The organism is Corynebacterium singulare (genome assembly GCF_000833575.1).
Taxonomy (GTDB): domain Bacteria; phylum Actinomycetota; class Actinomycetes; order Mycobacteriales; family Mycobacteriaceae; genus Corynebacterium; species Corynebacterium singulare.
The window spans coordinates 1,547,329-1,778,014 of the sequence record NZ_CP010827.1 but is presented as its reverse complement, the minus strand read 5'-3'; the positions used below and the strand labels follow the sequence as shown (position 1 = coordinate 1,778,014).

General features: G+C 59.2%; 212 protein-coding genes and 8 tRNA genes (2 of these 220 running past the window's edge). 142 read left to right on the top strand and 78 right to left on the bottom strand.

The window, feature by feature from the left end; all coding sequences use genetic code 11:
• On the bottom strand, nucleotides 1–241 hold the 5' portion of the coding sequence (locus CSING_RS08275; protein WP_042531359.1) for a LapA family protein. The gene continues 233 nt to the left of window position 1, outside the view; 241 of the gene's 474 nt are visible here — the first part of the coding sequence; the start codon lies at nucleotides 239–241; its stop codon lies beyond the left edge, outside the window.
• Between the two features lie 93 nt (nucleotides 242–334).
• On the opposite strand from CSING_RS08275, the gene rlmN reads away from it, so the two are divergent.
• The 3 genes from rlmN to CSING_RS08260 all read left to right on the top strand — a co-directional run bounded on the left by rlmN (nucleotide 335) and on the right by CSING_RS08260 (nucleotide 3,933).
• Complete coding sequence (gene rlmN / locus CSING_RS08270) at nucleotides 335–1,441, top strand: 23S rRNA (adenine(2503)-C(2))-methyltransferase RlmN (protein ID WP_042533308.1); 1,107 nt, start codon at nucleotides 335–337, stop codon at nucleotides 1,439–1,441.
• 75 nt (nucleotides 1,442–1,516) lie between these two features.
• The gene (locus CSING_RS08265) at nucleotides 1,517–2,347 is read left to right on the top strand and encodes an ABC transporter ATP-binding protein (protein WP_042531358.1); all 831 of its coding nucleotides are present in this window, start codon (nucleotides 1,517–1,519) and stop codon (nucleotides 2,345–2,347) included.
• On the top strand, nucleotides 2,347–3,933 hold the full coding sequence (locus tag CSING_RS08260) for a hypothetical protein (protein ID WP_042531355.1): 1,587 nt from the start codon (nucleotides 2,347–2,349) through the stop codon (nucleotides 3,931–3,933). Before CSING_RS08265 ends, CSING_RS08260 begins: the two co-directional genes overlap by 1 nt.
• 101 nt (nucleotides 3,934–4,034) lie before the next feature.
• On the opposite strand, the gene CSING_RS08255 is transcribed toward CSING_RS08260, so the two are convergent.
• Nucleotides 4,035–4,523 carry a DUF2631 domain-containing protein gene (locus tag CSING_RS08255; RefSeq protein ID WP_042531353.1) on the bottom strand — a complete coding sequence of 163 codons (489 nt, stop codon included), beginning with the start codon at nucleotides 4,521–4,523 and terminating at the stop codon, nucleotides 4,035–4,037.
• Nucleotides 4,524–4,703: 180 nt separating this feature from the next.
• Between CSING_RS08255 and dxr the strand changes: the two genes are divergently transcribed.
• From dxr to map, 5 genes are read left to right on the top strand one after another with little or no spacing between them, the layout of a single operon-like run.
• Nucleotides 4,704–5,870: a 1-deoxy-D-xylulose-5-phosphate reductoisomerase gene (dxr, locus tag CSING_RS08250; protein ID WP_042531351.1), complete on the top strand. Its 1,167-nt coding sequence runs from the start codon at nucleotides 4,704–4,706 to the stop codon at nucleotides 5,868–5,870.
• Between the two features lie 15 nt (nucleotides 5,871–5,885).
• A complete protein-coding gene (locus tag CSING_RS08245) occupies nucleotides 5,886–7,094 on the top strand; it encodes a M50 family metallopeptidase (protein ID WP_042531349.1) in 1,209 nt (402 codons plus the stop codon).
• Between the two features lie 54 nt (nucleotides 7,095–7,148).
• The gene (ispG, locus tag CSING_RS08240; protein ID WP_042531347.1) at nucleotides 7,149–8,312 is read left to right on the top strand and encodes a flavodoxin-dependent (E)-4-hydroxy-3-methylbut-2-enyl-diphosphate synthase; all 1,164 of its coding nucleotides are present in this window, start codon (nucleotides 7,149–7,151) and stop codon (nucleotides 8,310–8,312) included.
• Nucleotides 8,313–8,371: 59 nt separating this feature from the next.
• The gene (locus tag CSING_RS08235; protein WP_042533306.1) at nucleotides 8,372–10,234 is read left to right on the top strand and encodes a penicillin-binding transpeptidase domain-containing protein; all 1,863 of its coding nucleotides are present in this window, start codon (nucleotides 8,372–8,374) and stop codon (nucleotides 10,232–10,234) included.
• A 32-nt stretch (nucleotides 10,235–10,266) separates the two neighbouring features.
• Nucleotides 10,267–11,139, top strand: a complete 873-nt coding sequence (map, locus tag CSING_RS08230) for a type I methionyl aminopeptidase (protein WP_042531345.1) — start codon at nucleotides 10,267–10,269, stop codon at nucleotides 11,137–11,139.
• Nucleotides 11,140–11,319: 180 nt separating this feature from the next.
• Here the strand turns inward: map and CSING_RS08225 are convergent, their stop codons facing one another.
• The 4 genes from CSING_RS08225 to CSING_RS08210 form a co-directional block, all read right to left on the bottom strand.
• A complete protein-coding gene (locus tag CSING_RS08225; protein ID WP_042531343.1) occupies nucleotides 11,320–11,718 on the bottom strand; it encodes a hypothetical protein in 399 nt (132 codons plus the stop codon).
• A 42-nt stretch (nucleotides 11,719–11,760) separates the two neighbouring features.
• Nucleotides 11,761–12,177, bottom strand: coding sequence for a hypothetical protein (locus CSING_RS08220; protein WP_042531341.1), 417 nt, complete (start codon nucleotides 12,175–12,177; stop codon nucleotides 11,761–11,763).
• Nucleotides 12,178–12,514: 337 nt separating this feature from the next.
• Entirely contained in the window at nucleotides 12,515–13,894 is a 1,380-nt protein-coding gene (gene mtr / locus CSING_RS08215; protein ID WP_042531339.1) for a mycothione reductase, read from the bottom strand.
• 15 nt (nucleotides 13,895–13,909) lie between these two features.
• Nucleotides 13,910–14,914, bottom strand: a complete 1,005-nt coding sequence (locus CSING_RS08210; protein ID WP_042531336.1) for an alpha/beta hydrolase — start codon at nucleotides 14,912–14,914, stop codon at nucleotides 13,910–13,912.
• Nucleotides 14,915–15,218: 304 nt separating this feature from the next.
• Here CSING_RS08210 and mqo point away from each other — a divergent pair, with 304 nt between their 5' ends.
• Complete coding sequence (gene mqo / locus CSING_RS08205; RefSeq protein WP_042531334.1) at nucleotides 15,219–16,721, top strand: malate dehydrogenase (quinone); 1,503 nt, start codon at nucleotides 15,219–15,221, stop codon at nucleotides 16,719–16,721.
• Between the two features lie 285 nt (nucleotides 16,722–17,006).
• Here mqo and CSING_RS08200 read toward each other — a convergent pair whose 3' ends face one another.
• Nucleotides 17,007–18,395 carry a protein adenylyltransferase SelO family protein gene (locus CSING_RS08200; RefSeq protein ID WP_042531332.1) on the bottom strand — a complete coding sequence of 463 codons (1,389 nt, stop codon included), beginning with the start codon at nucleotides 18,393–18,395 and terminating at the stop codon, nucleotides 17,007–17,009.
• A 1-nt stretch (nucleotide 18,396) separates the two neighbouring features.
• Nucleotides 18,397–19,206, bottom strand: coding sequence for a PhzF family phenazine biosynthesis protein (locus CSING_RS08195; protein WP_042531330.1), 810 nt, complete (start codon nucleotides 19,204–19,206; stop codon nucleotides 18,397–18,399).
• A gap of 51 nt (nucleotides 19,207–19,257) precedes the next feature.
• On the opposite strand from CSING_RS08195, the gene CSING_RS08190 reads away from it, so the two are divergent.
• Nucleotides 19,258–20,571, top strand: a complete 1,314-nt coding sequence (locus tag CSING_RS08190; RefSeq protein WP_201773943.1) for a DUF4921 family protein — start codon at nucleotides 19,258–19,260, stop codon at nucleotides 20,569–20,571.
• Nucleotides 20,572–20,581: 10 nt separating this feature from the next.
• On the opposite strand, the gene CSING_RS08185 is transcribed toward CSING_RS08190, so the two are convergent.
• Both CSING_RS08185 and yaaA read right to left on the bottom strand, forming a co-directional pair.
• A complete protein-coding gene (locus CSING_RS08185; protein ID WP_042531328.1) occupies nucleotides 20,582–21,706 on the bottom strand; it encodes an AAA family ATPase in 1,125 nt (374 codons plus the stop codon).
• 77 nt (nucleotides 21,707–21,783) lie between these two features.
• Nucleotides 21,784–22,503: a peroxide stress protein YaaA gene (gene yaaA / locus CSING_RS08180; RefSeq protein ID WP_042531326.1), complete on the bottom strand. Its 720-nt coding sequence runs from the start codon at nucleotides 22,501–22,503 to the stop codon at nucleotides 21,784–21,786.
• 32 nt (nucleotides 22,504–22,535) lie between these two features.
• Here yaaA and CSING_RS08175 point away from each other — a divergent pair, with 32 nt between their 5' ends.
• A complete protein-coding gene (locus tag CSING_RS08175) occupies nucleotides 22,536–24,305 on the top strand; it encodes a proline--tRNA ligase (RefSeq protein ID WP_042531324.1) in 1,770 nt (589 codons plus the stop codon).
• Between the two features lie 27 nt (nucleotides 24,306–24,332).
• A complete protein-coding gene (locus CSING_RS08170; RefSeq protein WP_042531322.1) occupies nucleotides 24,333–24,716 on the top strand; it encodes a DoxX family protein in 384 nt (127 codons plus the stop codon).
• 9 nt (nucleotides 24,717–24,725) lie between these two features.
• Here CSING_RS08170 and CSING_RS08165 read toward each other — a convergent pair whose 3' ends face one another.
• Complete coding sequence (locus tag CSING_RS08165) at nucleotides 24,726–25,595, bottom strand: hypothetical protein (protein WP_042531320.1); 870 nt, start codon at nucleotides 25,593–25,595, stop codon at nucleotides 24,726–24,728.
• Nucleotides 25,596–25,632: 37 nt separating this feature from the next.
• On the opposite strand from CSING_RS08165, the gene rimP reads away from it, so the two are divergent.
• From rimP to CSING_RS08120, 9 genes are all read left to right on the top strand, one after another.
• Entirely contained in the window at nucleotides 25,633–26,199 is a 567-nt protein-coding gene (rimP, locus tag CSING_RS08160) for a ribosome maturation factor RimP (RefSeq protein ID WP_042531318.1), read from the top strand.
• A gap of 3 nt (nucleotides 26,200–26,202) precedes the next feature.
• A complete protein-coding gene (gene nusA / locus CSING_RS08155) occupies nucleotides 26,203–27,219 on the top strand; it encodes a transcription termination factor NusA (RefSeq protein WP_042531316.1) in 1,017 nt (338 codons plus the stop codon).
• Nucleotides 27,220–27,327: 108 nt separating this feature from the next.
• The gene (locus tag CSING_RS08150; protein WP_042531314.1) at nucleotides 27,328–27,663 is read left to right on the top strand and encodes a YlxR family protein; all 336 of its coding nucleotides are present in this window, start codon (nucleotides 27,328–27,330) and stop codon (nucleotides 27,661–27,663) included.
• Between the two features lie 110 nt (nucleotides 27,664–27,773).
• Nucleotides 27,774–30,542, top strand: a complete 2,769-nt coding sequence (infB, locus tag CSING_RS08145; protein WP_042531311.1) for a translation initiation factor IF-2 — start codon at nucleotides 27,774–27,776, stop codon at nucleotides 30,540–30,542.
• A 145-nt stretch (nucleotides 30,543–30,687) separates the two neighbouring features.
• On the top strand, nucleotides 30,688–31,131 hold the full coding sequence (gene rbfA / locus CSING_RS08140; protein ID WP_042531309.1) for a 30S ribosome-binding factor RbfA: 444 nt from the start codon (nucleotides 30,688–30,690) through the stop codon (nucleotides 31,129–31,131).
• A complete protein-coding gene (locus CSING_RS08135) occupies nucleotides 31,132–32,094 on the top strand; it encodes a DHH family phosphoesterase (RefSeq protein ID WP_042531307.1) in 963 nt (320 codons plus the stop codon). It abuts the gene before it with no gap.
• Nucleotides 32,095–33,393: an MATE family efflux transporter gene (locus CSING_RS08130; RefSeq protein ID WP_042531306.1), complete on the top strand. Its 1,299-nt coding sequence runs from the start codon at nucleotides 32,095–32,097 to the stop codon at nucleotides 33,391–33,393. It abuts the gene before it with no gap.
• A gap of 44 nt (nucleotides 33,394–33,437) precedes the next feature.
• Nucleotides 33,438–34,259 (top strand): metallophosphoesterase family protein, encoded by an 822-nt coding sequence (locus CSING_RS08125; RefSeq protein ID WP_042531304.1) that lies wholly within the window; start codon nucleotides 33,438–33,440, stop codon nucleotides 34,257–34,259.
• Nucleotides 34,252–34,926 (top strand): 4'-phosphopantetheinyl transferase family protein, encoded by a 675-nt coding sequence (locus CSING_RS08120; protein ID WP_042531302.1) that lies wholly within the window; start codon nucleotides 34,252–34,254, stop codon nucleotides 34,924–34,926. The genes CSING_RS08125 and CSING_RS08120 overlap by 8 nt, the downstream gene beginning before the upstream one ends.
• A gap of 47 nt (nucleotides 34,927–34,973) precedes the next feature.
• Here CSING_RS08120 and truB read toward each other — a convergent pair whose 3' ends face one another.
• A complete protein-coding gene (gene truB / locus CSING_RS08115; RefSeq protein ID WP_042531300.1) occupies nucleotides 34,974–35,867 on the bottom strand; it encodes a tRNA pseudouridine(55) synthase TruB in 894 nt (297 codons plus the stop codon).
• 37 nt (nucleotides 35,868–35,904) lie between these two features.
• Here truB and CSING_RS08110 point away from each other — a divergent pair, with 37 nt between their 5' ends.
• The 4 genes from CSING_RS08110 to CSING_RS08095 all read left to right on the top strand — a co-directional run bounded on the left by CSING_RS08110 (nucleotide 35,905) and on the right by CSING_RS08095 (nucleotide 40,576).
• Nucleotides 35,905–36,885, top strand: a complete 981-nt coding sequence (locus CSING_RS08110) for a bifunctional riboflavin kinase/FAD synthetase (RefSeq protein ID WP_042531298.1) — start codon at nucleotides 35,905–35,907, stop codon at nucleotides 36,883–36,885.
• Entirely contained in the window at nucleotides 36,886–37,806 is a 921-nt protein-coding gene (locus tag CSING_RS08105) for a nucleoside hydrolase (RefSeq protein ID WP_042531294.1), read from the top strand.
• Between the two features lie 78 nt (nucleotides 37,807–37,884).
• Complete coding sequence (gene rpsO, locus CSING_RS08100; protein WP_042531292.1) at nucleotides 37,885–38,154, top strand: 30S ribosomal protein S15; 270 nt, start codon at nucleotides 37,885–37,887, stop codon at nucleotides 38,152–38,154.
• A gap of 142 nt (nucleotides 38,155–38,296) precedes the next feature.
• Nucleotides 38,297–40,576, top strand: a complete 2,280-nt coding sequence (locus CSING_RS08095; protein WP_042531290.1) for a polyribonucleotide nucleotidyltransferase — start codon at nucleotides 38,297–38,299, stop codon at nucleotides 40,574–40,576.
• A gap of 87 nt (nucleotides 40,577–40,663) precedes the next feature.
• Here the strand turns inward: CSING_RS08095 and CSING_RS08090 are convergent, their stop codons facing one another.
• Nucleotides 40,664–41,332 carry an AMIN-like domain-containing (lipo)protein gene (locus CSING_RS08090; RefSeq protein ID WP_042531288.1) on the bottom strand — a complete coding sequence of 223 codons (669 nt, stop codon included), beginning with the start codon at nucleotides 41,330–41,332 and terminating at the stop codon, nucleotides 40,664–40,666.
• Nucleotides 41,333–41,809: 477 nt separating this feature from the next.
• Between CSING_RS08090 and CSING_RS13615 the strand changes: the two genes are divergently transcribed.
• The 10 genes from CSING_RS13615 to CSING_RS08045 all read left to right on the top strand — a co-directional run bounded on the left by CSING_RS13615 (nucleotide 41,810) and on the right by CSING_RS08045 (nucleotide 54,421).
• Nucleotides 41,810–42,232, top strand: a complete 423-nt coding sequence (locus CSING_RS13615; protein WP_144403128.1) for a hypothetical protein — start codon at nucleotides 41,810–41,812, stop codon at nucleotides 42,230–42,232.
• Nucleotides 42,232–42,549: a hypothetical protein gene (locus tag CSING_RS13610; protein WP_141754606.1), complete on the top strand. Its 318-nt coding sequence runs from the start codon at nucleotides 42,232–42,234 to the stop codon at nucleotides 42,547–42,549. The genes CSING_RS13615 and CSING_RS13610 overlap by 1 nt, the downstream gene beginning before the upstream one ends.
• Nucleotides 42,546–42,941, top strand: a complete 396-nt coding sequence (locus tag CSING_RS08085; protein ID WP_042531285.1) for a hypothetical protein — start codon at nucleotides 42,546–42,548, stop codon at nucleotides 42,939–42,941. The genes CSING_RS13610 and CSING_RS08085 overlap by 4 nt, the downstream gene beginning before the upstream one ends.
• A 1,566-nt stretch (nucleotides 42,942–44,507) precedes the next feature.
• Nucleotides 44,508–45,254 (top strand): 4-hydroxy-tetrahydrodipicolinate reductase, encoded by a 747-nt coding sequence (dapB, locus tag CSING_RS08075; protein WP_042531281.1) that lies wholly within the window; start codon nucleotides 44,508–44,510, stop codon nucleotides 45,252–45,254.
• Nucleotides 45,254–46,003 carry an FAD-dependent thymidylate synthase gene (gene thyX / locus CSING_RS08070; protein WP_042531279.1) on the top strand — a complete coding sequence of 250 codons (750 nt, stop codon included), beginning with the start codon at nucleotides 45,254–45,256 and terminating at the stop codon, nucleotides 46,001–46,003. Before dapB ends, thyX begins: the two co-directional genes overlap by 1 nt.
• Before the next feature lie 72 nt (nucleotides 46,004–46,075).
• Nucleotides 46,076–46,993 carry a 4-hydroxy-tetrahydrodipicolinate synthase gene (gene dapA, locus CSING_RS08065; protein ID WP_042531277.1) on the top strand — a complete coding sequence of 306 codons (918 nt, stop codon included), beginning with the start codon at nucleotides 46,076–46,078 and terminating at the stop codon, nucleotides 46,991–46,993.
• On the top strand, nucleotides 46,986–49,091 hold the full coding sequence (locus CSING_RS08060) for a ribonuclease J (RefSeq protein WP_084226188.1): 2,106 nt from the start codon (nucleotides 46,986–46,988) through the stop codon (nucleotides 49,089–49,091). The genes dapA and CSING_RS08060 overlap by 8 nt, the downstream gene beginning before the upstream one ends.
• Nucleotides 49,092–49,133: 42 nt before the next feature.
• Nucleotides 49,134–49,772: a TIGR03085 family metal-binding protein gene (locus CSING_RS08055; RefSeq protein WP_042531275.1), complete on the top strand. Its 639-nt coding sequence runs from the start codon at nucleotides 49,134–49,136 to the stop codon at nucleotides 49,770–49,772.
• A gap of 77 nt (nucleotides 49,773–49,849) precedes the next feature.
• A complete protein-coding gene (locus CSING_RS08050; protein ID WP_042531273.1) occupies nucleotides 49,850–53,122 on the top strand; it encodes a DNA translocase FtsK in 3,273 nt (1,090 codons plus the stop codon).
• Between the two features lie 180 nt (nucleotides 53,123–53,302).
• Nucleotides 53,303–54,421, top strand: a complete 1,119-nt coding sequence (locus CSING_RS08045; RefSeq protein WP_042531271.1) for a TerC family protein — start codon at nucleotides 53,303–53,305, stop codon at nucleotides 54,419–54,421.
• 24 nt (nucleotides 54,422–54,445) lie between these two features.
• Here the strand turns inward: CSING_RS08045 and CSING_RS08040 are convergent, their stop codons facing one another.
• A complete protein-coding gene (locus tag CSING_RS08040) occupies nucleotides 54,446–54,736 on the bottom strand; it encodes a YciI family protein (protein WP_042531269.1) in 291 nt (96 codons plus the stop codon).
• A 112-nt stretch (nucleotides 54,737–54,848) separates the two neighbouring features.
• On the opposite strand from CSING_RS08040, the gene pgsA (CSING_RS08035) reads away from it, so the two are divergent.
• From pgsA (CSING_RS08035) to CSING_RS08020, 4 genes are all read left to right on the top strand, one after another.
• Nucleotides 54,849–55,439 carry a CDP-diacylglycerol--glycerol-3-phosphate 3-phosphatidyltransferase gene (gene pgsA / locus CSING_RS08035; protein ID WP_144403127.1) on the top strand — a complete coding sequence of 197 codons (591 nt, stop codon included), beginning with the start codon at nucleotides 54,849–54,851 and terminating at the stop codon, nucleotides 55,437–55,439.
• Nucleotides 55,436–55,912, top strand: a complete 477-nt coding sequence (locus CSING_RS08030; RefSeq protein ID WP_042531265.1) for a CinA family protein — start codon at nucleotides 55,436–55,438, stop codon at nucleotides 55,910–55,912. Before pgsA (CSING_RS08035) ends, CSING_RS08030 begins: the two co-directional genes overlap by 4 nt.
• 45 nt (nucleotides 55,913–55,957) lie before the next feature.
• The gene (locus CSING_RS08025; protein WP_042531263.1) at nucleotides 55,958–56,308 is read left to right on the top strand and encodes a helix-turn-helix domain-containing protein; all 351 of its coding nucleotides are present in this window, start codon (nucleotides 55,958–55,960) and stop codon (nucleotides 56,306–56,308) included.
• A gap of 142 nt (nucleotides 56,309–56,450) precedes the next feature.
• Complete coding sequence (locus CSING_RS08020) at nucleotides 56,451–57,287, top strand: PspA/IM30 family protein (protein WP_042531261.1); 837 nt, start codon at nucleotides 56,451–56,453, stop codon at nucleotides 57,285–57,287.
• A 15-nt stretch (nucleotides 57,288–57,302) separates the two neighbouring features.
• Here CSING_RS08020 and CSING_RS08015 read toward each other — a convergent pair whose 3' ends face one another.
• Genes CSING_RS08015 through CSING_RS08005 form a run of 3 tightly spaced genes read right to left on the bottom strand, consistent with a single transcriptional unit; the run spans nucleotide 57,303 to nucleotide 59,202 of the window.
• Nucleotides 57,303–57,917 carry an energy-coupling factor transporter transmembrane component T family protein gene (locus CSING_RS08015; protein WP_042531259.1) on the bottom strand — a complete coding sequence of 205 codons (615 nt, stop codon included), beginning with the start codon at nucleotides 57,915–57,917 and terminating at the stop codon, nucleotides 57,303–57,305.
• A 4-nt stretch (nucleotides 57,918–57,921) separates the two neighbouring features.
• Complete coding sequence (locus CSING_RS08010; protein WP_042531257.1) at nucleotides 57,922–58,614, bottom strand: energy-coupling factor ABC transporter ATP-binding protein; 693 nt, start codon at nucleotides 58,612–58,614, stop codon at nucleotides 57,922–57,924.
• 9 nt (nucleotides 58,615–58,623) lie between these two features.
• Entirely contained in the window at nucleotides 58,624–59,202 is a 579-nt protein-coding gene (locus CSING_RS08005; protein ID WP_042531255.1) for a biotin transporter BioY, read from the bottom strand.
• Between the two features lie 111 nt (nucleotides 59,203–59,313).
• On the opposite strand from CSING_RS08005, the gene CSING_RS08000 reads away from it, so the two are divergent.
• The 3 genes from CSING_RS08000 (at nucleotide 59,314) to recX (ending at nucleotide 61,795) form a co-directional block, all read left to right on the top strand.
• The gene (locus CSING_RS08000) at nucleotides 59,314–59,802 is read left to right on the top strand and encodes a hypothetical protein (RefSeq protein WP_144403126.1); all 489 of its coding nucleotides are present in this window, start codon (nucleotides 59,314–59,316) and stop codon (nucleotides 59,800–59,802) included.
• A gap of 248 nt (nucleotides 59,803–60,050) precedes the next feature.
• Entirely contained in the window at nucleotides 60,051–61,187 is a 1,137-nt protein-coding gene (gene recA, locus CSING_RS07995; RefSeq protein ID WP_042531252.1) for a recombinase RecA, read from the top strand.
• A 14-nt stretch (nucleotides 61,188–61,201) separates the two neighbouring features.
• Nucleotides 61,202–61,795, top strand: a complete 594-nt coding sequence (gene recX, locus CSING_RS07990; RefSeq protein WP_042531250.1) for a recombination regulator RecX — start codon at nucleotides 61,202–61,204, stop codon at nucleotides 61,793–61,795.
• Between the two features lie 35 nt (nucleotides 61,796–61,830).
• On the opposite strand, the gene CSING_RS07985 is transcribed toward recX, so the two are convergent.
• The 4 genes from CSING_RS07985 to gluA form a co-directional block, all read right to left on the bottom strand.
• On the bottom strand, nucleotides 61,831–62,769 hold the full coding sequence (locus CSING_RS07985; protein WP_042531248.1) for an amino acid ABC transporter permease: 939 nt from the start codon (nucleotides 62,767–62,769) through the stop codon (nucleotides 61,831–61,833).
• Nucleotides 62,769–63,455, bottom strand: a complete 687-nt coding sequence (gluC, locus tag CSING_RS07980; protein WP_042531246.1) for a glutamate ABC transporter permease GluC — start codon at nucleotides 63,453–63,455, stop codon at nucleotides 62,769–62,771. Before gluC ends, CSING_RS07985 begins: the two co-directional genes overlap by 1 nt.
• An 83-nt stretch (nucleotides 63,456–63,538) precedes the next feature.
• Nucleotides 63,539–64,426 carry a glutamate ABC transporter substrate-binding protein gene (locus tag CSING_RS07975; protein WP_042531244.1) on the bottom strand — a complete coding sequence of 296 codons (888 nt, stop codon included), beginning with the start codon at nucleotides 64,424–64,426 and terminating at the stop codon, nucleotides 63,539–63,541.
• A gap of 63 nt (nucleotides 64,427–64,489) precedes the next feature.
• Nucleotides 64,490–65,218: a glutamate ABC transporter ATP-binding protein GluA gene (gene gluA / locus CSING_RS07970; protein ID WP_168162169.1), complete on the bottom strand. Its 729-nt coding sequence runs from the start codon at nucleotides 65,216–65,218 to the stop codon at nucleotides 64,490–64,492.
• Between the two features lie 238 nt (nucleotides 65,219–65,456).
• On the opposite strand from gluA, the gene miaB reads away from it, so the two are divergent.
• From miaB to CSING_RS07955, 3 genes are read left to right on the top strand one after another with little or no spacing between them, the layout of a single operon-like run.
• Complete coding sequence (miaB, locus tag CSING_RS07965; protein WP_042533301.1) at nucleotides 65,457–66,929, top strand: tRNA (N6-isopentenyl adenosine(37)-C2)-methylthiotransferase MiaB; 1,473 nt, start codon at nucleotides 65,457–65,459, stop codon at nucleotides 66,927–66,929.
• Between the two features lie 21 nt (nucleotides 66,930–66,950).
• Nucleotides 66,951–67,604 carry an Rv2732c family membrane protein gene (locus CSING_RS07960; RefSeq protein WP_042531241.1) on the top strand — a complete coding sequence of 218 codons (654 nt, stop codon included), beginning with the start codon at nucleotides 66,951–66,953 and terminating at the stop codon, nucleotides 67,602–67,604.
• 40 nt (nucleotides 67,605–67,644) lie between these two features.
• Nucleotides 67,645–68,733: an alkene reductase gene (locus CSING_RS07955; protein ID WP_042531239.1), complete on the top strand. Its 1,089-nt coding sequence runs from the start codon at nucleotides 67,645–67,647 to the stop codon at nucleotides 68,731–68,733.
• Here CSING_RS07955 and CSING_RS07950 read toward each other — a convergent pair.
• Nucleotides 68,715–69,791 carry a GNAT family N-acetyltransferase gene (locus CSING_RS07950; RefSeq protein ID WP_042531237.1) on the bottom strand — a complete coding sequence of 359 codons (1,077 nt, stop codon included), beginning with the start codon at nucleotides 69,789–69,791 and terminating at the stop codon, nucleotides 68,715–68,717. The two genes, CSING_RS07955 and CSING_RS07950, sit on opposite strands and share 19 nt — an antisense overlap.
• 24 nt (nucleotides 69,792–69,815) lie before the next feature.
• On the bottom strand, nucleotides 69,816–71,132 hold the full coding sequence (locus tag CSING_RS07945; RefSeq protein WP_042531236.1) for a DUF349 domain-containing protein: 1,317 nt from the start codon (nucleotides 71,130–71,132) through the stop codon (nucleotides 69,816–69,818).
• A gap of 131 nt (nucleotides 71,133–71,263) precedes the next feature.
• Between CSING_RS07945 and CSING_RS07940 the strand changes: the two genes are divergently transcribed.
• Genes CSING_RS07940 through dapF form a run of 3 tightly spaced genes read left to right on the top strand, consistent with a single transcriptional unit; the run spans nucleotide 71,264 to nucleotide 73,655 of the window.
• A complete protein-coding gene (locus tag CSING_RS07940; RefSeq protein WP_042533298.1) occupies nucleotides 71,264–71,890 on the top strand; it encodes a hypothetical protein in 627 nt (208 codons plus the stop codon).
• Nucleotides 71,890–72,807 carry a tRNA (adenosine(37)-N6)-dimethylallyltransferase MiaA gene (gene miaA, locus CSING_RS07935; protein WP_042531234.1) on the top strand — a complete coding sequence of 306 codons (918 nt, stop codon included), beginning with the start codon at nucleotides 71,890–71,892 and terminating at the stop codon, nucleotides 72,805–72,807. Before CSING_RS07940 ends, miaA begins: the two co-directional genes overlap by 1 nt.
• Before the next feature lie 11 nt (nucleotides 72,808–72,818).
• Nucleotides 72,819–73,655 carry a diaminopimelate epimerase gene (gene dapF, locus CSING_RS07930; RefSeq protein WP_042531232.1) on the top strand — a complete coding sequence of 279 codons (837 nt, stop codon included), beginning with the start codon at nucleotides 72,819–72,821 and terminating at the stop codon, nucleotides 73,653–73,655.
• 37 nt (nucleotides 73,656–73,692) lie between these two features.
• Here dapF and CSING_RS07925 read toward each other — a convergent pair whose 3' ends face one another.
• Both CSING_RS07925 and CSING_RS07920 read right to left on the bottom strand, forming a co-directional pair.
• A complete protein-coding gene (locus tag CSING_RS07925; RefSeq protein ID WP_042531230.1) occupies nucleotides 73,693–74,211 on the bottom strand; it encodes a hypothetical protein in 519 nt (172 codons plus the stop codon).
• A gap of 52 nt (nucleotides 74,212–74,263) precedes the next feature.
• Nucleotides 74,264–75,046 (bottom strand): hypothetical protein, encoded by a 783-nt coding sequence (locus CSING_RS07920; RefSeq protein WP_042531228.1) that lies wholly within the window; start codon nucleotides 75,044–75,046, stop codon nucleotides 74,264–74,266.
• Between the two features lie 110 nt (nucleotides 75,047–75,156).
• Here CSING_RS07920 and hflX point away from each other — a divergent pair, with 110 nt between their 5' ends.
• The 4 genes from hflX (at nucleotide 75,157) to CSING_RS07900 (ending at nucleotide 80,456) form a co-directional block, all read left to right on the top strand.
• On the top strand, nucleotides 75,157–76,635 hold the full coding sequence (gene hflX / locus CSING_RS07915; RefSeq protein WP_042531227.1) for a GTPase HflX: 1,479 nt from the start codon (nucleotides 75,157–75,159) through the stop codon (nucleotides 76,633–76,635).
• Between the two features lie 44 nt (nucleotides 76,636–76,679).
• Nucleotides 76,680–77,960 carry a uracil-xanthine permease family protein gene (locus tag CSING_RS07910; RefSeq protein ID WP_042531225.1) on the top strand — a complete coding sequence of 427 codons (1,281 nt, stop codon included), beginning with the start codon at nucleotides 76,680–76,682 and terminating at the stop codon, nucleotides 77,958–77,960.
• Nucleotides 77,961–78,068: 108 nt separating this feature from the next.
• On the top strand, nucleotides 78,069–78,710 hold the full coding sequence (locus CSING_RS07905; RefSeq protein WP_052471399.1) for an ATP-binding cassette domain-containing protein: 642 nt from the start codon (nucleotides 78,069–78,071) through the stop codon (nucleotides 78,708–78,710).
• A 3-nt stretch (nucleotides 78,711–78,713) separates the two neighbouring features.
• Nucleotides 78,714–80,456: an FtsX-like permease family protein gene (locus CSING_RS07900; protein WP_042531223.1), complete on the top strand. Its 1,743-nt coding sequence runs from the start codon at nucleotides 78,714–78,716 to the stop codon at nucleotides 80,454–80,456.
• Between the two features lie 98 nt (nucleotides 80,457–80,554).
• Here CSING_RS07900 and CSING_RS07895 read toward each other — a convergent pair whose 3' ends face one another.
• The 3 genes from CSING_RS07895 to pfkB all read right to left on the bottom strand — a co-directional run bounded on the left by CSING_RS07895 (nucleotide 80,555) and on the right by pfkB (nucleotide 84,012).
• Nucleotides 80,555–80,824, bottom strand: coding sequence for an HPr family phosphocarrier protein (locus CSING_RS07895; protein ID WP_042531221.1), 270 nt, complete (start codon nucleotides 80,822–80,824; stop codon nucleotides 80,555–80,557).
• A gap of 73 nt (nucleotides 80,825–80,897) precedes the next feature.
• Nucleotides 80,898–83,018: a PTS fructose transporter subunit IIABC gene (locus tag CSING_RS07890; protein WP_042531219.1), complete on the bottom strand. Its 2,121-nt coding sequence runs from the start codon at nucleotides 83,016–83,018 to the stop codon at nucleotides 80,898–80,900.
• A gap of 22 nt (nucleotides 83,019–83,040) precedes the next feature.
• Nucleotides 83,041–84,012, bottom strand: coding sequence for a 1-phosphofructokinase (gene pfkB / locus CSING_RS07885; RefSeq protein ID WP_042531217.1), 972 nt, complete (start codon nucleotides 84,010–84,012; stop codon nucleotides 83,041–83,043).
• Nucleotides 84,013–84,245: 233 nt separating this feature from the next.
• Between pfkB and ptsP the strand changes: the two genes are divergently transcribed.
• Nucleotides 84,246–85,931 carry a phosphoenolpyruvate--protein phosphotransferase gene (gene ptsP / locus CSING_RS07880; protein ID WP_042531215.1) on the top strand — a complete coding sequence of 562 codons (1,686 nt, stop codon included), beginning with the start codon at nucleotides 84,246–84,248 and terminating at the stop codon, nucleotides 85,929–85,931.
• A 103-nt stretch (nucleotides 85,932–86,034) separates the two neighbouring features.
• Here ptsP and CSING_RS07875 read toward each other — a convergent pair whose 3' ends face one another.
• Both CSING_RS07875 and lexA read right to left on the bottom strand, forming a co-directional pair.
• The gene (locus CSING_RS07875) at nucleotides 86,035–86,817 is read right to left on the bottom strand and encodes a DeoR/GlpR family DNA-binding transcription regulator (protein WP_042531214.1); all 783 of its coding nucleotides are present in this window, start codon (nucleotides 86,815–86,817) and stop codon (nucleotides 86,035–86,037) included.
• A gap of 379 nt (nucleotides 86,818–87,196) precedes the next feature.
• A complete protein-coding gene (gene lexA / locus CSING_RS07870; protein ID WP_042531212.1) occupies nucleotides 87,197–87,919 on the bottom strand; it encodes a transcriptional repressor LexA in 723 nt (240 codons plus the stop codon).
• 835 nt (nucleotides 87,920–88,754) lie between these two features.
• Between lexA and nrdR the strand changes: the two genes are divergently transcribed.
• Nucleotides 88,755–89,213: a transcriptional regulator NrdR gene (gene nrdR, locus CSING_RS07865; protein WP_042531210.1), complete on the top strand. Its 459-nt coding sequence runs from the start codon at nucleotides 88,755–88,757 to the stop codon at nucleotides 89,211–89,213.
• Here the strand turns inward: nrdR and hrpA are convergent.
• Complete coding sequence (gene hrpA / locus CSING_RS07860; RefSeq protein ID WP_042531208.1) at nucleotides 89,210–93,085, bottom strand: ATP-dependent RNA helicase HrpA; 3,876 nt, start codon at nucleotides 93,083–93,085, stop codon at nucleotides 89,210–89,212. The two genes, nrdR and hrpA, sit on opposite strands and share 4 nt — an antisense overlap.
• A gap of 94 nt (nucleotides 93,086–93,179) precedes the next feature.
• Here hrpA and CSING_RS07855 point away from each other — a divergent pair, with 94 nt between their 5' ends.
• Nucleotides 93,180–94,274 carry a DUF4013 domain-containing protein gene (locus CSING_RS07855; protein ID WP_042531206.1) on the top strand — a complete coding sequence of 365 codons (1,095 nt, stop codon included), beginning with the start codon at nucleotides 93,180–93,182 and terminating at the stop codon, nucleotides 94,272–94,274.
• A gap of 88 nt (nucleotides 94,275–94,362) precedes the next feature.
• Here CSING_RS07855 and CSING_RS07850 read toward each other — a convergent pair whose 3' ends face one another.
• Nucleotides 94,363–95,322: a hydrogen peroxide-inducible genes activator gene (locus tag CSING_RS07850; protein ID WP_042531204.1), complete on the bottom strand. Its 960-nt coding sequence runs from the start codon at nucleotides 95,320–95,322 to the stop codon at nucleotides 94,363–94,365.
• A 159-nt stretch (nucleotides 95,323–95,481) separates the two neighbouring features.
• On the opposite strand from CSING_RS07850, the gene CSING_RS07845 reads away from it, so the two are divergent.
• Together CSING_RS07845 and CSING_RS07840 are read left to right on the top strand one after the other, a co-directional pair.
• On the top strand, nucleotides 95,482–96,075 hold the full coding sequence (locus CSING_RS07845; RefSeq protein ID WP_042531202.1) for a peroxiredoxin: 594 nt from the start codon (nucleotides 95,482–95,484) through the stop codon (nucleotides 96,073–96,075).
• A 46-nt stretch (nucleotides 96,076–96,121) separates the two neighbouring features.
• Nucleotides 96,122–96,652, top strand: a complete 531-nt coding sequence (locus tag CSING_RS07840) for a carboxymuconolactone decarboxylase family protein (protein ID WP_042531200.1) — start codon at nucleotides 96,122–96,124, stop codon at nucleotides 96,650–96,652.
• Nucleotides 96,653–96,745: 93 nt separating this feature from the next.
• Here the strand turns inward: CSING_RS07840 and CSING_RS07835 are convergent, their stop codons facing one another.
• The 5 genes from CSING_RS07835 to CSING_RS07815 form a co-directional block, all read right to left on the bottom strand.
• Nucleotides 96,746–97,456 (bottom strand): VIT1/CCC1 transporter family protein, encoded by a 711-nt coding sequence (locus tag CSING_RS07835; protein ID WP_042531197.1) that lies wholly within the window; start codon nucleotides 97,454–97,456, stop codon nucleotides 96,746–96,748.
• A gap of 147 nt (nucleotides 97,457–97,603) precedes the next feature.
• Nucleotides 97,604–97,981 carry a hypothetical protein gene (locus CSING_RS07830; RefSeq protein ID WP_042531195.1) on the bottom strand — a complete coding sequence of 126 codons (378 nt, stop codon included), beginning with the start codon at nucleotides 97,979–97,981 and terminating at the stop codon, nucleotides 97,604–97,606.
• Between the two features lie 20 nt (nucleotides 97,982–98,001).
• Nucleotides 98,002–99,027, bottom strand: a complete 1,026-nt coding sequence (locus CSING_RS07825; protein WP_407637951.1) for a PTS sugar transporter subunit IIC — start codon at nucleotides 99,025–99,027, stop codon at nucleotides 98,002–98,004.
• 182 nt (nucleotides 99,028–99,209) lie between these two features.
• Nucleotides 99,210–101,771 (bottom strand): DEAD/DEAH box helicase, encoded by a 2,562-nt coding sequence (locus CSING_RS07820; protein ID WP_042531192.1) that lies wholly within the window; start codon nucleotides 101,769–101,771, stop codon nucleotides 99,210–99,212.
• Nucleotides 101,772–101,852: 81 nt separating this feature from the next.
• Entirely contained in the window at nucleotides 101,853–102,878 is a 1,026-nt protein-coding gene (locus CSING_RS07815; RefSeq protein ID WP_042531190.1) for a PAC2 family protein, read from the bottom strand.
• Nucleotides 102,879–103,259: 381 nt separating this feature from the next.
• Between CSING_RS07815 and CSING_RS07810 the strand changes: the two genes are divergently transcribed.
• Nucleotides 103,260–104,435, top strand: a complete 1,176-nt coding sequence (locus CSING_RS07810; protein ID WP_084226186.1) for a DUF4192 domain-containing protein — start codon at nucleotides 103,260–103,262, stop codon at nucleotides 104,433–104,435.
• On the opposite strand, the gene galE is transcribed toward CSING_RS07810, so the two are convergent.
• The 6 genes from galE to CSING_RS07780 all read right to left on the bottom strand — a co-directional run bounded on the left by galE (nucleotide 104,392) and on the right by CSING_RS07780 (nucleotide 110,171).
• Nucleotides 104,392–105,375 (bottom strand): UDP-glucose 4-epimerase GalE, encoded by a 984-nt coding sequence (gene galE / locus CSING_RS07805; protein ID WP_042531188.1) that lies wholly within the window; start codon nucleotides 105,373–105,375, stop codon nucleotides 104,392–104,394. The genes CSING_RS07810 and galE overlap by 44 nt on opposite strands.
• A 2-nt stretch (nucleotides 105,376–105,377) precedes the next feature.
• Nucleotides 105,378–106,058, bottom strand: a complete 681-nt coding sequence (locus CSING_RS07800) for a metal-dependent transcriptional regulator (RefSeq protein WP_042531186.1) — start codon at nucleotides 106,056–106,058, stop codon at nucleotides 105,378–105,380.
• Between the two features lie 410 nt (nucleotides 106,059–106,468).
• Nucleotides 106,469–107,473 carry a sigma-70 family RNA polymerase sigma factor gene (locus CSING_RS07795; RefSeq protein WP_042531184.1) on the bottom strand — a complete coding sequence of 335 codons (1,005 nt, stop codon included), beginning with the start codon at nucleotides 107,471–107,473 and terminating at the stop codon, nucleotides 106,469–106,471.
• 119 nt (nucleotides 107,474–107,592) lie between these two features.
• Nucleotides 107,593–108,066 carry a D-aminoacyl-tRNA deacylase gene (gene dtd, locus CSING_RS07790; protein ID WP_042531183.1) on the bottom strand — a complete coding sequence of 158 codons (474 nt, stop codon included), beginning with the start codon at nucleotides 108,064–108,066 and terminating at the stop codon, nucleotides 107,593–107,595.
• A 44-nt stretch (nucleotides 108,067–108,110) separates the two neighbouring features.
• Nucleotides 108,111–109,652 (bottom strand): DUF7782 domain-containing protein, encoded by a 1,542-nt coding sequence (locus CSING_RS07785; RefSeq protein WP_201773998.1) that lies wholly within the window; start codon nucleotides 109,650–109,652, stop codon nucleotides 108,111–108,113.
• A 66-nt stretch (nucleotides 109,653–109,718) separates the two neighbouring features.
• Nucleotides 109,719–110,171: a DUF3099 domain-containing protein gene (locus tag CSING_RS07780; protein ID WP_186302083.1), complete on the bottom strand. Its 453-nt coding sequence runs from the start codon at nucleotides 110,169–110,171 to the stop codon at nucleotides 109,719–109,721.
• Nucleotides 110,172–110,219: 48 nt separating this feature from the next.
• Here CSING_RS07780 and CSING_RS07775 point away from each other — a divergent pair, with 48 nt between their 5' ends.
• From CSING_RS07775 to dhaM, 5 genes are all read left to right on the top strand, one after another.
• The gene (locus tag CSING_RS07775) at nucleotides 110,220–110,471 is read left to right on the top strand and encodes a DUF3039 domain-containing protein (protein WP_042531177.1); all 252 of its coding nucleotides are present in this window, start codon (nucleotides 110,220–110,222) and stop codon (nucleotides 110,469–110,471) included.
• Between the two features lie 150 nt (nucleotides 110,472–110,621).
• Nucleotides 110,622–112,427 (top strand): DEAD/DEAH box helicase, encoded by a 1,806-nt coding sequence (locus tag CSING_RS07770; RefSeq protein WP_042531175.1) that lies wholly within the window; start codon nucleotides 110,622–110,624, stop codon nucleotides 112,425–112,427.
• A gap of 141 nt (nucleotides 112,428–112,568) precedes the next feature.
• Nucleotides 112,569–113,570, top strand: coding sequence for a dihydroxyacetone kinase subunit DhaK (dhaK, locus tag CSING_RS07765; RefSeq protein WP_042531173.1), 1,002 nt, complete (start codon nucleotides 112,569–112,571; stop codon nucleotides 113,568–113,570).
• A gap of 2 nt (nucleotides 113,571–113,572) precedes the next feature.
• Nucleotides 113,573–114,229, top strand: a complete 657-nt coding sequence (gene dhaL, locus CSING_RS07760; RefSeq protein WP_042531171.1) for a dihydroxyacetone kinase subunit DhaL — start codon at nucleotides 113,573–113,575, stop codon at nucleotides 114,227–114,229.
• Between the two features lie 2 nt (nucleotides 114,230–114,231).
• Nucleotides 114,232–114,942, top strand: coding sequence for a dihydroxyacetone kinase phosphoryl donor subunit DhaM (gene dhaM / locus CSING_RS07755; protein WP_042531169.1), 711 nt, complete (start codon nucleotides 114,232–114,234; stop codon nucleotides 114,940–114,942).
• A 354-nt stretch (nucleotides 114,943–115,296) separates the two neighbouring features.
• Here dhaM and CSING_RS07750 read toward each other — a convergent pair whose 3' ends face one another.
• The 3 genes from CSING_RS07750 to ppgK all read right to left on the bottom strand — a co-directional run bounded on the left by CSING_RS07750 (nucleotide 115,297) and on the right by ppgK (nucleotide 119,850).
• Entirely contained in the window at nucleotides 115,297–116,826 is a 1,530-nt protein-coding gene (locus CSING_RS07750; protein WP_042533293.1) for an IS1634 family transposase, read from the bottom strand.
• Between the two features lie 546 nt (nucleotides 116,827–117,372).
• A complete protein-coding gene (locus CSING_RS07745) occupies nucleotides 117,373–118,863 on the bottom strand; it encodes an RNA polymerase sigma factor (protein WP_042531167.1) in 1,491 nt (496 codons plus the stop codon).
• Nucleotides 118,864–119,064: 201 nt separating this feature from the next.
• Entirely contained in the window at nucleotides 119,065–119,850 is a 786-nt protein-coding gene (gene ppgK / locus CSING_RS07740; protein WP_042531165.1) for a polyphosphate--glucose phosphotransferase, read from the bottom strand.
• 325 nt (nucleotides 119,851–120,175) lie between these two features.
• Between ppgK and CSING_RS07735 the strand changes: the two genes are divergently transcribed.
• Entirely contained in the window at nucleotides 120,176–120,466 is a 291-nt protein-coding gene (locus tag CSING_RS07735; RefSeq protein ID WP_042531163.1) for a DUF4193 domain-containing protein, read from the top strand.
• 84 nt (nucleotides 120,467–120,550) lie between these two features.
• Here the strand turns inward: CSING_RS07735 and CSING_RS07730 are convergent, their stop codons facing one another.
• Nucleotides 120,551–121,081 (bottom strand): DUF3093 domain-containing protein, encoded by a 531-nt coding sequence (locus CSING_RS07730; protein ID WP_042531161.1) that lies wholly within the window; start codon nucleotides 121,079–121,081, stop codon nucleotides 120,551–120,553.
• Between the two features lie 147 nt (nucleotides 121,082–121,228).
• Between CSING_RS07730 and dut the strand changes: the two genes are divergently transcribed.
• The 5 genes from dut (at nucleotide 121,229) to dxs (ending at nucleotide 126,867) form a co-directional block, all read left to right on the top strand.
• Nucleotides 121,229–121,705, top strand: coding sequence for a dUTP diphosphatase (dut, locus tag CSING_RS07725; protein WP_042531159.1), 477 nt, complete (start codon nucleotides 121,229–121,231; stop codon nucleotides 121,703–121,705).
• A gap of 66 nt (nucleotides 121,706–121,771) precedes the next feature.
• Nucleotides 121,772–122,710 (top strand): DUF3710 domain-containing protein, encoded by a 939-nt coding sequence (locus tag CSING_RS07720; protein ID WP_042531157.1) that lies wholly within the window; start codon nucleotides 121,772–121,774, stop codon nucleotides 122,708–122,710.
• A gap of 198 nt (nucleotides 122,711–122,908) precedes the next feature.
• The gene (locus CSING_RS07715) at nucleotides 122,909–123,547 is read left to right on the top strand and encodes a DUF3159 domain-containing protein (protein ID WP_052471448.1); all 639 of its coding nucleotides are present in this window, start codon (nucleotides 122,909–122,911) and stop codon (nucleotides 123,545–123,547) included.
• Nucleotides 123,540–124,814, top strand: coding sequence for a class I SAM-dependent RNA methyltransferase (locus tag CSING_RS07710; protein ID WP_042531155.1), 1,275 nt, complete (start codon nucleotides 123,540–123,542; stop codon nucleotides 124,812–124,814). Before CSING_RS07715 ends, CSING_RS07710 begins: the two co-directional genes overlap by 8 nt.
• Nucleotides 124,815–124,914: 100 nt before the next feature.
• On the top strand, nucleotides 124,915–126,867 hold the full coding sequence (gene dxs, locus CSING_RS07705; protein WP_042531153.1) for a 1-deoxy-D-xylulose-5-phosphate synthase: 1,953 nt from the start codon (nucleotides 124,915–124,917) through the stop codon (nucleotides 126,865–126,867).
• Between the two features lie 15 nt (nucleotides 126,868–126,882).
• Here dxs and CSING_RS07700 read toward each other — a convergent pair whose 3' ends face one another.
• A complete protein-coding gene (locus CSING_RS07700; RefSeq protein ID WP_042531151.1) occupies nucleotides 126,883–128,115 on the bottom strand; it encodes an HRDC domain-containing protein in 1,233 nt (410 codons plus the stop codon).
• A 39-nt stretch (nucleotides 128,116–128,154) separates the two neighbouring features.
• On the bottom strand, nucleotides 128,155–128,769 hold the full coding sequence (locus CSING_RS07695) for a DUF3000 domain-containing protein (RefSeq protein WP_042533289.1): 615 nt from the start codon (nucleotides 128,767–128,769) through the stop codon (nucleotides 128,155–128,157).
• Between the two features lie 177 nt (nucleotides 128,770–128,946).
• Between CSING_RS07695 and hemQ the strand changes: the two genes are divergently transcribed.
• The gene (gene hemQ / locus CSING_RS07690; RefSeq protein WP_042531149.1) at nucleotides 128,947–129,648 is read left to right on the top strand and encodes a hydrogen peroxide-dependent heme synthase; all 702 of its coding nucleotides are present in this window, start codon (nucleotides 128,947–128,949) and stop codon (nucleotides 129,646–129,648) included.
• Between the two features lie 37 nt (nucleotides 129,649–129,685).
• On the opposite strand, the gene msrB is transcribed toward hemQ, so the two are convergent.
• From msrB to CSING_RS07670, 4 genes are all read right to left on the bottom strand, one after another.
• Nucleotides 129,686–130,099, bottom strand: coding sequence for a peptide-methionine (R)-S-oxide reductase MsrB (msrB, locus tag CSING_RS07685; protein ID WP_042531146.1), 414 nt, complete (start codon nucleotides 130,097–130,099; stop codon nucleotides 129,686–129,688).
• Nucleotides 130,096–131,292, bottom strand: coding sequence for a glycosyltransferase family 87 protein (locus tag CSING_RS07680; RefSeq protein ID WP_084226185.1), 1,197 nt, complete (start codon nucleotides 131,290–131,292; stop codon nucleotides 130,096–130,098). The genes msrB and CSING_RS07680 overlap by 4 nt, the downstream gene beginning before the upstream one ends.
• Nucleotides 131,293–131,303: 11 nt before the next feature.
• Nucleotides 131,304–131,954, bottom strand: a complete 651-nt coding sequence (locus CSING_RS07675; protein WP_042531145.1) for a dihydrofolate reductase family protein — start codon at nucleotides 131,952–131,954, stop codon at nucleotides 131,304–131,306.
• 99 nt (nucleotides 131,955–132,053) lie between these two features.
• Nucleotides 132,054–132,125: transfer RNA gene (locus tag CSING_RS07670), tRNA-Val, on the bottom strand.
• 306 nt (nucleotides 132,126–132,431) lie between these two features.
• Here CSING_RS07670 and CSING_RS07665 point away from each other — a divergent pair.
• From CSING_RS07665 to CSING_RS07590, 16 genes are all read left to right on the top strand, one after another.
• Nucleotides 132,432–132,507: transfer RNA gene (locus CSING_RS07665), tRNA-Gly, on the top strand.
• A gap of 39 nt (nucleotides 132,508–132,546) precedes the next feature.
• Nucleotides 132,547–132,618, top strand: a tRNA-Val gene (locus CSING_RS07660).
• A gap of 38 nt (nucleotides 132,619–132,656) precedes the next feature.
• Nucleotides 132,657–132,732: transfer RNA gene (locus CSING_RS07655), tRNA-Gly, on the top strand.
• Nucleotides 132,733–132,763: 31 nt separating this feature from the next.
• Nucleotides 132,764–132,834 (top strand) — tRNA-Cys (locus tag CSING_RS07650).
• 33 nt (nucleotides 132,835–132,867) lie between these two features.
• A tRNA-Val gene (locus CSING_RS07645) sits at nucleotides 132,868–132,939 on the top strand.
• 44 nt (nucleotides 132,940–132,983) lie between these two features.
• Nucleotides 132,984–133,059, top strand: a tRNA-Gly gene (locus CSING_RS07640).
• A 163-nt stretch (nucleotides 133,060–133,222) separates the two neighbouring features.
• On the top strand, nucleotides 133,223–135,307 hold the full coding sequence (locus tag CSING_RS07635) for a vWA domain-containing protein (RefSeq protein WP_042531143.1): 2,085 nt from the start codon (nucleotides 133,223–133,225) through the stop codon (nucleotides 135,305–135,307).
• Nucleotides 135,308–135,505: 198 nt separating this feature from the next.
• Nucleotides 135,506–136,108, top strand: coding sequence for a copper resistance CopC family protein (locus CSING_RS07630; protein ID WP_042531141.1), 603 nt, complete (start codon nucleotides 135,506–135,508; stop codon nucleotides 136,106–136,108).
• Nucleotides 136,109–136,176: 68 nt separating this feature from the next.
• Nucleotides 136,177–136,836: a copper chaperone PCu(A)C gene (locus CSING_RS07625; protein WP_042531139.1), complete on the top strand. Its 660-nt coding sequence runs from the start codon at nucleotides 136,177–136,179 to the stop codon at nucleotides 136,834–136,836.
• A gap of 62 nt (nucleotides 136,837–136,898) precedes the next feature.
• Nucleotides 136,899–138,164, top strand: a complete 1,266-nt coding sequence (locus CSING_RS07620) for a Dyp-type peroxidase (protein ID WP_042531137.1) — start codon at nucleotides 136,899–136,901, stop codon at nucleotides 138,162–138,164.
• Nucleotides 138,165–138,257: 93 nt separating this feature from the next.
• Nucleotides 138,258–140,321, top strand: a complete 2,064-nt coding sequence (gene thrS / locus CSING_RS07615) for a threonine--tRNA ligase (RefSeq protein WP_042531135.1) — start codon at nucleotides 138,258–138,260, stop codon at nucleotides 140,319–140,321.
• 54 nt (nucleotides 140,322–140,375) lie between these two features.
• On the top strand, nucleotides 140,376–140,954 hold the full coding sequence (locus CSING_RS07610) for an HIT family protein (RefSeq protein WP_042531133.1): 579 nt from the start codon (nucleotides 140,376–140,378) through the stop codon (nucleotides 140,952–140,954).
• Nucleotides 140,947–141,573 (top strand): phosphatidylinositol phosphate synthase, encoded by a 627-nt coding sequence (gene pgsA, locus CSING_RS07605; RefSeq protein WP_042531131.1) that lies wholly within the window; start codon nucleotides 140,947–140,949, stop codon nucleotides 141,571–141,573. Before CSING_RS07610 ends, pgsA (CSING_RS07605) begins: the two co-directional genes overlap by 8 nt.
• A gap of 32 nt (nucleotides 141,574–141,605) precedes the next feature.
• Nucleotides 141,606–142,535, top strand: coding sequence for a phosphatidylinositol mannoside acyltransferase (locus CSING_RS07600; protein ID WP_042531129.1), 930 nt, complete (start codon nucleotides 141,606–141,608; stop codon nucleotides 142,533–142,535).
• Between the two features lie 15 nt (nucleotides 142,536–142,550).
• Entirely contained in the window at nucleotides 142,551–143,666 is a 1,116-nt protein-coding gene (locus CSING_RS07595) for a glycosyltransferase family 4 protein (RefSeq protein WP_042531127.1), read from the top strand.
• A complete protein-coding gene (locus CSING_RS07590) occupies nucleotides 143,667–144,125 on the top strand; it encodes a hypothetical protein (protein ID WP_042531125.1) in 459 nt (152 codons plus the stop codon).
• On the opposite strand, the gene CSING_RS07585 is transcribed toward CSING_RS07590, so the two are convergent.
• Together CSING_RS07585 and CSING_RS07580 are read right to left on the bottom strand one after the other, a co-directional pair.
• On the bottom strand, nucleotides 144,122–145,387 hold the full coding sequence (locus tag CSING_RS07585) for a glycosyltransferase 87 family protein (RefSeq protein ID WP_042531122.1): 1,266 nt from the start codon (nucleotides 145,385–145,387) through the stop codon (nucleotides 144,122–144,124). The two genes, CSING_RS07590 and CSING_RS07585, sit on opposite strands and share 4 nt — an antisense overlap.
• Nucleotides 145,371–145,853: a DUF3817 domain-containing protein gene (locus tag CSING_RS07580; RefSeq protein ID WP_042533285.1), complete on the bottom strand. Its 483-nt coding sequence runs from the start codon at nucleotides 145,851–145,853 to the stop codon at nucleotides 145,371–145,373. Before CSING_RS07580 ends, CSING_RS07585 begins: the two co-directional genes overlap by 17 nt.
• Before the next feature lie 103 nt (nucleotides 145,854–145,956).
• Between CSING_RS07580 and CSING_RS07575 the strand changes: the two genes are divergently transcribed.
• Nucleotides 145,957–146,820, top strand: coding sequence for an acyl-CoA thioesterase (locus CSING_RS07575; RefSeq protein WP_042531120.1), 864 nt, complete (start codon nucleotides 145,957–145,959; stop codon nucleotides 146,818–146,820).
• Nucleotides 146,821–146,904: 84 nt separating this feature from the next.
• Nucleotides 146,905–147,660 carry a YebC/PmpR family DNA-binding transcriptional regulator gene (locus CSING_RS07570; protein WP_042531118.1) on the top strand — a complete coding sequence of 252 codons (756 nt, stop codon included), beginning with the start codon at nucleotides 146,905–146,907 and terminating at the stop codon, nucleotides 147,658–147,660.
• Between the two features lie 13 nt (nucleotides 147,661–147,673).
• Here the strand turns inward: CSING_RS07570 and CSING_RS13320 are convergent, their stop codons facing one another.
• Entirely contained in the window at nucleotides 147,674–148,060 is a 387-nt protein-coding gene (locus CSING_RS13320; protein WP_236683943.1) for a nitroreductase family protein, read from the bottom strand.
• A 136-nt stretch (nucleotides 148,061–148,196) separates the two neighbouring features.
• On the opposite strand from CSING_RS13320, the gene ruvC reads away from it, so the two are divergent.
• The 11 genes from ruvC (at nucleotide 148,197) to CSING_RS07510 (ending at nucleotide 161,618) form a co-directional block, all read left to right on the top strand.
• A complete protein-coding gene (gene ruvC / locus CSING_RS07560) occupies nucleotides 148,197–148,811 on the top strand; it encodes a crossover junction endodeoxyribonuclease RuvC (protein ID WP_042531116.1) in 615 nt (204 codons plus the stop codon).
• 9 nt (nucleotides 148,812–148,820) lie between these two features.
• Nucleotides 148,821–149,429 (top strand): Holliday junction branch migration protein RuvA, encoded by a 609-nt coding sequence (gene ruvA / locus CSING_RS07555; protein WP_042531114.1) that lies wholly within the window; start codon nucleotides 148,821–148,823, stop codon nucleotides 149,427–149,429.
• 13 nt (nucleotides 149,430–149,442) lie between these two features.
• Nucleotides 149,443–150,528: a Holliday junction branch migration DNA helicase RuvB gene (ruvB, locus tag CSING_RS07550; RefSeq protein WP_042531112.1), complete on the top strand. Its 1,086-nt coding sequence runs from the start codon at nucleotides 149,443–149,445 to the stop codon at nucleotides 150,526–150,528.
• A gap of 39 nt (nucleotides 150,529–150,567) precedes the next feature.
• Nucleotides 150,568–150,900: a preprotein translocase subunit YajC gene (yajC, locus tag CSING_RS07545; protein ID WP_042531110.1), complete on the top strand. Its 333-nt coding sequence runs from the start codon at nucleotides 150,568–150,570 to the stop codon at nucleotides 150,898–150,900.
• A 186-nt stretch (nucleotides 150,901–151,086) separates the two neighbouring features.
• Nucleotides 151,087–152,988 carry a protein translocase subunit SecD gene (secD, locus tag CSING_RS07540; RefSeq protein ID WP_042531107.1) on the top strand — a complete coding sequence of 634 codons (1,902 nt, stop codon included), beginning with the start codon at nucleotides 151,087–151,089 and terminating at the stop codon, nucleotides 152,986–152,988.
• Between the two features lie 3 nt (nucleotides 152,989–152,991).
• Nucleotides 152,992–154,128 (top strand): protein translocase subunit SecF, encoded by a 1,137-nt coding sequence (gene secF / locus CSING_RS07535; RefSeq protein ID WP_042531105.1) that lies wholly within the window; start codon nucleotides 152,992–152,994, stop codon nucleotides 154,126–154,128.
• A 3-nt stretch (nucleotides 154,129–154,131) separates the two neighbouring features.
• On the top strand, nucleotides 154,132–155,745 hold the full coding sequence (locus CSING_RS07530; RefSeq protein WP_042531103.1) for an ABC transporter substrate-binding protein: 1,614 nt from the start codon (nucleotides 154,132–154,134) through the stop codon (nucleotides 155,743–155,745).
• Entirely contained in the window at nucleotides 155,742–156,296 is a 555-nt protein-coding gene (locus CSING_RS07525; protein ID WP_042531101.1) for an adenine phosphoribosyltransferase, read from the top strand. The genes CSING_RS07530 and CSING_RS07525 overlap by 4 nt, the downstream gene beginning before the upstream one ends.
• A gap of 35 nt (nucleotides 156,297–156,331) precedes the next feature.
• Nucleotides 156,332–158,626 carry a RelA/SpoT family protein gene (locus CSING_RS07520; protein ID WP_042531099.1) on the top strand — a complete coding sequence of 765 codons (2,295 nt, stop codon included), beginning with the start codon at nucleotides 156,332–156,334 and terminating at the stop codon, nucleotides 158,624–158,626.
• A gap of 170 nt (nucleotides 158,627–158,796) precedes the next feature.
• On the top strand, nucleotides 158,797–160,953 hold the full coding sequence (locus tag CSING_RS07515; protein ID WP_042531098.1) for a bifunctional metallophosphatase/5'-nucleotidase: 2,157 nt from the start codon (nucleotides 158,797–158,799) through the stop codon (nucleotides 160,951–160,953).
• 80 nt (nucleotides 160,954–161,033) lie between these two features.
• Nucleotides 161,034–161,618: a DUF421 domain-containing protein gene (locus CSING_RS07510; RefSeq protein WP_407637921.1), complete on the top strand. Its 585-nt coding sequence runs from the start codon at nucleotides 161,034–161,036 to the stop codon at nucleotides 161,616–161,618.
• Between the two features lie 193 nt (nucleotides 161,619–161,811).
• Here CSING_RS07510 and CSING_RS07505 read toward each other — a convergent pair whose 3' ends face one another.
• The 4 genes from CSING_RS07505 to CSING_RS07490 form a co-directional block, all read right to left on the bottom strand.
• Entirely contained in the window at nucleotides 161,812–162,921 is a 1,110-nt protein-coding gene (locus tag CSING_RS07505) for an HNH endonuclease signature motif containing protein (RefSeq protein ID WP_042531096.1), read from the bottom strand.
• A gap of 90 nt (nucleotides 162,922–163,011) precedes the next feature.
• Nucleotides 163,012–163,263 (bottom strand): hypothetical protein, encoded by a 252-nt coding sequence (locus CSING_RS07500; protein WP_042531094.1) that lies wholly within the window; start codon nucleotides 163,261–163,263, stop codon nucleotides 163,012–163,014.
• Nucleotides 163,264–163,300: 37 nt separating this feature from the next.
• Nucleotides 163,301–163,681 (bottom strand): hypothetical protein, encoded by a 381-nt coding sequence (locus tag CSING_RS07495; protein ID WP_042531092.1) that lies wholly within the window; start codon nucleotides 163,679–163,681, stop codon nucleotides 163,301–163,303.
• 290 nt (nucleotides 163,682–163,971) lie between these two features.
• On the bottom strand, nucleotides 163,972–164,832 hold the full coding sequence (locus tag CSING_RS07490; protein WP_042531091.1) for a peptidylprolyl isomerase: 861 nt from the start codon (nucleotides 164,830–164,832) through the stop codon (nucleotides 163,972–163,974).
• A 103-nt stretch (nucleotides 164,833–164,935) separates the two neighbouring features.
• Between CSING_RS07490 and tpx the strand changes: the two genes are divergently transcribed.
• From tpx to hisS, 3 genes are read left to right on the top strand one after another with little or no spacing between them, the layout of a single operon-like run.
• The gene (gene tpx / locus CSING_RS07485; protein WP_042531089.1) at nucleotides 164,936–165,433 is read left to right on the top strand and encodes a thiol peroxidase; all 498 of its coding nucleotides are present in this window, start codon (nucleotides 164,936–164,938) and stop codon (nucleotides 165,431–165,433) included.
• Nucleotides 165,434–166,078 (top strand): MBL fold metallo-hydrolase, encoded by a 645-nt coding sequence (locus CSING_RS07480; protein ID WP_042531087.1) that lies wholly within the window; start codon nucleotides 165,434–165,436, stop codon nucleotides 166,076–166,078.
• A gap of 5 nt (nucleotides 166,079–166,083) precedes the next feature.
• Nucleotides 166,084–167,361 carry a histidine--tRNA ligase gene (gene hisS / locus CSING_RS07475; protein WP_042531085.1) on the top strand — a complete coding sequence of 426 codons (1,278 nt, stop codon included), beginning with the start codon at nucleotides 166,084–166,086 and terminating at the stop codon, nucleotides 167,359–167,361.
• Here the strand turns inward: hisS and CSING_RS07470 are convergent.
• From CSING_RS07470 to ypfJ, 5 genes are all read right to left on the bottom strand, one after another.
• Entirely contained in the window at nucleotides 167,358–168,767 is a 1,410-nt protein-coding gene (locus CSING_RS07470; RefSeq protein ID WP_042531084.1) for an L-serine ammonia-lyase, read from the bottom strand. The genes hisS and CSING_RS07470 overlap by 4 nt on opposite strands.
• 36 nt (nucleotides 168,768–168,803) lie before the next feature.
• Nucleotides 168,804–169,373, bottom strand: a complete 570-nt coding sequence (locus tag CSING_RS07465; protein WP_042531081.1) for a CE1759 family FMN reductase — start codon at nucleotides 169,371–169,373, stop codon at nucleotides 168,804–168,806.
• A 43-nt stretch (nucleotides 169,374–169,416) separates the two neighbouring features.
• A complete protein-coding gene (locus CSING_RS07460; RefSeq protein WP_042531079.1) occupies nucleotides 169,417–170,139 on the bottom strand; it encodes a CBS domain-containing protein in 723 nt (240 codons plus the stop codon).
• An 83-nt stretch (nucleotides 170,140–170,222) separates the two neighbouring features.
• Entirely contained in the window at nucleotides 170,223–171,833 is a 1,611-nt protein-coding gene (locus CSING_RS07455) for an inorganic phosphate transporter (protein WP_042531078.1), read from the bottom strand.
• Between the two features lie 324 nt (nucleotides 171,834–172,157).
• Nucleotides 172,158–173,051 carry a KPN_02809 family neutral zinc metallopeptidase gene (gene ypfJ, locus CSING_RS07450; RefSeq protein ID WP_042531075.1) on the bottom strand — a complete coding sequence of 298 codons (894 nt, stop codon included), beginning with the start codon at nucleotides 173,049–173,051 and terminating at the stop codon, nucleotides 172,158–172,160.
• Nucleotides 173,052–173,254: 203 nt separating this feature from the next.
• On the opposite strand from ypfJ, the gene aspS reads away from it, so the two are divergent.
• From aspS to nusB, 15 genes are all read left to right on the top strand, one after another.
• Entirely contained in the window at nucleotides 173,255–175,078 is a 1,824-nt protein-coding gene (gene aspS / locus CSING_RS07445) for an aspartate--tRNA ligase (RefSeq protein WP_042531073.1), read from the top strand.
• A gap of 133 nt (nucleotides 175,079–175,211) precedes the next feature.
• Complete coding sequence (locus CSING_RS07440; RefSeq protein WP_042531071.1) at nucleotides 175,212–176,459, top strand: phosphotransferase family protein; 1,248 nt, start codon at nucleotides 175,212–175,214, stop codon at nucleotides 176,457–176,459.
• Nucleotides 176,459–177,817: a replication-associated recombination protein A gene (locus tag CSING_RS07435; RefSeq protein WP_042531070.1), complete on the top strand. Its 1,359-nt coding sequence runs from the start codon at nucleotides 176,459–176,461 to the stop codon at nucleotides 177,815–177,817. The genes CSING_RS07440 and CSING_RS07435 overlap by 1 nt, the downstream gene beginning before the upstream one ends.
• A 67-nt stretch (nucleotides 177,818–177,884) precedes the next feature.
• A complete protein-coding gene (gene alaS / locus CSING_RS07430) occupies nucleotides 177,885–180,572 on the top strand; it encodes an alanine--tRNA ligase (protein WP_042531068.1) in 2,688 nt (895 codons plus the stop codon).
• Nucleotides 180,573–180,602: 30 nt separating this feature from the next.
• Nucleotides 180,603–181,151 (top strand): Holliday junction resolvase RuvX, encoded by a 549-nt coding sequence (ruvX, locus tag CSING_RS07425; RefSeq protein WP_042531066.1) that lies wholly within the window; start codon nucleotides 180,603–180,605, stop codon nucleotides 181,149–181,151.
• Between the two features lie 22 nt (nucleotides 181,152–181,173).
• Nucleotides 181,174–182,367, top strand: a complete 1,194-nt coding sequence (gene mltG, locus CSING_RS07420; RefSeq protein ID WP_042531064.1) for an endolytic transglycosylase MltG — start codon at nucleotides 181,174–181,176, stop codon at nucleotides 182,365–182,367.
• Nucleotides 182,368–182,371: 4 nt separating this feature from the next.
• Nucleotides 182,372–183,172, top strand: a complete 801-nt coding sequence (locus CSING_RS07415) for a shikimate dehydrogenase (RefSeq protein ID WP_042531062.1) — start codon at nucleotides 182,372–182,374, stop codon at nucleotides 183,170–183,172.
• 42 nt (nucleotides 183,173–183,214) lie between these two features.
• On the top strand, nucleotides 183,215–183,607 hold the full coding sequence (locus tag CSING_RS07410; RefSeq protein WP_042531060.1) for a prepilin peptidase: 393 nt from the start codon (nucleotides 183,215–183,217) through the stop codon (nucleotides 183,605–183,607).
• A 51-nt stretch (nucleotides 183,608–183,658) separates the two neighbouring features.
• The gene (gene aroC, locus CSING_RS07405) at nucleotides 183,659–184,870 is read left to right on the top strand and encodes a chorismate synthase (protein WP_084226231.1); all 1,212 of its coding nucleotides are present in this window, start codon (nucleotides 183,659–183,661) and stop codon (nucleotides 184,868–184,870) included.
• Nucleotides 184,867–185,376, top strand: a complete 510-nt coding sequence (locus CSING_RS07400; protein ID WP_042531056.1) for a shikimate kinase — start codon at nucleotides 184,867–184,869, stop codon at nucleotides 185,374–185,376. Before aroC ends, CSING_RS07400 begins: the two co-directional genes overlap by 4 nt.
• Nucleotides 185,377–185,415: 39 nt before the next feature.
• Entirely contained in the window at nucleotides 185,416–186,486 is a 1,071-nt protein-coding gene (gene aroB / locus CSING_RS07395) for a 3-dehydroquinate synthase (RefSeq protein WP_042531054.1), read from the top strand.
• 33 nt (nucleotides 186,487–186,519) lie between these two features.
• Entirely contained in the window at nucleotides 186,520–186,945 is a 426-nt protein-coding gene (aroQ, locus tag CSING_RS07390; protein WP_042531052.1) for a type II 3-dehydroquinate dehydratase, read from the top strand.
• A gap of 44 nt (nucleotides 186,946–186,989) precedes the next feature.
• Nucleotides 186,990–188,081, top strand: a complete 1,092-nt coding sequence (locus CSING_RS07385; RefSeq protein WP_042531050.1) for a M24 family metallopeptidase — start codon at nucleotides 186,990–186,992, stop codon at nucleotides 188,079–188,081.
• Nucleotides 188,082–188,212: 131 nt separating this feature from the next.
• A complete protein-coding gene (gene efp / locus CSING_RS07380) occupies nucleotides 188,213–188,776 on the top strand; it encodes an elongation factor P (protein WP_042531048.1) in 564 nt (187 codons plus the stop codon).
• A gap of 1 nt (nucleotide 188,777) precedes the next feature.
• Nucleotides 188,778–189,350 (top strand): transcription antitermination factor NusB, encoded by a 573-nt coding sequence (gene nusB / locus CSING_RS07375; RefSeq protein WP_042531046.1) that lies wholly within the window; start codon nucleotides 188,778–188,780, stop codon nucleotides 189,348–189,350.
• 93 nt (nucleotides 189,351–189,443) lie between these two features.
• On the opposite strand, the gene CSING_RS07370 is transcribed toward nusB, so the two are convergent.
• The 6 genes from CSING_RS07370 to CSING_RS07345 form a co-directional block, all read right to left on the bottom strand.
• Nucleotides 189,444–190,208: an amino acid ABC transporter ATP-binding protein gene (locus CSING_RS07370; RefSeq protein ID WP_042531044.1), complete on the bottom strand. Its 765-nt coding sequence runs from the start codon at nucleotides 190,206–190,208 to the stop codon at nucleotides 189,444–189,446.
• Nucleotides 190,208–191,146, bottom strand: coding sequence for an amino acid ABC transporter permease (locus tag CSING_RS07365; protein ID WP_042531042.1), 939 nt, complete (start codon nucleotides 191,144–191,146; stop codon nucleotides 190,208–190,210). The genes CSING_RS07370 and CSING_RS07365 overlap by 1 nt, the downstream gene beginning before the upstream one ends.
• Nucleotides 191,139–192,020 carry an ABC transporter substrate-binding protein gene (locus CSING_RS07360; protein WP_042531040.1) on the bottom strand — a complete coding sequence of 294 codons (882 nt, stop codon included), beginning with the start codon at nucleotides 192,018–192,020 and terminating at the stop codon, nucleotides 191,139–191,141. The genes CSING_RS07365 and CSING_RS07360 overlap by 8 nt, the downstream gene beginning before the upstream one ends.
• A 3-nt stretch (nucleotides 192,021–192,023) precedes the next feature.
• A complete protein-coding gene (locus CSING_RS07355) occupies nucleotides 192,024–192,839 on the bottom strand; it encodes a DUF368 domain-containing protein (protein ID WP_042531038.1) in 816 nt (271 codons plus the stop codon).
• Between the two features lie 143 nt (nucleotides 192,840–192,982).
• Nucleotides 192,983–193,270 carry a hypothetical protein gene (locus tag CSING_RS07350; protein ID WP_042531036.1) on the bottom strand — a complete coding sequence of 96 codons (288 nt, stop codon included), beginning with the start codon at nucleotides 193,268–193,270 and terminating at the stop codon, nucleotides 192,983–192,985.
• A 70-nt stretch (nucleotides 193,271–193,340) separates the two neighbouring features.
• Nucleotides 193,341–193,414 (bottom strand) — tRNA-Leu (locus tag CSING_RS07345).
• Between the two features lie 122 nt (nucleotides 193,415–193,536).
• Here CSING_RS07345 and polA point away from each other — a divergent pair.
• Nucleotides 193,537–196,188 (top strand): DNA polymerase I, encoded by a 2,652-nt coding sequence (gene polA / locus CSING_RS07340; protein WP_042531034.1) that lies wholly within the window; start codon nucleotides 193,537–193,539, stop codon nucleotides 196,186–196,188.
• 28 nt (nucleotides 196,189–196,216) lie between these two features.
• Here the strand turns inward: polA and CSING_RS07335 are convergent, their stop codons facing one another.
• Both CSING_RS07335 and CSING_RS07330 read right to left on the bottom strand, forming a co-directional pair.
• On the bottom strand, nucleotides 196,217–196,687 hold the full coding sequence (locus CSING_RS07335) for an RDD family protein (protein WP_042531032.1): 471 nt from the start codon (nucleotides 196,685–196,687) through the stop codon (nucleotides 196,217–196,219).
• Nucleotides 196,688–196,692: 5 nt separating this feature from the next.
• Nucleotides 196,693–197,475: a class I SAM-dependent DNA methyltransferase gene (locus CSING_RS07330; RefSeq protein WP_042531030.1), complete on the bottom strand. Its 783-nt coding sequence runs from the start codon at nucleotides 197,473–197,475 to the stop codon at nucleotides 196,693–196,695.
• Between the two features lie 229 nt (nucleotides 197,476–197,704).
• On the opposite strand from CSING_RS07330, the gene rpsA reads away from it, so the two are divergent.
• Both rpsA and coaE read left to right on the top strand, forming a co-directional pair.
• Nucleotides 197,705–199,168: a 30S ribosomal protein S1 gene (gene rpsA / locus CSING_RS07325; protein WP_042531028.1), complete on the top strand. Its 1,464-nt coding sequence runs from the start codon at nucleotides 197,705–197,707 to the stop codon at nucleotides 199,166–199,168.
• 123 nt (nucleotides 199,169–199,291) lie between these two features.
• Nucleotides 199,292–199,894: a dephospho-CoA kinase gene (coaE, locus tag CSING_RS07320; protein ID WP_042531026.1), complete on the top strand. Its 603-nt coding sequence runs from the start codon at nucleotides 199,292–199,294 to the stop codon at nucleotides 199,892–199,894.
• On the opposite strand, the gene CSING_RS07315 is transcribed toward coaE, so the two are convergent.
• Nucleotides 199,891–201,267 (bottom strand): DUF4185 domain-containing protein, encoded by a 1,377-nt coding sequence (locus CSING_RS07315; protein WP_042531024.1) that lies wholly within the window; start codon nucleotides 201,265–201,267, stop codon nucleotides 199,891–199,893. The two genes, coaE and CSING_RS07315, sit on opposite strands and share 4 nt — an antisense overlap.
• 104 nt (nucleotides 201,268–201,371) lie before the next feature.
• Here CSING_RS07315 and CSING_RS07310 point away from each other — a divergent pair, with 104 nt between their 5' ends.
• From CSING_RS07310 to CSING_RS07295, 4 genes are all read left to right on the top strand, one after another.
• Nucleotides 201,372–201,734, top strand: coding sequence for a DUF4259 domain-containing protein (locus CSING_RS07310; RefSeq protein ID WP_042531022.1), 363 nt, complete (start codon nucleotides 201,372–201,374; stop codon nucleotides 201,732–201,734).
• A 22-nt stretch (nucleotides 201,735–201,756) separates the two neighbouring features.
• Nucleotides 201,757–203,859 (top strand): excinuclease ABC subunit UvrB, encoded by a 2,103-nt coding sequence (gene uvrB, locus CSING_RS07305; RefSeq protein WP_042531019.1) that lies wholly within the window; start codon nucleotides 201,757–201,759, stop codon nucleotides 203,857–203,859.
• 75 nt (nucleotides 203,860–203,934) lie between these two features.
• A complete protein-coding gene (locus tag CSING_RS07300) occupies nucleotides 203,935–204,384 on the top strand; it encodes a universal stress protein (RefSeq protein WP_042531017.1) in 450 nt (149 codons plus the stop codon).
• 112 nt (nucleotides 204,385–204,496) lie between these two features.
• Nucleotides 204,497–204,937, top strand: coding sequence for a universal stress protein (locus CSING_RS07295; RefSeq protein ID WP_042531016.1), 441 nt, complete (start codon nucleotides 204,497–204,499; stop codon nucleotides 204,935–204,937).
• A gap of 76 nt (nucleotides 204,938–205,013) precedes the next feature.
• Here the strand turns inward: CSING_RS07295 and CSING_RS07290 are convergent, their stop codons facing one another.
• The 4 genes from CSING_RS07290 to CSING_RS07275 all read right to left on the bottom strand — a co-directional run bounded on the left by CSING_RS07290 (nucleotide 205,014) and on the right by CSING_RS07275 (nucleotide 210,014).
• Nucleotides 205,014–206,024, bottom strand: a complete 1,011-nt coding sequence (locus tag CSING_RS07290) for an App1 family protein (RefSeq protein ID WP_042533279.1) — start codon at nucleotides 206,022–206,024, stop codon at nucleotides 205,014–205,016.
• A 10-nt stretch (nucleotides 206,025–206,034) separates the two neighbouring features.
• Nucleotides 206,035–208,335, bottom strand: coding sequence for a HelD family protein (locus CSING_RS07285; RefSeq protein ID WP_144403124.1), 2,301 nt, complete (start codon nucleotides 208,333–208,335; stop codon nucleotides 206,035–206,037).
• 80 nt (nucleotides 208,336–208,415) lie between these two features.
• Nucleotides 208,416–209,339, bottom strand: a complete 924-nt coding sequence (locus tag CSING_RS07280) for a DoxX family protein (RefSeq protein WP_042531012.1) — start codon at nucleotides 209,337–209,339, stop codon at nucleotides 208,416–208,418.
• A gap of 72 nt (nucleotides 209,340–209,411) precedes the next feature.
• Nucleotides 209,412–210,014: an MBL fold metallo-hydrolase gene (locus CSING_RS07275; RefSeq protein WP_042531010.1), complete on the bottom strand. Its 603-nt coding sequence runs from the start codon at nucleotides 210,012–210,014 to the stop codon at nucleotides 209,412–209,414.
• Between the two features lie 77 nt (nucleotides 210,015–210,091).
• Here CSING_RS07275 and uvrA point away from each other — a divergent pair, with 77 nt between their 5' ends.
• From uvrA to argH, 18 genes are all read left to right on the top strand, one after another.
• Nucleotides 210,092–212,929 (top strand): excinuclease ABC subunit UvrA, encoded by a 2,838-nt coding sequence (uvrA, locus tag CSING_RS07270; RefSeq protein ID WP_042531009.1) that lies wholly within the window; start codon nucleotides 210,092–210,094, stop codon nucleotides 212,927–212,929.
• A complete protein-coding gene (locus tag CSING_RS07265; protein ID WP_201773940.1) occupies nucleotides 212,926–213,933 on the top strand; it encodes an S-adenosylmethionine synthetase in 1,008 nt (335 codons plus the stop codon). Before uvrA ends, CSING_RS07265 begins: the two co-directional genes overlap by 4 nt.
• A gap of 218 nt (nucleotides 213,934–214,151) precedes the next feature.
• The gene (infC, locus tag CSING_RS07260) at nucleotides 214,152–214,721 is read left to right on the top strand and encodes a translation initiation factor IF-3 (protein ID WP_084226182.1); all 570 of its coding nucleotides are present in this window, start codon (nucleotides 214,152–214,154) and stop codon (nucleotides 214,719–214,721) included.
• A 36-nt stretch (nucleotides 214,722–214,757) separates the two neighbouring features.
• On the top strand, nucleotides 214,758–214,952 hold the full coding sequence (gene rpmI / locus CSING_RS07255; RefSeq protein ID WP_039675593.1) for a 50S ribosomal protein L35: 195 nt from the start codon (nucleotides 214,758–214,760) through the stop codon (nucleotides 214,950–214,952).
• A gap of 56 nt (nucleotides 214,953–215,008) precedes the next feature.
• Nucleotides 215,009–215,392, top strand: a complete 384-nt coding sequence (gene rplT, locus CSING_RS07250) for a 50S ribosomal protein L20 (protein ID WP_005323264.1) — start codon at nucleotides 215,009–215,011, stop codon at nucleotides 215,390–215,392.
• A 222-nt stretch (nucleotides 215,393–215,614) separates the two neighbouring features.
• A complete protein-coding gene (locus CSING_RS13315) occupies nucleotides 215,615–217,273 on the top strand; it encodes an alkaline phosphatase (protein WP_084226181.1) in 1,659 nt (552 codons plus the stop codon).
• Nucleotides 217,274–217,433: 160 nt separating this feature from the next.
• A complete protein-coding gene (locus tag CSING_RS07240) occupies nucleotides 217,434–218,234 on the top strand; it encodes a TrmH family RNA methyltransferase (protein WP_042533273.1) in 801 nt (266 codons plus the stop codon).
• A 97-nt stretch (nucleotides 218,235–218,331) separates the two neighbouring features.
• Nucleotides 218,332–219,378 (top strand): phenylalanine--tRNA ligase subunit alpha, encoded by a 1,047-nt coding sequence (gene pheS / locus CSING_RS07235; RefSeq protein WP_042531005.1) that lies wholly within the window; start codon nucleotides 218,332–218,334, stop codon nucleotides 219,376–219,378.
• A gap of 26 nt (nucleotides 219,379–219,404) precedes the next feature.
• On the top strand, nucleotides 219,405–221,927 hold the full coding sequence (pheT, locus tag CSING_RS07230) for a phenylalanine--tRNA ligase subunit beta (protein WP_042531003.1): 2,523 nt from the start codon (nucleotides 219,405–219,407) through the stop codon (nucleotides 221,925–221,927).
• A 150-nt stretch (nucleotides 221,928–222,077) separates the two neighbouring features.
• Nucleotides 222,078–222,530 (top strand): hypothetical protein, encoded by a 453-nt coding sequence (locus CSING_RS07225; RefSeq protein WP_042531001.1) that lies wholly within the window; start codon nucleotides 222,078–222,080, stop codon nucleotides 222,528–222,530.
• Between the two features lie 175 nt (nucleotides 222,531–222,705).
• Nucleotides 222,706–223,749, top strand: a complete 1,044-nt coding sequence (argC, locus tag CSING_RS07220; protein WP_042530999.1) for an N-acetyl-gamma-glutamyl-phosphate reductase — start codon at nucleotides 222,706–222,708, stop codon at nucleotides 223,747–223,749.
• Between the two features lie 55 nt (nucleotides 223,750–223,804).
• Nucleotides 223,805–224,962 carry a bifunctional glutamate N-acetyltransferase/amino-acid acetyltransferase ArgJ gene (argJ, locus tag CSING_RS07215; RefSeq protein ID WP_042530997.1) on the top strand — a complete coding sequence of 386 codons (1,158 nt, stop codon included), beginning with the start codon at nucleotides 223,805–223,807 and terminating at the stop codon, nucleotides 224,960–224,962.
• A gap of 18 nt (nucleotides 224,963–224,980) precedes the next feature.
• The gene (argB, locus tag CSING_RS07210) at nucleotides 224,981–225,916 is read left to right on the top strand and encodes an acetylglutamate kinase (RefSeq protein WP_042530995.1); all 936 of its coding nucleotides are present in this window, start codon (nucleotides 224,981–224,983) and stop codon (nucleotides 225,914–225,916) included.
• A gap of 8 nt (nucleotides 225,917–225,924) precedes the next feature.
• A complete protein-coding gene (locus CSING_RS07205; protein WP_042533271.1) occupies nucleotides 225,925–227,091 on the top strand; it encodes an acetylornithine transaminase in 1,167 nt (388 codons plus the stop codon).
• Complete coding sequence (gene argF, locus CSING_RS07200; RefSeq protein ID WP_042530994.1) at nucleotides 227,088–228,005, top strand: ornithine carbamoyltransferase; 918 nt, start codon at nucleotides 227,088–227,090, stop codon at nucleotides 228,003–228,005. The genes CSING_RS07205 and argF overlap by 4 nt, the downstream gene beginning before the upstream one ends.
• Before the next feature lie 4 nt (nucleotides 228,006–228,009).
• Nucleotides 228,010–228,495: an arginine repressor gene (locus CSING_RS07195; RefSeq protein WP_042530992.1), complete on the top strand. Its 486-nt coding sequence runs from the start codon at nucleotides 228,010–228,012 to the stop codon at nucleotides 228,493–228,495.
• Nucleotides 228,496–228,571: 76 nt separating this feature from the next.
• Complete coding sequence (locus tag CSING_RS07190; protein WP_042530990.1) at nucleotides 228,572–229,786, top strand: argininosuccinate synthase; 1,215 nt, start codon at nucleotides 228,572–228,574, stop codon at nucleotides 229,784–229,786.
• Nucleotides 229,787–229,798: 12 nt separating this feature from the next.
• On the top strand, nucleotides 229,799–230,686 hold the 5' portion of the coding sequence (gene argH / locus CSING_RS07185; protein WP_042530988.1) for an argininosuccinate lyase. 546 nt of this gene lie beyond the right edge of the window; 888 of the gene's 1,434 nt are visible here — the first part of the coding sequence; its start codon is at nucleotides 229,799–229,801; its stop codon lies off the right edge, out of view.

Below are 230,686 nucleotides of genomic sequence, written 5' to 3'. Positions count from 1 at the left end.
CGGCGAAGGAGCCCTTTACCTTGCCATCGGACCCGTCTGTGGTGGTTGCCGGGGACGTCTCAGTGGTGGATGCCGGGGTGGTTGCGGGCGCATCGTACTCAACGGCGCTCGGGGTTGGTTCCGCTGAGCCAGTGGTGTCGTAGCTAGGGGTTTGTGCGTCATTGTCCGTGAGTGATTCATTCTCAGGGAACGTACCGGACGTGGGGCGGAAGTCTTCAGAGCGATTCTCGGGATTTGTCATACATCTATTAAATAGGTCAACATGTCACTTTCGCCACTTCAGCGGTACTTCGATTGGATAATGTGGCTAAAAACGTGGAAAATGGGCTTCACCATGGCTGAACCACTGAAACTGAATTTCTCCGCTCCGCGTCGCGGTCTACCCCCGAAGCACTTCGCGGACTTGACCGAGGACGAGCGCATCGAGGCACTCGCCGAACTTGGCCTGCCCAAGTTCCGAGCCAAGCAGTTGGCCAAGCACTACTACGTCCACCACACTGCTGACGTCTCCGAAATGACGGATATCCCGGCCGCGTCCCGTGAGGCCGTCCAGGAGAAGCTCTTCCCGGAGCTCATGACGCCCATTCGCCAGACCTCTACGGACGATGGTGAAACCACCAAGTCCCTCTGGCGTCTGCACGATGGCACGATGCTGGAGTCGGTGCTTATGCGTTACCCAGGCCGCGCCACTTTGTGTATTTCTTCGCAGGCTGGCTGCGGTATGGCGTGTCCCTTCTGCGCCACGGGTCAGGGAGGCCTCGACCGGAACCTCTCGACCGCCGAAATCGTGGAACAGTTCCGTCACGCTGCCCGCCTCATGGAGGCAGAAGGTGGCCGCCTGAGCAACGTCGTGTTCATGGGCATGGGTGAGCCGCTGGCCAACTACAAGCGCGTGGTTCAGGCGGTCCGCCAGATCACCGGCCAGGACCTCACCGGTTTCGGACTGTCTCAGCGCAACGTCACCGTGTCCACTGTGGGTCTGGCGCCGGCTATCCGCAAGCTGGCGGATGAGGATCTGTCCTGCACACTGGCTGTCTCCTTGCACACCCCAGATGATGAGCTGCGAGATAGCCTCGTGCCGGTCAACAACCGCTGGCCGGTCGACGATGTGCTCGATGCCGCCCGCTACTATGCCGATAAGTCTGGCCGCCGCGTCTCTATTGAGTATGCGCTTATCCGTGACAAGAATGACCAGGACTTCCGAGCGGATATGTTGGGCCAGAAACTGCATGCAGCGCTGGGTTCCAAGGTTCACGTGAACGTCATTCCGCTCAACCCCACCCCGGGCTCCGAGTGGGATGCAGCGCCGAAGGCACGCCAGGATGAGTTCGTTCGTCGCGTCATCGCTCAAGGCGTGCCCTGCACGGTGCGCGACACTAAGGGCGATGAGATTGCCGCGGCCTGCGGCCAGCTGGCAGCTGATGAACGGGAGACTGCGTAACTAGCGGCTTACAGTTGTCTAACAAAACAGTGGAAGACAACCCGACACCACTGAGTCTTGATACCGTTAACCGTTATGACTCACCCTTATCGCGAGACACTTGTGCCGGATCCGCGAAGCCAGGCTTTGGCCGTGCGCGACTTCTGCAAATCCTTTGGTAATCAGATAGCCGTCAATCACCTCAACCTCGATGTTCCGCGCGGCTCCATCTATGGAATAGTGGGGCCGAATGGTGCAGGTAAGACCACCATGCTCACCATGGCCTGTGGCCTGCAGCGCCCCGACGCCGGTCAGAGCTTTATCGCTGGCCATGACGTGTGGGCAGAGCCCATCCCAGCCAAGCAGTCCATGGGTCTGCTCATGGATGGTGCTCCTGTCTTCGACCGCCTGACTGGCGCCGAGTATCTCCACTACTTGGGCGCGCTGCGCAAGCTGGATCGTGAGGAGTCCCTGCGTCGTGCGCAGGAGCTTCTCGACGCCCTCTCCCTCGCCGACGCCGCCGACAAACGCATCGTGGATTATTCCGCCGGAATGACGAAAAAGATCCTCTTGGCTGGTGCTGTCCTCCACAACCCAGAGGTTCTCATCCTCGACGAACCGCTAGAAGCGGTGGACCCGGTGTCGGGACGGCTTATCCAGCAGCTGTTGCGTGCGTATGCCTCGCGCGGCGGCACGGTGATTCTGTCCTCACATGTCATGGAGCTGGTTGAAGGCGTGTGTGACCACGTCGCCATCATTAACGGCGGGCAGGTCATTACTGCCGGCCACGTCGATGATGTGCGGCAAGGGCAGAGCCTTTCTGACCTGTTCATCGCGGCCGTGGGCGGGCGCGACTTGGATGCCTCGAAGTTTGGATGGCTGCGCTCACCGTCACAAGGCATGCACGATGCAGAGGGAGGGGAGTAATGACCTCAACACTCTTCCGACTCCATCGCACTTTGTGGTGGCGCAGTGTGTCCTCCAATGCTTCGTCCATCATGATGATGCTGATGATGGCCTTATACGGCTTTATCGGAGTAGTCAGCCTGCTCCTGATGGCGTGGACGGACATGTCAGAGCCAGGCAATGGCTATCATTCCCTGACCCTTGGAGCAGCCGGCGGCATGCTCATCTACGTTGTGCTCGCCATCTTCATGCCGGCGGGGGAGAACCAGCTTTCACCGTCCACGCTCGGTGCGCTTCCGCTGACCCCAAAGGAGGTGTACCCGGGACTGCTCTGGGCTAGTGTGCTGACGACTCGTGCACTTTTGGCGGTACTCTTTTCCACGGTGTATGCGGTGGCCGGAGCCATCATACTTGTGCTGCAGGGAGCGGCTTTGTACGCGTTTCCCTTTGTCGTTGGCATGATTCTGGCATGTATCACCACCATTGTCTTTGGCGAGTGCGTGGGATTCATTGCCTCCGCCATTGCTAACTCCCAAAAAGCGGGCGTCCAAGTCGCTGTGATGATCGTCATCGGCCTGCTCGTGTACGGCATCCTTCAATTGCAATCTGTGCTGGAGACCCTTCCCTCTCTCGGAGTCATGGGTTCCATCGCCGCCTGGACGCCATTCGGTGCTGCGGTGGGGTGGGGGCTTTCGCTTGCCGCTGGTCACCTCATCGCCGCCTTAGCCCAACTACTGATCGCGGTTCTCACCGTTGTTGCGCTGTTCTGGCTGTGGGCGGGGCAGGTTGCCAGGGTCATGCAGAACCCCGAGGCCGGCAGTGAGCATACCGCCGAAGTAACAGGGGAGGGAGTGTCAGCTTTTGAGCTTGGCACGTGGTCGTATACGAGTCCAGCCGCAATGGAGTTCACTCGCGCATTGCGCTATATTCGCCGTGATAGGCGCCTTATGGGCATGATTGTCGTGCTGCCTTTGTTCGCCATCTTTGTTTTTTACCAGCTGTGGCGCGGCGATGACTTCGTGGCCTTCTTTATGTTCTGTTTCAGCGCCGTCATGATGTCGACCATCCTGGCCAACGATTATGGATTTGACGGTCCGTCGAACTGGGTGAGCATGGTCGCACCAGTTCCCCCGCGCACCATTTTGCACGCCCGGCATCTTGCCCACATCGTGGGCCCTTTCGCAGTCCACCTCGTCGTAGCGCTGATTATCATTGTCTGTGCTGAGGACACACGCATCGCAGCGTTGGCGGTAGCGGTGGGCGTCGGTACCTTTATTTCAACGGCCGCCATCAGCATGGGGCTTACCGTGCTCAATCCCTATCCTCTGTCGGAGCCGGGGGCGAATCGCTGGAATGACAAGTCTGGTTATTCCGGTGGCGCTTTCCTCGCAGCGTTTGCCGGCATGCTCCTCGCTTGGATGCCGGTGGTGCCGGGCATTATTGTTTCGTGGATGGCCTATGACCATGGCTGGCCACTCTTTGTGGGGCCTGTTGTGTCCCTGATTTTCCCGGTGATTGCCTACGTCGTGGTGTGGCGCCTGGCCGGAAACTACGCGGACAAGAACATGCCCGAGATCTACTCCAAGGTTGATCACTACGTGAGCTAGCATCCTTGTGTGTGGGCATCAATGACGTGCGCACAAGAAAAGCTCCCCCGTTTCCACTCATCGTGGAAAGCGGGGGAGCTGTGTTTGTGAGGCGATTTCTCTTACTGAGAAACCGGCTTGGCGGCATGGCGGCCGCTGGATACCGGGGTGGCATCGACACCGGTGGTCGCAGCAGCAGAGGTGCCGCGCAGGTGAGTGAGGCGGGACGGCTCAATGTTGAGGGCGCGCAGCTCATCATCGGTCAGAGCCGCGTAGACGTTGTGAACGGTCTTCTGCTCGTAGGCCCAGTCCGGCTCCTGGTGGCCCACCGGCTTGTTACGAGCAGTCAGGGTGCGCACCTGGGAGAGCTTCGGCTGCAGCGCGTAAATCACCAAACCAAGGGCGATAAGAACTGCAAGGGCGATGAGCCAGATGGTCTCCACATGCCCCTTGTGGTTACCGAAGTTGTAGGCCAGCAGGAACAGGACGGAAATCCAGCCAGCGATCTGAACGCCCGAGCGGCTGATGCGGGACCAGCCAAAACCTGCGGACGGGACGTCATCGGTGGATACGCCGTCGAAAACCTGCGATGCCGGCTTGTGGGAAGACACTTGCTCTCCTTTGTCTGTACACGCAGCTCACCACTAGATTTGTGAGAACCAATTGAGGTGAGCGCACGATAATGCCAGTTATTCTGTGTAGTAGTTTAAAACATCCCGCCGCCAACCGCGATTAAACACCCCCGCGGGATTATCTTCGGCCGCCGCGCGAGTCCGACTAGGGTTAACAGGGTGAGTACCCAACGCATTCTAATTCTCGGATCTACTGGCTCGATTGGCACCCAGGCACTGGAGGTTATCGCAGATAACCCGGATAAATTTACCGTTGTTGGCATCGCTGCCGGCGGTTCGAACCCCCAGCTGGTCATAGAGCAAGCTCGGGCCCTCAACCTTTCGTTTGACCACGTGGCCGTCGCAAAGCCAGAGGCGGCACGTGAGGTTTCCGAAGCACTCGGCGGTACCGTGCTTTCCGGCCCAGACTCCGCTGAACAGCTCGTTCGGGCTGTTGACGCAGACAAGGTCCTCAATGCGCTGGTTGGTTCAATGGGGCTCACATCCACCATCGCCACCCTTGAGAAAGGAGAGGTGCTGGCGTTGGCGAACAAGGAGTCTCTGGTGGCGGGCGGCTCAATCGTTACCCGTTTGGCTGCAGAAGATCAGATTGTCCCTGTCGACTCTGAACACTCCGCCATGGCCCAATGCCTGCGCGCGGGCAGTGGAGTAGAGCTTGACCACCTCGTCCTCACCGCGTCCGGCGGCCCTTTCCGTGGCTGGACCCGAGATGAGATGTGGGATGTCACCCCGCAGCAGGCCGCCCAGCACCCGACGTGGTCCATGGGTCAGATGAATACGCTGAACTCTGCCACACTGGTCAACAAGGGGCTCGAGCTCATTGAGGCGACGCTGCTTTTCGACGTCCCCGCGGACAGCATCGAGGTCACGGTCCATCCCCAGTCTATCGTTCATTCCATGGCGACTTTCACCGACGGCTGCACCATGGCCCAATGCTCCCCGCCGTCCATGAAGCTGCCTATTTCCCTGGCCTTGGACTGGCCGCATCGCGTGCCCGGTGCGCAACCGGCTTTGGACTTTTCCACCGCGCATGAGTGGCGCTTCGAGCCGCTGGATGATGAAGCTTTCCCCGCAGTGCGTCTTGCCCGCGAGGCGGCCGCTGCTGGTGGTACGCATGCAGCGGTGTATAACGCCGCGAATGAGGAAGCGGCTGCTGCTTTTTTGGCGGGGCGTATCCACTTCCCCGAGATTGTTGACGTTGTTAGCCAGGTCCTAGGGGAGGCCGCGCAGTTTGCTGGTGTACCCTCAACCGTCGATGACGTCCTCGCCGTAGAAGGCGAGGCCCGCCGCCGCGCAAATGCGCTGGTAGATTCACTCGCTCATTAGAAAGCCCCCTTACTTATGGCAAACGTCCTGGGCATCATTCTTTTTGCTCTCGGAATCGGCATTACTGTGGCGCTCCACGAGGCCGGTCACATGCTCACCGCGCGTGCTTTTGGCATGCGCGTGCGCCGCTTCTTTATCGGATTCGGTCCTCGCGTGGCGTCGTTTAGCCGCGGCCACACCGAATATGGACTTGCGGCATTCCCTGTCGGTGGTTTCTGCGATATCGCAGGCATGACTGCTCAGGACGAGTTCCTCACTGCGGAAGAAGAGCCCCATGCCATGTACAAGAAGCCGTGGTGGCAGCGTGTCATGGTGCTGGCCGGCGGAATCACGGTCAATCTTTTGCTGGGCTTTACCATTCTGCTCATCATCGCGATGACCACGGGCCTCCCGAACCCGGACGCGGATGTGCGCCCACGTGTGGGTAAGGTGTCCTGTGCCGCGGACCAGAATATCGATGGCGAACTCGAGCCCTGCCAGGGGATGGGGCCGGCGGGAGAGGCCGGCGTCGAGCCTGGCGATATCGTTCTTGCACTCAACGGTGAGACGATGGACTCCTTTAGGCAATTGCGCGATTCTGTCATGCAGCATCCAGGAGAGACCGTCACTCTCGAGGTGGAGCGCGATGGTGCGATCCGGGATTTTGATATTCCACTGGCTACCGTGACGCGTCTTAATGCCGAGGGAGAGCTCGTCACTGTTGGCGCTATCGGTATGACCAACCAGACCATCGACATCGTGGAGACCTACTCCTTTATTGAGGCCTTCCCCGCCACTGCCCGCTACACAGGGCATGTTCTCGATGCGACGGTGCAGGGCATTGCGCAGTTCCCCGCGAAGATCCCCGGCGTCGTGGCCTCTATTTTCGGCCAAGAACGCGATGTCAACGGCCCCATGTCCGTCGTTGGTGCCTCCCGCGTGGGCGGTGAACTCGTAGAACGCAGCCTTTGGTCGTCCTTCTTCATGATGCTGGCCTCGCTGAACTTCTTCCTTGCACTGTTCAACCTCATTCCACTCCCGCCTTTCGACGGCGGCCACATCGCCGTCATTATTTATGAGAAGGTGCGCGATGCTGTGCGGCGCCTTTTGGGTAAGGAGCCGAAGGGCCCGGCGGATTACACCAAGCTCATGCCGATTACCTACGCCCTCGCGTTCCTTCTCATGGCGGTAGGTGCTCTGATTATCATCGCCGATGTGATCAACCCGGTTCGCCTCTTTGGCTGAGCACAGGCGGTGCTAGAGTGGGGGCGTTAAACCCCGATTATCCAAGGAGCGCACATGTCGACCCCCATCGGTCTTGGAATCCCTGACGGCCCACCCCCCACCTTGGCGCCGCGCCGCAAGACGCGCCAGCTGATGGTCGGCCAGGTGGGCGTGGGCTCAGAACACCCCATCTCCGTGCAGTCGATGACGACGACGAAGACGCACGACGTTAACGCCACCCTGCAGCAGATCGCGCAGCTTACCGCTAGCGGCTGTGACATCGTTCGCGTGGCCTGCCCGAAAACGGTAGACGCGGAAGCTTTGCCCGCAATTGCGAAGAAATCGCCGATCCCGGTCATCGCGGATATCCACTTCCAGCCCAAGTACATCTTTGCCGCTATTGATGCCGGTTGCGCCGCTGTGCGCGTCAACCCGGGCAACATTAGGGAATTTGATGGCCGCGTCAAGGAAGTAGCCAAGGCCGCTGGTGATGCGGGAATCCCAATCCGCATCGGCGTGAACGCTGGTTCGCTGGATAAGCGCATTATGGACAAGTACGGCAAGGCCACTCCAGAAGCACTCGTAGAGTCTGCGCTCTGGGAAGCCGGCCTCTTTGAGGAGCACGGCTACGGTGACATCGCTATCTCCGTGAAGCACAATGACCCAGTCATCATGGTGGAGGCTTATCGCCAGCTAGCTGCGCAGTCTGACTACCCGCTGCACCTCGGTGTGACTGAGGCAGGCCCGGCTTTCCAGGGCACTATCAAATCCTCCGTCGCTTTTGGCGCGCTGTTGGCTGAGGGTATCGGCGACACCATCCGTGTGTCGCTGTCCGCAGATCCGGTAGAGGAAATCAAGGTCGGTGACCAGATTCTGCAGTCGCTGAACCTGCGTCCCCGCAAGCTGGAAATTGTGTCGTGCCCGTCCTGCGGACGTGCCCAGGTGGACGTGTACAAGCTGGCCAACGAGGTCACCGAAGGTCTCGATGGCATGGAGTTCCCGCTGCGTGTGGCCGTTATGGGCTGCGTGGTCAATGGCCCGGGTGAGGCGCGCGACGCCGATCTCGGTGTGGCCTCTGGTAACGGTAAGGGCCAAATCTTCGTCAAAGGTGAGGTCATCAAGACCGTCCCTGAGTCCAAGATTGTGGAAACCCTCATCGAGGAAGCCATGCGTCTGGCTGATGAGCAGGGCCTTGAAGCCGTTGAAGGCGCCAAGGCAGAGGTCCGCGTCACCAAGTAGTTACCTTGCTCGGTGTGGGGCGGCCGCTGCGCCCCCTCCACCTGCTACGCTGCCCAAACATGAAGAGGTTGGTGGCGCTCCTAGGCGCGGCAAGTATCGCGGCGTCCTCCTTGGTTGCCTGCACACCCAAGCCGGTTTCGGCGGAGCCCGTGGCCGAGCAGTTCCTAGCGGACATGGAGACCCGCAATAACGAGGAGCTCGCCACGCTCATCGATGATCCCTCCACCGCTACGTCTACCCTCGATGCCACTTTCGCTGGCCTCCAAGCCGAAGAACTCGACGTTGAGCTCACCGGTGTAGAACAGGAAGACGCTCGCGCCACCGCTCACTATTCCGTCACGTGGACGCTGCCACGTGACCGAACCCTCCGCTATGACACGTCCATGGCCCTGACCCGCAAGGACAAGGAATGGACGGTGCGCTGGCAGCCCAGCATCGTGCACCCAGACCTTGGTGCGCATCAGCATCTTGAGCTCCGCTCCGTTGCACCCAAGCGGGCAGGTGTGGTCTCTTCTGACGGCGTGGAGCTGATGTCTCCTGGCCTGCAGTACCGCCTGGTTGTCGACACCGACGCGGCGGGGGATGTACGCCCGCTCGCGGCTAAAATTTCAAGCGCGCTGGGCCAGGCTCACCGTGACGACGAGTCAATCCCTGAGATCGATGCAGGCGAGCTGGGAAAGAATCTGAGCGAGGCGGATGGGTCCTATTCGGTCGCCGTCCTCAGCGACGGGCAAGTCGGTCGAGTGCGCCCAGCATTGGAGAACCACAAAGGTATCCGTTTCAACGAAGAACCTGCCCTGGTGACTCGCGATACCGGTTTGGCGCCGGACATCCTTTCCCGTGTCCGCTCTATGGTCTCCGAAGAGGTGAACGGCACGAACGGTTGGTCAATCTCCGTAGTGAATGAGCACGGTGCCGCGTTGTCTGACGTTGAGTATCACGAGCCCGAGGCCGCTCCATCCATCAAGGTATCGCTCGATTACGACGTACAGCGAGCAGCCCAAGAGGCGGTCAATCTACGCCCTGAATACGAGGCCATGATCGTGGCCATGCGGCCCTCAACTGGTGAGATTCTCGCTGTCGCCCAGACTCCTGAGGCTGATAAGAAGGGCGACATTGCTCTGCAAGGCCAGTTCCCACCGGGCTCGGTGTTTAAGATTATTACGGCCGCGGCGGGCGTCGATAAGCAGGGGCTCAACCCTGACTCCATCGTGCCGTGTCCCGGAACCATGGACCTCTACGGGCGCATCGTGACGAATTACAACGGTTTCTCGCTGGGGTCGGTGCCACTGCGTCAAGCCTTTGCTCAATCGTGCAACACCACCTTCGCTGAAATCTCAACGAACATGGACAAGGGCGAGCTGCAGAAGATCGGCAAGCAATATGGTCTTGGCATCGACTATGAGATTCCTGGCCTGTCTACAATGACGGGTTCCATCCCGGAAGGGGAGACGCCTCTGGACCGTACCGAGGCCGGTTACGGCCAGGGCCTAGACCTTGCTTCTCCCTTCGGCATGGCGCTCGTATCCTCTACCGTGGCGGCAGGCAAGACGCCAACGCCGACCCTCATTGAGTCTCACAAGACAAAGGCCTCTGAACAGGTCGAACCGCCCAGTCCAGAAACAATTAATCAGGTGCGCGACATGATGCGCCAAGTGGTCGTGGGCGGTACAGCTGCCGGTATGCAAGCAGGGGGCACTATCTACGGCAAGACCGGTGAGGCGGAAATCAACGAAGGATCACACGCGTGGTTCACCGGTTACCGTGACGACGACATCGCGTTCGCCACGCTCGTAGTGCTAGGCGGTGGCTCCACTATTTCGGTCAACATCACGGATAATTTCCTCCAGCGTCTCGATGAATATCGCGCTGAAGGTCACGGCGACTTACCCGTGGCCGGGGAACAGCAGCCGCCTTTGTGAGCCTTGAGGCTACAGGGCTACCATGGGTAGTCATGACTACGCGCGCGAAGCTGAAGCAAGAAAAAGATACTCCTATCCGCACAGTTCCGAAGGACATCGAGCGCCCTGAATACGTGTGGAAGGACACGGTGCAGGAGGCCCAAGGCGAGCCCTTCATCCAGACCCCGGAGGTCATCGAAGCAATGCGTGAGGCATCCCGTATTGCTGCCAACGCCCTCCAAGAAGCTGGCAAGGCCGTAGCACCTGGTGTTACCACGGATGAGGTGGACCGTGTGGCTCACGAGTACATGTGTGACCATGGTGCTTACCCCTCCACACTGGGATACCTGGGTTTCCCGAAGTCGTGCTGTGTGTCCCTCAACGAGATTGTCTGCCACGGTATCCCGGATACGACGGTGATTGAGGACGGTGACATCGTCAATATTGATGTCACCGCCTTCAAGAACGGAGTCCATGGTGATACGAATGCCACTTTCTTGGCTGGCAACGTTTCTGAGGAGCACAAGCTGCTTGTGGAGCGCACCAAGGAAGCAATGATGCGCGGCATCAAGGTAGCGAAGGCCGGCCGTGAGATTAACGTTATTGGCCGTGTCATCGAGTCCTACGCCAAGCGCTTTGGGTACAACGTGGTGACAGACTTTACCGGCCATGGTGTGGGCCCAACCTTCCACAATGGACTCGTCGTCCTGCACTACGACTCCATGACCTATCGCGACGTCTTGGAGCCGGGGATGACCCTGACGATTGAGCCGATGATTAACCTTGGCTCCCTCGACTATGAAATCTGGGACAACGGTTGGACCGTGCAGAACACTGATGGCAAGTTCACGGCGCAGTTCGAGCACACTATCGTCATCACTGAGGACGGCAATGAAATCCTCACCCTGCCGGGTGAGCTTGACTAAGAGCTAACCGCTGGCACACCAAACCAACTAAGTAACCCAAGGGCCCTAACTGACGCAGATCCGCTAGATTTTGGCGGCGAGTTCAAGATCTGCGTCAGTTAGGGTCCTTGCCTTGGGCCTTGAAGAGTAAAAGCGCCCCACTCCGGAATGGAGTGGGGCGCTGTTTACGGCGCTAAAGAATTAGCGGCGGAAGAACGGATCCAGAACGTGTGCCGGAACGATGTGGTTGTACACAGCGAAGTTGTAGGCAGCGAACAGGGCGCCAGCAATAGCGGTGCCGAGGGAAGCGTAGAGGCCCTCGCGAGCAGCCTTAGCCCAGGTCGGGTTGGTGGTGTCATCAGCAACGTTCTCGCCGAAGAGATCGGCGCCAGCTACGTCCTGGTCAGCGTCGGTAGCGTCGCCCCACTTGGAGGACAGGGTGGCGTCGCTGTCGTCAGCCTGGACCTTGTCGTTTGCGGAGGAGAGCTCGGAGGAGAGGGTGGTCTCCTCGGTCTCAGCTGCGAAAGCAACGGAGGTGCCAGCGAAAGCAACGGAAGCGGCGGTTGCAGCAGCAACGGCGGCGGTGCGGAAGTTACGCATGAAGTTTAAGCCTTTCGGAAAAGTGTGTGTGAGTCAGACGTCTTAGAAGGACGGGCCGTGGACGAAGAAGTTGTAAACGACGCCGATGAGGCCCATGACGGAAGCGACTGCGCTAGCAACGCCAACACCGTAAGCGGTCTTGGCCCAGGTCGGCTGACCCTCGAAGGTCTCCGTCGGGCGAGACTCATCAGCGTCGCCGTACTCGGACTTGGAAGAACCGAAGAGGGCACGGCCGTTGGCCTTGGTGCCAATGTTGTCGTCCTCAGAGATGTTGAACTGGCCGCCAACCTTGGAGGACAGGGAGCCCTCCGGCTTGTCGTATGGCTGGCCAGACTCAGCGTCGTTGATGGCGGTGGTGGTGTTGGAGCCGTCGAAAGTAGCTGCGGTGGCAACGGTGGTGCCGCCGAAGACAACTGCGAGAGCGGTAGCGCCGGCGAGGGCTGCATTGCGGATACGCATATCAAATGTCCTTAAAGTCGTACGTTCAAGGTCTCCGAGTGGAGATGCCTAGATTCACAGGGATAGGGATGAGTTGGTATCCCCAGAACACACTGAGCCGGTGAGAGCATCGACTCATTCCGGTGTCTGTATAAAACGTAGCCAACAGCTACTCAAAATGCACGTTTGTTGGAACATTTACCTTGGTAGGGGTGCTTGTTACCCCCCAAATGTAGTTGGGTTCTGGACGTACGCTGTGAGAAGTTACCGTTGTAAAGGGTGGCATACCGTGCGATTTGCCAACGGTTACGTGGCAGCATTCCCTGTGAAGTGAAATGCGTCACAGCGGTGAATCTAATTACCACTCGAGGCCGAGTACAGCATTTTCTACGACCTCGGGCAGGGCCGGGTGGATCCAATACTGTGAACGGGCAAAGCTCCGCATGTCGATGCCATATGCCATCGCGGTGATGAGCTGCTGAATCAGCGTCGAAGCTTGCGGTCCCATGATGTGGGCTCCGAGGAGTTTTCCTGATGCACGGTCGGCGACCAGCTTGCAGATTCCCGTCGAGTCCTCCATAGCCCAGCCGTAGGCAACATCCCCGAAGTTCTGGATCTTCACCGTGACCTCGTAGCCCTGCTCGCGGGCTTGTGCTTCTGTGAGGCCCACCGTGGCAATCTGTGGGTGAGTAAAGATGGCAGAGGGAACGTGGTCGTGCGGCATAGCGCGCAAGTCCTCTGGGTGGAGAAGGTTGTGCTGGACTGCACGCTGCTCAGCGTTCGCAACGTGCTTGAGCATGTAAGGTGAGGAGACATCTCCAAGGGCCCAGACGCCATCGCACGTGGTGCGGCCAAAGTCATCGACCTTGATGCGACCATCGCTGCGCACCTCAATGCCACTGGCCCCGAGATCCATCTGGTCGCCATTGGGACGGCGGCCCGTGGCGACGAGGATGGCATCGGCTGCAAGGACAGTTCCGTCATCAAGGGTGAGGCGAACGCCCTTTCCGTCGGATTCAAGGGCCGTTCCGGTGCCGGTATGGACATTAAAGCGTTCGCGGGCGATCTCAGTGAACCGTGTGCTCACATCCTCGTCGAGGAAACGTAGGAGCTTCTCGGAACGGTTGACCACGGTAACCTCCGTGCCTAAGCCGTCAAAGACGTGAGCAAACTCCATCGCGATGAAGCCTCCGCCGACGATGATGAGGCTCTTTGGCTGCTGGGGCAACCGCATGATGTCTTCGTTGGTGTGGACGGGGACTGGGGCGCTTGCATACGGCTCAGGAAGGATCGGACGCGAACCGGCAGCGATCACAATCTGGTCGCCGGTGATGATGTCGTCACCGCACTGGAGGGTCTTCGGGCCAATGAAGCGAGCGTGCTGGTCAAAGACCGTGATGTTGGGAGTCTCATCGCCGCGCCGGTACGCTTCGCCGCCCTCGGCGATCTGGTCGATGCGGTTGTGAAAGACGCGGCTGACAATAGATTGCCAATCTACGCTGTCTACATGGGCGCTGACCCCGAGGCGTTCGCTCTCGCGGGCTGCGAGAGCAACGTCGGCGGCGTAAACATACATCTTTGTGGGGATGCAGCCGACGTTAAGGCAGGTACCGCCGAATGTTCCCTTCTCAATGATGGCGATGCTTTTGTCATCAAGGTCAGGCGAAGGAATGGAATTTCCGGAGCCGGTGCCGATGATGACGAGATCGAAGTGCTGTGGGGTAGTCATAGATGCCATTCTAGGCTGCGTTGACTACTCAACCGGTACGACCGTGCGGAGCCACTCGGTGGCAGCAGAGAAGGCATCATCAAGCGGCTCGGGGCGCGACAGGAAAAGATCATGGCGTCCGTCTTTTACCACGTGGAGGGTGTACTGCGAGCTGAGCTCCTTTGCCCAGCGCTGGCTTTGGCGCTGATCGACGACCGTGTCCGCCGTGTTCGCCGATTCTGAATACTTCTTGCCAAGTTCCGACCGATGTGACGTCATAGTCAATAGCGGTACGCCGATGTCGACGTGACCCGAGTGAATGGCGTCGAAACCCTTGAACACAGCTGCGAGCCAGCCGAGATATTTCGCATGCCCGCCCAGGGGCTTGAACGTGAGGTCGAAGTCCCAATCGCCGTGCTGGCTGGAATGCACGGACTCGCCGTACGTGGTGAGATCGCCGGCGGGGATTTCGAAGCGCGGAGCGATTGTGGCGCCGGCATAGATTGCGTACTTTAGCGCCTCATAGGCGGCATCCGAGACACCCATCATGGCGAGCCACGGGCTATTAAAAATTACGCCGGCAATGCGCTTGAAACGCGCGGAATCCGTTCGGCGAAGACGATCGAGCCACAGGGCAACGATCGTGCCTGCGGTGGAGTGTCCCATGATCACTACGCGGGAATGTGGGAGCGCGTCGAGCGCTGCATTGAGATCCGCATCGTAATAGCGAAGGTCACTAATGTAGTGCCACGTCTGGCCTTCCTGTCGGGAGCGACCGCACTTGCGGAGATCTAGCGCGTAGAACGCGTAGCCCTGCTCGTAGAAGTATTCGGCGACGTGGCTGTGGAAGAAGTAGTCCGTCATGCCGTGAACCCACACGAGGGCTGGTCGATCGTCGTAGGCGGCGTCTGCGTCACCGCCGGGGCAGTAGCGCACCAGTGTGGCGCGGACATCCCCTTCACCGTCGGGATCAGCGCCAAGTTCGAGGGGGACGGACTGGAAATCAGGTCCGAGAATGTCCTCGGTCCACGCGAGTTCATTAATAGTCATGACCCATATAGTAGGCTCTTGAACTAAATGCGTGCTCCGGATCGCGCTCAGGTGGGGGATATGGTCTGCACCACAAAGGGGGTAACTCGCTGCGGATCGGGCATTTCTTTCTTACAGAATGCCTATTTCACCTCAAGGGGCGTAAGGTGAAGATAATGCTTGACGGATCTCCCTCTGCGGGTGATCTGCGTGCCGGCTTGGTTCCTAGCATCGTCGAGCGCTTTCTCACCGCGCTCTGTGTAGCCCGACTACGCAGGGCACTTGACCACATCGAATACATCGACTCAAAGAGGTAATAAGTACAGTGTCCTCCGATAAGAAGACAGCACAAGTAGTAGACGAGGTTGAGGTTGCCCTCATTGGTGCGGGTATTATGAGCGCCACTCTCGGCGCCATGCTCCGCGAGCTCGAGCCGAGCTGGACCCAGATGGTCTTCGAGCGCCTCGATGGTCCCGCGCTTGAGTCGTCCTCCCCGTGGAATAACGCCGGTACCGGCCACTCTGCACTGTGCGAGCTGAACTACACCCCAGAGAAGAACGGCCGTATTGACGTTTCTAAGGCCATGAACATTAATGAGAAATTCCAGATTTCTCGCCAGTTCTGGTCTCACCAGCTCAACAACGGCATTCTCACCGACCCGAGCGCCTTCATTAACCAGGTCCCGCACGTGTCCTTCGCTCAGGGCTCTATCCAGGTGGATTACCTCAAGCGTCGCTTCGATGCGCTCAAGGACAACCACATGTTCCCGAACATGCAGTTCAGCGATGATGACGCTACCTTCCAGGAAAACCTGCCGCTCATGTCTGAGGGACGTGACTTCAACTCCCAGAAGGTTGCTATCTCGTGGACCGACGCTGGTACCGACGTGAACTTCGGTGCCCTGACTAAGCAGTTCTTTACTGCAGCTAAGGCCGCGGGTACCGAGATTCGCTACGGCCACGAGGTCGTTGATATTAAGCGCGATGGCTCCAAGTGGCGTGTGACCGCCAAGAACCTGCACACCGGAGACTATGAGGCAGTCCACGCCAAGTTCGTCTTCGTCGGAGCCGGTGGCTACGCCCTGGATCTGCTGCGCAAGGCTGGTGTTCGCGAAGTCTCTGGTTTCGCGGGTTTCCCGGTCTCTGGTCTGTGGCTGCGTTCCAAGAACCCGGAGCTCGTGGAGAAGCACAACGCCAAGGTCTACGGCAAGGCTGCCGTCGGCGCTCCGCCGATGTCCGTGCCGCACCTTGATACCCGTGTCATTGACGGTGAGAAGGGACTACTGTTTGGGCCGTACGGAGGTTGGTCGCCGAAGTTCCTCAAGAAGGGTTCTTACTTCGACCTGTTCAAGTCCATCCGCCCCGACAACATCACCTCCTACCTTGGCGTTGCAGCCCAGGAGTTCGGTCTGACCAAGTACCTGGTTTCTGAGGTTCTCAAGGACTTCGACAAGCGCGTCGAGACCCTCAAGGAGTACGTCCCGAACGCTGACCCGAACGACTGGGAGACCGTCGTTGCAGGCCAGCGCGTTCAGGTCATCAAGCCGGCCGGCGCTCCGCAGTTCGGCTCTCTGGAGTTCGGTACCACCCTCATCAACAACCCAGAGGGCAACATCGCCGGCTTGCTCGGTGCTTCCCCTGGTGCGTCCATCACCCCGGCTGTCATGGTTGAGCTGTTGGAGCGTTGCTTCGGTGAGCACATGATTCAGTGGGGCGACAAGATTCAGGAGATGATCCCGTCCTACGGCATCAAGCTTTCCAAGGATAAGAAGCTCTACAACGAGATGTGGGAGTACACCCAGAAGACCCTGCGTCTCGAGAACAAGTAGGCAACCAGCCAACTCTCAGGAACTGACAGGAAGTGTTCAGTGCTGTCGAACGCTTCCTCAAGGACAACGCTCCATACTTATGTTGTGCGTTTGAGAGAGCGCATGCGAGAGATAGAGAGAACCCCAGCTGCGCGGGGCGGTCGGCCTGAGAAACCGACCGGGAGCGCAGCAGTGAGAGATAGAGACACACCGGCGCCCCGAGCCTCCGTTTCCTTTCCGGCGGAGACCTCGGGGCGCCGGTGGTTTTCTTTGTCGGCGCAGCCGCAGGAGAGCGCCGGAGGGAGCCTAGGTGCCGCAGAAGGTGAGATAACCCTCGGTGCCGCCGGGCTTCTCGTATTCCTCCGCGGCGTCAAAGGGGTGGGTCGCCGCTTGGAGGAAGCGGGAAAACTCGGTCACATCAGCAAGAGCTGCTTCCACCAGCCGCGGGCGGGGCACTACCCGTGGAGTGGACGTCTCGAGGACTGTGGGGTTGGGGGAGCTGGCGCAGTACGCATCGAGGAATTCCTCGGTGCCGAAGAGCTCGTAGGCTTGAGCGCGGTCGCCGGAAGCCGCTGCCACGAGGGCCCGGTTGGCTTGTGTGAGATCCGGGCGGGACTGCTCGAGCGCTGTGGCGTAGTCCGCATACAGTTCCTCAGGCAGCTGCAGGCGGCGTGCAGCTTCGTCCTTGCGCGCGTGTGAATAGCGCTCGCCGAAGGAATTGATGGTCTCCTGCGCCCAGGTGAGGGCGGTGGTGGGGGAGGCGTCGAGAAGCGGCAGCAGTGACTCCGCTAAACGCGCCAGGTTCCAGCCCACCATGTCCGGCTGGTTCCCGTAGCGGTAGCGGCCCTGCGTATCGATAGAACTGAAGCATGTATCCGGGTCGTAGTCTTCCATGAAGGCACACGGACCATAATCAATCGTCTCACCGGAGAGGGTCGTGTTATCGGTGTTCATCACGCCATGGATGAACCCCAGCTGCATCCAGCCGGCCACAGTTGCGGCCTGAGCATCCATAACTTGCGTAAAGAGCTCACGCGGGTTGGCGCCGGGATAGTGGCGCTCGATGGTGTACTCCGCGAGTTGTGCGAGCAGCCCGGGCTGCTCGGAGTGGGCTGCGAAGTGGAAGGAACCCACACGGATGTGGCTGGAGGCCACCCGTACGAGCACACCGGCTTCCTCTACTCGTTGGCGCTGGATGGGCCGGCCGGTGGCAAGGACCGCTAGCGAACGCGTCGAAGGAATGCCAAGCGCATGCATGGCCTCAGAGAACAGGTACTCGCGCAGCATGGAACGCAGCGTGCCGCGACCATCAGAGCCATAGCGAGAGTACGGCGTGAGCCCGGTTCCCTTCGCATGCAGGTCCCAGAGCCCCGTCGGATTCTGGGGGGTGGTGGGGCCAGTAACCTCGCCGAGCAGGAGTGCGCGGCCATCTCCCATGGAGGGGTTGTAGTTCCCAAACTGGAACCCGGCATAGGCCATGGCATGAGGAGTGTCCGGGCCGCGGCCAAGGAGAAACTCAAGCCCCTGTTCTGTGCGCAGCCACTCCGGGTCAAGGCCCAGCTGGGCAGCTAGTTCCTCATTGAGCATGATTAAGCGGGCGGTGGGCTGATCCTCGCCGCGGGCAGCGGACACCATGCTGGGAAGACGGTGAGCAAAGTCGTGATGGAGTTCAAATGGAAGAGAAGAAGCGGCCATTTTAGGACTCCACAGTTCCGCGCACGCGCACGTGCACCTCGCCGCCGACCCAGATATTGTCGCCATCGTCGGTGATGTACACGCGACCATCGCGGCCCACCTGAGAGCCTTGAGCGGCGGTATAGCTAGCGGGCACGGCATTCTTGGCGCGGAGGAATTGGGCGGCGCCGCCATTGAAAGAACCCGTCACAGGGTCTTCGAACTGGGCAGTGATGGCACGCACCTCATAAGCAGGATCCGAGCCGGCATCGCACAGACCCACCACCCCGACCTTGACGCCCTTCGTCGGCGTGGGAGCCAGCGCACGGACGGAGTCCGCAGACTCGAGCTGCACAAGACGCCAGCCTGGGCCGTTATCGACCCACCCGGAGTCCACAACGTCAGCGATGTCCACGCCGAGGGCCGAGGCGGCTTCCTCAAGCTCAGACTCAGAAAGTTCCCCCTCGCGCACCAGCGGTGGGGTAGCGAAGGAGAAACGGCCGTCCTCTTGGCGCACCGTGACGAGACCCACGCCGCATTCTTGCACCAACGTGCCGGTCGTGCCGTGGAGCTCGGCTACGACGCGCGCGCTGCCGAGCGTGGGGTGTCCGGCAAAGGGGAATTCCTCGTGCGGGGTAAAAATCCGCACGCGATAATCGGCAGCCGGGTCAGTAGGCGAGCACAGGAACGTGGTCTCAGAAAAGTTGGTCCAGTGTGCGATTCGCTGCATCTCCTCGGTGCTCAAACCGTCTGCGTCAGCTATCACAGCGAGTGGATTTCCGCTGAAGGGGCCGGTGGCAAAGACATCTACTTCGAAGAATCGGTGCTGCATGGCCTTTAAGTCTAGTCGCACGGTGCTGTGAGGAGGTCTACTCTGGGCTGCATGAGCGAAGCACTCTTTAGCCGCGTCGAGCCGATCCAGACGATGGCGGACGGAACCGTCAAACAGATCAATCCCTTCTCCGGGACTGAGGTGTGGACAGTTCCAGGCCGGGGCAACCGCCCGCTGTCACACCCGGCTCAAGACCCGAATCCGTTGACGGCCGACGCCCACTCGCAGACCTGTGCATTCTGCTCCGGGCGCATGCTCGATACACCGCCGGAGAAGTCCCGCATTCTGCCTTCGGGGGAGATACAGCGCGGCCTTCTACCTCATGAACTCGACGCGTCAACGCCTGCTTTCCGGCGCGTGCCCAACCTATTCGAAATCGTTTCTTATGATTACTGGCACGATAACTACGGCTACACCATGGATCCGGATGTGGCCCGCCATAAGGAGCGCTATGTGGCTGATGAGGCTGGGCGTGCGCACGTGCTCAATGTGGTGCGGACGAAGCTCAAGGCGGCGGGTAAGGACGCTGAGCTTGATGACGACTCCCTCCTCGCCCTCGCCGATGGCTTCTTCGGCGGCGGCCACGACGTCATTATTGGCGCGCGTCACTTTGTCGACGGTGCTACTGATGACAGCCAACTGGCTTCCTCCGGCACGCTAACCCCCGATGAGCATTTCTTGCTCACCACCTTCACGGCGGAATCCACGCGGGAGCTCTACCAGCGCAACCGCTATGCGGACTATGTGGCCGTCTTCCAAAATTGGCTGTCACCGGCCGGCGCGTCCTTTGACCACCTCCACAAGCAACTCGTTGCCATCGATGCCTTGGGAATGGCCGCTAACCAGGAAAACGCCATCCTGCGCAAGCACCCCAACATGTACAACGACTGGGCGGTCGGCTACGCAGCCAAGCGCAACCTAGTCATCGCGGAGAACGAGTACGCCGTGCTCTTCGCTGGCTTCGGTCACCGCTATCCCACCTTGGAGGTGTACTCCAAGTCGCCGTGTTGTGAGCCATGGGAGCAAAGCCCCGGCGAGGTCCGCGGCATGTCTGATCTCATTCACGCAGCCCACGCGGCTGTGGGCCCCGATGTGGCCTGCAATGAGGAATGGCATCACCGCCCGCCGAGCATGGATCTGCCGCAGCCGTGGCGCGTCATGATCAAGCTGCGCGTGTCCACCCTCGCCGGCTTTGAAGGCGGCACGAAGGTCTACATCAACACCATTGATCCGTGGAGCCTGCGCGATCGTATTGTGGACGCTCTCTTCCGACTTCGCGAGCGCGGGAAGATTGCCTCCGGTATCGCCATCGCCACTGAATGCGAGCTCAAGCGCAATAGTTTGCGCTATCACCCGCTGGTGTAATCGGCTAGGTTTAATCCACGTAGGTTTGTTCGCCGCCTGCGTGAAGATAATTGCGGAGGTATGGCAGCGCTAGGGCAACTGTACCGTGCCGTGGAGCGTCGATAAGCCCCTGTTCTAGCAAACGCGCGCGCACTTCACTGAGAGACGTTGTTGTTGTCTTGAGCTCGTGAGCGATAGCACCGGAGGTGGCCGTTCCAGCTTCATCTGCTATGTCTGCCAGCGCGTGTAGGTACTCAAGTTGGCGTTGGCTTAGTGCACGTACCGCAGGATCATGCACATGCGTTCCTATTGTCGTGATTGCCTCATCGAGAACAGCGTCAACGGTTGTTGAGGAAATGGTCGTTTCACTGGCTTGTGACGCGGCGTTCCAGGCCAAGTACCCGATGAGCTGGATGAGGAAGGGATAACCGTGGCTAGCTTCAGTAGCGCGGTCGGCAGCTTCGTCGTTGAAAGCAATCGATGTTAGTGCTGCCGTATCTTTGAAAGCGCTGGTTGTAGCTTGCGGGTTGACAGGTCCAAGGTGAAATCGGCGGGCACGGCGCAAAAACGTTGTTCCCGGTAGGTGTAGAAGCTTGTCAACACCAGCAGTAAGCCCTGCCATCACAATGGCAACGTCGAGTTCATCGCGAACAAGATGCTGGAATGCGACTGCGATGTTCTCAAGGTCATGAGGATCGGCGTCTTGAATCTCATCGATAGTAAGTAGAATTCCGCTGTCTTTGAGATGAGCGGAGAGTTCACGCAAGCGTGATTCCAATGTTGGCACCGGTGGCGTACCGATCTCTTCAGTACCAATGCCACCGAGGCCCGCAATGCGAATGTCCTTGATTCGACGGGTTGATGGAGAAGACAGCTGGTTGATCTTTTCTGGAATGATGGAGTCGATGAGCTGAGTGACTGAATTGCTTCGGCCACTGACTCGAATAACAGCCCATCCTTGTTGGGCTGCGAGGTCCTCGAGCTCAGTCAACAGGACTGTTTTGCCCATCCCACGATGGCCGCTAATAAGCATTGCGCGATTGGGGTTTCCAACTCCGCCGCCGAGCCCAACCGTGAAGTCATTGAGAACTGCACTGCGGCCAGCCCACTTTAGCGGGCTAGCGCCAAAGGTTGGGCGAAAAGGGTTTCCAGTCATACTGAGAGTATATAGCAGTCAGATAAATTGATAAATAGATAAATCGGCGGGCGTTGATAAATTGATAAATAGATAAATCAGACCACGAGCACCAGCTCGCTGCCGCGCAGTTCGGTGCGCATGCCCGCGTCCTGAGCTATGTGGGCGGCGTCCTCGATAGTGGCCACCTCATCGCCGTGCAGAGCCAGCACGCGGGCGAGCTCGCCCTTGTACTTCTTGTTGAAGTGCGAAACAACCTTGCGCGTTCCATCCTCCTGCACGGACTCCACGCGCACCGTAGCAGCGTCCTTCAGCTTGCCCAGCTGCTGGTACGTGCCAGAGCGCATATCGATAACAAGCTCGGAGGCGGCAAGCGCGCGGAGTTCATCCGTAATCGCCGTGCCCCAGCGCGACTTTAGTGTGCGCCCACCCAGCTTGGTGCCGCCGGAGAGCCGGTAGTGCGGGATGAGGTCGTCTGCGCGCACAAGACCAAATAACGCATCGCCCACAGCGAGGAACTCACGCGCGTCGGAGGGCAGACTAGGTGCATCGAGGGCGTCGTACAGCACGCCCGTGAACCGTTCCAGAGCAGGCATGGTGGGAGAAGACTCCAACTCGCGATTGGACTCGGCCTCACCGCGCAGCTTCTGCGAAATCTTCAACACAGTGAGGGCCTCGTCGACGTCGAGAGCTGACAGCTCAGCGGCAATCTCTCGACGTATAGGGGTCAGCTCAGGGAAGGAGAGCGCGTCCCAGTTCACGGGTGCGCCGTTGCCGCCATGGGCCTTGGTCTCAGAAGGAGGGAGGATGATCAGCATGGCTACATGCTAGCGATGTAGACTGAACAACCATGATTACACGTCTTTCTGAGCTTTTCCTCCGCACTCTTCGTGAGGATCCGGCTGATGCCGAAGTACTCAGCCACAAGCTTCTTGTCCGTGCAGGTTACGTGCGCCGCGTCGCGCCGGGCGTGTACACGTGGCTGCCGCTGGGCCTGCGCGCGATGCGTAAAATTGAGGACGTTATCCGTGAAGAGATGAACGCCATCGGTGGCCAGGAAATGCTGTTCCCGGCTCTGCTGCCGCGCGAGCCTTATGAGACCTCGAACCGCTGGACAGAGTACGGCGATAACCTCTTCCGCCTCAAGGACCGCAAGGGCGCTGATATGCTCCTCGGGCCCACACACGAGGAAATGTTCGCCACCGCTGTCAAGGACATGTACTCCTCGTACAAGGACTTCCCGGTCACGCTGTACCAAATTCAGACGAAGTATCGCGATGAAGAGCGCCCGCGCGCCGGTGTTCTGCGCGGCCGCGAATTCACCATGAAGGATTCCTACTCCTTCGATATGTCTGACGAGGGCCTTGATGAGTCTTATGCTCGTCACCGCAAGGCCTACCAGAACATCTTCAACCGCCTCGGCATCGACTACGCCATCTGCAAGGCCACCTCCGGTGCGATGGGTGGCTCGGCCTCCGAAGAGTTCCTCGCGGTCTCCGAGGTCGGTGAGGACACCTTCGTGCGTTCCACTGAGGGCGACTACGCCGCTAACGTGGAGGCAGTCGTCACACAGGCTCCGGAGGAAATTCCTTTCGATGGTTTGCCGGAGGCCCAAGAGCACGAGACCCCGGACGCGGAGACCATCGAGTCGCTGGTGGAGTGGGCCAAGAGCGCGGGCGTCACTGTTGACGGGCACGAGGTCAGCGCTGCCGACACCCTCAAGTGCATGATGATCAAGGTGGCCGCTCCCGCGGCCACGGAAGAGGAGAAGGAATGGGAGCTGGCTGCGGTTCTTATTCCCGGTGATCGTGGCTTGGATGAGAAGCGCCTCGAGGCGTCCCTGGAGCCGGCTGAGTTCGAGCTTGCCGGTGAAGCTGACTTTAAGAAGAACCCCTTCCTAGTCAAGGGCTATGTGGGTCCGCGCGCACTCAACGCTAACGAGGTGAAGGTTTACGCCGATCCCCGCGTGGTGTCGGGCACTGCCTGGATTACGGGTGCGGATGCCCCGAACCGCCATGTTGAGGGATGCGTCGCTGGACGTGACTTCACCGTCGATGAATTCATCGAAGCCGCTGAAGTCAAGGAAGGCGACCCAGCCCCGAATGGTCAGGGCACTCTGACCTTGGAGCGCGGCATTGAGCTCGGCCACATCTTCCAGCTGGGCCGCAAGTACACCGAGGCCTTCGACGTGCAGATCCTGGATGAGAATGGCAAGCGTGCTGTTCCGACCATGGGCTCTTATGGCATCGGTGTCACTCGTATGCTTGCGGTTCTGGCGGAGCAGCGCCACGACGAGAAGGGCCTTAACTGGCCGGTGGCTGTGGCTCCGTATCAGGTGCACGTGGCCGTGGCCAACAAGGATGCTGCCGCCATGGAGGCAGGGCAAAAGCTCGTGGAGGACCTAGACCGCGCGGGAATCGAGGTGCTTTTCGACGATCGTCCGAAGGTCTCCCCAGGCGTCAAGTTCAAGGACGCTGAGCTGCTCGGTATGCCGTTTATTGCTATCTTGGGACGCTCCTTCGCTGACGGCATCATTGAGCTGCGTATCCGCGGTGGTGAGACCCGTGAGGTCCCTGCTGACGAGATCGTCGATACCCTCACTGAGCTCATCCGCGGATAAGAGGGGAGCAAGCGTAGGCTAGCGGGCATGAGTTCACACAAGCCCGCCCTGACATATCCGATGGCCGGCGCCCTTTCCACAATGGGCATTCTGCACTTTGCTAAGCCAGAGCCATTCGAGTCGATCATTCCCCCGCAGTTGCCGGGACCGGCCCGCTTCTACAACTTCACTTCTGGTGCCTGGGAAGTGGTGACAGGTGGGCTGCTGGCCAATCCCTCGACGCGCAAGGTCGGCGGCCTGTCCGCCTTTGCTTTGCTCGCAGCCGTCTGGCCAGCGAACTTCTATCAGGCCTACAAGGACCTTTCGAGCGGCAAAGCGTCGACCGGCAAGAAGATCTATCACGCGGTGCGCTTGCCGCTGCAGATCCCGGTGATGCGCTACGCCTGGTCGCTGTACGCGGACAAGAAGTAGGCCACACGCTTAGGCGGTGTGGAAGCGGTGTGATTGCGCCGCAACCGCGATAAGCCAACGCTGCCACGCCGCCGTGGCTTCAGCCTCGCTATCGCTTCCTGCAGTCGCCGCGGCCTGCGTGGCAGCATCGGTCCACTTCAGAGTGTCATTGTGTGCGACGGTGTCGATGAATTCACGTGCTGAATCTGCATCCTGGGGTAGTGCCCCACCGGGGGATTGATATGCCGCTGCGGGCTGGGGCACAGCGCCAAGCTTGTCCAGAACTACCTGCAGCTCCAGAATGCGGTATTCATGTACGTCGAGGCGCTCATCGATGGTCTCCTCCAGCTCCGGTGCAGCGTAGGAGCGCGCGAAGTCGAGGGCGTAGACCTGTTGGTATTCCCACTCGAGGAGATCGACTGCGTGGTCTCTTTCAGGCTTCGTTAGTGCCGGGGCCGCGCCGAGCTCGTCACCAGTCCACGCTTCCAGGGCGATGGCCTGGGCCACGACAAGCGCACGGGACTCCGAGGACACGTGGTCGAGTTGTTCTTCGGTGGACGTGGAGGCGTCGTGAAGCACTGTGGAAACATCGGCGGCCTCACGCGGCGCCACATCCCTGTCAACCGCACAGGAACGTGGGGCTTGACCGTTCTCATCCCGTCCGCACAGGCGATCAATTTCCCCATAGAGTTCTTCCGCGTGCTGCGAGCGTAACGCCGCCGCGTCGGCATCGAGCGCCTGTAAAGCTTCAGCATCGGCGCTCGCGGCATGAGCGAGGGAGGTCAAGGCGGGATCCGCGCGCGGACCAAAATAGTCCACAACGGCATTGGTGGCTTGGCAGCCACTGAGCCACGGCGCGGCTACGAGGGCGAGGGCAGGCACAACTACTCGGCGGTTCACGCGATAGACCCTACCCGTGTGGCCTAGTCTAGAGCGCATGGCATTCCCAACACCCGCGCAACTTACTGACATCCTGCAGCCAGTCGTCACCCCACGCGGCCTCGACATCGAGGACGTGAAGACCACGAGGGCTGGCAAGAAATCCCAGGTCATTATCCGCGTTGACGGTGATGAGCGCCCGAGTTCAGACCTTATTGAGGAGTTGTCTCAGGAGATTTCAGCACTGTTTGATGCGAAGGAAGACGCCGGTGAACTGAACTTTGGTGCCGGCTACACGCTCGAGGTCTCAACCCCCGGCGTGGACTTCCCACTCACCGCCGCACGTCACTGGCGCCGTAACCGTGGACGGCTCGTGGGCTTCGCGCTTGCCGACGTCCCCGATACCACCCACGTCGCTCGCATCGGTGCTCTTTCAGAAGATGAAAAATCCGTGGCGCTCGTCACGACTGTGAAGAAGGAGGTGCACTACCAGATCGAGCGATTGGAAAACCTCACCCGTGCGGTGGTAGAAATTGAATTTGCTCAACCTTCAGCACAGGAGCTGGAGGCGACTAAGCAGACGTTCGATTTCGCCGAGCAGAACTCGGCAACCCGAGAGGACTAATAAGTGAATATTGACCTAGAGGCACTTCGTACGATTCAGCGCGAGCGTGGCGTCCACGTGAAGGACCTGCTCGAAGCCATCGCGGGTGCCCTTTTGTATTCCTATCTGGATTACCGCACCGAGTCAGCCGAGACTAAGGCAGCAGGCACGAAGTCACGTGTCGACATCGATGCAGATTCCGGCGCGGTGGCGGTCATTGTCACGGAGAGCGATCCCGAAACTGGTGAGGTCATCAGCGAATACGATGACACCCCAGAGAACTTCGGCCGCATCGGCGCGCAGGCTGTCCGTGACGCCATCCTGCGCAAGCTGCGTGAGGACGAAGCTGAGCGCACCTATGATTCCTATTCTGAGCTCATCGGCACCGTCGTGTCTGGTGTGGTGCAGCGCGACATTCACGCCAACAAGCGTGGCGTTGTTGTGGTGCAGCTGGGTACCGAGCACGATTCCCAGGACGCCATTCTCCTGCCTGCCGAACAACTGCCGGGGGAGAAGCTCGAGCATGGCGATCGTGTCAAGGCCTACGTGGTGGGCGTCAACCGCACTGGTGCGAAGGTGCAGATTACGCTGTCGCGTACTCACCCGGAGCTGGTGCGTGGTCTTTTTGAGCTGGAGGTTCCGGAGGTTGCTGATGGCACCGTTGAGCTCATCGCGATCGCCCGTGAGGCGGGGCACCGTTCCAAGGTGTCTGTCGTGGGACATGCGAAGGGCCTGAACGCCAAGGGTGCTTGTATCGGTCCCAAGGGTGCGCGAGTGAGCAACATCATGCGCGAAATTGGCGGTGAGAAGATCGACATTATCGACTTCAACGAAGATCCCAGCGTATACGTGGGCAATGCGTTGGCGCCGTCCAAGGTTGTACGCGTGGAGATCCTCGATGAAGAAGCGCAAGTGGCCAAGGTGACCGTGCCGGACTACCAACTGTCCCTAGCCATCGGCAAGGAAGGCCAGAACGCTCGTCTGGCTGCCCGCCTCACGGGCTGGAAGATTGATATTCACTCTGACGCAGCGCGTGATTAACCCGCGGCGGAATTAAAGGTTTGGCGTATTTTCGCGTAGACTAGACAACGGCCCACATGCAGGAATGCTGTGGCGTAGTAGCAGTGGCGAAACAACGTAAGGAGTTGGATGTCTCAAGGACAGCGACTCCGAACCTGTATCGCTACGCGCCAGAAGCATCCCGACACGGAACTGCTCAGGGTTGTCGCCGATAGGGACGATCCCGAAGGTCGCCGTGTCGTTCCGGACCCGCGTCGCCGGCTCCCTGGGAGGGGAGCATGGATCAGACCAGATCTGGAAGCAGTAGCGCTGGCGGAGCGAACTCGTGCCTTCAAGCGCGCGCTCCGAATGTCCACTGACGTGGACACAGGTCACGTACGTGAGTACCTTGCTGCCCAGCAGCAGGTGCCGTCGGCGGGCGTCAGTCCGTGCGACCCAGAGTTAAAAAGGAAGACCGAACACTGATGAGCGCACAACCATGAAGCAGCATCAGCGATGACAGTCCATAGCCATTAACTAGGGGTCAAGCCGTATTTTCGCGGCCTTGGCTCCTAGGAAGATTAAAGAGGAGACAAGTGCCCGGAAAGCTACGTGTACACGAGTTGGCAAAGCAGCTCGGTGTAACCAGCAAGGAACTACTCGCCACGCTGAAAGAACAGGGCGAGTTCGTGAAAACCGCATCCTCGACCATCGAGCCTCCGGTGGTTAAGAAGATGCGCGCGCACTACGAAGCTAAGGAAGCTCAGAGCGGCGAGAAGAAGGATAAGCCTGCAGCTTCCGGCTCCAGTGCGCCTAAGCCTGCAGCAAAGAAGTCTGCAGAGAACAAACCGGCAGAGAAGAAGCCCGCTAAGCCCGCTGCGCCGAAGCCAGGTGCTGCAGCTCCGAAGCCGGGCGCCGCTGCTCCGAAGCCAGGTGCTGGCGCCCCCAAGCCAGGTGCCGCAGCTCCGAAGCCGGGCGCCGCAGCGCCGAAGCCAGGTGCTGGAGCCCCTAAGCCGGGCGCACAGCAGAAGAGCTCTGCTAAAGGTGGCGAGCGTGGTGCTACGCCGCGCTCCATGCCGAAGCCGGGTGGTACCCGCCGTGTAGCTAATAACCCGTTCTCTACGGGTGGCTCTAGCGGTGACCGTCCAACCCCTGGGCCGCGTCCGGGTGGCTCGAAGGGCCAGCGTTCCGGCGCTAAGCCGGGCGATAACCGCGGCGGCAAGGGTGGCGGTCGCCCGCAGGGTGACGGAAACAAGGGCGGCGGCGGTCGTCGTCCATCGCCGGCCATGATGCCGTCCCACCCGAACCCGGCAAGCATGCCGTCCAAGTCTTCCGGTGGCGGAGGAGGCGGCGGCCGTGGTCGTGGCGGCCGTGGTGGCCCGGGCCACGGTGGCCCCGGTGGCGGACCCGGCGGTTTCCGCGGTGGTCGCGGCGGTCGTCGCGGCGGCACCGCTGGTGCATTCGGCCGCCCAGGCGGCGCTCCGCGTCGCGGCAAGAAGTCGAAGCGTCAGAAGCGCCACGAGTTTGAAGAGCAGCAGAAGCACGAGGTAGGCGGCGTACGCCTGCCTGACGGCGGCGGCAAGACCGTTCGCCTGCGTCGCGGTGCTTCCTTGGCTGACTTCGCTGAGAAGATCGGCGCAGATCCAGCAGCTTTGGTTCAGGCACTCTTCAACCTTGGTGAAATGGTGACTGCAACGGCCTCCGTTTCTGAGGACACCCTGCAGCTGCTGGGCTCTGAGATTAACTACGACGTTCAGGTCGTTTCCCCAGAGGACGAAGACCGTGAGCTGCTTGAGTCCTTTGACCTTCAGTTCGGCCAGGATGAAGGTGGCGAAGAGGCTCTGGAGAAGCGCCCGCCAGTTGTCACCGTGATGGGTCACGTCGACCACGGTAAGACTCGCCTGTTGGATACCATTCGTAAGACCAACGAAGGTGCGGGTGAGGCCGACGGTATTACCCAGGGTATCGGTGCCTACCAGACCGTCGTTGACCTTGAGGACGGCCCGCGCACCATCACCTTCCTGGATACCCCGGGTCACGAGGCCTTCACCGCTATGCGTGCGCGTGGTGCGAAGTCCACGGACTTGGCTATCCTCGTCGTCGCTGCTGACGACGGTGTGATGCCGCAGACCGTGGAGGCTATTAACCACGCCAAGGCCGCAGATATCCCGGTCGTGGTGGCAGTCAACAAGATTGATAAGCCGGAGGCTCAGCCGGATAAGATTCGTGGTCAGCTCACTGAGTACGGCTTGATTCCGGAAGAATACGGCGGCGACACGATGTTCGTGGACATCTCCGCTAAGAACAACATCAACATCGATGAGCTGCTTGAGGCAGTTATTCTGACTGCTGATGCGGCTCTTGAGCTCACCGCGAACCCGGACATGGACGCTCAGGGTGCTGCCATCGAAGCACACCTCGACCGCGGCCGTGGTCCGGTGGCTACCGTCATCATTCAGCGCGGTACGCTGCACATCGGTGATTCCATCGTTGTCGGTGATTCGCATGGTCGTGTTCGTCGCATGCTTGATGAATTCGGCCAAGACGTCGAAGAGGCAGGTCCGTCCCGCCCGGTTCAGGTACAGGGCCTCAATGGCGTGCCTGGCGCAGGTGACAACCTGCTCGTGGTCGAGGATGACCGCGTTGCACGCCAGATTGCCGCACAGCGTGACGCCCGCAAGCGCTCCGCTCTGCAGGCAAAGGCCCGCAAGCGTGTGTCCCTCGAGGATCTGGATGCAGTGCTCAAGGAAACTTCGACGCTCAACCTCATCCTCAAGGGCGACAACGCCGGTTCGGTCGAGGCCCTCGAGGATGCCCTGCTGGACATCGAGGTCGGCGACGAGGTACAGCTCAACATCATCGACCGTGGTGTTGGTGCAGTGACCCAGACCAACGTTTCCCTGGCCGCGGCTTCCGACGCCGTCATCATCGCCTTCAACGTTCGCGCTGAGGGCAAGGCCACCGAGGAAGCTAACGCTGAGGGCGTCGATGTGCGCTACTACACCGTGATCTACCGTGCTATCGAAGAGGTGGAGGCTGCTCTCAAGGGCATGCTCAAGCCCATCTACGAGGAGCGCGACACCGGTGCAGCTGAAATTCGTGCGCTGTTCAAGTCCTCCGCTGTCGGCACCATCGCTGGTTGTATGGTCACCGAGGGCAAGGTCAAGCGCAATGGCAAGGTTCGCCTCGTGCGTGACGGCAACGTCATCACGACCGATGCAAAGATCGAGTCGCTGCGTCACGAGAAGGACGATGCCAACGAGATCAACGCCGGCTACGAGTGCGGTATGGTTCTGTCCTACCCGGACATCCAGGTAGGCGATATCATCCAGGCCTACGAAGAGGTCGAGGTTCCGCGCGACTAATCGCGTGTGACTCTTACACTCGTTAGCAAAGCCCAGCCAGGATTCCTGGCTGGGCTTCAGCGTTCTTTCCCCGTGGTTTTCGCAGGCCGAGGGGGATCGGTATCCTAGACTAGTTATCACGAGTAGAAGCTAAAGGAGCATCACCATGGTTGATCACGCACGCGCCGCACGCATGGCCAAGCGCATCCAGGCCATCGTGGCCAGTGCTATTGAACGCCAGATCAAGGATCGCCGCCTCGAACTGGTAACCATTACGGACGCCCGAGTTACCGGTGATCTGCATGATGCCACTGTGTTCTACACAGTTCGCGGTAAAGATATTGACGCTGAGCCTGACTTCGAGCAGGCGGCGGAAGCTCTGCACCGTGCCAAAGGTCAGCTGCGCAAGATCGTGGGAGATCAGCTCTCCGTGCGATTCACGCCGACGCTGTCCTTCGAACTCGATACTGTCCCGGAAGCCTCCGCACACATGGAGGATCTGCTCGCCCGCGCCCGCGCGCGCGATGAGGAGCTGGCAAAACTCAAGGAAGGCGCGAAGCCAGCAGGTGACGCTAACCCGTACAAAACCTCGGAGAGAGAAGAGGATTAAGTGTCACGAACCAACTACCAAAGCGCAGTGGATGCTCTGGTCCAGGCCAGCAGCATCTGTATCATCACGCACCTGCGCCCCGATGCTGACGCTGTGGGATCCGCAGCTGCGTTGACGCTTGCATTGCGTCAGCGCGGCAAGGAGACCCGTACGGTGATTGGTCAACGCCGTGATATTTCCGCCAACCTCTTTTCCATTCCAACCGTGGATGAAATTGAGCTGGTCGATGATCTCCCTAAGGGCTATGACCTGTACGTCACCGTGGACTGCGGATCGCTGGATCGCACAGGCTCAGTAGCCGCCGAGATTGCTGAGATGGCGGCTGCCGGCCGAGTCTTGTGCATTGACCATCACGCGTCCAATGAAGGCTTCGGCTCCATCAACGTGGTAGACCCCGTGTGCGAGTCCACAACGGTGGTGCTTCTGGACATCCTCGACAGAGTCTCCATTCAGATCGATCGCGTCATCGCTCACTGCCTCTACGCAGGTCTCGTGACCGATACTGGTAATTTCCGCTGGGGTCGTCCTGCGATGCATGACATTGCGGCACGCCTCATGCTCTATGGGCTTGATACCAAACAAATTGCGCTCGAGCTTATGGACTCGAACACTGCCGATGATCTGCAGATGATCGGGCGAGTGCTCTCCGGACTCAGCATCGAAGAGGCAGGGGAGCACCGCCTTGCCGTCCTCTTTGTGCCTTATGAGGAGGTTGCATCCCACGCGGATTCCGCGATTGAATCTTTCGTGGATTACGTCCGTGCCCTCAAAGGCACGGATATTGGTGTCGTGTTCAAGGAGCAGGCTCCTCAGGTGTGGGCGGTGTCCCTGCGCTCTTCCGTTGTAAACTGCGCGGACGTGGCTCTTACATTCGGTGGCGGCGGACATGTTCCGGCGGCCGGTTACACCGCACACGGCACGCCCGAGGAGGTCACCGCACAGCTAGTAGGTGCACTGACCTAAATGACCTCGGAGCAACCAGTCAAGGTCACAGCCGGTGAAGTCTTTCGACTTGCTGTGCCTGCGCTCGGCGTTTTGGCGGCAATGCCGCTGTACCTTCTACTTGATACTGCTGTGGTGGGCCGTCTGGGCGCTTCCCAGTTGGCATCTCTAGGAGCGGCTGCCACGCTGCATTCCGTTGTGACTACCCAGCTCACCTTCCTGTCCTATGGCACCACGGCTCGCGCGTCGCGTCTGTTTGGAGCGGGCAAACGTGAGGAAGCAGTAGCTGAAGGTGTGCAGGCAACATGGGTCGCGGTAGGCGTGGGGCTGGTGCTGGCAACCATCATGTGGCTGTTTGCCGGTGTCTTTGCCATGTGGCTGACCGGTAGCCCAGAGACTGCTGAGGGCACCGCCCAGTGGCTGCGCATCGCGGCTTTCGCCATTCCTCTCACGCTGGTGGAAATGGCCGGAAATGGTTGGATGCGTGGTGTTCACAACACCCGGAAGCCTTTGTATTTCACCTTGGCTGGCATGATCCCAGGTGCCATCGCTGTTCCCATCTTCGTGCATGTGTGGGGGCTGCCAGGTTCAGCCGTCGCTACTGTCCTCGGCATGGGGATCATCGCGGCTTTTTTCGTGCGGGAGCTGCGCCGAGAGCACACAGGCTCCTGGGAAGTGAAGTGGGATGTTGTCCGTCGCCAGCTGGTGTTGGGCCGTGATCTTATTGTGCGGTCGATGAGTTTTCAGGTGGCCTTCCTCTCCGCGGCGGCAGTCGCCTCCCGTATCGGAACTGCTCAGCTAGCGGCACACCAGATCATGATGCAGATGTGGAACTTCCTCGCCTTGGTGCTCGATTCGCTTGCTATTGCTGCTCAAGCCCTCACTGGAGCTGCGCTCGGTGCTGGTTCCGCGCGTTATGCACGAACGGTGGGAACCAAGGTCACTCTGTACTCCACGACGTTCTCCGTGGCCTTGGCCGCTGTTTTGGCTCTCGGCGCTGGGGCGATCCCACGCATCTTCACCACGAGCTCGGAGGTCCTTGACGTGATCTCGGGGCCATGGTGGGTCATGACCTTCCTTGTGGTCATTGGAGGTGTGCTCTTTGCCCTCGATGGCGTGCTTTTGGGAGCGGGGGACGCTGCCTTCCTTCGCACGTTGACGCTGGCATCTGTGTTGCTGGGCTTCCTGCCTGGTGTGTGGCTGGCCTACGCCCTGGGTGCCGGCCTTGTTGGGGTCTGGGGAGGCATTGCAGCCTTCATCGTGATCCGCATGGTAGGCGTGGTGTGGCGCTTTTACTCCATGCAGTGGGCGCGAATCTAACCCTGTGGTAAAAGTAGAGGGAATGTTCGTGTGAAGGAGGCGCCATGACCACCCTGTGGGCCGTCTCTGATCTTCACGCCGCGGTGCGCGTCAATGGTGAGCGTATTGACGAGCTCGTCCCCCCAGACCCCAGCGATTGGTTGATTGTGGCGGGGGATGTTGCCGAGCGAATCGACCTCGTGCTCAGCACCTTGGCTCGACTGAAAAACCGCTACGCCACAGTCATCTGGGCCCCAGGCAACCATGAGCTGTTCTCTCGCGGCCAAGACCTCTACCAAGGGCGCAACAAATACGATCGCCTCGTTGAGGGCTGCCGCGAAATCGGCGTCGTGACTCCGGAGGATCCATTTCCAGTCTTTGGTGGGGTCACCGTCGTACCTCTCTTTACCTTGTACGATTACAGCTTCCGCCCACCCGGAACGACGGTGGAACATGCACTCGCCAGTGCGAAGCAAAAGCAGATCGTCATGACGGATGAGTTTGCCATCGCACCGTTCGTTGATGTGCGCGCGTGGTGCTGGGACCGGCTGGCTTATTCCATCAAGCGCCTATCCCGCGTGGAAGGCGAGACCGTTCTGGTCAATCACTGGCCCTTAGTGCAGGAACCGACGCTCTATATGCGCTGGCCGGAAGTCGCACTGTGGTGTGGCACCCGCCATACAAGGTCGTGGCCGCGGCGCTATAACGCTAAGGCCGTTATCTACGGGCACCTGCACATGCCGAACCGCACCAACATCGACGGCGTGGACCACATCGAGGTGTCTCTTGGCTACCCACGTGAGTGGCAGACCCACGGCGACGTACAGCAGTGGCCGTATCCGGTGCTGACTATTGATGAGGAAACAGGGAGGGCAGATCATGCTTGAGCCCTTCCTATTCCCGGAGTCCGCGCGCTATTGCTACGTGCGCACGGATGAGTCGATGACGGATCTGCTGAATTACAACCATCTCTCCCCAGAGGAGCGCTCGGTGGTTTCTCAAGCAGTGGATATCCGCAAAGCGGAGTTCGGTGATGCGCGCTGGTGCGCACATCGCGCCCTCGAAGAATTGAATTACACCCGCGGTGAGCCCATCTTGCGCGGCGAGCGTGGCATGCCGCTGTGGCCGGAGGGTTTCACAGGCTCGATGACCCACACAGATGGCTTGCGTGCCGCCGTGGCCGCGCCGACGACCCATGTGCGGTCAATGGGCCTTGACGCGGAGCCAGCCGAACCATTGCCGGAGCATGTGCTCACCATGATTGCCAGGGCAGGGGAGATGCCGCAGTTGTCTCGGTTGCAGGATGCTGGTATCACCTGTCCGGATCGTCTGCTGTTTTGTGCCAAAGAGGCGACGTACAAAACGTGGTTTCCTATGACGCGGCGCTGGCTCGATTTTGACCAGGCGGAAATTGATCTCCGCCTTGATGGCACGCTCATTTCGTACATCTTGGCCCGGCCCACACCCGTTCCTTTCATCACGGGTCGCTGGATTATCCGGGAAGGCTACGTCATCGTGTCCGCCTCGGTCCCGGCACTCAACTTTGACTCCTAACGCGGCAGGTGAGAGCCAACGCTACAGGTTAGCTCCATCGCTTCAAGCTAGAGCGTCGACGGGCGCGCTACGAAAACCGTGGCCAATCGCTTGCCCTTCTCTTTAACGAGGGCGATCGAGCGGCCGTTCGGGTCCACGGCGGCATGGATGCCCTTCAGCCCACGCGGTTCGAGCCACTTTCCCATGGCCAGTGCTTGGGCTTCCTCCTCGGTGACGTCCAAGACCGGGTAGCTGCGCGCGAGCGCCTCGTCGAGGCTCAATGAGAGCACGGGGGATTCCTCCAGGGAGGCGAGGGGGAGGGCGTCAGCAAGCGTAAAAGGCCCCACCTCCGTGCGCCGTAGCGCGGTGAGGTGCCCGCCCACGCCCAGAGCCTCGCCGAGATCACGGGCCAGGGAACGAATATACGTTCCTGAAGAACATGTCACCGACACATCCAGATCCACATAGTCGCCGTCACGTCGGGTGTCCAGAACCTCGAATCGGCTCACCGTGACTGGACGCGCGGGAATGTCCACATCCTCGCCAGCTCGTACCCTTTCGTGGGCGCGTTTGCCATCGATTTTGATGGCGGACACGGCGGCAGGGCGCTGCATTATGTCACCAGTGAGGTTCTGGATTTCGTGGGCGATGGAGGTGGCGTCAAGCTCAGCTGCTGATTCTCCCCATGTGCGCTCACCTTCGGCGTCATCGGTGTGGGTTGCCATGCCCAGACGAATCGTCGCATCATAAGCCTTCGTCGATGCCACCATGTGTGCCAGGAACTTCGTACCGCGTTCTAGTCCCACCACGAGCACTCCCGTCGCCATCGGGTCAAGCGTGCCGGCATGCCCCACTTTGCGCGTGTGGAAGTAGCGGCGGAGCTTGCCAACGACGTCGTGTGAGGTCATGCCTGCGGGCTTATCGACGACCACCAGGCCGGAACGTGCGAGCGGATCAGTCATGCACTGCAGTCTAGGGCAAACGTAGTTGTGGGATAGCATGGTGTCCGTGGATATTTGGTACGGAATCGATAACATCCCCACGGACCTCGGTCCGACGTCGGTGACCATCGGAGTTTTCGATGGCCTGCATCGCGGCCATCAACAGCTTGTGACTAGGGCTGTCGAGTATGCGCGCGACCATAAGGAACGTGCGGTAATGGTGACCTTCGATCCGCACCCGGTCTCGGTGTTCCTTCCGGAACGAGCACCTGTGGCCGTCCTCACCATGGAACGACGCCTGCAGCTGGCGGAGGAGATGGGTATCGATGCGGTGCTCGTTATCGACTTCACCCAAGAGTTACGCGGTGCCCAGCCCCGAGAATACGTCGAGGATTTGCTTGTGGGACGTCTCTGCGCCGAGCACGTCGTAGTGGGGGAGAACTTCACTTTTGGTGCAGGTGCTGCCGGAACCGCGCCTGCATTGGCAGAGTTTGGCGCGGAGCTTGGCTTTAGCGTGGACATCGTGCCGCTGCTCAACGACGATGGGGAGCGCATCTGTTCCACCAACATCCGCGCTGCTCTGGATAGGGGCGACATTGCGCGTGCAAATTGGGCCTTGGGGCGCCATTTCTCAGTAACGGGGCCCGTTGTCCGCGGCGCGGGTCGGGGAGGCAAAGAGCTGGGCTTTCCGACGGCCAACCAGTACTTCCCGGAATCCGTAGCTATCCCAGCTGATGGCGTCTATGCCGGCTGGTTCGTCATCGAGCCGACGGGCGCGCCCGTCGATGGTGATATGGAGCCTGGTGTTCCGTACCCAGCGGCCATTTCCGTGGGTACGAATCCCACCTTTGGTGATGAGGAACGCTCAGTTGAATCTTTCGTCCTTGACCGCGACGCCGATCTCTACGGCCACGAGGCCACCGTGCGTTTCGTGGACCACGTGCGCGACATGGAAAAATTCAACTCCGTCGAGGAGTTGTTGAGCGCAATGGCACGTGATGTGGAGCGGGTGCGCGAGATTCTTGCCCTGGAGGCCTAAGTGAAACTCATCCTGGATCTCGATACCGGCATTGACGACGCCCTCGCTCTGGCCTATGCGCTGGCACACCCTGACCTCGAGTTGATCGGTGTCACCGGAACGTATGGCAATGTTCCCGTGGGCCTTGGAGTGCGTAACGCACTCGCCCTCCTTGAGCTCCTCGGTGCCGAGGACGTTCCCGTTTTCACCGGGCCAACCCGCGAGGGATTTTCAGTGGCTCCCATTTCTGCCTTCATTCACGGCCGCAATGGGTTAGGCGACGTGCTGCTTCCGCCACCCCGTCGCGCTGCACAGGGCGACGCCGTCGATTTCCTTCTTCGCTCCGTCCGGGAGCATGGAGAGGACCTGGTGATTGTGCCCACGGGGCCGTCGACAAGCATTGCGGCCGCCATGCAGAAGGGCCCAGACTTCGCACGCAACGCCCGCATCGTCATGATGGGCGGCGCCCTCACCGTGCCTGGCAACGTCACCCCGTACGCTGAGGCCAACGTCTACCAAGACCCGCGGGCCACGGATTATGTCTTCCGCCATGCTCACGACCTCACGATGGTGGGCCTCGACGTCACGCTGCGCACGCTACTCACCACTGAGAACACGACACAGTGGCGTAATTCCCGTGTCGGCAGAGTCTATGCCGACATTGTGGACTATTACATCCGCGCATACGCGACGACCTCGCCACATCTGGGTGGATGCGGCCTTCACGACCCGCTCGCTGTTGCTGTAGCTGCAGACCCGTCCCTGGTGACCTGCATCGATCTCAACTTGCGCTGCGAGGACACTGGACGCACCATTGGTGACCCTGAGCGCTTGTCCGCGCCAGCTACCACCCGCGTGGCGGTGGGTGTAGACACCGAGCGATTCCTCGCTGATTTGATGTCGAAGCTTATGAGCCTCTATACTTCTTCTTCGGCTTGCTGACTGCGGTTCACAGTAGTCACGGGCAGCGCTGTACAGCGCACTATTTCATGTGGACTGAAATACAATAGGAGATTTTCCATGGCTTTGACCACCGAGAAGAAGGCAGAAATCCTCAAGGAGTTCGGCCTGCACGAGACCGACACCGGCTCCACCGAGGCACAGGTTGCTCTGCTGACCTCCCGCATCAACAACCTGACCGAGCACCTCAAGGGCCACAAGCACGATCACCACTCCCGCCGTGGTCTGCTGCTCATGGTTGGTCGCCGTCGCGGCCTCCTGAAGTACTTGGAGGCTAACGATGTTGATCGTTACCGTGATCTGATTTCTCGTCTGGGTCTGCGTCGCTAAGCACGCACCCCGTCAACCCCCGCACTGTCTGTGCGGGGGTTTTCTCATGCCATCTGGTAAAATTCTTGGGCGTTGTCAGAAACACCGAATCGAAGAGGCGACACCGAAGATCGCCAGGACACCTCCAAGGAGAGTCACAGAGATGAGCGCTAGAAACGCCAAGAACGTAAAGAACGCCGCCACCAACACCGTCGAGTTCGCCATCGACGATGAATATGGCATCACCGAGGCCATCGCCACTTTGGACAATGGCGACTTCGGCACCCGCACCATCCGTTTTGAAACCGGTCAGCTTGCTCGCCAAGCTGGTGGCTCCGTGACCACTTACCTGGACGAAGACACCATGCTCCTGTCCACCACCACGGCGTCCAACCAGCCGCGCGAAGGCTTTGACTTCTTCCCGCTGACCGTGGACGTGGAGGAGCGCATGTACGCTGCGGGCAAGATCCCGGGCTCCTTCTTCCGCCGTGAGGGACGCCCCTCCACCGAAGCTATCTTGGCCTGCCGCCTTATCGACCGCCCGCTGCGCCCGACCTTTGTCAAGGGCCTGCGCAACGAGGTCCAGGTCGTTGTCACGGTGTTGTCCATGGACCCGGAGGAGTACTACGACGTTGTCGCCATCAACGGTGCTTCTGCCTCCACGCAGCTCTCCGGCCTGCCGGTTTCTGGCCCGGTCGGCGGCGTGCGCATGGCACTCATCGCCGACGACAAGCACCCAGAAGGCCAGTGGGTAGCCTTCCCGAACAATGAACAGCATGAGCGCGCACTGTTCGACATGGTTGTGGCCGGCCGCATCGTGAAGAAGGGCCGCAAGGATGACGTCGCCATCATGATGGTGGAGGCCGGCGCCGGGGTCAACGTGGCTGAGCGTATCAAGGAAGGTGCTCCGGCCCCGCAGGAATCCACCGTGGCTGAGGGCCTCGAAGCCGCCAAGCCTTTCATCAAGACTCTGTGTGAAGCCCAGGCTGGACTGGCTGAGCGCGCCGCGAAGGAGACCCAGGAGTTCCCGCTGTTCCCGGCTTACAGTGACGACGTGTACGAGGCCGTCGAGAAGGCAGCTTCCAAGAAACTGGAGAAGCTGCTCACCATCCCCGGCAAGCAGGAGCGCGACGACGCGACGAACGAGTACATGGAGAAGGTTGAGGCCGATCTCCTTGGGGACTTCGATGATCTCGAAGAAGCTGATGCCTCCAAGCAGATCCGCAATGCCTTCAACGCTGTGATGAAGGATATCGTGCGCACCAAGATCCTCACCGAGGGCTTCCGCATCGATGGTCGTGGTGTCACCGACATCCGCGACTTGGGCGTCGAGGTCGACCTCATCCCGCGTGCCCACGGTTCCTCCCTGTTTGAGCGCGGTGAGACCCAGATTCTTGGTGTGACCACCTTGGACATGCTCAAGATGGAGCAGCAGATCGACTCGCTGACCCCGGTGGAGTCGAAGCGTTACATGCACCACTACAACTTCCCGCCGTACTCCACCGGTGAGACCGGCCGCGTGGGTTCTCCGAAGCGTCGCGAGATCGGACACGGTGCTCTGGCCGAGCGCGCACTGCTGCCGGTTATCCCGTCCCGTGAGGACTTCCCCTACGCCATCCGCCAGGTCTCCGAGGCTTTGGGCTCCAACGGCTCGACTTCCATGGGCTCTGTCTGTGCGTCCACCCTGTCCCTCTACAACGCCGGCGTGCCGCTCAAGGCTCCGGTCGCAGGTATTGCCATGGGCCTCGTCTCCGGTGAGGTTAAAGGCAAGGAGAAGTTCGTTGCGCTGACCGATATCTTGGGCGCCGAGGATGCCTTCGGTGACATGGACTTCAAGGTCGCCGGTACCTCCGAATTCATCACCGCCCTGCAGCTGGACACCAAGCTGGATGGCATTCCTTCGCACGTGCTTGCCGACGCCCTCGAGCAGGCCCGCGACGCCCGTTCCGCCATCCTTGAAACCATGGCTGAGGTCATCGAAGGCCCAGACGAGATGTCTGGCCTGGCTCCGCGCATCACCTCTGTGACCATCCCGGTGAACAAGATTGGTGAGCTTATCGGTCCGAAGGGCAAGACCATCAACACCATCACCGAGGAAACCGGCGCTGATGTCTCCATTGAGGAGGACGGCACCGTCTATGTTTCCGCCGCCACCGGTGAGGCTGCTGATGCTGCCATCGAGCGCGTCAACAGCATTGCTAACCCGCAGCTTCCCAAGGTAGGCGAGCGCTTCCTCGGCACCGTGGTCAAGACCGTGGCCTTCGGCGCCTTCGTCTCTCTGACCCCGGGCCGCGACGGTCTCGTTCACATCTCCAAGCTGGGCGGCGACGAGCGCATCGAGAAGGTCGAGGACGTTGTCAACGTGGGCGACAAGATTCAGGTCGAAATCGCGGACATCGATAACCGTGGCAAGATTTCTCTGGTTCCGGTTGAGGAAGACTAATTCCCTAACCTCATAAGCCAGAGCCCCGCTCTCCAGCTCGTTCATGGGCTGCGATGGCGGGGCTCTTAGCTTGTTGGGTGCTAGCTGCTAGTCCTGGAAATCAAGTACAAGTCGTTTGGGGTCCTCGAGAAATGTCACCGAGTACGGCGTCCTCTTCTGCAGACCAATGATGAATTGCGATTGTGACTCAAATGAGCTGGTGTAGACGACCTCACTCACGACGCCGGAACCTGGAGTGACTCCTGGCTTAATGTGCCGTTGTTCAAGCTCAGGCGTAGATGGCCAAGGAGTTCCCTCGATTCCGACGTCGAGAAAAGCATTTCCTTCTGCCTCAACCGGGTAACCGGAGGCCTGTTGAGTTGGGCTATCTGTGTAGGTGGTAAACCAGCCCGGTTCGCCGCTTCCTTCGAGATCAATGACTACGCGGGTAAACCCATCGTGGGCACCCACACGCACATTAGTTGGCGTGAGATCTCCAAGCCGTTCGGGCATGTGATGCTGATTATCCAGGGCTGCTGTACCCATGCCCGCAAACTGTGCTGAAGTCGTTGTCTGCGAGCTGCTTTGCGCTCCCGAGTCCTCTGGGGTCACTTTTTCACTGGCTGGAGCTTCAGCAACTCGCGGACTGGATTCAACCGAACTAAAGGCAGGTGAATTTGTGGTGTGCGAACCACCATCAGAGCATGCGGTGATGGTCAACGCACATCCGGCAATGATGACCCCGATGACGGTGGTCGGTGCAATCAAGCGAGCCATTTTTATCCCTTCAGCTGTGACAGCAGGATCCAGCTTCCTAGACCATCATAACGAGCAGCAACACGTGGGCATCACTGCCTAACCCCGCTGGACCCCGAGGGGCATTCTCAGGCCATCTAGCCTCCCTAACTCTTAAAAGTTCCGCTCAGTTCCAAAAAACTGCGCCGACTTTTTACCATTAGGGAGGCTTTTCTTTATCTCCCTCCGGCCCCGGCTCCCGTGACCCTTCGTCGTTTGATTCGACGGCTTGGGGTTGTGCGGGGTGAGTTCTGGGTTCATCGTTTGTTTCGACGGCGCGGGGCTTATCCGTGTGTTCATCCTTCTTAGTTATGCGTACCGAACGGAGGTTCTATGGATTTGAGAGGACTCTCCATCTACTGTCATGAGTGAAGTGCATTCCCAACGCTAAGAAAGGTAAAGAATATAGTTAAAAAGTCTGCAAGAAAAGTTCGTTTGGCATTGGTTTGTGGTGCTGTCTTGGCTCTTGCCGCCCCCAGTAGCGCGTTTGCTCAGGATGCAGAAGCGACCTTGGATGGTGATACGGTTCCTGCTGCAGACAGTGAATCGGGATTTGAGTTGTCTTCCGGAGAAACCAAGACTGTAGACCTGTCGGATGCCAAGGAGAAACAGTCAGCGGAAATCCATGTGGAAGGTGAGCCGACTATAAGCTTCTATGATGCATCAAACACTGCCCCTGCGTGTGTGTCTGCTGAGCATCATCTATCTGAGATCAAAATTCGGAATAATTGCCCTACACCTGTTCGGGTGAAAGTCATCATGACGGGTTGGGTGGGTTCTCAGGATATTGAGTGCACAGGGGTTGCCCCGGGCGCTGAAGAAACCGTTTCCAAGTTGAAGGTTCCAGGTATTACTCGCATCGATCGAGTGGAGAATTGCTAATGAAGAAATTACGTGCTTTGGCGCTTACACTCGCTCTTCCTTCTGCAGTGTTTGCTCAAACGCAAGTCGCGCAAGCAGCGGGTGTTGTTAAAAATGAACTAGGCATGATCACCATGAAATGCCAGGTAGTGGAGAATGCCCCCGGAAATCCTATTGTGGGCTTTGTCATAGGTAATCATCCAACAGATCCTAATGCTGCCAAATCCGATGCAAATTTGTATGAAAGCAAGTTTAACAATGCTCATAAGAGGCATTGCTATCCTCAGCGGAAGTACCGTCCGTCGGGTGCCTATGACACGAGTTGGAACCCTAAATGATGTCCAGCGAAATTACCCTGACAAAGACCTATTTCCTTGCGAGAGAAGAGGATTTGCCTCGGTTTTATCAGCGCTATCTTGAACGAGTGGAGCGCGTGAAACAGTTCACGACCGTCTATCTGGTCGCTGATGTGGAGATTGATGAGTCGGATTCCGTTGTGAAAAAGAACTTGCTCCATGATCTCCAGGCTCAGAGTGATGAACCGGTTAACGAGGATGAATGGAATATGTATAGCTATTCCACCGCATTAGGGACGATCGACGAGCCTATTGAGCCTGGGGCGGCTGTGTCACGTTTGTGGGAGGACATGCTTTTGACCGACGATGAGGAGTGGCCTCGGTCTTTTATCAGCTCTGTTGATTTCGCGTCGTTTATGTCACGGCCGAAGTAACGGACTGGAAGCCGTTCGGTGCAGGTGGTGAAGTTTTGTCGAGGGAGTCACGCTTAACGTGACTCCCTGAGCTATTGTTCTCTATTTTTGTGAAGCTAACCCGTTAAGAACATTTGTTCCATCTTTCCAGAGAGTGTGTCTCCCTCCTGTTAAATAATCAATAGTGCTTCGCGGGTTGAGCTAAGCAGTAATCTAGGACTTGACATCCTAGGTACCTTAGCAATAGCAGTGTTATACCTGATTGCTCTTTGGATTATTGAAAGTGTAGGTCAGCCTTTTTCAAAGAAGTTTCTTGTTCGCATAAATAAAGAAAAGGAGCAGAGAATGGGTCATAACAATCGCAGTCGCATTATCGCGTCAATTGAAAATATAGGTACTGGAGCAATCGGTAGCTCACTGCTCATGCTGAACTCGTGAAGCAAAGGTTAGAAGCCCTAGAACCGTTTATACGAATCTAGGGCTTCTTTGTCGTTTTAGAAATTTCGTGCGAGAGCTTCCGGGTTATGATTGCGAAGCCTTCATGACCTGATGTCCAACGAGCCGTAGGCGAGGCGGGAGAAGGATACTCGTCATGCTCCTTCAAAGCGCGTGATAATCTGTCGTTTCGTTGGCGCATTAGGGTTTGCACACTCTAATGCGACCATTACTACATGGTGAAGAGTATTCATGTTTCAGACCAGAGGTTACGACCGTTTCGTACGGCCAAGCAATTTGAGTTAACTGAGCGAGATCGGCTCCTCTTGACTGTTTGGTTGCGTTTGAAGCTATGGCGCGCGACCACGTTGCCAGGCTGTGGGGAATTTACGATTCGGGAGCTTGTAAGCGTCTTCGATTGCTCCGGGACAAAGGGTTCATTGACGATAAAAGCGTTTTCACGGGCTTCCCCAGCATTCTCACCATCACCAGCAAAGGCTGCAGGCACAGTAGATGGACGCACATTACTGATAAAGGAAATGTTGTCGGGGATTTCAAGCCTCCTCGCTTTAGCGCGGGTGGAACCCTGGCACACACGCTTTTGGTTATGGATTCAGCTCTATCCTGGTCAATTTATGCGCACACGGTCGTAAGCGAGCGAGTGATAAAGGCCCAGGACCGGTAAGCATCTCAGTAAAGGAAACCACCACCCGGTAGATGCTATCGATAGGTAAAAGGCGGATGCTAGGTGCTGTTATTATCCGGATTTTTTATCCCTACCGGACTGAAGCGTCCTGATGCTAAAGAAGGCGTCCGGCAGGATGGTGGTGCTCATTGGCGTATCCCCCCGAGAAAATAGTGTTAGAAGAAGTGTTCTACAACTAATCCTAGTGCCGGCACAAACCAAGGTCTATAGCCTGCGGGGATAAACTTCACAAACCAAGAAGCATGGGGGTGTTGAGTAATGCTTTAGGTTGTGTGTTCGACTCTTGTCGAGCTGGGGGTATAGGTTTTGCTGATACACAACAACGGGGGTAGGTGAATGGTGCAATCGAAGAAAGATGGCGCCACATGCCCCTTTCTGAGCGCTGCATATCTTCAGGGATAGACTGGACACAATTGACCGCACGAACACGGATGAAGGGATTGTGAATGACTATCAAGGTGGGCGTTCTCGGCGCGAAGGGGCGCGTGGGACAGGCAATCGTGGAAGGTGTCACCGCGTCGGATGATCTGGAACTTGTCGCCGAAATTGATCGTGATACTCCGCTGCAGCAGTTGGTTGATGCAGGCGTTCAGGTAGCCGTCGATTTCACTCAGCCAGCGTCCGTCATGGACAACCTTGAGTTCTGCACTCAGAACGGTATTCATGCCGTCGTCGGCACCACAGGTTTCGATTCCGAGCGCCTTGCGCAGGTAGAGGAATGGACGAAGAAGGACGGCGCGGGCCACGTGCTCATCGCGCCAAATTTTGCTATCTCGGCCGTGCTGACCATGGTCTTCGCTGCCCAGGCTGCGAAGTTCTTTGATAGCGCTGAGGTTGTGGAATACCACCACCCCAATAAGCTTGATGCTCCTTCAGGTACCGCTGTTCACACTGCCCAAGGTATTGCGAATGCGCGCAAGGAAGCAGGCCTTGATGCCATGCCGGACAAGACTGAGCAGTCGCTTGACGGAGCGCGTGGCGCAGACGTCGACGGCGTTCATGTACATGCAGTGCGCATGCAGGGAATGGTGGCGCACGAAGAGGTTATTTTCGGTACTCAAGGTCAATCCCTGACCATCCGTCAAGATTCTTATGACCGTTCCTCCTTTACGCCTGGTGTACTCGTCGGCGTGCGTGAAATTGCCTCCCATCCGGGCCTGACCGTGGGTCTTGAGAACTACCTGGAGCTGTAATGGCGAAGGTTACTGAGCTTGATGTTCAGCTCATAGCGGCATCCTCCTTTCACGCGCCGCAGGGAGTGAAGTGGGAGGTGGATGAGGGAGCGTCGGAAAGCGAAGCTCTCGTCGAGTTTGCCGGGCGCGCTTGCTATGAGTCCTTCGACAAGCCGAACCCCCGGACAGCCTCCAATCAGGCTTATCTGCACCACATCTTGGAAGTCGGTCACGATGCACTGCTGGAGCATGCGACGGCTACGCTCTACATCCGCGGCCTGTCGCGTTCAGCTACTCACGAGCTGGTTCGACACCGCCATTTCTCGTTTTCACAACTCTCGCAGAGATTTGTTCACCCCGAGGAGACCGAGGTGGTGTTGCCGAAACTCATCGCGGAGGATGAACAGCTTACTCGCCTGACTTTGCAGGCCGCGGATGATGCGCGCTTCGTCTACGAAGAGCTTCTTGATGCCCTCGAGTCCAAACTCGATCAAGAGCCCAACGCGCTTCTGCGCAAGAAGCAGGCGCGTCAGGCGGCCCGAGCGGTTCTTCCCAACCTCACTGAGTCGCGCATCGTTGTGACAGGAAACTATCGCGCGTGGCGGCACTTTATTGGTGTGCGAGCAACGGAGCAAGCAGATACCGAGATGCGTCAGCTCGCGGTGACATGCCTGAAGCTACTGCGGGAGCAATCGCCTGTGCTTTTCGACGATTTCACTATCACCACCCTCGCCGACGGCACAGAAATGGCATCGAGCCCCTACGCCTAGGGGAGGCAGAGAAAGACTCGCGCAAGGCCCCGATGCAGCCAACGGGGCGCAAAGCGGGTAATCTTGACGCCTATGAGCACAGGTATGGCAGTACAGGCAGGCGTTGACATCTTTGGACGCGTGGGCGTAGCCATGGTCACTCCCTTTGACCAGGCTGGTGCGCTGGACGTGTCTGCGGGGCGTCGCCTAGCAGCTCATCTCGTTGACAATGGCATCGATTCACTCATCCTGGCAGGTACCACGGGTGAGTCGCCGACAACGTCACTGGATGAGAAGCTGGAACTGTTTACAGCTGTGAAGGACGAGGTGGGGGACCGCGCCAAGCTGTGCGCTGGTGCAGGAACCAACAACACCGCTACGAGTATCGAGGCAGCCCGCGCTTTTGCAGATGCTGGGGCGGACAGCCTCTTGGTCGTCACCCCGTACTACTCCAAGCCCTCCCAGGCTGGTGTGTATGCGCACTTCACTGCCGTAGCGGACGCCGTAGACCTCCCCATTTGTCTGTATGACATCCCTGGCCGCTCGGGTATCCCGATTGAGACGGAGACTCTTCTTCGCCTCGCGGAGGTGCCGAACATCCAGGCCGTTAAGGACGCCAAAGGCGATCTTGTTGCGGCCGCACCGCTAATCCAGGAGACCGGTTTGGCGTGGTACTCCGGTGATGACGGCCTGAACCTGCCGTGGCTTGCCCTCGGTGCCTCAGGTGTCATCTCCGTGATTGGCCACATCGCACCGCGCGCCCTGGCTGATCTTTACGTCGCCTTCGATGAAGGTGATATTGCACGCGCACGTGAGATCAACGCGAAAACTTTAACCCCGCTCATTCAGGCACAAGGCCGACTGGGCGGAGCAACATTTGTTAAGGCAGCCCTGCGCCTGCAGGGCATTGAAGTAGGAGATCCTCGCCTCCCCGTATCCGCGGCAGACGCGGATGAGGTCGAGGCCCTCCGCCACGATTTGGAGAAGGCTGGAGTCTTTAAGAATGACTGAACCCCGTAACCGTTCCCGCAAGGTGACCCGTAAGGCGGGTCCGCCTTCGGAGACTGAGACCGCCTCGAATGAGGCGGCTTCGCCGGTTTTCCAAGCACCGAATGATGCGGCTGCTTCTGGCAACACCGCAAACGAGTCCGGCAACTCGAACGATTCGAACTCTGACGACGGCAATCGCCGCTCCCGTTCCCGTGGTTCCCGCGGTGGCCGTGGTCGTGGCCGCGGTGGCAATGGCGGCAACCATAATGGCAATAACAACAACGGTAATAACGGCAACAACGGCGGCCGCAACAACGGTCGCAACCGCAATAACAACCGTGGTCGCCGCAATGTGCCTAAGTCCATGCAGGGCGCGGACCTGACTAAGCGCCTGCCGGAGCCGCCGAAGCAGCAGAAGGATGCCCTGCGCATCTACGCCTTGGGCGGTATCTCCGAGATCGGCCGTAATATGACCGTCTTCGAGTACCAGGATGAGCTGCTCATTATTGACTGTGGTGTGCTCTTCCCATCCTCTGGTGAGCCGGGCGTGGACCTAATTCTGCCGGACTTTGGCCCGATTGAGAAGAAGATCCACAAGGTCAAGGCCCTCGTCGTCACCCACGCGCACGAGGACCACATTGGTGCTATTCCGTGGCTGCTCAAGCTGCGACCTGACATCCCGATTGTCGCTTCGCGTTTCACCATCGCGCTCATCGCTGCGAAGTGTAAGGAACACCGTCAGAAGCCGAAGTTTGTTGAGGTCAACGAGAAATCTGACGTGAATTATGGCCCATTCCGCTGCCGCTTCTGGGCCGTTAACCACTCCGTCCCGGATGCGCTCGGTGTCATGCTAGGCACCCCAGCCGGCAACATCATCCACACCGGTGACATTAAGCTGGACCAGACTCCGCTGGACAACCGTCCGACGGATCTTCCGGCACTGTCGCGTTATGGCGATGAAGGCGTTGACCTCATGCTGTGTGATTCCACTAACGCCAATATTCCTGGCGTGTCGGCCTCTGAGGGCGATATTCCGGCAACCTTCCGCCGTCTGGTGTCGGGTGCTAAGCAGCGTGTGATTATCGCGTCCTTTGCATCTAACGTCTACCGCGTACAGGCGGCTATCGACGCGGCCGTCGCCGCCGGCCGTAAGGTTGCGTTCAACGGTCGCTCGATGATGCGCAACATGGAAATCGCGGAGAAGATGGGCTTCCTTAAGGTTCCACGCGGCACGATCATCCCGATCGATGAAGCCGCCAAGATGGCTCCGCACAAGGTGCTGCTCATCACTACCGGTACTCAGGGAGAGCCGATGGCGGCGTTGTCCCGTATGGCACGCCGCGAGCACCGTCAGATCACGGTACGTGATGGTGACCTCATCGTCTTCTCCTCTTCCCTGATTCCGGGTAACGAGGAAGCTGTCTTTGGCGTCATCAACATGCTGTCCCAGATTGGTGCTGAGGTTATCACTAATAAGGAAGCTAAAGTTCACGCTTCTGGTCACGGCTACGGCGGCGAGCTGCTGTTCCTCTACAACGCAGCACGTCCAAAGAACGCCATGCCAGTTCACGGTGAATGGCGTCACTTGCGCGCCAACAAGGAGCTCGCGATCTCCACGGGTGTTGCCCGTGACCGCGTAGTCCTGGCACAGAACGGTGTTGTGGTCGATCTGCGCAATGGACGCGCTGAGGTAGTCGGCCAATTGCCAGTGGGCAATCTTTACGTTGATGGTGTGTCCATGGGTGACGTCGACGCAGATACCCTCGCAGACCGCACCAACCTTGGTGCCGGTGGCGTTGTGTCCATTACCTGTGTCATTGACAACCGCACGTCCCGCCTGCTGGAGCACCCGACGGTCTCCACGACGGGCTTCTCCGATGATGACCGCGGCATCGTACCGGAGGTTGCGGAGATGGTCGAGAATTCCATGAATGACCTCGCCGCTGAAGGTGAGAATGACACCTACCGCATGGTCCAGAAGATCCGCCGCAAGGTAGCCAAGCTGATGTCCTCGAAGTACAAGCGTGAGCCGGTCATTTTGCCCACGATTGTCCCGACCAACTCGGATATCCTGCTCCCGGATGATGACGAGGTTGAAGCCTCCCGCGAGTCGCTCTAAAGCGTCTGTGACTGCACCCCAGCGTTCCTACTCCAGGCAGGTATGCTGGGGTGCATGTCGTTTTCATCTGCTGAGCGCACCAAGATGGTGGCGCTCTTTCATGAGCTAGGCCCCGATGCGCCGACATTGTGTGAGGGGTGGACTACCCGTGACCTCGCCGCACACCTGTGGGTGCGCGAAAACAGACTGGATGCCTCTGCAGGTCTCTTCATTCCGGCGCTGAAGCCACGCTTGGACACGGTGACCGAGGAAGTACTCGAGCGTGATTACGATGAGGTTGTTGATGACTGGGGGAAGGGCGCACATAAGTTCAACCCACTTCGCTATGTAGATAAGGTTCTTAATTCAGCAGAGCACTTTGTTCATCACGAGGACATTCGTCGGGCAAATGGACGCACCGAAGCGCGGGACTTTTCTGCCGCGACACAGAACGAACTTCACCTTCCTTTGAAAATGATGGGGCCGAGTTTTCTGTCGAAGTCGACGCTGCCGGTAGTGCTGGAGGCAGAGGGTTTCCCGCCCATCGTGACGGCGGATAAGCACGGTGTGGCCGATAAAGGCGATGCAGTGGTGCGGGTTCGCGGAACGGTGTCCGAGGTTCTGCTGTGGGCTTTTGGTCGCGATGCTGCACAGGTGCAGATTGTGGGTGATGAGTCCGCGATCGTTAGGTCAAGTCTATAGCCTGAACTCGACAAAAAGATCGCCACACGCGTGTGGCTTATGTTGTTAATGGTGTGTTTGCTACTAGAGTGGCAGACATGTCTGTCAAAAACGCTCCGTCTCGCGCTTCTGGTCGAGGTCGTGCCGCTGATCGTTCGCGGCCGTCCGGCCGAAGCACTTACTCGTTGACGTCTGCTCATCGCGCTGCCGAGACCTCTGATGAGAGGACCGGCAGTGCCTTTCGTGCCGTGGGGCGCGGGTTTGGAACGGTTTTTGGCGCAACTGCTCGCGGCATGGGCGGTATGGCCCGGGGCGTCGGGCATGGCCTTGCAGGGCTCAAGCCCGTGGGGCAGGGCGGTCGGGACGAGGATGTCTACGACGATGATTATGATGCCTATGACGCAGAGGCGTACGAGGATTACGACGAGTTGAGGGAGCCAGGGGAAATTTCTGGGCGCGCGAAGAACAAGAAGGCTACACACACCACAACTGAGCAACCTGCAGGTAAGGTCCCTCAGAAGAAGAGCAAGGTGACCCGCGCACGGGGCTTCGATGAGGATGCCGCCACGACCGTTCTGCAGCGCCCTTCCCGCCAGGAAGCGAGCATTCGGGTATCCAATCCGGATGCGGTTGCTCTCGTTCTGATTGGCGTCGCCATCATTTTGGCATGCGCTACCTGGTTCCAGATTGCCGGCATTATTGGTGAATACCTCACTGACGCCGTGCGCTATGTCATTGGCGCCGGCGCCTATGTTCTTCCGGTGGCGTTGCTGGTAGTAGCCATTGCACTCATGATGGATCTCTCCGGGCCAGCTGGGCATTTCAAGCCGCGTGTTGTCGGCGGCACCTCGCTCATTGTGGTGTGCATGCTAAGCCTCATACATATTTTTGCTGGACTTCCGGACTTGACCTGGAAGGATAATGCTGCTGGTGAGGCCGGTGGCGCTATTGGTTTTGCGATTGGTGAGTTGCTCGTCGCGGCATTTTCCAGTTATGTCGCGGTTCCATTGCTGTTCCTTCTCATCGTCTACGGGGCGCTCAACATTACGGGAATTACCCTGCGTGAAGCTTATGACTTTGTGGCGGCACAGTTCTCCGCCTTGGTAAGCGGCCTGCGTGATCGTAAGCGAGGCGGGGAAGAAGAGCTGCTTGTCGGCGATTCGGAGGACGATTACGGCTACGTCAGCGATGATATCGATGCTATTGCTGAAGGTCGTGAGCGGCCGGTCCGTCAATCCTATACTCCACGTCCCCGCCCGCGCCCAGCGAAGACTTACCCGGTAGCGGAGCCCGGTGAGAACGCTACGGTGTCTTTTGACTCGGCTGCTGCTCAGCCTGTTCAGCACGAGCCGGTGCAGCATGGACGCCCGTCCTTCGACAGTGAGCCGACAACCACGCTTGGTGACACTGACGAGTTCCCAGCCGTGCCGGAACCCACCGAACCCCAAGCAAAGCGCGAGCCCACACCAGAGCCAGAGCCCAAGGCAGAGCCCAAACCTCAACCTAAGCGTGCGCGTGTCGACGTCGGTGGGGCGGCTGGTGCGGCATTGGGTGCGGCGGCGGGGGCGTCGGCAAGCGCAGCTCAACCTGGTGCAGCCAGCGACGATGTTGTTTCCGCTGCGCACTCCGAAGCCGTGCGCTTGTTCCAGCAGCGCTCCGGGCGTGATGCGACGACCGGCGCCAAGGTGGACGAGCCAGCCCGGACCGAAGCGCAGACAGCCCCCGTGGAACCTAGTGGTGCGCAGGATACCGCTCTGGGCGGTGGCTATGATGTCCCGACCACGGAGCTTCTCACCGCGGGTAAGCCCGCAAAGGCTCGGACTGAGGCCAACGACCGAATTATCGAAGCCATCACTGATGTCTTTGAGGAGTTCAAGGTCAACGCCCAGGTCACTGGCTTTAGCCGTGGCCCCACAGTGACCCGCTACGAGATTGAGCTAGGACCAGGTGTCAAGGTTTCGAAAATCACGAACCTGCAGTCCAACTTGGCGTATGCCGTCGCTACGGACAACCTGCGCCTGCTGACCCCGATTCCGGGCAAATCTGCTGTGGGTATTGAGGTTCCCAATGCCGACCGCGAGATGGTGCGTTTGCGTGATGTGCTGGATTCCCCGGCGCTGCGTGCGGACAATGACCCGATGCTCATCGGGTTGGGCAAGGACATCGAGGGCCAGTACACCTCCTTCTCTGTTAAGAAGATGCCGCACCTGCTCGTGGCTGGTGCTACCGGCTCTGGTAAGTCGGCATTTGTGAACTCCATGCTGGTGTCGCTGCTGACGCGCGCAACACCGGAGGATGTTCGCCTCATCTTGGTTGACCCGAAGATGGTCGAGCTCACCCCTTACGAGGGCATCCCGCATCTCATCACTCCCATTATCACGCAGCCAAAGAAGGCCGCGGCCGCCTTGCAATGGCTCGTGGAGGAAATGGAGCAGCGCTACATGGATATGCAGGCTGCCCGCGTGCGCAAGATTGAGGACTTTAACCGCAAGGTCCGCAGCGGCGAGTACCAGGCCCCGGCCGGATCTCAGCGTGAGATGCGCCCATACCCGTACATCGTGTGTGTCGTCGACGAGCTCGCCGATCTCATGATGACGGCGCCGAAGGAAATTGAGGACTCCATCGTGCGCATTACCCAGAAGGCGCGTGCGGCCGGTATCCACCTGGTGCTGGCAACCCAGCGCCCGTCTGTCGATGTTGTCACGGGCCTTATCAAGACGAACGTGCCTTCCCGCCTGGCATTTGCCACGTCCTCGCTGACTGACTCGCGCGTCATCCTGGACCAAGGCGGTGCGGAGAAGCTCATTGGTATGGGCGATGGCCTCTTTATTCCGCAGGGAGGCCGCCCAGTGCGTATGCAGGGTGCCTTCGTCTCTGATGACGAGGTACAGGCGGTTGTCGACGCCGCAAAGGCCCAAGGCACCCCGAACTATACCGAGGGCGTTACCGACGATAAGACGTCCGAAGCGAAGAAGGAGATCGACGAAGAGATCGGTAAGGACATGGACGACCTCCTTGAGGCCGTTGACCTTGTCGTTACCTCCCAGTTGGGCTCCACATCGATGCTCCAGCGCAAGCTTCGTATCGGTTTCGCCAAGGCCGGTCGCCTCATGGACCTTATGGAATCGCGCGGCGTCGTGGGTCCCTCCGAAGGATCAAAGGCGCGTGAAGTTCTGGTGAAACCGGAGGAGCTCGACACCATCATCTGGATGATTAAGGGCGCGGATCCTGCAGAGGCCCCGAAGGAAATCCAGGACGCTGAGGGCGCTGAGGGATCCGCGGACGGTACTGCTGAGGGAGATGGGGCAGTGCTTGGCGACGACACCCGGACCGTCCAGATCAACGCCAACCCCTCCGCCGGCGCGTTCTAGATTCCGTGTAGGATAGGACAGGTCCTGGAGGGGAGTACCCCATTGTTTCGGCGCTGATCGTCAACACGGCAACTGCACGACAGTTCCCGGTCGCGCCGGCTAGCTGAGTTATGAGTGAGCTTAGCTAGCGGGGGAGACCTCCGGTCTCTGTTGTTATGCCGACCGGAGGGATAGTGCGCTATGCATGTACCTGTATGGGTCTGGGTCATCACCATTGCAGTGATCCTGGGCTTTTTTATTTTCGATTTCTACAGCCACGTACGCTCGCCGCACGAGCCGACCATTAAGGAGTCTGGTGGCTGGACTCTGTTCTACATGGGTGTCGCTGTCGTGTTCGGCGGCGTCGTGTGGGTGTTGTGGGACCATGAACATGCCGCACAGTTCTATACGGGTTGGATTACTGAGCAAGCCTTGAGTGTGGACAACTTGTTCGTCTTCTCGCTCATCATGGGTTCGTTCAAGATTCCCCGCAGGTACCAGCAGAAGGTACTGCTTATCGGTATCGTCTTGGCGCTGGTGTTCCGCCTCATCTTCATCATGTTGGGTGCGGCTATTATCGCAGCCTGGTCTGATGTGTTCTATCTCTTCGCTATCTTCCTCATCTACACCGCGGTGAAGCTGCTCATTGATGAGATCAATGACGCTCCTGAGACTGACCCCAACGACATGGTGGTGGTGAAGTGGCTGCGCAAGGTTGTCCACGTGACCCCGCGCTACCACGGTGACAAACTCACGCACCGTGAGGAATCTGGTGAGAAAAAGGGAAAGTTTGCGCTGACGCCGTTGTTCGTGGCACTGGCTGCCATCGGTCTCATCGACGTGATGTTTGCGTTCGACTCCATCCCAGCCATCTACGGCATTACCTCGGAGCCGTTCTTGGTCTTTACCACGAATGCTTTCGCGCTGATGGGGCTGCGCCAAATGTTCTTCCTCATCGACGGCCTGCTTGATCGCCTGGTGTACCTGCCCTATGGACTGGGCATTATCTTGCTCTTCATCGGTGTGAAGTTGCTCTTCCACGCCCTGCACGAGAACAATCTGCCATTCATCAATGGTGGTGAGGATGTCAGCGCCATACCGGAGATTTCCACGCTGATGTCGCTGCTCGTCATTGTGGGTGTGCTTGTCATTACGGTTGTGCTTTCCCTGTGGAAAGACAAGCGCGACCAAGCGCAAGGTGGTGTAGTCATTTCCCACAATCACTACGACTGGGATGACTTTGGCAACAAGATCGTCCGCAACAAGAAGGGTGAGTTCCTCGGTAAGGCGGAGGAACTACCAGAGAACCAGCTGCCGTAAGCCTAAGCAGCTGGTGGGGGTGTTTTAGAAAGAGTTGATGACGGGGTTCCACTCACGGAAGGCGCGGGCAGTGACCGCGCCTTCCGTGTAGAAGGGATCCTGATCCATAATTTCGATGACCTGGGCAACCTCGACAGACTCGTCCTCAAACTGCAGGACAATGAGCGCGCCGCCCTTGGAATCAGTGAAGGGGCCAGAACCGCAAACCTGGCCCTTCGCATGAAGAGCGCCGATGAATTCGCGGTGCTTGGGGCGGGCCTGGGCGATGATCGGGTTGGACGGATTGTAGTCGTAGGACACTGCGAAGTACTTCATGCTGATAATGCTAGTGCGCAGTGCGGGGATCTGTGGTCTGTTTAAAGCGTAGGGGCGATGCGGGACATGAGCCATGACGTCACGGCCCTTCGTGACGGGTGTACACGGTAAGATGAGCCGTGTGAACAAGTCTCAGGATGCGCGAAACCAATCTCATGCCACGGATGTTAACCCCGAGGTGTCTAATTGGAACCTGCCGAATATCCTGACGAGTCTGCGAATTCTCTTCATCCCACTCTTTGCTTGGCTGGTGCTTACTGGGCACGGCTGGTGGGCGTTCGGCTGCTTCGTGCTTCTCATGATCACGGATAAGTTGGACGGCGATATCGCGCGTTCGCGGGGGCTCATCACAGACTTTGGCAAGATTGCTGATCCCATTGCAGACAAGGCCTTGATGACCGCAGCGTTTGTCTGTCTCAATATCACTGGGGCCTTGCCAGTGTGGGTGACCGTTCTCATTCTCGTCCGCGAGTTTGGAATCACCATCTGGCGCTTCTTTTTGCTGCGCCAGGGCAAGGTGGTACCTGCTTCCCAGGGCGGGAAACTTAAGACTGCGCTGCAGACTGTGGCTGTGGCTCTCTACCTGTGCCCGCTTCCGGGCTGGATGGACGTCCCTAGCTTCATCGTGATGCTTGCGGCCGTCATTGTGACTGTGGTGACGGGTGTTCAGTATCTCGTCGATGGACGCAAGGAAAATCAGTGAGTCTAGCGGCGCAGCTTGTCGCAGCCCTGCGAGATCGAGGTGAGACGGTAGCTTTCTGCGAATCGCTGACCGCAGGTCTAGCAGCCGCCACTGTAGCGAGCGTACCTGGAGCCTCAGCGGTCCTGCGGGGCGGATTGGTGACGTATGCGACTGAGGTGAAAGCGCACTTCCTCGGCACCAGTGTTCAGCACCTGGAGAAGCAGGGGGTCGTGTCCGCAGAGACGGCTATCGAGATGGCGCGGGCCGCTTGTGAGGAGACCAGCGCTGACTGGGGAATAAGCCTCACAGGAGTAGCTGGGCCCGATCTACAGGAAGGGAAGCCGGCCGGAACTGTCTTTGTGGGGATGTGCCGGAAGGGCGGGGCGAAGCGTGGTGTTCTTTTCGAACTCGAGAATGCCGGGCGCAATGTGGTACGTGAGGCGGCCGTTAACGCAGCCTTGAGCCTACTTCTATCAACTATCCAAGAAAAGTAGGAGAACTCGGGAACAAGCACGGCTGCTCATGCGTTATACGGGGTGATGAACACTTCAGTTGCACTTCTTGACAAGCCCACTCAGACCACCGTGCGGCCCGCAGAGCGGACCCCAGAGCCTTTGCTGCGTGAGGCCTTGGGGATCACCCTCCGCGCCTTCCGCGCGGACAAAGGCGTGACCTTGCGTGAACTCGCCGGTGTTGCGCGTGTGTCCCCGGGATACCTCTCGGAATTGGAGCGCGGCCGCAAAGAGGTGTCCTCCGAACTTCTTGCATCCGTATGTCATGCGCTGGACGTGAGCGTGTCCGATGTCCTCATTGAGGCCGCAGGCTTCATGGCGCTGCCCTCGATGGATGAGGAACTGGCGTCCACGGCGCCTGCGGCATCCGAGCTTTAGTGAGCTGTGGCTCAGCCTCGACCATAAACTCTGACGTAATTCATTCCACTTCGCTACTATTGAGCGGGTAGAAAACACTCGTGCAGAGTGGTTTAACCGTTAATGTGAACATTCCCAACTGCTGAGAAAGGCCCCTTCTGACATGGCGAATCCATTCGTAAAGGCGTGGAAGTACTTGATGGCTCTCTTCGATTCCAAGATCGAGGAGAACGCCGACCCGAAGGTCCAGATTGAGCAGGCCATCGAGGAAGCGCAGCGCCAGCACCAGGAACTCTCCCAACAGGCAGCCGCCGTGATTGGTAACCAGCGCCAGCTGGAGATGCAGCTCAACCGTCGTCTTAGTGAAATTGAGAAGCTGCAGCAGAACACCCGCAATGCCCTGAACTTGGCTGACAAGGCTCGTGCTGAAGGTGACGCACAGAAGGCGACTGAGTACGAGAACGCCGCTGAGGCTTTCGCTGCTCAGCTTGTGACTGCAGAGCAGTCCGTGGAGGACACTAAGAAGCTGCATGACCAAGCCCTGCAGCAGGCCGAGCAGGCCAAGAAGGCCGTTGAGCGCAACGGCATGGCTCTGCGCGAGAAGGTCAACGAGCGCTCGAAGCTGCTGTCCCAGCTTGAGCAGGCAAAGATGCAGGAGAAGGTTTCTGAGTCCCTCAGCTCCATGAATGAGCTCACGGCCAATGGAAACACTCCGTCCCTCGATGCCGTTCGCGACAAGATTGAGCGCCGCTACTCCAAGGCTCTGGGCCAGGCTGAGCTGGCAGAGAACTCTGTGTCGAACCGTATGCAGGAGATCGAGCAGGCTGGTGTGCAGCTAGCTGGCCACTCACGCCTTGAGCAGATTCGTGCGGAGATGAATAATCCGAAGGCCGTGGAGGGTAACTCGCAGCAGGCTATCGGTGCGAACGGGAACAACGCACAGTCGAGCACCGCGGATGACGCTGTCCAGGCTCGTCTGCGTGAGCTGCGCGGCGAATAAAGGTGCCTTGAGGTTCTAGTCGCCTACGCCGCGTGCTTGGAGGGCCTCGCCCATGGCGCGGGCGCGGCGAATGGAACGAATAATCACCGGGGTGCCGAATGCGGTCAGTGAGGCCGTGGCGCCCCGGGCTTTTCGTGCGTCGAGCACTTCGAGCACCGTGCCTAACATGAGGGGGAGTAGGCGAATGGTCAGAGACATTGCAAGGGTGATGTTCTCCACAGGGACTCCCCACCGGCCTAAGGGGGCAAGGGCGCGGTCAAAGGAATCCATCATTTCGGAAACCTTCGTGGTAAGCGTCAGGAGGATGGCTGCGGTCACAGCGGCGTAGACCGTGAGAAACATGATGGCCGCCGATGTGAAATCCTTTTGCCACCACTGAAAAGCTGCGAGTGCTACGAGCAAGTAAAGCGGGGGCGCAAGTTGTCCTGCTGCGACGCGCAGGGGGATACGCGCTATGGGGAAGAACAGGAGGGGAAGAACAAGGCTCACTGCTGCCCACGGTATCGTGCGCACCCCGAAGGTAGTCACAAGAACGAATGTGACGAGTGCGATGAACTTCGCCGCTGCTGGGAGGCGGTGAATGACGGTGTCAGCGTCGACATAGAAGCCGAGGGGGATGTTTCTTGGCATGATGCTAAAGCGGGCGGGAGGCCATGAGGTCGGTGTAGAAGGGGATGACCTCCTCTGGGGATCCATCGGCGGCGACCTTGTGGTTATCGATGCACAGGACACGGTCGAAGTCGGAGAGGAAATCAAGATCGTGCGTCACCACGATGAGCTGCTGTTCAAGTCGGGCGAATTCGCGGCGAATACGATCGCGGTTGCGTAGGTCGAGCAATGTGGTGGGTTCGTCAGCGATGATGACCGTTGGTTCCATGACGAGAACTGCGGCCAGCGCGAGTAGCTGCTTCTGCCCGCCCGAAAGCGTGTGTGGAGATTGCTCGGCGAGTGGGGCGAGACCGAAACGCTCGAGCGCGGCGTCAACGCGCGCCGCGCGTTCGTCTTTAGGTAGCTTGAGCCGGCGCAGAGAAAAGTCCACGTCATCACGCACATTGGGCATAACGATTTGGTTCTCGGCATCGGAAAAAACGAAGCCCACCTTTCGGCGTATGTCTTTGCCGTGCTTGGCGACGTCCACTGAATCCACCAGGACTTCCCCTGCCGTCGGCTCTCCGAGACCATTGATGAGGCGCACAAGCGTGGACTTGCCGCCGCCGTTGGCGCCGATGATTCCAATTCGCTGTTCGTTCAGGGTAAGCGAGATGCCGTCAAGAATCTGCTTCTCATCGAAGGCGACGGATACGTCGCGGAACTCAATCTGTGGCACGGCAGTGCCCTAGCGATGCGTCGACTGAGCGCGGCGTCCCATGAGATCTGGGAAGGCGGCGTGGACACCGATGGCGATAACGACCATGACAACGACCTTGATGAGATCCGGGACGATGAAGGGGCCTTGGGCCAGGATGGCCGCACCGAAGGACATCCCAGAGCGGATCATAAGACCAATGCTGCCGCAGAAATACTGGATGGCCAGGCCGACGATACCGGCGATGGCGAGCGTGACGGTCATACCCGTTTTATTGCGCGGAGCGCGGTAGGCGATGAGGCCGGTGATCGCTGGGGAGATGATGTAGCCCACGAGGTAACCCACAGTCGGGCCCGCAATGGCGCTCAGTGCACTACGCCCACCTGCAAGGATGGGCAGGCCGACGAGGCCCAGCATCAAGAAGAGGAGTCCCACGAAAAGGCCTCGGCGCCCACCCAAAACGAGGCCCGCGAGGATGATTACTGCATTCTGCAAAACAATGGGCACACCGGCGGTCGGCGTTGGGATGGAGACAAAGGCGAAGACAATGATGAGCGCAGTGAAGACGGCGACGTACGCAATGTCGAGAGCGACGGAATTCTTTTTCATGGACCAAAGCTTATCCAGAGGGATAAGTGTGCAGCAAACGGACACTTTTGAACACTGTTCAAGCTTTGCTTTTGGTGGATGGAACTACCCCAAAAGGGGTACTCTTGTGGCATGGGTAAAGCTCTACCGATACGAGTTTTGGGGACAGGTGTGGTTGCCTGTGCCGCCAGTACCGTTTTGGCGGGTTGTTTCCTGTTTGGCTCTTCAAACATTATCGATAACATCGACGCCGCTGCGGGCGTAGAGGATGGGGAACCTGGCAGGGTGTCAATGGCGGTCGGCGATTTCTTCGATTCGTCCTATCAGCGTGTCATCTTTATTTGCTCAGGTGCCACCGAATGGGATGTAGATGAGGCAAGTGGCGGCACGTGGCAGGGTGGCTCCGACGACGAGGATAAATGGAGTCCGCCATCGCGGGGCCAGGTGGAAATCTATCGTGACGTCAACGAGCCAGGTTTTTCGAAATATGTGACGACTAAGGCTTCGCAGAAAGACCTCGATGTGTGTGGGACCATGGGTGGCGTTGTGGCAGTGCTTCCTGCGGATGAACAGGTGACCTTTGTGCGATCCGAACAAGATGGCCCTTGGGTGAAGCAGTAGCCGTTCGACACACCATCGGGGAAGTGGGAAATCGAACACATGTGTGTGTATTGTGTGGGTGGAGTCCGGCAGGGGCGATAGAGTTTCGGCGTGGCTTGGAACAAGGGCGGAATCGCACTTGTTGACAGGCCTGGGAACCGATTCCCTCGCACTGAAGTCTAAATAAGTAACTCCCGTGCATTCGTCACGGGTCCGATAAAAGCAAGAATTACACCACAGTTAGAACGCTCGACATAGTGAGGAAGTAAATGGCTACTAAGAAGAAGTCCTCGGCAGCAAACAAGGGTGACGATCGTCAGAAGGCCCTTGACGCCGCGATGTCCATGATTGAAAAGGATTTCGGCAAAGGCGCGGTCATGCGTCTGGGGGACGATGAACGCCCGCCAATTCAAGCCATTTCCTCCGGCAACACCGCCATCGATATTGCTTTGGGTGTCGGTGGTTTCCCGCGTGGACGCATCGTGGAGATTTATGGGCCAGAGTCCTCGGGTAAAACCACTGTGGCTCTCCACGCCATCGCATCTGCACAAAAGGAAGGCGGCATCGCGGCATTCATCGATGCTGAGCACGCGCTTGATCCGGAATATGCACGTCTTTTGGGTGTCGATACGGACAATCTTCTGGTGTCCCAGCCTGACACGGGTGAGCAAGCGCTGGAGATTGCGGACATGCTGGTGCGTTCCGGTGCTATTGACATCATCGTGATTGACTCCGTGGCGGCCCTGACGCCGAAGGCAGAGATCGAGGGCGAGATGGGTGATAGCCACGTCGGCCTGCAAGCTCGGTTGATGTCCCAGGCACTGCGTAAGATGACTGGCGCGCTGTACAACTCCGGTACCACCGCCATCTTTATTAACCAGCTGCGTGAAAAGATCGGTGTGATGTTCGGCTCGCCGGAAACCACCACCGGTGGTAAAGCGCTGAAATTCTATGCGTCCGTGCGCTGCGATATTCGCCGTATTCAGACTCTCAAGGACGGCCAGGACGCCATTGGCAACCGCACCAAGCTCAAGATCGTGAAGAACAAAGTGTCCCCGCCGTTCAAGATCGCTGAGTTCGACATCATGTATGGCGAAGGAATCTCCCGCGAATCCTCCATCATTGACTTGGGTGTTGAGCATGGCTTCATCAAGAAGTCTGGCTCTTGGTTTACTTATGAAGGTGACCAGTTGGGCCAGGGCAAGGAAAAGGCTCGCAACTTCCTCAAGGAGAATCCGGATTTGGCGGATGAGATTGAGAAGAAGATCTTCGTCAAGCTTGGAGTAGGCTCCGCTGCTGCTGCTGAGGCAGGGGAGGATGTTGCCATGGATGTGCCCGGCGCAGACGATCCGCTGACTGATGAGGCAGTAGATTTGGTTCCGAACGTCGATTTCGACGACGACTAGGCCCAGAGATATAGATGGTTCAACCGTCGCCCGAGAAAATAGAGAAGCTCCGCCGCACACTTGAAGACTATGAATCAGGTGCTGTTGGTGGGCATCTCATCGACGTTGAGGCTGAAGAGTCTAAGGCCGACGTGAGGTCACGTGCGCTTGGTCTTTTGGACCAGCGAGCGCGTTCCCGTAAGGAACTTCGTGACCGACTCATCGCAGCTGAATTCGAGCCAGATGTGATCGATGCGGTGCTCGATGACCTCGCAGAAGTTGGCCTCATCAACGATGCAAGTTTCGCGCGTGAGTGGGTACGCCAGCGGCATGTGCGCCGTGGTAAATCCGCACGAGCTTTGAACTTGGAGCTCAAGGATAAGGGCGTGGAGGCCGCAGACCGTGCCGCGGCCTTGGAACAGGTCACCGAGGATTCCGAGGAAAGCGTAGCTCGCCAGGTGGCGGAGAAGAAGGCCCGAACGTTAAAGAAGGTGCCGGCGGATCGTCATGAGCGCGACAAGTTCTTGCGGCGCATCGTGGGGACGTTGGCGCGCCGCGGCTACAGCCAAGGGCTGACGATGCGGGTGTCCATTGAGGCGCTGGATGCCCGCATCGCTGAGCTCTCTTGAGCGTCAGCTCTCCTGAATGTTTCTGTGTAGAGTCCTTATTCGGCGGGGTTGCGGATTTCTTTGTAGCTCTCCGAGTGCCAGTCCACGTTAATGTTGTCCTTGGTATCGAGGCCTTGGTCTCGCTGCTCAGGAACTTTTGCCATGATATTTCTGCGGGCACGGCCAGCACGTAGCTGGCGCTCGATGCGCTCAGCAAGAAGGCTCAAGCCCCAGTTGATGAGAATCATGATGATTGCCACAACGACGAGCGAGGCTACGTAGTTCTTGTTGTAGGACGCTGACTGGATTCCGGAGCGCACCACCTCGATGTAGCCGATCTGATAGCCCAAGGCCGAGTCCTTCAGCGCAATGATCATCTGCGAGATCAGGGCCGGAAGCATCGCGGCTACGGCTTGGGGCAGCAGGATCGTCACCATTGTTTGGTTATGCGAGAGACCCAACGCGCGCGCCGCTTCCGTTTGTCCCCTCGGTAGTGACTTGATCCCCGAGCGCAGGATCTCAGCCACGACAGAGCCGTTGTACAACGTGAGAGCGAAAACCACGGCACTAAAAGCCAAGTGCTTGGACGGCACCACGTTGTAGATGGCAAAGAGCTGATAGGCAAAGATCATGAGCAGAAGCACCGGGATGGCGCGGAAGAATTCCACAACCACACCGCACACGCCGCGGATGATGGCATTCTCGCTCAAACGGCCAAGGCCAAAAATCACACCGAAGATGATCGCGAAGATGATCGAGGCCACCGCCGAGAAGATAGTGCCGCGAAGGCCGGGGAGCAGATAGGTCGTCCATGTTTGGCTGTTGAGAAACGGGGTCCATAACTCAGACGCGAGCTGACCGCGCCCAGCCAACGTGGACAATACCCAATACAGCGCTGCTGCTCCCAGCACCAAGGTGAGGATCGTGTAGATAAGGTTTCGACGCTTACCTTTCGGACCAGGGGCGTCATAAAGCACAGTTGCGCGTACAGCCATTACTTCTTCACCGCCAAGGTCTCAGAAAGCTTGCCCAGGCCAAGGCCCATGGGCAGGGTCAGAATGATAAAGCCCACCGCGAAGATGAAGAAGATGAGGAACAGCTGGCTCGCGTGCATCTCAATCGTCGACTTCATGAGCAGGGAGGCTTCCGCGACGCCGATAGCGGAAGCGATGGTTGTGTTCTTTGTCAGAGCGATGAGCGTGTTGCCCAACGGAACGATGGCTGCGCGGACTGCCTGGGGAAAAATGATTGTGTTGAAGGTCTGCGAGAAACTCAACCCCAATGAACGAGCTGCCTCAGCCTGACCAAAGTCCACCGTGTTAATGCCGGATCGCAGTGACTCCGCAACGAAGGCTGAGGTGTAGAGAATGAAGCCAACAATAGCGAGGCGGAAATTGTTGTCCACGAGGAAGGTCGAAGAATCCCTGCTTGCCAAGGTCAAGCCCAAATTCTGGTACAAGCCGAAGGAGCAGAACAGGATGATAAGTGTGAGCGGGGTATTGCGCACTATGGTGATGTACGTGGTGGCAATCCAGCGCAAGATGCCTACTGGGGAAACACGCATGGCTGTAAGGATGGTGCCCACAATCATTGCGCCTAGTGCGGACCAGAAAGTCAGCTGGATGGTGAGCCAAAAGGCTGGCCATAACTCGGGGCCGAGTGTAGCCCACATGGAGTCCATAAAATTCTCCTACTAACGAGTCTGCGCCGAGGAGTAGCCCCGGCGCAGACTATGCGGTGGATGTGACAGGTCGCTTCTGGCCTTTAGGAATCGAGGAAGGACAGGTCACCGATGGTGGCCTCGTCGATGCCCTCACCCTTGTCCAGGTTTGCGGAAACGAGTTTGTCGAATTCGCCAGAGGAGTGCAGCTCCTCCAATGCCTTGTTCACGGCGTCGGTTGCTTCTTGGTCATCCTTCTTCAGGCCCGCGCCGTAGTACTCGTCCGTGAAGGGCTTGCCGTCCTTTTCCAGCTCTACGACCTTGAACTTGCCCGGGTTCTGCGCTGCGTAGCCGTTGAGGATGGTCGCGTCTGTGGTCATCGCGTCAACGTTGCCCTGGCTCAAAGCTTCCACACAGGAGGAGTAGGTGTCGTACTCCTGTAGCTGAACACTCGGTAGGGCTTCCTTGACTTTCTGGGCCGGGGTGGATCCGGTGACCGAGCAGAGAATCTTGCCGTCGAGGCCATCGAGGCCGGTGATCTCTTTGTTGTCTTCCTGAGTCAGCAGTGCCTGGTGAGTGATGAGGTACGGGCCGGCGAAATTCACCTTCTCGGCGCGGGACGCGTTGATCGAGTAGGTCGCGGTGATGAGGTCAACCTCTCCGTTCTCAATGAGAGTCTCGCGCTGTGCAGATGGGGTCTCACGCCACTCGATCTCCGGCTCTTCCCAGCCATTCTCCTTAGCGATGTGATTGACCACGTAGGTGGCGATATCTACGTCGAGTCCGGTCATGGAACCGTCGCCTTCACGTAGGCCGAGTCCCGGCTGATCGAATTTGGTGCCTAGGGTGACGTTGCCCGACTCAATGTGGGCGAGCAAACCCTCGCCGCCGCCGGCAGAGTCGGAGGAATCGCCGCCACAGGCAACGAGCAAGGAGCTTGAAGCAGCGAGAGCAGCAACGGTGGCAGTGATGCGGGAAATGGAACGAGACATGAGGTTCTCCTTAGATAGAACAGTGGGTGGATGAGTTGAAAAAGAGCGAGGTGGTCGTGGTGTTTAGTGCTGAAGGATCTTGCCTAGGAAGTCCTTGGCGCGGTCTGACTGCGGGTTAGTGAAGAAGGAGTCAGGATCCGTGTCTTCGACGATGCTTCCGTCTGCCATGAAGAGAATGCGATCAGCAGCGCGGCGCGCGAAGCCCATTTCGTGGGTAACCACGACCATGGTCATGCCTTCCTTGGCAAGGTCCGTCATGACATCGAGGACTTCGTTGACCATTTCGGGGTCGAGCGCCGACGTAGGTTCGTCGAACAGCATGACCTTGGGGCGCATCGCTAGGGCGCGGGCGATAGCCACGCGTTGTTGCTGGCCGCCAGAAAGCTGAGCGGGATACTTTTCTGCCTGGTTGGCAATGCCGACGCGCTCAAGAAGCTGCATGGCCAGCTCTTCGGCTTCCGCCTTCTTCATCTTGCGCACCTTGATGGGGCCCAAGGTGACGTTGTCTTTGATGGTTTTGTGCGGAAAGAGGTTGAACTGCTGGAACACCATGCCCACGTCCGCGCGCAGTTTGGCTAGGTCGCGGCCTTCCTCGGGGAGGAGGGTGCCGTCGATGGAGATGCTCCCTTCCTCGATGGTTTCAAGGCGGTTGATGGTGCGGCACAGTGTAGATTTGCCGGATCCGGACGGGCCGAGCACAACCACCACGTCGCCGCGGCCGATCTCCAGGTTGATGTTGCGGAGTGCGTGGTAATCGCCGAAGTACTTGTTGGCTCCGGAGATTTCTATCATGGGGCGCGAAGTGTCATCCATGCCACACCACCCTGGTATACGTGAACTGAATCATAGTTAGAAGGATAAGGTGCGGGGAGAGGGTGATGGAGGAACTTTGTGTAACGAATGCATAACGCTTGGCGTGCGTTGCCTCATTATGAGTAGCTGCACAGGGCCGTTAGAATGTCCCCACGTGAGCACCCCTGTAACTGAAAACCAGCCGCGCACCTACGAGGTGCGCACTTTTGGCTGCCAGATGAACGTGCACGATTCCGAGCGCATTTCCGGCCTGCTTGAAGAAGCCGGCTACACGGCCGCGCCTGCCGACGTTGAGCCGGACCTCGTTGTCTTTAATACCTGCGCAGTACGAGAAAACGCCGACAAGCGTCTTTATGGCACTCTCGGCGCCCTCAAGAAGACCAAGGAAAACCACCCGGGGATGCAGATCGCCGTTGGTGGTTGCCTAGCACAGAAGGATAAAGACACCGTATTGGACCATGCCCCGTGGGTCGATGCCGTCTTCGGCACGCACAATATGGCGGCATTGCCTGCGTTGCTCGAGCGCGCTCGCCATAATGACGAAGCTCAGGTCGAAATTGTTGACTCGCTTGAAGCTTTCCCGTCCGTGCTCCCGGCGAAGCGCGAGTCCGCATACGCTGGCTGGGTGTCGGTCTCGGTGGGCTGCAACAACACGTGCACGTTCTGCATCGTTCCTTCCCTGCGCGGCAAGGAAGAAGACCGTCGGCCCGGTGACATCCTTGCGGAGGTTCAGGCTCTGGTGGACCAAGGCGTTTCTGAGGTCACGTTGCTGGGACAGAACGTCAACGCCTATGGCGTGAACTTCGCTGACCCGGATATGCCGCGTGACCGTTTTGCCTTCTCTAAGCTGCTACGCGAGGTAGGCAAGATTGAAGGGCTGGAGCGCCTGCGCTTTACCTCCCCGCACCCGGCTGAGTTCACCTCAGATGTTATCGATGCGATGGCAGAGACTCCGTCCGTGTGCCCACAGCTGCACATGCCCCTGCAATCGGGTTCGGATAAGGTGCTCAAGGACATGCGCCGCTCCTACCGCACGAAGAAGTTCTTCGGCATCCTCGATGAGGTGCGCGAGAAAATGCCGCATGCGGCGATTACCACCGACATAATCGTGGGCTTCCCCGGTGAGACCGAGGAAGACTTCAAAGCCACGATGGACGTGGTGCGCCGCGCCCGGTTTGCCTCGGCATTCACGTTCCAGTATTCGCCTCGCCCGGGCACCCCTGCAGCGGAGATGGACAATCAGATCCCTAAGGAGATCGTCCAAGAGCGTTTTGAGCGTCTCGTGGCTCTGCAGGATTCTATCCAAGCAGAGGAAAATGCCACGCTGGTTGGCACAGACGTTGAACTTTTGGTTCAGGCAGAAGGTGGCCGCAAGAACGATGAAACCCACCGCATGTCTGGTCGCGCGCGCGATGGACGCCTCGTTCACTTTGCGCCTGTCGACGCCTCCGGGAAGGACATCTCCGCCGAAATCCGCCCTGGCGATGTTGTACACACTACGGTGACGGATTCGGGCTCCTTCTTCCTCGTTGCTGATTCTGGAGTGACCGAGCATCGTCGTACCAAGGCCGGGGATATGTCGGCCGCTGGTCAGACCCCGACTACAGCGCCGATTGGTGTGGGGCTGGGCCTGCCGGGCGTCGGCAAGCCAAGTGCGCCTGCTGGACCAGCGGATGCCTGTGGCTGCTAGCGAAGAGTAGGCTCCGAAGACATGAGTGATGATGTGACCACCGCACAGGATGCCATCGCAGCCGAGCGCCGCGCGGCCAAGACCATCGAACTGGGCGCACACCGCTATGCGCTGATTGCAGCGGTTGTCCTGTGGGTGGCCTATCTGTTACTTCCGTACGCCGGAGCGGCTCGCGGATGGGAAGCTTTGCTGATGGGAACAACAGCTGAGGGCGTGAAAATGTCCATCGTTGAGGCCATCAGCGCGTGGCTGGCGCTGGTGGGCATCGGTGTGTTCACCACCGCCACGGTTATGACGCGGCGTACCACGCTGGCGCTCGTGGCGTGGATGATGGTGACCATCTCTTTCTTCTCTAACCTGTGGGGCTTCTGGTACCGCGGCAGCGCGGCGGACGGGGCCTCCATCGGAATGTACGTAGGCGCGCTGGCGACGTTCGTGGCCTTCCTCGTCTACTGCCAAGTGGCCCTTCGTCGCAGTCCTGAGCAGCTTGCCGCGCAAGAGCGCGTGCGAGAGGCCTCCGGAAAACTCGATCAGGTAGGAATCCTGCAGTCCGAGGCCGCCACAGATGTCCCAGCCGAGCAGAATCCGTTGCTCATCGATAATCGCCGTTCCCAGGCAGCCTCCCGCCATCGCCGTAGCCTTCACGAGCCCAAGGACTCCAACGACGTGGAATAATACGGGGAATGGTCGCTGATATCTCCGCGTTGTGGAGTGCATGGCTACACTTTTTGATTCCCTTGAGCTGGGAGCCTTGACCCTCCCTAACCGTGTGACGATGGCAGCGCTGACTCGCTCCCGCGCTGGGCGTGACGGTATTCCCACGCAGTTGCACGAGACCTACTACACGCAGCGAGCCTCGCTCGGTCTCATCGTCACCGAAGGTGTCTTTCCGGCAGTGAGCGGCCGTGCTTTCCCCGGCCAGCCAGGTATCGAAACCCCAGAGCAGAGTGCCGGTTGGCGTCGGGTTGCAGACTCCGTTCACAAGGCAGGTGGGCGTATCTTCATGCAGGTGATGAATGGCGGGCGCTTGTCCCACACGAGCCTTCTAGAGGGTGCTGAGCCGGTCGCGCCATCGGCGCTGGCATCTGGCACTGCGGTGCGCGACTTCGAATCTCGGAAGGAGTGCCCTGTGCCGCGAGCACTTGAGAGTGATGAGATTCCTCGCATCATCAATGAGTTCCGTCAAGGTGCACGTAACGCCATCGATGCTGGCCTCGACGGCGTGGAAATTCACGGTGCCAACGGGTACCTCCTTCACCAGTTCTTAGCCCCGAGCTCCAATCACCGCGATGACGCCTATGGTGGTACACCAGAGAATCGATTTAGACTCGTCGAGGAAATTGTGCGAGCCGTGGCAGAGGAGATTGGGGCAGACCGAGTGGCGATTCGCCTGTCCCCGCAGAACAACATCCAAGGCATTGAGGAGATGGACCCCGCTGACGTGCTTGCCACCTATGGCGGGCTTCTCGACGCCACCTCAGACCTTGGCCTTGCCTATGTTTCCTTCCTTCACGCGGATCCCACGGGTGAGCTGGTGAGCGAGCTGGTGACGCGTGCGCGCGCGAATGGGCGCACCCGCGTCTTCCTCAACTCTGGGTTCGGGCAGGTAACCCAGCACGAGGAAGCTGCGGAACTCATGCAGCACGGCGACGCTGTTGCTGTTGGCCGCCTCACCATTTCCAACCCTGACCTGGTACGCCGCTGGAAAGAAGAGCTACCAGTCACGGCGCCGGACGAGTCCACCTTTTACACGGGTGGTGAAAAAGGCTACACCGATTACCCGTTTTACAGGGTGAGCTCGTAGGCGCTGCTGGCCGAGATAGCGTGGGCGCCCAGCCGTGCATAGAGCGCGTTCATGGCGGGATCAGCATCCGCGACGGAGCAATAAGCACGGCGCACCATGGGCCAATGCTCGGCCACTGCATACTGGGCATGCTGCTTGGCCTTGGTAGCAAGTCCTTGTCGGCGATGCTCGCGGTCCGTTACCGTCAACGTCCACTCGCAGACCTCAGGGTCGGCATCACCGTGCCGTGAGAGTTCGGTAAGCGCAACGACACGTCCGTTGTCAATGATCCCGACCAGCAACGTATGTGCGCCCCGGGAGCGCAGTCGTGCGTGTGCTTCAGCGAGGCGCTGTCGCGTCCAGACAATGGGCTCCACACTCAAGTCGCCGAAAATGGCGTCGGTGGAGGCAAGGGTGAGCAGACGAAGGACATCATCGAGCATCTCGTCTGGGATGTCATAATCAGCCCACACCTGGGCCCCAAGAACCGGGGGAGTAGGACTGATGTCGACGTACATCTGGTGCTCTGCGTGCTTCTGCTTAAACCCGAGCTCGAGGTAGGCCTGCGACATCGGGTCATAGGTATAGTCCGCATCCGGTGGATAAAGCATGCCCACCTGGACGGTGCTGCGCCCCAGATGGCGGGTTAAGAGAAGGGCTTCCTTGGCCAGCGCCCGAGTTACTTCGAGGGCCTCGGGCTCAAGATCTTCACCGGGCATGGGTAGAAGGTCAGCAGCGAGAACGCACTCGATGTCGGCGTTTTCCGGCTCTTCCAATAGTGGGAGAGAGATGTGGATAAAACCATCGAAATCAGTTTCCGGGCTAGGCTCGGCCGCCGAAATGACAGGAAGGCCGAGTTCACCGGCTTCTCCGAGGGCGGAATCTGTCAAACCAAAGAGCAGTGTGCGGGACTCTGTTGAGCCTTGCAGACGCTGAAGAACTCGGCGCGGTGAACCACTAGCGGCAGGGTCGCCGCTGGCTTCTTGTGCAGCGAGGTTGGCATCAAAGACGAAGCTGCGAAGGCAATCTGCCGGCTCAGCGGTGGCCGAGCCCGGCGGGGCGACAATCTGGACAAACACCTCAGTGTGGAGCTGCGAAACGTTCTACTTGTCGTTCACAGCAGCCGCGGCTGCGTCCGCGAACTCCTGCCACTGCGCGGCCTGGGCGCGCAGGTCCTCAGCCTTCTTGGCGTTGCCCTTGGCCTCCGCGGCCTCTGCCTGGGCGTTGAGGTCATCTACCTTGGACTGGAATTGTGCCACACGTGCCTGGGCTTCTGGGTCGGTACGGCGCCACTCGGATTCTTCGGCATCGCTTACGCGCTTCTCCAGTGCAGAAATCTTTGCCTCGTACTCGCGAACTTGATTGCGCGGTACGAAACCGATTTCCTCCCACTTCTCCTGAAGCTCGCGCAGCTTAGCTTTGGCAGCCTCGATGGACTTGGAGGGGTCAATCTGGGCGTCATACTCCGCAATGAGTGCATCCTTGGCAGCGGCATTCTCAGCGAACTGCTTATCGCGCTCGTCATTGACCGCATTGCGGGCGTTGAAGAAGTGATCCTGGGCGGCACGGAACTTCGCCCACAGCTTGTCGTCCACCTCACGCGGGGCACGACCGGCGGCCTTCCACTCCGTCATGAGATCGCGGTACGCGCGGGCGGTTTCTCCCCAGTTGGTGGAGTCCTTAATGGCTTCGGCGCGCTCGACCAGCTCTTCCTTCTTTCCACGGGCAGCAGCGCGGTTGCGATCCAGCTCGGCAAAGTGGGAACCACGACGGCGGTTAAAAGAATCACGGGCGCGGGAGTAGCGCTTCCACAGGGCATCATCGGTCTGGCGGTCGATGCCGCGGATCTGCTTCCACTCCTCCAGGATGGCGCGGATACGGTCACCGGCGGCCTTCCACTCGGTGGAGTTCGCAGCTATCTCCTCCGCTTCAGCGGCCAGCTTTTCCTTCTTCGCAATCGCTTCCTCGCGGCGGCGGGCCTTGTCTGCCTGAGCTTGCTCACCGGCCTCAACGGAGTGCTCGATGACCGCTGCTAGGCGCGTGTCAAGAGCAGCGATATCGCCGATGACGGCTTGCGTAGGAAGAGATTCGCGCAGCTCTGCCGCGGTGGTTTTGATGGAGGAAGCATCGCCCGGGTGAGCCTTAAGGCGGGATTCGAGCAGTTCGATCTCGGTAGAAAGATCGTCATAACGTGCTCCGTAGTGTGCCAAGCCCTCTTCTGGGGTGCCGGCCTGCCATTCACCAATTTTGCGTTCGCCTTCTGGGGCGTTGACAAAGACCGAACCATCAGCATCGACGCGGCCCCACTGTGCGGGGTCATTCTTCAGGGGCTGAGCGGGGCGTGCCGCTGGTGCAGAGGGCTTAGGGCCGGGACGGGCGCCCTTGCGGGGCATTGCTCCAGGAGTAGGGATAGCGGACATGGTAGGAAACCACCTTCGGTACAATCGCGCCGCGCGACACGGCTGCCAGAACTTATGTCACACAACACTACCGTTTGAGCCGCGCAGCCGCGTGTTAACCCCAAACTTTTGACCTTATAAGATGGGGAATGATGCAGAATCTCATGATTATGCCGGCTTCACCGGCGCTAGCGGAAGAACTCTCACCGAGCGACGATGCCTCCCGAGCACTCCTCAGGGCGGCATGCGAGCTAGTCCGTGACGCCGCACGCGTTATCACCGGCGGGTCCGTGCCACTTCAGGTGGACATCGTAGGCTCACAGGATGCGCGTTGGCGCACGGAGCTCACCGGTAGCCTGCAGGCTTGGGGCGCCCCGCAGGTCACGGTGGGCGGCGGCAACTATCTCCCTGAGCTGATGGCTCGCTATGTGCTCACCGCGGCAGTAGGAGCCGAGGGCTTTGAAGTCACAGATTCTCGAGCCGACATTGAGGACATTGAGGAAGGGCGACTTACCGTGGTGTGTGTCGATGGCTCTGCAGGGCTCACCGACCGCGCTCCTCTCGCACTGGTGGACGGTGCCCGTGATGCTCACCTGTGGTGTGAGTCAGTGTTGTCAGGGGCGGATAGCCACTGTGATGAGGAGAAGCTGCACGACGCTGGAGTTCTCGAAACGTCGTTGTGGGCGCAACTGGCTACCGTGCATCCGCATTATGCGGAGCTGCGGGCAGCCGATTCCACCCTGGGGGTAGGTCGTTATGTGGCGGGGTGGCAACGCTGATGACAACGTCGACGCGTACCCCCATTGCGGTGGTGGGACCCACCGCTTCTGGAAAGTCAGCGCTGGGCGTGGCTTTGGCCCACGAGCTGGACGGAGAGGTGGTCAATGTTGATTCCATGCAGCTCTACCGAGGGATGGATATCGGAACCGCGAAGCTGACCTTGGAGGAGCGCGAGGGAATTCCACACCACCAGCTAGATGTCTGGGATGTGACCGAGACAGCTTCGGTCGCCCGATATCAGGCCTCTGCTATTGCTGATGTCGAGGACATCCTCGCACGCGGCAAGACCCCCATCCTTGTGGGTGGATCCATGCTCTACGTTCAGTCGCTGGTCGATGATTGGCACTTCCCGCCCACGGACCCAGAGGTGCGCGCTCGCATCGAAGCACGCCGCTGCGACATTGGGACGGATGCGCTGCATGCCGAACTCGCCGAGGTCGATCCCGCCGCCGCAGACATCATCGAGGACAAGGACCCTCGCCGCACCGTTCGAGCGTTAGAAGTCATCGAGCTCACCGGCAAGCCATTCAAAGCCAGCCAGCCTCCCAAAGATGCACCGCCGCGCTGGGGTACGCGCATCCTGGGCCTACGCACCGAAGCAAGCTGGCTCAACCCTCGCATTGAATTGCGCACCCGACGGATGTTTGACAAAGGCCTCGTGGAGGAAGTGGAACGGCTGCAAACACAGGGCCTTATCGCCGACTCTACCGCTGGGCGCGCCATCGGCTACGCCCAAGTGCTCCAAGCCCAGCGCGGCGAGCTCACGTGGGAGGAAGCCGTGGAGCGCACCATCACCGGCACACGGCGTTATGTGCGCCGCCAACGCGCCTGGTTCAACCGGGATAAGCGCATCTCATGGTTGGATGCGCTGGGTGATACGCGGGACGAGGCCTTGCGCGTCCTCGCGAGCCGTTAGACTCTTAAAGCATGAACTTTGCCAAGGGACACGGAACCGAAAACGACTTCGTCATTGTTGAGGGAACCCAGCCGCTTTCGGCGGAAAAGGTGCGGGCACTGTGTGATCGCCGTGCCGGCATCGGCGGTGACGGCGTTTTGCGCGTCATCCGTGCGGGAGAGCTGCTCGCAGCCGGTGAAATTGAAGAACTCGCGCCGGGAATCGATGACCAGGACTGGTTTATGGACTACCGCAACGCCGATGGCTCGGTAGCGGAGATGTGCGGTAACGGAACGCGCGTCTTTGCCCACTGGGTACGCTCCCGCGGATTGGTCGGGGAGGACACCTTCACCGTAGGAACCCGCGCTGGGGCGAAGCAGGTCACTGTGCATTCGTGCACGGAGGCCGAGGCGGACGTGAGCGTGGAGATGGGGCCGGCAACGGTGACGGGAGTGTCCACCGCATCGATGGCGGGGGAGAGCTTCGCCGGACTAGGCGTGGACATGGGAAACCCCCACTTGGCCGCAGTGCTTCCGGGCCTGAGTCCAGAGGCGTTGGCGGAGAAGACACTGGAGCAACCGGTCATTGATACTGAATTTTTTCCAGCAGGTGTCAATGTCGAACTCGTGACGCCCCTGCAGGACGGTGTTATCCACATGCGCGTGTTCGAGCGCGGTGTGGGGGAGACCCGCTCCTGCGGTACCGGTACGGTGGCGGCGGCATGCGCCGCGCTTGCCGATGCCTCCCATGCCACCGGCTCCGTGCGCGTCATCGTTCCTGGTGGCGAGGTGACGGTTGATATCACTGAGGAAGGCTCGACACTCACTGGCCCGTCGCGCATCGTGGCCACCGGCGAGACCACGCTGTAGTGGCTGAGGCGGGCTCAGCGTGAACGAAGCTTGGCGCTTATTTGTAGTCTGTGCCTAATGCCAGTGCGGCGCGGCGCGCGGACAGCCAGCATTCCTTGAGTTCGGCTGCACGCTCATCTGCAACCTTGAGCAAAGACTCCAACTCGCCCGTTTCGATGTCCGGGGCGTTGACTCGGGCATTGAGGCGACGAAGGAACCGCTGCGCGCCGTGCATCTCATAGTGGAAGGCTTCGATGGATGGGTTGGTACAGTCAACGTCGACAAGCGCAGGGCGGTGTAGCGTGCGATCCGCCAGCGCATCAGAATCCTCACTCGTTGCGAACGTGGTGTAATCCTCGATGACGTCGGTGATGTCCTCTACCGTCAGCGCAATTGATGCGCGCAGCGCGGCGTGTTCGGAAGCATTCGGGCGGGAATCTGCAAAGAGCCACAGCGCTCCGCAGACGAGAACAGCGAGAATAACTCCCTGCAGCTTCAGCGTCACTACCAGCACCACGGCCGTAACCGCGGCGAGGAGCAGGGCGAACCCACGACGCTGAGATGCAGAAAAGTTCATAGTTTCAACTTTACGGCAAAAGCCCTAGAGATGAACCCTCTAGAGTTGAGCCTTAGTGACCGCCGCAGCCGCCGGACCCACAGCCACAACCGCCTTCACCACCGCAGCCGCCAGTCGGCATGGCGATAGACGCTGTGAGCATGGCCGTGCCGGCCAGGACAGAATCCTTGTCCGGCAGCTCTCCGAAGCTTTCCGGAAGACACAGGTCGAAGGGGAAAACACCATCCATGACAAGGTGCATGAAGCGCTGTCCCGTGAGCTGGTTGTGGCGCCACTCAGACTCCATAACGCGGGCAGCAAACGTGCAACCAGGGGTAGGAGCCGCAGCACCAGATCCGGAGGCGACGATCTGAGCACCTTCCGACTCGAAGGTAGCGGGGAAGGAGCCTTTCTCCGCTTCATAGGCCTCGGTGCTGTCAAAGCGAGCGACATCGAGGCCCAGGGCGGTGAGTTCCACTTGTTGCCACTGCTGCGTGTCTTCGTCGACAAGCAGCGGACCCTGTGCCAAGTTTGCCGTAGCCTGCGCCACAACAGTGCCAAAGGGATCGATAATGTCGAGATAAGCTAGGACGTCATTGATCATGGATACGTGGGCGAAACCCTGGGTCACGGACTCAAAACCAATGAAGGTGGCAAAAGGCTCGACCGCCAAGATGTTGATCTGTGCGCCGGAGGCATCCGCAAACTGGATGAGCTGTCCACCCCGTACCTCACCGGTCACCGCCAATTGGTTGGTGGAAATCGCTGCCTCAACGGCGTCCTGCCAGCGTTCATAGTTGAGGCCGATGGCCCGCATTTCTGGATGGGTCTTGTGGTTGACGGTCATGGCCACCATTGTATCCCCAGTCAATGGGAGTCAAAAATGGCCCCAGGCACCTCCTGTCACCGGATCGAGAGGACCGCAATTCCCGCATTACGGCCCCGACGTGGAAGAATAGGGAACATATGACGAAACAGACCCATGATGAACTCCTCGCGCAGGCCTTCGGAGAGCCTGCTCCTTCTTCGCAGGACCCGACGACGGGTGATTTGGATCTTGCCGAGCGCAACGCCTTCCGCCGTGTGACGCGGGATACCACCATCCGTGCCGAGGACACCACTGACGGATACGAGGTGGAGTACCGAAAACTCCGATTGGAGCGAGTGATCCTCGTCGGCGTGTGGACCGAGGGAACCGTGGCCGAAGTAGAGGCCACGATGGCGGAGCTTGCCGCGCTGACGGAAACTGCTGGCGCCGAAGTCGTGGAGGCGTTGTACCAGAAGAGAGAGAAGCCAGACCCCGGTACCTACATTGGTTCAGGCAAGGCCGCGGAGCTCAAGGACATCGTCGCCGCCACAGGCGCGGATACCGTGGTGTGCGATGGTGAGCTCACCCCCGGCCAGCTCTCTGCCCTTGAACGTGCGCTCAACACCAAGGTCATTGACCGCACCATGCTCATTCTGGACATCTTTGCGCAGCACGCAAAGTCCAAGGAGGGTAAAGCCCAGGTTTCACTGGCACAGTTGGAGTACCTCTACACGCACACGCGTGGTTGGGGCGGCAACCTCTCGCGTCAGGCAGGTGGTCGTGCGGGTTCCAACGGCGGAGTCGGCCTGCGTGGTCCTGGTGAGACAAAGATTGAGACGGATCGTCGCCGCATCCGTACCCAGATGGCGTTGTTGCGCAAGGAACTGAAGGCGATGAAGACCGCACGCGAGGTTAAGCGCTCGAAGCGTCAGCGCTCCACCGTGCCGCAGATTGCGATCGCCGGCTACACCAATGCCGGAAAATCCTCGCTCATCAACGCGATGACGGGCGCGGGTGTGCTCGTTGAGGATGCCTTGTTCGCCACGCTTGATCCGACCACTCGCCGCGCCGAGCTTGCCGACGGCCGCCAGGTCGTCTTCACCGACACCGTCGGCTTCGTGCGTCACTTGCCCACTCAGCTGGTGGAAGCCTTCAAGTCCACCCTTGAGGAGGTGCTCGCGGCTGACCTTATGCTGCACGTGGTCGACGGTTCTGATCCGTTCCCGCTCAAGCAGATTGAAGCGGTGAACAACGTCATCTACGACATCGTGAAGGAGACGGGCGAGGAAGCCCCACCGGAAATCATCGTCATTAACAAGATTGACCAGGCTGATCCGCTCGTGCTGGCGGAGCTGCGCCATGTCCTCGACCGCGACAATGTTGTCTACGTTTCGGCGAAAACGGGCGAGGGAGTGGATGAGCTCACCGCCCGGGTGGAGCTCTTCCTCAATTCCCGCGACGAGCACGTGCAGCTGCTCATTCCGTTTACCCGCGGGGACGTGGTGGCACGTCTCCACGCGGAAGGTACCGTGCGCAGTGAGGAATACTCGGGGGAGGGCACGCTTGTCGACGTCCGCCTGCCCGCCTCCGTGGCCGCCGAGCTCACCGACTACCGGGTAGAGGATTCACAGGCCTAGTCTCGCTTAGGTTTCCGTGCTCTGGTGGGCCATAATGAGAGCTCGTGAGTAACTTTGGCTGGGACGTCCACGGAGACGGAAAAACTATTAAGCCGGGTGCAGTTGTTGCACCCGAGGAACGATTGAGTTGGGGTCGCACCATCGGCATCGGCATGCAGCACGTGGTGGCCATGTTTGGCGCTACGCTGCTTGTGCCTACCCTGACCGGATTCCCGGTTAACACGACACTGCTTTTCTCTGGTCTGGGAACGATCCTGTTCCTGGTGATGACGCGCAACCGCCTGCCCTCCTATTTGGGCTCGTCCTTTGCATTCATCGCCCCACTAGCTGCCTCTCAGCAGTATGGCATTGGTGCGCAGGCCGGCTCGGTTCTGGTGACGGGTCTGGTGCTGGTCGCTATCGGATTCGGAGTAAAGGCGGCGGGCCGTAAGGTTCTGGACGCGGTCATGCCGCCTGCAGTAACCGGCGCCATCGTGGCGCTTATCGGATTGAACCTGGCGCCGAACGCTGCCTCCAACTTCTCCAGTCAGCCGCTCGTGGCGACCGTAACCTTGGCGGTCATTATCTTGGCGACGGTAGCTGGGCGCGGCATGGTCTCGCGTCTGTCCATCCTCATTGGTGTCGTCGTGGGCTGGGCTTTTGCTGCGATAACGGGCAACCTCGGTGAGGGCGCTGTGGAGTCGATTCGCCAGGCAGCCTGGATTGGCTTCCCACAGTTCCATGCCCCAGAATTCCACCTGTCTGCGATTCTGGCGGCGCTTCCGGTGCTGGTCGTCCTCATTGCGGAAAACGTCGGCCACGTGAAGGCAGTCTCCGAGATGACCAAGCGTGACCTCGATGACCTCGCCGGTGATGCTCTCATTGCTGACGGACTAGCGACCTCCCTGGCCGGTGGCTTTGGTGGTTCCGGTACCACGACGTATGCCGAAAACATCGGTGTGATGGCCGCGACCCGAGTCTATTCCACGGCTGCTTACTGGGTTGCTGCCATCACCGCTATTGCGCTGGCCTTCATCCCAAAGTTCGGTGCTCTCATCTTTACCATTCCTACGGGCGTGCTGGGTGGTGCGTGTCTCGTTCTCTATGGCCTCATCGGCATGCTGGGCGTGCGCATCTGGATGGACAACAAGGTGAACTTCAACAACCCGGTCAACCTAACGGCCGCCGCCGTGGCTCTCATCGCCGGCATTGGCAACCTGACGCTGGACATCTTTGGCGTGACGCTCGAGGGAATCGCCTGGGGCTCGGTGGGCATCATCGTGCTCTACCCAGTCATGAAGCACCTCTACGACCAAGTCGGGGAAGGGCAGAACGCGAAGTATTAAGGGCGCCGTACTTGGGTAATTGTCACTCACGATAAACGTGTTCGTGCAATTACCGATAATGTTTTGGTGCTCGGGTAGCGTATGCCCTTTAACAAGATAGGAGTTGTGGTGGTTGCAATAGTTTGGAATAAAATCTCTTATCGATACTCGAAATATGGGCCATATATTCTGCGGGATGCCGCGCTGTCGTTGTCACGGCCTGGCATCTACGAAGTCCGGGGCCCATCGGGAAGCGGTAAATCCACGGTTCTGGATCTGTTAGCCGGTCTGCGCGCACCTAGTGAAGGAAGGGTAACCATCGACGGTAAACGGTTCGGAAAGGGCGCGGCCAAGAAGCTAACCTCGTGGCGAGCCACGCACGTCGGGTACGCACCACAGGCACCGACCCTCCTGCCTAGCCTCAGCTGCCGGGAGAACCTCGAGCTTGCAGTTCACGTCGCCGGACGGGGCCTCGACGCCCACGGCAGGGAAGAGCTGCTTGGCACGTTGGGCATGCAGCCTTTCACAGAAGCCCTGCCGGCGGAGCTATCCGGGGGTCAACGCCAGCGCGTTGCGGTGGCCCAGGCACTAGCTTCCCAACCGGACCTGGTGCTCATGGATGAGCCCGTCAGCGCGCTTGATGGAGCGAATGTCACCGTGGTCGAGGACTTGTTGCGCCAGTCGGCGAAGCGGGGAGCGATAGTGGTCTATTGCTCCCACCGCGAGCTTTTCGACGGGCAGGCAGAAACGCTGCTGCAGATGGGGGTATAGCTCATGAAGACCATGACTCCCACCGCCGCCTACCGGAGAGAGCTGTCGGTGACGGCGCGCCCCTTCATCGGGGGAATCGTACTGGCTGCGGTAGTAATCGGCACGCTCGTCGGCACCATCCTTTACGTCGCATTTTCGACTGGCGGAAGCAGCGACTTCAAGGCCGGCGTGACGAATATGAGCCTGATTGCGATCATCCCGGCATTCGCCGGGGTCCGGTTGGCGCATCAGAATTTTATCGCTGACCACCGAAATACCGTGCAAGCGCTGAGGATTCTTGGCATAGGCAGGGCGTTTTTCACTAGGCACCTGCTCCTGCAAGGGGCGTGCCTGGCGCTTCTAGCAAGCATTTCGGCGGTCGTGTTGGGACGGTTGTTGGCGACGCCGCTTTTCAAGGTGATTCTGCTAGGGCTCAACAAGCAACTGCCAGATCACTGGGGCTCGCCCATTGACGTTGCCTGGTCGTCACTGCTGGTCTTAGTCCCCCTGTACCTCCTCGGCGTGGGGATTCTCAACGTCGACAAGGTGCTGGCCAAAACCGGGGATCGGGGAGCGGCAACAGTAGGTAAGTCCAAATCCTTGGTGGGGCTGGTTGGCCTAGTGCTCGCAGTGGTCAATATTGCCGCGGGTATCTGGTGTATGGTGACGACTCCGCCAGGGCCTGTCGTGTTGATATTCGTCTTCACCTTGCCGTTCCTCGCTGTCACACTTGCCGGCCCCTTCGCCCGGGCGCTAGCTCGCTGGGCAGCCGCGGCGATCAAAAAGGTGAGCGGATGGTCGGCACCCGCGCTAGGCATCCGCTCTTCCGAAACCGTCGGGACGACCTCGAGGGTGGGGCTTGCTACCGCGCTCGTAGCCATTCCGCTGGCAGGCTTCACAGGTGCACAGACCTCGTTATGGGCGGCAAATTACGTAGGCTCCCAGAATTTCCAAACGGTCCCAGTCGTCGTTGGCCAAGATTCTCGCTTGCTGGAAGCGCAGGAAGCAGACGGTGTATGCGAAGAGATCGGCGACGACTGCCGTGGGGTGGTCTACTGGCAGCCTTCGGACTTCGAATCCGCGGGGCGGACCTCCGTATCGATGGAGAAGGCGTCTGACTATTCTCTGGCCGGATCGAATGACCACGTGATAGGGCAGCTACTCTCGCCCGCGGCGCCGGTGAAAGCTCACAGCCCCTTCTACCCAGACTTCATGGTGCCGTTCTCCGGTATCTCTAGCGAGTCTCCGGTCAAACCGGAATGGGGGCTCCCCGTGGTCGCAGAATCGGCTAGCGCACCGGATCATCTCCGGGTGGAGTCCGCGCAGGATTGGGTACGGCACGTGGATATGGATAGCCAGATCATGTACGGGCCCCACGGCGACGGAACCGCCGGCTTCGTCCCCACCGCGGCCTACACTCTGCTGGCGATCTGCCTGGTCCTCGCGGTCTCTGTGATGGGCAAGCGGGCCAATTTGCATGCGTTCTTCTCACCACTGCGTCTTCTGGGCCGTACCCAAGGCGCGATCCAGCAAGCAGAGTTCTGGGCAATCCTCTTTCCGTACTGTGTTGCCATGCTGACAGCGCTCCTAGTGGGCATCTGGTACACGGTCGCCGTCCATGTCGCAGTCTCGGCGTACCCAGGGGCGCTGCTGCCTTACCTTCCCCCAGGGCTATGGGTGCTCTTTGTCCTCGTCTTCTTAGGTACGAGTGCGACTGCCTTCTTGCCAACTCCAGACAAGGACGAGCGTGGCGCAGATGCGCCCTAGACACTGGCGTGCCGGCGCCTAAAGATGCAAAAATCCCGCCGCGTGGACGGGATTTTTTGCTAATTACTGCAGATTACGGGCCGCAGCTTTAGGACCTTCTATTCGGCGTCCAAATCCTGCTCGATGAGGCCAGCAATCTTCTCAACAGCAGCCTCGTTCTCTGAGGTCACGGTGACTTCGTCGCCCTGCTCGGCGCCGAGTGCCATGATCATGAGGGAAGAAGCAGCATCGGTCTCGTCCTCGTCCTCATCACCGACGAGGTTCAGGAAGATATCCTCATCGAACTCCGCAGCAGCGTCAGCGATGATGGAGGCAGGACGTGCGTGCAGTCCAACGGAGGAACCAACCTTGACGGTCTTAGAAGCCATAGTGATAGTCCTTTCGACTTAAAGAATTTTCGTAATGACAAGTGTACGCGGGTTCCGAACTGGACGTCCGGAATTACGCGGCAGCCGCAGCTGATTCAGCCTTGGCAGCAGCCTCTTCAGCTGTCTTATTGGGCCAGAACTGTTTCATGGCAATGACAGCGATCGCGGCCACCGCCACGCCAGCGAGGATGGCTACGAAGTAAGCCCATGCAGGCTCGATGGCGAAGATAACGAAGATGCCGCCGTGCGGAGCGCGGGACATGACACCCAGCGCCATCGACAGTGCTCCGGTGACCGCACCGCCAAGCATCATGGACGGGATGACGCGAAGCGGGTCGGCCGCAGCGAACGGGATAGCGCCTTCGGAGACGAAGGACAGGCCCAGCAGCCACGCGGACTTGCCGTTCTCCTGTTCCGCCGGGGTGAAGAGGTTCTTACGCGCGAACGTAGCGATAGACAGTGCGATGGGGGCGACCATACCGGAGGCCATGACGGCGGCCATGATCTTCATGGAAGCCTCGTCACCAGTGGACAGGCCCGCGGTGGCAAAGAGGTAAGCGGCCTTGTTGACTGGGCCGCCTAGGTCAGAGCACATCATGAGACCGAGGATGATGCCCAGCAGAACAGCAGAAGAGCCAGACATGGAAGCCAGCCAATTCTGTAGACCGTTCATGATAGCGGCCAACGGGGCACCGAGCAGCAGGAACATGAGCAGGCCAGTAATCATAGTGGCAAGCAACGGAATGATGACGACAGGCATGAGGGAGCCGATCCAGCGCGGCACCTTCCAGTTTCCAATCCACATGGCAACGAAGCCCGCAATGAGACCGGTGACGAGGCCGCCGATGAAGCCCGCACCCACAGTGACAGCAATGGCGCCGCCAGCGAAGCCCGGCGCGATGCCAGGGCGGCCTGCCAGTGCGAAGGAAATAAAGCCGGAGAGAGCTGCGACAATGAAGCCCATCGCCGCTTGGCCAATGGCGAAGAGTACCGCGCCGAGGTAGAGGCCAAGGCCTGAGTGCTTGAAGGTCATCGTTGCGCCGTCGACCACTACGTCATGGCCTGGCAGGTCCGTCAGTGAGTATTCGGTGGTAATAGCCTGCCAGCCGTTGGCTACGTCGTAGCCGCCAAGCAAGAATCCCAGCGCCAACAGAAGGCCGCCAGCTGCGACAAACGGCACCATGTAGGACACACCGGTCATGATGGCCTGCTGGATACGCTTGCCCCAGCTCAGCCCTTCGCCTTCTTCTGCCGAGTCGGAGTGCTCGGTGCGTGCGGTACCCGCGACTTTTCGGGCATGCGGGTTGGTGGAGGCGGTGATGGCCTCATCAATCATGACGCCTGGTTCGTTGATGGCGCGCTTGACGCCAGATTCAATGACTGGCTTGCCTGCGAACCGCTCGCGGTCGCGGACACCAACGTCGGTGGCGAAGATGACGGCGTCGGCAGCCGCGATGGTGTCGGCGGAGACAGCAGTGTTATTGGAAGAGCCCTGAGTTTCGACAGTTAGCTCGACGTCATCGCGTTCCTCGGCGGTCTGTGACAGGGCATCGGCAGCCATGTATGTGTGTGCGATACCGGTTGGGCAGGCGGTGACGGCGACGATGCGTGTCTTTGTTGCATCTGAGGCACTCTGCGCGGGGCGAGATTCCGAGGCGGGAACAGCGGCGCCGGCAGAAGCTGCTCCTGCTGCAACCGCAGTAGTTGGAGCGGTGTCGGTGGTCTTTTTCTTAGGCTTTTCGGCGTTGACGACGTCCAGGACCAGTGTCACAATCTCGTCCGTGGTCTTTGCGGTGCGCAGCGACTCAAGAAAGTCCTTCTTAACGAGTGCTCGGGCGAGTTTGGACAGAATTTTAAGGTGTGCCTTGCCACCGCCTTCGGGAGCCGCGATGAGAAAGACCAGTTGTGCGTCGCCATCGGGCCCCGAGAAGTCCACGCCGTGGGAGAGTCGGGCGAAAGCTAAGGTGGGTTCGCTGACTGCCGCTGAACGGCAGTGCGGGATAGCTACGCCGCCGGGGACACCAGTACCAGCTTTTTCCTCACGGGCGATGGCGGGTGCTGCGAGTTCGTCGACAGAGCTTGCTCGTCCGGTCTTGTGGACCAGCGTGGCGAGGTTGGTGATGACGGATTCGATGCTGTCACCGAAGTCAGCGTCGAGAGCAACGAGGTCGGTGGTGATGAGATCGGATGCCATGTGGGTGCACTCCTAACAGGTGCTAGTGGGCGGGGACTGCACTGACTGCAGTGCCTTCGATATCAAGTTCTTCGGGGGTGGGGAGTTGTGTTCCGGGAAGGCCGGCGGCTGCGGAGCCGTAGGCCACAGCGCTACGCAAGGCGTCTGCGCTCGAGGCGCCGCGACGGCGAGCCAGGATGTATCCGGACAGGGAAGAATCACCTGCGCCTACGGTGGACTTCACGGTCACTGGCGGGGGAGTAGCGGCCCAGGCTTCATCTTCGGTGACCAAAACCGCGCCGGCGCTGCCTAGCGTGACAAGGACCTCGGAAATGCCGCGCTTGACGACGTCCCTCGCGGCCTTCACAACGCCTTCAAAATCACCGTTCTCAGCGGATACCTCTAGGGCTTGGCCGTCGACACCAGCGAGCTGCCCCAGCTCAAGACCGTTGGGCTTGATGAGATCGGGGGCGGCAGTATCGAGGTTTTCACCGAGCGCGACCATAGGGGCGTCGGACGTATCGACGGCGATGTGGAGCTGAGGGTTGGCCTCGCGGGCGACGGTAATGAGGTGTGTGTACCAATCAGCAGGAACGCCTTTGGGCAAGGACCCAGCCATGATGAGCCACTCAGCACGAGGCGCGTACTCGGCGAGCGCTGCGGCGATAGCTTTCTGATCTCTTTCGCTGAGCGTGGGTCCGGGGCCGTTGAGTTTGGTCGTTCGGCCATCAGGCTCCGTCAACGTGGTGTTGGTTCGCACAGCACCGTCAATCTCCACCGCGTGGACGGGGATGGAGTCTGCCGCAGTGAGTGCGAGGAAGTGATCACCTAGAGCGGCTGGCAGGAGAGCTAGGCTGTCGGCGCCTGCTTTCGTCACCGCATGGGTGACGTTGACGCCTTTTCCACCGGCTACGTGGGTAACCGACGCGGCTCGGTGGACTGAGCCGGGCTGTATCGCTTCCTTGAGCGTAATGGTGGCGTCGATGCTGGGGTTCGGGGTCAAAGTAAGGATCATTCTGGAGAGTCGTCCCCTTTCGCGGCGTACGTATATTGGGAGCCACCAGTCATCGTGGCGTACCTGCCACGTTGAGGTTGTCTCGGCCATTGGAGAGTGAATGTTGTTTCATTTCCGATTGTTGCCCGATTGTGTCTGGTTGTCAATAGGATCACTCTGGTTTTCATTGAATTTTTGGGCAACATGTGGTGTTCTGGGTTAAGGAAAAATCGTCTCCGTTAAGGATTTGTGTCATGGAAAACGCATCCCCATCCACCATCAAAGGAACCGGAGTTGTTGCCGGTGTTGCTTATGCCGAAGCGGTGTGGGTTCGCCCCCGCCCGGAGCTACCTACTGCCGGAGAAACCATCGCGGAGGAAAACCGCGATGCAGAATACGACCGTTTCCTCGAAGCCGTCGATATCGTCGCCAGCCGCTTAGAACAGCGCGCTGCTGGTGCTGATGGCCAGGCTGCGGAGGTGTTGACAGCCACCGCTGGAATGGTGAAGGACCGCGGCTGGCATAAGGCCGTCCGTAAGGGTATTCGCGGTGGTAAAAATGCTGAGTACGCGACTGTTGGTGCAACGGACAAATTCGTCACCATGTTTGAGGCCGCTGGCGGAGTTATGGCGGAACGCACCACGGACCTGAAGGACGTGCGAGACCGAGTTATTGCGCAACTTCGTGGGGAGCAGGAACCGGGTCTTCCCATGGTCGACGGTGAAGCGGTTCTGCTCGCTGATGACCTAGCCCCCGCAGATACCGCAACCCTTGACACCTCCCACATCAAGGCACTGGTGACTGAACTCGGTGGCCCGACTAGCCACACTGCGATTATCGCCCGCCAACTGGACATCCCATGCATCGTGGCGGTTGGAGCGGAATTGCGCACGATTGACGCCGGCACGCAGGTCTTCGTTGATGGTTCCGTGGGCACGGTGTCCCTCGGTGCAGACCGTGAGAGCTCGCTCAAGGCCGTTGAGGAGTACCGTGAGAAGGCAGCCCGTGTTGCCGAGTGGCGTGGCCCAGCACAGACCAAGGACAGTCACCGCGTGCAGCTGCTGGCCAACGTGGCCGATGGCAACGCTGCGCGTATTGCCTCGGATTCCCAAGCGGAAGGCATTGGACTTTACCGTACGGAGTTGTCCTTCCTTTCTGCGAGCGAGGAACCTACCGTCGATGAACAGGCACGTATCTACGGCAAGGTGTTTAACTCGTTCCCCAGCGCCAAGGTGGTCGTTCGCACACTCGATGCTGGATCGGATAAGCCGATTTCTTACGCCACCCTGGACTCCGAAGAGAACCCTGCGTTGGGCGTGCGAGGTTTGCGAGTCGCGCGCGACAATGAGGCACTGTTGACCCGCCAGCTCGATGCCATCGCGCAGGCGGCCGCTCAACGTGATGAGGATTCCACCACGTGGGTCATGGCCCCGATGTTGGCCACTGCGGTTGAGGCAAAATGGTTCGCGGGATTGTGCCGTGAGCGTGGCCTGACCGCCGGTGCCATGATTGAGGTTCCCGCTGCCGCACTGATGGCAGACACCATCATGCCGCACCTCGATTTCGTTTCTATTGGCACCAACGATCTCACTCAGTACACGATGGCTGCTGACCGCCTGTCCCCGCAGCTGGCCTACCTGACGGATCCATGGCAGCCTGCAGTTCTGCGCCTCATTCAGCACACCTGTGTGGTTGGCCGCGATAACAACGTTCCGGTCGGCGTGTGTGGTGAGGCAGCTGCTGATCCAATGCTGGCGTGCGTACTAACCGGCCTTGGGGTGACCTCGTTGTCCGCAGCTTCGACTGCAGTTGCTGGAGTGGGCGCACAACTGGCTGAACTTACTTTTGAGCAGTGTGAAAAGATGGCGGAAGCTGCTGTCAATGCAGAGAGCCCATCTGAGGCCCGTTCTGCAGTTATTGCGCTGCTTGAGGAGTTTTAAAGACCCCTTCATGCCTTAACGAAAACCACCCCTGACACCTCAATCCTATGAGGGGTCAGGGGTGATTGATCTTTTAAGTAGAGCCAGAGACCTCAGCCGGGAACTAATGTTCGGGGGCGATGATGACGTCGATGCCATGCTCCTTGAGCGCCTCGACAAATGTCTCTGGAGCTGCAGAGTCGGTGATGACAACATCAATGTCGTCGAGAGAAGCGAAGCTGACTAGGTAATCGTTACCCAACTTCGACGAATCGCACAGAACGACTACGCGATGGGCATTGGTAACAAAAGCGGACTTGATGGCAGCTTCTTGCGAATCTGCAGTAGATAGACCGTGGTCAACGGTCAAGGCGTTGGTGCCGATGAAGGCGACGTCGGCGCGCATCAGCGCCATTGTTCGCAGTGCCGTATCGCCCACAACCGCTTGGGTAATAGCGCGAACGGTGCCACCCAACAACTGGACATCGGATACACCATTGTTGGCCAAAGACAGGGCGATTGGCAGACTATTCGACACGATGTTGAACTGGCCTGCTGAATAGCGCTGGCCGATTAGGTCGGCGAGGGCATTAGTCGTTGTACCAGCGTCGAGGAAGATACTTCCTCCGTCTGGAAGCTGATCCAGGGCGGCACGGGCAATAGCCATCTTCGCTCCAGTTGCAGAACGCTGACGCGTATCTAGGGTGAACTCGGCGGTTTGGAAAGATTGGGAGGCGACAGCGCCGCCATGAACTCTGTGGACAACTCCCTCACGGTCGAGGACGGCAAGATCACGGCGAATAGTTTCGGCAGTGACGTCGAAGCGTTCGGACAATTCAGTGACGTTAACCCGGCCTTCCACGGCGGTTAGCGAGGCAATCTGACGGCGACGTTCTTCTGCGTACATAGTTCCTCCCTTTGAGGGGCTCCATGGGGGACGGTCGCTGCGCCGGACTGTGGCTCGGAGAAAGTCTCGAAGCGGCGAACGAACGAAGCAACGAATGTTGTGGCAATGTCTCCATTCTCGCATTAAGTGCGGGCAAAGCGGAACTAAACAAATCAAAACACATAGAATGCCATAAGATTCATCTCCAAGTCCTGCGTTGGCCTGCACATTTGGGATTCTGTGATTTAGCACGCTGATTGGGTGCAGATCGGGCACATACACACACACAAGGGGGTGGAAAAAGAAAAACTCTCCGCTCGATTCGCCCGCACCGTGTGGAGTGTGGAGGGGAGATTGAGCAGGGAAAGAGGCGCTAGATGCGACGTGGGGCGGGGACTGTCTAAAGCTTGCGGAAGACTGAGACGACCTTACCCATGATCTCGGCCTCGTCACCCTTGATCGGGGAGTAAGCCTCATTGTGCGGAAGCAGCCACACGCCGGAGGAATCGCGGTGGAACTCCTTGACCGTGGCTTCCTCTCCATCAAGGAGTGCTGCAACAAACTCGCCCTCCTCAGCGACTGATTGCGAACGAATGATGACCCAGTCGCCATTAAGGATGCCCGCGTCCTGCATGGAATCCCCGACTACTTGCAGCATGTAGAGCTCACCATTGCCAACGATGTCATCGGGCATAGGGAAGTAGGTGTCAATATTCTCTTCGGCGGTGATGGGGGAGCCCGCTGCGATGCGACCGACAACCGGAATATAAGTCGGTGCGGATGCTTCTTCCGGAATGTCACCCGTGACGGCTTCAACAGTTTCCTTGGCTGAGCTGGCTTTCCGGCCTGGTTTCTTAGAATCATCGGCACTAGGGAAGTGGCGAACGTCTACGGCGCGCGGCTTGTTAGGGTCACGGCGCAAAAAGCCCTTTTCCTCGAGCTGTTTTAGCTGGTATGCCACTGAAGAAGTGGACTGAAGTCCAGTGGCGTCACCAATTTCACGAATGCTTGGCGGGTATCCACGCAGCATTACGGCATCGTGGATGACCTCGAGAATGCGTCGTTGGCGTGGGGATAGAGATTCGAGAGTAGGCTGGTCGTTCTTTTTGGGTTTACGGGCCATGTCAACTCCTAGGAAGGCTTGGAGGGTGGTCGGGGAAATGCGATCTATTGGGTGATGTATCTGGGGCAGATTGTGTTGTCGCCTGGTTCCTTTGTATCACGTAAAGAAAAAATGTTCGAGAGTCGGCGCGCAGATGTGGACAAATTTTCGAGGAGGTGTTATAAATCGAACATACGCATCAATTCGAACTATTTAGCGATGGAAGTGTTCGATGGTGTCGGAGTGCTTTTCTACACTTCAGCTATCGCCATCACCTAGTGACCAACCAACGAAAGGCAACAACATGGCTATCGCCCTCAATACCAACCGTAACCACAGCTTCTCGGCTCGCGGCGAAAGTTTTTCGCGTCCTTCAGTAGTGCCACCGGCGTCGGTGTGGGAGCCCTCTGCGCTTGGTAATGACTCCGCGCGCCGAATCTCACCAACGGAACATGTTCGAACTTTATCGCCGTTAGATAGAACACAGAGGCGTGATGTACGACGGGTTGAAAGCGCCGCAGTTGCGCGATGCAGGGGTGAGAATCGTCTACACGGTGGATCGAACGTAGGTAACTATGTCCTTGGCGCAGTATTCGGCGCTGCGGTGTTTATCGGCACGGTATGGGGCGGGTTGAGCATCGACGGACAAGCTCCGTCCGCACCCTCCGCTACTCAAGACGTGGCCGCGGCTTCCCAGTAGAATTCCGGTAACCTCTACTCCCGATACCGGGCGGGGCGATACAGTGAGTAAACTACGGGGCGATACTCCGCGTCCGAGTTTCTTGCAGTGCTAAACCCACCTTGGGGTGAGTAAGAAGGGCGCAGCTCAAGTCACCGTGAGGAAGGATACCGCGCCGTGTATTGCCCGTTCTGTCACAACGAACAATCACGAGTTATTGACTCCCGTGTGGTGGACAGCGGTACGTCGATACGTCGGCGCCGCGAATGCTCAGCCTGTAAAGGCCGATTTACCACTGTTGAAAAAGCGGTCCTCCTGGTAGTCAAACGCAATGGTCTTGCTGAGCCATTTAGTCGCGACAAGCTCATTCGTGGCGTGCAACGTGCATGCCAAGGCCGTGACGTGAGCGATGATGCACTGAAGAAGCTGGCGCAAGAGGTAGAGGAAACAGTGCGCAGCCATGGATCCTCCCAGGTGAATGCCAACGACATCGGCCTAGCCATTCTCGAGCCGTTGCGTGACCTCGATGAGGTGGCCTATCTACGATTTGCGTCCGTATACAAGTCTTTCGAAAGCGCGGATGACTTCGAATCTGAGATTCGCCTTATGCGTCGACGCGATCGAGACTACTTCTAGCGCACTTTGTCGGCGGCCTTCTGCACTCGGCGAAGGGAAACTGCGTGGGCGGTTCCCAGGCGTTGGGCAAAGAGTGAGACCCGCAGTTCCTCGATCATCCAGTAAATGTCCTTGACCTCACGCGTCTTTTCGCGGCCAGGGGGTAGAGCCCGCAGACGGTTAGCCAGATAAGCCTTGGCCTCGTCCACGTCTGCCTGACGGTCGGCATCACGGTCTGGATCGAGGTTCATGTCCTCGAGGCGAATCCGCGCGGCCTGTATATAGCGCGGAAGATGACGCAGGTGCTGGATACCATGGACCGTGAGCGCGTTCGGAGGCAAGAGGAACTCAAGCTGAGAACGAATATCGTCGATGGCTGGGCCCTCCCACTGCTTCAGCTCCGCGGAGAGGTTCGAATACTCAGCCAAACCGGGGGCAATCGCCACGACAGCTTGTCGGACTCGGCCAGGTACTTCTGGTTTCACCGCATTGAGTAACGCGGTGAATTCAGCGGGGCTGCGGACCGGGCCTCCTTTCTCCATCATGATGTCTCGAACCGCTGCGACTCGAGCGTCGTTGATGAGTCCCTTAGCTCCGCCATGCGGGTAAGCATCGACAGCCACTCGCTGCTGCAACGGCAGGCCCTTGACCATCTGCTGGGTATTGACGGAAATCTCCCGCAACAAAAGTGTGAGCGTGGTGGTGATCATGGAGGCATCGGCAGCTGCCTTCGTGGGGTGCACCTTGAGGGCCACACCCTCCTTGGTGGCCACAAGAGCAGGGTAGGCCGTGACTTCGTGGCCATCCACCACGGTGGTGACCTCTTCGTCGATGCTGCCAAGGGTATCGTCAGACCATTCCTTGACTACTTTGGATTCTGATTTGCGGCCGACTCGGGACACAGAGGAAGAGATGTGCCCGGCTTGACGCTGGACTAGAGCCTTGAGGTCGCGGTCGGAATCGATCACCTTGCCGCGCTTATCCACCGCTGCGAAGTTCATCCGCAAGTGTGGATCAAGTTGATCGGGGCGGAAATCAGTGGCGTTAATGCCTTGGCCACCCATCTCCTGCAGCACGGAAGCCAGCTGTTCGGTGAGGCGTCCCTCGTAGGGAAGAAGCTTAGGGAGCGCACGTTCCGCAAACTCAGGGGCCGGCACTACTGTGCGGCGCAGTGCCTTAGGAAGGGACCGAATAAGTTCCGTGACCAGCTCAAGCCGCAGGCCCGGTACCAACCAGTCGAAACCCTCGGTGTCGAGGCCCGCGAGCAGCGGCACGGGAACCATGAGCGTGACGCCATCGAGCGGGTCGCCAGGTTCGAACTTGTAGGAGAGGTCGTAGTCGATGCTGCCCTTCAGCCAGCGGTCGGGGAAAGCCTCCTCGGTGACGTCATGGTCATCCTCAAGGAGCTTCTCTGGATCGAAATCGAGGGCATGTTTGTTCTTTTGCTTCTTCCACCATGAATCGAAGTGCCGAGCCGTGGTGACCGTCTCCGGAATGCGCTGGTCATAGAAGTCGAACAAGGTATCGTCGTCGACGACAAGTCCGCGGCGACGAGCCTTCTCCTCGAATTCGGAGGCCTCAGCAAGCTTGCGCTTGTTGTCGTGGAAGAAGTGGTGGTGGGTCGTCCAGTCGCCGTCGACAAGCGCATTGCGGATGAACATATCGCGGGCCGCTGCTTGGTCGACGCGGTGGTAAGGCACAGTACGGTCAGCCACTACGGTGACCCCGTAGAGGGTCGAGCGCTGGGTGACCACAGCGGAACCGCGTTTTCGTGACCATGTCGGGTCGGAATAGTTGTGCTTTAGAAGGTCCTTCGCCAACTTTTCCACCCACGCTGGATCGATAGCTGCGACGTCGCGTGCCCAAAGCCTGGAGGTCTCCACAAGTTCGGCAGCCATAAGAAACTCCGGTGGCTTCTTTGCCAGGGCAGAACCGGGGAAAACAAGGAACCGCGTGTTGCGGGCGCCGATGAATTCCTTCGAGTTTCCATCACGGGCGCCGATATTGGAGAGCAGTCCGGACAGCAGGGACATGTGGATGTCATCCGGGCGGCGTTCGGTACCTTCCTGGGCTTTCCATCCGAGTTGCTTGGCCACATCGCGCAGTTGGCGTACAAGATCGAACCACTCACGGATGCGCATATAGTGCAAGAAATCAGCCTTCATGCGCTTGCGGAAGGCGTTGCCGCTCATTTCTTCGCGGGTTTCCTGCACAAAGTCCCACAAGTTGAGCATGGACAGGAAGTCGGAGGTCCTGTCCTTGAACCTGGCATGCGACTGATCAGCCTGGGTTTGCTTGTCCATGGGACGTTCGCGCACATCCTGAATCGTCATCGCAGCGACAATGATCATGACGTCCGTCAGACATCCAGAGCTGTTGGCTTCTACGAGCATGCGGGCCATACGTGGATCGACAGGAATGCGCGCGAGGTCGCGGCCTACGCGGGTGAGAACCGGAAGGCCGTCCTTTTCTTTGCCTTGGAGTGCGCCCAGTTCGTGGAGAAGAAGAAGGCCATCGCGAACGGCCTTGGGCTCGGGAGGCTGGACAAAGGGGAACTCGGAAATATCGCCGAGGCGCAGCGAGATCATCTGCAGGATGACGCTGGCAAGGTTGGTGCGCAGAATTTCCGGATCCGTGAATTCTGGGCGAGAAAGGAAATCCTGCTCGCTGTAGAGGCGAATAGCAATACCATCAGCGACACGGCCACAGCGGCCCGAACGCTGGTTGGCGCTGGCCTGAGAAATAGGCTCGATGGGCAGGCGCTGAACCTTGGTTCGGGTGGAATAACGCGAGATACGTGCCGTACCGGTGTCAACAACATAGCGGATACCGGGCACGGTCAGTGATGTCTCGGCGATGTTGGTGGACAAAACGATACGTCGACCGCGGTGCGAGCTGAAGACGCGGTGCTGCTCCTGGTTGGAAAGGCGGCCGAAGAGGGGAGTGACCTCCACGCCGCGCCATCGTCGGCCCTCGATAGCTTCCATCGCATCACGAATATCGCGCTCGCCAGGAAAGAAACAGAGGATATCTCCTTCGCCTTCGGCCATGAGCTCCTCAATGGCTTCGCACAAGGCGTCCAAGGGGTCGAGGTCAATGGTCTTACCACCGGACTCCACCTCAAGGGGGCGGTAGCGGATTTCTACCGGGTAGGTGCGGCCAGAGACTTCGATGATGGGAGCAGGTTCTCCTTCCGCGTTGGAAAAATGCTCTGCGAAGCGTTCTGGGTCAATAGTTGCGGAGGTAATAATCACCTTGAGATCCGGGCGCTTGGGCAGCAGACGTTTGAGATATCCCAGCAGGAAGTCGATATTGAGGGAGCGCTCGTGAGCTTCATCGATGATGATGGTGTCGTACGCGTTAAGGAAGCGGTCTCGTTGCATCTCCGCAAGCAAAATGCCGTCCGTCATGAGCTTCACCGCAGTGGTGGCAGAGACTCGGTCATCAAAGCGGATGGCATAGCCTACCGATTCCCCGATCGACTGATTGAGCTCATCCGCAATGCGCTCGGCCACAGTGCGGGCAGCCAGACGGCGCGGCTGCGTATGGCCAATGAGGCCACGACGTCCGCGGCCGAGCTCCAGACAGATCTTTGGGATCTGAGTGGTCTTACCGGAACCGGTCTCACCGGCAATAATGACCACTTGGTTGTTCTCAATGGCCTCAGCAATGTCGTCTCGCCGTGCGGTGACAGGAAGCTGCTCTGGGTAGCTAATATCGGGAACCCCAGCGTCGATGGCCGCCAAGCGCTCGTGCGCGGTATCAATATCGGCTCTGATGGCCTCGAGAGCGTGGGGCGCGCGGGCTTTGCGGAGGCGGCGGCGGAAAGCTCGCTCATCACTCAAAGAGACATTGGTGAGAGCGCTATAGAGTTCATCGCGAGTGGCAGTCATAATCGCTCTAAAAGCTTACTCTTTCACCGATTAACGTGAAGTTGTTGGTACTCTCGTGTTGTCTATGTGACCAAAGATGTAAAGGACACAAGTGATGACCAATCCCTTTGACCCTAATTCAGAGAACAATTCCTCCCCGAACGGCTTCGGTGGTGGTGTCAATAATAATGGTGGCTTGCCGCGTTATGAGCCGACCAACCACCCAGAAGACCAAGCGGGTTTCGGCCAGCCTGGTGGCTATGGCTCCAACGAAGGATTCGGCGGAAGCGCCTACGGAGGCAGCTCATCTGGCAGCGACTCCTTTGGCGTTGGCCAGGACTACGGCGGCTACGGTGCCTATAACGCTGGCCAGGAGGGCTACGCGGGCGCAGGCTATGGGGGTGACAGCAGTTATAGTGGTCCTGGCCCGCAGGCTGGCCCAGCTTATACCGGTCCGGTGAGCGCTGTTGAAGCCATCAAGTGGGGATTCAACGCCACCCTGAAGAACCCGTTGCTGTGGATTCTGGGCGCTGTCGTCGTTGGTCTTATTCAGCTTGTTAGCCAGGCAGGGGTCAACGCAGCGCAGAATGCCGAAGGTGATGGAGTCAGCGTTGTCTTCGACCTCCTCTCCTTCGTGACGAGCATTCTTTCTCTCGTCATTGGACTTGTGGTCTACCGCTTGGCCTACCGTGAGATTGACACGCCAAAGCCGACGTGGGGGACCCTTTTCCAAGGGGTCCGTTGGATCCAGCCGTTTGTTGTAAGCCTTGTATTGGGCTTGTTGGCCGCTATAGTCATTGTCGCATTGGTAGTCATAGCTATCGTGGTGGGCTTTGGTGGTCTGTCAGCGTCCGAGTTGGACAGTCTGGAACAGCCTTCTGATGGCCAGGTGATGACCTTGGTGGGCTCCATACTCGGCCTGCTGCTAGTGTCTTTTCTTGTCGCGCTGTTCATCCAGCCTTTCTTCGTCCTCATGCCGTGGCTTGCCGCGGACACCTCCTCCATCGGTGAGGCATTCTCGAAGGGGCTGAAGCTGGGTAAGGACAACTACGGTCATATCCTGCTGTTCATTGTTCTTTCTGCTCTGCTATTTGCGGCCTCGCTCATAACGCTGGGCCTTGCGCTGGTGGTCATTGCCCCGGCTATGCAGTTGGCTACTGCGCATCTGTGCCGTCAGTGCCAGGGTCGATATGCTCCGGCGGTGCAGTAAGGCATAACACTCGCGCGTAACGAGTGATCTCGCCCCTTTCCTCTGTCCATCCACACAGGACGGACAGAGGAAAGGGGCACCTCTCGTTTTAGGGAACTGGGAAGAGCTCGCGGGAACGCGTCAGCGCAGCATGGTAGGCGGCAGTGACTAGAGCTCCGAAGGTTCGGAATTCCTCGGCGCGGGCCGCGGATGAGCGAAACGTGAGGCCTACCTGGCGCTCGGCGGCGACAGTGGGGGCAAAGCGGGCAACGGCGAGCTGTGGATGGGTGCATTCGGTAGCCAACGCTGACTCGGGAACCAGGGTGGCGCCGAGGCCGCCCATAACGAGCTGAAGAATGGTGGTGAGAGAGGACGCGCGAGTCACAGCGTTGGTGGCCTCGGAGGGATTGATCTTGGCACGTCGGCACAGATCAAGGACTTGGTCGCGCAGACAGTGGCCGTCATCGAGAAGCAGAAGATCAAGGGCGTCAAGCTGCTCGAGCGTGAAGTCCTCGCGTCCCGCGAGGGGGTGGTCGGTGGGTGTGACGACCGTGAAACTTTCGGTGTACAGAGGGACTTCCACCATTCCGGAGGCTTCGGTGGGAAGGGCTGTGATTGCCAGATCGACGGTGCCCTCGCGCAGCTTAGTGAGTAGGTGCTGAGTCTGCTCCTCGACGAATCGGGGCTCGAGATTGGGATAGACCTCCGTGATGGACTGGAGCAGTGCGGGAAGTATGTAGGGGGCGATCGTGGGGATTATGCCAATGGTCAGAGGCCCAGACAACGTACCGTTGGTGCCTCTGGCGCGAGCGAGGAAGGCATCCGCGGCCTCGAGGGCAGCCTTGGCGAAAGGAAGAAGTTCTTCGCCTGCGGACGTGACGATCACCTTGCGGGTAGAGCGCTCGATGAGCTGGATGCCCAGGCCTTGTTCGAGGGCCACGAGGGCTTGGGAAAGGGAGGGTTGGGAGATATCGAGCTTGGCGGCTGCGGTTCCGAAATGCTTGTTCTCCGCGATGGTAACGAAGGTGCGTAGCTGCGCCAGCGTCGGCCGATACTCCTTATTGTTCATGCCTATAACTCTAACACTTATAAATAAGTCAAACTATTGACTTGCGAAGGTGCTGTTGGCATACTTAGCAACTGAGTGGCTACATGCCAGCGTAATGGCGCACTGACATATAGCTACAGAGATTTGCATCACAATTTCTGCAAGGAGTTGACTCTTTCTATGCCTATCCTGACCGTCGGCGAACAGTTCCCAGAGTTCGAGCTAACTGCGCTGAAGGGCGGTGACCTCCACGACGTCAACGCGAACCAGCCGGAGGATTACTTCGAGCAGGTTTCCCTGGATAAGTACCGCGGCATGTGGAAGGTTGTGTTCTTCTACCCGAAGGATTTCACCTTTGTGTGTCCGACCGAGATTGCGGCCTTTGGCAAGCTGGATGAAGAGTTCCAGGATCGCGATACCCAGATTCTTGGCGGCTCTACCGATAACGAGTACGCCCACTTCAACTGGCGCGCTACCCACCCAGAGCTCAAGGAAGTTCCGTTCCCGATGTTCTCTGACATCCGCCACGACCTGATCCGTGCCCTCGGCGTGGAGAACGCTGACGGCGTCGCCGATCGCGCCACCTTCATCATCGACCCAGATGGTGTCATCCAGTTCGTCTCCGTGACTCCGGATGCGGTTGGTCGCAACGTCGATGAGGTGCTTCGCGTGCTCGACGCGTTGCAGTCGGAAGAGGTTTGTGCCTGCAACTGGGAGGCTAATGACCCGACGAAGAACATCAACAAACTGGACGTCGTTAAGTCTGCCCTTTAATTAAGGGCGGTGACTGACAGGGAAAGTCCGCGAAAGGAGACCGCCAGTGTCTATTGATAACCTAAAGTCCGCGCTTCCGGCCTATGCCAAGGATCAGAAGCTCAACCTCGGCACGCTGTCCCGTACTACCGAGCTGAACGAGGAACAGCTGTGGGGCAGCCTGGTTGCCGCCGCTGCAGCTACCCGCAATGACCTCGTACTCAAGGAGATTCTTGAGGACGCCCGCGAGCACCTCAGTGAGGCGGCGCTTGACGCAGCCCTCGGCGCTGCCACGGTAATGGCCATGAACAATGTGGCTTACCGCGCCAAGAGCTGGTTGGGTGATGACTTCGCCCAAGTTAAATTCGGCCTGCGCATGAACATCATCTCCAAGCCGGGCGTGGACAAGGCCACGTTTGAGCTGTGGAGCACGGTTGTTTCTGCGATCAACGGCTGTGAGCACTGCCTGTCTGCCCATGCCAACACCCTTCTCGAGGAGGGCGTGACCAAGGAGCAGATTTGGGAAGGCATTAAGGTCGCCGGCGTTGTCGAGGCTGTAGCCCAAGCACTCCAGGCAGAGTCCGTCCGAACTGCGTAACTGCTTGGCCTCATGCTCACACCGTACCGCCCCACGACTGCATCAGCGGCGTGGGGGCGGTGGTGTGTGCGGAGTAGCGCGCGCCGTTGGTGCTTATCCTATGACTCCACCGAAGGCAACGCCGATACCGTAGGTGATCGCCAGGCCCAAGGCGCCGCCGAAAACGAGACGCAGCATGGAATGGGTTGCATCAGTGTTTGCCAGACGTGCAGAAACGTAGCCTGTCACAGCCAACGCGACGAGCGTGATGATAGCAACGACGGCTGCTGCCATCTCCATTGGCGCGAAGAAAACCGAGATGAGCGGCAGGGCAGCACCCGCCAAGAAGGACACGGCTGACCAGAACGCTGCATGCCACGGGTTGGTGAGGTCCTCGCCATCAATGCCCATCTCTAAGCGCAAGTGAGCCTCGAGGAGTCTGTCTTTGGCAGCGATTTCCTGTGCGGCAGTTTCAGCCGTCGTTGTGTTCATTCCATAACTAGAGAGCATCGAGACCAGCTCCTCGTGCTCCGGTTCTGGGAGCTCGGCAAGCTCGCGGGTCTCTTTGGCAATCATCATTCTTTCGGAATCACGTTGTGCGGAAACGGATACGTATTCACCTAATGCCATTGATGCTGCGCCTGACACTGTGGCAGCGAGTCCAGCTGTGAGAATTGCGCTTGCCGACGCCCCCGAGCCCACCACGCCTAACACAAGCGCGGCGACGGAGACGATTCCGTCGTTAGCGCCAAGCACACCGGCACGTAGCGAATTCAGCCGCGCGTTGTGGGAAGCACCGTGAGGCTCATCGTCATGAAGAGTCATGGCCCGCTCCTTATACTAACCAGGTTCTCAATTGTCTAGAGAACTTCTAGTACTTAAGTATCATCGCTGGTCACGCGCTTGTAAAGCGTGTGTAGGCTAACTTGAGCGGGCGCAGTGCAGCCTTAGATTGGATGGGTTTAGGCAGCCTTAGATAACCGTTCCGGTCCACTCGCCGCAGGACGTGCCGTCCACGTAGAGCGCCATGGTGAAAACTTCGTCATGCAATTCAAAATGGGAGGAAGGGATGGTGACGGCAAGAGCTTCTGGAGTGTAGGCGTAGGCATAATTCACAGTGCGGTGAATGTCACGAGTGTCCTCGCCAAAGGACGCGATCTCCATGGAGTTCAGCTCGTCCTTGTTGAAGAGGATGGTGAGTTCGAGGTCGCGGGTATGGAGAGTGTAGGTGACGTCTCGGTAGTGTGGCAGCCCACCAAGGAGCCAGTGGACGGTGACGGCATCGTCATGGACATCGAAATGCACCCCGGCGAGGCGGATAGTGGTGGCTGAAGAATCTGGTCGAGTCATAGCGGCCCCTACTGTACGCCTTACTCGAAATTCAGAGCGTAGTACTCCGATTTTGTCAGGCGCAGAACCTTCTCGAAGAGCCAAGAAAAGAGCAGGCCAAGGGCCAAAGGGAGGACAACGTAGACGAAAAGGATGATGAGGACGTTGCTTGTGGTCCAGCCCCAGCCTTCATAGTTCAATGCGGCCAGCGGCCCCATGAGTCCAGAGATGCCAAAACCCGCAGAGATTGGAGTACCTGAGATGCCGAGGGCTCCGCCCACGCCGCCCACGATGGCAGCAGTACAGATGACGGGGAGAAAGGTGACGGGTTTGGAGAGCATGTTGGCCATCTGCACCTTCGGGGAACCGAGGACGTGCAGGATGGAGGTGGCGAAGCCGTTGGCGCGCCAGCCGGCGGCAAGAAGGGTAAAGCTGGCGGCCACCACGCCTAGGTTGGCGGTGCCGGATGCTACTCCCTCCATAAAAATGGCGGTGGCGATGCCCACGGTAGACACTGGAGACACGATCATCACGGCAAAGAGCACGGCGAGCACAACACCCATGACGATGGGTTGGAGCGTAGTAGCGCCATTGACGAGGCCACCCAGCCACACCGTGAAAATCTTGACGATGGGATAGGTGACTACCCAGCCGATAGTGCCGACGACGAGCGTGACGATGGTGGAGAGCAACAAAATGGAGTAGTTCTTTAAACGCCCGCCAATGAGGAGCAACAGCCCCACAGCCATGGCGGCAGTCAGTCCGGAGTTGATGACGAGTCCGGTTCCTTTGAGTAAGAAACCGCCATCAGGATTGGTGGTGGCGACACCGGAACCGCAAAAGGAGGCTATGCCTACGGCAGCGGTCTGGATGGGAGTCAACGTGAACTCAATGGCCACGAGGATGCCAATCATCACCGGAAGCAGGCTTGCAGCAAGCCCGGTAAGGGTGAGCACGGTGGCCGCGCCATCCCAGTATGGAAGCAGAGCTTTGGCAAGTTCACCAAGGAGCGCTTGTGGGACGAGGGAAACAACCACCGCAATGGAAATGCCGTTGAGAACCTTCATGGTGAAGGAACCAGGGGTGAGGTGTTCCACGGAGGACGTCTCGCTAGCGTCGGGAGAATCAGCGGGCTTCTGCTCTAGCTTCTCTGGGGGTTGCGTGCTCATCCCTCAAGCATAGGAATAATATTCGGAGAATGGAAAATATTAGTCGGAGGAATGAGCATTAATTTTCCTGACAGCCTTCGTCAGTGCTCCACGCGAAGCTCAGAGAGTCGCACCTCACCAGCCTCATCGGAGGCATCTAAGTCCACGATTCCCACTATCTGGTAGGCATTGTCGTCCTCAGGATCCTTGAGAATCTGACGCACGGTCCACGAGCGTGAGGAGGCCTGAGTGCCCTCCTTACCTTTGTCGAGCACGAAATACTCTGGCCCGCGCGCTGCCGGGCCGACATCGATATCGTCATAATCGTCGAAGTAGTCATCGAGGGCCTGACCAAAGTCGGGAACTTCGTCGAGGTAGTCCAAAAGCTCGGCCAAGCGGTCCTCCTTTTCCAAAGCGAAAAGCTGGGCAAGGCGGAAGAAGTAATTTCGCACCATGATGCCGAAAGCACGTTGGTTCGCGGTAAGAGCGGTGGGGTCCTCCACACCGAACGCCAACTCGCGGTCGAGATCCTTCTGGGAGATCGGAGAGTCTTCACCAGCCATTTCTGCCCACTCGTCAACAAGCGAGGAATCCACTTGGTGAATAAGCTCCCCAAGCCACACGATGATGTCCTCGAGTTCCTCGGTGAGGTACTCCTCCGGGATGGATTGTTTAAGCGTGCGCCAAGCATCGGTGAGATAACGCAGGATAACGCCCTCAGAGCGGGCCAGACCGTAGGTTGCCACGAGGTCGGAAAAGGTCATTGCGCTCTCCAACATGTCCCGCACAACCGACTTGGGACGCAGCTCAAACTCCTTAGCCCAAGGGTTGGTGTGGCAGAACGTCTCATAGGATTGTTCGAGCAAGTCCTCGAGAGGTTTCGGCCACGTGATGTCTTCCACGATGGCCATGCGCTCGGTGTAGTCCACGCCCTCAGCTTTAAGAGCTGCAATCTCTTCGCCTCGGCGCTGTTTTTGTTGAGCTATGAGGACTTGGCGGGGATCATCGAGAACCGATTCAAAAACGGAGATGACATCCAGAGCATACGTTTCAGATTCCGGATCAAGCAGCGTCAAAGCCGCCAATGCAAAGGGGCCGAGCGGCTGGTTGAGCGCAAAATCGCGCGGCATCTCTCGGACCACGTGATAGGGGCGGCCGTAAATATCGAGTCCCTTGGTGGACTTTTGCACCACTCCCGAATTGAGGAGGCCACGGAAGAGACTCAACGCGGTCAAAATGTCCTCGTTCTGTCGCGTCCGAGTGTTGTGACTTGTGCGCAGCAAATGCTTCAAGTGCTCGTAACCGTTGCCATGGCGAGCCAGCACATTGAGCAACATCGAGTTGGACACCCGGAACTGGGAAGTGAGTTGCTCCGGTTCGGCGTCGATAAGCCGTGCGTAGGTCTTCTCCGACCACGAAACCTCACCTTCGCGCGCGGACTTCTTCTTAAGCTTCTTGAGGCGCGCCGGGTCATCCCCGAGACGGCGGCGTGCCTTAGCGTTCTCAATCTCATGCTCCGGGGCCTCGACCACGACCGTGCCCTCGGTGTCGTAGCCTGCGCGACCCGCACGGCCAGCAATCTGGTGGAATTCTCGCGACTTGAGGATGCGCTGCCGGGTGCCATCGTATTTGGCTAGGCCCGTCATGAGTACCGTACGAATCGGAACATTAATACCGACTCCCAACGTGTCGGTACCGCAAATAATCTTCAGCAGCCCCTTCTGCGCCAGACGCTCGACCAGGCGCCGGTATTTGGGCAGCATGCCCGCGTGATGGACGCCGATACCCTTGCGCAGCAGCTTGGACAGATCCTTGCCAAAAGTCGTGGTGAAACGGAAGGAGCCGAGCTCGGCTGCGATTGCTTCCTTTTCTTCCGGAGTGATGATTTTTGACAGAGAGGTTAACGCCTGGGCACGCTCAGAGGCTTCGCGCTGCGAGAAATGCACAACATAGACGGGTGCCTTGCCGGATTCGAGGAGCTCTTCAATAGTCTCGTGCACCGCAGAAAAGACATACGAAAAGTCAAGGGGAACCGGGCGTGTTGTCCCGGCCACGAGTGTGGTGGTGCGGCCGGTGCGTTCAGTGAGGTCTTTTTCCAGCCAGGCGGTGTCACCGAGTGTGGCGGACATGAGTAGGAACTGTGCCTTGGGTAACTCGAGCAGCGGAACTTGCCAGGCCCAGCCGCGGTCAGGCTCGGAGTAGTAGTGGAACTCATCCATGACGACTTGATCGATCGCAGCTTCCGCGCCATCACGCAGCGCGATGTTTGCCACAATCTCAGCGGTGGCTGCGATGATGGGGGCAGAGCCATTGACGGTGGCATCACCGGTCATCATGCCGACGTTCTCGGGACCAAAAATCTCACACAACGCGAAAAACTTTTCGCTCACGAGGGCCTTAATTGGCGCCGTGTAGAAACTGCGCTGCCCGCGGGCCAGTGCAATGAAATGAGCTGCATTAGCCACCATAGACTTACCGGAACCAGTAGGGGTAGCCAAAATGACGTTATCGCCGGCCAAGATACCGAGCGAGGCTTCCTCCTGGGCGGGGTAAAGCGAAATACCGCGGCCGGAAGCCCATGATTGAAAAGTGTCCCAGATGGCCTCATCAACCATCGACTCAGGGACTTCGGCGAGATCGGGCAACATCTGAGAAAGGTTCACCCATCCCACCTTAGGCGAAAGCACGAGTGGCCATGCAGGTGGGCCGGTCACTCGTGCGGGCTGGACTTAGGTGATGAGTACCTAGACGTCATCTCCCATGTCAGTGTCTTCGTCTTTGCCTTCGTCCTTGCCGTAGTTGTCCTCACGGTCATCGATGTTCTCAGAGAGGATATCGGGGTCATCATCGAGCCCAGCGAGGAAGGCCTCGAAATCCGCTCCGATCTCTTCGCCCGTGGGCATATGTTCTTCGCCTGGCATGATGGCCTGTGGGTGACGCTTGCGATAGCGCTCCATGTAGGCGTCATATTGCTCTTCGAGCTGGTTGACCACACCGGCAATCTCATCAGAGTCGGCGACCTGTTCTTCCAACTGCTGATGCACTCGTGCCACATCGGCTTCGAGGCTTCCCAACGGGATATTGAGATCCGCAGCAGAGGCTACAGAATCCAGAAGCCGCAGAGTGGCCGAAGGATAGGACGAGGCAGCCAAGTAGTGGGGAACGTGCGCGGTGTAACCGGCCACACGGCGGCCCTTCTTATCCAGAGCTCGCTCAATGTAGAGCGCGGCGGCCCCTGGCACCATCATGGTCGACTCCATGCGCACCATGGAGTTCAACAGCTCCGGGGAATTGCCATGCGCTGTAACCACCGTCGGGCGGGTATGGGGCACTGGCATCGGGGCAGAATAGAGCATGATGGTGTTCTTGATGTCGAACTTCTCCACCAAATTCACCACCGCATTGGTAAACGCCTCCCACCGCAGGTCTGGCTCTGGGCCAGAAAGCAGCAGGAAGGGCTTACCAGAGTTATCGCGGAGGACCTTGATACCAAGGTCGCTGTTTTCGATCTCGACGGTGCGGTCATGATCAATGGTGACGGCAGGGCGGCGCGAACGATAATCAATCAACTCGTCGTTGTTGAAGGATGCCAACTGACGGTTATCCAAAGCAGCTTTGAGATGATCCGCGCTGGCCTCGACCGCTTGTCCGGCATCAGCGTAACCATTCATGGCCACGATCATGGTGGGCCCGCTGCCTTCTACGGAATCGTCCTTGACCACCGGAGCGGGGTATTCCAGCTCATACATGCGGCGCTGTTCTTCCTGCATGATGTAGTGACTCCTCCTTCGCGTCCGACGCTTAGTGTAGAGCGTACGGACTAAATCAGCGTTCTGTTGCGTGCAACGCTGTGCACTTACTGCCTATTCCCAGCCCCTTTCGCCTAATCCCAATTACCCTGCCGAGCTCATGGCGAGGGCGGGGAGCCGAAGGCTAGTGAAAACCGATAATAATCGATCCAGCATGCCATAGAGGAGACGTTTCTGCCATGTGTGCGCCCCCAGCCGCTCTCCGGAATACATGACCCAGCATGTGGATAACTAGTGAACTTTCACAGTTAAGAAGGCGAGTCCGGACTCGTTATCCACAGATCTGTCGCTCACCTTAGTAAGGCTCTAGCGAACCGGTGGCTCCTGCCTCAGTCTAAAGACATGAGTTCATACACAGCGCAGACAGAAAACACACCACCAATCACAACCCCCGGCCACCTTCTAGCGAACATTCCCGGCCTGTTGGGCTTTTACCCAACTGAATCCGTCATTTTCATGGCTATTGATACCACTCCGCGTGGCCCCGCGATGGGGCCAGTCGCTCGCGTTGACATTGAGGATGCCGAAGAAACTCTTCCTGAAATAGCCGCAATGTTGGCGGAAGAAGCCCGCGAAGGGATCTTTGCCTTCCTCGTATCCCACCGTCCTGTGTCGGATCTGAGCCAGGTTGCTTGTTGGCTATACACCCTTGACCGAGGGCGCGACGGTATCGATATTGACGCCGCATGGTACGTGGGAGAGATTGCCCGCGATGAGCCCTATACCTTGCTCCACGGGGCGGTGAGTATTGACGGCCGCGGTCCGATGAAAAACTGGGTTGAAGGGACAATCCCTGCGTTGACCGACGCACCGACGATGCGCTCATGCGTCGACCACGACGTCGTCCCAGAACTCAGTCGTGAGGAGTTCTTCGCCACCTTTGCCCGCAACAACCAACACTGTGATGCGCTTGAGGCCGAGGCTTTGGGACGTGAAGCGCGAGAAAGCGCCACGAGGTTCCGCGCCCGAGTAGCTTCGGAAAAAGGGGATAAGCGAAAGGAACTAGTCGATAACTTCATCGATGATGTCCGCTGGGCCCTTTCTACAGCAGGAAGCATCGAGGACTCGGAGACCAACACTGAGCTACTGAAGACCTGCGCGGTGTGGATGTCCACCACCTGGACGCGCGATTTGGTAATCGCTAGCTGCACGGACGCAGGTGAACAGGCCGCACAGCTCTTGCTGGCGACGGCACGAACCTACGATGGGGAAATTCGCGCTAACGCTCTAACAGTTTTTGCCTTGACACACCTAAAGATGGAGTGGGACATTCTTGCCGGACCGGCGCTACAAACGGTGGCAGAAGAGTTCCCGAGCCACCGCTTGGGGTCATTGCTATGCCAAGCCTATCGATACGGTCTCCATGACAAGATGCGTGAGACGATCGGCCGCGGTGCACGAGAAGCCTATAACTCTGCCATTGGAAGGGAAGAAGAATCGGCGACTGTGAGCGGTGTCCCTAGAACTACGGCGTCTAGCGATGCGCCGAGTGAGCCCGCTCGCCGAGTTGCCGGGTGAAGTTCCATGCGTCGGTAACGATGGTGGTGAGATCAGTACGGCTCGGGTTCCAGCCGAGCTCAGACTTAATTTTGTCCGAGGAGGCCACGAGCGTTGCTGGGTCGCCGGCGCGCCGGGGCGCCAACTCAGCCGGGATGGGGTGCCCGGTGACGGCACGACAGGTCTCGATGACCTGCTTGACTGAATATCCATCGCCGGAACCGAGGTTGTAAATTCGGTGAGTACCGTCCGTGTTGGTGGTCAGCGCAAGCACGTGGGCATCGGCAAGGTCACGGATGTGGATGTAGTCGCGCACCGCGGTGCCATCAGCCGTGTCATAGTCATCACCGAAAATAAAGATCTTCTCGCGGTGGCCCAACGCCACCTGTAGGACGAGTGGGATGAGGTGAGTTTCTACTTCACGGTTCTCACCGATGTTGCCGTAGGCGCCGGCCACGTTGAAGTAACGCAGAGAGGTCGCTCCCAAGCCGTAGGCCTTGGCATAAGAGGTGATCATGTAATCAATAGCCAGCTTCGAGGCGCCGTAGGGGTTGGTGGGTTGCGTAGGCATTGCCTCCGTAATCGGAACCTGGTCCGGCTCGCCGTACGTGGCGGCAGTAGAAGAGAACACGAGGTTCTTCACGCCGAACTCCCGCATGGCGTTCAGCAGCGTCAAGGTGGTTACCACGTTGTGCTGCCAATAGTCCGCAGGTTCTTCTACGGACTCGCCTACAAGCGAACGTGCAGCGAAGTGGATAACACCTTCAAATCCACCCTCCGAGAGTACGGAGTGAGCCACGTCGGCCACGTCGCCCTCCACAAGGCGTGCTTGGGAAGGGAGAGCCTCGCGGTTGCCGGTGGAGAAATTATCGATGATGGTGACGTCGTGGCCATTTTCGACGAGGACAGCAGCGCAAACGCTACCCACATATCCGGCACCACCGGTAACGAGAAGCTTCATGTCTACTTCACCTCCACGCGGATAGCATGTGCAAGATCGTCGACGAGCTCGATTGTCTCCCCGTCTCCAGTGCTCAGCGTGATGGAGCCATTGTTGTTCACCACTGTTACCGGCGACCCGACATGCAGGCCAGAGGTGTGTAGGGCACGGAACGTGGAGTTGTCAGCTTGTAGGACCTCATTGATTTGCACGATGGTTGCCTTAGTTTCCTCGCCTAAAGGGAGATCAATAGCGCGGATGCCGAGGTCGAGTTCTGCCGGAGACGCGCCAAGCTGCGCAAGGCCTGGAATGGGGTTTCCGAAAGGCGAGCGGGAGGCATCGTCGAGCACGGCGACAACGCGCTTTTCTACTTCTTCGCTCATAACGTGCTCCCAGCGGCAGGCCTCATCGTGGACCTGGTGGATGTCCAGCCCCAACACATCCGTCAACAGGCGTTCTGCAAGGCGGTGCTTACGCATGACGTTGGTTGCCAGTTCGCGGCCTTCGGGGGTGAGGTCAAGGCTGCGGTCAGTGCGCACGTGAAGGAGACCGTCACGCTCCATACGGGCTACGGTTTGAGACACGGTAGGTCCGGATTGTTCGAGGCGCTCCGCGATGCGGGCGCGCAATGGGGTAATGCCCTCTTCTTCGAGCTCGTAAATGGTTCGCAGATACATTTCCGTAGTGTCGACTAGGTCCCTCACGTGGGTATACCTTTCTGCGTCATAGCGGTCAGCGTGGACACGAGCAGCAATCTACGGGCGGGAGTGTGTTCGATGGAGCCACAAGGTATGAACCTGTCCGCAGGCTGACCGTGCCCACATAGGTTTAGGCGCGGTAATAACAGACTATTAAGAGAATAACTTAAATAATAGCGTATTCCGTAGCTCACAGAGTGGCGGTTCCCGGCAGTGAAGTCAGGAGTTTTCGCGGAATCACTAGATGGATGAATCACTCGATGGATGTGGAAACGACGAAAGCCACCGAGCGGTCAACCTCCATGGCCCTACAGTTCTGCTCTGCGGGGCAGGAGGGATGTCTCGATGGCTCACGCCAGATCTCTGGTTATCGGCCAGAGCTAGCTCTGTGTCAGCTAACTCTTTGCCGTTGGTCTTTACAGCGCGTACTCGCGGAGGCGGTCGGCACGGTTGCCGTCACGGAGCTTGGCCATGACCTCTCGCTCAATCTGGCGCACGCGCTCACGGGACAGGCCAAACTTACGGCCGATCTGGTCCAAGGTACGTGGCACGCCATCATCGAGGCCGTAGCGCAAACGGATGACATCCTGCTCGCGCTCTTCGAGGGAACCGATAACGGAGCGGATATCGGAATGGCGCATGGACGCAACCACGGCAGTTTCTGCGTCGGTAGCCTCGGCGTCCTCGATGAAGTCACCCAGTGGGGCCTCTTCATCGGTACCGACCGGCATGTCGAGGGAAACTGGGTCACGGGACTGGCGCAACAGCATCTCAATCTTGGATTCCTCGATGCCAGATTCCTCTGCCAGTTCCTCATTCGTTGCCTCACGGCCGAGGGATTGGTACATCTCACGCTTAATGCGGGAGAGCTTGTTTACTTGCTCCACTAGGTGCACAGGGAGACGGATAGTGCGGGACTGGTCAGCCATGCCGCGGGTAATGGCCTGGCGAATCCACCACGTGGCGTAGGTGGAGAACTTGAAGCCCTTAGCGTAATCAAACTTCTCCATTGCGCGAATGAGGCCTAGGTTGCCTTCCTGAATGAGATCCAGCAGTGGCATGCCGCGGCCGGTGTAGCGCTTGGCAAGGGAGACCACGAGACGCAGGTTGGCCTCCAGCAGATGGGAGCGCGCCTTCTTGCCTTCACGGGCAAGGATCTTGAGGTCTCGCTTCTCCGCGCGGGTCAGCTTTTCGGCATTGGCCAGCTTGTATTCGGCGTAGAGGCCCACCTCAATTGCTTGGGCCAGCTCAACTTCGTCCTCTGCGCTCAGCAGCGCAGTCTTACCAATTCCGTTGAGGTAAACGCGGACAAGGTCCGCAGAGGGGTTGTCATTGGTTTGGTTACGGCGTGAGCCGCGGTCAACGTCCTGTCCGTCCTCGTCCTGGGCGGTAGCAGTGCTAGCAGCGGATGATGTGGCCATCTCATGCCTCCTAAGTTGCGGCCTGGTACACCCCTACAACGACGCTTAAGCGCGGTTAGTTCCCGAGAGCGAAAATTTGTTAGGACACCCGCCGCACTAGGCCCATTTGGGGGTGTAAATCACACTTCAACCAGCACAGTAAAGGGACCTTCGTTGACTGAGGAGACTCGCATCAGTGCGCCGAAGCGTCCTTCTTCGACGTGAATGCCTCGATCGCGCAGACGCTGAGCCACTCCCTGAATGACAGGTTCAGCGGCATCGCCAGGTGCCGCATCGGACCAAGAGGGGCGACGGCCCTTGGCGGTGCGGCCATACAGCGTGAATTGGCTCACCAGAAGTACCGGAGCCTCCGCGTCGATGACGCTAGTTTCACCGTCGAGGATGCGCAGTTCCGCAATTTTGCGGGCCATGGTGTCCATACGCTCGGCCAAGGACGGGCCAGTGGCGTCAGTGCTCGAATCGGCTTCCACGTCCTCACGGGATACACCAACAAGAGCCAGAATTCCTCCGGTATCTGCACAGTTAATGGCGCCTACGATGTCACCGTCGACGGTGACGGAGGCTTCGGACACGCGGGTCAGTACAGCGCGCATACTTTAAGGTTCCTTTCTACCTTGGTGTTCACTCAGACCGGGGCCTAATCGGTGTTGCTAAAAGCCAGCAGTTCTGTGGGGATGAGCAAGCCGTGACGAATGAGGTCGACGATGGCGGGAAGGGCGGCGTCGACAAGCGCAGCTTCGTCATAGCCTTGCGCCGCGGCGTAGAGCCCGATGGTTTCGCCGATGCTCAAGCCCTGCGGGTTCAAGCCTGCAACGATGGCGGCCAGGTGCTCATCGATGTCATGCTGCCAGCGTGGGCCATCGGTCCGGGTAAGGCGCAACGCGGCGCGCTCAAAACCCATGCCTATCTCGGTATCGGGTAGGGCGATGTCCTCACGGGCCACGCCAGGGCGTAGCTGCACGTGTTTGGTTTCCAATTCACCAGGCACCAGACCGCGCAGCCACTCCACACGGGCAAAGTATTCCTCAACCTCCGGGCCTAACGGATCGACGACGGGCTGGGACATATCTTCAGCCAAAATGTCCGAAGGCTCATCATCCCCAATGCGCTGGATAGCCACGAAACCAAATCCGATACCAGTGACCTCATTGTCGTGGAAATGCTGCAGCCATTCGCGCGAGCGGGCTCGGCCCTCAGCGCTGCGGACATCGACGGACTCATCGGTGAGCCACGTGGAGACATACAGTGCGGGATCGGCAACGTCACGCTGAATGATCCACGCCGCCACTCCGGTGTCCGGCAGCCACGAGGCGACGCGCTGCTGCCAGGACTCCTCACCCTGGTGCACCCATGCGGCTAACAGGTGGGCCGTGCCACCCGGGTTGAGGTGCTCGGTAACCTGCGAAACGACAAGTTCACTTGCACCATCGAGGTTAAGCCCCGAATCGCGATAGACATGGCCGACCTCCGGCAGGCCCACAACAAAGGGTGGGTTAGCCACAATCCGGTCGAAACGCTCGCCAGCTACGGGCTCGAACCAGGAACCACCCCGCAGATCCACGCGTTGAGTCGCCCCGGCAGCCGTGACTGTGGCGCGTGCTAGGTCGAGGGCGCGTTCATGGACATCCGTGGCCACAATGCGTTCGGCAGAATCCAGCTGACCCAACAACTGCACTCCAGAACCGGTGCCCAGATCCAGCACAGAGCTCACAGGGGACGTCGGCGTTGAATGCAGCAGGGAGAGGCTGGCCGAGCCTACTCCCAGCACATGATCGGGCCCCGGAACATGATCAACAAGGGAGGCATCAACATCAGAGAACACCAGACGGTTGCGTCCTACGATGACATGCGGGCGGATGTCGTAGGCCACGAACACGGTTCCGTGTTCGTCGGTTTCGGCCACCCCCGAATCCAGAAGCTTGGCGGCCAAGCGGGCCCCAAGGACATCAGACAGAAGAGTCGCTGGCACGTGCTCGTGCAGTACGAAGATACGGATGAGGTGATCTAGACCAGAATCGCCGCTCGCGCCTAGCGCTACAGCTGCAGGCTCTCCGCGGTGTAAAGCTTCGGTGTACTCAGGGCCTAGGTGCCCAGCGATGCCGTCGGCCGTAAAACCCGCGCTGCTAAGCGCGTGGGCCAGCTCCGTGGCCACCTCCGCGACGGGGTGATCCGGATTCATGGCTGGGCCGAAGGGTGAGGAATCATGCGTGGTCAAGATCAATCCTTACATTCAGTAACGAGCTGGCTATTCATCATCATGGTCAATCGTGTCCGGTGTCGAGGCCTGCTGAGCGTCAGGCAGCGCTCCGCGTGCACGCTGCTCCAGTTGCTCCCGCTGAGCTTGCGCCATCTGGCGTGCCAGAGCAGGTTTGTACACCGACTTTTCACGCTTGTCTTTCTTCTGGCCGCGACTGTTGCCAATGACGACGGCAATCCATGGCAGGGGAAACGTAACGGCTACGACAATCGCGGCCGGAATCCACCACTGCCAGGCGTAGGCCATAATTCCCGCAAGGATAAGGGAAGGAATACGCAAGAACTGCAGCACAAAATAGATAACCTCGCGGCGATGCCGATCCTGCCCAGGGGCGAGTTTGGCCGAGGTGATGAGGTGGGTTTCACGCCCAAACACTCGGCCACGTTTCCGCCCCGATTGTGGGGATAGGTCTGCGTTATCGCGCGAGTTCGTTGGGGTCATGCTCACTAGGGTAGCGGGAGGACTCGCCAACTTCGATACCGATACGGCATGATAGGGGGCGTGAGTACGACGACTAAGACTATTGAACGTCCAGATGTTCGTGAGGATACGTCCACGGGTGATGACACCCCGAAGTTCTTCCACTACGTCAAGAAGAACCAGATCCTCGATTCCGCGGTCAACGGAAAGTACGTCGTTGCCCTGTGCGGCGAGACCTTCCCGGTGACCAAGCAAGCCAAGCCTGGTTCACCCGTGTGTCCTGACTGCGAGCGCGAATACAAGAGCCTGCGCCGCCGCTAAAGTGCCTCCGTTCCCTGCGCGGAGCATCTGGTTGTCAGGTACGAGGGAACGTGCTTCGGGTATGAGCAGTTCCACGAGGCTCACACCTGCGCAGAAAAATCAACATAGTTTCGGGATTTTGGGATAACTAGAGGGGGATAGTCGCTGACCGTGTCAACACAGTCATCAGCACGAAGATTTGCCAATAACGGTTCTTTGCGTGTGTGGCAGCGCGCGGCACTGGATAAGTTCCTTGCCGCCAAGCCGAAGGATTTTATGGCGGTGGCAACACCGGGCGCAGGTAAGACCACCTTCGCCCTGCGCGTAGCCACCGAACTCATGGCGGACCGCACCGTCGAGCGCGTCATCGTGGTCGTACCAACGGAACACCTCAAGGTGCAGTGGTCCGAAGCTGCCTCCCGCGTGGGGCTGGCGCTAGACCCGAAATTCACCAACTCTTCTGGCGTGAATCCTGCCATGGATGGAGTCGTGGTGACCTACGCACAGGTGGGTATGCACCCCTACAAACACCGCGCGGTGGCCTCGGCGCGGCGCACGTTGGTGATCCTCGATGAGATTCACCACGCAGGTGACGCGAAAAGTTGGGGTGACGGTGTGCGCGAAGCTTATGACGACGCCGAGCACCGCCTGGCCTTGACGGGTACTCCCTTCCGCTCAGATGATTCGCAGATTCCGTTTGTGCGTTATGAGGAAGATGGGGAAGGCCACCTTGTCTCCCGCTCCGACCACACGTATGGCTATGGCGATGCGCTTGCCGACGGCGTCGTGCGCCCCGTTGTCTTCCTCAGCTACTCGGGCGAATCCCGTTGGCGCGATAGCGCCGGCGAGGAACACGCAGCGCGCCTAGGGGACATCCTCAACCCGGAGCAGACCGCCCGCGCTTGGCGCACGGCCCTCGACCCCAAGGGCGAATGGATCCCCACCGTCTTACACGCTGCGCACACCCGGCTGATGCAGATGCGCCGCAATATGCCGGACGCCGGTGGACTCGTCCTCGCTACCGACACAACGACAGCCCGTGCCTACGCCAAGATCCTCAAACAGATCTCCAACACACCGGTCTCGGTGATTCTGTCTGATGACCCGGGCTCCTCGGCACGCATTGCTGAATTCTCTGAGTCCACCGACGAGTGGATGGTGGCTGTGCGCATGGTGTCTGAAGGTGTTGACGTTCCCCGCCTCGCCGTGGGCGTGTACGCCACCTCCGCCTCGACCCCGCTCTTTTTCGCCCAGGCCATCGGTCGCTTCGTGCGCTCCCGCATGCCGGGCGAAACCGCTTCCGTCTTCCTGCCCTCCGTGCCCGTTTTGTTGGGCTTGGCCGAGAACATGGAGAAACAACGCGATCACGTCCTGGGAGGGGAGAAGAACCCCGACAAGGAAGGCTGGGACGATGAGCTACTCGAAGAGGCCAACCAAAAGAAGTCCGAACCTGACGTGCTCGAACCCTCCTACGAATCCCTTGGCGCCGAAGCAGAATTCTCGGGTCTGCTCTACAACGGCTCCCAGTTCAACACAGGGGCCATCACCGATGAGGACGAGGACTTCCTCGGAATTCCGGGACTCCTTGACGCTGACCAGGTCAAGGATCTCCTTCGCAAGAAGCAGTCGGAAGAAATGGACCGCCGCGAGGCAGAGGAGAAGGCGCGCCGGGCTGCAGAGGCTGCCGCGGAGCAGCGTCGCAAGCTCTATGGCACTCCGCATGCCCCGAAGAATCGGGCAGCAGGGGGTGCTGGGGGGACGTCGCCAAGCACTGCGGGTTCCGACGCTGGCGTTGTTGACGAGATCTCGGCCCTTCGTAAGGAACTCAACACAGTCGTGTCGATCACCGCTCAGCGCACTGGCCGTCCCCACGGCGCGATTCACACGGAGGCGCGCAAGGCCTGCGGTGGGCCGCCCACCGCGTTGTGCGACGCAGACCAGTTACGCGAGCGAATTGACTATCTGCGGAAGTGGTGACGCCTATCTAAGGCACTGGAAGACGGTGCAGAGGTATCTCAGGCCCCACGAAGTGAACGGTGTTACTTATTGTATCGCGTGTAAGCTCGGCATCATCCTGAACATGTGCCTCAGGGCAAAGAAACTCCAAGGAGATGGATGATGAAAAAGCTCATCAACTCACCTGAGAACGTCGTTGCTGAATCGGTTGAGGGGTTTGCCCTCGCACACAGCGACATCGTCACGCGCGCGACGGATCCGCTTTTCGTTGCCCGTAAAGACAAGAAGAACGACGGCAAGGTCGCGATTGTATCGGGAGGTGGCTCTGGGCACGAGCCGCTCCACGCAGGATTTGTGGGGCACGGCATGCTGGATGCCGCTGTACCGGGGGCCATGTTCACCTCACCGACTCCCGATGCCATCCAAGCTGCCACCGAAGCAGTCAATGCAGGCGCGGGTGTGCTTTACATCGTGAAGAACTACACCGGCGATGTCCTCAATTTTGACACAGCTGCCGAACTCGCAGAGTTCGATGACATTGAGGTTAGCCAGGTCATTGTTGATGATGACGTGGCTGTTGAAGACTCCACGTTCACCGCCGGTCGCCGTGGCGTCGCTGGCACCCTCCTCGTGGAAAAGCTAGCCGGTGCCGCGGCGGAGCGCGGCGATGACATCGCTGCGGTGACTGAGGTGGCAAAGAAGGTGGTGGAGAACACCGCTACCATGGGCGCAGCACTGACGGCCTGTACCGTCCCGCACGTGGGCAAGCCGTCCTTCGACTTGGGTGATGACGAGGTTGAACTTGGCGTTGGCATCCATGGCGAGCCCGGACGCAAGGAAATCCCGCTTGTTTCCGCTGATGATGTCACTGACCACCTCTTGGACCCGATTGTGGCGGACTTAGAACTCAAGGAAGGCGAGCGCACCATCGTCGTAGTGAATGGTATGGGCGGCACTCCAGCCTCCGAGCTCTACGTGGTCTATCGCCGCGTGTCTCAGCGCCTGACGGAGATCGGCGTGACAATTGAGCGCTCTCTCGTGGGCAACTTCGTCACTAGCCTTGACATGGCGGGCTGTTCTGTCAGCATCATGCGCGCTGACGACGACGACCTTGCCCTTTTCGACGCCCCCTGCCACACGGCTGCTCTACGCCAAGGAGTGTAACCATGACCAACCTTTCAACTGACTGGGCACAGGCGTGGATAAATAACTGTGCTGCCGCTGCCCACGAGCACCGCGAGGAGCTCATCGAACTTGACCGCGTGATTGGTGATAGTGACCATGGCGAAAACGTCGACCGTGGCTTCCGAGCCGTCGTTGGCGCAGTGACCGACGAGACCACCGCGGACGGCTCCACCGTCGCTGAAGTGCTCAAACTCACCGCTAAAACCCTTATGTCCACGGTCGGCGGTGCATCCGGCCCGTTACTGGGCACAGCCTTCCTGCGTGCTGCCAAAGCCGCTGGTACCGGTGACCTCGACGCTCCGACAACAGCAAGCATCATCGAAGCTGCGCTGGAGGGAATCACAACTCGCGGCAAGGCCACAGAAGGGGAAAAGACCATGGTGGACGCGTGGGCACCAGCCGCACGCGCCGCCCGTCACGCGGCCGACGCCGGCCACAACCCCGCGGAAGTTCTGCGCGCTGCAGCAGAGGCTGCAGCGGAGGGCGCGGAGGCCACTGTCCCGATGGTTGCCACCAAGGGGAGAGCATCCTACTTGGGCGAGCGCTCGGTTGGGCATAAGGATCCAGGTGCCGCATCCACGGCTCTCTTCATTGCCGCGGCGGCCGATGCTGCCGAGACCGCGGGACAGGAGACGTAGCCATGGCCCAGCCAATAGTAGGACTTGTTCTGGTGTCACACTCGGCAAAGCTCGCAGAAGGCTTGGCGGAGCTTTCGACCCAAATGGCGGCCGATGTCACAATCCGCGCTGCCGGCGGCCTCGAGGGCGGCGGAATCGGCACGTCTTATGACCTCATTGAAGGAGCCATTAAGGAAGTCCTTGGACAAGACTTAGGTGTGGTTGTGCTCACTGACTTGGGATCGGCCACGATGACTGTGGAATCTGTACTTGAGTTCCTAGAGGATGACTCGGTTCGGTTTGTTGATGCCCCGTTGGTGGAAGCAGCCATCGCTGCTGCTACCGCCGCCCAGCAAGGTGACGATCTAGACGCTGTGTCCGCGGCCGCAGGAAGGGCAATCGAGGTTTTCGCTGCGCCACAGGACGCCAAATCTGCAGAAGCAGATAGTGAACGTGGAACGAACAGTGACGGTGAGTATTCCCGCGCAGTGACGGTGACCGATGAAGCAGGACTCCACGCCCGTCCCGCGTCGAAGGTTGCTGAGATCGCCGCGGAGGCTGAGGGCGACATCACCATTGCCTTCGGCGGTGAAGAAGCCGAGGCAGACTCGGCGATGATGCTGATGTCGCTCGGTGCCACTCAAGGTGCTTCCATCACGGTGAGCGGTGCTGTAGGGGACAAGGAAATCATCGATCAGATTGCCGATGCTATCGCAGCTGGTCTCGACGATTAGGCTCACGACGCGACATCGGATCTGCAGGGGAGAACCAGAACAGTGGACAACGTCCCCCGCAAAGAAGGAGACCTCCTGCATATTTACCTAAGGCGTGATGCGTAACCCAGCAGTGTTCTCTTGTAGGTGCTGAACCCAACGCGCCGCCGCAGAAGGAAGCGTACCCAGCTCCGAATCCGTGGTCGTTGCAGGCGCTGGTGCTTGTGTTCATCGCCTTGTCGTTGGGATTTTGCTCTCAGTGCTCACAACTGGGCCAGGAGCGGGTGCTGCCGCGCTAGCTGTCGTGGCCCTGCTCCCTGCCGAAGGCCGTCGCCCCGAGCACACGCCACTACTCATGGCCTGACTTAGGCCAATTTAGTGCGGAAGTTCGTGGCCGGTGATTGCCTGGATGGTGGCGGTGAGGTCGGGCGGGAGTGGTACGGCGGCGTGAATGGTTTCGTCACCAATGACGAGTTGAAAGCTGCGGTATTTCTTGAGTGTTCTCACGAGGCGCTTGATGGATTGACCACTGCGGGTCTCCATCAGGTGGGCCACGGCTAGTGCTGCCATCACAATATTGAGATGTGCTGTGATCGAGTCTTGTTTCCTGGCGTAGATTGGGCGTGCTTTCAGGTCTGATTTCGACATCCGAAACGATTTCTCAATGTTGAATAACCTGCGGTAATGCCCGATAACCTCCTGGGCGTCAAGAGCGGTCAGGTCGGTTTCATAGCCTTTAATTCCGGCTAGGGCTCGGTGTTTGGCAGCAAGAGCGTAGTTGACCTTCTTGTTCGGAGCGGAAAGATCGATATAGCGGTTACGCTTGATAGCGATATCGCCGTCAACAGCCCGTTTAGCTTTTGCGACTTGCTCTTTGATTCCGCGCAGGCTGCGCCTAGCCCGATCGTGGGAGTACTGGTAATGCGTCACCGTATTCGGGGTTGTGTGTTTGCGCCCATCGCTTGCCGAGGCTTGTGTCCAGATCTGGCCGTGGGTGTAGTCTTCACCGGGGTTTTCCCGCCGCCAGGTTTCAATTACCTCTGGCACGGTGGGGGTTTTCACCGACAAAATGTAGTGCAGCCCTGCGTCAATGAGTGCTTGTTTGTTCGCTGCTGAAAACATGCCTGCATCAGCAACGACGGTGACCTCGTCGAGCTGGTAGGCCTCTTGGAACCGTGTGATCATCGGCAGCATCGTGTGGGTTTCTGCCGAGTTGCCAGCAAACGCGCCAACATGCAGTGGAAACCCGGTGGCATCAGTAAGCAGCCCGACAAGGATTTGTGGCTCTACACGGCGCTCTTTGGAAAACCCGGGTTTGCGAAGCTCATCAGGAGTATCGGTTTCAAAGTACAAGGTGGTCACGTCGTACAAGATGAATGCGCCTGGCCCGATACCTGCATGATGGGCCAACACTTGGGTTAGTGTCTCCCCAAACGATTCGGTCGCGAAGGTGGGAAGACGCCTCTGGATAGTGCGGTAGCTTGCGCTGGTGATGCCAACCTCGGCAAGAGTCTCGATGGAATCCAGCTTTGAGCCGGGATGGATGATCCGGGCACGCACCAGATCGCGAAACACCGGATCATCACCGCTTGCTGCAGCAAGGCCTAACTCGTTGAAACACGCATCAATACAGTCCAGCAAGTATCCGGCACGCTGACCGACTACCGGCAGCGGGTTGGAAACGCTGCCTGTTGCCGGTGGGATGTGTTTCACCTCGCCGAAGTCCATTGCGAGTTGGTCACCATCGACGATGCGTTGAGCTTCAGCTCTTAAAAGCGCAAGCTCAGACTCTGAATGTGCTGAGCCGATATGCTTCATCCTTTTCGCACCTTTGCGTTCAGAGAACACCACCTGCACCGCCGTCGCCCCAGAAGCGGTCTTGACGGTGCGAATATAAGGACTCACAAAAATCAGACTACTGAACACCCCCGGCACTACCCACTTAGTGCGGAAAAATTCCTCCCCGCCGATGAAAACCAACAGGTAACAGTGTCAAGAGTGACGTTACTCACCCACCCATGACCTAAGTCAGGTTGTAGGTGCTGAACCCAACGCGCCGCCGCAGAAGGAAGCGTACCCAGCTCCGAATCCGTGGTCGTTGCAGGCGCTGGTGCTTGTGTTCATCGCCTTGTCGTTGGGATTTTGCTCTCAGTGCTCACAACTGGGCCAGGAGCGGGTGCTGCCGCGCTAGCTGTCGTGGCCCTGCTCCCTGCCGAAGGCCGTCGCCCCGAGCACACGCCACTACTCATGGCGATGCTGGCATTGATCATTAGGCTGGGTTGGGACCGCGACTGATCCCTTTGCCCCCATGTTCATGATTGGGCTGTTGGGGTTACAGACGTGGGTCCTGGTGCCCATTGACCACCGAGCCTCGGTACTCGTGAGGGAATGCGAAAAGCGGCGAAGAAGCTGTCGCATCTTCGCCGCAAAATTTTTGATTGTCGTGCTTGTCTAGTCCAGGTAATCGCGCAGGACCTGGGAACGCGATGGGTGGCGTAGCTTCGACATGGTTTTTGATTCGATCTGGCGAATACGCTCGCGAGTAACGCCGTAGACTTGACCGATTTCGTCTAAAGTGCGCGGCATGCCATCGGTGAGGCCGAAGCGCAAACGGACAACGCCTGCCTCACGCTCGGAAAGGGTAGTGAGCACGTCCTGGAGCTGGTCCTGCAACAAGGTGAACGACACCGCGTCGACTGCAATCACAGCCTCAGAATCCTCGATGAAGTCACCCAGCTGGGAGTCGCCCTCATCACCAATGGTCTGGTCCAAGGAAATAGGCTCGCGAGCGTACTGCTGGATCTCCAACACCTTTTCCTCGGTGATGTCCATTTCCTTGGCCAGCTCCTGCGGAGTTGGCTCACGGCCCAAATCTTGCAGCAGCTCGCGCTGAATGCGGCCAAGCTTGTTAATGACTTCCACCATGTGAACCGGAATGCGGATGGTGCGGGCCTGATCCGCCATAGCGCGGGTAATGGCCTGACGGATCCACCAGGTGGCGTAGGTAGAGAACTTGTAGCCCTTGGTGTAGTCGAACTTCTCCACGGCACGGATGAGGCCCAAGTTGCCCTCCTGGATGAGATCCAGGAATGCCATACCGCGGCCGGTGTAGCGCTTGGCCAAAGAGACGACCAAGCGGAGGTTGGCCTCGAGGAGGTGGTTCTTCGCCTTGCGTCCATCACGAGCAATGGCGCGCATGTCACGCTTTTCCATAGGGGAGAGCTTGGCGCCCTTGTCGCCCTCAGCTCGCGCCTTTTCCATCTGCTCCATGCGGTACTGGGCATAAAGTCCAGCCTCGATACGCTTTGCCAGGGAGACCTCCTGCTCAGCGTTCAGCAGGGCAACCTTACCGATCTGCTTGAGGTAGGCACGAACCGAGTCTGCAGAAGCGGTTAATTCTGCGTCTTTGCGCGCCTGGCGCAGAGCAGCAGACTCGTCTTCATCCCAGACAGAGGATCCATCGTCCTCGTCCTCATCGGAGTCCTCACCGTCAAGGTCTTCACCTTCATCGCCGAACTCGTCATCATCATCGATGTCATCGCTGTCCGGGTCGAAGTCCATGTCGGCGTCATCGGCCGCATCAGTATCCAGTTCGTCGGTTTGATCCTCGTGGAGGTCATCCGAAGACTCGAGTGCCTCAGTGTCAGCGTTGTCCTCTGGCGAGGTTGCCTTCTTGGCCGCAGACTTACGGACAGTCTTCTTGGCTGTCTTCTTTGTCGCCTTCTGCGCAGACTTGCGAGTGGTTTTCTTAGCCGTCTTTTTCGCCGTCTTCTTGGCGGTCTTTTTGGCTGTCTTCTTCGCAGTCTTTTTAGCCGTTTTCTTTGCCGTCTTCTTAGCGGTCTTTTTTGCCGTCTTCTTGGCGGTCTTCTGTGCAGGTGCAGATGCCTCGGAGGTGCTCTCGCCTTCACCGAGTACCTGGTCTGAAGAATCAGTGGCTGCCACGTACGCCCTTTCGACTTGCTCTCTAGGTGGAAAATATGGGGAAGCGCAAAGTCATCGCAACTAGTCCCCGATGCTAGCCCGCCTCCACGATGAGCAGGAGAGGCGCGCCGCTGAATAATGGGTAATCGACAGCCCAGTATAGATCATTTCCGCTTATAGGCGGTGACTGGGGTCAACTGAGAAAGTTACAGGCAGTGCTTGTTATGGTCGGATTCCTTCCTTTGCGGCCATAGCGGCGCCAACAATGCCGGCGCGATTGCGGAGCTGAGCTGCAACAACTGGGGTGTCGATGCTGAGGTACTCGCCCCACTTGTCAAATTTTCGGGAGATTCCACCGCCGATGATGAAGGCCGAAGGGTTGAACAACGCTTCGTAGTCGTGGAGGACGCGGTTAACGCGCTTGGCCCATTGTTTGGTTTTTAGTTCCTCACGATCCTTCACTGCGGACGATGCCTGTTGTTCTGCTTCTTTTTCTCCCACGATCAGGTGGCCAATTTCCGTGTTGGGGAAGAGTTGACCATCAAGGAGGAATGCCGAGCCGATGCCGGTACCGAGGGTGAGGAAGATGACCGGGCCGGTACGTGCGATGTCATCGCCGTAGGCAACTTCGGCGAGACCGGCTGCGTCAGCGTCATTAAGTACGGTGAAAGGAGCATCAAGGTATGCACCAAATAGCTCTTGAGCGTCGATGCCAATCCACGACTTGTCAATGTTTGCGGCACTGCGAATAACCTGATTCTTGACTACGGACGGCATAGTGATGCCTACAGGGCCATCCCAGCCTTTCTCAGAGACGATGTGGGCGATAACTTCGGCCACAGCTTGCGGGGTAGCAGGCTTGGGCGTGGCGATTTTGAGGCGGTCGCCCACGAACTCACCTGTGGCGAGGTCGACCTCCGCCCCCTTAATGCCGGAGCCTCCGACGTCGATTCCGAAAGAGTGGCCTTCATGGTGAGGTACGTCGTGCTCTGAGTGTTGCGCAGTCATGGTTTCTAGTTTAGGCACGTGGACTCGCAGATGTGTGCAGATGGTATCCGCAGTGGTGGTATCGACGACAGTGAAAATCGATAGTGAAAGGCGACAGTGAACGTGGAACATCCTCCACTGTGAGGTGGATCAAGGGAAATATCCTGTGAACATTAAAGGCCACTTTTATAACCGATACGCTGGGGTAATGTTCTGTGTGAGCAGGGCGGGGGTGGAGAGATTGCCTCCCCCGCGGCGAGGCGAGTGTGACACAGGGGCGCTCGTGGTTTAGTATGCCGTCGATAAATACACATTCCTATCGATCTGACTCACAGGGGCAAACACTATGGCCACCGATTACGACGCACCGCGTCGCCGCGCTGAAGACGAGCTCGAGGCTGATTCTCTCGAGGGCCTGAAGGCAGCGGAAAATGACAACAACGGCATGGATGATGACGGCGAGATTGTCGAGGCTTTCGAGCCGCCGTCAGTAGACCTCACCGGTGAAGAACTTAACGTCACCGTCGTTCCTCGCAAGGAAAACGAGTTCACCTGCTCGGTGTGCTTCCTTGTCCAGTCCAACAAGCGCTTGGATCACGAAGAGGACGGCGAGCTTATCTGCATGGACTGCGCCTAAGCTTCGTTTAGTTCCCAGTCCCCGCGTCGTTCGTTGCTGAGGCGAAGCGGCTATGTTCCAGGCCCGTTGGAGGAGCGGCGAGAACTAGTTCGCTGCCGTGGGGCGTGCCTGCTCGGGAACAAACGCAGCAAGCAGTTGCTCTGGGTTCTTTGAATTGATGAGCCAATAAGGGGTGGGGTCCTCGGGGTCATCGAGCACGAGCATGACGTGTTCTGGTACCCAGCCGTGGGTGACAATGAATGCGGCTGGATCCAGCTGTGGTCCCAGTGCATTGCGACGCGCGGTAGCCGGAACCGTGGTGCTGCGTGAGACCACGTCGTGCGGCAGTTGTGCATCTTTGACAGTCAACCAGCGCGTGCCGTCGGTATCCCGTTCCACTTGGACGACGGTATTTGACCATGTCAGCAGAACCCACACAGCGATGACGGACAGCAGAATGGCGGGAATAATCACCCACAGAATGCCACGGTTTAAGCTAACCGTGGCGACGCTGATCACCACAACGAAGGCTGCCATCAGCCACCAATACCACGGCACCCACTGGCGCTCGCGGTAAAGAACGGTCGGGGAATCAGTAGACGAAGTCTGCTCGGCAGGCGAGGAACTGGAAGTCATGGCCACAGATTCTAGTCATTCCACGGTGGTGCGGCCTAACACCCCGGGCAGTACTGCATGGTGTAGCTCGAGAGAAGAGGAACAACAGAACACCGAGGCCCCTAGCACGTGGGGCCCAGGCACGTGGGACAAGGTAGGCTGGGCCGAGTGAATGAGCAACATCCTCTCGTAGATCCGGCAAGTCCCTTTGGTGATGTCAAGGTCAAGCGCCTGGACAAGGAACTGCCGTTGCCTAAGCGCGCACACCGCGGTGACGCAGGCGCTGACCTGTACGCAGCTCACGACGTCACCTTGCGTCCAGGTGAGCGCGCTCTCGTAAGCACCGGTATTGCCCTTGCTTTGCCACTTGGCACGGTAGGTTTGATCCATCCGCGCTCCGGTCTTGCTGCCAAGCATGGAATCTCCGTAGTGAACACTCCTGGCACGGTTGATGCTGACTACCGTGGCGAGATTAAGGTGTGCCTCATTAATCACGATCCCGCGGAAACCTTCGAGGTCGAGCGCGGCATGCGCATTGCGCAGCTTGTTATCCAGCGCGTGGAACTCGTGGGCTTCAGCGAGGTCGAGGAGCTTGATGACACCACGCGCGGCGACGGCGGCTACGGCTCCACCGGCGTGAACTAGAGATTTTCCTACACGCCCCACACGATCACAGTTCGAGACAACACGGAAAACAGAAAGGCGCAGAGAATGGCGATGTGGCCCTTTGGCAAGAAAAACAAGGACGACGACAAGGACGCTGGCATCCAGCAGAAGGAGGCTGCCCAAGAAGCAGCAGTCCCAGTAGCAGAGGAGGCCGACGTTGCAGCTTCCCAGGAATCTTCCGCAGCGACGGCCGGCACTGCTGCGACAAGCGCAGCAAGCTCCACCGGGTCGCTTGGTGACGATGATGATGCACAGGGCCCAACCGTCAAGGCTGTGGCTCACGACGCCGTCAATGGCGAGATGGGCCCCTACGATGGCGATACCGTCGATATCGCCGACTTTAACTTTGAGGATTTCTCGGTAGGTTTACTGGACCTTGGTTCAATGCGTATCCCGCTGCCGAAGGCATCTCAGGTTCAGGTAGAGATGGGGCAGGATGGCCCTCGCATGCTCCACATCCTCACCCCGCACGGCCGCATGACGCCAGTTGCCTTTGCTGCGCCACGCACTCCGGGGCAGTGGGCAGAGTCCGCATCCGACATCATCAATGGCTTGGAATCTGATGGGTTCAAGGCGCAGCTGGACGATGGCCCATGGGGTTCTGAAATTGTGGGGACCAGCGACAAGGGTGGTATCCGCATCATTGGTGTGGAGGGACCACGCTGGATGTACCGCCTGACTCTGGCCGCACCGGCAGGCAAGGAAGAGGAGCTCGCGCAGCTAGGCCGCGAGGTTGTTGCGCGTACGTTCATCTACCGTGGCGAGGATCCTATTCTGGCCGGAAGCTCCTTGCCGGTGATGCTGCCGCAGCAACTGGCTGATCAGGTAAAGCAGGCGCTCCAGCAGCGCCAGCAAGAGGCGGACGCTGCTAGCACTAGTGACAGCGCAGCCCAGGAGGCTGCAGCACACGCTGAGAACGAAAGTCCGGCAGAAGCACAGGCTCGCGAGCAGCTGCGCGATCTCGACGGTACTGACAAGAACTAATTCCACCGATAAGGATTACTCACACACGTGACTACACCGAATCCTGGCTTGGGCGGGTCGCCGCCGGAGCGCGAGCCGAACGCACACCGTGAACCGGCAGAGTCTCACGAGGAAGCGACGTCATCGGTCGCCGCCCAAGGCTTAGAAGCAGACAATGCTACAGGGGAGACCGAGGAAGAACCCTCGCTGTTGGAGCAGATGGGAGGTCTCACTGGCCTCGTGTCAGCAACTCTTCCGGTGCTTGTTCTTATCCCCGTCAACAATGTGTGGGGGCTGGGGCCGGCACTTATTGCGGCGCTAGGCGTCGCTCTGCTCATCAGCGTGTGGCGCCTCGTGCGCAAGGAAACCCTGCAGCCGGCGCTTTCTGGCTTGCTGGGGGTGGGTATTTGTGCCGCAATCGCTTGGTTTACCGGGGATGCTAAGGGGTACTTCCTGTACGGCATTTGGATGTCGCTTGTGTTGTTCATCATTGCGGTCATTTCCATCATTGCGCGCTGGCCGCTCGTTGGCGTTGTGTGGAAAGGCCTCAACGGCGATGACATGAGCTGGCGGACGGTCCGCAAGGCCCGTCATGCTTACGCGTGGGCCACGGCTGGCTGGGCCGTGGTGTTTATCGCCCGCTTTGTAGTGCAGCGCGCGCTCTACGCCGCCGACGCAACGACCACCTTAGGCATAGTCAGAATCCTCATGGGCTGGCCATTGACCGGTGTAGTGACCCTTCTCACCATCTGGATGGTGCGCCGCGCTAACGCTGCTGTTGAAGATGCAGAAGGCGCAACGACTGAAGACCAACGTAAGGACAGCGACAGTAACGGCAAGGAGACCGTCGATGAGTGAAACTGAGGCTGCCGTGAACGTAAGCACGGGAGAATCCTTTGACATCTCCATTGAGCGCATGGCACACGGCGGGGTGGGAATTGGCTCAGCCCCAGACGGTCGAGTGTGTTTCGTCGCGGGAGGATTTCCTGGAGACCTCCTCATTGTCACTGCTCGCAAGGTGAAGAAGTCTTTCGTGGAGGCTGACCTCACCGCCGTCGTGAAGCCCGGGCCCCACCGTGTTGAGTCATCCTGCCCTGCAGCAGAGCGCGGTGCCGGTTGCTGCGATTTTGCCGAATTGGATCCGGCCGTAGAGCCTGAAATCAAAGTTGAGGTCTTGCTCGACCAGTTGCGCCGTGTTGCACGCATCGAAACCACCCCGGAGGTTGACAGCATCGACCTGGAGCCCCAGAGGGGATGGCGTACGCGGGTAAGGCTGGGTGTCGACAAGCACGGGCGAGCCGGAACCCGCAAGCGCGGTTCCACTGAACTCATCACGGATGTGGCGTGTACGCAGTTGGTGCCAGGGCTTGTCGACGGTCTCGTGGGCCGCGACGCACGTACCTTCACCCCAGGCGCGGAAGTTATTGCTGTCATCGATAGCGATGGCAACCGCCACGTTGTCGAATCACGAAAGGCATCGCGCGGACGCCGAGTGGAAACTGTCCGAGAAGTCATCGAAGCTCCCACCACAGACGTGGTGCAGCGTGCTGACGGCCACGAGTTCCGCTTTCCGCCGACGGCCTTTTGGCAAGCACATGTTGCCGCCCCTGATACGTACACGCGTATTGCGCGTGAATGGCTAGCTGCGGAGGATGCAGACACAGTAGACGCTGGGGACGCTGCACACTGCACCGCATGGGACCTCTACGGCGGAGTTGGCCTGTTTGTGCCGGCGCTAGCGGAGGTCACGGCGCCGAAAGGTGGACAGACAACGGTCTACTCAGTGGACTACTCACCGGCTGCCGCTGGGACGCAGCCGGGGCTTGATGGCATCGATGTTGAGTTCCGTACCGCCAAGGTTGAGCAGGTCGCAGCCCAGCTTCCACAGCCGTCCACGGTGATCTTGGACCCACCGCGCACGGGCGCAGGCGCAGACGTTATTACAGCTGTGGCCTCCGCTGCGCCGCGCAAGGTCGTGCATGTGGGATGCGACCCGGCAACCTTCGCCCGTGATCTCGCTTACTGGTCCGAGCGCGGCTACCACCTGCACCGCCTGGCCATGATCAATGCTTTTCCTGGGACGCATCACTTTGAGACCTTGGCGCTGCTGGTTCCCCAAGCCTAACCGGGGCGCGGATGAACATCGGACAATTGCCGTCATGCTCGTGTAAGCGGGTACGGTGGTAAAGAAAAGAACAAACGATGAAGGGGTTGACGGCAGCTCTATGAGCATTCTGGATTCCATTGAATCGCCAGCCGATCTCAAGGCTCTGAGCAAGACGCAGTTGGCTGAGCTTGCGGCGGATATCCGCCAGCGCCTAATTGAGAAGGTCTCCGCTACCGGCGGCCACCTTGGCCCGAACTTGGGCGTGGTCGAGCTCACCGTGGCAATTCACCGTGTATTCGATTCCCCGCGGGATCCCATCGTTTTCGATACGTCACACCAGTCCTATGTTCACAAGATGCTGACTGGCCGCACCGCACAGTTCGACACTCTGCGCCAGAAAGGCGGGCTGTCCGGCTACACCGACCGAGCGGAGTCTGAACACGACTGGACGGAATCGTCGCACGCGTCGGCTGCGCTGTCCACGGTCGACGGCCTCTCCAAGGCCTTTAAGATTCGTGGGGAATCCCACCGCAACGCCGTGGCAGTTGTTGGCGATGGTGCTTTGACCGGCGGCATGTGCTGGGAAGCATTGAACAATATCTCTGCGGATAAGGACCGCAACGTTGTCATCGTGGTCAACGATAACGGCCGTTCTTATTCGCCCACCATTGGTGGTCTGTCTGAGAACCTTGGCCGCATCCGCGCCCAGCATGGCTATGACGAATTCATGGAGTTGGGCAAAAAGCGCCTGAAGTCTATGGGCTGGGTAGGTGAGCGTACTTTTGATGCTCTTCACGCTATGAAAGAGGGCGTGAAGTCTACTGTTATGCCCACTGAGATGTTCCCCGAGCTGGGCATCAAATATGTCGGCCCAATCAACGGTCATGATATTGATGCCGTCGTGCGTGCGCTGAGTTACGCCCGTGATTACGAGGGCCCCATTATCGTCCATACCGTGACGGAGAAGGGGCACGGCTTTGCCCCCGCGGTTAATGAGCCCAAGGACCAGATGCACTCTACGGGAGCGATCGACCCGGTCACAGGCGTGTCCAAGGGTCAGAAGCAGCCGGGCTGGACCGCAGCCTTCTCTGAAGAACTCATCAAGGCCGGCCACGCACGCAAGGACATCGTCGCTATCACTGCCGCCATGGCTGGACCTACAGGTTTGGCACCATTCCAGGATGAGTTCCCGGAACGATTCTTCGATGTTGGCATCGCGGAACAACACGCTATGGCTTCCGCGTCTGGTCTCGCACTGGCCGGTATGCACCCGGTGGTGGCGGTGTACTCTACCTTCCTCAACCGTGCGGTGGACCAAGTGATCATGGACATCGCGCTGCTCAAGTTGCCGGTTACCATCGTGCTAGACCGCGCAGGCGTGACGGGCTCTGACGGCGCATCACACAACGGCGTATGGGACATGGCACTCATGAGTATTGTTCCTGGTATGCGCATTGCTGCGCCGCGCGATGGTGCCCGCCTGCGTGAGCTGTTCAACGAGGCCATTGCTATTGATGATGGCCCTACCGTCGTGCGTTTCCCCAAAGGCAATTTGTTGGATGATACCGACGAGCTGAAGCGCCTGGATGACGGCGTGGATATCCTGCGCTATTCCGACGCGACGGACAGCATTGAGGAGTCTGGCGATGCCTCCCATGAAACCACGGCAACTGACGTCCTCATCGTCTCTATTGGCGCGATGAGCACGCGCTCTTTGGGCGCTGCCGAGCTGCTGGAGGCGCAAGGCTTCAACGTGACCGTTGTAGACCCTCGCTGGCCAGTGCCGGTACCGCAGTCCATCGTGGCGCTGGCTGCCGACCATGACCTTGTTGTCACCGTCGAGGACGGCCTGCTCCGCGGTGGGGTTGGCTCGATGGTGGCCGAGGCACTTGATGCCGCAGACGTGGATACTCCGCTCCACCGCCTCGGTGTTCCGGGAGTGTTCCCAGTGCACGCTAGCCGTGGAGAATTACTCGAGGAATTTGGTCTCACCCCGCAGGGCATCGCGACGTCCATCAGCGAGTGGGTTGCAGTACGCAGCGAGGAAGAAGAAACGTCGAACGAAGCCTAGCCTCGTGCGTTCGCGCTAGCCGCGGAAGGAGACGAGCCCGTCAGCGATGAGCGGCGTGGCTAAGTCCACTTGCCAGTTGCGCGCACCTTGGGCGTGCAGGAATCCGGGGATATCGTCCAGATCGCGTATCTCGCCGGCAATACCGCCCTCAGGGCCCAAAGCTGCCCACACTGCCGCGCGCACGATGCTGGGTTTGAGAATAAGTTCATAACTCATGGTGAGTTCCTCACCCAGTGCTTCGACATCGCTGCGGATGTCCTGGTAGAGCCCCCAGAGATCCGGAAACTCGCGGGTGAAGACAGACTTGGACGGCACTGGGCGGGGGCTGCGCAACGGGGAGGGCCAGTTTTCTTTGGGGCTCGACGTGGCCGTGGTGACGGCATCCAGCCACTGCACGGTGGCCCCGCCACGACGGCGCGGGAAGCCTTTGATCTTGTTGATGTCATTGGGCGTGCGAGGAACCCGGCGAGCGATCTCAACGAGAACACGGTGGGGAAGGAGGCGGTTGGGCGCAACGTCCTGCGAGCGCGCGATGGACTCGCGGCGCTGCCACAGTTCACGTGCCACAGCGAGTTGCTCACGTGACCTGAGTGAGGACACGCCCTTGAGATCACGCCACGAACGCGGCTCTGGGGCGGTGATGTCGGCGTGTTCTGCTGCGATGTGGTCGAACTCCTCGTAGGCCCAATCCAGCTTTTCTTCCTCGGCGAGGATATCGCGCAGCGTCACAGCAAGCTCGTTGAGGAGCTCTACGTCCAACGCTGCATAGTTGCGCCACTGCCGCGGAATGGGGGTTTCGGACCAGTCAGAATCGCCGTAGCCTTTTTCCAGTTCGACGTCGAAAAGCTCCAGCACCATGGCTCCCAAGTTGGGGTGCGGGAAGCCAGCGAAGCGAGCGGCGAGCTCTGTGTCGAAGAGCGTCCCCGGGTAAAGGCCTAGCCATGCCAAGGAGGGAAGATCAGATGGCGCGGCGTGAATGACCCACTCTTGTCCATTGAGGACTGGGGCGAGCGCTGCCGTGAAATCAGGGCGGCGATGTTCAGGGGCGAGCAGGACAGTACCTGCGCCTTCTCGTCGAATCTGGACGAGGAAGGCACGGTCATCAAAGCGATATGCTGATGCGCGTTCGGTGTCGATGGCGAAGGGCCCACTGCCGGCCTCCAAGCGGGCCGCGGCGGCCTGGAAATCGCGCGGGGACGTCAACACCTTCGGCGTGCCGTCGCGAGGAACGCGGCGCAGTTCGGTCATCCCTGGACCTCCTTGGTGAGCTTTCTCGAAGCGCAGTGCTTAGCGGCCGAGCTCGGCCACGCCTTCGGGTGGAAGGCCGGCAACAAGAGCCAGGACCTGTGCGAAGGCCTCCACGTGAGGGGCCAGGTCGAGACCCTCAGCGGTCCACGAGGCGCGCATCTCGAGTTGGTAGGCGTGCGGCGGACCACCAATTTCGCCGAAGCGCACAGAGGCGGTCGAGGTCACCGTGCCACCCAAGTTGGTGTGGCTAGCCTCACGCAGCTCAAGGGATTCGGTGAGCCATTCCCAGGCGACGTCGGGAAGAAGCGGATCCCCGGCAACCGCATCGTCCAAGTCGGCTTGGATGTAGGCCACGAGGCGCATCGCGCCTTCCCAGGCCTCCTCAGCGCCTGGATCGTGGAGAAGAATAAGGCGCCCGAAGGCGTCACCCTCGGAGTCCGTAGGGACGATGTCTGCGTCCTGACCCGCGCGCGAGACCTCTAGACCAATGGCGTGGCTAAACGGCGCAAGGCGCTGCGGTGGACGAATGGTACCCAGGGTGATTTCAGGGCGAAGCTGCGCGGCATGAAGGGACTCAACGGCTTCAGTGAAAGCAGCCGGAGTCGTGGGCTCTGTAGTCTGAGAACCTGGGGCGGAGGTGGCACGATCATGCAGGTTGGTCGGTGCCCCTGCCCGGGTGCGCGAAGAAACGTCAGAATTGCTCACGGGGAACAAGGTATTAGCTCTACGCCCGTGGAGGGGGAAGGCGCGCCGTAGGCTAGTGGCGCAAGGCTGGGCCTACAACTTATGATGGATAAGAAATTCAGTCGCTTCCGAGCAAGGAGATTACGCATGTCGAAGGTCAACTTCAACGAGCTCAACAAGGTCCAGCGGTATTCGCAGCACGCGGTATTTCAGGTCATCCCTGGTACATTGGGCTCGGAGCGTCAAGACGCTATCGCACAGGCGCAGAAGTTCTTTTCCGATCTGGCAGAGACCGGTGTGGTTACCGTGCGTGGTATCTATGACCTGTCCGGCATGCGTGAGTCCGCTGACTTTATGATTTGGTGGCATGCGGAGGAGTTTGCTGATATTCAGAAGGCCTTTGCTGACTTCCGCCGTGAGACCGTCCTGGGGCAGGTTTCCGAAGTGACGTGGGTTGGTAACGCGCTGCACCGTCCAGCTGAGTTCAACAAGTCGCATCTGCCGTCCTTCATCATGGGCGAGGAGCCGGGCGAGTGGATTTCAGTGTACCCATTCGTGCGCTCTTACGATTGGTACACCATGGATGAGGAGAAGCGCCGCCGGATCCTCATGGAGCACGGTATGCAGGCGCGCGACTACCCGGATGTGCGCGCTAACACCGTGCCAGCTTTCGCCTTGGGGGATTATGAATGGATTCTCGCTTTTGAAGCCCCGGAGCTGCACCGCATCGTGGATCTGATGTATCTCATGCGCTACACCGAGGCCCGTCACCACGTGCGCGAGGAGATTCCGTTCCACACCGGCCGCCGTGTTAAGGACGTCGCCGAGCTGATGGAAATCTTGCCTTAAGGTGCGCGAAGGCTACCGTGCGAAGCCGGTGGGAGGTTTAGTCTTCCACCGGCTTTTCTTCAAGGTCGAGGCAGATCGAGTTGATGCAGTAGCGAAGATCGGTCGGAGTATCGTACCCCTCGCCTTCAAAGACATGGCCCAAGTGTGACTCGCAATTCGCGCAGAGCACCTCGATACGGCGCATACCGAGTGAGTTGTCCTCGCGCTCAATGACTGTGTCGCCGGCAAGCGGGGAGAAGAACGACGGCCAGCCGCAGTGCGACTCGAATTTTTCGGTCGAGCGGAAAAGTTCTGCGCCGCACGCTTTGCAGGAGTACACGCCCTCGGTGGTGGTGTTGGTGTATTCGCCAACGTGTGGCGGTTCGGTGCCGGCTTCGCGCAGGACGTAATACTCTTCGGGTGAAAGCCGCTTGCGCCATTCGGTATCTGCAATGAGCTTAAAATTGGTCATGCTCGGATTTTATCGTCCGCTCTAGGCCGCGGGCCAGTACTGCGCTCTGCTGTCCACCAGCCGGCGACGGACGACGCGGTGACAATAATGAGCAATCCCCAGCCGATAGTGGCGATGAAGACGCTCATCCACTGTGCTGCGGTGGGCATGCTTGACGACGTCCACTCGAACGGCCCCAAGAATAAAATTGCTGCTAGCCATGCACCCCACGAGTGAAATACCGAACGCGTTAGCAGCACCGTGAACATCATGGGGAAGAGCCACATGGAATAGTACTGCTGGCCCAAGGAGGAGAGAAAGAAAATACCGACCATGATGATTCCGGTGGTGCTCAGTGCCCAGAATTCGGGCTCGGAGTCTCGCCAGCGTAGAAGCCCAAGGATGGCTGCAGCGCAGAGCAGGGCGAAGAACAGCCAGATGGGGTAATAAAGCGTACCTGGCAGATCAAAGTAAGCTCGTACTCCCGGCCAAGACGCGTTCGCGTAGTCGCGGGTGGTGGCTAGGTAAGGGAGAAGGTGCGCGCGGAAGCCTTCCGTGCCGGGAACAAGTGGCCAAGCAATCAGGTTGGTAACTACAGGAACGGTTATGCCGAGGCCCAGTACCCACCAGCGCTTGTGAACGAGCGCGAGGAAAAGTAGGGGTGCGAATTGGGGCTTAACAAGGATGGCCAGCCCGATGCAGAGACCTGCGGCCCAGCTGTGCCGATCTAGCAGCACGAGGAACGCGGCCATGGCGAGTAATAACAGGCCGTTGATGTTAGTGAAAACAAGGGTGTTGGCAACAGATTCTGTGGCGAAGGCCGCTGCGATGCTGACCGGCCATACGGGCCCGCGCAGACTGCGCCCCACGTAGCGCGTCAGGAGCGCTAAGGCTGCGATGATGGCTGCTGCGTTGGCGAGGATGAAGGCGTAGCGCGCGTGTTCCTCGGACACTGCCCCCATGGGGGAGAGGAGGAGCGTTGCTCCAGGGTTGTAGAGATACAGCGGCTCCACGGAGGAGTAGTCCTGTTCATACACAGGAATGCCCTCCCAGAAGCGGCGAATAGCGCGGTAAACCGTGCCGAAATCATCCGTCACCGTGCCGGTAAACGCGAGCACGAAGACTCGGTGAAGCACCAGTATGACGGCGGCCGGCCACGCGGCGGCTGTCCACAGGCGGGCAGTGGTCAGGGAAGGTGGGGCCAGAGAAGTCACGACATGAGAGTTTACGGGGTGGATATGCGCCGGTAGCGCAGAAACACCGTGCTGTCGACGGGTGTGGCGTTCTCCAGCTCCAGTCGTAGTGCCGGGGAGGTGGCAGTGCCGTCCACAACGGGCTTCTCCACGGATGGCGAGATATGTGGATCTATGGTCAGGTAGAGCTTATCCAGTAGTCCGGATTCGATGAACGCGGAGTAGATGGATGGCCCGCCCTCGCAGGAGATGCGCGTTGCGCCGCGTTCGCGCAGTGCAGCGATGGCTTCGGTGACGCTTCCGGTTCCGGTGCTCACGAGCTCCGCGCCGGCAGCTTCTAATTGCTGTGCTTCGGCGGACGTCATGCGCTCCTCGGGGGTCAGGATAATGGGGCCGCCGGCGACGAACTCTTCGAATCCTGCAAAGTCGAGTGACTGGCTCAATACGGCTAGGCGCGTGCTTGTCGCCACCTCATATCCCTCCGCCTTCACCGTTCCCGACCCCACCACAGCAACATCTGCCCACTCGCGTAGCGCGGCAAAAAGCTCTCCATCGGCCTCGTTGCCCATGGGGTCGGACGTGCCATCAATAGTGGCTGAGCCGTGCAGTGTACTGACGGCGATGAGGCGAACTCCCTCGCTGTCGGGGCCAAGCAGCGTGTCAATCAATGTGGTGTCACTCATGATGCCCCAGCCTACGTGTTTGGGCGGAACCTTTTGTGTGGTGTCATGTTCGGCGGGTATGAAAACGAGAAAACCGCAGCTAGGCTGCGGTTTAAGCTGTGGTCCTAGCTGGGATTGAACCAGCGACCTTTCCGGTGTGAACGGAACGCTCTCCCACTGAGCTATAGAACCTTGGCGCAGCCCTTAAGCTACACCGCGTGTCAGATAACGGCCTAATCGTCCAGCTCAACCATACTTTCGGAGGATTAGCTTGGTTTCGGTCTGGCTCGGTGCGGCCGTCGCAGTCTCAGTATCGTGGGGCGCTCAGTATCGTGGGGACGGGCAACAGCGGGCACCAACAGCCCCAATCACATCGATGTAAGCTGCGACTGTAAGGGAGGGTCGGAAATGTTGCCGTGGGCTGCGGATTTGGAAACTGCGGCGGCGCACGATAATGTTTCTACTCGCACCACGGCACACCAGCCGGGAACGTGCAATGCGGATGTAGCGCAGTTGGTAGCGCATCACCTTGCCAAGGTGAGGGTCGCGAGTTCGAGTCTCGTCATCCGCTCCAAGGCTTCCATTAGTGTGGCAGGCCTTGATAACACCATAAGCGCGTTTAGCTCAGCGGGAGAGCGCTTCCCTGACACGGAAGAGGTCACTGGTTCAATCCCAGTATCGCGCACAAGGACTTTGTCCTAGAAACCGGGCCTGGTTTCGAATGCGGATGTAGCGCAGTTGGTAGCGCATCACCTTGCCAAGGTGAGGGTCGCGAGTTCGAGTCTCGTCATCCGCTCCAGCACATGTAGTGTGTGAGGCGGTATCGCCACGGTGGAATGGCCGAGTGGTGAGGCAACGGTCTGCAAAACCGTGCACACGGGTTCGATTCCCGTTTCCACCTCAAAATGCTGGCGCCCACTCTAGGGTGCTGCGAGCGCGTTTAGCTCAGCGGGAGAGCGCTTCCCTGACACGGAAGAGGTCACTGGTTCAATCCCAGTATCGCGCACAGGGTTTCCTTAGAGGAGCCCGCGGCAAGCTTCTGCTTGCCACGCGGATGTAGCGCAGTTGGTAGCGCATCACCTTGCCAAGGTGAGGGTCGCGAGTTCGAGTCTCGTCATCCGCTCCACGAAAAGGGCGTCTTTCCACAAAAGGTAAGACGCCCTTCAATCTTTTCATCACGCCGCAGGCGGGTGGCGGGGGAACCTTCCCCACAGCGAGGGACGCTTCTGAGTCTTTTGTCTATGGTGTTTATCACAACCATCTCATTTCAAGGAAGTGGACACCTCTCTATGACAACTCTGCCCACACGATCAGCACCAGGTCAGCGCTGGCTTGCTCTTATCTTTGTTACGCTGCTGGTGTTCTTGGGGACACTAGGGGCAGCCGTAGTTCCTGCCCGCGCACAGAACCCCACTGGTGTAACTGATTCGGATTCTTCCGCCTCTGAAACATCTTCGGTCCCGCGCTCTGAGGAAGTCGCTCCCGTGGATGAAAACAGTGGTGCAACAATGTTGGTGTTGGATTCCTCTGGTTCCATGAACGCGCAAGATGCTGGTGGTCAGACGCGTCTGGATGCAGCAAAAGACGCGACCAAGAATTTTGTACATGAGTTGGGTGGAACCATTCCGCTCGGGCTTGTTACCTACGGCGGAACGGTCGACGAGGCCCCGGAGAATCAAGAAGAAGGATGCCGCGATATTCACGTGGTGAGCGGCCCTAAGAAGGACGTAGGGGATTCGTTTACAGGTCCCATCGATGCACTCCAGGCTAAGGGGTATACCCCGATTGGAGATTCCCTGAAAAAGGCAGCCGAGGAATTGGGTGGCCAGCACGGCACCATCGTGCTGGTGTCTGACGGAATCGACACCTGCGCGCCGCCGCCAGTATGTGAGGTGGCTAAAGAACTCCATGAAAAGGGCATCGACCTCGTCATCAACACCATTGGTTTTAACGTCGATGAGGAGGCTCGCAAGGAGCTTTCCTGTATCGCAGATGCCGCAGGCGGCGAGTATCTCGACGCGGATGATGCAGATTCCCTGGCGGCAATGATTAAGAAGGCCGCTGGGCGTGCGGCAAACATTTATGAGTCCAATGTGGAACAGATCGAGGGTAGCGAAGACATCTCAACGCCTACGGAGCTGCCGCGGTGGGAGTCCGGGGAGGACTTCATCTTCCGGGCTGAGTTGGATGCCCCGCCGAATGGCGGCAAGGATTCGCGCACCGACTTCCACGCGGAGTCATGGTCTATCCCCGTCAAACCAGGCGAGCGTTATGTGGCGACGATGTACAAGACTCTCGAAGGAGCAGTAGGAACACCGGATAGGTTGTACTTGAAGACGTTTTTCGGTGATGGCACAAAACCGCCGACGGGCACGCATGGTGGTGACGAAGGCTCAGATGAGTGCACAGCTGACTCGGACAGTGCGCTCCCTGGTATCGGATCTGATGCCCTGCCTAGCGCTAGCGCTTATACCTACGAAATCGGTTCCGAGAATTGCCAGGGCGACTTGGTTTTGACCGCGATGCGAGCAGGTGAATACAAGGTCGATGAGCCCTTTGACGTGGAGATCCTGCTTCACCGCGTTGACCCAGTATCCAACAAGGACGAACTCGTCAGCGGTCTCAGCAGCGAGCTGGACGGTGAACTCCATGCCAACGCCAACGGCGCTGAACAGATGGCTCCCGGAAACTGGTTTAACAATGCCGCGGAGCTTCGCAGTGGACAGACCATCGAAACCGACATTGTGCAGGGCGAAGCGCACGTCTACAAGGTCCCTATGAAGGAAGGCCAGCAGTTGGCTGCCGCAATCAAAGCTGGTGAGGTCTCGGACGAGCAGGCACTCCAATACTCATTCCTTGACGTGGCTATCCTCAATCCAGTTCGGGAGGAAGCTGGGGAGCCTGAGAATTTAATCTGGCCCAAGGAGGGGGACGAAGGGTCAGCTTCGGCGTCCAAGCCTGTTGCTTTTAGCAACCGTTTCAGCTCAAATGCGGCGAACTCCTATGGCAACGCGAACTGGTTGGAGGGTGATTACTACATTGTGGTGACCTTGGACAGTGGTAAGGGAGATGAATCGGGGGAGGGCGAAGATAACCCCTCTGACAAGCGTGCCACCATGAAGTATTACCTCACCTCCAAGGTGCTGGGTGACCCAATCCAGGGGCCGAAGTATGAGCCTGTCAGTGACAAGACTGAAGAGCCACGCCCTTCGGACGAAAACAAGACAGAGACGAAGGACCAAGCCCGTGGTGCTGATGACAAGTCTGGCAAAATGATGAGTGGTCTTCTTTACGCCTTGGGGGCGGCGGGACTCATTCTCTTATTTGCCACCATCATCCTCCTGGTATTTCTTCTCCGAGGCCGTGGAAGGTAAAACGTGTAGTAAACGCTCGCGATGAAACCTTTTTCAATAGCTTTCGCTGCGGCGGGGAACTTTCTTCCTCGTCTCAGCGACTACTGAGTAACCTCGTGCATTCCGCGCGGGGAAGGATTGGCTAGCGTGTCCCTCCCGGCGATAGGATGAGGGAACATCAATCAAAAGTTTCATCCGAGCAAAGGAGTTGTCCACACGATGCAGCTGCGTAAGGTCATGACCGCTCTCGCCGCCGGATCCACAAGCCTCATGCTTGGCCTTTCTGCGCCGATGGCGGTGGCTCACGATTCGGTTATTGGTGGCAACGTGGTGAGTGACACTCCACTTGAAGAGTTTCCACGTGAGATCACTCTGGAGTTTTCCGGCATCCCGAAGGACACCTTCAACACGTTTGCTGTCAGCGAGAAAGACACGGGAACCGTGCTTTTCGACGCCGAACCTACCATTGACGGTCGCAACCTCACCGTAGATGTTCCCCAAGACGTTGAACCCGGCGATGGTGACTACCAGGTGGGATTTCGCATTACGTCCTCCGATGGTCACTCTACGCTGGGATCTGTTGAATTCACCGTTGCCTCAGATGGTGATACCTCCGCCGGGGATACCGCTGATGCAGGCAGTTCCTCCGATGGCGCAGACGAAGTAGGCAACGGCCAGAATCAAGAAGAAAACTCCGACGCGCCGCTCAGCGCGCTGTCTGGCCCAGCGAAGTGGATCGTTGGCCTTGGTGCAGTGCTCGTCGTGGTAGCGGTTGTTTTCGTCTTCGGCGCTAAGACCCGACGTTCTAATGGTGAATCCTAAGAGCCAATTTCGGCGCTAGCACTTTTCCCTCTTCCTTACAGAAACCCCGCTTCAGAAAGGCATGTCCCATGCTGACATCCCGTACCTTTATTCGTACTTCCGTGGCTGCCCTTGCCGCCGCTAGCCTGACCTTGTCCGGTTGCTCGAACAGCGAAGAAGATTCCACCGTAGCGACTCCTGGCGCTGGGATTACTACTGATGCAGACGCTGGGGCGTCGGCGGATGCTAGTGCTGCTCAGAAGGACGGCTCCGAGGACGCGAGCATTACCTTTGAGGATGGCGTCGTGCGCGCAATGGAGGAAGGTGCCGATATGACTTCGATCTTCGGCACGCTGCACAACACCACGGACAAGGATCTCAAAGTAGAAGGCTTTACCTCTTCCATCGAGGCGAAGCAGTACCAGATTCATGAGGTCGTTGACGGTGTCATGCAGGAAAAGGCCGATGGTTTCGACATCCCCGCCGGCGAGTCTGTCGAGCTCGAACCCGGTGGCTACCATTTCATGCTCATGGGCGTAGCCGAACCAATCATGGCTGGTGAAACCGTGACGATGACGCTCAAGCTCGAGGACGGTTCCTCAATAGAGCTTGGTGACATCCCCGTTCGCTCGATTGGTGCCGGTGATGAAAACTACGGTGACATGCAGGGCATGGAGCATGGCGAACACGGCGAACATCATGACGACGGCGATCATGCAGAGCACGCTGGCCATGCTGACCACTCTTAACACGCCCGCCACGTGGCTGTAGAAACCCGATAGGGCAGAAGACGCATACAGAAAGGTGAACAATGAGCGGGTTCGAGGAACCTGTCAGCCGGCGCGGATTACTCGCTGGCGGTGCTGTGGCCGCGAGTGCAATGGCTTTGGCCAGCTGTACTCAAGACGACGCTGACAGCATCGCGGCTAACCCCGATTCAGCACAGGCCGGTGATGCCGGGAGTACGGGTCCCGAGGGCGTCGAAGACACCATGGGTGGTGACATCATCGCCTTTGATGGCCAGCACCAAGCAGGAATCCAAACCCCAATTCAAGCTCACGTGGAGCTGGTGGGTTTTAAATTGAAGAAGGAAACCTCCGCCCGTGGTGCAACAGCACTCATGAGGCTGTGGACTGAAGATGCTCGCCGTCTGTGCACAGGTGAAAACCCGCTAGGCAGCCTTGAACCCGAACTTGCCGTGACTCCAGCTAACCTCACCGTCACGTGTGGCTGGGGTGAAGGTTTGTTCAACGTACTAGGTGCTGAGAAGCCTGAGTGGCTGCGCCCTCTACGCTCTTTCGCACACGATGATCTTCGCCCCGAATGGGGACAGACGGACATTGTGTTGCAGATTTGCAGCGATGATCCGCTCACGGCAGCCCATGTTCTTCGGCACATGGTTCGCGCTGGCAAGGACTATGTCGAGGTGGCATGGGTGCAGCAAGGGTTTAGTCACGCCTATGGTTCCGTCCCTAAGGGCACCACCGCGCGCAACCTTTTCGGCCAAGTTGATGGAACCGTGAATCCGCGCGAGGATGAGGACTTCGCCGAACAAGTATGGATTGAGAAGGGGCCCTTTGCCGGGGGAAGCGCCATGGTAGTGCGCCGTATCCATATGAATTTGGATACTTGGGAGCAATTGGACCGCGACGCGCGCGAAACGGCTACCGGCCGCACGTTGGATACTGGGGCGCCGATTGGTGCTCAGGATGAATTCGACCCTGTGGACTTGGATGCGCGCAATGAGTTCGGGCTTAAAGCTATCGACCCCAACTCACATGTTGCCCGTGCACATCCGCCCAAGGATCACCCTGAACAGAAACTCCTTCGCCGCGCGTTTAACTACAACCTTCCACCCACACCAGAAACCACTGCCCGCGGTGAGCTGAGCAACGCAGGTTTGGTGTTCATCTGTTATCAGAAGGATCCGTCGAAACAGTTTGAACCCATTCAGACTCGCCTTGATGAGGCGGATCGCCTCAATGAGTGGATTACCCATATTGGCTCCGCTGTCTACTATGTACCCGCCGGAACTGATGGCGGAACCTTCTGGGGCGAATCGCTCATCCGCAGTTAAGAGGGGTAGACTAAGCCGCTGTAACTTTCTCGATGAGTGCTGCTCGGCCAGGTATGTCGAGCGGCGCGTGAGCGCAAAGGAGCGCAACAGGTCATGGCGGAAATGATTCCAGCAGTCCCGGTGAACTATGAGCCCATTACGGTCCCGGCCGGTACTGCCGTGGGAGCAGCTATGCGCGAGCATGAGCTGCCGAACAAGGGCCCCGAAGCAGTCGTCGTTGTCCGCGGTGCTGACGGCACCCTCTACGATCTCTCCCACACCCCGGATACTGATGCCGAGTTCACGCCTGTTGCCGCCTGCGAAGAAGACGGACGTGCCGTCATCCGCCACTCCTGTGGCCACGTCATGGCACAGGCCGTTCAGGCAGAATTCCCGGGCACCAAACTGGGCATTGGCCCGGCCATTGAGAATGGTTTCTACTTCGACTTCCAGACCGCAGAGCCCTTCACCCCTGAAGACCTCAAAGCGATTGAGAAGCGGATGAAGAAGATCATTAAGGGCGGTCAGCGCTTCGAGCGCCACGTTTACGCCAGCACTGAGGAAGCTGAAGAAGCACTGGCGAACGAGCCTTTCAAGCTGGAGCTAGTGCAGGACAAGGGTAACGTGGACCCGAATTCTGATGAGGCCGCTGAGGTAGGCTCAGGTGACCTGACCCACTATGACAACATCAACCCGCGCACCGGTGAGGTGGAGTGGTTTGATCTTTGCCGTGGCCCACACGTGCCGACCACCAAGTACATCCCGGCGTTTACGCTGACGCGTTCCTCGGCTGCCTACTGGCGCGGTGACCAGTCCAAGGCTGGCCTGCAGCGCATCTACGGCACCGCCTTCGAATCCAAGGAGGCGCTTGAGTCTTACAAGACGATGGTGGAAGAAGCAGAAAAGCGCGACCACCGCCGCCTGGGCGCCGAGCTAGACCTGTTCTCCTTCCCGGATGAGATCGGTTCTGGCTTCCCAGTCTTCCACCCCAACGGCGCTACCGTGCGTATGGAAATGGAGGAGCACTCGCGCCGCCGCCACATCGCGGACGGCTACTCCTTCGTGTCCACTCCGCACCTGACCAAGGGAGACCTGTTTAAGAAGTCTGGTCACCTCGATTTCTATGCCGATGGCATGTTCCCGCCGATGCAGCTTGACGGTGAATGGGATGAGGAAGGCAACTGCACCAAGCAGCCGCAGGACTACTACGCCAAGCCGATGAACTGCCCGATGCACAACCTCATCTTCGCCTCTCGCGGCCGCTCCTACCGTGAGCTTCCGCTGCGCCTCTTCGAGTTCGGTACGGTCTACCGCTACGAGAAGTCCGGCGTGATCCATGGCCTGACTCGTGCGCGCGGCTTTACCCAGGATGACTCCCACATTTACTGCACCCCCGAGCAGCTCGAGGAAGAGCTGACCAAGGTGCTGGAGTTCATCATCTCCCTGCTCAAGGACTACGGCTTGGATGATTTCTACCTGGAGCTGTCCACCAAGGACCCGAATAAGTATGTCGGCTCCGATGAAATTTGGGAGCGCTCTACTCGGATCTTGCAGTCGGTGGCAGAAAAGTCTGGCCTTGACCTGGTCCCGGACCCGGCGGGTGCCGCATTCTACGGCCCGAAGATTTCCGTCCAGGCCCGTGACGCCATCGGCCGTACCTGGCAGATGTCCACCGTGCAGTTGGACTTCAACCTGCCGGAGCGCTTTGAGCTGGAGTACACCGCGTCCGATGGCACCAAGCAGCGCCCGATCATGATTCACCGCGCGCTCTTCGGTTCTATCGAGCGCTTCTTCGGCGTGCTTCTTGAGCACTACGCGGGTGCCTTCCCGGCTTGGCTTGCTCCGCACCAGGTGGTCGGCATCCCCGTTGCCGATACTTTTGCGCCGCACCTCGAAGACGTGTGTGCACAGCTCCGTGCTCGCGGCCTACGTGCCGACGTCGATACGTCCGATGACCGCATGCAAAAGAAGATTCGCAACCACACCACCGGCAAGGTGCCGTTCATGCTGCTGGCCGGTGAACGCGATGTGGAAGCCGGTGCCGTGTCCTTCCGTTTCCTCGATGGCACCCAGGTCAACGGTGTGCCGGTGGATGCCGCGGTGAACGTCATTGAGGCGTGGGTCCGTGAGCGCAACAATGACCAGCCGACCAAGGACACCATCGCCGAGCGCGTCTAGACGCGACATGGTTGAGAGGACATCATAAGAATCGCTGAAGGGAGACAACGAAGAGTGGAAGAGTACGTCGATACCGGCCTGGGAACCCCCGACCGCCTAGAGCGCCTGTGGGCGCCGTACCGCATGAGCTACATCAAGCGGGAAGGCGGAGCCGGTGACGTGCCGAAGACAGCCCACAATCCGTTTGTGGAGATCCCGCAGATGTCGGACGAAGACGGCCTCATCGTGGCCCGCGGTGAGCTTGTTTATTGCGTGCTCAACCTGTACCCCTACAACGCTGGCCACATGATGGTCATCCCGTACCGCCAAGAATCGGAACTGGAGAACCTCACCGAGGAGGAATCCCAGGAGCTTTTCCGCTTTGCCCAGGCTGCCATCCGGGTTCTCAAGAAGGTGTCCGGCCCTGACGCGGTCAATGCTGGGTTTAACCTGGGACGCGCCTCGGGAGGATCTGTGGGTCAGCATCTCCACATGCATATTGTGCCGCGCTGGAGTGGAGATTCTAATTTCATGACTATTGTGGATGGAGTCAAAGTGCTGCCCCAGCTCCTCAAAGATACCCGCTCCCTGCTGGCGCAGGGGTGGGAGGAGCTCGCCGCCGAGGGACTCATTCCAGGAGAAGCGCATGCTTAGTGTTCATGGGCGCAAGCCCGCCGCCGTGGTCGTAGTACCCGTGGCCAAGCTGTTCCTCAAGATGGGCTTGACGCCAAACGTAGTGACCGTGGTCGGAACCATTGTTACTATCGCTATTTCCGTCATCCTTATACCGCTGGATCACCTCTTTGCGGCAGCAGTCTTGTCAGGCCTTTTCGCCGCTTTTGACATGCTCGACGGCACAATGGCGCGCCTGACGACGGGTGGTTCGAAGTTTGGCGCAACGCTCGATGCCTCCTGTGATCGCATCACAGATGGGGCACTCTTCGCTGCGATTGCTTATTGGATGGTGTATGTCGATCATGCTCACCCCGTGAATTTCGCCGCCTGCATGGTGGTGTTGGTCAGCTCTCAGGTGATCTCCTATGTCAAGGCCCGCGGTGAGGCTTCCGGTTTCACCATGGTTGGCGGGCTCGTCGAAAGACCTGAGCGCCTTATTCTTGGTCTGGGCGGCGTGGGGCTGGAAGGCCTCGGCGTCCCGTATGCCCTGGAAATTTCGCTGTGGCTGCTGGCGGTAGGCTCATTGTTCACCATCTATCAGAGGATGCGGCAAGCAGCGCGCCAGGACACCAAGTCCCGTTTCATGAAGGACCTTTAAAGCATTTCTGACCTGAGAGGGAGAGACTCGCAATGGCATTCATGGATCGGGAGCGCCTTGCTGCCGCCGGATATATTGCCTGCTGGCGTATTGTGCGCTACCTTCCGCGGCCCCTAGCTGCGTGGCTCTTTGAGCGGGGTGCTGACTATGCCAGTGACAACGGCAAAGGCATGGAGCAGTTGCGCCGTAACCTGAGCCGCGTCGTCGGACCCGAAAACGTCACCCGCGAACTCGTGCGGGATTCTATGCGCTCCTACATGCGCTATTGGCTCGAGGCTTTCCGCCTTCCTGCGATTCATTCCGATCCTCGGCTCCATGAACGCCTGCTGACGGGCATGCGAGGCAAGGAGCATTCGGATGCCTCGATCGCCTCGGGGCGCGGGGTCATCTTTGCCTTGCCGCATTCAGGCAACTGGGATATGGCGGGTGTGTTTTGTGTGAACCACTACGGCGGATTCACTACAGTCGCCGAGCGAGTGAAGCCGGAGGTGCTTTTCGACGCCTTCGTGGATTACCGCGAGAGCCTCGGCTTCACCGTCGTGCCCTTGACCGGAGGCTCCGCCTCGCCGTACCCGCGCCTCAAAGAAACGTTGGAGCGTAGTGGCGTGGTCTGCCTACTGGCCGACCGCGACCTCACCCGGACGGGCGTGACTGTGGATTTCATGGGGGAGGAGGCCAACGTTGCTGCCGGTCCAGCGCAACTCGCCATAGAAACCGGTGCCGCACTTCATGTGGTGCATTCCTTCTTCGATGGTGAGGGCTGGGGCCTTACTGTCAGCCCAGAAGTGGAAGTCACGACGCTGCAGGAAACCTGCCAGCGCATGGCCGATGGTTTTGCCGAGAACATTCGTCAGCACCCTGCAGATTGGCACATGCTGCAGCCACAGTGGAATGAGGATGTGGATAGGCGCCGCCAGTTACGTCAGATGCAGCGTCGTCGACCGCCTACGCTGACAAAGTAAGGAGAGGAGACGACCATGCGGATCGGTATTGTCTGCCCCTACTCTTTCGACGAGCCGGGCGGCGTTCAGGCCCACATCCTTGATTTGGCCACAGTGTTTATCGAACAGGGCCATGATGTGGAGGTGCTGGGGCCGGCGTCGTCAAGCACGCAGGTGCCCAGCTTTGTGCGTAAGGGTGGCTGGGCGATCCCTCTGACGTACAACGGCTCCGTCGCGCGACTGGCCATGGGACCGCACGTTGGCCGCAACATCAAGCGCTTCATCCGTGAGGGGAACTTTGATGTCCTGCACATTCACGAGCCGAACTCACCGAGCTACTCCATGGCGGCCTTGGCCATGGTTCACGGGCCTATCGTGGCCACCTATCACGCTTCGGCCTCCAGCTCACTCATCTTGACCCTCGCCAAGCCATTCCTTCGTCCGTACCTGGAGAAGATCCGGGGAGGGATTGCGGTGTCGGAGATGGCGCGTCGCTGGCAGGTGGAGCAACTCGGAGGTGACCCAGTCCTCATTCCAAACGGAGTGGACACGTCGGTGTATGCCCGTGAGCGTCAACAATCCAACGCACGCGTCTGGGACGACGTGGACAGCGAGAAGCCTGTGGAGATTGTGTTCTTGGGGCGCTTCGATGAACCGCGAAAAGGTTTGGACATTCTCCTCGAAGCACTTACTCTTCTTCCCGACAAGGTGCGCGTAACCGTCATGGGGGGCGGGCACCCGCGCACCGTTCCCGGCGTGGACTTCGTGGGGCGCGTTAGTGATGCAGAAAAGGCAGCCATCCTGGGGCGGGCGGATATTTATGTTGCCCCCAACACGGGTGGAGAAAGTTTTGGCATCGTGCTCGTGGAGGCCATGGCGGCTGGCTGCGCGGTGGTGGCCTCGGATCTGGAGGCCTTCGCGGCGGTGTGCAACAGCGAGTCCGAGGAACCTGCTGGCGTGCTCTTCCGGAATGGTGACGCCACGGATTTGGCCCGGGTATTGGAGGGACTCGTGAGGAACCCAGACAGGCGCGCCGCCTTGACGCAAGCGGGTACTCAACGCGCGCGTGACTATGACTGGGATCATGTCGCCGCCGCGGTCATGCGTGTGTATGAAACCGTCGCTGATGGCACGAAGGTTCGGGTGAAATAAGTGGCCATTGAACTAGTCATCATTCTGGCCGTGGTGATCATCATCGCGATGTGGGCGCTGTTTACCGCCCAGCGCCTCAATTCCCTCCATATCCGCACTGATGCGGCCTTGGCACAACTGGAGGCGACTCTGGATCGACGTGCAGCTGTGGTGAGTGCGCTCGCCCCCGAATTGGCGCCGCTCGCTAGCCGTGCTGAGTCCACGGAACTGGCCCAAGGCCATTTCGATGAGCGCACGACTCGGGAACGTGAGCTGTCCACAGCGCTTGCGCAGCGTTTTGACACACTCCCCGCGTTGCTTGCCGACGCCGAAGGGCGCATCCATCTTGCTCACCGCTTCTACAACGAAGCAGTGAGCGATACTCGTGCGCTGCGCCTGCGTCCGGCGGTGAAGTGGCTGCGATTGGGTGGCACGGCAAAGCTTCCGGAGTTCTTTGAGCTCAACCAGATAGAGGTCTAAGCCACCTGCGGCGCTCGTTCTGCGATCCGTGCGGCGCGGAACTCTAGGCGGTGCCAAACAAGTGCGACGACGGCCATGATGAGGATAAGCACGTTGCGAGCAACGAGTGCGTAGACGGGGGCAGCCTGCTCGCCCACGTAGAACCACACATAGTCGTAGCCATAGGGGTAAATGTATGCTCCCAGCGCTGCTGCCCCAATAGTGAGAGCAGCCATGCTGGTTCTCAGAACAGTGCGCTGTGGCGCTAGGCGCCGATCTGCCTCGGACTCTAGAGGCACTTCCGCGCGGATAGCTACGGCAAGAATAGGGCCGATCCACACAATGTATTGCGGGGAAAACACCTTGTTTGTAGCGATAAGCAGGACAATGGCGGCAAGAAAGAAAACCACGGTAGAACGAGGATCCCACCCGCCGCGAATAAACCGCACGGCAGCCACAGCCAGTATCCACACCAGGACGCATGCTAGAGCAATGGTGCTGAAGGTTAGGGCGGTCTCCACACCGGGTCCGGTGATTTCATAGCTCTTGGAGGCGGCGTAGTTCATTTCCCACACGCCTGGATGATGGTGAGCCTGATAGACAAACAACGTGGCAGCGAGAGATTCAATCTGAAGGCCGCGCTCGTCCTGATAGGTCAGGGGAGAGAACAGCCGTTCCACCCCGCTGAAGCAGGCGACCGCCGCGCAGATCGCGAGGATAGCGCCGAAGAAGGACGCGAGGCGCTGCCACGACGACCGCGAGGTCGAACGGCCGACCAAGCCCGCGGCCACAACACCCGGCCACAGTTTGACCGCTGTGGCCCAGGCCAAAAGAGCAGAGGCAATGCGGGGCCGAGTGGCGAGCAGAGCACCAGCACCTGCGACGAGTAGCCCGGGATACAAATCGAGGCGCCAGACAAAGACATGGCCGACTGCCGTTCCAAAGAAAACCCAGAACCACGCGGCTGCAAAAACAGACCGCCGTTGGTGATTGTTGCGAAGGAGAAGGGCGAGGAAGAGGGCGTCAGCAAGCAGCATCATGAGCGTAAACGCCACGCGATACGTGTCGCCGTTATCACCCGTAAGCCACGCGAGGATAATGGTTGGCCACGTTCCCGGCTGTGGATACTCCGTCATGGCGGAGGGATCCTCACCGTAGACGCCTTCCAAGTAGTAGTAGAGATCCCCCGCGGGCATGGTGTTGCCGAGGAGCAAGGCGATGAGGAGGACTCTGGCCGCAGTCCAGCCGGCCCATACAGCAGGGACTTTAGCGATTATTTTCAATGGCGGACTCGACATCGACGGGTGGGCCGAGCATTAGCAGGACGCTAAAGACGATGGCTACGACAAGGAGGCCGATGATGGCAGTGCGAGCTGGGTGGCGAACAGCTTGCGCCAGAATCTTGTCGAAGAAACCGTGCGGCTCAGCATCATCAGCGAAGCGCCATGGGCCGTCAACGAGGCCGCGCTTGGACACCCAGATGGCAAAGGGAAGCGCGGCCAACGGGATGACTGTGACCACGAGGCCAAGGACTCCGACGCCGAACGACCAGCGGTTGTTAATCCACACCAGGGCCGTCATGAGTAGGAAGCACAGGAAGCCGAAGCCGTGGATACCGCCTGCAAAGGGGGTTAGCGCTGCGGTGGTGCCGGAGTACTTGAGGATCATCGACACAATGAGCAGCGACCACGTAAACATCTCGAGGTAGGCGGCCACGCGGTGCACGCTATGCGGAGTGGTTGAAGTCATGCGGAACATACTACGCATGATCCGGGGGCAGACCAGCCTATGAGTAGTATGGGCGAAGTTAGTGTGGCACGTGCCATAAAGGTGTGAAAGTGAGGAGTGGATAATGGCATCGGTGGCTCAGGCGGTAAATATTCAGCAGGTGAGCGACGTTGAGTTCCGCAGCCCCGTTGTTCCCTCCTACATTGAACGAACATTTGGTGGCCAAACGATGGCGCAGGCGCTTCATGCGGCGCAGCTCACCGTCGAGGGAAAGCTCGCTCATTCCCTGCACTGCTATTTTGTGGGCCCTGGCGATTCCAGCCAGCCTACGACTATCCGCGTGGAGCGGGTGCGGGACGGTCGCTCTTTTGCCACCCGGCATGTGCGCGTCTATCAGGACGAACGGCTCATTTTTGTGCTCATCGCCAGTTTTCATAAATCAGGCGACACTGGGCCGAACCACCAGGACCCCATGCCCGTGGTTCCCGCCCCGGAAACTATCACGGAATCACCCTATTCCACTCGCATTATCCTCAAGGAATGGGAGGATTGGGACGTTCGCTTAGTTCCGGAGGCCGATCGTGATGCCTCCGCCGCGGAAGCGACGGGCGCGGGTTTCCGCCACATTTGGTTCCGCAACACAGGGGCCTTGCTTGCCGACGCCCCCCAGTCCCTTCACCAAGCGGCACTTCTGTACATGTCAGACATGACACTCATCCGCACCGCGCTCCTCCCTCACCAAGGCGACCGCATTCAGTTGGCGAGTTTGGACCATTCGCTGTGGTTCCTGCGCCCTGTGCGAGCGGATGAGTGGATGCTTTATTCCCAGACGTCGCCGTCGGCTCAGACGGGTACGGGCTTGGCGCAAGGCAAGATTTTCAACCAGCGCGGTGAGCTCGTCGCCGTGGCCATGCAAGAAGGGCTGACCCGCACTCTTCGGGATGATGTCGACGCAACGACAGCGAACGGCAACTGGCAGAACGTGTAAGAAGCGGGGCACCCCGTGTGATGGGGGCGGCGGTGGGGCCGTATAATTGCAACAGTTTCACACATCCACGTCGAAAGGGATGACATGTCAGGCCACTCCAAATGGGCAACTACCAAGCACAAGAAGGCGGCTAACGATGCCAAGCGTGGCAAGGAGTTTGCCAAGCTGATTAAGAACATCGAGGTCGCGGCACGCACCGGCGGCGGCGATCCCGCGGCAAACCCCACCCTCGATGACATGATTAAGAAGGCCAAGAAGGCCTCGGTTCCGAATGACAACATTGAGCGCGCCCGCAAGCGTGGCTCCGGCGAGGAAGCTGGCGGTGCCGACTGGGAAACCATTATGTACGAAGGCTATGGCCCTAATGGTGTGGCCATGCTCATCGAGTGCCTGACGGATAACCGCAACCGCGCTGCTACCGACGTTCGCACGGCGATGTCCAAGAACGGCGGCAATCTGGGTGAGTCGGGCTCTGTGGCCTACATGTTCTCGCGCACCGGCCTTGTCTTCGTAGAGAAGGGCGAGCAGAGCGAGGATGACATTCTCCTCGCCGTACTGGAAGCCGGTGCAGAAGAAGTCAAGGATAACGGCGAGAAGTTCGAGATTACCTGCGCCCCGGGTGATATTCCGGCTGTGCGCGAGGCTCTGGGAGAAGCCGATATTGAGGTCGATGACACCGATACCGACTTCCGCGCCTCTGTTGAGGTGCCGCTGCAGGCCGATGACGCACGTAAGATTTTCCGCCTCATCGACGCGCTCGAGGACTCTGACGATGTCCAGAACGTGTACACCAACATGGATCTCAGCGATGAGGTCGTCGCTGAGCTCGATGCTGACTAGAGGTGCGTCCTAGCTACGCCAAGCTAAGACCGTCGATGCCGTGCACCGTCACGGTTTCCGAGAGTGGCGCGCGGCCCGGATCGGTCTTGAATACCGGACTGGTCTCGTCGGCCTTGCCAAAGGTAATGGAGGCGAGCTGCTGCGAGCGCTGGGGGTGAACGCCCTCACCGTAGTCAGTGGTGAAGTCCGGAGTGATGCCCTTGGTGTCGAACTCCTTGATGAGAGCAGCGCTCAGGTCCTTCAGCGTCTGGCCACCTACGAGGTGGATGTTCCACGGCTGGGTGTTGGAATTGGAGGGGGCGGATTGGGCGTCGATAAGCACCTGCTCAATGACGTCAGTCGGAATGGGGTCCGGCAAAAATGCTCGTGGGGAGTGGCGGGATCGGATGAATTCTGACAATTCTTTTGAATGTGTAGATATGCGGGCCACTGTACGCCTGCGCGGCTGAATCCTCTGGGGCCGGTCAGTATCGTTGCCCGAACTAGAACACGTGTGTGTACACTAGCTCGTGGTAGTAAACGGCAAGGAGGCGGCGATGAACCTGGAGGGTTTGCGTGTCATGGGCATCGACCCGGGGCTCACGCGTTGCGGCTTGTCGGTTGTGCAAGCAGGGCGTGGTCGCGCAGTTATCCCCATTGCCGTTGGTGTGGTGCGCACGCCCAGTGACAAGGATTTGGGGGAGCGTCTTAAGCGCCTTTCGGTGGCTGTGCGGGAATGGATGGATGACTATCAGCCGCACGTTGTGGCTCTCGAGCGCGTATTCGAACGTGGTGAAGTGTCCACGGTTATGCAGACCGCCCACGCGGTGGGAGTCCTTGTTCTTGCGGCAGCTGAGCGGGACATCCCGGTGCATATGTACACGCCGTCTGAAGTCAAAAAGGCTGTGTCTGGCAACGGGCGCGCAGATAAGAAACAGATGACGGCTATGATTACCCGTATTCTTGGGCTGAGCGAAGCCCCTAAACCCGCGGACGCGGCCGATGCTTTGGCGTTGGCGGTGTGCCACTGCTGGAGAGCGCCTGCCCTAGCATGGGTAAGCGGTAGCGATCCCAGCGCCGGAGTGGGGGCCGGCGCCCGTACAAGCGGGGTTCGGGGTTCCTCGCCGCGTACGGCATCCGTGTCCCGCCCATCACCGTCCACGAGAAACTAAGGAAGAGTCATGATTGCATCCTTGCGCGGAACTGTACTCGATATCCAGCTCGATCACGTCGTGCTTGAATGCGCGGGCGTGGGCTACAAGGTGCTGGCTACGCCGGCTACCTTGGGTACCCTGCAGCGCGGTGAGGAAGCGCGGGTGATGACGACTCTGGTGGTCAAAGAGGACTCCATGACCCTCTACGGATTCACAAGTACAGATGACCGCGACATGTTCCACGTCTTGCAAACCGTGTCTGGTTTGGGGCCGAAGCTGGCGCTTGCGGCATTGTCCGTGATGGGCGCTGGTGACTTGGCCCAGGCGATCGCGGGGGAGGAGTCTGCGAGGTTGCAGAAGATCCCAGGCGTGGGCAAACGGATGGCGCAGCGCCTCGCACTGGAACTGAAGGACAAAGTGGCGGGGTTTACGCCGGCGCTTTCCGGCGTCTCACCGGCCACCACCCCAGCTGCCAGCGGACCTGTCGTAGACGACGTTGTGGAGGCGCTCGTGGGGCTGGGCTTCACGGACAAAGCGGCGCGCCCCATCGTGGAAGCCGTGGCGAGCGAGCAGCCTGATGCCGCCACGCCAGTGGTTTTGCGTGCAGCGCTGAGCCAGCTGGGCGCTAAGAAGTAGGAGAGTGGCAGCAATGTCCGATGTAGAACGTACTGAATTCAAGCTTCCCGATGGCCTTGATCTCACCGCGCCACCGGCGCGCAATCAGGACGTGGATGCGAGCGAGCAGCAGGGCGAGCATGACATTGAGCGCTCGCTGCGCCCCAAGTCCCTGGACGAGTTCATCGGCCAGCCCAAGGTACGGGAGCAGCTGTCACTGGTGCTCAATGGCGCGAAGAATCGTGGTGTGACGCCCGACCATGTGCTTTTGTCGGGCCCGCCGGGGCTGGGTAAGACGACGATGGCAATGATTATCGCCCAGGAGCTGGGCACGTCCCTGCGTATGACATCCGGCCCTGCACTGGAACGCGCGGGTGATTTGGCGGCGATGTTGTCCAACTTGATGGAGGGCGATGTCCTCTTTATTGATGAGATTCACCGTATTGCGCGCCCAGCCGAAGAGATGCTCTACATGGCGATGGAGGATTTCCGTATCGATGTCATCGTGGGTAAAGGGCCAGGTGCAACCTCTATTCCGTTGGAGATTCCTCCTTTCACTCTCGTGGGTGCCACGACCCGTGCCGGTATGCTCACCGGGCCGTTGCGTGACCGTTTCGGTTTCACCGCGCAGATGGAGTACTACCACACCTCGGACCTCACCAAGGTGATTACACGCGCTGCCACCATTTTGGACGTCGATATCGATAGCGATGCGGCGGTGGAGATCGGTTCGCGTTCCCGTGGTACGCCGCGAATTGCAAACCGCCTGCTGCGTCGTGTGCGGGACTACGCTGAGGTCAATGGTGATGGGCACATCGATGTGGCTGCCGCACAAGGTGCTTTGAAAGTCTTCGACGTGGACGAACGCGGGCTCGACCGCCTCGACCGTGCTGTACTTGAGGCGCTCATTAAAGGCCATGGGGGAGGACCTGTGGGTGTGAATACTCTAGCTATCGCAGTGGGTGAGGAGCCATCCACGGTTGAGGAGGTCTGCGAGCCTTACCTTGTTCGTGCGGGCATGATTTCTCGCACCGGGCGCGGACGTGTGGCGACTGCTGCTGCGTGGCAGCACCTAGGCCTTGAAGCTCCGGACGGAGCCTTAGGCGGCGGCCTGTTTTGATTGGCCCGTTCGGTGGGATTTCTGGCACACTAGCCTTCTATGAATGGTACTCAACTAGTTCTACTCCTCGTCCTCGCCGTCCTTGTTATTCTGCCGAGCTTCATGACGATGCGCGCGCAACGTAAGCGTCAGAACCAAATGAAGGAGCTGCAGTCTTCTCTGACTCCGGGTCAGGACGTCATCACCGCAGGTGGACTGCACGGCACCGTGGTGGAAACCCACGGTGAACAGATTGATTTGCGAGTCAAAGATGGCACCGTAATGACGTTCGACACGATGGCGATTGTTCGCTCCGCAGCAGTCTCCCAGGGCTCTTCGGAGACTGAGGGCTCGGCGGCCGACGATGCCGACGAGCGCTTCCCCAAGCTCTAAGAAATAGTTGTGCTCGTCACATGATGAGCGCCGCACCTTAAGTCTGTTAAGGGAATCGGCGGTCTATGACGTACGATGATGGACTGTGCTTTAGTCATAGTGCGGTGAAGTCCTCAGCTACGCTGTAGTTATCATCGCCATGACCTTTGAGTTTTAGCCCTGTTCCTCACAACACAGGAGATCTTTGTGTCCGCATCCAAACGTGGTGGTGTCAGCACCAGCCAACGGCAATGGCCCAAGCGCGCTCTGGCGCTCTTTGCGCTCATTGTCATTGTGATTTATGCCCTCATTTTCTTGACCGGCAACAAGTCGGCGACGCCGAAGCTGGGCATCGACCTTCAGGGTGGTACCCGTGTCACCCTCGTCCCACAGGGCGACGAGCCCACCCAGGACCAGCTGCAACAAGCCCGCACCATCCTTGAGCAGCGTGTCAACGGCATGGGCGTGTCCGGCTCCGAGGTTGTCATTAACGGCTCCACCCTGGTCATCACCGTGCCAGGAGAGGATGCTTCCCAGGCGCAGGCAGTGGGACAGACTTCCCAGCTGCTGTTCCGTCCGGTAGGCGAGCAGCCGATGCCGGAACTGGAGAAACTTGAGAAGACGATGACCGACATGGCCAACCGCTGGGTCAAGTACGGCATTACTACGCCTGAGCATGCCAATGAAGCGTTGGCCTCCATCCATGAAGCGCTCAACTCGGCGAATGATCCAGCCGCCGCGGCCGAAGGCAAGGATGCAGAGAAGAAGGACGAGAAGAAGTCCAAGGCGCCGACTGTCAGCGCCACGCCGTTGCCGAAGCCGGCTAACTCCGTCGAGGAGAACCAGCGCCGCGATGAGGTCAATGACGTACTCCTCAAGGACCGCCAGTCCGAGGACCCGACCGCCCAGACCGCAGCGCTTGGCCTGTTGACGTGTGACGCTGAAACCGACCCGTTGGCGGGCACGGACGACCCGGCTAAGCCGCTGGTGGCGTGTGACTACTCCAACCAGCAGCCCTATGTACTGAATCCGGCCCCGCTGCTGGCGGGCATCACCGACCCCAAGGGCACCCGCCTTACCGGTAACGAAATCGACACTGACGCGCCGATTACCGGAGGCCTTAACCCGCAGACCGGTCAGATGGAGATTGGCTTTGCGTTCAAGACGGGCACCGGCCCCAACGGTTCGCAGACCTGGGCCGACCTCACCCAGGAGTACCTGAAGAAGCAGGTCGCCATCACCCTGGACTCCGCAGTCATTTCCGCCCCGGTCATTCAGGGTGCGACCCCGGTGGGCTCCGCGACCTCCATTACCGGTGACTTCACCCAGGAGGAAGCCCAGAACCTGGCTAATAACCTGCGTTATGGTGCGCTTCCGCTGTCCTTCACTGGCGCCAACGGCGAGCCAGGTGGCACGGTGGAGACCGTCCCGCCGTCCCTGGGTAAGGCTGCCCTCGATGCCGCGCTCATCGCCGGCATTGTTGGTTTCATTCTCGTGGCCGCCTACGCCGTCTACTACTTCCGCCTCCTGTCATGGGTCTCCCTGTTCCTGCTCATTGTGACGGGCATTCTGACCTACGGCGCCCTGGTCCTGCTGGGCCGCTGGATTGGTTACTCCCTTGACCTTTCTGGCATGGCCGGTTTGGTCATCGGTATCGGTGCGACCGCCGACTCCTTCGTGGTGTACTACGAGCGCATCAAGGATGAGCTGCTGGAAGGCCGCACTTTCCGCTCGGCTACACGCACTGCGTGGGAGCGCTCACGCTCGACCATCGTCACCGGTAACGCCGTGACCCTTATCGGTGCCGTCGTCGTCTACTTCTTGGCCATCGGTGAGGTCAAGGGCTTCGCCTTCACCATGGGCTTGACCACGGTCTTCGACCTTCTGGTTTCCTTCCTGGTGATGGCCCCGATCATGCAGATTATTGGCCGTCGCCCGGTGTACGCTAAGCCTTCCATGAATGGTCTTGGCGGTATCTACAACCTGGTGGAAGAGCGCCGCGAGCGCGGTTATTACGCCAAGAAGGCGGACACGGAGAAGCCCGCTACTGGTGATGCCCCGAGGGGCGTCGCCAAGCCCATTGCGGCCGCTACGGACGAGGAGAAGTAAACCATGGCTGTCGATACCACCACCCGCAAGATTTCCCGCATGGACCGCCTCTATGAGGATGAGGGCGGATTCGATTTCGTTGGTCGTTCCAAGACCTGGTACACCATTGCCGGTGTACTCCTCGTTGCCTCGATTCTGGCGATTGCACTCCGTGGCTTTACTCTGTCCCTTGATTTCGAGGGCGGCACTAAGCTGTCGATGCCGGCGGGTGACCTCACCACTGAACAGGTGGAGGAGACGTTCACCGAAGCTACCGGCGTTGAACCGGAGCTTGTGCAAATCGTTGGCGCCGGCTCCTCAGAGACTCTGGAAGTGACTTCTGAGAGGCTTTCCCACGAACAGGTCGACCAAGCCCGCTTGGCAATCTTCGAGAAATTCCAGGTCGAGGATGAGAACGGTAAGCCAAGCCCTGACGCTATCGGTTCCTCTACCGTGTCGGAATCGTGGGGCTCGTCCATCACTAAGCGCATGATTATCGCCATGGCGATCTTCTTGGCAGTCGCGACTATCTACGTGGCCGTGCGCCTGCAGCGCGACATGGCTTTTGCCGCCATCCTGGCCCTCATCTTCGACGGCGTCTTCATCGCCGGCATCTATGCCCTCTTCGGCTTTGAGGTCTCTCCGGCAGTTATCATCGGTCTGTTGACCGTGCTGACCTTCTCCCTCTACGACTCGGTCATCGTTTTTGACAAGGTTGATGAAAATACCTCCGGGCTGGAGGGTCAGCGATCGAAGACGTACGCGGAGCTCACCAACTTGGCCATCAACCAAACTGTGATGCGTTCGATTTCCACCTCGGTGATTTCTGCGCTGCCGATTATTGCGCTGTTCGTCGTCGCCATCTGGCTGATGGGTATCGGTACCTTGCGCGACTTGGCCCTGATCCAGTTCATCGGCGTCATCGAGGGCATTTTCTCCTCTATCTTCTTCGCCACCACGCTGTTGGTGACCTTGGCCAACCAGCGTAAGAGCGTGAAGAAGCACAATGCCGCTGTTGCGGATTACCGCGCAGCTGGTCCGGCAATTGCCAACGGTGCTCACACGTCTGATAAGGCCGTGCGCACCGTGACGTCTCCGGCGGCACCGTCTCAGCCGCGCAGTGAGGATACCGGCAGCGCCTCTTGGCGTCCAGGACGCTAAGCCGTGCGACGCTCACTAGGGGCGGCACTGCTCGCGATCGCGGTGACCGCCTCCGCCTGCGGGGATACCCAGGAAGCAGCGCTTGACGACGTCCCCCCAACCCCCGACTTCGGCCTCCTCACCGATGCCCGCCTTGCCAGCACCAACGCCGCTACGCACTGGGGTGAAGCGGTCGGTGCGGCCCAGCTGTCGAGCCGCATCTATCCCTCGATGTACGTCCCCGGACCGGCGGGTCAGATCATCCCTAATTCTGATCTTGCCGATGCCCAATATTTTCCAGCAGATGCCGAGCACCCCGGAGCGCATGTTGATTTCACGTTGACCGAGCAGGCGCGTTTCTCCGACGGTGTCCCCGTGACCTGTGATGACTACCTTCTGTCTTTCACCGCGGGCGTGCTGAGCGAGACATTTGGCTCGCATCTGCCGCTGATGAACGATATTGCGGCGCTCGAGTGCGCACCAGGCTCGAAGAAGTTCACGGTCTGGTTCCAGCCTGACTCCGGATCGCGGTGGCGTTATCTCTTCGGATCCGGCACTGTCCTCCCGGCACACACCATCGCGCGCCGAGTCGATATGAGCATGGAAGAGCTCAACGCAGCCTTGCACTCTCAAGACCCCAGCGTGTTGGTGGACGTGGCCAACACGTGGCGGGAAGGCTTTTCCACTGAGCCTGGTCATTTTGACCCTGAACTGCAAGTATCCTTTGGTCCCTATGTCATTGACAAGGTTGAGGAGTCGGGGGCCATCGTGCTCAAGGCCAACGAGTCGTATTACGGTGATAAACCCGAACTCGACACGGTCGTTGTCTGGCCGGATACGGCCGATGCCGCCGCTCTCCGCGAGTCTGGGGAGCTCCGTGTTGCCGAATCTCATCTTAAGGATCCCGCATGGCTGGATCGCAACGCGGAGGGGAATCCTTTCGATGTGACGCCGATGGTTGGAACATTGACCGACACCTTGACCTTTTCTGACTACGGTGTCCTGGCAGAGCCGTGGGCTCGCCAGGCCTTTGCCGCGTGTGTTGATGCTCCGCGGCTGGCGGAAGCTGCGAGCCGACAGTCTGGGGTGGAGGTTCCGCCGGTGACGGTGCGAACCGTGCGCCACGATGATCCGGTGGCGGCGCAGATGGCCTCGCTCACCATGGTGCCGGTGGAGCCAAGCATTGCCGGAGGGCTGGCCGGAACCACCATCGGGGTGGGGTATCTCGCTCCTAACCCGCGCTATGCGGCCATGGTTGAGGAGCTGCGCGCTGTGTGTGAGGCTTCAGGCATCTCGATCGAGGATCGCTCTGGTGATCGAGTTACCCGCGAGCAATTAGATGCCGATCCCACGACGGGCCTGCCGGGCATCGACGTATTTCTCGGTGCTGTAGATCCGATGCATGAGTATTCCGCGCCGAACTCAAGCGTGAAGAATTCCCGCTCCCTCCATGACTTGGAACAACGTCTGTGGGAGGAATTACCTTCTATTCCGGTTGCCGCTCAGCCGCGTACCTTTATTGTTGATCGCGCTGTCACTGGCGTCGTGCCTTACACTGGCCCTGCGGGCATCGGATGGAACCTCGACCGCTGGGCCGACACCAAAGACGAAGAAACCGAAGCAAAGGAAGAGTCGTGAGCGAGATTTACGCTGCAGCAGCACAAGCTTTGAAAGACAAGGTTCGCCTTGTCCAAGACTTCCCGGAAGAAGGCATACTTTTTGAAGATTTGACGCCGGTTTTGGCGGATGCAGAAAGCTTCACTGCAGTGGTTGATGGTCTGGCCAAGGCCTGTGAGGATCTCGGCGCCGACATGGTGGGTGGCCTCGATGCTCGCGGCTTCCTTCTTGGATCTGCTGTGGCGTACAAGCTTGGCATGGGAATCTTGGCCATCCGCAAGAAGGGCAAGCTGCCGCCGCCAGTGCTCACCCAAGAGTATGAGCTGGAGTATGGCAGTGCGGCACTGGAGATTCCTGACAGTGGTATCGACATCAAGGGCAAGCGCATCGTGCTTGTCGACGATGTCCTTGCCACCGGTGGCACCCTCTACGGCGCCAAGCTGTTGCTTGAGGCTGCTGGGGCAGAGGTCGCTGGCAATGTTGTCGTGCTGGAAGTCAACGGGCTGCAGGGACGCGCGCGCCTTGAAGGAAAACCGCTGGTTGTGCTGAATCAGATGGGCGCGGCGGACTAGGCTTGTATGCCTAAGCTACTTCGCGAAAGGCATACATGACTGAGAAGCAGGATAAGGCTGCGTGGCGGCCGAGCGGCGTGCGCGGCATGTCCGCACGTCTGGCGCGGTCCCTCACCGGAGGCCGGGTGAAGATCAACCCGGCACTCGATCCTTTGATGTCCATCCATCGGGAGTTTCACCCGAAGGCGGACGCAGAGATGCTCAATAATGCGTATGCCACAGCGGAACGTCTGCACGAGGGGGTGTTCCGCAAGTCCGGCGAACCCTACATTACGCACCCCTTGGCCGTGGCCACTATTGCTGCGGAGATTGGCATGGACACCACCACGGTTGCTGCGGCATTGCTGCATGACACCGTGGAAGATACGGACTATTCGCTTGAGGATCTCACCCGCGACTTCGGTCCGGAGGTTGCCCGGCTTGTCGATGGCGTTACAAAGCTCGACAAGGTCGCCCTCGGCGCGGCTGCAGAGGCGGAGACGATTCGCAAGATGATCGTCGCGATGGCAACCGACCCTCGCGTGCTCGTCATCAAGGTGTGCGATCGCCTCCACAACATGCGTACGATGCGCTTTCTGCCGCCGGAGAAGCAGGCGAAGAAAGCGCGTCAAACTCTTGATGTCATCGCTCCTCTGGCGCACCGCCTGGGTATGGCGAGCGTGAAGTGGGAGTTGGAAGACTTGGCCTTCGCCATCCTGTACCCGAAGAAGTACGACGAGATCGTGCGCATGGTGGCCGACCGAGCGCCTTCCCGCGACCGCGCCCTCAAAGAGATTAAGGCCCAGGTGAGCCAGGCTCTGAAAGAGAACGGAATTGAGGCGGAGGTTATGGGCCGCCCGAAGCACTACTGGTCGATTTACCAGAAGATGATTGTGCGCGGGCGTGACTTTGCGGAGATCTTCGACCTCGTTGGTATCCGAATCTTGGTCGATGACATCAACTCCTGCTATGCCGCCATCGGTGTGGTTCACTCGCTCTACCAGGCGCTTCCCGGCCGCTTTAAGGATTACATTTCCTCTCCGCGTTTTGGTGTCTACCAGTCGCTCCATACGACGGTGATCGCCGCGGGCGGTTCTACCCTGGAGGTCCAGGTACGCACGCACGAGATGCACTATAACGCCGAGTTCGGCGTGGCCGCGCACTGGCGCTATAAGGAAACTAAGGGCAAGAATTCGGGCCATCAGGAAGAAGTGGATCAGATGGCGTGGATGCGCCAGCTGCTGGATTGGCAGAAGGAAGCCGCCGATCCTAACGAATTCCTTGACTCGCTGCGGTATGACCTCACCGCCAAGCAGATTTTTGCCTTTACCCCGAAGGGCGATGTGGTCAACCTTCCTGCTGGGTCGACTCCCGTGGATTTTGCCTACGCTGTGCACACTGAGGTGGGGCACAGGTGCATTGGTGCCAAGGTCAACGGCAAGCTCGTAGCTCTGGAGTCCGAGCTGAAATCCGGCGACAAGGTTGAGATCTTTACCTCCAAGGACCCCAACGCGGGCCCCTCGCGCGACTGGCAAGAGTTCCTCGTCTCCCCGCGCGCGAAGACCAAGGTGCGTCAGTGGTTTGCCAAGGAACGCCGCGAGGAACACCTCGAGGCAGGTCGCGATGCTTTGGCAGCCGAGATCCAACGCGGTGGTCTGCCCATGCACCGACTGTTTACTGCCAGCTCCATGAAGCAGGTAGCCGAACAGCTGCATCATCCCGACGTGGATTCGCTGTATACCGCGATTGGTGCCGGTCACGTCTCAGCCCAACACGTGGCCAATCAGCTCATGGCGCTGTTCGGCGACCAGGATGATGCCGTTGATGCCTTAGCTTCCCGCACTCCGCTTAGCGAGATTGAGAATTCACGTGCGCAACACACCAAGGATTCCGCCGCCGGTACGGGTATCTTGGTCGAGGGCAGCCCGGATGTCATGGCAAAGCTGGCCAAGTGCTGCCAGCCCGTGCCTGGCGACGCCATCTTCGGATTCGTCACCCGCGGCGGGGGAGTCTCTGTCCATCGCGCGGACTGCAATAACGCGGAGAAGCTCAAGTCCGAGCCGGAACGCATGATGAAGGTGGAGTGGGCTGGCGGCCCGAAGTCTTCGGGAGCCTTCTCCGCTACTCTTCAGCTGGAGGCGCTCGACCGACAAGGTCTGCTGTTCGAGCTCACCCGCATCTTCAGCGATCAGAGCCTTAACGTGCTGTCGATGACCTCCAACCGTGGTGACGACCACATCGCCACGGTACGTTTCACCTTTTCGGTCTCGGACACTAAGCAACTCGGTCAGCTCATGACCACGCTGCGCAATACCGAGGGGGTCTTTGACGTCTACCGTGTCACTGCCTAAACTGCTCCCCCTTTACAGGGGGTGATGGCTGAACCGCGGTTGTCTCCTCGGTGACGCGTAGGTGAATATTGGATGAAGGGGCTGGTGGAGGCGTCGTGAAGCACTGCGTCATTGTGACCGATGCGTTATAAACACGAGAGTAAGATTCCTCTCATACCCAGGAGACTCCCGTGAATTTCCGTCGCTTTGGTCAGCTACTGGCCGCCACCACCGTTACCGCCGTTGCCGTCTCTGGCGCGCCTGCGTTCGCCGCTGAGGCCGACCAGGTGACCATTTCCGTCACCAACTTCACTGACTTCCACGGCCACCTCGAGCTGGCTGAGAAGTTTGACAAGGACACTAAGGAATTGAGCGGTTACACCGAGATGGGCGCTGCCCGCATGGCTGCCCTCATCAAGTACGTCAACAAAGACCAGGAGTACGCTCTGACGTCCTCCGGTGACAACGTGGGCGGCTCCGCTTTCGTATCGGCTATTTCTGAGGATAAGTACACCAACGAGGCCCTCAACACCATGAACCTCGATGTCACTGCCGTGGGTAACCACGAATTCGACAAGGGCACTGAGGACCTGATGGACCGCATCGTCAAGGAGTCTGAGTTCCCGATTATCGGTGCGAACGTGACCAAAGACGGCAAGCCTCTCCTCAAGCCTTCCTTCGTGAAGGAAGTCGATGGCGTGAAGATCGGCTTCGTCGGCACCGTCACTGAGAACACCAAGTTCAAGGTATCCGCCGCTGCCATTCCGGGCATTGAGTTCACCGACCCAGTTAAGGCTACGAATGAGGAAGCCACCCGTCTGAAGGAATCCGGCGAGGCCGACGTTGTTGTCGCACTCATGCACGAGGACGCACAGCAGTTTGCAGAGGGCTTCAACAAGGACGTCGACCTGCTTTTCGGTGGTGACACCCACGTGAAGACCCAGGGCGAGGTCGCCCGTGAGGGCGCACTGCCGCTGTACTGGGCACAGGGCTACGAATACGGCAAGGTGCTGAACGACGCCGACATCACCTACGACAAGGCAGAGAAGAAGATCACCAAGGTCGATCTCACCCAGTACGACGTTGCGGATGCAGAGACCTTCGAACTTCTCAAGGGGCTGGAGGATGATGCAGAGGTTGCCTCCGTCGTCGCCGAGGCCAAGAAGGTAGCCGACGAAGAGGGCTCCAAGACCGCTGGCACCACTGAAAAGGCAATGTACCGCGGTTCTAACGATGGTGAAGATACTGGTACCAACCGCGGCGTGGAGTCCACCCTCAACAACTTCATTGCTGATGGTCAGCGCTACGCTTTGTCGAAGCAGACCAACAAGGAAATCGACCTTGGCGTCATGAATGCCGGTGGTGTTCGCGCTGACCTCAAGGAAGGCGACGTCACCTACAAGGACATCTTCGCCGTCCAGCCGTTCGGCAACTCCGTCATCACGGCTGAGGTTAGCGGTGAAGACTTCATCAAGGCACTGGAGAATCAGTGGAAGCCGGGTCAGTCCCGCCCGCGTCTGGCTTTGGGCCTGTCCAGCAATGTTTCCGTGGTCTATGACCAGAAGGCTGAGCAGGGCGAGCGCGTCAAGTCTGTCACTATCGACGGTGAGCCTATCGACCCGAAGAAGAACTACACCGTTGCTCTGTCTTCCTTCCTTGCTTCGAGCGATACTGAGGAAGGCGGTGACGGTTTCTTCGTGCCGGGTTCGATCAAGAACCGTAACGACGTCGGTTACATGGATACCCAGGCCATGATTGACTACATCGCTTCTGGCGAGTCGAAGGTGCGCACCGGCCAGGGCCAGATTGGTGCCCACATTTCCGGTGAGCTGAAGGCTGGCGAGGAAATCACCATCGACCTGTCCTCCCTCAACTACTCCAATGAGGAGGAGCCGCAGGCGAAGAAGGTTACCGTTGCTCTCGGTGATGTGAAGGCTGAGGCTGACATCGACAACGCTGCTCAGGAAGACGACAAGGGCTTCGGTGAGCGTGGCCGCGCGACTCTCAAGCTCACTCTGCCGGAGGGCCTCGAGGGCGACCAGAAGCTGACCATCACCACCGATGCCGGCACCGAGGCAGTACTGCCGATTGCTCTGGAGAAGAAGGCGGAACAGCCGTCTGAGACCCCGAAGCCGACTGAGACCCCGAAGCCGACCACCGAGCCGAAGAAGGACGCTAGCTCCAAATTCGATGGTTCCTCCTTTGGCCTGGGCCTGGGTCTTGGCATTACCACCGCAGTGGCCGCAGCTATTGCGACTGTTCTGGCCACCGTCGGCTTCGCCACCACCGCACTGCCGGCCCCGATCCAGCAGATGATTGAGGAGCTGCGCAAGCAGTTCAACATCTAGATCGTTAAACGCAGTGAGCCCACACTTCGGTGTGGGCTTTTTGCATGCGTGGCTGCCAGGGAAAGGTAAGGTTAAGCACTGTGGAAACTTTGAGGCTTTTTGGACGCGAAGCGATGTACCAGCTCGGTATTGAATCTCACCGCATTCCGGTGGTGATGGTTGCAACCTTCGGCATTTATCTAGCCTTCATGATTCTGGTCAAGCTCTTTGGCAGCCGCGTGTTGACTTCAATGACTGCGTCGGATGCGGTCATCATCATTATGTTCGGTGCTGTGGCGGGGCGAGTCATCGTGGGAAATCCACCGACGCTGGCTGCGGGCGTCATCGGCCTCTTCACTCTCATGCTGCTTGAGGCTGCTTTTGGTACTTTCCGCCAGTTCGTTAGGTGGTCGAAGTTCATCGATCGTCGCCCAGTGCTCCTCGTTTATAAGGGAGAACTGCAAGAGGACAATATGGCCTTCGCTCACATCACGGATCGTGATGTAAATTCAGCGGTGCGTAAGGCAGGGCTCGGCCGTCGTACGGACGTCCAGCTGATGATTCTCGAACCTACCGGGCAGATTTCAGTCATTCGACGTGGCCAGCTTGTCGACGCCTCTGTCTTCAAAGACGTCCTTGGCTCTGAACGCATCGAAGAGGTCGAGGAGGACGACTCTCACAACTAGGGGAGCTGTAGCGAATACCGACGGACCCGCCAACCTCCTCTGGTTGGCGGGTTTCGCCGTCTCTGCGCGTGCCTCCACTAGCTGTGGGATCGCTGATGTGCCCGCTGACCATGGTGTGGTTGGCGGGTTTCAGCGTTGCGGTGCGGGTGCGTGGTTTGGCGTTCCGGTGCTCGCGTTGCCTAATTGCGAGCGTTTAGCCTGCACCCGGTGGGTCGGGTGGTTGCCCTGTGGCTTGTCCTGTTGTTTGTTCGGCGGCGAGTCTGGTTGTGGCTTCTTGGTATTCGGGCATGGCGGTTATCGGTGCACCCCAGGGTGGGATGTAGCTCACCCCGGTGTTCAGTCGGAACATGTAGCCGCGCCCGGTGGGGCGTTTGGGGTCATCGTCGTTAATGCCGTTGTGGTAGGCGCATAGGAAGGTGAGGTTTTTGAGGTTGGTGAATCCTCCTGCTTGCCAGGGGATGAGGTGGTGGACTTCGCAGTAATCGGCTGGTTTGTTGCAGCCGGGCCTAGAGCAGGTTTGGAATTCGGCAGCCAGGCTGATGCGTTGTTTCCAGCTGGCATGCCGCTTAATCCTATAAGAGTTCACTGGGCCTTCAAGGGGGTGGATGATGGTGGCGTAGCCGATCTCGGCAAACTTGTAGGCTAAGAATTCTGCTCCGGTCATGCGTGCGCCGTTGGTGAGGTTAAGTTCTATTTCCTCCCCATCACCGTTAATAATTTGGTCGAGCTCGTTGAGGGTGACAACGACTTGAGCATGTACGGCGGGTTTGGTGCCAATACCACCGGTGACAATGACGGTGCGGGCAGCATCAAGCAGGTTTGTTTTATTAACGGATTCTAGGGTTCCGCGGATGTCGGCGATGACGGTCGGGGCGTCGGTGATGGTGATGGAGTTAGGTCCCTTAGAGCGGTAGGTGAAGCGTACCCCGGGTTTGGCGGTGCGCTTGGACTTAAGCTCCATTAAACGCTTGGTGGCGACGTGGCGGATACTGTGGGCGGGGGTGCCGGCAAGCTTGATGCGTAGGTTCCAGGCATCGAGGTCTTTTTTGACTTTGGCGGTGTAGGACTCGATCAGGGTGAGAATGCTAAGGCTATGTTGTTGTGCCATCGCGGCGGCGCGTGCTTTGCGTTGTTTGCCGGTGAAGCGGGTTTGCCCGAAGTAGGTGCGGTGGAGGTGGGAAAGCTCAGTGGCATCGGCTGGGTCGGCGCCGAGCGCGCGGAGCTCATCGGGTGAGCTGGTGGCTTGTTCCACTAGCGCGATCCCCGAGTTGCGGTAGTGGAAGTAGGTTTCTAGTACCCCCATGGCCACGAAGCTTAAAACAGGCCCACCAACCCCGCAACTCGAAAACGAAAAAATCCCCCGCACGGAGCGGGGGAGAAAAGGCTTAAGGCCTTACTTGCCAGCCAGCTTGTCGCCGAGACGCATTGCGTCATCCATGGCGCCAATGATGGAGGTGACAACCTTGATCCACTCACGGATCTCCTTCGGGCTTACGTTGCCCTCGTCGTCGGAGGAGAGGAAGAAGATGTCGCTGGAGGAGCCGGACTCCTCGACCGGAGCAGCGGAAGCAACAGCGGTACCGGAGAAAGCGATGGTTGCGGCGGTAGCAGCGGCAACGATGGACTTACGGGAGAAGAACTTCATGGTGAGTGTCCTATCTTTGTTGGGGTGAATGAGAAGATTACTTCTTGGCGTTCGGGCTGAAGTAGCGGTCGTAGAATGCGAAGGCAGTGCCCAGAGCGCCGATAACAGCGGTGAAGACAGCGATCCAGTCGCGGATCTCGCTCGGCTTCATGTCAGTGCTGGAGGAACCCTCTTCGCTGGAGGACTCTTCGTTCTTCTCCGGGGTGGGCTCTGCAGTCTTGGAAGGTGCTTCCGAGGTCGTGGAGGTGGTCTCGGAGGTGGTCGTGGTCTCGGAGGTGGTGCCATCTGCGGTGGTCTCAGCGACGGTGGTGCTTGTCTCCTCGGTGGTGGTCTCAGCGGACGCGACGGATACACCGGTCAGGGAAACAGTCGCTGCGGTAGCAGCTGCGACGAGCGCCTTGCGGGAGAAGAACTTCATTCTCGTTCCTTTGTGTTCTCGGGAATTTCAAAGACCTCACAGATGCTACTGAGCCTGTCCTCGATTTGCAAGAGAATAATCAAAAAGTTTTTTACTCTGTGTAGAAGCTGCCCGCTACGTGTGAGCTGCGGTTTCCAAATGTGCATGCGACAGGTGCGGTTAAGGCGAGGTAAAGCAACAGCTCAACACTAAGAAATTCTCAGTAGCGGCGGGGAGGCCCCCGCTCCACACAAGGAACCCCCGCTCACCCAGGGTGAGCGGGGGTGAATCACCGTATCGGGGGTGAAAGCTTAGCTCTTGATGGTCGCCTTAGTGATTCGGACCTCTTCTGCGGGAGCGCCATCCGGAGCGTCGTCCTTGACGCCCTTTGCTGCGATGGCATCGATGGTCTTCTGCCCCTTGTCGGTCAGGTTGCCAAAGTAGGTGTAAGCCGGTGGCAGTTCGGAGTCATCATAGTTGATAAAGAACTGTGAACCGTTGGTGTCTGCACCAGCGTTAGCCATGGCGATGGAACCCTTCGGATAGATGGCAGACTGCGCCAGTGCGGCGTCGTCAGCTTCATCAGTCGGGTACTCGTTAGCGAACTGGAAGCCTGGACCGCCGGCGCCCTGGCCGGTCGGGTCGCCGCACTGAAGAACCGAAAGTCCGCCCTGCGTCATACGGTGGCAGACGGTGTCGTCGTAGTACTTAGCCGAAATCATGTCGGTGATGGCGTTGACGGTACAAGGAGCTAGGGAACGGTCGAGGGTCATCTCGATGTCGCCCTGCTTGGTGGCGAAATTCACGGTGACCTCACCCTTAGCCGGGATGTTCTTACCATTCGGGGTGGGGACCTCGCGGGATGCGTCGCCAGCCTCCGGGTACTCACACGTCACGGTCTCGTCCAAGGGCTTCTCACGCTTGCCGCTGAGTGCTTCGGCAGTTGGGGCTTCGGTGGTGGTCTCAACCTCAGAGCTGTCCTGGGCTTGGATCTCTTCTTCGTCGCCCGAGCGCGTTGCTAGGAACCAAATACCGCCAACGAGGGCGATAATGACGACTGCCGCGGCGATGACGACGCCCAGCGGGCGGGTCTTCTGCTTGCGGTCGCGGGATTTCAGCTCGCGATCGAGCTGGTTGAGCGCATCATCCATGCGCTGGCTGTTGGTAGACACCTTTGTTTCCTCCACAGGGGGTCTGATTTTTCGACCCACTCATCTTAACCGCATGAGCATTCTCTATGGCGCGCCGCCCCACCCGTCAGTACGCTCGGGTGTCATGGCTACTACTAATTTCAAGAATGAACCCACCCACACCAATGGCGAGCTTCCCAAGGTAGGCGAGGCCCTCCCGGACTTCACCCTCGTCGGCACCGACATGGAAGAGCTCACGAAGGCCGACTTTGCCGGCAAGCGCCTCGTGGTGTCTTGCTTCCCGTCCGTGGATACTGGCGTATGTGCCGCCCAGCTGCGCACCTTCAACGAGAAGGCCGCAGGTCTGGACAACACGGTCGTCCTGTCCGTATCGCGTGATCTTCCCTTTGCGCAACAGCGTTTCTGCGCTGCTGAGGGCATCGAGAACGTGGTGAGCGCCTCTGATTTCCGCTCTGACTTCGCCGATAAGCTTGGCCTGGTTCTGGAAGGCTCTCCGCTTAAGGGTCTGTTTGCCCGCGCGGTTATTGTGACGGATGAGGACCACACGGTGGTCTACACCGAGCTCGTCCCGGAAGTGACGACTGAGCCGGATTATGACGCGGCTCTGGCTGCGCTGAAGTAGATGAGCTCTCCAGAAATCTACGGGTTTGCCGCTGGTCCCTATCAGACCAATACCTACGTCGTGGCTAACGGATCCCGTGCGTTCATCGTGGACCCAGGGATGCACACGCGTGAGCGGCTGGCGGAGCTCGGCTCTGAGCACGGCCTCACGTATGAGGCTGTGGTGCTCACGCACGGCCACATCGACCACACGAGGGATGCCGCGGAGTTTGACCTTCCGGTGTACATCCACCCCGATGACGCCTTCATGCTTGTCGACGGCTCTGGGGTATCCCCTCAATCACAGTTACTGTTTGATGCAGCCTCGATGAAGCAGGTTGCGGATCGGCGCGACCTCATTGGTGGCGAAACGTTGACGTTGGCAGGGCTCGACTTTGAGATTGCGCATGCACCAGGCCATTCGCCGGGCTGTGTCATGCTGGTTGCCGAAGATGTGGCCTTGACAGGGGATGTGCTGTTTAAGGGGTCGATTGGCCGCACAGACTTACCCCACTCAGACCATGCGGCGATGCAGCGCTCGCTCCGTGGTCCCGTGTGGGCGCTAGATGATGCCCTAGCCATCCTTCCAGGTCATGGCCCGACATCGACGATGCGGCGCGAACGCGCGACTAATCCGTTTCTGGTGGCGGCGGGGGATGTACTCTAAAGGGCGTGAGTGATAAGAAGCAGTTCAAAGCCCTGTCCGCGCCCAAGGGTGTGCCGGACTACGTTCCGCCGCAATCGGCTGTCTTTGCCAAGGTGCGTGAGACCTTCGTGCACCAGGCGCATCTGTCTGGCTTCCAACATATCGAGCTCCCCGTCTTCGAGGACACGTCCTTGTTTGCTCGTGGCGTGGGCGAGTCCACGGACGTGGTCTCGAAGGAGATGTACACCTTCGCGGATCGCGGCGATCGGTCCGTAACCCTGCGCCCAGAAGGTACCGCGGGTGTCATGCGTGCGGTTATTGAGCACAACCTTGACCGTGGCCAGTTGCCGGTCAAGCTGAACTACTTTGGCCCCTTCTTCCGCTATGAGCGCCCACAGGCGGGCCGCTACCGCCAGCTTCAGCAGGTGGGTGTGGAGGCCATCGGCGTCGATGATCCTGCCTTGGATGCGGAAATTATCGCACTGGCGGATCGTTCCTACCGCTCCCTGGGTCTGAGCCAGTTCCGTCTGGAGCTCACCAGCTTGGGTGATCATGCATGCCGCCCGGCCTACCGTGAGAAGCTGCAGGATTTCCTGTTCAAGCTGGACCTTGACGAAGAAACGAAGGCCCGCGCTGAGCTTAATCCGCTGCGCGTGTTAGATGACAAGCGTCCGGAGGTCCAAGAGCAGCTTGTCGATGCCCCCCTCATGCTTGACCACCTCAACGACGAGTGCCGAGAGCATTTCGAGACCGTCACCGGTTTGCTCGATGACATGGGCGTGGCGTATGAGATTAACCCGCGCATGGTCCGTGGCCTGGATTACTACACCAAGACGTGTTTCGAGTTTGTTCACGATGGGCTCGGTGCCCAGTCTGGAATCGGCGGCGGTGGCCGCTATGACGGCCTTATGTCCCAACTAGGTGGCCAGGAGCTCTCTGGCATCGGCTATGGCCTTGGCGTAGACCGTACAGTGTTGGCGCTGGAGGCAGAGGGCGTGGAACTCGAGGGCGTCGAGGAGCGCGTGGCCGTCTACGGCGTCGCCATGGGCGCTGCGGCGAAGCAGAAAATGGCCGTCATTATTAATGACCTGCGCAAGGCAGGTATTTCTGCAGACATGTCCTTTGGTGACCGCGGCCTTAAGGGTGCGATGAAGGGCGCAGACCGCGCCAATGCTCGTTTCGCCCTTGTCCTAGGTGACCAGGAGCTTGAGGCCGGAACGGTGGCTCTCAAGGACCTGCGCGCGCACGAGCAGCGCGACATCCCTGTGGGGGACGTCGTTACGCAGCTCAGCCAGCTGGTTTAGCACTCCACCTGGGACACACTGAACCCCATCGTTTTGGCCAGGCCGCCGAGCGAGGTCTCCTTGTACTTGGAGAGCATGTCGCGGCCGGTCTCGGCCATGGTGCGCACGGCGTTGTCGAGGGTGACGTAGTGAGTTCCCTCGCCCATGCGGGCGAGGCGAGCGGCGTTGATGGCCTTGACCGCACCGATGGCGTTGCGCTCGATGCAGGGAATCTGCACGAGACCGCCCACCGGATCGCAGGTGAGGCCGAGATTGTGCTCAAGGGCAATTTCCGCGGCGTTTTCGACCTGCGCCGGGGTGGCGCCAAGTAGTTCAGCCATGCCGGCGGCGGCCATCGAGGAGGCCGAGCCGACCTCTCCCTGGCAGCCCACCTCCGCACCCGAAATTGAGGCGTTGGACTTGATGATGATGCCCACGGCACCCGCGGTGAGCAAGTAACGGCGAGCGTCAGAACGGGTGAAATCCGCCATGAAGTCACGTGCATAATGCAGCACGGCAGGAATGATGCCGCAGGCACCGTTCGTCGGAGCGGTGATAACGCGGCCGCCGGCCGCGTTCTGCTCATTGACGGCCAGCGCGTAGAGGTTGACCCATTCCATAGCGGACAGGCCGCAGGCTTCATCGTTCTGCTTGTCCAGAAGCTGTTGGTACATCTTCGGTGCGCGGCGGTTTACACGAAGGCCACCAGGCAGGATGCCCTTGGTGGAAATTCCTTCGGTGACGCACTCACGCATAATGTCCCACACGAGGTCGAGGTGGCGGTAGACATAGTCTAGGCCACCCTCTTCGCGGTGCAGGACGGCCTCGTTCGCGGCCACAACTTCCCAGATGGCCATCTCGTTAGCTGCGCAGAGATCGAGGAGGTGCTCGCCCGACTGGAAGTCATAGGGAACGGTGTCTTCCGTGGTTGCGGCGGCAACGCCGGCAGGGACACCGGAATCGGTTTCCAACTCGGCGTCAAACTCCTCTCGGGAAAGGATGAAGCCGCCGCCGACAGAAAAATATTCAGCGCCTTCGGCCAGGACAGAGCCGTCAGCGTCCCACGCCGTGAAGATGAGGCAATTGGGATGCTCGGGAACCGGTTCGTTGTTGAAGGAAATGCTGTACTCGACCTCGCCCGCGGGGCCCGAGATGGAGCCCTCGGCGGGGATAAAAGCATCGGCGCGCGGCTCCGCATCGAGAGGAACGGTGAGCGGGTTCCAGCCTGCCAAACCAAGGATCACGGCACGATCGGTCGCGTGGCCGCGTCCGGTAGCAGACAACGAGCCGCGCAGCTCCGTGTGAACTTTGGCCGGATGCGATGGCAGGGACTTTAAGAAGGCCGTGGCCGCTCGCATGGGGCCCACGGTATGCGAGGAGGACGGTCCGATTCCGATGGAGAAGATATCGGTCACGCTAATAGTCATAGAAACCTCCTGAAAAATCTTTGTGGTTAGCGCCCCTTATAGTACAGAGTGCATATGCCGTGCTGCCATGAGATCTGTGAGCTCCCCAGAAGCCCGGTCAATGCGTGCGGCAAGCGCAGGGTTTGCCACCTCCGGGGCAGCGGCGAGCTCTTCGGCGGCTTGGTATACACCGGTTGGCACGACGGTGGCATGCAGGTAATTAAGTAGCGGGCGCAGCGCGTAATCCAGCACGAGAGCATGACGATGTGAACCACCCGTCGCGGCGATGAGCGTAGGGAGTCCGTCCAGTGCGTGGGGATCGAGGGTGTCGAAAAACATCTTGAATAATCCCGAATAGCTGCCTTGGAAAACGGGGCTTACCGCAATCAGACCGTCGGCAGCAATAAGTGACTCCTTGGCCGCATCGAGCAGCGGAGTGGGAGCCAGCCAGTCCGTCATGGCGAGTGCCAGCTCGGCCGCGAGTTGACGGAGCTCGATGACGGTCACCTGCGCCTCGTCGCCCCGCGCATGGAGGTGCGCGCTGGTGGCGGTGGAGAGGGTGTCGGCAAGCGCACGCGTCGTTGACGGCGTGGACAGTCCCGCAGTGACGATGACTAGTGAACGCATGGCTTCTCCTTCCTGTGACGCATCAACAGTAACGGAGGCTGGGTTATTCCCACTCGAGGGCGTCGACAAGCGTGGCAAGGTCGGCGGGAGTGGCAATGGCCAGCGGGCGCTGCGAGCGCTCGCCGTCCTCGGTGAGGAGGACAGCGCTGGGGTGAGTGCCATCCGCGGCAACGTCGGTGAGGACATCGACGACCTCTTGCGCGGTAGCGGTGCGCGGCAAGAACTCGGCACGGTCCTTGCTCTCAGCCATCGTGAGCACCGCGCTTATCGACGCCCCATTGATCACCCCATCGTCGCTTAAATCCGCCGCCACCCAGCGCGCGATGACATTGGTGGTGAGGAGCGCCTGGAAGACTCCAGAATCATAGATGGGGATTTGGGAGTATCCCGTTCTATCGATGAGCGCGAGGGCCTCCAGAATGTCTGCCTCGGGGCTGAGAGTGGTGACCTCACGCTCGGAGAGAAGAGACTGGGCAGTGGGAGGGTCCGTCAAAAGGCGCTGAAGGTTTTCAAGCTGCTCAAGGACCTGCGGATGCGGGGTAGCAATGGGATCGCCATCATAATAGCGCCCATGTGCGATGGCATTGCGCAGGTTGGAAAAGTCCTTGAGCTGTTCGGCCTGGCGTTTACTCATGAGGTGTTTGTCGTGTGCGCGGTCCACTATCCACCAAAAGGAATCGGAATTCTTCGCGCCGATAGCTTGACGGAGGAACTGTTCGATCTCATTGAAGGCGGCAAAGAAGCGCGCTAGGGTGTTGTCGCTCATGACGCCCCAGTGTACGGGTCAAAACGGCGACACCGCCCCGAACACCACTATGGGTGCGGGGCGGTGTGGCGCCGGGCGGTGGTTTAGAAGACCACGCGCAGCACGGAGACGGTGACAGCGGCGATAGCAGCTGCAGCCGGAAGGGTGATAACCCACGCTAGGGCAATGGGCTTCATGAGGTTCCAGTTTGCGGCGCGGTTGACAACACCGACACCCAGAACAGCACCAATGAGGATGTGGGTGGAGGAGACCGGCAGACCCAGCAGGGATGCAGCCATGACTACGGCGGCGGCAGCCAGCTCAGCGGCGAAGCCAGAGGACGGGTGCATCTGAGTCAGACCAGAACCCACGGTCTGAATAACGAAGCGGCCGATGAACCACAGGCCAGAAATCAGCGCGATACCCATGCACACCATAACGGGCAGCGGGACGGATACCTCATCAGAAATCTGGTTGGTCTTCAGAACGTCAAAGACCGCAGCGAAGGGGCCGATGGCGTTAGCGATATCGTTCGAGCCGTGGGAGAACGCGAAGGCAGATGCGGTAAAGACCTGCATCCAGGAGAAGAGAAGGAAGGTCGAACGATCCAGGGACTTCTTCTTCAAGGAACGAGCAAAGATGAACACAGCCATCCAGACTGCGGCGCCCACCATGCCCATGACGAGGAGGTTCTGCAGGGTAGAGAAGTCAACACCGGTGTGCTTGAGACCCTTGAAGAGAACCATTGCGGAAATGATGATGGCGCCCAATGCAGCGAGCACCGGAACCCAGTTCTCCAACGCGCGGTGGGCATCGACATCATCCAAATCCTTGTTGATGTCGTGAAGTTCGCGGTAGTACTCGGACTCGAGAGCCTCAGGGTCGTAGTCCTCTTCGGAGGTCAGGGCAGCGTCACGGGCCATCGCATTGGTGTAGGAAATCTGCTGCAGTTCGTTCATACGCTCAAAGCGAGACTTGTGCTCCTTGCGGAGCTCAGCGCGGCGAGTCTTAATCTCACGCAGACGCTGGTCAGCAGACTCGTTGTAGACAAGGATAGAGGTCTTAATCCACTTGAAGAGCAGGTAGGCAGCGATACCGCCAAGGACCGGGGAAAGGACCCAGGAGATAGCGATTTTGCCGATGCCGCCCCACTGAACCATGTCCATGCCGCCCTTGCCGGTAATGAAACCAACGGTAAGCGCAGCACCGACGATACCGCCGACGATGGAGTGAGTGGTGGAAACAGGCCAGCCCATGCGGGTGGCAACGAGCAGCCAGATTGCAGCGCCCAGCAGGGAAGACATCATGATGTAGACGAATTCCATCGGGTCGAGGCCGTCGATGGCATTGAGATCCACGATGCCGGAGCGCACGGTATCCGTCACCTCGCCACCGGCCAGGATGGCGCCGGAGACCTCGAAGATGGCGGCGACTGCAAGGGCCTGCTTCATAGACAGGGTGCCGGCGCCAACGGAAGTACCGAAGGAGTTGGCGACGTCATTGCCGCCGATGTTGAATGCCATGAAGAGGGCGAAAATAATGGCGGTAACGAGGAGGATGCTGCTGGATCCATCGGCGATCTCTCCGTTGCCCCACACGATGAAGAAGACGAGGGTGGCGGCGGTGAGGACGCCGAAGAACAGGTGCCAAATCCAATCCCTGTTCTTGCCGTTTACCTTCTCAAGGTCCGGCATCGTCGGTGTGGCGGTGCTCAAAACGTCGTTCCTTTCTAAAGGGAGCCGCTCCGCGACGGACCGTGGAGGGGCTTGCCAAGTGCTTAAAGATAGAGAGGTACCCGCCACAGTTCGGCGGGGCCGCGAATAGCGTAAAGAACCGAAGTGGACAACAGATGAACAACTCGTAGCTAGGGCCTTAAACTTTTTAAGTATTTGACCCTTTGCTCGCTGTGCGAACTTATGCGCTGTGGCGCCCATCTCTGTGGGTATAAAAAAGTGCGCAGCACTGCACGAATGGGGCTGCGCACTGGGGTGGTGGGTGGCTCGGGAGCCGCTCACAGATGATTAAGACTTATAGTCTGCTTAAGACTTGTAGACACCGCGTTCCAAGGTATCGCACTGTTCCATCTTGCCTGACTCATAGCCCGCCAAGAAGTACTTTGCGCGGTCTTCGGAGGATCCGTGGGTCCACGTATCTGGGCGGACCTCGCCACCAGAGCGGCGCTGGATGTTGTCATCGCCCACCGCACGGGCGGTGTTCACAGCGTCCGTCACCTGCTGTTCGGTAATGGTCTCCAGCAGGGCGTCCTCGCCTTCATCGGCATAGTGCGCCCACAGGCCTGCGTAGCAATCCGCCTGCAGCTCAATCTTGACGGCGTTAGAGTCCTCGCCGGGGTCGTTGTAATTGGAAAGACTTAGAGTGCCCTCGATCTTCTGGATGTGGTGGCCAAACTCGTGGGCCACGATGTACATCTGTGCGAGCGGAGCGTTTTCACCTCCGAAGTTGCGGAGCTGGTCAAAGAATGCGGTATCGAAGTAGGCCGATTCATCGGCTGGACAGTAGAAAGGTCCCGTTGCGCCGGAGGCCTGGCCGCAGCCAGTCACCGTGGTGTTGCTGAAAATGACGCGGCCGGGTTCGACGTAATCTAGTCCCGCCTGCTCTGGCAGTACAGTTTCCCAGACCTTGTCTACGGACTGGGCGGCAAACATCACGCGGCAGTCATCGTATTCGTTGCCATCTTCCGCCGTCTTGCAGTGTGCGAATGCATCCTCGCCGCTTTCCTCAGGGCCGACCTGGGTTTGGTCCGGTTGGGACTGGCTACCGGTGATAGCACCCGGATCGCCACCGAGGAGGAGGTAGAGACCGATGAGGAGGAGGGAGCCAACGCCGCCACCGGTGGCAATCATTCCGCCACGGCCGCGTCCGCCGGAGCTGGCCCGCTTGCCGTCAAAACTTGCGCCAGATTTGAAAGTCATGGACAAGATTTTGCCACAAGGAACGCAACCGAGTGGGACTGCGCGGGGAGCAGCGCCACTAGCCTCGCCTGCCCCCAGCGCTGAGCGCGTGCGGTAGGGGCGGTAGACTTGGGCCGTTCAAGTTCTTGTGCTCCTCGGCGCGTGCTGTTTACGCGTGGCGTGGGTGGGCATGAGCGTCAACAATGAGAAGGGATTGAACAAACGTGCTGCGTACACATTTGGCAGGCGAACTGCGCAAGGAGATGGCGGGGGAGACCGTCACGCTGACGGGTTGGGTGGCTCGCCGTCGCGATCACGGCGGTGTTATCTTCATCGACCTGCGTGACCGCTCTGGTGTTGCCCAGGTTGTTTTCCGCGAGACTGACGTGGCCGAGCGTGCCCACGATCTGCGCTCCGAGTACTGCGTCAAGGTCACCGGTGTAGTCGAGCCGCGTCCGGAAGGTTCCGCGAACCCGAACCTGGCTTCCGGTGAGATTGAGATCAACGTCACCGAACTCGAGGTGCTTAACAAGTCTGCAGCACTGCCGTTCCAGATCGATGACCCGTCCTCCTCCGGTGAAGTAGGCGAGGAAACCCGCCTGAAATACCGCTACCTGGACCTGCGTCGCGAGCGTCAGGCTGAGGCTCTACGCCTGCGCTCGGCCGCCAACCGCGCCGCCCGTCAGGTACTGGACAGCCACGATTTCACCGAGATTGAGACTCCGACCCTGACGCGTTCCACCCCGGAAGGTGCTCGCGACTTCCTCGTTCCGGCTCGCTTGAAGCCGGGCAGCTGGTATGCCTTGCCGCAGTCTCCGCAGCTGTTCAAGCAGCTGCTCATGGTCTCCGGAATGGAGCGTTACTACCAAATCGCCCGCTGTTACCGTGATGAGGATTTCCGCGCAGACCGCCAGCCGGAGTTTACTCAGCTTGACGTTGAGATGTCCTTCGTGGACCAGGATGACGTTATCGCGTTGGCAGAGGAAATCGTGTCTGCCCTGTGGAAGCTCATCGGTTACGAGATCACCACTCCGATCCCGCGTATGACCTACGCCGATGCCATGAAGTATTACGGCTCTGACAAGCCGGATTTGCGTTTTGACATCAAGATCACCGAGTGCACAGAGTTCTTCAAGGACACGACTTTCCGTGTCTTCCAGAATGAGTACGTTGGCGCAGTAGTTATGGATGGTGGTGCCTCCCAGCCGCGCCGCCAGTTCGATGCCTGGCAAGAGTGGGCCAAGCAGCGCGGCGCTAAGGGTCTGGCTTACATCACCATCGCTGAGGACGGCACCCTGGGCGGTCCGGTGGCAAAGAACATCACCGATGCCGAGCGTGAGGGCATCGCTGAGCACGTTGGCGCGAAGCCGGGTGACGCTATTTTCTTCGCCGCAGGCGACACCAAGTCTTCCCGCGCTCTTCTCGGCGCTGCCCGCGGCGAGATTGCTAAGAAGCTTGACCTCATCAAGGACGGCGACTGGGCCTTCACCTGGGTTGTAGATGCCCCGTTGTTCGAGCCCTCCGCCGACGCAACTGCTTCTGGCGACGTGGCTCTGGGACACTCCACGTGGACCGCTGTCCACCACGCTTTCACCTCTCCGAAGCCGGAGTACATGGACTCCTTTGATAAGGAGCCGGGCGAGGCCTTGGCGTACGCCTATGACATTGTCTGCAACGGCAATGAGATCGGTGGTGGCTCCATCCGTATTCACAACCAGGATGTACAGAAGCGTGTCTTCGACGTCATGGGTATCGGCGAGGAGGAAGCGCAGGAGAAGTTCGGTTTCCTCTTGGACGCATTCCAGTACGGTGCACCGCCGCACGGCGGTATCGCCTTCGGCTGGGACCGCATCGTCTCCCTGCTCGGTGGTTTCGATTCCATCCGCGACGTTATCGCTTTCCCGAAGTCCGGCGGCGGCGTTGACCCGCTGACCGATGCCCCTGGCACCATCCCGGCGGCGCAGCGCAAGGAAACCGGCGTGGACTTCAAGCCAGAAAAGGCTGCGAAAGCTGATAAGTCCGCAAAGGACGAGGTAGAGGCACAATAGAGGTAAAGGCAGAATAAGTGACGGCAGGCTGCGTTAGCAGCCAAAAGTCTTGAGGCCGGCCTCGAGCCACGCTAGTGCGACGCATCTATGTGTAGGTGCGTCGCACATGTCAGCTGTGAGGCGAGTACCATCGATGAGCCAAAGACAAGTGGAGGCAGACGAGCCAGTGAATGCTGTGGAGCAGGGATCAGTCGAAAGTACCGTGGTGGCGGAGGCATCGCAGATGCTCTCGCGCCGCTTTGGCGGCGAACCGGAATTGAGCGATATTGAGACCCTCAGCGGCTCCGGTAATGCCGTCGTGGTCCGCGCGCGTACCGCCCCCAGTGCTTTCTTTCCGTACCGCTCTGTTGTTATTAAATACAACCCAGTCACTGGCCACACCATCGACGACGCAGCACTGCTTCGGGAAGTCGTGGCATATCAGTTCACCACCTCTCTGTCTGAGGAGGTGCGGCCGGGGCCGGTGTTGCTCGCCCACGACGTCGATAAGCGCATTCTCGTGCTGTCTGACGCCGGTGATGGCGACACTTTTGCCGACACTCTTGCCCGCAGCGGCGAGGATGAGCGTCGTGACCTGCTCCGAGGTCTTGGCAGCGCGCTGGGCAAAATGCATGCTGGGACAGCCAGCCGCAAGGAAGACTACGACGCGCTGCTCAACCGTCAGCTGCGTCATCATCCGGAATATGCTGAGCACCAGGCATTGCGGGATGATTCGCTGCAAAAATCCATCCTTATCGGCGCCGAAATCCTCCGCGAGGCAGGCATTGAGCCCTCGGAACACGTGCTGGAACGTGCCCGCGAGGCGACGAAGAACCTGAGCTCCGGCCGAAACCGCGCTTTCACCCCCTTTGACTTGTCTCCGGACAACATCATTGTGGGCGAGACTGTGACGTTCCTGGACTACGAATGGGCAGGCTTTCGGAATGTGGGCTTCGACGTCGCCTGCGTGGTAGCCGGGTTCCCGCAGTTTCTCTTTACTCGTCCCATCACGGATGACGAAGCAGAGGTGTTTATCCACGCCTGGCAGCGCCGCATCGTGGATGTCTGGCCGCAGCTCGCGGATGAAAAGACGCTGCATGAGCTCATCGTCGCCTGCATTATCGGCTGGGCTCTGTCCAGTGTTACCACCATGTATGCCGGCGGTATTGAAGGTGTGGTGGCATTGGCCGAGGGCAATGCGGATGTCTACCACGACCCGAAGCGCTCACTCCTGCGGCCTTCGGACCACGGCCCTTTCACTGAAGATGAAGTACTCATCCGTCGTGATCTTTATGAAACGTTTGAGGCATTGTCGCGCTTTGCCGCACAGTGCCAGAGTGATGGTTGCGGCTCTGTGTCTGAGTTTGGCCGGCAGGTAGCCGGGCGTCTGCGGGAGTCCTGATGGGTCAAGGGTCGCTTTTCGGCGATGAGCCCGCCGCCCAACCTCCAGCTGCCGCCGGTGCGGATATGTTCGCTACGCATTCCGGTTCGCCGTTGGCTGCGCGCATGCGGCCCCAGAGCTTGGACGAGGTGGTGGGGCAGCAGCATTTGCTGGAGCCGGGAACTCCGCTGCGGCGTCTGGTGGAGGGCTCTGGCGACGCCTCCGTTATCTTGTACGGCCCGCCCGGTACCGGCAAGACCACTCTGGCTTCCCTCATCGCGGCTTCGCTGGGAGACAATTTCGTGGGTTTGTCTGCGCTGGACTCCGGCGTTAAGCAAGTCCGTGAAGTCATTACCCACGCGCGCCGCGAGCTTATTGAGGGACGCCGCACCGTTCTTTTCATTGATGAGGTTCACCGCTTTTCCAAGACACAGCAGGATGCGCTCCTCGCTGCGGTAGAGAACCGCACCGTCCTGCTTGTTGCCGCCACCACGGAGAACCCGTCCTTCTCTGTCGTTGCTCCGCTACTTTCGCGTTCCTTGTTGTGCCATCTGCAGCCACTCGATGACGCTGCGCTTCGCACCCTTGCCGAGCGCGCCCTGGCAAGCGAGCGAGGCCTCAACGGAAGAATCACTGCGAGTGATGAAGCCCTTGACCAACTCGTGCTGCTCGCCGGGGGAGATGCTCGGCGCACTCTGACGTATCTGGAAGCGGCTGCTGAGGCTGTTCCTGATGGCGAGGAACTTACCACGGACATTCTCACCGCCAACGTCAACCGGGCCGTTGTTCGCTACGACCGTGACGGAGACCAGCATTATGACGTCGTCTCTGCATTTATCAAGTCGATCCGTGGCTCCGATGTCGATGCGGCCTTGCACTACTTGGCCCGCATGGTGGAGGCAGGGGAGGACCCGCGCTTTATTGCCCGCCGCCTCATAGTGCATGCGTCTGAGGACATTGGCATGGCGGATCCGACGGCCCTTCCTACAGCTGTGGCCGCTGCTGAAGCAGCCGCGCTCATTGGGTTACCTGAAGCGCGTATACCACTGGCACAAGCCACCATCCACCTGGCCACAGCGCCCAAATCCAATTCTGTTATCAACGCTATCAACGCCGCACAAGCCGATGTCCAGGCCGGCAAGATTGGGCACGTGCCGGCACACCTGCGTGATGGGCACTACGAAGGTGCGAAGCGCCTAGGTAATGCGGTGGGCTATGCGTACCCGCACGATGATCCGCGCGGCGTGGTGGCGCAGCAATATTTGCCAGACGCGCTTGTCGACGCCACCTATTACCACCCCACCGACCACGGCGCGGAAAAGCGCGTGCGTGACTATTTAGGTCGGTTGCGGGACATCATTCGGGGGCGGCGTCGATAAGCGTAGCCCGTGGCAGGTAAAGTTGAGCGCTGACTAGAAACCACTCAACAGTGAAGGACTTTTGCTCGTGAAGACTCATGAGATCCGGGAACGCTTTACCCAGCACTTCGTCAAGAACGGTCACGAGGCCGTTCCCAGCGCGTCGCTGATCCTGGATGACCCGAACCTGCTCTTCGTCAACGCCGGCATGGTTCCCTTCAAGCCCTATTTCCTGGGCCAACAGAACCCGCCGTTCCCCAACGGCACTGCTACCTCCATCCAGAAGTGCGTGCGCACGCTGGACATTGAAGAGGTTGGTATTACCACTCGCCACAACACTTTCTTCCAGATGGCCGGTAACTTCTCCTTCGGCCAGTACTTCAAGGAAGGAGCTATTACCCACGCGTGGACGCTGCTAACGGGCTCGGTGGACGATGGCGGACTGGGGCTTGATCCGGAGCGTCTGTGGGTCACTGTGTACCTCGACGATGACGAGGCCGCCGATATTTGGCACGAGAAGATCGGCGTGCCCCGCGAGCGTATCCAGCGCCTCGGCATGGAGGACAACTACTGGTCCATGGGTATCCCCGGACCGTGCGGCCCCTGCTCCGAGATTTACTATGACCGTGGTCCTGAGTACGGCAAGGACGGCGGCCCCATCGCGGACGATAACCGCTACATGGAGATCTGGAACCTGGTCTTCATGCAGAACGAGCGCGGCGAAGGCATTGGTAAGGGCAACTTTGAGATCGTTGGCGAACTGCCGAAGAAGAACATCGATACCGGCATGGGCATTGAGCGCGTGGCCTGTATCCTGCAAGACGTTGACAATGTGTACGAGACCGATCTCCTGCGCCCAGTCATCGACGTAGCCCAAGAGCTAACCGGTGCCACGTACACTCCGGATGCGCCGAAAGAAGACCTCATTCGATTCCGTGTGGTGGCAGATCACTCGCGTACCGGCATGATGCTCATTTTGGATGGCGTCACCCCGGGTAACGAGGGCCGTGGCTACATCCTGCGCCGCCTGCTGCGCCGTATCATTCGCTCCGCCAAGCTGCTGGGCGCACAGGGCGAGACCATGGAGCGCTTGATGAGCACCATCATGGACACCATGACGCCGTCCTACCCGGAGATTGCGGAGAACCGCGAGCGAATCCTCCGCGTCGCCGTGGCCGAGGAAAAGGCCTTCCTCAAGACTTTGGAGTCTGGCACCAAGCTTTTCGACGAAGCCGTGGACCAGCTCAAGCACACCTCGCGTGCGGCGACCCCGAAGGTCCTTTCCGGCGCGAAGGCCTTTGAGCTGCACGATACGTATGGTTTCCCCATTGACCTCACTCTGGAGATGGCCCAGGAAGCAGGTTTGAGCGTTGATATGGACGGCTTTGATGCCGCCATGGGCGAGCAGCGCCGTCGCGCGAAGGCTGATAACCAGGCCAAGAAACATGGTCATGCCGACCTCTCTATCTACCGTGAGTGGGTGGACAACAACCCAACTGTCTTCACCGGCTACGACACCCTTGAGTCGGACGCCAAGGTGATTGGCCTTGTACGCGACGGTGAGAAGGTCACCGAGGTGCAGGCGGGAGACACCGTCGAGGTCATCCTTGATCAGTCGCCGCTGTACGCCGAGTCCGGCGGTCAGACTGCTGACCGTGGCCGCATCATCTCCGGCGAGACCCTGCTCGAGGTCGGCGATGTTCAAAAGGTGGGCAAGAAGCTCTGGGTTCACAAGGCTACCGTGACCTCCGGAGGACTGGAGCTGGGAACCGGCGTAACCGCCGAGGTAGATCAGCAGTGGCGCCACGGTGCCGTCCAGGCGCACTCTGCGACGCACCTCATCCACGCCGCCTTGCGTCAGGTGCTCGGCCCCACCGCAGTCCAGGCTGGTTCCTTGAACCGTCCGGGTTACCTGCGTTTTGACTTCAACTACACCGAGCAGCTCAGCCAGGAGCAGCTCGAAGAGATTGCTCTCATTACCAACCAGGCCGTGGACCAGCACTTCCCGGTTCATACCATCGAGACTTCCCTGGACAAGGCTAAAGAAATGGGCGCCATGGCGCTCTTTGGTGAGAACTACGGCTCTGAGGTTCGCGTTGTTGAGATGGGCGGCCCCTTCTCCATCGAGCTGTGTGGCGGTACCCACGTGGCGAACACCTCCGAAATCGGGCCGGTTTCCGTCTTGGGCGAGTCCTCCGTGGGCTCGGGCGCGCGCCGCATCGAGGCCTACTCGGGTTTGGATGCCTTCCGCTACTACTCCAAGGAGACGGCCCTTGTCGAGGGCGTATCCCGTGAGCTCAAGGTGCAGACAGAAGACTTGCCGGAGCGCATCGCCCAGCTCACTGAAAAGCTTAAGGCTGCAGAAAAGCAGATCGCTGACCTGCACAAGGCCCAGCTCATGTCCCAGACCGCGGACATGATTGCGGGGGCGACCGACGTCAACGGTTTCACCGTGGTGTCCGCCAAGTTGCCGAATGGAGTTAACGGCGGTGACCTGCGCACGTTGGCTTCTGACATCAAGAACCGCCTCGGAGACGCTGCCGGAATCGTGGTGCTCGCTTCCGAGAACGAGGGCGGCAAGCTGCCGTTCATCGTTGGCGCCACCAAGGCCGCGAATGAGCGAGGCGTCAAGGCCGGTAACCTGGTCAAGACTATTTCTAGTTACGTTGATGGCAAGGGCGGCGGTAAGCCGGATATGGCTCAGGGCTCCGGTGCCACTGCAGCCGGCCTGGATGCGGCCTTCAACGCTGTTCGAGACGAGCTTTCTGCTCTATAGCAACGAGCGACCACTCGGAGGAGGAACTGCATGGCTGTTGAACCGGATAAGCCAGGAGTAGATGACCCAGGCCCAGGCCGTCGTCTTGGGCTCGACGTGGGCACCGTGCGTATCGGCGTGGCGGTGTCGGACCGAGAGGCACGCATGGCTATGCCGGTTGAAACCGTGCAACGCGAAACCGGTTTCAAGGACCGCGATAAGGGCGACATTGATCGCATCCTCGAAATCATTCGTGAATATGAAGCCGTGGAGGTGGCCGTCGGGCTGCCGCGCGATCTCAAGGGCAATGGCTCAAAGAGTGTGAAACATGCCAAGGAAATAGCGTTTCGTATCCGCCGCCGCTTGGCAAAAGATGACACGATGAAGACAACTCCGCCCGTGCGTTTGGTGGATGAACGCCTGACTACAGTGGTGGCTACCTCCGCGCTGCGAGCCTCCGGCGTGTCAGAAAAACGCGGCCGCTCGGTCATTGACCAAGCGGCTGCGGTGGAAATTTTGCAATCCTGGCTGGATGCGCGCCATTTCGCGTTGAACGGCCACCAAACTTCAAACCTAGGAGACGAAGTACGTGAGCCGTAAACCATCACGCATTGGACGCTCGATGGAGCCCCACCACGTTAAGCGCCGCCAGCGAGGACTGGCAGTACTTATCGCCAGCCTAGTTCTCATCATCGGTGCACTGGGTTACATCGGATTCCGCCTTCTGGGAGGAGGAAGCAGTTTGGATTACGAAGGACAGGGCAATGGTGTTGTCCAGCTCGTTGAAGTTCCCGAGGGATCGTCCATGAGCCATCTGGCCCCTGAGCTCGCCGAAAGAAACGTGGTCAAGACTGCGGAAGCCTTCTCCTCCGCGGCCAATAGTAACCCCCGCGCGAGCCAAGTTAAGCCGGGCTTCTACCGTCTCCAAGAGGAGATGAGTGCAAAGTCTGCCGTGGAAGCTCTTCTCGATGATGCCAACATGGTTGATCTCCTGGATGTGCAGGGAGGCGCTACGTTGAGTGACGTCAACGTGCTCGGCGGCGATGTTCGTTACGGTATTTACTCGTTGATCTCCCAGGTCTCCTGCAAGGAGGGCGGCTGTGTTTCGGCGGAGGAACTTGAGAAGATTGCTGCCACTGTAGACCCTGCAGAGTTGGGCGCTCCTGAGTGGGCTCTGGATGCCATCCGTGCGCGTGGTGAAGATCCAAAGCGCCTCGAGGGCCTCATCGCACCAGGCCAGTACGTTCTTGACCCGAACATGGATGCCCAGGAAATTCTCACCGACCTCATTAGTCGTTCGACGAAGAAATACAACGACACGAACATCGTCGAGCGCGCCGAGGCCGTTGGGTTGTCTCCGTATGAGCTGCTCACCTCCGCCTCCTTGGTGGAGCGTGAGTCCCCGGCAGGAGAGTTCGATAAGGTCGCCCGCGTTATCCTTAACCGCCTCGATGAGCCGATGCGCCTGGAACTTGATTCCACGGTGAACTACGGGCTTGAGGACGTCGAGCTGGCTACCACAGATGATGACCGCGGCCGCGAGACACCGTGGAACACCTACGCCAAGGATGGTTTGCCGGATACCCCAATTGCGTCGCCATCGAACGAGGCCATTGATGCTATGGAAAACCCGGTGGAGGGCAACTGGCTCTTCTTCGTTACCGTAGATAGCCAGGGCACCACGGTATTTACGGACAACTACGACGAGCACCTTGCCAACGTGGATGAGGCAGTACGCTCGGGCATTCTGGATAGCCAGCGTGATGCGGAGGGCGCCGACGAGGCACCTGCCGATGCGCCGGCTGAGGGGCAGTAGGCTCATGCCCCGCGCCGCGGTTCTAGGCAGTCCCATTGCCCATTCGCTGTCCCCAGTTCTCCACAATGCCGGCTATGCCGCGCTGATGCTTGAGGATTGGGAATACACCAAGCATGAGGTGACCGATTTGCCCTCCTTTTTGGAGACGGTCGGGGAGGACTATCGCGGCTTCTCCGTCACCATGCCGCTCAAGTTTGATGCTTTGAAGTGCGCCGATATCGTTAGCGAGCGCGCCGAGCTGATCGGCTCCGCCAACACTCTGGTGCGCACGGATTCTGGGTGGCGTGCGGACAACACCGACACTGAAGGTGTTCTTGGTGCGCTGGAGGAGCTGTTGGGAGAAACTAGGCCTGCCACTGTGCTGCTCATCGGGGCTGGGGGCACCGCGCGTCCAGTCCTGTGGGGTCTAGCACAGCGCGGAGTAACCCACGTTACTGTGCTCAATCGTTCCGATCGTCGTGCCGAGTTGCGCCCGCTTGCCGACGCCCTCGGGATCACCCTCCGTGCCGCCACCTTCACCGAGGACCTCATGGGCTTAGCTCGATCGGCAGACCTCATCGTGTCGACCGTGCCCGCGGCTGCACTTGAGGGTCACCTCTCACAGCTGGCTCAAGCTCCTGTGTTTGATGTGATTTATGATCCCTGGCCAACACCCTTGACCGTGTATGCGGCCGCTGATGGTTTTGCCACCGTGGGTGGCCACATCATGTTGGCTAACCAGGCCTATTCACAGTTCGAGCAATTCACTGGTCACACTGCACCGCGTCAGGAGATGCTTGCGGCTCTCAACGCCGCGCTGTCCTAGTCACCAGGCGCGAGGCGCCCCGGCACTGTAGTGTCAAGGCCCATGGGGGTTCTTATATTCCTGGCGTGGGGGTGCGCCTTATTTGTCTATGACGTGCGGTACAAACGCCTGCCTAATTTCCTCACACTTCCCGCGGCCGCTGTGTCGCTGTGGTGGTTTAGTCCAGCTGGGCTTGTGTGGCCCGGAATGTACCTAGCGTTGGCGCTGACTTTCCGCACTGGCAGCATCGGGGGCGGTGACCTGAAGTTGGCGCTACCGCTGGGCATGATGGTTGCCCACGTAGGGGGAGTGGTGGGGGTGTTGGGGGCGATGATGGGGGCGGCGCTCAGCACTGTGCTGTGGGGCATCGTGGTGAGGGACAAAGCTCCTGCACACGGGCCTGGCATGCTGATCTCAGCCGCACTTGTAGTGATGTTTAGCACCAACACGGTGTGATTGATAGCCCAGTGGCACCGAAAGTACACCTGGCGTGCGATAATGGTCGGCATGCTTCGTTGGACTACCGCAGGTGAATCCCACGGCCAAGCGCTCATCGCACTGATCGAGCACATGCCCGCCGGGGTTCCCGTCTCTCAGAATGACATTGCTCTCCAGCTCTCTCGTCGCCGTTTGGGCTATGGCCGTGGCGCCCGCATGAAGTTCGAGGCTGATGATCTGACCTTGCTTAGTGGTATTCGCCACGGAAAGACCCTGGGCAGCCCTATTGCCATCATGATCGGTAATACTGAGTGGCCGAAGTGGACTACCATCATGTCTCCGGACGCTCTTGACGTCGATGATCCCGAGGTAGCCAAGGCCATGGCCTCTGGCCGTGGCGCGCCCCTGACACGCCCACGCCCGGGCCACGCTGACTTCGCTGGCATGGTGAAATTTGGGCACGAGGAGGCACGCCCTATCCTCGAGCGTTCTTCTGCCCGCGAGACTGCTGCCCGCGTGGCGGCAGCAACCGTTGCGCGCAACTTCCTGCGCGAGACTCTTGGCGTGGAGGTGCTGTCTCATGTCATTTCCATCGGTCCATCTGATCCTTATGAGGGTCCGCACCCACGCTTCGCTGACCTCGAATCCATTGATGCTTCACCGGTCCGCGCTTGCGATAAAGCGGCGGAGGAATCGATGATTTCGGAGATCGAATCTGCCAAGAAACAAGGCGATACCCTCGGAGGTATCGTCGAGGTTATCGTCGAAGGCCTCCCTATCGGTTTGGGGTCTCACACCTCTGGCGAGGACCGCCTGGACGCACAGCTTGCTGCTGCGCTCATGGGCATTCAGGCTATTAAGGGCGTGGAAGTTGGTGATGGTTTCGAGGAGGCACGTCGCCGTGGTAGCGAGGCCCACGATGAAATGGTGCGCGTGGACGGGGGAGTAGAACGCGAAAGCAACCGCGCCGGTGGGCTTGAAGGTGGCATGACCAATGGCCAGACCCTGCGCCTTCGCGCAGCCATGAAACCGATTTCCACCGTTCCGCGCGCTCTCAAGACCGTGGACATGGCGTCCGGTGATGCGGCCACCGCCATCCATCAACGGTCAGATGTCTGTGCTGTGCCAGCCGCAGGTGTCGTCGCTGAAGCCATGGTGGCGCTCGTGTTAGCCCGCGCTGTCCTGGAGAAATTCGGCGGTGACTCCCTCGAGGAGACTAAGCGCAACATTGCCAACTACCAGGAGTATGTTGCCGGACGTTTTGAGTGGGGTGACGCATGAGTTCCCCGCACGTTGTCCTCGTTGGCCCGCCCGGCGCCGGAAAATCCACCATCGGACGCCGCCTTGCGCGCGCTCTGAACTGCGAGCTCGTGGATTCCGATGAGCTCATTGAGGCTCGAGAAGGTAAGCCCTGCGGCGAGGTTTTCTCGGCGCTAGGAGAGCCCACTTTCCGCGAAGTTGAAGCTGAAGTCGTCCGCGAAGCTTTGACCACACCAGGAGTGGTGAGCCTAGGCGGCGGAGCCGTCCTGACCGAGTCCACTCGCACGCTGTTGGATAATCTCACCGTCGTCTTCCTCGACATCACCCCGGAAGAGGGCGTGGCTCGCACGCTGGGGGATGCCAACCGTCCCGTGCTCAACTCGGCCGATCCCCTCGCACACTATGCCCAGCTGCTTGAGACCCGCCGACCGCTGTACGCGGAGGTTGCTGACCTCAAAGTGCGTACCGGCGTGCGTTCCCCGCAGCAGGTGGTGGGCGATATCCTCAGCTTCCTCGAAACCCTGTAAGTTCTATCCCTTCTTCACCGCACAAGGAGCGCCCCGACCATGCACATCATCCCGGTTAACGGCCCCTCGCCCTATGAGGTGACCATCGGCACAGATCTGAGCGAAAGCATTGTGGAGCGCGCCGCGTCCATCGGCGCGGCTAAGGTGGCTATCATCCACCAGCCACCTCTTCTCGCGGCCGCACACGCCCTCGCCGCCGCAGCCGAGAAGCGCGGGGTGGAGGCCACTCTTGCAGAGGTTCCTGATGCCGAAGCAGCGAAGCAGCTCGACGTACTGGCCCATCTGTGGGATGTCCTAGGGCAGGCAGGTTTTAGCCGCCGCGATGCGGTGATCGGCTTGGGCGGCGGGGCCGTCACGGACCTTGCGGGGTTTGCAGCGGCAACGTGGATGCGGGGCATTCCCGTTATCCAAGCACCGACGACCTTGTTGGCAATGGTGGACGCTGCCGTAGGTGGAAAGACCGGTATCAACACGTCTGCCGGCAAGAACTTAGTGGGCGCCTTCCACGAGCCAGACTCCGTCTTCGTGGACCTTGAGCGTTTGCGCACCCTTCCGGACGATGAAATCGTGGCGGGCTCGGCCGAAATCATCAAGACAGGATTTATTCATGATCCGGTCATCATCGAGCACTACATCAAGAATCCAGCCTTGTGCCTTGATCCAGACGGGATTCTACCGGAACTCATTGAGCGCTCTATCGCGGTTAAGGCCCACGTTGTGGGCCAGGATCTCAAGGAATCCGGTCTGCGAGAAACTCTCAATTACGGCCATACCTTCGGCCATGCAGTGGAGCGGCGTGAGCGCTACATCTGGCGCCATGGCCGCGCGGTGGCGGTAGGAATGATGTTCATCGCCCACCTGTCCCACGCCCGTGGGTTGATAAGCGCCGACCTCGTGCAGACCCACCGCGAGATTCTGGAGTCCGTGGGGCTTCCCACCACCTATGAACAAGGCCATTTCGAAGAGTTGGTGGAAGGCATGCGCCACGATAAAAAGAACCGTGGTGGCCGCATCCGCTTTGTAGCGCTCACGGGAATCGGGGAAACCACTCGAATTGAAGACGCCACCGATGATGACCTCCGAGCTGCGTACACCAAGCTCAGCGCCTAGGCTTTAAAACCACCATACGTACAGGAGAATGTCATGACGATCCTCGTCCTCAACGGCCCCAACCTCAACCGCTTGGGCAAACGTCAGCCGGAGATCTACGGCAGTGAGAGTCTGGGGGACATCCAAAAGCGAGTTCGAGAGGCTGCGGGGCAGGAGGAGATCATTTTTTTCCAGTCCAACCACGAGGGCGAACTTATCGAGCAGGTCCACCGCGCGGCGGACGAGGGATGGCCAGTTATTATCAACCCTGGCGGCTTTACTCACACCTCGGTGGCATTGCGCGACGCGTTGGCAGAGGTCGCCGACGGAGCCGGCTTCGTAGAGGTCCATCTGTCGAACGTGCATGCTCGTGAGGAGTTCCGTCAGCACTCCTATCTCAGTCCTATCGCACGCGGCGTTATCGCCGGTCTAGGCTCTTATGGCTATATCGCGGCTCTGGGGTACTTCCTGGCGGATTAGCTATGATGGAGTATCGCCTAAAAATTGATAGGAGTGGTTCTCACATGGCTTTAGCTGATACTCGCTTTGGTAACCGCCGTCGCAAGCTCGCCTCCACGTTGTCTGGGCAGCGCATTGACGCCGTCGTCATTACGCATCTGACACACGTGCGCTATTTGACGGGCTTCTCTGGCTCCAACGGCGGCCTGCTGCTGCGCAAGGACCTCTCCGCGCTCATGGCCACTGACGGCCGCTACACCACGCAGATCGCTGAGGAAGTGCCGGACATTGAGGCCGTTCTCGGTCGCGACGTCGGACCGCACTTGCTGAGCCAGCTCTCCGGTGAGTTGCGCGTGGGGTATGAGGCTGATTATGTCAGCGTGTCTCAACTCAAGCGTCTGGAGAAGGCCGCTCCGGAAGGCGTTACCCTTGTGCCAGTCAGCGGAGTGATAGAGGATATCCGCCTGGTCAAGGATCGTGTTGAGCTGGAGAAGCTTGAGGAACTCGCGGCATTGGCAAACCAAGCTCTTACCGAGCTTGTAGAAAATGGTGAAGTCGCTGCTGGTCGCACCGAGCGCCAGGTGGCTGCGGACTTGGAGTACCGCATGCGCATGCTCGGTTCTGAGCGCGTGAGCTTCGATACCATCGTCGCATCCGGTGAGAACTCTGCGAAGCCTCACCACGGTGCCGATGACCGTGAACTGCGCAACGGAGACCTTGTCACCATTGACTTCGGCGCGCATCTGCGCGGCTTCAACTCTGATTGCACCCGCACCTTTGCTATCGGTGAGGCCACCGAGTTCGCCAAGGAAATTTATGACATCGTTCTGCGTGCCCAAGAGGCGGGTGTTAAGGCTTCGGTGCCGGGCACCGCGCTTGTCGACGTTGACGCGGCCTGCCGCGACATCATCACCGAGGCCGGATACGGCGAGTACTTCGTGCACTCTACGGGACACGGCATTGGTCTCGACGTCCATGAGGGCCCCTCGGCCGCCAAAACTGGTAAGGGTGAGCTCGCAGAAGGCATGACGCTAACCATTGAGCCAGGCATCTATGTGCCGGGCAAAGGTGGCGTGCGCATTGAAGACAGCCTCATCATCACCTCCGGCGCTCCGAAAATTATCACCGCCTATCCGAAGGACCTTCAGGTCCTCTAGACGGGCCAAGCGCAGGGAGGGAGTCGGCGCGGCGAGCACCGACCCCCTTTCCACAGTGTGAGCCTGCCGTACGGTATGCTTAGACACTGTTTTCATAGTTTCTACTTCAATGTATTCAGGAGAGTCATTACATGGCAGATACCACTGACTTCAAGAACGGCCTCGTTCTGAAGATCGACAACAAGCTGCAGCAGATCGTTGAGTTCCAGCACGTGAAGCCGGGCAAGGGTCCCGCTTTCGTGCGCACCAAGCTCAAGGACGTGGTCTCTGGCAAGGTGACGGACAAGACCTTCAACGCTGGTGTCAAGGTGGAGACCGCTAACGTCGACCGCCGCGACATGACCTACCTGTACAACGATGGCACGAACTACGTGGTCATGGACGACAAGACCTACGAGCAGTACGAGCTTCCTTTCGACAAGTTCGGTGACGCCGGCAAGTTCCTGCTAGAGAACATGCGCGTGCAGGTTTCCTTCCACGACGGTGAGGCACTCTTCGGTGAGCTGCCGATTTCCGTCGACCTGAAGGTCGAGCACACTGAGCCGGGCCTGCAGGGTGACCGCTCCAACGGTGGCACCAAGCCGGCCACCTTGGAAACCGGTGCTGAGATCCAGGTTCCGCTGTTCATCGAAATCGGCAACGTCCTGAAGATCGATACCCGCACCGGCGAGTACCTCTCCCGCGTCAACAACTAAGATGACCCAGCCTGAGCCGAATTATAAGCGCCACACGGCGCGCTATCGTGCGCGCCGCCGCGCCGCTGACATTCTCTTTGAGGCAGAGTCGCGTGATGTGGATCCCGTAGCCATTGTGGAAGACCGCGTGGCCTTGGCCCGCGATCCGGAGAACGGTGTTGCTCCCATTGCTGAGTACACCCGTGCGATTGTCTCGGGTGCTGCGGAGGAACTTGATGCCATCGATGAGGCCATCGCTCGCTACCTCTCCGATGAGTGGTCCCTCGAGCGTATCCCGGCCGTGGACCGCGCCATCATGCGCGTGTCAGTGTGGGAGATTCTTTTCAATGATGAGGTTCCGAACGCCACCGCCCTCGTCGAGGGAGTGGAACTGGCGTCGGAGTACTCCAACCACCAGGCCGCACCGTACATTCACGCTGTGCTGGATGATGTCATCCAAGCCCAGTCAGCGGACAGTCCCATGGTGTCTTCTGCTGAGGCAGACGCCGCAACTGGGGTGGACGCCGCCGAAGACGATGACACCGCAGCGGAGGTCCCCGCAGAGGCGTCTGAGAAGGCTTCCGGCAGCGAGTAAGTCGCTCACTGCCGAGTCACAACTAAAGGTCCGGCCACGATCGATGTGATCTGGCTGGACCTTGAGCTTTGTCTTGAGGCTCGTCGCGTGGGGCTAGAGCAGTGACGACAGGAAATCCTTCGTACGCTGATGTTGCGGGTTCTCTAGGACCTGCTCCGGGGAGCCGGATTCAACGACGGTGCCGCCGTCCATGAAGAAGATCTTGTCTGCAACCTCGCGGGCAAAGCCCATCTCGTGGGTGACCACAAGCATGGTCATACCATCGGCAGCGAGCTCTTTCATGACGCGCAGGACTTCTCCGACGAGTTCGGGGTCTAGGGCGGAGGTGGGTTCGTCGAAAAGCATGAGCTTCGGGTCCATTGCCACGGCGCGGGCAATGGCCACACGTTGCTGCTGACCGCCAGAAAGTTGGACAGGGTAAACATCCGCCTTGTGTGCCAGTCCAACCTTCTCGAGCAGTTCCATGGCCTTCTTCTTGGCCTGTTCTGGGTTCTGCTTCTTGACCTGAATGGGGGCCTCAATGATGTTCTCGAGGACGGTGCGGTGGCTAAAGAGATTGAACTGCTGGAAGACCATGCCGATGTCCTGGCGCTGGGCGGCAGCTTCCTTCTCAGAAATTTCGAACAGCACGCCGTCGCGCTCGCGATAGCCAATGATCTCGCCATCGATGTACAGGCGGCCGGCCGTGACCTTCTCTAGGTGATTGCAGCAGCGCAGGAAGGTAGATTTACCGGAGCCGGATGGGCCAAGTAGACAGGCAACCTCGCCGGGCATGACGGTGATGTCAATGCCCTTGAGCACCTCTAATTGCCCGAAGGATTTGTGCACGTTCTGCGCGGAAATCATGGGAGTAGCCATTAGTTCTTCACCTCCGGGATGACGGAAACGTTGCGGGGGATGGTGCCTTCGGCGTCGGCAAGCGCGGCGAGCTGGCGGCCGGTCAGCTCACGGGTAGCACCGCGTTCAAAACGACGCTCGAGGAAGTACTGTCCCACCATAAGAAGGGAAGTGATGACGAGGTACCATGTTGCCGCCACCATGAGCAGAGGGATCGGCTCGAAGAGGGCGGCCGAAATGTCGGTTGCGCGGCCGAAGATTTCTGCAGTGTAGGGAATGGCCACCACCAAGGAAGAGGTCTTGAGCAGAGAGATGAACTCATTGCCGGTTGGGGGGATGATGATGCGCATGGCCTGCGGCAGAATCGTGCGGCGCATCGTCATCCACCAGCCCATGCCCAGGGCCTTGCAGGCCTCTTTTTGGCCTTCCGGCACCGAGGAGATGCCGGAGCGCACGATTTCAGCCATGTAGGCGGCCTCATTGAGGCCAAGGCCTAGGACGGCCAACAGGAAGGCGTTCGTCAGCACGGCAGTGAGTGAAATCTCCGTGAAACCGAGGTTAATGGATTGGTACAGGGCGGAGAGCAGGCCCCAGAACACGAGCTGAACATAGATGGGGGTGCCACGGAAGAGCCACAGGAAGACCCAGGACACACCGCCAAGGACGGGGTTGGGGGACATGCGCATCACAGCTAGCGCGGCGCCACCCACGACGCCGATAACCATAGCCAAAATGGTAATGGCGATGGTGTGGAGGGCAGCGGTGGCGATGCGTGTATCGAAGAGGTACTGGAAGTAGGTGCTCCACCCGAAGGCCTCATTACGGGCCGAAGAGATGATGAACCATACCGCTAGCACCACCAGCACGGCGGCAAAGACCCAGCGCCATGGGTGTCGCAGGGGGCGGGCCTCAATCTTGGGCGGCGGGGTCGAAGACGCCGGAGAGGAAGAGTTAGTCATTGATCGGCCTTTCATTAATCATGGCGTGGTCGACGAGGCCTTCGTCAACACCCCATTGAGCAAGAATCTCTGCATAGACGCCAGTATCGATAAGGTGCTGGAATGCCGCGGCTATGGCCGGACCTAAGTCGGAGTCCTTGGGAACGGCAAAGCCATAAGGAGCAGCATCAAACATCTCGCCGACCATCTCCATGCGTCCATCGGAGCGGTTTACGGACCAAGCGGACACAGGGGAGTCGGCCGACAGCGCATCGGCGCGACCCATAAGGACCGCCAACGCGGCGTTGTCGCTCGTGTCATAGGGCAAGATAGTCAGGTTGCCATCACAGGCTTCCTGCTTGGGGCGCAGGTCATCCGTCTCAGAGACGGTGGTGCGTTGAACGGCGATGGTGAGACCACACGGGTTGGAAGGGTCGACGTCATGGGGGCCTTTGACAAGCGCAGCCCATTGAATACCCGCGTAGAGGGTGTTGATGAAGTCAAAGTTCTCACGGCGCTCCTCGGTGTCTGTGAAGCCGGAAGCACCAAGGTCAATTTGGCCTGCCTGGACGGCTGGGAGGATCATTGAGAAATCCTGTTCCACCGGGCGAAATTCCAGCCCGAGAACCTGCGCCACGGCATGCGCCAGATCCATCTCCACACCGATGATGGACCCATCTGAGTCTTTGAACTCAAAGGGCGCAAACGGAGGGTTCGTGCCCACGGTGAGGACGCCGTCAGCATCGTCGTACATGGCCGCGATCTCAGGTACCGCGTCCACATCAGGCGCGGACCAGCCCTCCGGTAGCGCTGGCTCCTCGTTGGTGACGCAAGCTGTTAGCGTGGCGGTCAACGCCAGCCCGGCTGCGCCCACGATGGCCGTGCTTTTCTTCATGGTCTAGCTCTCTTGGTAGGTTGCGGCTTTGCGCCAATCCGCAACGATGAAAATGGACACAATGACGCCGCCAATGACGAGCATGAGCAGGATCATCGGGGTCGATGCATCCTGGTCTGCTCCCCACGGCCACAGTGCGCGCAGCGAGCCGAGCATGAAACCAGCCATGGCAGCAAGGGTAGGGTCGCGGTGATTATCCAGCAGGTAGTTAAGAACCTTGACGAATGCGGCGAGGCCGCACACAGCACCGAGTGCGAATACACCGACGGTGACCATGTCGCGGTCTGAGACCGCGCCGATCACCGGCTGGTAGAGGCCCATAGTCAGGAGGATGAGTGAACCGGATATGCCGGGAAGGATCAGGGCGCACACGGCAATCATGGCGGCGAAGAACACCACGATGAGGTTGGGATCCTCCACTGGGGTGGACGTGAAACCGGTAACGACGAAGATGGCCACCGTTGCAATGACGAAAGCGGCGATAGCGGCAGGTGAGAAGCGCGACATCATGCGCAAAGGAACGATGATAGAAACTGCCACCATGCCCAAGAAGAGGGCGCTGGAGAGCGATACTTGGCCCTCAACAAAGTTGTGGAGCAGCGTGGAGAACCCGAAGACAGCAATGAACATGCCGACGGCGACAGATAGGAGGAAACCCCATTCGACCTTCTTGAATCGGCCGGAGATGAGGTCATTGGCGTTGTGCAGGGCGCGCTCATAGATGCCGACGATGAGCGCGACGGTTCCGCCGGAAATGCCGGGGACCAGCTCGGCCATGCCAATGAGGGCGCCTCGAATGGCGTTAAGAATAAAGTGCATAAACCGAAATTATCCTTGACTGCCCCTGGGGTGGGGATGCCGTGCCGAGGGGCGAAGGTGGTGAGCAGATGACTCCTATTCTCTCACTGCACCACCGGCCTATGCAAACTATTCACTTGGGAGAAGGATATGCGCTAACGCGTCTAAAGCTGGAGGCGCTTGGCTAGCTCACCATAAACCGAGCCGAGAACAGCGAAGGCGGCGAGGCCCACCAAGCCATCGAGTAGCACGGCGTAGAAGCGGTTGAGGTCGGGGTCGTCGGAGGACGCTGCGGTCTCGTGGAGCTTTTGGTAGTAGGAGGATTCCTCCACCTTGGACGACATGGTGGTGCCCGTGCTGGAGTTGGAGCTTTTTTGTGCGGCGGTGGCCACGGTCGTTCCAGACAGTGCAAGAGCAGCGGCAGTGCTCACGGCGATGATGGTGCGGCGCATAGGTCAGGGAAACCTTTCGATCGAGAAAACGCTAACACCCCACAACGTACTCTGCTGTGGGGTGGGTTTGTGCCCCTGGTGAGACTCGAACTCACACTACACGGGTTTTGAATCCGTTGCCTCTGCCAATTGGGCTACAGGGGCGCACTGGCAAAGATATTAGCGCAGCGGTGCGGCACTAACCTAATTGCCTGTCAGGGCGTGGTGTGAAAGTGCTTGGGACACTGGCGGAGGGGGAGCGGTGGTGCCGCGGACAACACGTTAGGATGGGCTGGGTGACTACTTCTCAGCCCCGACTTTTGCTTATCGACGGCCACTCGATGGCCTTCCGCGCATTTTATGCACTTCCTGCGGAGAATTTCTCCACTTCAGGAGGCCAACACACCAATGCCGTGTACGGCTTCCTCTCGATGTTGGCCAACATTCTGGCCGAGGAGAAGCCGGACTTCGTCGCCGTCGCCTTCGACGTGGGACGTAAGACTTTCCGCACGGAGATGTTCCCGGATTACAAGGCGCAGCGAGAGGCAGCACCCGAAGAGTTCCGCGGACAAGTGGAGCTTATCCGCGAGGTACTGGAGACACTCGGCATCACTACGCTGTCCCGTGAGAACTTCGAGGCCGATGACATTGTGGCGACGCTGTCTACGCAGGCGGGATCTGACTATGAGACCTTGCTCGTGACGGGTGATCGCGATTATCTGCAGCTTGTCAACGAGTCCACGACCGTCCTGTATCCCATGCGCGGCGTGTCGACACTTCACAGGTTTACCCCGGCCGCAGTGGAAGAAAAGTATGGTCTCACTCCACAGCAGTATCCGGACTTTGCGGCCCTGCGTGGTGACCCGTCGGACAATCTTCCCAACGTTCCGAAGGTGGGCGAAAAGACCGCGACTAAGTGGATCACCCAGTATGGTTCGCTCGATGAACTTATTGCCCACGCGGACGAAATCAAGGGTGTGGCGGGTCAAAACTTTCGCGACCGCATTGAGCAAGTCAAGCTGAACCGCCAGCTCACCCAGATGGTGACGGATATGGACTTGGAAGTGGGGCCGGCCGACCTGAGCTTCAAAGGTGCGGCAGCGAGCGAGGTTGCTGCGCGCTTTGATGAGCTGGAGTTCGGTACCAATCTGCGAGAGCGTGTCTTGGGCGCTATCCCACATGATGCTGACGCGGAGGCTGCAGCGGCAGTAGAGACACCGGATGTATCCGTGAGCATCACCGACACGCCCCTGATGGAATGGCTAGCTGGCAAGGAAAACGTTGCGGTGTATGTCCAGGGCGATGGCACCCCTGGTGCGGGTGACGCGGCGGCGATCGCGCTTGTCGACGACTCCTTCGAAGGCCTCCACCTCGAACTCGGGGACCTGTCCGCGGAGGAGGATGCGGCCTTGGCTGCTTGGCTGTCCTCGGATGCGCCGAAATACTTCCACGAGGCCAAGGCCGCCTACCACATGCTGGCCGGCCGTGGCATCGAGCTGCGCGGCATTGCTCATGACACCGCACTTGCTGCTTACCTACTTCGCCCCGGCCAGCGCACGTATGAGCTGAGTGATGTCTATCAGCGCCACTTGAAGAAGTCTTTAGGTCAGGCCAGCGAGCAGCTGTCTATCCTCGATGAGAACCCATTGGCAGATCAGGCTGGCGCCATCATGGAGCTGGCAGCGGAGCTGACACAGCAGCTGCAGGACATTGCCTCCTTCGAGCTCTATACCGACCTTGAACTGCCCTTGGTGGGAATCCTGGCACGTATGGAAGCCGCCGGCATCGCCGTGGACCGCGACATTCTGGAAACCCAGCGTGATGCCTTCATCGAGCAGGTCAACGAACAAGAGCGCGCCGCGCGCGAATTGGCGGGGGATGACTCCCTCAACCTGAATTCCCCGAAGCAGCTGCAGTCTGTGCTCTTCGATACTTTCGATATGCCGAAGACAAAGAAGACCAAGACGGGCTATTCCACGGCTGCCAAGGAAATCGAACAACTAGCTGCGAGCCATCCGCATCCCTTCCTGGATCATCTCTTGGCCCACCGCGAGTACCAAAAGATGAAGACTACGCTGGAGGGCCTCATCAAGACGATTCAACCGGATGGTCGCATTCACACCACCTTCAACCAGACGGTCACCTCCACAGGCCGCCTGTCCTCAACGGAGCCCAACCTTCAAAACATCCCGGTGCGCACGGAAGCTGGCCGCCAGATCCGTTCAGCCTTCGTGGTGGGCGAAGACTTCGATACCCTCATCACCGCGGACTATTCCCAGATTGAGATGCGCGTTATGGCCCACCTGTCGGAGGATCCGGGCCTGATCGAGGCCTACCGTGAGGGCGAAGACCTTCACAACTACGTCGGCTCGCGCGTGTTTGATGTGCCCGTCAATGAGGTCACCCCAGAATTGCGCCGTCGAGTTAAGGCCATGTCTTATGGGTTGGTCTATGGCCTCTCCGCTTTTGGTCTCTCGCAACAGCTGGGGATTCCAGCTGGTGAGGCCAAAAAGATCATGGAAAACTACTTCGAGCGCTTTGGCGGAGTGAAGCGCTACTTGGATGACGTCGTAGTTCAGGCACGCAAAGATGGCTATACCTCCACGGTGTTTGGTCGCCGCCGCTACCTGCCGGAGCTCAACTCCGATAACCGCGTTGCCCGTGAGAACGCCGAGCGTGCCGCGCTCAACGCCCCGATTCAAGGCACTGCAGCCGACATCATTAAGGTAGCTATGATTCGCGTGGACAAGGCACTCGAAGGAATGAAGTCGCGCGTGCTGTTGCAGGTTCACGATGAACTTGTTGTCGAGGTTGCTGCAGGCGAAGCGGAGAAGGTTCACACCATCCTCGAGCGTGAGATGGACAAGGCTATCGAGTTGACCGTGCCGCTCGAAGTTTCTGTTGGAGAGGGCAAGAACTGGGACGCAGCCGCACACTAAGCGCTGGGGCCGCGCTCGCCCCGAACGCTTAGGACAAGCCCACTGCACGCTCGTCGTCGGTGGGCGTGCGGCGCTCGACCAAGCAGCCAGCGAGTACATCGAAAGGTGTTTGGCCGAATGCGAGAACGCTAAGTCCCAGGACAGTAAGGATTGTGCCCTCAACCATGGGCAGACCTGTTAGTGCCAGCAGCGTAAGAAGGAGCCAACTATTGCGGATCGCGGCGCTAGCAAAACCTGGCCGCTGGGCGATGACCTCGAGCTTGAGGGACCACTTGCCTAGAGACGTATTCTTCGTCGCTTCTGCCCACACGCGGTATACGTAAAACACTATGGCAAGCGCAGTAATGTCATAGATTTCGCCCGTACGTCCGGTGAGCGCGCCATCAGTGGCGAAGTTAAAGAGCCACTTAAACACCAGAATGATGGCGGCAGCGAGGAAAGCATCAATCCACCACGCCACGACCCGGCGCAAAGCTATTGCGAAGCGTTCGAGAAGCATGGACGTCAGCTTACGTGCTCTCGACGCTGCATCCCTGAAGCGGGGGCTCCAGATGCCGGGGCCGTAGCCTGGCAGACAAAGATAGCCGTACCAGGAAACAGGGCACCGCGCTTGGGCGACCATTGGCCCCACGTACTGTCGAGGCCCTCCGGCCACTCCGGCTCTATGAGGTTGAGGATCTCGAAGTTTCCTCTGACCTGGAGGGCGCGCAGCCAGTCACCCATTGTGCGGTGAAACTCGGCATAGGTAAGATCACCCGCGGAATTGTGCTCGAGGTAGGCCCGGTCAAAATAGGGCAACTCGGCGGTGAGATTGTCAGGGTCGTCGGGGAAGACCCACCGCATGGGATGCGGCACGGAGAACACAAAGCGACCACCAGGGCGCAGCACGCGGTGGACCTCAGCCAGTGCGGAGTCAAGATCTGCGATGAACGGAAGGGCCCCAAAGGCGGAGAAGGCGACGTCGAAAGCATTATCACAATAGGGAAGTGTCACAGCATCTGCCTGCACTAGCGGGAGGCCTGGTTCGGCATGAGACAGCATTCCGGCGGAAAGATCAAAGCCGGTGGCGAACTCCGCGCGGCCGTGGAGCCACTGCGTGCACGGCGCGGATCCGCAGCCGAGTTCGAGGACGGTGGCCGAGGAGACGTCGCCAAGCAACTGCGCTTCGGATTCGTGGAGCATCTCCGGGCACCAATAAAAAGACGACAGATACTCCGGGTGGTTCGCGTGGTAAGCATCGGCGTCGGAATCCCAATAGGAGCGGTTGGCCGTGGAGGCAGAAAACATGGTTCCTTTCGCGTGGCGCATTTGCCGTTGTAGCTGCATGAATGTAGTGTGGTACGAGCGTGTCTATGACTCGGGACGCACTGAGCCACTGTAGGAGGGTTCAGCCGGACCGCGAGTCGGGATTGAAATCCATCTTAAGTCTTGCGCTTTTGCGCTGCTTAATGACGCTTTTCAAGAGACACGTAACTGTCCAAATACGATCTCCTACGTTTATTCGGAGCATAACTACATGCCAACTTCTAACACCCCTCAGGTTGCGATCAATGACATCGGAACCGCAGAGGACTTCCTCGCAGCTGTCGACGCCACCATCAAGTACTTCAACGATGGCGACATCGTCGAGGGCACCGTGGTCAAGGTTGACCACGACGAGGTCCTGCTCGACATCGGTTACAAGACCGAGGGCGTCATCCCGTCCCGCGAGCTTTCCATCAAGCACGACGTCAACCCGGATGAGGTTGTCGAGGTCGGCGACGAGATCGATGCACTTGTTCTCACCAAGGAGGACAAGGAAGGCCGTCTGATCCTGTCCAAGAAGCGCGCACAGTACGAGCGCGCCTGGGGCGCCGTCGAAGAGCTGCACGCCAAGGAAGAGCCGGTCACCGGTACCGTCATCGAGGTTGTCAAGGGTGGTCTCATCCTCGACATCGGCCTCCGTGGCTTCCTCCCGGCTTCCCTCGTTGAGATGCGCCGCGTTCGTGACCTGGAGCCATACATCGGCCAGGAGCTCGAGGCCAAGATCATCGAGCTGGACAAGCAGCGCAACAACGTTGTCCTGTCCCGCCGTGCTTACCTGGAGCAGACCCAGTCCGAGGTCCGTTCCGAGTTCCTGCACCAGCTGCAGAAGGGTCAGGTCCGCAAGGGCGTTGTCTCCTCCATCGTCAACTTCGGCGCCTTCGTCGATCTCGGCGGTGTCGACGGCCTGGTTCACGTTTCCGAGCTGTCCTGGAAGCACATCGACCACCCGTCCGAGGTTGTCACCGTGGGCGACGAGGTCACCGTCGAGGTTCTCGACGTCGACCTGGACCGCGAGCGCGTGTCCCTGTCCCTGAAGGCAACCCAGGAAGATCCGTGGCGCGTCTTCGCCCGCACTCACGCTGTGGGCCAGATCGTCCCGGGCAAGGTCACCAAGCTCGTTCCGTTCGGCGCCTTCGTTCGCGTCGAGGAGGGCATCGAGGGCCTCGTCCACATCTCCGAGCTGGCTCAGCGCCACGTCGAGGTTCCGGATCAGGTTGTCACCGTTGGCCAGGAAGTCATGGTCAAGGTCATCGACATCGACCTTGAGCGTCGTCGTATCTCCCTGTCTGTTAAGCAGGCAGACGAGGACTACACCGAAGAGTTCGATCCGTCCAAGTACGGCATGGCTGACTCCTACGACGAGCAGGGCAACTACGTCTTCCCCGAGGGCTTCGATCCGGAGACCAACGAGTGGAAGGAAGGCTTCGACGAGCAGCGTCAGGCTTGGGAGGCTCGCTACGCCGAGTCCGAGCGTCGCTTCAACCTGCACACCGCTCAGATCGAGCGCAACCGTGCAGCAGCCGCTGAAGCCGCCGAGTCCGCTGCGAACAACTCCAACTACTCCTCCGAGTCCCAGGATGCAGCTCCGGCATCCGAGACCGAGGCAGAGGTTGGCGGTTCCCTCGCATCTGACGAGCAGCTTGCTGCTCTGCGCGACAAGCTCGCCGGCAACTAAGCCACACTCCGCAATCTCAGGGCGCGTTAGCGCCTGAGGTTCTGAGTACTCAAGGCCGTCTCTCCCCACGCCATTGTGGGAGAGACGGCCTTTGTGCATGTCTCTCGCGTATCGTGGGCGGGTATGAAACTCATTGGACTCACCGGCGGTATTGGAAGCGGAAAATCTACTGTGGCCCAGTTGTTGGTGGAGCAGGGCTGGGCGCTTGTCGATGCCGACCAGATCGCCCGCGACATTGTCGAACCAGGCCAACCGGCTCTCTCCGAGCTGGCCGATGCGTTCGGGGAGGACATTCTCAACGCCGATGGCTCCCTTAACCGGGGGCTACTGGCCTCGCGGGCCTTCTCGAGCCGCGAGAAAACGGACGTGCTCAATTCCATCACGCATCCGCGTATCCACGAGGAAACCCAAGCCCGTTTCGAGGCTGCGCGCGCGGCGGGCGAAGCGTTCCTGGTCTATGACATGCCGTTGCTCGTGGACAATGGTCTCAACAAGGGCATGGATGTCACCATCGTTGTCGATGTTGAGATTGAAGAGCGCGTACGCCGCCTCGTGGAGTTTCGAGGACTGGATGAAGAAGACGCGCGCCGTCGCATTGCAGCGCAGATACCTGATGATGTCCGCCTTGCTGCAGCGGATTATGTCATAGACAACAACGGCCCCCTCGAAGCGCTCGATGCGCAGGTCGAGAGGGTCGCAGAAGCGTTGAAGCGTCGCTTTAATTAGCGCGTTGCTACCACGTCGGAGACGGCGATGTGGTCGTTGTTCTCCATGTCCTCGCCCACGAAATCAAGATCCGTGCGCATGAGCATGGTGTTGTAGTCGCGCCACGACGTCAGTGTGTAGTACAGGTGCTGATCGTCCTGATGAGGCAATACGTAAGGAGCGTAAGTGTCATTGAGCGGCTCGCCGCTGATGACCTTCGCTGTTTCAGCGTCCACGAGCTTGCGGCGCGGGGACCACGGGCCTTCGGGGGAGGGCGCCGTGCGCATGACGATGCCCTCGCCCTCAACACCGTACATGGTGACGAATTTGCCCAGGTAGTCGTTGTACGCCACTGAGAGCTCAGAGACCTTGCCGTCCAACACAACGCTGGCCTGGGAAGGATCGTGGACCCATCCGCCGTCCGCGTAGTACTCGAATGCGCTCTCGTTGGGAAACTGCGACTTCACTGCGCGGGAGAGGTATGCCGGACCACGGCGGCCTTGTCCGGTGGTGAAACGGTAGATGTAGTCTCCATGCTCGATGTAGGCCGACTGCTGAAGCTTTTCAAATCCCGGGCGATAGTTAGCTCCACCCGGGATTGGGGCGTTCGCGCCGTGGCTAGCGTTCGTGCGGGTTGCTTCTGGTACCGGTTTCCATGACACGCCACCATCGGTCGACTTCACCGTTGCGGCAAAGTTGGTGGACCAGCCGGTCTTCGGATCATGCCAGGAACGCACTGACATGTAATCGATGTAATGCACGCCGTCAACCACAATCCCGGCTGTGGGGATGGTGGTGCGCTCGCCGTTGATGTCAGCGTCACCGACCTTCTGAGAAGGGATGAATTCCTTGGCATAGCCAGTGGCGGACCAGCCGCGAGCGGTGAGAGCGTCATCGAGGCGCAGACCATCGCCGTAGTCCTCATCGGTCGTGCGCAAGAGGACATTGGAGCGCCAGCCATCGCCCTCACCGACGCAGTCCATGGTGTCACCAAACACATAGTAAGAGTGGCCGGCCCCATCGGCGTAAGCAATACCGAGGTCTGTGCCCGAGACACCGAAGTCGAGGTCAGTACGGTTAGGGGAGCCGGCACCGGTGATGAGCTGCATGATCTGTGTTGGCCCACCAGTGATCTGGCGCTGGTTGTAGTTGCTGCGCTGACCGCTAGTGGCACGCTCCGGCTGGGAAGGCTTCGAGGAGCCGCTCAACAGTGCGCTGAGCCCGCCGAGTGAGGAACCACCGGCTGGGGCGGACGCGGACGGCTTCGATGTGAAGCTTCCGGACTTGGAGTATGGCGTACAGGGCGCGGCCACGGCTTGTGGGGCGTGGGCAACAAGGGCGACGGGGAGAAGCGCGGTAACGGTTACTGCGCTAGCAAGGGAACGAAACTTCATGACAGCCGATTCTAAAGGAGCGCAGCAACATTTAAAGGACATGGTAGACAAAATTTACCTTTCGCTCTCATCTCGTTCATGTTCGATGCTTAACCTCACTCCTCATGGGAACCTGGGACGTCGGGCCATTCGACAATCACGCCGCGCGCGCAGTGCTCGCGCAACTTCGTGATGGCTCTTTCGACCTAGAAACTTTTAAGCGAAGCTGCGCGGAGGCGCCCATTGATGTGGATGATGCCGAAACCATCATTGCGCTCGGCGCCCTTGCTTCAACCCCTTTCGAGAAGCTCCCAGGCGGATTGTGCGGGGCAGATGTTCGTATCCTGCGCACCCCACAAACTAGGGCGTGGCTTCGCAAGCGTATGAACAAAGCTATGGAGCCGGATTCATCACCGATCTATGCGCTGTGGGAAACTACCGACGAGTTGGAGGACTGGCTGCGCACCACGCGCGCCGCAATGCCGTGACGAGCGCGTTAGACTGGTCGGCATGGCTTTTGCTGCTGAACACCCCATCCTGCCAGTTTCTGAGCACCGCCCAGTGGGCGAAGTCGAGCGCCGCTCGGCTGAATTCAAGGTTGAGTCTGAGTATAAACCTGCTGGTGATCAACCCGCCGCCATTGCGGAATTGGACGAGCGCCTCAACCGCGGTGAACGCGATGTCGTTCTCATGGGTGCTACCGGTACCGGTAAGTCTGCCACGGCAGCGTGGCTCATCGAGCAGCAGCAGCGCCCTACGTTGGTCATGGCGCCGAATAAGACGCTGGCCGCCCAGCTAGCCAATGAGCTTAGGCAGTTGCTGCCGCACAACGCGGTGGAGTACTTCGTGTCGTACTACGACTACTACCAACCTGAGGCCTATATCGCGCAGACGGATACCTACATTGAGAAAGATTCCTCTATTAACGAGGACGTGGAGCGCCTACGTCACTCCGCGACTTCGGCGTTGCTCTCGCGCCGCGATGTCGTCGTAGTCTCCTCTGTGTCCTGCATTTATGGTTTGGGTACACCGCAGTCCTACCTGGATCGCTCGGTCGTGTTGGAAGAAGGTGAAGAGATTGACCGCGATCGCTTCCTACGCCTTCTCGTGGATATCCAATATGAGCGCAATGATGTGGGCTTTACCCGTGGCACCTTCCGAGTCAAGGGCGACACCGTGGACATTATCCCGGCGTATGAGGAACGCGCGGTGCGCATCGAGTTCTTTGGTGATGACGTGGATGAGCTCTACTACATTCACCCGCTCACCGGTGATGTGATTGAGCGCGTTGATGAGGTCCGGATCTTTCCAGCGACGCACTATGTCGCCGGCCCAGAACGCATGGCACGCGCGATCGAGGACATCAAAGAGGAGCTGGCAGAGCGGTTGGCGGATTTGGAGAACCGAGGCAAGCTGCTCGAAGCGCAGCGCCTTCGCATGCGCACCGAATATGACCTTGAGATGATTGAGCAGGTAGGTTTCTGCTCGGGCATTGAGAACTATTCGCGCCATGTCGACGGCCGCCCAGCTGGATCCGCACCGGCCACCCTCTTGGATTACTTCCCGGAAGATTTTCTCACCATTATCGACGAGTCGCACGTCACCGTGCCGCAGATTGGTGGCATGTATGAAGGTGATATGGCCCGTAAGCGGAACCTCGTCGAGTTTGGATTCCGGCTGCCATCGGCGGTTGATAACCGCCCGCTGACCTTTGATGAGTTCGAGGAACGAGTGGGGCAGACCGTTTACATGTCGGCCACCCCGGGCGATTTTGAGATGACGGCTTCGGGGGGAGAATTCGTTGAACAGGTTATTCGCCCGACTGGTCTGGTGGATCCGAAGGTGACGGTCAAGCCTACGAAGGGCCAGATCGATGACCTCATTGATGAGGTTCGTGCCCGTACCGCCAAGGAAGAGCGCGTGCTTGTCACCACGCTGACCAAGCGAATGGCGGAGGACTTGACGGACTATCTCCTTGAGCACGGAATCAAGGTGCGCTACCTGCACTCCGATATCGACACTCTGCAGCGCGTGGAGTTACTGCGTCAGTTGCGCTTGGGTGAATTCGATGTCCTCGTTGGTATTAACTTGCTGCGTGAGGGCCTGGACCTTCCGGAGGTGTCCCTCGTGGCCATCCTCGATGCCGATAAGGAAGGATTCCTGCGTTCGACCACCTCATTGATCCAGACCATTGGCCGTGCCGCACGTAACGTGTCGGGCGAGGTCATCATGTATGCGGATAAGATCACTGATTCGATGCAAGAGGCCATCGAGGAGACGGAGCGCCGCCGCGAGAAGCAGATTGCGTATAACACCGAACACGGCATCGACCCGCAGCCGCTGCGCAAGAAGATTGCGGACATCCTCGACCAGGTCTATGAGGATGCTGACAAGGACGGCGAGGGAGGGGCGGATGCCGATCCAACGGCGATCGTCGAAAAGCGCGATGTGTCCTCCATGGCGGCGGATGAGGTGCAGGCGCTTATCGACGATTTGACGGCTCAAATGCGTGATGCCGCCCGTGAGCTCAAATTTGAGTTGGCGGGGCGTCTGCGCGATGAAATCGCTGATTTGAAGAAGGAACAGCGCGGCCTTAAGGAAGCTGGAATTTAGGCGGGGATGTTCGCGCCTGCAGCGCGGTATCGTGCCATACTATTTACAGATTAAACACCACTTATAAGGAGAAATATGCTGAGCTACAACGTTATCGCCGTCGGCACTGATGGATCGAAGACCTCCCTACGCGCGGTGCAGTCCGCCGCATCGATGGCACGTGCCTACGACGCAACGCTGATCATTGTTTCCGCGTTCTACAATCACTCCGGTTCGATGTTGGGTGCCCCGAACGCCGAGGATGCTCGCGTGCCCGTGGTGAGCGAGGAAATGTCGGAGAATTACCTCAACAACGCTGCCGAGATCGCGCACAGCGAAGGCGCACAGCGTATCGAGATCATTGCCAAGTCCGGTGACCCCGTCAATGCGCTCATCGAGGTCGGCCGTGACCACGATGTTGACTTGTTCGTTGTGGGTAATAAGGGCATCCATTCCGTGCGTGGACGTGTCTTTGGTTCCGTGGCTACGGAGCTCACCCGCAAGGCTCACGCCGACGTGGTCGTGGTCAACACGACCGAAGATTAGAATTCCAATCGACGTGTTGGCACCCGCGTTGTTAAACTAGCGGGTGCGCGAAAAGTTTAATTGATTGTCAAGCGAGATTCCCGTGATTGGAGGCTCGCGAAGAAAGGTCATCATGAGCGATTACAACAAGATCGTGGTCGGTACCGACGGTTCCAAGTCTTCCCTGCTCGCAGTGGAGCGTGCCTCCAAGATCGCTGCAGCCTTCGATGCCACCCTCATCATCGGCTGTGCCTACTACGAGAACCAAGAGCAGGCGTCCAAGACTCTGCGCCAGGATTCCGTCACCATCCTCGGTGATGAAAAGGCCCAGGCCAACCTAACCTCCGGCAAGGAGCATGCAGAGAAATTTGGCGTGAAGAACGTCGAGACCGCTGTCCGCCCGGGTACCCCGGTTCAGGCCCTGATGTCTATCGTCAACGACAATCAGGCTGACCTGCTCGTCGTGGGTAACCGCGGCATCAACTCCTTGACCGGCCGCCTGCTGGGGTCCGTTCCGGCTGACGTGGCTCGTCAATCCGACTGTGACGTCATGATCGTTCACACGGTCAACTAGGCCCCACAAAGCCACCGCGCGGTTTCCCTACCGGGGCCGCGCGTTTCTTGTTTTCGAGGGGTCTGTGGGTTAAGAGTCAGAAACGTAGCTTGCGGTAAGCACGCGCGAGGGCCGTGCCGTCAGCGCCTTGGATAAGGGGGATGTTGAAGGACGTTTGGTCGTTGACCCTGGCAAGTGGAGCCAATGAACCGTGCGCGAGCAGCTGCTCTTGCGGGGAGAGGTTTCGAATAGCCACCGCGGCCACCCGGTCTGGGTGCTCGGCCACAGCATCCGCATAGGTCAGCGGATCGTGCTGGCCATCATCCCCAATGAGTAACCACCGCAGCGCTGGGAAGGCAATGAACAGGTTTCGAAGTTGCACGCGCTTGTGCTCCTGGCCATTGCGGAACAGCCCGGTAGGAGTGGGACCCCAGTCAGTGAGCAGCAGCGGTCCGCGTGGGAAACCGTTCTCCTCCATGAAGGTGACCAAGGTGTCGTAGGTGTTCCACGCACCGGTAGAGAGGTAGATGAAAGGCACACCAGGGTGCTCCGCGGCAATCTCACGGTAGAAGGACGCCATGCCTTCGACCTGAGTGCGGGTATTGGTGCGCTTAACCCAGGAGTTCCAGGCCGCGATCATGGCGCGGGGGAGCCAGGTGACCATGATGGTGTCATCGATATCGCTGACCACGCCGAATTCAGTGTCCGCACTCACGATGAGGACTTCAGCCGTAACTTCTTCCGCTCCCTTGGCACGAATGCTGACTTCGTGCCAGCCAGGCTCGAGACCATGGTCATGGACAAGAACATCGATGTAGCCGTTGTGATTGCTGGTGCCGGCGACAGTCTTTCCGCCAACGGTGACTTCTACCTCGTGACGTGGAACCTGGATAGTGAAGAACTGGCGGTAGCCGCGTTGCGCCCACGTATCAGTGTCCTGTGATTCGGGATCGTGCATGAGTACTCGGCCCAAAACATGGACGAAATGCTCATTTCCATACCCGGAATATCCGGTAATGGAGGGCTGCCAGCCTTTGCGGGCTGAGCGCTTCACCGTCACGGAATTAGTGGTGAACTCAATCTTACGGGCGATATCGGAAAGTGCCATGCGCACCAGATTATCCGAAAACCTCCGAGTAGCGCCCAGCGATCGTCAGCGTCTGGGTTGCGCGGGTCAGCGCCACATAGAGGTTGTGGATACCTTGCGTGGAGGCCGCCACAATATCGTCGGGGTTGATCACCGTGACGTGGTCGAATTCGAGGCCTTTTACTTCCTCGACATTTGCGGCAGTGATGACGGCATGGAGGCGTCCGTCGGGGCCAGTGAAGGTTCCAGGCTCCTGATCAGGGGCACTGGCATGCCAGGTGACATCATCCCCATCTCGCACCGCAATACTTGGCGTGGCGTCCGGGTTAATCTCCGCTAGGAGGCGGTTTGCTAGTTCCGTGACGGGACGTGGGGTGCGGTAATTGACCGTGAGTCCATGTTGACGGAAGCGCTGGCCCACGAAAGGCTCCAGCGTTGCTGCCCACTCATCCACGCCGGCGGGGGAGCCGGTTTGGGAGGTATCGCCCACGAGAGTCATCCACCGTGACGGGCTGCGGCGGAAAATCATTCGCCACTCCATGGGGGTGAGCTCCTGTGCTTCGTCAACGATGACGTGTCCGTAGGCCCACGTGTAATCCTCCCGGGCGCGCTGCGCGGTGGTGCGGGAGTCACGCACTTCGTGACGACGGGCGAGATGCTCGGCGTCAATGACGTCGTGGGCAGAGAGAATTTCGGCCTCGAACATGTCATCGTCATTATCGGTCGAGTCAGAGGAGCTCAGGATGTCCAGAGCGTCCTCAGCCTCGGCGACTTGTTCGCGCCATTGCCTGTCTTCGGCGGCGCGTTCGGCTTCAGGGTCGGGCATGCCGATGAGCACCGCGAGCTCGTCGAGAAGCGCTGCGTCCGATGCGGCCCAAGCCGTACCATTCACGCGGTACAGCGCCCCGCGTGTCTCCTCGTCATAGGCACTCGCCGCGGAGTCGATACGCTCGCGGTTGCTGAGCAGCTCTGCGAGGACCTCGGTGGGAGACAAGTGAGGCCAGAACTCGTCGACGAGATCGGTGATGAGCGGTTCTTCAGCAAGATCATCGTGGAGTTGGTCGACGTCAGCGCGGGAGAGCAGGTTGGCTCCGCCGAGTGGGTCCGCACCGATGCGCTCCGCCATCTGCTGAGCCAATGATTCGATGAGGTGCTCGGCAAAAGCGCCTTGAGCATCATTGTGAGGCTTTCTCGAGCGCCGCGCGCGGGTACGAGCGGCTTTGACCATGTCTGCCGTGACAGTGAGCTCAAGGCGGTCGATATCGATAACGCGGGGTTCCTCGGGAAGACACTGATAATCCTTGACGGCGTTGCTCAGGATCTCAGCCATAGCCTCAGAGCCCTTGATCTCGCGGGCGAGCAAGGATTCGGGGTGAGTTGCATCGATGCCGGGGAAGAGAGAAGCGATCGTGGACAGAACCACGCCGGTCTCACCGAGCTCGGGCAGCACTCGAGAGATGTATTCCAAGAAGGTGGAATTGGGGCCCACGATAAGCACACCGGTGGCGGCGAGCTGCTCACGGTAGGTGTACAGCAGGTAGGCCACGCGGTGTAACGCTACCGCGGTCTTACCCGTGCCTGGGCCACCTTCGACCACCATGACGCCACGCGTGCTATCGCGAATGATCTCGTCCTGCTCGCGTTGGATGGTTTCCACAATGGAAGGCATGTGGCCGGTGCGTGCGCGCTGCATGACGTGGTGTAGCGCGGATTCACTGGCCACGTCACTATCCTCAACAGCTGATTCGCCATCGAGAACTTCATCACTAACCCCAGTGACGGTTCGGCCCGTTGTTCGGATATGGCGACGCATGTGCACACCCTCCGGGTGTGCTGTAGTCGCGAGGTAGAAAGGCCTAGCCATAGGCGCGCGCCAGTCCAAGAGAAGAGTGCGGTAGTCCTCTTCACGGGCATCAAGGCCCATGCGCCCGATATAGCGGCGATCGAGTCCTTCTGGAGTGGGGTTGTCACCGGGGGCATCGATATCGATACGTCCAAACACCAGTCCCAGTTGAGCAAGATTGAGGCGATCGAGTTTGGCTTGCAAGCCGTGGTACTCGGTCTCGCGGCGCACCAACGCATCAGCATCAGGTGTGTGTGGATCTACAGCCGCCTGGACCTCATTAAGCCGCTCATTCGCCGTCTGCACCTCATTGTCGAGACGCGCAAACAGGCCGTCGACATAAACCTGCTCTTTGGCAATCTCAGAGTTCAGTTCGTTCGTGGTATCGGCGTGAGTTGTGGGAGAGGAATCAGACACGAGGCTCCTTGGGTGCGTGTGAAGGCTTCTCGACGACACGGAGGTAATAGAAAAAGGACAACGGCCCAGCATAGTCGCTGAGCCGTTGTCCTCTCCACCGCCCTCATTGCTGACGGTGCGTCTACGGGAAAGATCCGCAGTACAGGAAGCTTTTAGAAGCTGTCGCCGAACTTCTTGAAGGCCTTGTCCAGCTTCTTGGACGCAACCTTCTGCAGCTTCTCGGCGCGCTTACGAGCCTTCTTCTTGGCACGCTTGCTGTCGATGGAATCTGCCTTGGCCAGGGCCACATCGGCGCGATCCTGGGCCTTGCCAGCAGCCTTCACCAGGCCCTTGCGAGCGGTTTCGGTGTTATCGCGGGCGGCGTTGAGCCAGTCATCCTTGTTGTCGTCGAAGAACTCGCGGGCGCTTTCAGCGGTGTCCTCAACGAAGGAGCGAGCGTTATCAAGCAAGTCACGGCCGGTGGACTCCCAATCATCGCGGTTGTCCTCGACGTAGTCCTTGGCAGTCTCGAACCAATCAGTGGCCTTTGCAGTCACATCGGAGGAGATGTCGCTCGCGCGGTTCGACACGTCCTCCGCGAACTTCTGCTGCTCGGACTTGCCCGGGAGGGCAGCCTGGATCTTCTTGTTGGCGCGCTCGGACGCCTTCGCGGTGCGCCAGCGCAGGGACGGCTTGCCCTCGGTGTCCTGGGTGACAATGGCCAGTGCACCGAGAAGCGCCGTGTTGGTGATGAAGTTGGTGCGCTGGGCTTCCTTGTCCTTCTTGGAATCAGCAGACCAGAAAGAGTTACCCGCAAGATTCGGAATGTGAGTCAGTGCCAGCACAGCTGCCGAGGTGCGTGGAGCCTTGCCCAGCGCAAAGGACGTGCCAGCTGCGGTCTTGGCACCGCCAAGTGCACGGGTAACCAGCTCCGGGTCATTCGGGATGTAGCCTGCGTACTCACGGGGCAGTACCTTGCGAAGGCGCTTAAGCACGGACTCGGTGTCCGCGACGTGCTCCGAGGTGTTGCGGAGGGTATCCACACCATCCCAGACAAACACAGAGGCCAGCATAGGACGGGCAAGCTTACGAATCATGACGTGCTCCATTCATTAGATATGTAAAGACGTTCGTCACACCATAGTACGCGGATCACCCAGCAATCGCTGTTACCACCGGCGCTCCCACCATTCCTCGAGGTGTGGACGTTCCGCCCCAAGGGTGGTGGAATCACCGTGTCCGGGCCGGACAATGGCCTCGTCAGGGAATACGTCAAAAAGTCTTTGTGTCACGTCCTTGTACAGGCGAACAAAGTCTCCTTCCGAGGTGGTCTTGCCCACGCCGCCGGGAAACAGGGAATCGCCCACAAAAAGGTTGGTCACACCGTCGATGTCCGCCGCGATGGCCGCACCGCCTGGGGTGTGGCCACGCAGAATCGTGACCGGAAACTCATAGCCCGCGAAAGGCAGAGTGTCACCATGTTCCAGTTCAACATCGACAGCCGCCGGCAGGGCAGGGGAGTCGAGAAAGCTGGCATAGTGCGTGGCACTGGTCTTCTCAAGGACCTCTTCAAGTGCACGGACGTGGTCCCAGTGGCGGTGTGTGGTGAGCACCGCGGTGATGGAAACGCCGTGATCGGCAGCGAGGGACAGGAGGGCGGGGGCGTCTGCGGAGGCGTCGACAAGCAGCGCCTCATCGCCAGCACACAACAGGTAGCAATTGTTGTCCATCTCGGAGACGGAGATTTTATGAAGCTCGAGTGCGTTGTTCATGTGTCCCACCTTACGGGTAGATTCTGATCCAGAACCCCCTAGAACGAACATTCTCTTGTGTAGGAAGGCAGCAATCAGTGGCTGATCGTTTGGTCGTACGAGGCGCTCGTGAACACAACCTCAAGGGCGTGGATATCGATATCCCACGCGATAAACTGGTGGTGTTTACCGGTCTGTCGGGCTCAGGCAAGTCTTCCTTGGCCTTTGACACCATCTTTGCCGAAGGCCAGCGCCGCTATGTGGAGTCCTTGAGCTCGTATGCTCGTATGTTCCTCGGCCAGATGGACAAGCCGGATGTCGAGTTTATTGACGGACTATCTCCGGCTGTGTCTATTGACCAGAAGTCCACTAACCACAACCCGCGCTCTACTGTGGGCACGATTACGGAAATCTATGACTACCTGCGTCTACTGTTTTCCCGTGCGGGTACCCCGCATTGCCCGGAATGTGATGCGGTCATCGAGCGACAGACCCCACAACAAATCGTCGACGAAGTGCTGGGCCATGAGGAGAAGCTGAAATTTCAGGTGTTGGCCCCTGTGGTCCGCCGCCGCAAAGGCGAGTTCGTAGACCTGTTCAAGGACTTGGCAGCGCAGGGTTACTCTCGTGTGCGCGTGGACGGTGAACTGCACCAGCTCAGCGATCCGCCGAAGCTCAAGAAGCAGATTAAACACGATATTGATGTCGTGGTGGACCGTTTGCAAGTCAAGGCGTCCCAAAAACAGCGCCTCACCGATTCAGTGGAGACGGCGCTGCGACTAGCGGACGGTCTAGTGACCCTCGATTTCGTTGACCGTGAAGAACTGACGCATACCTACTCAGAAAAGGCTGCCTGCCCCAACGGTCATGCGCTGGCGATCGAGGAATATGAGCCGCGGGCATTTTCCTTCAACGCACCGTTCGGTTCCTGCCCCGTCTGTGACGGATTGGGTACCCGCCTTGAGGTGGACGTGGATCTTCTTATCCCAGACCCCGATGCACCGGCGGTGGAGGCGATTCAGCCGTGGACATCGAGCCCGAATTCCCGGTACTTTGTCAAGCTTGTCGAGGGTCTAGCCAAGACTCTCGGCTTTGACCCACAGACGCCGGTGTCCGAGCTCAGCAAGGAGCAGCGCCACGCGCTGATCTATGGCTCGGATGTGGAAGTGACGGTGCGCTACAAGAACCGTTACGGCCGCCAGCGGAATTGGTCCGCGCCGTTTGAGGGAGCCATTGGCTTCCTGGAGCGCAAGCTGGAGCAAACAGATTCTGAATCACAGAAGGACCGCCTGCTGCAGTACACCCGCCGCGTGCCGTGTCATGCCTGTGGCGGTACTCGTCTTAAGCCGGAGATTCTTGCGGTGCGCTTGGCGTCGACTGCCCACGGCGAGCAATCCATTGCAGGTCTGACCGCGCTGTCCATCGAGGACGCGGCGGAGTTCTTGGACTCGCTGGTGCTGGGCCACCGTGAGGAGATCATTGCCGGTGCTGTTTTGAAGGAAATTCAGGCCCGCCTGCGCTTTCTTCTCGACGTCGGCCTCAACTACCTCACTCTCGACCGCGGCGCCTCGACGTTGTCTGGTGGTGAAGCGCAGCGAATTCGTCTGGCCACCCAGATTGGTTCCGGACTCGCCGGCGTGCTCTACGTGCTGGATGAACCTTCTATTGGTCTGCACCAGCGCGACAATCAACGTCTGATCAAGACCCTCAAGCGCCTACGCGATATTGGCAACACCCTCATTGTCGTTGAACACGACGAGGACACCATCCGCGAAGCCGATTGGCTTGTTGATGTCGGCCCACGTGCTGGCGAGTACGGCGGCCAGGTGGTCTACCAAGGTGAGCCCGCAGGTATTGAGGATGTCGAAGAGTCCCTCACCGGCCAGTACTTGTCCGGGAAGAAGGAACTCGCTGTTCCGGATTCGCGCCGCGAGATTGACCGCGAGCGCATGCTCAAGGTCGTGGGCGCACGCGAGAACAACCTGCAGAGCATTGACGTAGAGATTCCCCTTGGCGTACTCGTCTGTGTCACCGGCGTCTCAGGTTCAGGCAAGTCCACCGTTGTCAACCAGATTCTGGCGAAGACCCTGGCGAACAAACTAAACCGTGCCCGCCAGGTACCAGGACGCGCCAAGCGTGTGGAAGGTGTCGAGCACCTGGACAAGCTTGTGCAGGTTGACCAGAGCCCAATCGGCCGCACCCCGCGTTCCAACCCAGCGACGTATACGGGTGTCTTCGACAAGATTCGTAACCTCTTTGCTGAGACCCAGGAAGCCAAGGTTCGTGGGTATAAACCAGGACGCTTCTCTTTCAACGTCAAGGGCGGGCGCTGCGAGGCGTGCCAGGGTGACGGCACCATCAAGATTGAGATGAACTTCCTGCCGGATGTCTACGTGCCGTGTGAGGTCTGTCAAGGTGCGCGCTATAACCGCGAAACCCTTGAAGTGCTCTATAAGGGTAAGAACATCGCTGAAGTCCTTGACATGCCCATCGCAGAGGCGGCTGAGTTCTTCGAACCGATTAGCTCTATCCACCGGTACCTCGACACCTTGGCGGAGGTGGGCCTTGGCTACGTGCGTCTTGGTCAAGCAGCAACGACCTTGTCGGGTGGTGAGGCCCAGCGCGTGAAGCTGGCTTCCGAGCTGCAGAAGCGCACGAAGGGGCGCACCGTCTACATCCTGGATGAGCCGACTACCGGTCTGCATTTCGAAGACATTCGCAAGCTTATGCTCGTCATTCAGAGCCTCGTGGACAAGGGCAACTCAGTGATCATCATCGAGCACAACTTGGACGTCATCAAGGCGGCGGACTGGATCGTGGACATGGGGCCGGAAGGCGGGTCCGGTGGCGGCACCGTCGTGGCGCAGGGAACGCCGGAGGACGTGGCCAAAGTCCAAGGTTCCTATACTGGAGGCTTCCTCAAGGAGATGCTGTGATCCGAACCACCATGACGCCCCCGCGCCTCGGTGCGTCGTTAACAGCCGTGAGTCTTGCTGCATGCGCAGCAGTAACCGGCTGCTCGCGGCCTGACAATGCGCCTGGGCCGATGGAGGAGACGGACCACAGCGTCATGCGTACTGGGCAGGCCTCGGATTATGACATCAAGGCCGCACTAAACGAGGTCATCCGTGGGGTCGAAACCGACTTTGAGGACTATGAGATCCGCGCTGGCGTGGCCGTGGCTGATAGCACCGGTGCAGTGCAGGTAGGGCTTCGAGGAGAGGAGCCGACATGGTCCACAGTCAAAGTGCCGATTGCCATTGCTGCGCTGCGTGATGGTGCCAGTTCCGACCTTGTTGACTTGGCCATTAAGGAATCTGATAACGACGCGGCGTATGCCCTGTGGTCCCACGTGGGGTGGAACGAGGGAGACGCCGGGCAGGCCGTGAAAAAGCTGCTGGCGGAGTACGATTCCCGCGGCGAACTGGAAGAACCGTTCGGCTACTCAACCTGGTTGTTGAAGGACCAAGCTGTGTTTGGTTCGCATCTGCCGTGTATCCCCGAAGCGGAGTACGTCTATGAAGTGATGGACCAGATTGTTGCGTGGCAGGACAACGGTTTGGACAAACTTCCAGACACGCGCGCCAAGGGCGGCTGGGGCCTGTCCGAGGAAGACAACAGCTACACTCACCGCCAGCTTGGCGTGCGCGATACCGGAAGTGGCGGCTCCGTGGGCTTGGCAATCGAGGTCACCATGCCAGGAGTAAGTGCTGAACAGGCTATCCCAGCCTTGAACGTCCTTGCGGCTGGTGTTGATCGTGTGGTCACTGAGGCACTTGATGCAGGTACGCTGAAACCAGTGGAGGAGTGTGAACCGAAACCCACGAGTGCCACCAGTTCCGTGAGCAGCGCGGCGACGGCGACGGGGGCTCGGTCAAGCGTGACAATGACCTCGGGGGCGTCGTCAAGCACCGCCTCGACACGCACCTCCGTGCGGTGATTTGGTTCCGTGCCCCGTGGGTGTTAGGGTTGATCCCACTACCGCCCGTAGCGCCTCCTCCAGGAGGTACTTGGGCCGCAAGCGGAGTTTCTCCCACCCGAAGCCGCGCTTCACACTTTGTGTAGGTGCAGGATAAAGGTAAAGAGTAGGTGCCACGTGAGTGGTGCGTGCTTGTTAGAAACTCCCGGTTGCCAGTGGCACCCGGGATTTATTCGTTTGTGGTCACGGTAGGCACACTACTAACCCCACAATCGAGGAGAACCACAATCAGCGCTGAAGCTCGCATTAATGAGCGCATCCGAGTACCCGAGGTCCGTCTAGTTGGCCCCGGTGGTGAACAGGTGGGCATCGTTCGTACTGACGATGCTCGCAAGCTTGCGTACGAAGCGGATCTTGACTTGGTCGAGGTTGCGCCGAACGCGAAGCCGCCCGTAGCCAAGATCATGGATTACGGAAAGTTTAAGTACGAGCAGGCTCAGAAGGCCCGCGAGTCCCGTAAGAATCAGCAGCAGACTGTGGTGAAGGAACAGAAGTTCCGTCCGAAGATTGATGATCACGATTACGAGACCAAAAAGGGTAATGTGGTGCGCTTCCTGGAGAAGGGTTCCAAGGTTAAGGTGACCATCATGTTCCGTGGTCGTGAGCAGTCGCGACCGGAGCTCGGTTTCCGCCTGTTGGAGCGCTTGGCTGACGACGTCGCCGACATCGGCGTCGTGGAGTCGCGCCCCAAGCAGGATGGTCGCAACATGACCATGGTCCTGGGACCCGTCCGCAAGGGCAAGAAGTAGACCACGCTCCACTTAGGATTTAAGGATTTAATTCTCATGAAGCAGAAGACTCACAAGGGCACCGCCAAGCGCATCAAGGTGACCGGCTCCGGCAAGCTGCGTCGCGAGCAGGCTAACCGCCGCCACCTTCTGGAGGGCAAGCCGTCCAAGCGCACCCGTCGCCTGAAGGGCACCGAGGACGTTGCCAAGGCAGACACCAAGCGCATCAAGCGCCTTCTCGGCCGCGCCTAGTTAGCGCCGAACTCCCCATCCCCACACACTCACAATCAAGATAAGGAAGTATTACTGTGGCACGAGTAAAGCGCTCAGTTAACGCCAAGAAGAAGCGCCGCGCGATCCTGAAGTCCGCTAAGGGCTACCGCGGCCAGCGTTCCCGCCTGTACCGTAAGGCCAAGGAGCAGTGGCTGCACTCCATGACTTACGCTTACCGCGATCGTCGCGCCCGTAAGTCCGAGTTCCGCAAGCTGTGGATCCAGCGCATCAACGCGGCTGCTCGTATGAATGACATCACCTACAACCGTCTCATCCACGGCCTGCGCCTGGCTGAGATCGAGGTCGACCGCAAGATCCTCGCTGAGCTTGCCGTCAATGACTTCGAGGCTTTCTCCGCACTCTGCGAGGCCGCTAAGGCTGCTCTGCCGGAGGACGTCAACGCTCCGAAGGCTGCCTAAGCACCTGACGTAGACGCGTTATTCTGAGCCCACCTGCTCCCATACACTGGGAGAAGGTGGGCTTTGTGCGTCCCTGGGGTTCGGCGCTTCCGCGATCCAACGCGATAGTTGTTATTTATTCATTCATCTTCTATATACAGACCAGTAGCCCGGCTGTCACGCGTGAATATTAATCTTCCAGCTGTTCATTACTCGTCACGTTTCGCAAGGATAACTTCACAGATGACACTCTCGCGTTTCGCCACCTCTGCCGTGGCAGTTGTAACTTCTGCCTCCGTTGCTGCCCTGGGTATGAGCCCAGCGGTTGCCGCTGAGGATACTCACACTGGCCCCAAGAACATCATCTACATGATTGGTGATGGCATGGGCTATGGCCACCTAGCTTTGACCAATCTCTATGAGACAGGTCAGTCGAAGTACCTCGTCGACGGTGACTTCGGCGATGAGGAACTTAAAGAGAAGGACGGCGAGCCGGTTCAGTCCTATGAGGAGTTCAACCGACTGTCCATGGCAACGTTCCCTATGGGTGGTTCCTACGATCCGGAACAGGCGTGGAAGACCCATGAGTATGTCACGGAGGGCAAGATCACGGACTCTGCTGCCGCGGGTACAGCTATGGCGACTGGCGTTAAGACCAACAACAGAATCCTCGGCATGTCGCACTACGGCATGAAGGAAGAAAACATGTCGGAGCGTGCGAAGAAGCAGGGAAAGTCTGCCGGCGTAGTCTCTTCGGTGGCCTACTCCGAGGCAACTCCTGCTGCGTGGGCCGCACACAACATGGACCGCGATAAGCTGCAGGACATTACCAAGGAGATGCTCGGCAGCGACCTCGACCTTGTGATGGCCGCTGGCCACCCCTTCTACAACAACGACCATGAGAAGCTCGATACTCCGGACTACAGCTTCATCTACGAGGATGATTACGCCAAGCTATCTGAGGGCCAGACTGATTGGACCTACTTTGAGTCCAACGATGACTTTCAGAAGATGGCCGGCGGTGACGTCGAGCCGGGCACGAAGTACTGGGGCATCGCCCAGGTAGGCTCCACCCTCCAGAATTCCCGCACCGGTGAGGCCGAGGCCCCGTACTCGGACAAACTCAACGATGTTGTGGATCTGCCCACTATGACTACCGGTGCGCTGAATGCGCTGGGCCAGGATGACGATGGATTCTCCGTCATGATTGAAGGCGGTGCCATCGACTGGGCTGGACACGGCAATAACCCGGTACGCGATATTGAGGAAACCCAGGACTTCAACAAGGCCGTCGATGCGGCGATTGAGTGGGTTGAAAAGAACTCCTCCTGGGAGGACACCCTCCTCATCGTCACCGCTGACCACGAGACTGGATACTTGTCTGGTGCCAACGAGGTTCCGACGGACAAGAACCCCGAAGCGGACAACAAGTTCAACGCTATGGTAGGCGCAAAGGAGGAGGTTGGCCGCCACGGCTGGTACTCCGGCCAGCACACGAACCAGCTTGTTCCATTCTTCTTCAAGGGCGCAGGTTCTGCGGACATTAAGGCTCACGCTGCGGGAACCGATCCGGTGCGTGGTGATTTCATTGACAACACCACGGTGGCCAATCTCGTCTTCGACCAGTGGTGGACTGAAGGTGCCACTGCTTCGGGCGACGAGTCTCCGTCCGAGGAAGCCCCGAAGCCGTCCGAAGATGAGAAACCGTCCGAGCCCAGCAAGACCCCGAAACACGATGGGGAAGCTGGCAGCAGCACGAACTTTGGCGCTGGCGTTGCCGCCGGTATGGGCATCCTCGCAGCTGTAGTGGCAGCGCTTGCGGCACTTGCTCAGCAGACCGGACTTGTCAGCATCAACCCGCAGGCACTTGTTCACCTGGCTCAAAAGGTTGGCCTGCGCTAGGAATTCTTGGCGGACTTCGGTGCCGTGCTTGTCGACGTCTCCCCGTTATCACCATCATCAACCCTCGCATCGTCCTGGGGTGAGGGTTGATGTTTAGACGGGGGAGTAGCACTCGCGGCGGGACTTTTCAATGCCCCGATTGGTGGGTACGGTCAAGGCCATGGAATTAGATTTTTCGGCTGCCTTTACGGAGCGCACCCCTCGCGTGGTCAATGCCGCCAAACTGCACCGAACGGCCAACCGCAAGAAGGCAGAGCGCTTCATTATTGAGGGCGAAAACGCCGTCGATGCGGCAGTATCCACGGGTGCGGCGACGGACGTTTTTGTGACCGAAAAAGCTGCGGAGCGTTTTGCCCATATTGTGACGGCATGCGGATATATGGACGTCTACGTGCATCCCATCACAGATAAGGCAGCGAAGCATCTCTCGGATACGGCAACGAGCACAGGTTTGTTCGCTGTGTGCCGTCCTGTTCTGTGGACAGCGGGCAAGATTATGGCGGGTAAGCCGAAGCTGGTGTCTGTTCCAGTGCTCACGTCCGAGCCAGGCAATGCAGGAACGCTGATTAGGACCTCCGATGCCATGGGCGCTGATGGCGTTATTTTTGCAGGGGAGACTGTGGATCCGTTGGGCTGCAAGGTGGCGCGAGCTTCGGCAGGCTCGCTGTTCCACATCCCCGTTGCCCGAGACCCCAATATTAAGGACGTTCTAGGAAAGCTGCGCTCATCCGGGATGCAGGTGTTGGCCACGGCAGCGGATGGGGAAGTAGACCTCGCGGACGCAGACCTTTCCCAGCCCACGGCATGGTTGTTTGGTAACGAAGCCCATGGGCTCGGCGATCTGCAAGATGAGGCGGACATGCGGGTACGCATTCCGATTCTTGGCCGCGCAGAGTCGTTGAACCTGGCCACGGCGGCCAGCATTTGCCTGTACGAGTCAGCCAAGCAACAGGCCATCTAGCATTCTGACTGCCCTAGGGCTGGTGGGCACAGGTGTCTGGTAGCACGGTAAGATAGCTCGCGTTAGTTTTTCTGCGAGAAGAAGGTAATTAAGGCACGTGTCCGATACACCTCAGATCGAATTGACCGAAGAAGCCCTCGAGGCCGCCGCGCAGAAGGCCATCGCTGCCTTCGAGGCCGCGAGTGATCTCGACGAGCTCAGCGCGGCACGCCGCGATCACCTTGGTGACGGTGGCTATATCCCGCAGGCCCGCCAGTCCCTTGGCCAACTGCCGAAAGACCAGCGCAAAGACGCTGGCCGGGCAGTGAACATGGCGCGTGGCAAGGTGGAGAAGACCTTCGCGCAGATTCGTGAGGTCTTGGAGCAGGAAGCGCGCGCTGCGCAGCTCAAGGCTGAGAAGGTGGACGTCACCATCCCGACTACCCGTGCGCAGACCGGTGCACTGCACCCGATTACTGCCTTGTCGGAGCGTATCGCCGATATCTTCGTGGGTATGGGCTGGGAAATCGCTGATGGTCCAGAGGTGGAGGCTGAGTACTTCAACTTTGATGCCCTGAACTTCAAGCCGGATCACCCCGCCCGCACACTGCAGGACACCTTCCACGTAGGAAAGGAAGGGTCTAAGCAGGTGCTGCGTACCCACACCTCTCCGGTACAGGTCCGCACCATGCTGGAGCGCGACGTACCGCTGTACATCGCGTGCCCCGGCCGTGTTTTCCGCACTGATGAGTTGGATGCGACTCACACTCCCGTGTTCCACCAAGTGGAGGGCCTTGCCGTGGATAAAGGCCTGACGATGGCCCACCTGCGCGGTACGCTCGAGCACTTGGCCAAGGTACTTTTCGGACCAGAGACCACCACGCGCATGCGTGTCAATTATTTCCCGTTTACTGAGCCTTCCGCTGAGGTTGACGTCTGGTTCCCCAACAAGAAGGGTGGCGCCGGGTGGATCGAGTGGGGCGGCTGCGGCATGGTCAACCCCAACGTTTTGCGCGCAGTCGGCATCGATCCCGAGGAATACACCGGCTTCGCCTTCGGCATGGGCCTGGAGCGCACTCTGCAGTTCCGCAATGGCTTGACCGATATGCGTGACATGGTCGAAGGCGATGTCCGCTTCACCCTGCCCTTCGGCGTGCAGGCATAAGAACCCAGAAAGGATAGAGAAGAACAATGCTTATTTCCCAAGACTGGGTTACCCGCATCCTGGGCACTGCAAACTCCGGCTGGAGCGTGTCCTCTGAGGACCTCGATTCCGGATTCGTCCGCGTGGGCTTCGAAACGGAGGGCTACGAGGCGCTTCCGGAGACTACGGGCCCGCTCGTGATTGGCCAGGTCGTTGAGATCGAGGAACTCACGCAGTTTAAGAAGCCGATTCGCTATTGCCAGGTCAACGTGGGGCAGGCCAATGGTACGGGGGAGCTGCAGGGCATTATTTGCGGTGCCCGTAACTTCCGCCTTAACGACTACGTGGTGGTCTCCCTTCCGGGGGCTGAGCTGCCTGGCGGTTTCAGAATCGCCGCGCGTGAGACCTATGACCACATCTCCAACGGCATGATGTGTTCCGCCGCCGAGCTCGGATTCGGCCCGAAGGCTGACGGCATTATCGTGCTGGGTGATGAGGTAGCGGACAAGATTGGAGAGGACGCCCGTCCCATCATTGGGCTGTCAGACACCGTCTTTGACGTCAACATCACCCCGGATCGCGGATACGCACTGTCTGCACGTGGATTGACGCGAGAGGTCGCTTCGGCGTTCGACCTCACCTTCCCGGACGTGGCACAGGACCCGAGCGTGACTGGAGTGGAAACGTCGGCTGTTCCGCAGCCGCAGGGCGCGCTTATCGACGTTGACCTGCGGGACGAAACCAAAGCCCAGCGCTTTGGCCTGCGCAAGGTCTCGGGTATTGATCCCACCGCCCGCACGCCGTTCTGGATGGAGCGCGAGCTCATGCTGTCGGGCCAGCGCAGCGTTAACGTGGCTACCGACGTCACCAACTACGTCATGCTGTTGCTGGGTGCCCCGATGCACGCCTTCGACGCCAACGTGGTCAGCGGGAATCTTGTGGTGCGCAATGCTGCGGAAGGGGAGAAGTTTGAGACCCTGGACCACGTCAAGCGTGAGCTGTCTGCCGGCGACGTGGTCATCTGCGATGACAACGGAATCCAGTCGCTCGCCGGAGTGATGGGCGGTACGACCTCCGAAATTTCCGATGAGACCACGGACGTCTACTTCGAATCCGCCATCTGGGATCCGATTACCGTCGCCCGCACGTCTCGCCGCCACAAGCTGTCCTCGGAGGCGTCTCGCCGCTTCGAGCGCGGTGTGGATCCAGCCATCGTTGAGGTCGCCCTCGACGTCGCCTGCGCGCTGCTGCAGCAGATTGCCGGCGGCACCATTGAGTCTGGCCGGACGCTCGTGGGAGACGTCGCCAAGCGCGATCCCATCACCCTGCGCACCGCTAAGCCCAGCGAGTACGCCGGCGTGGAGTACTCCCGTGAGACCGTTATCCAGCGCCTGCGCGAGGTGGGCTGTGACGTCACCGACAACGGTGATGAGCTGCAGGTTACCCCGGCCACGTGGCGCACGGACATCGGCATGGATGTAGACCTGATTGAGGAAATCCTGCGTCTGGAAGGCTTGGAAGATATCCCGACCATCCTGCCGACGCCGGCCGGAGGCCGCGGACTAACCCCGGCGCAGAAACGACGCCGCGCCATCGGGCACGGCCTGGCGTACGCCGGCTATGCCGAAGTGTTGCCGTCGCCGTTCGTGGCCAACGACACCTTCGACGTGTGGGGCTTGGACAAGGATGATGTTCGCCGCCAGACCGTAGCCGTGCAGAACCCGCTGGAGTCCGACAAGGCCATCTTGTCCACGACTCTGCTGCCGAACATGCTGGAAGCTATTGCACGCAATGTCGCCCGTGGTCGCCATGACCTCGCCCTCTTCGGTCTGCAGCAGGTGGCGTTCAAGCGCGCTGAATCCTCTCCGATGCCCTCGGTGGATTCTCGCCCGAGCGACGATGTCGTCTCTGAACTTCTGAACACCTTGCCAGAGCAGCCGCTGCACGTGGCCACCGTGGCCACTGGCAATATCGAACACGAAGGTCCGTGGGGTAGTGGACGCGCCTATAGTTATGCCGATGCCATCGAGTCCGCACGCCAGGCGGCACGCGCTGCAGGGGTTGACGTCACCGTTAAGGCTGCGGAGCAGTTGCCGTGGCACCCGGGCCGCTGTGCTGCCATCGTCGTTGCTGGTGAGGACGGCGCGGAGTCCGTTGTGGGCTACGCAGGTGAGCTGCACCCGCAGGTCCTTGAGGCGCTTGAGCTTCCGGCGCGTACTTGTGCCATGGAGCTTGACGTCACCGCATTGCCTCTGGATGAGAAGTTCCCGGCACCGGTATTATCCGCGTTCCCGGCGCTGCACCAGGACATTGCTTTGGTCGTAGACGAGGAGACCCCTGCTGAGCAGGTTCGCCTGGTGGTTGAAGAGGGTGCCGGTGAGCTTCTGGAGTCTGTGGAGCTCTTCGATGTCTTCCGTGGCGAGCAGCTTGGTGAGGGCAAAAAGTCCCTAGCGTTCCAGCTGCTTTTCCGTGCCGGTGACCGCACGCTAACGGATGATGAGGTTAACGAGCACCGTCTTGCTGCCGCGGAGCTGGCGAAGCAACGCTTGGGTGCGGAAATGCGCGCCTAACGCGCGGCCTGAGCAGCTGGTATGAGGCGGCCGGGAGAACCGCAGAGGACACGGTAGGTCGGGGAGCGATCCCCTTCCTGTGGCGCAGGTGTGGGCTGCGCCATAACCTGGGTGGCACAGCGTTTCCACACCGAAAGGATTATCCTCACTATGCGATTCATTTCCCGTCTTGCCGCTACTGCCGCAATCGGCAGTGCCTTGGCTGTGGCGCCATTGGCCTCAGCCAACCCCACACACGGTTTCTCAAACGCCGACGGCACAGTAACCTGCGACGCCACCAACATTGACGGCACCTACATCAGCTGCCTTTCTTCTGGTGCACGGGCCACCCGCCCAGAGTGCAACCCGCCGAACGAGTTGGTTCCACAGTTCAGCTACCACGCCGGCCGTTCCCATGCCGGCTGCTGGAACCAAGGCATGGTGGCTGAGCAGTTTAAGCACCTGCAGCCAGGCCAGATTCACCAGTTCAACGAGGTAACCGTCGTGGCCGATAACCAGGGTGGCCTGCATTTTGTGGGGCCGAAGGGCTACCTGGGTTACGCCGGCAAGAAGGCTGTCTCGGGACCAGAAGGTATGGGTTCCATCTCTTCCCGCGCCCTCTAGCCATCCTTATTCATTCCTTCTTTTTATACCTCCTTCCTTTCCTTCACCAACACCCGGGAAAATCCACGTTCAAAGTGGAGACTTCCGGGTGTTGGTGATTTTAAGATGAGGTAAACAGGGAATTCCTTTCCTGAATAACATTCGGTCCACTGCATTGTTTGCTAGGGTGAGCTCCATGACTATTTCAGTAGCAATCGCAGGAGCCACAGGGTACGCAGGCGGCGAAATCCTGCGCCTGTTGCTCTCCCACCCGGCCTATCTGTCCGGCGAGCTGCGTATCGGCTCACTCACTGGACATTCCAACGCCGGACAACGAGTATCTGAACTCATGCCGCATCTGCCGCAGTTGGCGGATCGTGTCATTGAGGACACTACACCGGCCAATCTCGCCGGCCACGACATTGTTTTTCTCGGTCTGCCCCATGGTCACTCAGCGGAGATTGGTTGGCAGCTAGGGGAGTCTGTCACTGTGATTGACTGTGCGGCAGATTTCCGGCTGCGCAATAAGGATGATTGGGATGCCTACTACGGCGGGGACTATGCCGGCTCATGGCCTTATGGCATTCCGGAGGTTCCCGGCAACCGTGAGAAACTTCAGGGTAGCAACCGAGTTGCCGTGCCGGGGTGTTTCCCCACCGCGATAACCCTGGGCGCCTTGCCGGCAGTGGCGAAGAAGCTCATCGAGCCAGAGCTTTCTATCATCGCGATTACGGGCGTTTCCGGAGCAGGTAAGAAGGCGTCAGTTGCCCAGCTGGGCGCGGAAACCATGGGCAACCTCAAAGCCTATAAGCCTGGTGGAACCCACCGTCATACACCCGAGGTCGTCCAGAACCTGCAACCCTTTACTGACGACACCGTGTCGGTAAGCTTCACTCCCGTCCTTGCCCCGTTGCCCCGAGGCATCTTGGCAACGATCACTGCGCCGCTCAAGGGGGACGTCGATAAGCACAGCGTCTATGAGGTATTCCGTGACTTCTACGCTGACGAGCCCTTCTGTCACGTACTAGACGAAGGAAAACAGCCGGAAACGCAGAACGTCGTCGGCACCAACATGGTCCATATACAGGCGCACGCGGATGAGAATGCACAGCGTCTGATTATTACCGCCGCGCTGGACAACCTATGCAAAGGTACTGCGGGTGCGGCCGTGCAGTGTATGAACCTGACCCTGGGATGGGAAGAAGCCCTCGGTCTCCCGCAAGCGGCCGTGGCGCCTTAAGCCTTTTCACAAAGCCTCGAGTAGTACCTCTCACGTAACCGAAGGAGACACACTGATGATTACCGCCCCCGCTGGTTTCATTGCTGGAGCAACAACTGCTGGAATTAAGCCCTCCGGCAAGCCTGATATGGCGCTCGTTATCAACCAGGGTCCTAATTTCAATGCTGCGGCCGTGTTTACCCGAAACCGCGTGGTTGCTTCACCCGTTAAGCTTTCCCGTGAGGCGGTGGCGAATGGTCAACTGCAGGCGGTCATCTATAACTCGGGAAATGCTAATGCCTGCAACGGCGTGCAGGGCGATAAGGATGCTGCGGCCATGGTGGCGGCGGTATCCGAACGAACTGCTATCCCGGCGGCTGACATCGCTGCATGTTCGACGGGTCTGATTGGTGAAGTGCTGCCGATGGACAAGGCTCTGGCTGGTATTGACGATGTGGCGGGCAACCTAGGTGCGGATAAGGCACATGGTCACGCAGCCGCGGAGGCCATCATGACGACCGATACGGTGGTCAAGGAAGCAACCTTTTCCGGCAATGGCTGGAGCGTTGGGGCGATGGGCAAGGGCGTGGGCATGATGGCGCCCTCCCTAGCGACGATGCTCGTGTGCCTGACCACCGACGCAGCAGCAAGCCCCGAGGCGCTACACTCCGCGCTGCAGAATGCCAGCGATAAGACCTTTAACACTTTGGACGTTGATGGTTCGACCTCTACCAATGACACCGTGATCATCATGGCATCAGGTGCTTCCGGCATAGAACCCAGCCAAGAAGAACTCGATGCCGCCGTCTTGGAGGTCTGCTCCGATATTGCAGACCAGCTTCAGGCAGACGCCGAAGGTGTAACCAAACGTGTGAAGATCACCGTCGAGGGCACCGCGACCGACGAGCAGGCCTTGAACGCCGCACGAACTCTAGGTCGCGACAACCTCTTCAAATGCGCCATGTTTGGGTCTGATCCCAACTGGGGTCGTGTGCTTGCCGCTGTAGGCATGGCGGAGGCGGAAATGGACCCCGACAATATCTCCGTCTATTTCAATGAGCAGGCCGTGTGCCTCGGTTCCACCGGTGCGCCGGGCGCGCGCGACGTGGACCTGTCCGGTACAGACATTGACGTACGCGTTGATCTCGGCACGGGTGGACCGGGTACGGCCTTTGTACGCACCACTGATCTCTCCCATGACTACGTGGAAATCAATTCCGCGTACAGCTCGTAGAATTTTAAAGGAGGACTGATGATTCAGGGTTTGTCCAGTGCTGACCGCGCTACCGTGCTGGCGGAGGCGTTGCCATGGCTGCAGCACTACCGTGACAAGATTGTCGTGGTTAAGTATGGCGGTAACGCCATGGTGGATGAGTCACTCAAGGCTGCTTTTGCCGCCGACATGGTGTTTCTCCGTACCGTCGGCGCGAAACCCGTGGTCGTGCATGGCGGCGGCCCACAGATCAATGAGATGCTGGGCAAGCTGGGTATCGAGGGCGAGTTTAAGGGCGGCTTCCGCGTCACGACACCCGAAATTATGGATGTTGTGCGCATGGTGCTTTTTGGCCAGGTAGGCCGCGGCCTAGTCAATCTGATTAACTCCCACGGGCCCTATGCCGTGGGTACTTCCGGCGAGGATGCAGGTTTGTTCAGTGCCCGCAAACGCCTCGTTCAGGTCGACGGAGAGCCCACGGACATCGGCATGGTGGGAGACATTGTCAACGTGAATCCCGAGGCTGTTATGGACATCATTGAGGCCGGACGGATTCCGGTGGTTTCGACAATTGCCCCTGGCCACGATGGCGAAGTGTATAACATCAACGCCGATGTAGCCGCCGGAGCCTTGGCAGAGGCATTAGGCGCTGAGCGCCTTGTCATCCTCACCAATGTGGAGGGCTTGTACACCGACTGGCCTAATCGTGACTCACTGGTGTCCAAGATTGAGATTGACAAGCTGAAAAACCTCCTTCCCGGCCTGGACTCTGGAATGATCCCCAAGATGGAGTCGTGCCTTATGGCCGTCGAGGGTGGGGTAAATGCTGCCCACGTCATTGATGGTCGCATTGCCCACGCCGTGCTGTTGGAACTGCTCACCATGGGAGGCATTGGCACGATGGTGCTGCCCAACAACTACAACCGTGAGGATTACCCAGAGGGAACCGTCTTTAGGAAGGACGATACGCAGTGACTGAAAACATTACATTGACCGAACGGTGGGGAGAGGTTCTCAGCAACACATACGGAACCCCGCCAGTGGCTTTAGTGTCCGGTCATGGTTCCACTGTCACGGACGAAGAAGGCAAGGACTACATTGACCTCTTGGCCGGTATCGCGGTGAACTCGTTGGGCTATGCGCATCCAGCGATCGTGGAAGCGGTGAATGCTCAGGTTGCCACGTTGGGGCACGTGTCCAACCTTTTCGCCAGCAAGCCCGTGGTCGACGCCGCCGGAAAGCTACTGGAAAAGGTGGGGGACAAGGATGCGCGCGTGTTCTTCTCTAATTCCGGCGCCGAGGCAAATGAAGCTGCTTTCAAACTTGCGCGTTTGACAGGCCGTCGTCGAATTCTCGCTGCACACCACGGCTTCCATGGTCGAACGATGGGTTCTTTAGCCATGACCGGCCAGCCCGGCAAGCGCAAGGATTTTGAACCTTTCCCTGGTGGCGTGGAGTTTTACACGTACGGGGACAGTGATTATTTGACCACTCTGGTGGAGCAGGACCCTGACAACACGGCCGCCATCATTGTGGAACCGATCCAAGGAGAGACGGGCGTCATCCCCGCGCCCGAGGGATTCCTCACGGCGATTCGTGAGCTCTGCGATAAACATGGAATCCTCATGATCGTTGATGAAGTGCAAACTGGCGTGGGTCGAACCGGGGATTTCTTCGCGTTCCAACACGAGGGTGTACTCCCAGACGTCATCACCATGGCCAAAGGTCTGGGCGCGGGCATGCCCATCGGTGCCACAATTGCACGTGGTCAGGCTAAGGACTTGTTCACTCCCGGTAGCCACGGCACCACCTTCGGAGGCAATCCCGTGTCCTGTGCGGCGGCGTCAGCGGTACTCGAGCTTGTTGACGCCCCCTTCCTCGCCGATGTCACCCGTAAGGGTGAGTGGTTGCGCCGTGAAGTAGGGAACTCCCCGTTCGTGTCATCTGTGCGTGGGCGAGGGCTTATGCTAGGTGTTGTATTAAATAAAGCGGTGGCAAAGGAGGCTGTGGCCGTGGGTCTGAAGCACGGTCTCATCCTTAATGCCCCCAGTAGTGAGGTCCTTCGACTGACCCCGCCGCTGGTAATCACCGATGACGAACTAGCGCAGGCCGTCGGACGCTTGCATAAAGTATTGGAGGAAGTTGGATGAGTCCTCGCCATTTCTTGGCAGATGATGACCTCACGCCGCAGGAGCAAGCCGAGGTTCTTGACCTCGCCCTGAAGCTCAAGAAGGACCCGTTCTCCGAGCGTCCCTTGGAGGGACCGAAGTCGGTGGCGGTACTTTTTGACAAGACCTCGACGCGCACACGTTTTTCCTTTGAAGCGGGCATTGCCCACCTCGGCGGCCACGCTATCGTGACTGAAACCAAGTCCACCCAGATGGGCAAAGGCGAGACGTACCAGGACACTGCAGCCGTGCTTTCACGCTTTGTTGAGGCCATTGTGTGGCGCACCTACGCCCATCAGAATTTGCTCGAGATGGCTGAAACGGCCACTGTGCCCATCATCAACGCGCTCTCCGATGATCTCCACCCATGCCAAATTCTGGCGGATCTCGTGACGTGCCGCGAAAACTTCGGCGAGCTGGCTGGCCGAAAGGCTGTGTATGTGGGCGATGGCAATAACAATATGGCCAACTCCTACATGCTGGGTTTCGCCACCGCAGGCATGGAGATGGTGATCATCGCGCCCGAAGGTTTCCAACCCGAGAAGGAGTTCGTAGACCGAGCGCGCGAGCGCGGTACGGTGACGGTGACCGATTCCCTCGAGGCGCTCGCAGGTGCGGACGTCGTCATCACTGATACCTGGGTATCGATGGGGCAGGAGGATGATGGCAAAGATCGCCGTACTCCCTTCCTTCCGTACCAAGTCAACAGTGAGTTGATGGCCCGTGCAAAGGACGACGCTATCTTTTTGCACTGCTTGCCGGCATACCGCGGTAATGAGGTGACCGCTGAGGTCATTGACGGCCCGCAGTCCCGTGTCTTCGACGAGGCGGAAAACCGCCTCCACGCGCAGAAGGCACTGCTGGTGTGGCTTCTGGTTCACCAGGAGGAGCGCTAAAAATATGACGACGACTCCTACAACTCGCAACGCGCGCCAGGCCAAGATCCTGGAGATTCTTGATCGAACCCGAGTGACCAGTCAGGTGCAGCTCTCAGAGCTGCTTCTCGACGAAGGAATCGACATCACCCAGGCCACCCTCTCGCGCGACCTCGATGAACTTGGTGCCAAGAAGGTTAAGCGTGATGGAGGCCGGTCCTTTTATGTCGTGGGAGGTGAACTGGAGCAGTTCGAGGACCAGCTCAATGGACCTCGTGAAAAGCTGCGCCGCATGCTGGACGAGCTCGTGGTATCCCATGATTACTCGGGAAATATCGCTATGCTCCGTACTCCGGCGGGTGCCGCGCAGTATCTTGCGTCCTTCATCGATCGCGTTGGACTGCCTGATGTGGTGGGCTGTATCGCCGGTGACGACACTATCTTCATTCTGGCGCGCGAGGACATTGGTGGCCGCGAGCTGGCGGAGAAACTCACCAACCGCAGCATTTAACATTTATACGCAAGTCTGTATAATATAAATCTGATCAGCTTTATAGCATCTGTATGACTCTAAGGAGCAACTCACTATGACTGCACGTGTTGTGCTTGCATACTCCGGCGGACTGGACACGTCCGTCGCCATTCCTTACCTGGCCAAGATGACCGGCGGTGAAGTTATTGCCGTGTCCCTCGACTTGGGTCAGGGCGGCGAGGACATGGAGTCTGTGCGTCAGCGCGCTTTGGACTGCGGTGCCGTCGAGTCCATCGTAGTGGACGCCAAGGACGAGTTCGCTGACGAGTACTGCCTGCCCACCATCAAGGCTAACGGCATGTACATGAAGCAGTACCCCCTGGTTTCTGCCATTTCCCGCCCGCTCATTGTCAAGCACCTCGTTGAGGCTGCCCAAGAGCACGGCGGTACCCACGTGTCCCACGGTTGCACCGGCAAGGGTAATGACCAGGTTCGCTTCGAGGTATCCTTCCGCGCCCTCGACCCAGCCCTTGAGATCATCGCACCGGCACGTGACTACGCGTGGACTCGTGACAAGGCCATCGCCTTCGCCGAGGAAATTAACCTACCGATTGAGCAGTCCGCAGCATCGCCGTTCTCCATCGACCAGAACGTGTGGGGCCGCGCCGTTGAGACTGGCTTCCTCGAGGATCTGTGGAACCCGCCGACAAAGGATCTCTACGCCTACACCGAGCAGCCGGACCTGGGCAATGCCCCGGATGAGGTCACCATCACCTTCGATAAAGGTGTGCCGACCGCCATCGATGGCAAGCCGGTGACGGTGCTCCAGGCCATTGAGGAGCTCAACCGCCGCGCTGGCGCTCAGGGCATTGGCCGCCTTGACATGGTGGAGGACCGCCTCGTTGGCATTAAGTCTCGTGAGGTCTACGAGGCGCCAGGTGCCATGCTCCTCATCAAGGCGCATGAGGCGCTTGAGGATGTCACCGTCGAACGCGAGCTGGCCCGCTACAAGCGCCTGACCGATGCTCGCTGGTCCGAGGAGGTCTACGACGGCCTCTGGTTCTCCCCGCTGAAGCGCTCTCTCGATGCCTTTACCGAGTCCACCCAGGAGAACGTCACGGGCGATATCCGCATGGTCCTCCACGCTGGCACCGCGACTGTTAATGGCCGCCGTTCCGGCCAGTCTCTGTACTCCTTCGACCTGGCTACCTACGACACCGGCGATACCTTCGACCAGACCGCTGCCAAGGGCTTTGTCCAGCTGCACGGCCTGTCCACCCAGATCTCCAACCAGCGTGACCGCGACGGCGGTTTCCCCACCGGTAAGTAAGTAAAGGAAGCAATGCACAAGACCAACGAGGGTGCCCTGTGGGGCGGCCGCTTCTCCGGCGGCCCCTCTGAGGCGATGTTCGCCCTGTCTGTATCTACTCACTTCGACTGGGTCCTTGCCCCGTACGACGTTCTAGCGTCCAAGGCACACGCCAAGGTCCTTCATAAGGCTGGGCTGCTTTCCGACGTCGACCTCGACACCATGCTTTCTGGCCTCACCGAGCTGGGGGAGAAGGTAGCTTCTGGCGAATTCGGGCCATTGCCCACCGACGAAGACGTCCATGGAGCCATGGAGCGTGGTCTTATTGACATCGTCGGCCCAGAGGTAGGTGGCCGCCTGCGCGCTGGCCGTTCACGTAATGACCAGGTGGCAACGTTGTTCCGTATGTGGGTACGCGATGCCGTTCGCGACATCGCTCTCCAAGTCACCGACCTGGTCAAGGCTTTGTCTGAACAGGCGGCGGCCCACCCGGATGCCATCATGCCGGGCAAGACACACTCCCAGGCAGCCCAGCCAGTGCTTCTCGCGCACTCGTTGTTGGCTCATGCACAGCCGCAGCTGCGCAACCTAGAACGTTTGCAGGATTTGGACAAGCGTCTGGCGGTCTCGCCGTATGGTTCGGGCGCACTTGCTGGTTCATCGTTGCACCTGGATCCGGAGGCCATTGCAGAGGAGCTCGGTTTTGATTCTTCTGCGGAGAATTCCCTCGACGGAACTTCTTCCCGTGACTTCGCTGCTGAGACGGCCTTCGTTCTGACTCAGATCTGCGTTGACATGTCGCGCTTGGCGGAGGAAATCGTCTATTGGTGCACTCCGGAATACGGCTACGTGACCTTGGATGATGCGTGGTCAACCGGCTCCTCAATTATGCCGCAGAAGAAGAACCCGGATGTCCCGGAG

Coding starts and splice junctions, on each gene's coding strand:
- rlmN (WP_042533308.1), top strand. CDS start 335: ATGGCTGAACCACTGAAACTGAATTTCTCCGCTCCGCGTCGCGGTCTA.
- CSING_RS08265 (WP_042531358.1), top strand. CDS start 1,517: ATGACTCACCCTTATCGCGAGACACTTGTGCCGGATCCGCGAAGCCAG.
- CSING_RS08260 (WP_042531355.1), top strand. CDS start 2,347: ATGACCTCAACACTCTTCCGACTCCATCGCACTTTGTGGTGGCGCAGT.
- CSING_RS08245 (WP_042531349.1), top strand. CDS start 5,886: ATGGCAAACGTCCTGGGCATCATTCTTTTTGCTCTCGGAATCGGCATT.
- ispG (WP_042531347.1), top strand. CDS start 7,149: ATGTCGACCCCCATCGGTCTTGGAATCCCTGACGGCCCACCCCCCACC.
- CSING_RS08235 (WP_042533306.1), top strand. CDS start 8,372: ATGAAGAGGTTGGTGGCGCTCCTAGGCGCGGCAAGTATCGCGGCGTCC.
- map (WP_042531345.1), top strand. CDS start 10,267: ATGACTACGCGCGCGAAGCTGAAGCAAGAAAAAGATACTCCTATCCGC.
- CSING_RS08225 (WP_042531343.1), bottom strand. CDS start 11,718: ATGCGTAACTTCCGCACCGCCGCCGTTGCTGCTGCAACCGCCGCTTCC.
- CSING_RS08220 (WP_042531341.1), bottom strand. CDS start 12,177: ATGCGTATCCGCAATGCAGCCCTCGCCGGCGCTACCGCTCTCGCAGTT.
- mtr (WP_042531339.1), bottom strand. CDS start 13,894: ATGGCATCTATGACTACCCCACAGCACTTCGATCTCGTCATCATCGGC.
- CSING_RS08210 (WP_042531336.1), bottom strand. CDS start 14,914: ATGACTATTAATGAACTCGCGTGGACCGAGGACATTCTCGGACCTGAT.
- CSING_RS08200 (WP_042531332.1), bottom strand. CDS start 18,395: ATGGCCGCTTCTTCTCTTCCATTTGAACTCCATCACGACTTTGCTCAC.
- CSING_RS08195 (WP_042531330.1), bottom strand. CDS start 19,206: ATGCAGCACCGATTCTTCGAAGTAGATGTCTTTGCCACCGGCCCCTTC.
- CSING_RS08190 (WP_201773943.1), top strand. CDS start 19,258: ATGAGCGAAGCACTCTTTAGCCGCGTCGAGCCGATCCAGACGATGGCG.
- CSING_RS08185 (WP_042531328.1), bottom strand. CDS start 21,706: ATGACTGGAAACCCTTTTCGCCCAACCTTTGGCGCTAGCCCGCTAAAG.
- yaaA (WP_042531326.1), bottom strand. CDS start 22,503: ATGCTGATCATCCTCCCTCCTTCTGAGACCAAGGCCCATGGCGGCAAC.
- CSING_RS08175 (WP_042531324.1), top strand. CDS start 22,536: ATGATTACACGTCTTTCTGAGCTTTTCCTCCGCACTCTTCGTGAGGAT.
- CSING_RS08170 (WP_042531322.1), top strand. CDS start 24,333: ATGAGTTCACACAAGCCCGCCCTGACATATCCGATGGCCGGCGCCCTT.
- rimP (WP_042531318.1), top strand. CDS start 25,633: ATGGCATTCCCAACACCCGCGCAACTTACTGACATCCTGCAGCCAGTC.
- CSING_RS08150 (WP_042531314.1), top strand. CDS start 27,328: ATGTCTCAAGGACAGCGACTCCGAACCTGTATCGCTACGCGCCAGAAG.
- rbfA (WP_042531309.1), top strand. CDS start 30,688: ATGGTTGATCACGCACGCGCCGCACGCATGGCCAAGCGCATCCAGGCC.
- CSING_RS08130 (WP_042531306.1), top strand. CDS start 32,095: ATGACCTCGGAGCAACCAGTCAAGGTCACAGCCGGTGAAGTCTTTCGA.
- CSING_RS08125 (WP_042531304.1), top strand. CDS start 33,438: ATGACCACCCTGTGGGCCGTCTCTGATCTTCACGCCGCGGTGCGCGTC.
- CSING_RS08120 (WP_042531302.1), top strand. CDS start 34,252: ATGCTTGAGCCCTTCCTATTCCCGGAGTCCGCGCGCTATTGCTACGTG.
- truB (WP_042531300.1), bottom strand. CDS start 35,867: ATGACTGATCCGCTCGCACGTTCCGGCCTGGTGGTCGTCGATAAGCCC.
- CSING_RS08110 (WP_042531298.1), top strand. CDS start 35,905: ATGGTGTCCGTGGATATTTGGTACGGAATCGATAACATCCCCACGGAC.
- rpsO (WP_042531292.1), top strand. CDS start 37,885: ATGGCTTTGACCACCGAGAAGAAGGCAGAAATCCTCAAGGAGTTCGGC.
- CSING_RS08095 (WP_042531290.1), top strand. CDS start 38,297: ATGAGCGCTAGAAACGCCAAGAACGTAAAGAACGCCGCCACCAACACC.
- CSING_RS08090 (WP_042531288.1), bottom strand. CDS start 41,332: ATGGCTCGCTTGATTGCACCGACCACCGTCATCGGGGTCATCATTGCC.
- CSING_RS13610 (WP_141754606.1), top strand. CDS start 42,232: ATGAAGAAATTACGTGCTTTGGCGCTTACACTCGCTCTTCCTTCTGCA.
- CSING_RS08085 (WP_042531285.1), top strand. CDS start 42,546: ATGATGTCCAGCGAAATTACCCTGACAAAGACCTATTTCCTTGCGAGA.
- dapB (WP_042531281.1), top strand. CDS start 44,508: ATGACTATCAAGGTGGGCGTTCTCGGCGCGAAGGGGCGCGTGGGACAG.
- thyX (WP_042531279.1), top strand. CDS start 45,254: ATGGCGAAGGTTACTGAGCTTGATGTTCAGCTCATAGCGGCATCCTCC.
- dapA (WP_042531277.1), top strand. CDS start 46,076: ATGAGCACAGGTATGGCAGTACAGGCAGGCGTTGACATCTTTGGACGC.
- CSING_RS08060 (WP_084226188.1), top strand. CDS start 46,986: ATGACTGAACCCCGTAACCGTTCCCGCAAGGTGACCCGTAAGGCGGGT.
- CSING_RS08055 (WP_042531275.1), top strand. CDS start 49,134: ATGCTGGGGTGCATGTCGTTTTCATCTGCTGAGCGCACCAAGATGGTG.
- CSING_RS08050 (WP_042531273.1), top strand. CDS start 49,850: ATGTCTGTCAAAAACGCTCCGTCTCGCGCTTCTGGTCGAGGTCGTGCC.
- CSING_RS08045 (WP_042531271.1), top strand. CDS start 53,303: ATGCATGTACCTGTATGGGTCTGGGTCATCACCATTGCAGTGATCCTG.
- CSING_RS08040 (WP_042531269.1), bottom strand. CDS start 54,736: ATGAAGTACTTCGCAGTGTCCTACGACTACAATCCGTCCAACCCGATC.
- pgsA (WP_144403127.1), top strand. CDS start 54,849: ATGAGCCGTGTGAACAAGTCTCAGGATGCGCGAAACCAATCTCATGCC.
- CSING_RS08025 (WP_042531263.1), top strand. CDS start 55,958: ATGAACACTTCAGTTGCACTTCTTGACAAGCCCACTCAGACCACCGTG.
- CSING_RS08020 (WP_042531261.1), top strand. CDS start 56,451: ATGGCGAATCCATTCGTAAAGGCGTGGAAGTACTTGATGGCTCTCTTC.
- CSING_RS08015 (WP_042531259.1), bottom strand. CDS start 57,917: ATGCCAAGAAACATCCCCCTCGGCTTCTATGTCGACGCTGACACCGTC.
- CSING_RS08005 (WP_042531255.1), bottom strand. CDS start 59,202: ATGAAAAAGAATTCCGTCGCTCTCGACATTGCGTACGTCGCCGTCTTC.
- CSING_RS08000 (WP_144403126.1), top strand. CDS start 59,314: ATGGGTAAAGCTCTACCGATACGAGTTTTGGGGACAGGTGTGGTTGCC.
- recA (WP_042531252.1), top strand. CDS start 60,051: ATGGCTACTAAGAAGAAGTCCTCGGCAGCAAACAAGGGTGACGATCGT.
- recX (WP_042531250.1), top strand. CDS start 61,202: ATGGTTCAACCGTCGCCCGAGAAAATAGAGAAGCTCCGCCGCACACTT.
- CSING_RS07985 (WP_042531248.1), bottom strand. CDS start 62,769: ATGGCTGTACGCGCAACTGTGCTTTATGACGCCCCTGGTCCGAAAGGT.
- gluC (WP_042531246.1), bottom strand. CDS start 63,455: ATGGACTCCATGTGGGCTACACTCGGCCCCGAGTTATGGCCAGCCTTT.
- CSING_RS07975 (WP_042531244.1), bottom strand. CDS start 64,426: ATGTCTCGTTCCATTTCCCGCATCACTGCCACCGTTGCTGCTCTCGCT.
- gluA (WP_168162169.1), bottom strand. CDS start 65,218: ATGATAGAAATCTCCGGAGCCAACAAGTACTTCGGCGATTACCACGCA.
- miaB (WP_042533301.1), top strand. CDS start 65,457: ATGAACGTGCACGATTCCGAGCGCATTTCCGGCCTGCTTGAAGAAGCC.
- CSING_RS07960 (WP_042531241.1), top strand. CDS start 66,951: ATGAGTGATGATGTGACCACCGCACAGGATGCCATCGCAGCCGAGCGC.
- CSING_RS07955 (WP_042531239.1), top strand. CDS start 67,645: ATGGCTACACTTTTTGATTCCCTTGAGCTGGGAGCCTTGACCCTCCCT.
- CSING_RS07945 (WP_042531236.1), bottom strand. CDS start 71,132: ATGTCCGCTATCCCTACTCCTGGAGCAATGCCCCGCAAGGGCGCCCGT.
- CSING_RS07940 (WP_042533298.1), top strand. CDS start 71,264: ATGCAGAATCTCATGATTATGCCGGCTTCACCGGCGCTAGCGGAAGAA.
- miaA (WP_042531234.1), top strand. CDS start 71,890: ATGACAACGTCGACGCGTACCCCCATTGCGGTGGTGGGACCCACCGCT.
- dapF (WP_042531232.1), top strand. CDS start 72,819: ATGAACTTTGCCAAGGGACACGGAACCGAAAACGACTTCGTCATTGTT.
- CSING_RS07925 (WP_042531230.1), bottom strand. CDS start 74,211: ATGAACTTTTCTGCATCTCAGCGTCGTGGGTTCGCCCTGCTCCTCGCC.
- CSING_RS07920 (WP_042531228.1), bottom strand. CDS start 75,046: ATGGTGGCCATGACCGTCAACCACAAGACCCATCCAGAAATGCGGGCC.
- hflX (WP_042531227.1), top strand. CDS start 75,157: ATGACGAAACAGACCCATGATGAACTCCTCGCGCAGGCCTTCGGAGAG.
- CSING_RS07900 (WP_042531223.1), top strand. CDS start 78,714: ATGAAGACCATGACTCCCACCGCCGCCTACCGGAGAGAGCTGTCGGTG.
- CSING_RS07895 (WP_042531221.1), bottom strand. CDS start 80,824: ATGGCTTCTAAGACCGTCAAGGTTGGTTCCTCCGTTGGACTGCACGCA.
- CSING_RS07890 (WP_042531219.1), bottom strand. CDS start 83,018: ATGGCATCCGATCTCATCACCACCGACCTCGTTGCTCTCGACGCTGAC.
- pfkB (WP_042531217.1), bottom strand. CDS start 84,012: ATGATCCTTACTTTGACCCCGAACCCCAGCATCGACGCCACCATTACG.
- ptsP (WP_042531215.1), top strand. CDS start 84,246: ATGGAAAACGCATCCCCATCCACCATCAAAGGAACCGGAGTTGTTGCC.
- CSING_RS07875 (WP_042531214.1), bottom strand. CDS start 86,817: ATGTACGCAGAAGAACGTCGCCGTCAGATTGCCTCGCTAACCGCCGTG.
- lexA (WP_042531212.1), bottom strand. CDS start 87,919: ATGGCCCGTAAACCCAAAAAGAACGACCAGCCTACTCTCGAATCTCTA.
- hrpA (WP_042531208.1), bottom strand. CDS start 93,085: ATGACTGCCACTCGCGATGAACTCTATAGCGCTCTCACCAATGTCTCT.
- CSING_RS07855 (WP_042531206.1), top strand. CDS start 93,180: ATGACCAATCCCTTTGACCCTAATTCAGAGAACAATTCCTCCCCGAAC.
- CSING_RS07850 (WP_042531204.1), bottom strand. CDS start 95,322: ATGAACAATAAGGAGTATCGGCCGACGCTGGCGCAGCTACGCACCTTC.
- CSING_RS07845 (WP_042531202.1), top strand. CDS start 95,482: ATGCCTATCCTGACCGTCGGCGAACAGTTCCCAGAGTTCGAGCTAACT.
- CSING_RS07835 (WP_042531197.1), bottom strand. CDS start 97,456: ATGACTCTTCATGACGATGAGCCTCACGGTGCTTCCCACAACGCGCGG.
- CSING_RS07830 (WP_042531195.1), bottom strand. CDS start 97,981: ATGACTCGACCAGATTCTTCAGCCACCACTATCCGCCTCGCCGGGGTG.
- CSING_RS07825 (WP_407637951.1), bottom strand. CDS start 99,027: ATGAAGGTTCTCAACGGCATTTCCATTGCGGTGGTTGTTTCCCTCGTC.
- CSING_RS07815 (WP_042531190.1), bottom strand. CDS start 102,878: ATGCAGGAAGAACAGCGCCGCATGTATGAGCTGGAATACCCCGCTCCG.
- CSING_RS07810 (WP_084226186.1), top strand. CDS start 103,260: ATGAGTTCATACACAGCGCAGACAGAAAACACACCACCAATCACAACC.
- galE (WP_042531188.1), bottom strand. CDS start 105,375: ATGAAGCTTCTCGTTACCGGTGGTGCCGGATATGTGGGTAGCGTTTGC.
- CSING_RS07795 (WP_042531184.1), bottom strand. CDS start 107,473: ATGGCCACATCATCCGCTGCTAGCACTGCTACCGCCCAGGACGAGGAC.
- dtd (WP_042531183.1), bottom strand. CDS start 108,066: ATGCGCGCTGTACTGACCCGCGTGTCCGAAGCCTCCGTCACCGTCGAC.
- CSING_RS07785 (WP_201773998.1), bottom strand. CDS start 109,652: ATGAATCCGGATCACCCCGTCGCGGAGGTGGCCACGGAGCTGGCCCAC.
- CSING_RS07780 (WP_186302083.1), bottom strand. CDS start 110,171: ATGACCCCAACGAACTCGCGCGATAACGCAGACCTATCCCCACAATCG.
- CSING_RS07775 (WP_042531177.1), top strand. CDS start 110,220: ATGATAGGGGGCGTGAGTACGACGACTAAGACTATTGAACGTCCAGAT.
- dhaK (WP_042531173.1), top strand. CDS start 112,569: ATGAAAAAGCTCATCAACTCACCTGAGAACGTCGTTGCTGAATCGGTT.
- dhaL (WP_042531171.1), top strand. CDS start 113,573: ATGACCAACCTTTCAACTGACTGGGCACAGGCGTGGATAAATAACTGT.
- dhaM (WP_042531169.1), top strand. CDS start 114,232: ATGGCCCAGCCAATAGTAGGACTTGTTCTGGTGTCACACTCGGCAAAG.
- ppgK (WP_042531165.1), bottom strand. CDS start 119,850: ATGACTGCGCAACACTCAGAGCACGACGTACCTCACCATGAAGGCCAC.
- CSING_RS07735 (WP_042531163.1), top strand. CDS start 120,176: ATGGCCACCGATTACGACGCACCGCGTCGCCGCGCTGAAGACGAGCTC.
- CSING_RS07730 (WP_042531161.1), bottom strand. CDS start 121,081: ATGACTTCCAGTTCCTCGCCTGCCGAGCAGACTTCGTCTACTGATTCC.
- CSING_RS07720 (WP_042531157.1), top strand. CDS start 121,772: ATGGCGATGTGGCCCTTTGGCAAGAAAAACAAGGACGACGACAAGGAC.
- CSING_RS07715 (WP_052471448.1), top strand. CDS start 122,909: ATGGGAGGTCTCACTGGCCTCGTGTCAGCAACTCTTCCGGTGCTTGTT.
- CSING_RS07710 (WP_042531155.1), top strand. CDS start 123,540: ATGAGTGAAACTGAGGCTGCCGTGAACGTAAGCACGGGAGAATCCTTT.
- dxs (WP_042531153.1), top strand. CDS start 124,915: ATGAGCATTCTGGATTCCATTGAATCGCCAGCCGATCTCAAGGCTCTG.
- CSING_RS07700 (WP_042531151.1), bottom strand. CDS start 128,115: ATGACCGAACTGCGCCGCGTTCCTCGCGACGGCACGCCGAAGGTGTTG.
- hemQ (WP_042531149.1), top strand. CDS start 128,947: ATGTCGAAGGTCAACTTCAACGAGCTCAACAAGGTCCAGCGGTATTCG.
- msrB (WP_042531146.1), bottom strand. CDS start 130,099: ATGACCAATTTTAAGCTCATTGCAGATACCGAATGGCGCAAGCGGCTT.
- CSING_RS07675 (WP_042531145.1), bottom strand. CDS start 131,954: ATGAGTGACACCACATTGATTGACACGCTGCTTGGCCCCGACAGCGAG.
- CSING_RS07635 (WP_042531143.1), top strand. CDS start 133,223: ATGACAACTCTGCCCACACGATCAGCACCAGGTCAGCGCTGGCTTGCT.
- CSING_RS07630 (WP_042531141.1), top strand. CDS start 135,506: ATGCAGCTGCGTAAGGTCATGACCGCTCTCGCCGCCGGATCCACAAGC.
- CSING_RS07625 (WP_042531139.1), top strand. CDS start 136,177: ATGCTGACATCCCGTACCTTTATTCGTACTTCCGTGGCTGCCCTTGCC.
- CSING_RS07620 (WP_042531137.1), top strand. CDS start 136,899: ATGAGCGGGTTCGAGGAACCTGTCAGCCGGCGCGGATTACTCGCTGGC.
- thrS (WP_042531135.1), top strand. CDS start 138,258: ATGGCGGAAATGATTCCAGCAGTCCCGGTGAACTATGAGCCCATTACG.
- pgsA (WP_042531131.1), top strand. CDS start 140,947: ATGCTTAGTGTTCATGGGCGCAAGCCCGCCGCCGTGGTCGTAGTACCC.
- CSING_RS07600 (WP_042531129.1), top strand. CDS start 141,606: ATGGCATTCATGGATCGGGAGCGCCTTGCTGCCGCCGGATATATTGCC.
- CSING_RS07595 (WP_042531127.1), top strand. CDS start 142,551: ATGCGGATCGGTATTGTCTGCCCCTACTCTTTCGACGAGCCGGGCGGC.
- CSING_RS07580 (WP_042533285.1), bottom strand. CDS start 145,853: ATGACTTCAACCACTCCGCATAGCGTGCACCGCGTGGCCGCCTACCTC.
- CSING_RS07575 (WP_042531120.1), top strand. CDS start 145,957: ATGGCATCGGTGGCTCAGGCGGTAAATATTCAGCAGGTGAGCGACGTT.
- CSING_RS07570 (WP_042531118.1), top strand. CDS start 146,905: ATGTCAGGCCACTCCAAATGGGCAACTACCAAGCACAAGAAGGCGGCT.
- ruvC (WP_042531116.1), top strand. CDS start 148,197: ATGAACCTGGAGGGTTTGCGTGTCATGGGCATCGACCCGGGGCTCACG.
- ruvA (WP_042531114.1), top strand. CDS start 148,821: ATGATTGCATCCTTGCGCGGAACTGTACTCGATATCCAGCTCGATCAC.
- ruvB (WP_042531112.1), top strand. CDS start 149,443: ATGTCCGATGTAGAACGTACTGAATTCAAGCTTCCCGATGGCCTTGAT.
- yajC (WP_042531110.1), top strand. CDS start 150,568: ATGAATGGTACTCAACTAGTTCTACTCCTCGTCCTCGCCGTCCTTGTT.
- secF (WP_042531105.1), top strand. CDS start 152,992: ATGGCTGTCGATACCACCACCCGCAAGATTTCCCGCATGGACCGCCTC.
- CSING_RS07520 (WP_042531099.1), top strand. CDS start 156,332: ATGACTGAGAAGCAGGATAAGGCTGCGTGGCGGCCGAGCGGCGTGCGC.
- CSING_RS07505 (WP_042531096.1), bottom strand. CDS start 162,921: ATGGGGGTACTAGAAACCTACTTCCACTACCGCAACTCGGGGATCGCG.
- CSING_RS07500 (WP_042531094.1), bottom strand. CDS start 163,263: ATGAAGTTCTTCTCCCGTAAGTCCATCGTTGCCGCTGCTACCGCCGCA.
- CSING_RS07495 (WP_042531092.1), bottom strand. CDS start 163,681: ATGAAGTTCTTCTCCCGCAAGGCGCTCGTCGCAGCTGCTACCGCAGCG.
- tpx (WP_042531089.1), top strand. CDS start 164,936: ATGGCTACTACTAATTTCAAGAATGAACCCACCCACACCAATGGCGAG.
- CSING_RS07480 (WP_042531087.1), top strand. CDS start 165,434: ATGAGCTCTCCAGAAATCTACGGGTTTGCCGCTGGTCCCTATCAGACC.
- CSING_RS07470 (WP_042531084.1), bottom strand. CDS start 168,767: ATGACTATTAGCGTGACCGATATCTTCTCCATCGGAATCGGACCGTCC.
- CSING_RS07465 (WP_042531081.1), bottom strand. CDS start 169,373: ATGCGTTCACTAGTCATCGTCACTGCGGGACTGTCCACGCCGTCAACG.
- CSING_RS07460 (WP_042531079.1), bottom strand. CDS start 170,139: ATGAGCGACAACACCCTAGCGCGCTTCTTTGCCGCCTTCAATGAGATC.
- ypfJ (WP_042531075.1), bottom strand. CDS start 173,051: ATGACTTTCAAATCTGGCGCAAGTTTTGACGGCAAGCGGGCCAGCTCC.
- CSING_RS07440 (WP_042531071.1), top strand. CDS start 175,212: ATGAGCCAAAGACAAGTGGAGGCAGACGAGCCAGTGAATGCTGTGGAG.
- CSING_RS07435 (WP_042531070.1), top strand. CDS start 176,459: ATGGGTCAAGGGTCGCTTTTCGGCGATGAGCCCGCCGCCCAACCTCCA.
- ruvX (WP_042531066.1), top strand. CDS start 180,603: ATGGCTGTTGAACCGGATAAGCCAGGAGTAGATGACCCAGGCCCAGGC.
- mltG (WP_042531064.1), top strand. CDS start 181,174: ATGGAGCCCCACCACGTTAAGCGCCGCCAGCGAGGACTGGCAGTACTT.
- CSING_RS07415 (WP_042531062.1), top strand. CDS start 182,372: ATGCCCCGCGCCGCGGTTCTAGGCAGTCCCATTGCCCATTCGCTGTCC.
- CSING_RS07410 (WP_042531060.1), top strand. CDS start 183,215: ATGGGGGTTCTTATATTCCTGGCGTGGGGGTGCGCCTTATTTGTCTAT.
- aroC (WP_084226231.1), top strand. CDS start 183,659: ATGCTTCGTTGGACTACCGCAGGTGAATCCCACGGCCAAGCGCTCATC.
- CSING_RS07400 (WP_042531056.1), top strand. CDS start 184,867: ATGAGTTCCCCGCACGTTGTCCTCGTTGGCCCGCCCGGCGCCGGAAAA.
- aroB (WP_042531054.1), top strand. CDS start 185,416: ATGCACATCATCCCGGTTAACGGCCCCTCGCCCTATGAGGTGACCATC.
- aroQ (WP_042531052.1), top strand. CDS start 186,520: ATGACGATCCTCGTCCTCAACGGCCCCAACCTCAACCGCTTGGGCAAA.
- CSING_RS07385 (WP_042531050.1), top strand. CDS start 186,990: ATGGCTTTAGCTGATACTCGCTTTGGTAACCGCCGTCGCAAGCTCGCC.
- efp (WP_042531048.1), top strand. CDS start 188,213: ATGGCAGATACCACTGACTTCAAGAACGGCCTCGTTCTGAAGATCGAC.
- nusB (WP_042531046.1), top strand. CDS start 188,778: ATGACCCAGCCTGAGCCGAATTATAAGCGCCACACGGCGCGCTATCGT.
- CSING_RS07370 (WP_042531044.1), bottom strand. CDS start 190,208: ATGGCTACTCCCATGATTTCCGCGCAGAACGTGCACAAATCCTTCGGG.
- CSING_RS07365 (WP_042531042.1), bottom strand. CDS start 191,146: ATGACTAACTCTTCCTCTCCGGCGTCTTCGACCCCGCCGCCCAAGATT.
- CSING_RS07360 (WP_042531040.1), bottom strand. CDS start 192,020: ATGAAGAAAAGCACGGCCATCGTGGGCGCAGCCGGGCTGGCGTTGACC.
- CSING_RS07355 (WP_042531038.1), bottom strand. CDS start 192,839: ATGCACTTTATTCTTAACGCCATTCGAGGCGCCCTCATTGGCATGGCC.
- CSING_RS07350 (WP_042531036.1), bottom strand. CDS start 193,270: ATGCGCCGCACCATCATCGCCGTGAGCACTGCCGCTGCTCTTGCACTG.
- polA (WP_042531034.1), top strand. CDS start 193,537: ATGGGCTGGGTGACTACTTCTCAGCCCCGACTTTTGCTTATCGACGGC.
- CSING_RS07335 (WP_042531032.1), bottom strand. CDS start 196,687: ATGCTTCTCGAACGCTTCGCAATAGCTTTGCGCCGGGTCGTGGCGTGG.
- CSING_RS07330 (WP_042531030.1), bottom strand. CDS start 197,475: ATGTTTTCTGCCTCCACGGCCAACCGCTCCTATTGGGATTCCGACGCC.
- rpsA (WP_042531028.1), top strand. CDS start 197,705: ATGCCAACTTCTAACACCCCTCAGGTTGCGATCAATGACATCGGAACC.
- coaE (WP_042531026.1), top strand. CDS start 199,292: ATGAAACTCATTGGACTCACCGGCGGTATTGGAAGCGGAAAATCTACT.
- CSING_RS07315 (WP_042531024.1), bottom strand. CDS start 201,267: ATGAAGTTTCGTTCCCTTGCTAGCGCAGTAACCGTTACCGCGCTTCTC.
- CSING_RS07310 (WP_042531022.1), top strand. CDS start 201,372: ATGGGAACCTGGGACGTCGGGCCATTCGACAATCACGCCGCGCGCGCA.
- uvrB (WP_042531019.1), top strand. CDS start 201,757: ATGGCTTTTGCTGCTGAACACCCCATCCTGCCAGTTTCTGAGCACCGC.
- CSING_RS07300 (WP_042531017.1), top strand. CDS start 203,935: ATGCTGAGCTACAACGTTATCGCCGTCGGCACTGATGGATCGAAGACC.
- CSING_RS07295 (WP_042531016.1), top strand. CDS start 204,497: ATGAGCGATTACAACAAGATCGTGGTCGGTACCGACGGTTCCAAGTCT.
- CSING_RS07290 (WP_042533279.1), bottom strand. CDS start 206,024: ATGGCACTTTCCGATATCGCCCGTAAGATTGAGTTCACCACTAATTCC.
- CSING_RS07285 (WP_144403124.1), bottom strand. CDS start 208,335: ATGCTGGGCCGTTGTCCTTTTTCTATTACCTCCGTGTCGTCGAGAAGC.
- CSING_RS07280 (WP_042531012.1), bottom strand. CDS start 209,339: ATGATTCGTAAGCTTGCCCGTCCTATGCTGGCCTCTGTGTTTGTCTGG.
- CSING_RS07275 (WP_042531010.1), bottom strand. CDS start 210,014: ATGAACAACGCACTCGAGCTTCATAAAATCTCCGTCTCCGAGATGGAC.
- rpmI (WP_039675593.1), top strand. CDS start 214,758: ATGAAGCAGAAGACTCACAAGGGCACCGCCAAGCGCATCAAGGTGACC.
- CSING_RS13315 (WP_084226181.1), top strand. CDS start 215,615: ATGACACTCTCGCGTTTCGCCACCTCTGCCGTGGCAGTTGTAACTTCT.
- CSING_RS07240 (WP_042533273.1), top strand. CDS start 217,434: ATGGAATTAGATTTTTCGGCTGCCTTTACGGAGCGCACCCCTCGCGTG.
- pheT (WP_042531003.1), top strand. CDS start 219,405: ATGCTTATTTCCCAAGACTGGGTTACCCGCATCCTGGGCACTGCAAAC.
- CSING_RS07225 (WP_042531001.1), top strand. CDS start 222,078: ATGCGATTCATTTCCCGTCTTGCCGCTACTGCCGCAATCGGCAGTGCC.
- argC (WP_042530999.1), top strand. CDS start 222,706: ATGACTATTTCAGTAGCAATCGCAGGAGCCACAGGGTACGCAGGCGGC.
- argJ (WP_042530997.1), top strand. CDS start 223,805: ATGATTACCGCCCCCGCTGGTTTCATTGCTGGAGCAACAACTGCTGGA.
- argB (WP_042530995.1), top strand. CDS start 224,981: ATGATTCAGGGTTTGTCCAGTGCTGACCGCGCTACCGTGCTGGCGGAG.
- argF (WP_042530994.1), top strand. CDS start 227,088: ATGAGTCCTCGCCATTTCTTGGCAGATGATGACCTCACGCCGCAGGAG.
- CSING_RS07195 (WP_042530992.1), top strand. CDS start 228,010: ATGACGACGACTCCTACAACTCGCAACGCGCGCCAGGCCAAGATCCTG.
- CSING_RS07190 (WP_042530990.1), top strand. CDS start 228,572: ATGACTGCACGTGTTGTGCTTGCATACTCCGGCGGACTGGACACGTCC.